The following is a 230,686-nucleotide window of genomic DNA, read 5'->3' as shown; positions in this document are numbered from 1 at the left end:
GGTCGTGGGTCACGTAGACCGTGGTGGTTTTCAGGCGCTGGTGCATCAGTTTCATTTCGGTGCGCATCTCGACCCGCAGCTTGGCATCGAGGTTGGACAGCGGTTCGTCGAACAGGTAGATCTTCGGCCGCCGCGCCAGGGCACGGCCCATCGCCACGCGCTGCTGCTGGCCACCGGAGAGCTGGCCGGGCTTGCGGCCCAGCAGGTGCTCGATCTGCAACAGCTTGGCGACACGGGCGACTTCCTCGTCGATTTCGGCGGTCGGCATCTTGCGGATCTTCAGGCCGAACGCGATGTTGTCGCGCACGCTCATGGTCGGGTACAGCGCGTAGGACTGAAACACCATGGCAATGTCCCGGTCTTTCGGGCTCATGCCGCTGATGTCGGCGTCGTCCACCAGGATCGCCCCGCCGCTGATGGTTTCCAGGCCGGCGATGCAGTTCATCAGCGTGGATTTGCCGCAACCCGAGGGGCCGACCAGGATCAGGAATTCCCCGTCGTCGATCTTCAGCTCGATGTTTTTCAGGGTGTCCGGCAAACCGGCGCCATAGGTCTTGTTGACGTTGCGTAATTCGAGAGTTGCCATGTTTCTACCCCTTGACCGCGCCGGACGTCAGCCCACGCAGGAAATACTTGCCAGCGAATATGTAGACCAGCAGTGTCGGCAGCCCGGCGATCATCGCGGCCGCCATATCAACGTTGTATTCCTTGGCCCCGGTGCTGGTGTTGACCAGGTTGTTCAGGGCCACGGTGATTGGCTGGGCATCGCCACTGGCGAACACCACGCCGAACAGGAAATCGTTCCAGATCTGGGTGAACTGCCAGATCAGGCAGACCATGACGATCGGGATCGACATCGGCAGCAGGATCTTCCAGAAGATGGTGAAGAAGCCCGCGCCATCCAGGCGCGCGGCCTTGACCAGCGCATCCGGAACGCTCACGTAGTAGTTGCGGAAGAACAGCGTGGTAAACGCCAGGCCGTAGACCACGTGCACCAGCACCAGGCCGGTGGTGGTGTTGGCCAGGCCGAACTTGCCCAGGGTGAACGAGGCCGGCAGCAGCACGGTCTGGAACGGCAGGAAGCAACCGAACAGCAGCAGGCCGAAGAACAGTTGCGAGCCGCGGAAACGCCACATCGACAGTACGTAGCCGTTCATTGCGCCAATGAAGGTCGAGATCAGCACGGCCGGCACGGTGATTTTCACCGAGTTCCAGAAGTAGCCGCCGACCACGTCCCAGGCCTTGACCCAGCCGATGCCGTCGATCACCGCCGGCCAGCTCAGCAGGTTGCCGGTGCGAATGTCTTCCGGGGTCTTGAAACTGGTCAGCAGCATCACCACCAGCGGGATCAGGTACACCGCCGCCGCCAGCAGCAAGGTGGCGTAGATGGCGATGCGGCTGAAGCTGAGCGCCGGTTTGCCGAGTTGATTAGTCATGGCGCTTGCCTCGCAGCTCGGAGTACAGGTACGGCACGAGAATGGTCAGCACGGCACCGAGCATCAGCATGGCGCTGGCCGACCCGATGCCCATCTGTCCTCGGCTGAAGGTGAAGGAATACATGAACATCGCCGGCAGGTCGGACGAGTAGCCCGGACCGCCCGCCGTCATCGCCGCGACCAGGTCGAAGCTCTTGATCGCGATGTGCGCGAGGATCATGAAGGCACTGAAGAACACCGGGCGCAGGCTCGGCAACACGATCTTCAGGTAGATGGTCGGCAGGCTCGCGCCGTCGACTTGCGCGGCACGGATGATCGACTGATCGACGCCGCGCAGGCCGGCGAGGAACATCGCCATCACAAAGCCCGAGGCTTGCCACACGGCGGCGATCACCAGGCAATAGACCACGCGATCCTGATCCACCAGCCAATCCAGACGGAAGCCTTCCCAGCCCCAGTCACGCAGCATCTTGTCCAGGCCCAGGCCCGGGTTGAGCAGCCATTTCCACGCGGTACCGGTGACGATCATCGACAGTGCCATCGGGTACAGGTAGACGGTACGAATGAAGCCTTCCTTGCGAATGCGCTGGTCCAGCAGCACGGCGAGGAACACGCCGAGGATCAGGCTGATGCCGATGAACATGCCGCCGAAGAGCGCGAGGTTCTTGCTCGCGACCCACCAGCGGTCGTTGTCCATCAGGCGCATGTATTGCTGCAGGCCGACCCACTTGTAGCTCGGCATGAAGCTGGAATTGGTGAAGGACAGAATGAACGTCCAGATGATGTAACCGTAGAAACCAACCAGCACGATCAGCATGCTCGGCGCCAGTACCAACTTGGGCAACCAGCGCTGCAGCGCATCGAACGGTGAGGCTTTGCTGAAAACCGCCACAGAGCTCATCGGGATAATCCAGGTGAAGAAGTAAGGATCGCAGGAGCCCCCGTGTGGGAGCGAGCCTGCTCGCGTTAGCGGTGTACCGGCCGACATCGAGATGGATGTCAGTCAGCTATCGCGAGCAGGCTCGCTCCCACAGGGGAATCCACGCAGGGATATGATTACTGCGCCGCTTTGACCGCCGAAGCCAATTGCGCGCTGGCCTTGGCCGGGTCGGCGTCCTTGTCGTTCATGAAGTTGGTGACCACGTCGAAGATCGCGCCTTGCACGGCCAGGGAAGTGGCCATGTTGTGCGCCATGCTCGGTTGCAGGCCGCCGGTCTTGTCATCCGCCAGGAAGTCCTTGGCCGCGGTTTGCGCGCAGGCGTCGAAGCCGAGCTTGTCCATCTCGTTCAGCATGTCGGTGCGGACCGGAATCGATCCCTTGTTGATGCTGAAGACTTTCTGGAAGTCGGTGCCCAACGCGACCTTGGCCAGGTCCTGTTGCGCGGCGATGTCACCCTTGCGATCGGCCTTGAGCTTGAACACGGCCAGCGAATCGATGTTGTAGGTGAAGGATTTGTCGGTGCCCGGGAAGGCCACGCACTGATAGTCCTTGCCGGCGACTTTCTTCGCCGCCGTCCATTCGCTCTTGGCCCAGTCACCCATCATCTGCATGCCGGCCTTGCCGTTGATGACGTCGGCGGCAGCGATGTTCCAGTCACGACCGGCACGGTTCGGGTCCATGTAGGTGGTGATTTTCTTCAGCTCGGTGAACGCCTTGGTCATGTCGGCGCCCGCCAGGGTTTTCTGGTCGAGGTCCACCAGGGCTTTCTTGTAACCGTCGGCGCCCATGACCGAGAGCACCACGTCTTCGAACACGGTGCTGTCCTGCCACGGCTGGCCGCCGTGGGCGAGCGCGATGAAGCCGGCGGCCTTGAGCTTGTCGCCAGCGGCATAGAATTCTTCGAGGGTGGTCGGGGCTTTGTCGATCCCGGCTTTCTTGAACACTTGCGGGTTGATCCACAGCCAGTTGACGCGGTGGATGTTCACCGGCACGGCCACGTAGTCGCCTTCGTATTTGACGGTGTCGGAGACTTTCTTCGACAACAGGCCATCCCAGTTTTCAGCCTTGGCGACATCCTTGAGGGTGTCGGTGCTGAGCAGGCCGGTGCTGCCCCACTCCTGGATGTCCGGGCCCTTGATCTGGGCAACGCCTGGCGGGTTACCGGCCACGGCACGGCTCTTGAGCACGGTCATGGCGGTGGAACCGCCGCCCCCGGCAACTGCGCCGTCCTTCCAGGTGAAACCGTCTTTTTCGACTTGGGCCTTGAGCACATCGACCGCTGCCTTTTCGCCACCGGACGTCCACCAGTGAACGACTTCCACGGAACCTTTGGAAGCGTCGGCAAGGGCACTGAGGGGAAACAGGGAGGCGATAGAAATGACAGTAGCGAGGCGAGAAATCGCATTCATCTAGAAGTACCTTTCTTGTTGTTATGCATTGCAAGTCTGGTGCTTGCGCTGCATGGGATTTTAAACAGGAGCGTTCCCCTCGCAGGTAACGAAGGGACGCGTGAATGTCACCGCATGGTTACATGGAAATGCTCTGGGACAACCCTGCCAGGGCACTGGCCATGCTCGGCGCCAGCGGCAGGCGCGGGATCAGCACGGCTTGCCAGGCGTGATACAGATCGGGCTTGCCCGCCCAGATATCGGCACTGGGCCGGTTCTGCGGGTTGAGTTCATGGTGCCAGCTGCCGTCTTCGCGATCGATGAAATACTGATCGCAAAATGCCCAGAACCGTCGGTACCAGGCTTCGTACTGCGCCTCGCCCGTGCGCTTGAACAACGCGCTGGCAGCGGCGCTGGCTTCGCAATGGGTCCAGTGCAGGCGGTGACGCACCACCGCCCGATTGTCCCAGTCGAGGGTGTAGACGATCCCCGGCAAGCCGTCGATGTTCCAGCCGTGGCGGCAGTTGTGTTCGAAGAGTTGTTGCGCGTCGCTGACCAGCCAACCCGGCGTCAGCATGCCGGCCTGCACGCGCGCGGCTTCGAGGTGCAGCACCAGCCGCGCCCATTCGAAACCATGGCCCGGCGTGGTGCCGTAAGGACGGAAGCCGTCGGCAGGGTTATCGTGGTTGTACTCGCGCAAGGGTTGCCAGTCGCGATCGAAATGCTCGACCACCAAGTAACCATTGGCCGCGGCATGGCCATGGATCACGCGCTCGACGATGCGCTGCGCACGACTCAACCAGCGCTGTTCACCCGTGACATCGGCCAGGGCGAGGAATGCCTCGGTGGCGTGCATGTTGCTGTTGGCGCCGCGATACGCTTCTTCGTCACGCCAGTCGCGACTGAAGGATTCGCGCATCGCGCCCTCCTCCTCGCTCCAGAAATGCGTGTCGATGATCTGCATCGCATCATCGAGCAGGGCCTGTGCGCCGGGGCGCTGCGCGACCACGGCGGAGCTGGCGGCGAGGGCCACGAAGGCGTGCAGGTAAGCGGCCTTGCCGGTGTTGCCATCGGCGTGATGGGCGCTGGCGAACCAGCCGCCGTGCACGGCATCCTTCAACGCACCGCTGAGCGCCTGGACGCCGTGATCGACCAGCTCGGCAAACCCCGGCAGACCTTGAATATGCGCCATGGCGAAGCTGTGGGTCATGCGCGCGGTGTTCATCGTTTCGGCCTGGGCATTGGCCGGCAGCCGGCCCTTTTCATCCAGGTTGCCGAAACCTTCGGGCAGTTTCGACGCCTTGGCAAACGCCAGCAGGCGCAAGCCTTCGGCGGCGAGCCATGGCTGATGGGCCGGTGCGTCCAGCCAATTGCCGGGAACGGGTGGAGTGGTGTGCATGGGCGGCCTTTCTTGTTGTTATGACTGGAGGGCAGTCTAAACAACGGGCGCCGGCGGGCTTGTAACGAAGGGGGTGGGTTATGTCACTGAATGGTGACATTCAGCCTTGCGTGAATGTGTTGACTGGTCTGACGCCATCGCGAGCAGGCTCGCTCCCACAGGGTCCTGTGTCGTTCACAAAATCCATGAACACACGAGAAACCTGTGGGAGCGAGCCTGCTCGCGATGGGGGCGACTCGGTCCTGGCTAGTCAGCATTGCGCGGCAACTGCAGCGTCACCCTCAACCCGCCCTCACGCAGGTTCTGCAGGCTGACCTCGCCACCATGGCTGTGGGCAATGTTGCGGGCGATCCCCAACCCCAATCCATAACCCTGTTGCTGCCCGGACAGGCGGAAGTGGGGTTCGAACACCTGTTCCAGCCGCTGCTCCGGCACGCCCGGCCCTTCGTCATCGACATGCAGGACAAAGGCGTTCTCGTCGTCATCGATATGCAGGTGCGCGTTCTGCCCGTACTTCAAAGCGTTGTCGATCAGATTGCCGATGCAGCGCTTGAGTGCCAGGGGTTTTCCGGGATAGGCCGCCAGCGCCCGGCCATCCTGGGTCACGCGACCATTGCCTTGGGGTGCCAGATACGGTTCGACCAGGCAGTCGAGCACATGATTGAGGTCCACCGGCTCGATGTTTTCGTGGATGTCGGTGTCTTTCACGCATTGCAGCGCGCCTTTGACCAGCAGCTCCAGTTCATCCAGATCACGGCCGAACTTGGCTTGCAGCTTCTCGTCTTCGAGCAGCTCGACGCGCAGGCGCAAGCGGGTGATCGGCGTGCGCAGGTCGTGGGAAATCGCGCTGAACAATTGGCTGCGTTCGGTGAGGTAACGGCTGATGCGCTCGCGCATGGCGTTGAACGCACGACCCACTTCCACCACTTCACTGCCGCCGCCCTGTGCCACCGGCTCGACGTCCGCCCCCAGCGACATTTCCCGCGCCGCCCGTGCCAGGCGCTTGAGCGGCCGGCTTTGCCAGTGCACCAGCAGGCCGATGAACAGCAGGAGAAAACCGCTGGTGAGGACAATGAACCACACTTGCTGGGCCGGCAGGCCCTGCTCTTCCAGGCTGGTGTAGGGCTCGGGCAACAGCGAGGCGATGTACAGCCATTCACCCGGCGCCATCTGGATCTGCGTGACCAGCACCGGTGGGTTCACCGGCTCCAGGGTCAGCGCGTAATGCGCCCAGGAGCGTGGCAACTCATCGAGCTTCAGACCGCCGTTGAAGATGCGCAGATCCTCGGGACTGACGAACGACACCGAGATGTCCGTGTCCTGACCAAGGGACTGGCGCAACACGCCATCCACGGCCTTCATCACCGCCAGCTTGCGCGGCGTGATCGGCAGCACTTGCATGCCCAGGGGTTTGTCGTTGAGGGTCACCACGAACCGCGTGCCGCCCATGCTGCGCAACTGGTCGAGCACCAGCGGGCGATAGGCCACGGGCAAAGAGCGCAGGTAACTGACACTGGCCGTCATCGAATGCGCCAGGCTGCGGGCACTGGTGACCAGGCCCTCCAATTGCGTGGCGCGCAACTGCGAGACCCAGATCACACTCGACAACGCCTGGGCGAACAACACCGCCAGCAGTGTCAGCAGGAGCATCCGCCCGAGCAGCGAGCGCGGGACCGGTACTTTGCTGGCCAGCTTGCGGAAGAACTCAGTGACCATTGCTGGCAACCACATTGGCCGCCAGCTGGTAGCCACTGCCGCGCACGGTACGGATCAGCCGCGGCGGTTTTTCGGTATCGCGCAGGCGTTGACGCAGACGGCTGACCGCCATGTCGACGATGCGATCCAGCGGCATCAGGTCGCGACCCCGGGTGGCATTGCCGATGGTGTCGCGGTCGAGGATTTCCTGAGGGTGATCGAGGAACAGTTTCAGCAGGGCGAAATCGGCGCCGGAGAGAATCACTTCCTCGCCGTCGGTGTGGAACAGCCGATGGCTGACCATGTCCAGTCGCCAGTCGTCGAAGGCCAGCACTTCACCGCCGGAACGCTCCTGCCCGAACTGCGCGCGACGCAGCAAAGCCTTGATGCGCGCCTGCAATTCACGGGGACTGAAGGGTTTGCCCAGGTAATCGTCGGCGCCCAGTTCCAGGCCGATGACCCGGTCGGCTTCGTCGGAACTGGCCGTGAGCATGATGATCGGCACCTGCGCCTGGCGCGGGTGCTGGCGAACCCAGCGGCAGAGGCTGAAGCCGTCTTCGTCGGGCAGCATCACATCGAGGATGACCAGGTCGCTCGGCGCCTCGTTCAAGGCCTGGCGAAAACCGGCGCCGTCGGGCGTGGTACGCACCTGGAAACCGGCACGGGTCAGGTAGGTGTCCAGCAACTCGCGTATCTCTTGATCGTCATCGACCAACAATATCGACTTGTTGACTGAGCTCACGGGGGCGGCGTCCTTGTTGTTTGAAATTGGGGCGGATTATGCCTCAAGCGCTGGATATGCAAACACCACATGATCCATGTGGGAGCGGGCTTGCTCGCTCCCACAGTTGATCGCATTTCAACTCAGGATTGATCGAGCGCCACACCCGCGCCCACCAGCCCGGAATACGGCGCTGTCACCAGCCACACCGGAATGCCCTTGAAGTAATCACTCATGCAACCCTTGTCGGCAAAGCACCGGGCAAAACCGCTTTCGAGAAAGAAATCGGCAAAGCGCGGAACGACCCCGCCGACGATGTACACACCGCCGCGCCCCCCGGTGGTCAACACGTTGTTGCCGGCCACGCGACCCAGCCAGCAGCAGAACTGCTCCAGCACTTCCAGGGCGACCGGGTCGCCTGCCAGGCCAGCGGCCGTGATCGACTCCGGCGTATCCAGCACCGGCTCATGCCCATCCACCGCGCAGATCGCCCGGTAGACGCGCGGCAAGCCACCACCGCTCAGCGCCGTTTCCGCACTGACATGACCGATCTCGTTGAAGATGTGCTGCCACAACTGGGTTTCCCGTGGGCTGCTCAGAGGCAGATCGACGTGACCGCCCTCCCCCGGCAACGCGGCAAAACGGCCGGCACCCAGGTCCAGCAGAGTGCCGACGCCCAGGCCCGTGCCCGGACCGATCACCACGGCCGGGCGCAGCGGTTCCGGCGTGCCCTCGCAGACCACGCGGAATTCGCCGGGCTGCAAACGGGTCATGCCCAGCGCCATCGCCGAGAAGTCGTTGACCAGCAGCAAGCGGTCCACTTGCAGGGTCTGGCAGAACGCCTTGCGACTCAGGCGCCAGTGATTGTTGGTGAACTTGAATTCGTCGCCGCTCACCGGGCCGGCCACCGACAGGCATACCGAGCCGATCGAACCCGACGCCAGGCCGAGCCCGCTCAGGTAGAGGGCAATGGCCTCCTCCGGGCTGGCATGATCGGCCGTCGCCAGGACCTGGACCGATTCCAACTGCTGGTTTTTCCACAACGCGAAACGTGCGTTGGTCCCACCGATGTCACCGACCAAAGCCAGTTTCAATTAAGCGTCTCCAGGGCAGAAGTGAAGGCGCTGGCGCCCTGCTCTGCGGAGCTGAACGCCATGCGCATGAAACCGAACAGCTCGCGACCGGTGCCGATGTTGTTGCCCAACAGGCCCTTGGCCGGCGTGCGTGCGGCGAATGCCTCGGCGTCCACCTTAAGCTCCAGGGTGCCTTTGACGCCATCGACGCGGATGATATCGCCCTCTTGCACGCGCGCCAAAGCGCCGCCCACATACGCTTCGGGGCTGACGTGAATGGCCGCCGGGATTTTCCCCGAGGCACCGGACATGCGCCCGTCGGTCACCAGCGCGACCTTGAAGCCGCGGTCCTGCAGGACGCCAAGGAACGGCGTCATCTTGTGCAGTTCCGGCATGCCGTTGGAGCGCGGGCCCTGGAAGCGCATCACAGCGACGAAATCCTTCTCCAGCAGACCGGCCTTGAACGCATCGGCCAGGTCCTGTTGATCCTGGAAGACCATGGCCGGGGCTTCGACGATCTGGTTTTCCAGCGCCACGGCGGAGACCTTCATCACCCCGCGACCGAGGTTGCCCTCCATCACCCGCAAGCCGCCCTCTGCCGAGAACGCGCGAGCCACCGGACGCAGGATGCTTTCGTCGAGGCTCTCGGTCACGCCTTCGCGCCAGACCAGCTCGCCGTTGTCGAGGAACGGCTCCTGGGTGTAGCGACTCAGGCCATGGCCGAGCACGGTATTGACGTTCTCGTGGAGTAACCCGGCGTCCAGCAGTTCGCGGATCAGGAACGACATGCCGCCTGCTGCCTGGAAATGGTTGATGTCGGCTTTGCCGTTCGGGTAGACGTGGCTCAGGGTCGGCACGACTTCGGAGAGGTCGGCCATGTCCTGCCAGGTCAGTTGAATGCCCGCCGCCATGGCGATGGCCGGCATGTGCAAGGTGTGGTTGGTCGAGCCGCCAGTGGCGTGCAGGGCAACGATGGAGTTGACCAGCGAGCGCTCGTCGACGATTTCGCCGATGGGCATGAAGTTGCCGTTCTGCTGGGTCAGGCGCGTGACCTGATGCGCCGCTTCGCGGGTCAGGGCATCGCGCAGGGGCGTGTTCGGGTTGACGAAGGAGGCGCCCGGCAAGTGCAGGCCCATGACCTCCATCAGCAATTGGTTGGTGTTGGCGGTGCCGTAGAAGGTGCAGGTGCCGGGACTGTGGTAGGACTTCATTTCCGATTCCAGCAGCTCTTCGCGCGTGGCCTTGCCTTCGGCATAGCGCTGGCGCACATCGGCTTTCTGCTTGTTGGAAATCCCCGAGACCATCGGCCCGCCGGGCACGAACACCATCGGCAGGTGGCCGAAGCGCAGCGCGCCCATCATCAGGCCCGGCACGATCTTGTCGCAGATGCCGAGCATCAGTGCGCCATCGAACATGTTGTGGGACAGCGCCACTGCGGTGGACAGCGCAATCACTTCGCGGCTCGGCAGGCTCAGCTCCATGCCCGGCTCACCCTGGGTCACGCCGTCGCACATGGCCGGCGTGCCCCCGGCGAACTGACCGACCGAGCCGATCTCGCGCAGGGCCTTCTTGATCAGTTCCGGGAACACTTCGTACGGCTGGTGCGCCGAGAGCATGTCGTTATATGACGAAACAATTGCGATGTTCGCGGCGTTCATCATCCGCAGGCTGTGCTTGTCCTCGCTGCCGCAACCGGCCACGCCATGGGCGAAGTTGGCGCATTGCAGCTTGCCGCGCATCGGACCGTCGCTGGCGGCACCGCGAATGAGCGCAAGGTAAGCCTCACGGGTGGCACGACTGCGAGCGATAAGCCGTTCGGTGACCTCAAGGACGCGGGGATGCATGTTCAGAACTCCAGGCTAACGGATGTGGCGACCTGATTGTCTATGCTGACCAGGGACCGGTGTCGATGGAATGACAGACGGTGTGCTTGATCATTCGGACCAGTTGATTCAGGTCACTCGTTGTAGATTGAACAAAATATTGCCACTAAAAAGGCTTGTTTTCTATTTTTTTGCGAATAATCTTGTAATTCCAACAACAAATCGACGGCGGCCCTGTTAATGACTCTTCGAATCGCAATCAATGGTTTTGGCCGTATCGGCCGCAACGTCCTGCGCGCACTGTATACCCAGGGCTACCGCCAGGATTTGCAGATCGTCGCCATCAACGACCTGGGCGACAGCGCGATCAATGCTCACTTACTCAAGTACGACACTGTTCACGGCACGTTCGACGCCGATGTCCAGCACGACCAAGAGAGCCTGACCGTCAACGGTGACCGTATTGCGGTCAGCGCCATTCGCAACCCGGCCGACCTGCCCTGGGCTGCGGAAAGAATCGACGTGGTCTTCGAATGCACCGGTCTGTTCACCGACCGGGCCAAGGCCGCCGCACACATTACGGCCGGTGCGCGCAAAGTCATCATCTCGGCCCCGGCCAAGGGCGCCGACGCCACGGTGGTCTATGGCGTCAACCACGACATCCTGCGCCAGTCCCACCAGGTCATTTCCAACGCATCGTGCACCACCAACTGCCTGGCCCCGGTGGCCCAGGTGCTGCACCGCGAGCTGGGGATCGAAAGCGGCCTGATGACCACGATCCACGCCTACACCAACGACCAGAACCTGACCGACGTCTACCACACCGACCCGTACCGCGCCCGCTCCGCCACCCAGAACATGATTCCGAGCAAGACCGGCGCCGCCGAAGCGGTCGGCCTGGTGCTGCCGGAGCTGGCGGGCAAGCTGACCGGCATGGCGGTGCGTGTGCCGGTCATCAACGTGTCGCTGGTGGACCTGACCGTGCAACTCAAGCGCGAAGCGTCGGCCGAGGAAGTCAACGAACTGCTCAGGCAGGCCAGTCAGCATTCGAAAATCCTGGGTTACAACACCCTGCCGCTGGTCTCCAGCGACTTCAACCATAACCCGCTGTCGTCGATTTTCGACGCCAACCACACCAAGGCCAACGGCAAGCTGCTCAAAGTGCTGGCCTGGTACGACAACGAATGGGGTTTCTCCAACCGCATGCTCGATAACTGCCTGGCGCTGTGCAACGCCGAGTAACGTCTCCCAGGCAGGGCATTAGGGGTGGATGCAAAGGTTGTGTTCACCCAGGCCACCTGTGGGAGCGAGCCTGCTCGCGTTAGGGCCGGCACCGCCAACATCGAAACCTCCGGCCGCTTTCGCGGGCAAGCCCGCTCCCAAAGGGCATTCACCCGCTCCCAGCGGTTTTTCGACTTCGTTGAACACCAGCGAAAATCAACACTTGACCACTCGCGCAGATGATAAGCATTATCATCTGATCGAAATGGATCAGGTCTTCCCGTGAGTCAATCGCGCTTCAATCACGTCTTCATCGCCCAGCGGGTTTCGCTGCTGCGCACATTGGAGCGAATGGTCAACAATCACAGCACCGCCGAAGACCTGTTGCAGGAAACCTACCTGCGCGTGACCCGGGCCCTCAGCGAGCGGGCCATCGATCACCTGGAGCCGTTCGTTTTCCAGACCGCCCGTAACCTGGCGCTGGACCATCTTCGGGCGCGGCGCATCCAGTCGCGCACGATGCTCGACGACGTGCCGCCGGACGTGGTCGAAAGCGTCGCCGCGCCGGCCAGCAGTGCCGAGGACGCCGCCCATGCCAAACAATTGCTGGAGCGTTTGAACGTGAGCCTCAGTGAACTCAGCAGCCGCCAGCAACAGATTTTCATCCTCAGCCGCTTGCACGGGCACAGTTATCTGGAAATCGCCGAAAAGCTCGACGTGTCATTGAGCACCGTACAGAAGGAGCTGAAGCTGATCATGGCGATCTGCGTCGGTGTCGCCGACCGGTTGAACCACGACTGAAACCGCCGGGCTTTGCTACTCTTGGCCGCTTTCAGGCCTCATTCATAAAACAGCCGTGCACAGACACTGCGAGGAAACACCGTGACGGACATCCACCACTCTCCGGCGCCCCCTGCGGCGCAGGACCCCGCAAGCGCGATGGACCAGGCACTGGACTGGTTGATCGTGATGGACAGTCCGAGCGCGCAACAGAGCCAGCAGTTCAACGAGTGGCTGGAAGCCTCTGCCCTGCATGCCGAAGCCTACGCCAAGGCCCGGGCGATCTGGGAGGGTCCACAGGTGGCGGAATGCGCACAACACCTGGCGACGCGGCCAGCGAAAGTCACCGTGCTCGCACGCCTACGCCCGCACTGGAAACCCCTGGCCACGGCAGCCGTGCTGATCCTCGGCCTGTTCAGTTTCAGCAACCTGCCCATGCGCCTGCAGGCCGACCACCTGACCGTGGTCGGCGAGCGCCAGCGCGTGCAACTGGAGGACGGCTCGAAAGTCCTGCTCAATACCAATTCGGCGTTTTCCAGCACCATCAACGATCGCCAGCGCGTGGCCCGCCTGTATCAGGGCGAAGCGTTTTTCGAAGTGCCCGCCCATCTCGGCCAGCCGCTGGAAATCGATGCCGGACCGGTCAAGGCCAGCGTGCACGATACCGCCTTCGCGGTGCGCTACCTCGATGGCGTGGCGCAGGTGCAGGTGCAGCGTGGCGATGTCGACTTGCGCGCGACCCGTAACGATGCGCGAATCCGCCTGTCTGCCGGGGAAAGCATCCGCATCGGCCCCAACGGCTTCGATCGCCCGGCCAAACTCGATGCCGCCACCGAACTGGCCTGGGTCCAGGGCCGACTGGTGTTCGAGAACTGCCCGCTGAATCAGGTGCTGGCCGAACTGCGTCGCTACTACCCCGGTTGGATCATCAACACCAACGAGCAGTTGGCCGATGTCACCGTGACCGGCAACTATCGCCTCGACCAGCCGCTGGACGTGGTCCGTTCACTGGCCCACATCACCTCGGCGCGGCTTCAGGAATTCCCGAAGCTGGTGATCCTGAACTGAATGAGAATTATTTTTACTCGATAGCCGACGCCCGTACGTCTCGTTATAGCCAATGCAATTGATTCGCATCTTCGGATGCCTATCTGCACCTATAACAACCCGTGCGACACGGAGCACTATCGATGTCCTCTCGCCTTACTTGCGCCTCTTCCTCTTCGTCCCGCGTCCTTTCCCTGCTGACCGCCGCCATTCTCATGGCCGGCAGCGCACCGTTGCTGGCGGCGACCGCCACCGAGCAGACCCCACGCAACATGGGCGATTACAGCTTTGCCATCGCGCAGCAACCGCTGGTCTCGGCCCTCAATGCCTTCACCACGGTCACCGGCTGGCAGGTGGGCTTTTCGGCCGATCTGGCACAAGGCGTCGCGTCGCCAGGTGTACGAGGGTCCCTGCCGCCGGAGAAAGCCCTGGAACGCCTGTTGGTGGGGACCAACCTGAGCTACCGCAAACTGGGCAACAACAACATCGTGCTCGAACGCCGCACCGGTGCCGACACCCTCAATCTGCAGCAGGTGACCATCAGCGCCACGCGTAACGAGCAGAACGTGAACAGCGTGCCCAGCACCGTCACGGTCCAGACCCGCGAAGAACTGGACCGCAACAACGTCAACAACATCAGGGACCTGGTGCGCTACGAACCGGGCGTGTCGGTGGGTGGAGCCGGAACCCGTGGCGGGATCAGCGGCTACAACATCCGTGGCATCGACGGTAACCGCATCCTGACGCAGATCGATGGCGTGGAAATCCCCAACGGTTTCTTCAACGGGCCCTACGCCAAGAGCCAGCGAAACTATGTCGACCCGGAAATCATCAAGCGCGTGGAGATCCTTCGCGGACCGGCCTCGGTGCTCTACGGCAGCAACGCCATTGGCGGCGCAGTCAGTTACTTCACCCTCGACCCGGATGACATCATCAAGCCTGGCAAGGACGTCGGCGCTCGCCTGAAAACCGGCTACAGCTCGGCCGACGACAGCTGGCTCAAGTCCGCCACCGTCGCCGGGCGTGCCGATCAGTTCGACGGCCTGCTGCACTACAGCCAGCGCGACGGTCATGAAACCGAATCCTACGGCAGCCACAACAGCACCGGCCTGAGCCGCACCACCGCCAACCCCGAAGACGTGCAGGCCTACAACGTACTGGCCAAGGTCGGCTGGAACTACAACGAAGACTCGCGCCTGGGCCTGGTCTACGAGAAGTACAAGGACGACCGCGACACCGATCAGAAAAGCGCCTACGGCGGCCCCTACGACAAAGGCGCGCCGGGGATTCCGGTAAATATCCTGCCCGGCGGCATGTACCAGTGGCGCACCGGTAACGACACCATTACCCGCGAACGTTTCGGCCTGGAGCACAGTTTCGCCCTCGACAGCCTGCTGGCGGACAACATCAAGTGGAGCCTCAATTATCAGATCGCCAAGACCGATCAAAGCACCCTGGAGTACTTCTACCCGATCACCCGCCGGGTCATCCGTAGCCGCGAGACGCTCTACGAAGAAAAACAATGGGTGTTCGACGCGCAACTGGACAAGGCCTTCAGCATCGCCGACACCGAGCACCTGCTGACCTACGGCACCACCCTCAAGCAGCAGAAAGTCACCGGTTCGCGCAGCGGCAGCGGCACGTGCCTGGCGGTCGGCTTGCGTTGCGCCGGTGCGGGGGCCATCAGCTCTCAGGACGTGCTGGTGAAATCCAGCGACTTCCCGGACCCGACCATCAACACCTACAGCCTGTTCGCCCAGGACCAGATCAACTGGGACAACTGGACCTTCACGCCGGGCCTGCGCTATGACTACACCGAGCTCAAGCCGCACATCACCCAGGAGTTTCTCAACACCGTGTCGGCCGACGGTCGCGGCACCGTCAGCAATGAGAAAAAGACCTGGCACAAAGTCTCGCCCAAGTTCGGCCTGACCTACGCCTTCAACGACAACTACACCTGGTACGGCCAGTACGCCGAAGGCTTCCGCACCCCGACCGCGAAAGCACTCTACGGACGTTTCGACAACACCGTGGCCGGCTATCGCGTGGAACCGAACCCGGACCTGGACCCGGAAAAAAGCCAGGGCTACGAAACCGGTCTGCGCGGCAACTTCGAACAGGGCTCTTTCGACGTCGCGGTGTTCTACAACAAGTACCGCGACTTCATCGACGAAGACGCCGTCCGCCCAGGCTATGACGAACCGACCTTCCGCAGCGCCAACATCAAACACGCCACCATCAAGGGCGTGGAACTCAAGGGTCGCCTGAACCTCGACACCCTTGGCGCACCGCAGGGCCTTTATACCCAGGGCTCGATCAGCTACCTCTATGGCCGCAACAACGACACCGGCCAGCCGATCAACAGCGTCAACCCGCTGACCGGCGTGTTCGGCCTCGGTTACGACCAGGACAACTATGGCGGGTTGCTCAGTTGGACGCTGGTGAAGAAGAAAAATCGTGTCGACGATACGACCTTCAAATCACCGGATGGCTACAGCAGCCAGTTCAAGACACCGGGCTTCGGCATCCTCGACCTGAGCGCCTACTACAAGGTGACCGACGATGTGACCGTCAGCGGCGGTGTCTACAACCTGACCGACAAAAAATACTGGCTGTGGGATGACGTGCGCGGTTACGACGGCGTCGGCGAGGCCGCGGCCGTGAGCCCCGCCAACCTCGACCGCCTGACTCAACCGGGTCGCAACTTCGCGGTCAACCTGGTCTGGGACATCTGATCCTGAATACCTCGCTGTGCGGTTTTCATCGAGCCGCACAGTGAGTTTTTTTACTGTCAGGCGTCTTCTTGTACGTCTCGTTACCAAGCCCCCTCTTCTTGCAGGATATTTCATGACGACCCAGGACACTGCTCAACGCCCTGCCTTGCGTTCGCAACGCTTGAACCAGATCACCCACGAGCCTCACAGCAAGCTGGACGCCCTGGTCAAAGCCCACGCGCCCTTCGAGACCTCGGCCAATTTCGCCCGCTTCGTGGTCGCGCAGTACCTGTTCCAGTCGGAACTGGTGGCGCTGTACAACGACCCGGAACTGGTTGCGCTGGTCGGCGACCTGCCCGCGCGCTGCCGGGCCGAGGCGGCCAAGGCCGACCTGGCGGACCTCGACACCGAAGTGCCGGCACCGGTCGCCGGTGCGGTGAACAACCCGAGCAAAGCCGAGGCACTGGGCTGGCTCTTCGTCTCCGAAGGCTCGAAACTGGGCGCGGCATTCCTGATCAAGCGCGCCGTGGGCCTTGGCCTGAGCGAAACCTTCGGCGCCCGCCACCTCGGCGAACCGGCCGGGGGTCGTGCGCAAGGCTGGAAAACCTTCGTCAAGACCCTGGATGAGCTGGAACTCAGCGCCGACCAAGAAGCCGAACTGGACAAGGGCGCCATCGACGCGTTCAACCGTTTCACCGTATTGTTGGAACAGGCTTACGCCACCACCCCCGAACCCGTCTGAGAATAAACACCTGTGGGAGCGAGCCTGCTCGCGATGGAGATTTAACATTCACCTTCGCAGTGACTGGAAAATCGCCATCGCGAGCAGGCTCGCTTCCACAAGGAACCCGCATGCCCCAACGTTCACCCTCAAAACTCGCCCGCCTCCTGTACGGGGCACTCGCCTACACCAGCCTGGCCATCGGACTGATCGCCATTGTCGTACCCGGCCTGCCGACCACCGAATTCATCCTGCTGGCCGCCTGGGCCGCCACGCGCAGTTCGCCGCGCCTGAGTGCCTGGCTGGAAAACCATCGGTTGTTCGGGCCGGTCCTGCGTAACTGGCGCAATGGCAAGGTCATCGCGCGACGCGCCAAGGTCAGCGCCACCGCGAGCATGCTGCTGTGCGCCGGGTTGATGCTGGTCATGCTCGACCATGGCTGGCCGATCTACCTCGCCATCGCGGGCATGAGCCTGGGCAACCTGTGGATCTGGACCCGACCGGAGTCCCTGCCGCAAGGCTGCTGAACCCGAACGTCCCGGTCATTTTCCCCGCCGCATACACCCTGCTTTTTCCCGTTTTTATCAGTCTTTTCGGCACATTTCCCCGCGCAAACGTTCAACTACGACCGTTCGTCGGCAGTGGACTCATGCGCTTCTCCGGCACGCCGATGTGCAGTCAATGGCGCTGAATGGATTTGGCGAACCGGGTCGGGCTTCGACTCACGTCATCACTTCATTCCTACTTGAGTTCGTCCCATGTTCGACTCCCTGTCCATTCGCCTGAAAATCGTCCTGCTCTCCGGTCTCTGCCTGCTGGGCGTGGTCATGCTGATCGTCGGCATGAACTTCTACCAGACCAACCAGAACGATGAGCTGGTCAGCGCTTCCAGCAGCAAGATGCTCACCGACAGCGTGCAGGAACGACTGCAGGCCAAGGCCGCCGAGCAGGCGGTGCGGCTGCAGAAGACATTCGGCGAAAGCCTGCTGGTGGTCACTGCCCTGGCCGACCAGATCAGGGACATGCGCACCATGGCCGCCAAGCGGTCGCTCGAAGCCGGTGCCGTGCGTGAAGAGTTGAACCAGAGCCTGAAAACCGCGTTCGAGCGCAACACCCGGGTACTGGGCATCTGGCTGGCGTTCGAACCCAATGGCCTGGATGGCAAGGACAGCGAGTTCGCCAATGACGCCGCTCGACAGTCCAACGAGATCGGACGTTTCGCCAGCTACTGGAGCCGTGCCGGCGGCGAAGGGATCAACACGATCATGGTCGAAGACGACATGACCAAGACCACGCAGAACATCAACGGCACGCCCTACAACAGCTGGTACACCTGCCCTCGCGACAACCGGCGCGTCTGCCTGCTGGACCCCTATGCCGACACTGTCAACGGCAAGGAAATGCTGATGACCACCATTTCCCTGCCGCTGCTGGTGGAGGGGAAAGCCATCGGCGTCGTCGGAATCGACATCGCCCTCGATGCCCTGCAAGCGGCGGCGGTCGACTCCCAGCGCGAGCTGTTCAACAACGCCGGGCACATGCTGATCGTTTCCGGCAGCGGCGTTCTCGCCGGCTACGGGGCCGACGCGGGCAAGGTCGGTAAAAACATCAGCGACGCCCTGGGCGCAGAAGGCAAGGACATCCTGCAACTGCTCGGCGCCGGGACAGCGAAAATCCTCCAGCAGGGCGACCTGATCCGCGCGGTCTACCCGGTCAGTCCGATTCCCGATGCCAACGCCTGGGCGGTGGTCATCGACTTGCCCAAGCAAGTGCTGCTGGCCGACTCGGTGAAATTGCAGGCGGTCCTTGATGACGCCCAGCAAAGCGGCACGATCCAGGCGGTGTCGGTGGCGGTTGTCGCCGGCCTGATCGGCCTGCTGTTGATCTGGCTGACGGCGTCGGGTGTGACCCGGCCGATCAACAGCGTGGCGCAGATGCTCAAGGCGATCGCCAGCGGCGACGGTGACCTGACCCAGCGCCTGCACTACAGCAAGAAAGATGAGCTGGGTGAACTGGTCGGCTGGTTCAACCGCTTCCTAGACAAACTGCAGCCGACCATTGCGCAGATCAAGCAGAGCATCACCGACGCCCGGGGCACCGCCGACCAGTCTTCGGAGATTGCCCGCCAGACCAGCGAAGGCATGCAGGTGCAGTTCCGTGAAATCGATCAGGTGGCCACCGCGTCCAACGAAATGAGCGCCACCGCCCACGACGTCGCCAACAGTGCCTCCAACGCCGCCAACGCGGCCAAGGGTGCCGACCAGTCCGCCCGCGATGGCCTGTCGATCATCGAGCGCAGCACCCGCGACATCAACCAACTGGCCGACGAGGTCAGCAAGGCCGTGACCGAAGTCGAAGCCCTGGCGGTCAACAGCGAGCAGATCGGTTCGGTGCTGGAGGTCATCCGCAGCATTGCCGAGCAGACCAATCTGCTGGCCCTCAACGCGGCCATCGAAGCAGCGCGTGCCGGCGAGAGCGGTCGCGGCTTTGCAGTGGTGGCCGATGAAGTGCGCAACCTGGCCAAGCGCACCCAGGACTCGGTGGAGGAAATACGCCTGGTGATCGAACGCATCCAGACCGGCACCCGTGGCGTGGTCGCCACCATGCACTCGAGCCAGACCCAGGCCCACAGCAACGCCGGGCAGATCCAGCAAGCGGTGCAAGCGCTGGGCAAGATCAGCGACGCGGTCACGGTGATCAGCGACATGAACCTGCAAATCGCCAGCGCCGCCGAACAACAGAGCGCCGTGGCCGAAGAGGTCAACCGCAACGTCTCGGCGATCCGCACCGTCACCGAGACCCTGACCGGCCAGGCCACCGATTCGGCGCAGATCAGCAGCCAGCTCAACGCGCTGACCACCCACCAGATGAAACTGATGGACCAGTTCCGGGTGTGAAGCCCCACCGCCGCTCCCACAGGTTTCATCCAGCGCCATCGCTTTTTTGATCTATGATCGGGCTCTCGCTCCGGAGGGCCTTCGATGACTGATTTACTCACGTCCATTCAAGCCGCGCTCGGCTTGCCCCACACCCCGATTCCGTTCACGTCCGAGGGCGCCCTGCCCTCGGCGTTTACCGTGACCGACCTGGCCAGCGCCAGCATTGCAGCCGCCGGTCAAGCCGTCAGCGAGCTGTTGCACCAGGAAAACGGGCGCTTGCCCCATATTGAAGTCGACCGGCGCCTGGCCTCGTTCTGGTTCGCCACCTCGATCCGCCCCACCGGCTGGAGCGTTCCGCCGCTGTGGGACCCGGTTGCCGGCGACTACGCGACCCGGGACGGCTGGATTCGCCTGCACACCAACGCCCCCCATCACCGGGCTGCCGCCGAAAGCGTGCTCGGTGCCTGTGCCGATCGCGCCGCGATGGCGAAACAGGTGGCCGGGTGGAACAAGACCGAACTGGAGCACGCGGTGGTCGCCGCCGGTGGCTGCGCTGCCGAAATGCGCAGTTGGGCGCAATGGCAGGCCCATCCCCAGGGCCAGGCCGTGAACAGCGAGCCGCTGATCGCATTCACCGAAGGCAACCGCCAGCCCACCCAACCTTGGCCAGGTTCGGTGGCGCGACCGTTGTCCGGGCTCAAGGTGCTGGACTTGACCCGCGTGCTCGCCGGCCCTGTCGCCAGCCGTTTCCTCGCGGGGCTCGGCGCCGACGTCTTGCGCCTCGACCCGCCGACCTGGAACGAACCGGGCGTGGTCCCTGAAGTCACCCTGGGCAAACGTTGCGCGCGCCTGGACCTGCACGACACGTCTGATCGCCAGCTGTTCGAAAGCCTGCTGAGGGATGCCGACATTCTGCTCCACGGCTACCGGGCCGATGCCCTGCTACACCTGGGTTACGGTGTCGCCGAACGCCAGGCGCTCGCCCCCGGCCTGATCGACGTCTGCCTGAATGCCTACGGCTGGAGCGGCCCGTGGCAGAACCGTCGCGGCTTCGACAGCCTGGTGCAGATGAGCAGTGGCATCGCCGAGGCCGGCCAGCAGTGGAAACAGGCGGACAAACCGCTGCCGCTGCCGGTGCAGGCGCTCGATCATGCGACCGGCTACCTGATGGCGGCTGCAGCGATCACCCTGTTGACCCGGCGCTTGAACAGCGGGCTGGGCGGGTCGGCCCGACTCTCCCTGGCGCGCATGGCGAGGTTGTTGATCGAGCATGGCGCAGGCACCGACCAACCGTTGCGCCCAGAAGACGAAAACGATCAGGGCCTGGTGGTCGAACAGACCGCGTGGGGCCCGGCGCATCGGTTGCAGGTGCCACTGAAAATCACCGGTACTCCAGTGCAATGGGCGATTGCCGCCGGGGAATTGGGCGCCCATCGTGCGCAATGGTGGTGAATTGACGGGCCCATCGCGAGCCGGCTCGCTCCCACAAAGGGCGGCCCGGTTCAAGTGGAGGAGCGAGCCGGCTCACGATGGCGCACCGACCGTCAAAGCGACAACAGGCCGCTGTACAAGCCATAGGCCGCCAACCCGGCGCCGATGATCACGCAGGTGAAAATGCCTTTTTCAATGTGGGTGAACAGCGGTTCGCCCTGCTCGTGTTTGGCCTTGGCAAACAGAATCACCCCCGGCGCGTACAGCAGCGCCGACAGCAGCAAATACTTCATCCCGCCGGCATACAACAGCCAGACCGCGTACCCCAGGGCAATGCCGCCGATCATCAGGTCCTTGGTGCGTTCCGCCGACGCATGCTCGTAGGTTTCCCCCCGCCCGCTCAACAACACGGCATAGGCCGCCGACCACAGGTACGGCACCAGGATCATCGAGGATGCGAGGTAGATCAGGCTGGTGTAAGTACCGGCGGAGAACAGCGTGATCAGCAGGAAAATCTGGATCATCACGTTGGTCAGCCACAGCGCATTGACCGGCACATGGTTGGCATTTTCCTTTTTCAGGAACGCCGGCATGGTCTTGTCCTTGGCGGTGGCGAACAGAATCTCGGCGCACAGCAGCGCCCAGGACAACAGCGCGCCCAGCAGCGAAATCGCCAGGCCGACGCTGATCAGCAACGCGCCCCAGGGCCCGACGATGTGTTCCAGTACCGCCGCCAGCGAAGGGTTCTGCAGGTTGGCCAGTTCCGGTTGGCTCATGATGCCCAGCGACAGCACGTTCACCAGCACCAGCAGCGCCAGTACCCCGAGAAAACCGATGACCGTCGCCCGCCCGACATCCGTGCGCTTTTCCGCCCGCGCCGAATACACGCTGGCGCCTTCGATGCCGATGAACACGAACACGGTCACCAGCATCATGTTGCGCACCTGGTCCATCACGCCGCCAAAATTCGGATTGCTGCGCCCCCAGATATCACGGGTGAAGACCTCGGCCTTGAAGGCGACCGCGGCGATGACGATGAACATGATCAACGGGACGATCTTGGCCACGGTGGTCAGTTGATTGATGAAGGTCGCCTCCTTGATTCCGCGCATCACCAGAAAATGCACGGCCCACAGCAACACCGACGCGCAGCCGATGGCGACAGGCGTGTTGCCCTGGCCAAACACCGGGAAGAAATAGCCCAGGGTGCTGAACAGCAGAACGAAGTAACCGACGTTGCCCAGCCAGGCACTGATCCAGTACCCCCAGGCGGACGAGAAACCCATGTAGTCGCCAAACCCCGCCTTGGCGTAGGCGTAGACCCCGGAATCCAGTTCGGGCTTGCGGTTGGCCAGGGTCTGGAACACGAAGGCCAGGGTCAGCATGCCCACGGCGGTGATCGCCCAGCCGATCAGGATTGCACCGGCATCGGCGCGGGCGGCCATGTTCTGGGGCAGGGAAAAGATCCCCCCGCCAATCATCGAACCCACCACCAGCGCGATCAGCGCGCTCAGGCGGAGCTTTTGCGTCGGTTGCGACATGCCTGCGTCTCCATTTTCCCGATCGAGCCGGGAGATTAACCATGATCGAGAAACCGTCACATGATGGGATTTAACTAAATAGGGACAGGGTAATAACGTTTATTGAACAACGCCAAAGTTCGCCTCTTATTTATAGCCAATGATTCTATACGCGTTAGCGAAGAGCGTGATTTTGTCGGTTGATTTTTACAAGGCGTTTCAAAATCCAAAAAGCCCGACAAAATTTGCACAAAACGGAAAAAGAACTAGCTTAAAAGTTCGGGTTAAACGCTGTTGTTTCCATTTCATTTGACCAAGGCCTCTGGACAGGGCTTATCCGGCGATTCCCCTTATGCCCTGGAAGGTTTCATAAGCGCTTCATTATCAATGGAATGCACCCATGCACTGATCTATGTCAGACGATTGAATTGCTAACAGATTTATTCTGTTGTCTCTCTTCTCCTGCACTGGAGTCATGCGATGTCTGAAGCTCCCGGAAAACTGAAACTTGGTGCACTTGTTGCGTTGGTTGTTGGCTCGATGATAGGTGGCGGGATCTTTTCCCTGCCGCAGAACATGGCGGCCAGTGCCGATGTCGGTGCCGTGCTGATCGGGTGGGCAATCACTGCGGTTGGCATGCTGACCCTGGCCTTCGTGTTCCAGACCCTGGCCAATCGCAAACCCGATCTGGACGGCGGTGTCTATGCCTACGCCAAGGCCGGATTCGGCGACTACATGGGTTTCTCGTCCGCCTGGGGGTACTGGATCAGTGCCTGGCTGGGCAACGTCGGTTACTTCGTTTTGCTGTTCAGTACCCTGGGCTACTTTTTCCCGGTGTTCGGGGAGGGGAACACCCCGGCCGCGGTGATCGGCGCCTCGGTGCTGTTGTGGGCCGTGCATTTCCTGGTGCTGCGCGGGATCAAGGAAGCGGCGTTCATCAACCTGGTGACCACCGTCGCCAAGGTCGTGCCGCTGCTGCTGTTTGTCCTTATCGCGCTTTTCGCCTTCAAGCTGGACATCTTCACCGCTGACATCTGGGGCGTGAAAAACCCCGACCTGGGCAGTGTGATGAACCAGGTGCGCAACATGATGCTGGTCACCGTCTGGGTGTTCATCGGCATCGAGGGTGCAAGCATTTTCTCGGCCCGTGCGGAAAAACGCAGCGACGTCGGTAAAGCCACCGTGATCGGCTTCATCACCGTACTGCTGTTCCTGGTGCTGGTGAACGTGCTGTCGCTGGGCATCATGACCCAGCCGGAACTGGCCAAACTGCAGAACCCTTCGATGGCGGCCGTGCTGGAACACGTGGTCGGGCATTGGGGGGCGGTATTGATCAGCGTCGGCCTGATCATCTCGCTGCTGGGTGCGCTGCTGTCGTGGGTGCTGTTGTGTGCGGAGATCATGTTCGCTGCCGCCAAGGACCACACCATGCCGGAGTTCCTGCGCAAGGAAAACGCCAACCATGTGCCGGTCAATGCCCTGTGGCTGACCAACGCCATGGTGCAGCTGTTCCTGATCATCACGCTGTTTTCGGCCAGCACCTACCTGTCGCTGATCTACCTCGCCACCTCGATGATCCTGGTGCCTTACCTGTGGTCGGCCGCGTATGCATTGCTGTTGGCGGTGCGTGGCGAGAGTTACGAGAACGCGGCCTCCGAGCGCAGCAAAGACCTGTTCATCGGCGCTGTCGCCCTGATCTACGCGATCTGGCTGATCTACGCCGGTGGCGTCAAATACCTGCTGCTGTCGGCCCTGCTCTATGCCCCCGGCGCGATCCTGTTCGCCAAGGCCAAGCTTGAAGTCAACAAACCGGTTTTCACCAACGTCGAGAAGCTGATCTTCGCGGCAGTCATCGTCGGCGCCCTGGTGGCGGCGTACGGGCTGTACGACGGTTTCCTGACCCTGTAACGATTGTTTTGTCTGGAGGATCACTGTAATGACCACGGAAAAAGTTAAGTACGGCGTACATTCCGAAGCCGGCAAACTGCGCAAAGTCATGGTTTGCTCCCCCGGCCTGGCCCACCAGCGGCTGACCCCGAACAACTGCGACGAACTGCTTTTCGATGATGTGCTGTGGGTGGCCCAGGCCAAGCGTGACCATTTCGATTTCGTCACCAAAATGCGCGAGCGCGGAATCGATGTGCTGGAAATGCACAACCTGCTGACCGACATCGTCGCCATCCCCGAAGCGCTGGACTGGATTCTGGAGCGCAAGGTCACCGGCAACTCGGTCGGCCTGGGCCTGATCAATGAAGTCAAATCGTGGCTGAAAAGCCTGGAACCGCGCAAAGCGGCGGAATTCCTGATTGGCGGCGTGTCCGCCGATGACCTGCCGGACAGTTTCGGCGGCGAGACCATCAAGATGTTCCGCGACTTTCTCGGTCACTCCAGCTTCATCCTGCCGCCGCTGCCCAATACCCAGTTCACCCGCGACACCACCTGCTGGATCTACGGTGGCGTGACGTTGAACCCGATGTACTGGCCGGCGCGTCGCCAGGAAACCCTGCTGACCACCGCCATCTACAAGTTCCACCCGCAGTTCACCAACGCCGATTTCGAGATCTGGTACGGCGACCCGGACCAGGACCACGGCAGCGCCACCCTCGAAGGCGGTGACGTGATGCCGATCGGTAACGGCGTGGTGCTGATCGGCATGGGCGAACGCTCGTCCCGCCAGGCCATCGGCCAACTGGCATTGAACCTGTTCAAGAACAAGGCGGTGGAACGCGTGATCGTCGCCGGCCTGCCCAAATCCCGCGCGGCGATGCACCTGGACACCGTGTTCAGCTTCTGCGACCGCGACCTTGTGACGATCTTCCCCGAGGTGGTGAACCAGATCGTCGCCTTCACCCTGCGCCCTGACGAAAGCAAACCAGGGCACATCGATATCCGCCGCGAACAAAGCAACTTCCTCGATACCGTGGCGGCCGCCCTCAACCTCAAGGCGTTGCGCGTCGTGGAAACCGGCGGCAACAGCTTCGCCGCCGAACGCGAGCAATGGGACGACGGCAATAACGTGGTCGCCGTCGAGCCCGGCGTGGTGATCGGCTATGACCGCAACACCTACACCAACACCCTGCTGCGCAAGGCCGGGGTGGAAGTCATCACCATCAGCGCCGGTGAACTGGGACGAGGACGTGGCGGTGGCCACTGCATGACCTGCCCGATCATCCGCGACCCGATCGATTACTGATTTCTGGAGATCCGACATGGCTTTCAATATTCATAACCGCAATCTGCTGAGCCTGGAACACCACACCCCTCGCGAATTGCGTTACCTGCTCGACCTGTCCCGCGACCTCAAGCGCGCCAAATACACCGGCACCGAACAGCAGCATCTCAAGGGCAACAACATCGCGCTGATCTTCGAGAAAACCTCTACCCGCACCCGTTGCGCGTTCGAAGTCGCGGCCTATGACCAGGGGGCCAACGTCACCTACATCGACCCCAACTCTTCGCAAATCGGCCACAAGGAAAGCATGAAGGACACCGCCCGCGTCCTGGGGCGCATGTACGACGCCATCGAGTACCGTGGCTTCAAGCAGGAAATCGTCGAGGAACTGGCCAAGTTCGCCGGCGTGCCGGTGTTCAACGGCCTGACCGACGAGTACCACCCGACACAGATGATCGCCGACGTGTTGACCATGCGTGAGCATGCCGACAAGCCCATCCACGAGATCAGCTACGCCTACCTTGGTGATGCCCGCAACAACATGGGCAACTCGCTGCTGCTGGTCGGTTCCAAGCTGGGCATGGACGTGCGCATCTGCGCGCCCAAGGCCCTGTGGCCCCATGACGACCTGGTTGAGCGCTGCAACAAATACGCCGAGGAAAGCGGCGCGCGCATCACCCTGACCGAAGATCCGAAAGCGGCGGTCAAGGGCGTGGACTTCATCCACACCGACGTCTGGGTGTCGATGGGCGAGCCCGTCGAAGCCTGGGCCGAACGTATCCAGCAACTGCTGCCCTATCAGGTCAACGCCGAGTTGATGAAAGCCACCGGCAACCCGCGCACCAAGTTCATGCACTGCCTGCCGGCGTTCCACAACAGCGATACCAAGGTCGGCAAGCAGATTGCCGAGCAGTATCCGCACCTGAAGAACGGCATCGAGGTCACCGACGACGTGTTCGAGTCGCCGGCCTGCATCGCCTTCGAGCAGGCGGAAAACCGCATGCACACGATCAAGGCGATCCTGGTGTCGACGTTGGCTGATTTGTAACGGCTGCAATTGATCCATGTGGGAGCGCGCCTGCTCGCGATAGCGCAACTTCAGTCGACACAGTTGTCGCCTGTCATACCGCCATCGTGTGCAGGTTCGCTCCCACAGAAAGCCTCGGACTTATCTGTGAGAAGGACTGCATTATGCGTATCGTCGTAGCTCTGGGCGGTAACGCCCTGCTCCGCCGCGGTGAACCCATGACCGCGGACAACCAGCGTGCCAACATCCGCATCGCCACCGAGCAAATCGCCAAGGTCCACGCTGGCAATCAACTGGTCATCGCCCACGGCAATGGCCCGCAGGTCGGCCTGCTGTCGCTGCAAGCGGCGGCCTACACCTCGGTTTCACCATATCCACTGGACGTGCTCGGCGCCGAAACCGAAGGCATGATCGGCTACATCATCGAACAGGAACTGGGCAACCTGCTGGACTTTGAAGTGCCCTTCGCCACCTTGCTGACCCAGGTTGAAGTCGACGCCAACGACCCGGCGTTCCAGAACCCGACCAAACCCATCGGTCCGGTGTACGCCAAGGCCGAAGCGGAAAAACTCGCCGCCGAAAAAGGCTGGGCGATTGCCCCGGACGGCGACAAATTCCGCCGTGTGGTGGCCAGCCCCCGGCCCAAGCGCATCTTCGAAATTCGCCCGATCAAATGGCTGCTGGAAAAAGGCAGCATCGTGATTTGTGCCGGCGGTGGCGGCATCCCGACGATGTACGGCGCCCAGGGCAAGCTGCAAGGCGTGGAAGCCGTGATCGACAAGGACCTGTGCTCGGCGCTGCTGGCCGAGCAGCTCGAGAGCGATCTGCTGGTGATCGCCACCGACGTCAACGGCGCGTACATCGACTTTGGCAAACCGACCCAGAAAGCCATCAGCTACGCTCATCCCGACGAAATCGAAAAGCTCGGTTTCGCCGCCGGCTCCATGGGCCCCAAGGTTCAGGCAGCCTGCGAGTTCGCACGCCATACTGGAAAAACGGCGGTGATCGGTTCACTGTCGGACATCGAGGCGATCGTCCAAGGCACGGCCGGTACCCGCATCAGTACGGCGAAGCCCGGGATAACTTATATATAAGGAGAACCGTCAATGGCCAAGTTCGAGCCCGGTTACTTGCACATCGAGCGTCATGCGCTGACGCCTGACGATGTCAGCTACAACCTGCACCTCAAATACGAGGTCACGCAGGACCCCAAGGAAGGCAAGGGGATGCTGTTCACCCTGCAAGGCAGCATGCAGGGCAAGGACATGGAGGAATCGTTTTTCCTGCCCAAGGACCAGGCCTACAACTTCGCCAGCAACGTGACGAAAATCGCCGAGAAATATGGCATCCCCAAGACCCACAGCAGCATCGGCTCGGTCCACAAGCACTATGACGCGATGTTCGAGGACGTGCGCCTGCAACTGGACATGAAATCCGGTGACCCGGTCAAACCCGAGCATCTGGAATAAACCCGCCACCGATCCGAGGTAGGAGCAAACCCGCCCCCACAGCGGATCGGTGTCCCCCTGCAAATCCCCCACGGGATTTCACCATTACCCCGCTCCAAGGCATACTTGCCACCCTCCGCTCGTCAGATTGAAAACCGCCCCATGCGTATCCACGTCAGCTTCATCGACCGCGTCGGCATTACCCAGGAAGTCCTGGCCTTGCTCGGTGGGCGCAACCTCAATCTGGATGCGGTGGAAATGGTTCCGCCCAACGTGTACATCGACGCCCCGACCCTGAGCCCCGACGTCCTCGAAGAGCTGCGCGATGCGCTGCTCAGCGTGCGCGGCGTGCAGGCGATGACGGTGGTCGATATCCTTCCCGGCCAGCGCCGCCACCTGCAACTCGACGCCTTGCTGGCCGCCATGACCGATCCGGTCCTGGCCCTGGACAGCGTTGGCAAGGTGCTGCTGGCCAATCCGGCACTGATTGCCCTGTACGGTCGGGAGCCGGCCGGTGAAAGCGTGGCCGACCTGTTTGCCGATCCGGCGCTGCTCGACGCCCTGCTGGAACAGGGCTTCCGCTTACCGCTGCGCGAGGTCACGGTCAACGGCCAGACCCTGTTGCTGGACGCCACGCCGATCACCGACGCCGGCGCGCTGCTGACGCTCTACCAGCCGAACCGGATTGGCGAACGCCTGTCGGCGCTGCACCACGACCATGCCGAAGGGTTCGATGCACTGATCGGCGAGTCCCCGGCGATTCGCACCCTCAAGGCCCGTGCGCAACGGGTGGCGGCGCTGGATGCGCCGTTGCTGATCCAGGGCGAAACCGGCACCGGCAAGGAGCTGGTGGCCCGCGCCTGCCACGCCATCAGCGCGCGCCACAGCGCGCCGTTCCTCGCGCTGAACTGCGCGGCATTGCCGGAGAACCTCGCCGAAAGCGAGCTGTTCGGCTATGCCCCCGGCGCCTTCACCGGCGCGCAACGGGGCGGTAAACCGGGGTTGATGGAGCTGGCGAACCAGGGCACGGTGTTTCTCGACGAAATCGGCGAAATGTCGCCGTACTTGCAGGCGAAACTGCTGCGATTCCTCAATGACGGCAGTTTCCGCCGGGTCGGTGGGGATCGCGAGGTCAAGGTCAACGTGCGCATTCTCAGCGCCACCCACCGCGACCTGGAAAAAATGGTCAGCGAAGGCACGTTCCGTGAAGACCTGTTCTATCGCCTCAATGTCCTCAACGTCGAGGTCCCGCCGCTGCGCGAACGGGGCCAGGACATCCTGCTGCTGGCCCGCTATTTCATGCAACAGGCCTGTGCGCAGATCCAGCGCCCGGTCTGCCGACTGGCGCCCGGCACCTATCCGGCGCTGCTGGGCAACCGCTGGCCGGGCAACGTTCGGCAATTGCAGAACGTGATCTTCCGCGCCGCCGCCATTTGCGAAAGCACCCTGGTGGACATCGGCGATCTCGACATCGCCGGCACCTCCGTGGCACGCCAGAGCGACAACGACGTCGACAGCCTGGAACAGGCGGTGGAAGCGTTCGAAAAGACCCTGCTGGAAAAGCTCTACGTCAGCTACCCCTCGACCCGGCAACTGGCCAGCCGACTGCAGACGTCCCACACGGCCATTGCCCATCGATTGCGCAAGTATGGGATTCCCAACAAGGCGTAGGCCTTCCGTCCTGCTGTGGGAGCGAGCCTGCTCGCGAAGCGGTGTCACAGCCAACATGGTGGCGACTGACAGACCGCTTCGCGGGCAGGCTCGCTCCCACGATCATTGGGCAGTCCCTGGCCTGCTCAAAAACGACCTCCACCTGTACTGAAAGCGCTACAGCGGAACGAAATCGATACACCCCTCCCTGATCAGCGCCGTGCAAGGCTTTGATCCCGTTATGCTTTTTTCCACGCCCCAGCCTGTAGCGATTTCGCTACACCCGGGTCGCTTTGCGCGCTCACTACAAAACATAACTTATTGTTTTATAACGGAAAAACAACATTGGCCGTGTTCTTGCTAAGTATCGTCCTTATTAAAAGCAGGGCTTTTGCCCGAAAGCCTTTCAACCGCGTCCACCAGACGAGTCTGGCCCCTTAGGAGTTTCCATGAGCGAGTTGCGTTTTACTGAAGATCACGAATGGCTGCGCGCCGAAGCGGACGGCAGTGTCACCGTCGGCATCACGGCTTTCGCACAGAACGCCCTGGGCGACGTGGTTTTCGTACAACTGCCCGAGCTGCAGGCTTATGAAAAAGGCGCAGAAGCCGCCACCGTGGAGTCGGTCAAGGCCGCCAGCGGCGTGTACATGCCACTGGACGGCGACGTGCTGGAAGTCAACCCGGCACTGGACAGCAGCCCGGAACTGGTCAACGAAGACCCGCTGGGTGAAGGCTGGTTTTTCCGCTTTCAGCCGGCCGACGCCTCGGCGGTCGCCAAACTGCTCGATCAGGACGCCTACGACCGCCTGATCAAAGCCAACGCCGAAGCCTGAGGAGCACGCACATGACTCAAGTCAACCTGAGCACCGCCAACGAATTCATCGCCCGTCATATCGGCCCGCGTTCCGGCGATGAGCAAGCCATGCTCAACAGCCTCGGTTTCGACTCGCTGGAAGCGTTGAGCGCCAGCGTGATCCCGGAAAGCATCAAGGGCACCAGCGTGCTCGATATGGATGACGGCCTCAGCGAAGCCGATGCCCTGGCGCTGATCAAGGGCATCGCCGCCCGCAATCAACTGTTCAAGACCTACATCGGTCAGGGGTACTACGGCACCCACACGCCGGCGCCGATCCTGCGCAACCTGCTGGAAAACCCGGCCTGGTACACCGCGTACACCCCGTACCAGCCGGAAATTTCCCAGGGCCGTCTCGAAGCGTTGCTGAACTTCCAGACCCTGATCAGCGACCTCACCGGCCTGCCGATCGCCAACGCCTCCCTGCTCGACGAAGCCACCGCTGCCGCCGAAGCCATGACCTTCTGCAAACGCCTGAGCAAGAACAAGGGCAGCCACCAGTTCTTCGCTTCCGCCCATTGCCACCCGCAGACCCTCGACGTGCTGCGCACCCGTGCCGAGCCGCTGGGTATCGACGTGGTCGTCGGTGACGAGCGCGAACTGAGCGACGTGACGCCATTCTTCGGCGCCCTGCTGCAGTACCCGGCGAGCAACGGTGACCTGTTCGACTACCGCGAACTGACCGAACGCTTCCACGCCGCCAATGCACTGGTCGCGGTCGCGGCCGACCTGCTGGCCCTGACCGTGCTCACCCCGCCAGGCGAGTTCGGCGCCGACGTGGCCATCGGCAGCGCGCAACGTTTTGGCGTACCGCTGGGCTTCGGTGGCCCGCATGCGGCGTACTTCTCCACCAAGGATGCGTTCAAGCGCGACATGCCGGGCCGTCTGGTCGGCGTGTCCGTGGACCGTTTCGGCAAGCCGGCCCTGCGCCTGGCCATGCAGACCCGCGAGCAACACATCCGTCGCGAGAAAGCCACCAGCAACATCTGCACCGCACAAGTGCTGCTGGCCAACATCGCCAGCATGTACGCGGTCTACCACGGCCCCAAAGGCCTGACGCAGATCGCCCAGCGCATCCATCACCTGACCGCGATTCTGGCCAAAGGCCTGAGCACCCTGGGCCTGGTCGTCGAGCAAGCCCACTTCTTCGATACCCTGACGCTGAACACCGGCGCGAACACCGCCCGCCTGCACGACAAGGCGCGCGCCCAGCAGATCAACCTGCGCGTGGTCGACGCCGAACGCCTGGGCCTGTCCCTGGACGAAACCAGCACCCAGGCCGATGTCGAAACCCTGTGGGCCCTGCTGTCTGAAGGCAAAGCGCTGCCGGACTTCGCTGCGCTCGCTGCCGCGGTACAAAGCACCGTCCCGTCCGCGCTGGTTCGCCAGTCACCGATCCTCAGCTACCCGGTGTTCAACCGTTATCACTCGGAAACCGAGCTGATGCGCTACCTGCGCAAGCTCGCCGACAAGGACCTGGCGCTCGACCGCACCATGATCCCGCTGGGCTCCTGCACCATGAAACTCAACGCAGCCAGCGAAATGATCCCGGTGACCTGGGCCGAATTCGGCGCCCTGCACCCGTTCGCGCCGGCCGAGCAAAGCGCCGGTTACCAGCAACTGACCGACGAACTGGAAGCGATGCTCTGTGCCGCCACCGGTTACGACTCGATTTCGCTGCAACCGAACGCCGGTTCGCAAGGTGAGTACGCAGGCCTGCTGGCGATTCGCGCCTACCACCAGAGCCGTGGTGAAGACCGTCGCGACATCTGCCTGATCCCGTCGTCCGCCCATGGCACCAACCCGGCCACCGCCCAGATGGCCGGCATGCGTGTCGTGGTCACCGCGTGCGATGCCCGTGGCAACGTCGATATCGAAGACCTGCGCGCCAAGGCCATCGAGCACCGCGAGCACCTTGCCGCACTGATGATCACCTACCCGTCGACCCACGGCGTGTTCGAGGAAGGCATCCGCGAAATCTGCGGCATCATTCATGACAACGGCGGCCAGGTGTACATCGACGGTGCCAACATGAACGCAATGGTCGGCCTCTGCGCACCGGGCAAGTTCGGCGGCGACGTCTCGCACCTGAACCTGCACAAGACGTTCTGCATTCCCCACGGCGGTGGCGGCCCGGGCGTCGGCCCGATTGGCGTGAAATCGCACCTGGCGCCATTCCTGCCGGGCCACGCGCAGATGGAACGCAAGGAAGGCGCAGTCTGCGCAGCGCCGTTCGGCAGCGCGAGCATCCTGCCGATCACCTGGATGTACATCCGCATGATGGGTGGCGCCGGCCTCAAGCGGGCTTCGCAACTGGCGATCCTCAACGCCAACTACATTTCCCGTCGCCTCGAAGAGCACTACCCGGTGCTGTACACCGGCAGCAACGGCCTGGTGGCGCACGAATGCATCCTCGACCTGCGCCCGCTCAAGGACAGCAGCGGCATCAGCGTCGACGACGTGGCCAAGCGCCTGATCGACTTCGGCTTCCACGCCCCGACCATGTCGTTCCCGGTCGCAGGCACGCTGATGATCGAGCCGACCGAAAGTGAATCCAGGGAAGAACTGGACCGCTTCTGCGACGCCATGATCCGCATTCGCGAAGAAATCCGCGCGGTGGAAAACGGCACCCTGGACAAGGACGACAACCCGCTGAAAAACGCCCCGCACACCGCAGCGGAGCTGGTCGGCGAGTGGTCGCACCCGTACAGCCGCGAGCAGGCGGTGTACCCGGTTGCGTCGCTGGTCGAAGGCAAATACTGGCCGCCGGTCGGTCGCGTCGACAACGTCTTCGGCGATCGCAACCTGGTGTGCGCCTGCCCGTCGATCGAAAGCTACGCTTAACGGATGAGGGGGCGGTTTACCCGCCCCCCCACAACACCGCATTTCCCTTGTGGGAGCGAGCCTGCTCGCTCCCACAGGAATCTTTTTCAAGCCGCAGATTTCGCCAATTCCCATAACAAGAAACCGGAGAACAACCATGTCTTTAAGCGTGTTCGACCTGTTCAAGATTGGCATCGGCCCTTCCAGCTCCCACACTGTCGGCCCGATGCGCGCCGCTGCGCGGTTTGCCGAAGGGTTGCGCCGTGAAGGCCTGCTGGGCGCCACCGCGAGCGTCAGGGTCGAGCTCTACGGCTCGCTCGGCGCCACGGGCAAGGGCCACGGCAGCGACAAGGCCGTGTTGCTGGGCCTGGAAGGCGAACACCCGGATACCGTGAACACCGAAACCGTGGCCGCCCGCCTGCAAGACATTCGGGGCCATGGTCGCTTGAACCTGCTCGGCGAACACAGCATCGCGTTCAACGAGAAAGAACACCTGGCGATGATCCGCAAGCCGTTGGCCTATCACCCCAACGGCATGATCTTTCGCGCATTCGACGCCGCGGGCCTGCAGATCCGCAGCCGCGAGTACTACTCGGTCGGCGGCGGTTTCGTGGTCGATGAAGACGCTGCCGGCGCCGACCGTATCGTCGAAGACGCCACCGTGCTGACCTTTCCGTTCAAAAGCGCCAAGGACCTGCTCGGTCATTGCAGCACCTACGGCTTGTCGATCAGCCAGGTGATGCTGACCAATGAAAGCGCCTGGCGCCCGGAAGCGGAAACCCGCGCCGGCCTGCTGAAAATCTGGCAAGTGATGCAGGACTGCGTCGACGCCGGCTGCCGCAACGAAGGCATTCTGCCCGGGGGGCTGAAGGTCAAGCGCCGAGCCGCGGCGCTGCATCGCCAGCTGTGCAAGAACCCGGAATCTTCGCTGCGCGACCCGCTGTCGGTGCTCGACTGGGTCAATCTGTACGCCCTGGCGGTCAACGAAGAAAACGCCAACGGCGGGCGCGTGGTGACGGCGCCCACCAATGGTGCAGCGGGCATCGTCCCGGCCGTCTTGCACTACTACATGCGCTTCATTCCCGGCGCCAACGAAGACGGGGTCGTGCGCTTCCTGCTGACGGCTGCCGCCATCGGCATTCTCTACAAGGAAAACGCCTCGATCTCCGGCGCCGAAGTCGGCTGCCAGGGCGAGGTGGGTGTCGCCTGTTCGATGGCGGCCGGCGCGTTGTGCGAAGTGCTGGGCGGCAGCGTGCAGCAAGTGGAAAACGCCGCCGAAATCGGCATGGAACATAACCTCGGCCTGACTTGCGACCCGATTGGCGGGCTGGTGCAAGTCCCCTGCATCGAGCGCAACGCCATGGGCTCGGTCAAGGCCATCAATGCGGTGCGCATGGCCATGCGTGGCGACGGGCAACATTTCGTCTCGCTCGACAAGGTCATCCGCACCATGCGCCAGACCGGCGCCGACATGAAAAGCAAATACAAGGAAACCGCCCGTGGCGGTTTGGCGGTCAACATTATCGAGTGCTGATGCACGCATCCGCACGATCTACAGGAGCTGGATATGTCCACCGAACAACTGTTGAAAACCCCGTTGCACGCACTGCATATCGAACTCGGCGCCCGCATGGTGCCGTTCGCCGGCTATGACATGCCAGTGCAATACCCGCTGGGCGTGATGAAGGAACACCAGCACACCCGCGACCAGGCCGGGCTGTTCGACGTCTCGCACATGGGCCAGATCCGTCTGAGCGGCGCCAATGCCGCCAAGGCCCTGGAAAGCCTGGTGCCGGTGGACATCCTCGACCTGCCCGTGGGCATGCAGCGTTACGCCATGTTCACCAACGAAACCGGCGGCATCCTTGACGACCTGATGGTCGCCAACCTGGGTAACGACGAACTGTTCCTGGTGGTCAACGCCGCCTGCAAGGAGCAGGACCTGGCGCACCTGCGCCAGCACATTGGCGAGCAATGCCGCATCGAGCCGCTGTTCGAAGAGCGTGCACTGCTGGCGTTGCAAGGCCCGGCCGCTGTGACCGTGCTCGCACGCCTGGCGCCGGAAGTGGCGAAGATGACCTTCATGCAATTCACCCGCGTGAAACTGCTGGGCGTGGACTGCTTCGTCAGCCGCTCGGGTTACACCGGTGAAGACGGATTCGAAATCTCCGTACCGGCCGCCAGCGCCGAAGCCCTGGCCCGCGCCCTCTTGGCCGAACCGGAAGTCGAGGCCATCGGCCTGGGTGCACGGGACTCGTTGCGCCTGGAAGCCGGCCTGTGCCTCTACGGTCACGACATGAATACCGACACCAGCCCCATCGAAGCGAGCCTGCTGTGGGCCATCTCCAAGCCACGACGTGCCGATGGCGCACGTGCCGGCGGCTTCCCCGGTGCCGATGCGATCTTCGCCCAGCAGCAAAATGGCGTCAGCCGCAAGCGCGTCGGCCTGTTGCCTCAGGAACGCACCCCGGTGCGTGAAGGCGCGGACATCGTCAACGAAGCGGGCGACATCATCGGCAGCGTGTGCAGCGGCGGCTTCGGCCCGACCCTGGGCGGTCCGCTGGCCATGGGTTACCTCGACAGCGGCTACACCGCCATCGACACGCCCGTCTGGGCGATCGTACGTGGGAAAAAGGTATCGTTGCTTGTAAGCAAAATGCCATTTGTTCCACAACGCTACTATCGTGGTTGATTGACTGTTTCTATAAGTAACGCGGTTGCGTTAACAGTGCACTAATGTGTAACGCAACCGCCATAAAACAGTGCATTATTCGAGTATGACCTTCGTTTATGAACGTTGCTTATAACGATCGAAAACGATTGAACGATATCCTCGAATAAGAGGGCACTAGTGGACTGACTAACGCGACCAACACGAGCAAAACCGGGCCTCTCACAGGGCTTGTTTTTTCTCCCATAGTTGGCGTAGAGTTTGTTCACTGTGTTTGCATGGGTCGCTTGGAATCGTGACCTGGGCAGTAGCCTACAAAGTTAGCTACATCCCGTTCGACGTCTTCTTACTCTCCTGCAACCAGCCCCAGTACTCTTTCATGAGAAGGAGGCTGTCATTAATTTAGCGTCAAAGGAAATAAGAAATGTCCCAACGTCAGAGCGGTACCGTCAAGTGGTTTAACGACGAGAAAGGTTTTGGTTTTATCACTCCAGAAAGCGGTCCGGATCTGTTCGTGCATTTCCGCGCTATTCAGGGCAACGGCTTCAAGAGCCTGAAAGAAGGCCAGAAAGTGACTTTCATCGCCGTGCAAGGCCAGAAAGGCATGCAGGCTGACGAAGTACAAGCAGAAGCCTGATCTTCTGTAACGAAAAAGCCCCTGATGCTGACATCAGGGGCTTTTTTGTGCGCGTAAATCCGTAAAATGGGCTTCTTTTTTCCAGGGACCCCTGTCATGTCGAAACACCTGCTCAAACCACAGGGCGATTTTCCCGCCGCGACCCTGGGTCGTCGCCTGGCAGCGATGTTCTATGACTTCCTGCTGTGCACCGCCCTGCTGATCGTGACCAGCGGCCTCTACAAGATGATCCAGATGGCGATCATCGGCGAGGACAGGATGCGCGCACTCACCGAAGCCGGCGCGCTGGACGGCGACCCGTTGCTCTCGACCGTGCTGCTGTTCGTGCTGTTCGGTTTCTTCGCCAAGTTCTGGACCCTGTCCGGTCAGACACTGGGCATGCAGGTGTGGTGCATCCGCGTGCAAAACGCCGACGGCTCATCCATCAGCCTGTGGCAGGCGTTGCTGCGCTTTATCGTGTCCATTGCATCACTGCTGTGCGTTGGCCTCGGGTTCTTCTGGTCGCTGTTCGACAAACAGAAACGCAGCTGGCATGACATGTACTCGGGCACCGAACTGGTGCGGATTCCGAAGAAGACCAAATAATTTACAGCGTCAAAACCATTGTGGGAGCGGGCCTGCTGGCGAATGCATCAGTCAGCGCCCAGGTCGACTGACGGCCTTCGCGAGCAAGCCCGCTCCCACATTTTTACCGACTGACGGACGTTACGCGTTACCGGCCAGCTTCATCCGTGCCGCCTGGGTGAAATCCAGCATGCGCTTGAGCGGGCGGATCGCCTGGGGAATCAATGCCGGGTCGACAAAGATCTCGTTGCTCCCCTCTTTCAGGCACTTGAGCGTGCGCTCAAGCGTATTCATCGCCATCCATGGGCAATGTGCACAACTGCGGCACGCCGCGCCATTACCGGCCGTAGGCGCCTCGATAAAGACCTTGTCCGGGCACAGCTGCTGCATCTTGTAGAAGATGCCGCGGTCAGTGGCGACGATCAGCGTCTTGTTCGGCAGGCTTTGGGCCGCAGCGATCAGTTGACTGGTCGAGCCGACGGCATCCGCCAGTTCGATCACCGACGTCGGCGACTCCGGGTGCACCAGGATTGCGGCATCCGGGTACAGCGCCTTCATGTCTTCGAGCTGCTTGGACTTGAACTCTTCGTGAACGATGCAGGCACCGTCCCACAGCAGCATGTCCGCACCGGTCTGGCGCTGGATGTAGGTGCCCAGGTGCTTGTCCGGGCCCCAGATGATCGTTTCGCCGTTATCCATCAGGCTTTCGACGATCTCCAGCGCGCAGCTGGAGGTCACGACCCAGTCCGCCCGGGCTTTGACCGCGGCCGACGTATTGGCATACACCACCACGGTACGTTCCGGGTGCTGATCGCAGAACGCCGAGAACTCATCCACCGGGCAACCCAGGTCCAGCGAACAGGTCGCTTCCAGCGTCGGCATCAGCACGCGTTTCTCGGGGTTGAGAATCTTGGCGGTTTCACCCATGAACTTGACGCCGGCGACCACCACGGTCTTGGCCGGGTGAGCATTGCCGAAGCGGGCCATCTCCAGGGAGTCGGAAACGCAGCCCCCGGTCTCCTCGGCCAGCGCCTGGATGATCGGATCACAGTAGAAGTGGGCCACCAGCACCGCGTCCTGAGCCTTGAGCTCGGCAGCGATAGCAGCACGGTAGTAAGCCTCTTCCTCAACCGTCAGCGGTTTGGGCTGTTTGGCATCGAGGTGGGCTTGAACCAGAAGGCGTTCGGAAATCTGCGTCATGTTCGCAAGACCTGCAGGCGCATTCGCGCGAAAGTCGAGTATACACCCGGCTCCGGACCCATCGGGGCACCGCCGGGAAAGTGGGTATTCATCAGGCACGGTGAAGCTGCGCAAGGCTACAGAATATCCGGTGGATGCAAAAGAGGGATTATGACCTGCGTCACGCGGCACAGCCGCAGACGGGTCAAAGCTTGAATCGCAGGCAAAAAAAAATCCGGAAATCCTCACTTGCGTGGGCCTTCCAGACTTTTAAAACTGCTACAAAAATGGTGGGTCGTGTGGGATTCGAACCTACGACCAATTGGTTAAAAGCCAACTGCTCTACCAACTGAGCTAACGACCCGCTGTGTGGTGGCGCGTATAATACTGATTTTTAACGGTTATTCAACACCTTATTTGAAATAAATCAAAAATAAGGGGTCGGATCGCTGATTCCGGCCGCTGCGAAGCCTTCCGCACGCAATCTGCAGCTGTCGCATTTGCCGCATGCACGCCCCGCATTGTCCGCCTGGTAGCAGGAAACGGTGAGGCCGTAATCAACGCCAAGCTTCACACCCGCCTCGACGATTTGCGCCTTGCTCAAGTTCTGCAGGGGGGCCTGGATCCGGAAGCCGTTGCCCTCGACCCCGGCCTTGGTTGCCAGGTTGGCCATGCGCTCGAAGGACTCGATGAACTCGGGGCGGCAGTCCGGGTATCCGGAGTAATCGACGGCGTTCACGCCGATAAAAATGTCACGCGCACCCAGCACTTCCGCCCAGCCCAGGGCCAGCGACAGAAACACCGTGTTGCGGGCCGGCACATACGTCACCGGGATACCTTCACCGACCTCCTCCGGAATGTCGATGCGGGTGTCGGTCAGCGCTGAACCGCCGATACCGTTAAGGTTCAGGCCGATGACCTTGTGCTCGACCACACCCAGGTCCCGGGCGACGCGTTCGGCAGCGTGCAATTCCGCGTGGGAACGCTGACCGTAGTCGAAACTCATGGTGTAGCACTGGTAGCCCTGCGCCCGCGCCATGGCCACCACCGTTGCCGAATCCAGCCCGCCGGACAGCAGGATGACCGCGCGTTTTTCCGCAGTTTGGGTTTGTTCAGTCATATCAGCGCCCCGGCTCGTCGTTCCAAAGATATTTATGCAGCTGCAATTGCAAACGGACCGGCAGGTTGTCGGCCACCACCCAATCCGCCAGGTCCCGAGCATTCAGGTCATGGTGACTGGGTGAAAACAGGACCTCACCGGCACGTCGCTCCAGTCCGTACTGAATCAGTTTGGACACTGCCCAGTCATAGTCTTCGCGTGAGCAGATGACAAACTTCACCTGATCGTTGGGCGTGAGCAGTTCGATGTTCTCGTAGCGGTTGCGGTGCGCTTCCTTCGAATCCGGGGTCTTGAGGTCGACGACCCGGCTGACCCGTGGATCGACCGCCGAGATGTCCAGTGCGCCACTGGTTTCCAGTGACACCTCGTAACCGGCGTCGCACAGTTGCTTGAGCAAGGGGATGGCGTTCGGTTGCGCCAATGGCTCACCGCCGGTGACACACACATAGCGCGGGCGAAAGCCGGCCACCTGTTCGAGGATGTCGTCGAGGGTGCGTACGGTCCCGCCCGAAAACGCATAGGCGCTGTCGCAGTATTGGCAACGCAATGGGCAACCGGTCAGGCGCACAAAAACCGTGGGCAGCCCGGCAGTCCGCGTTTCCCCCTGCAACGAGTAGAAAACTTCGGTGATTCTCAATGTGTCTTGCATAGTCGCCACGGGCGTAACAGCTAAACAGGCTGTCCGCCTCCGTCAGGCACTTCAAGGAACCCCGCCAACGCGCAGATCCCAAAAAGCGTGTTTCATAAAAAGGGCGTGAATTCTAACGAAAAAACCCGCGACAAGCGCGGGTTTCTTCGAGACAGCTCAAGCCATCCTACATGCGCTGCAGATCGCGTTGGGCCAACTGAGCAGCGGAAGTGCCCGGATACTGCGACACAACCTGTTGCAGAATGCCTTTGACCTTGTCCTGGTGACCCAGGCGGCGTTCTACGTCAGCCAGCTTGTACAGCGAGTCAGGCACTTTGTTGTGCTTGGGGTACAGCTGCGAAACCTTGGCAAAGGCTTGACCTGCACCTTGCAGATCGCCTTTGGCCAGGTTCACCTCGCCCAACCAGTACTGGGCGTTGCCGGCGTACTGACTGTTCGGGTATTTACGCAGGAAAGCGCTGAAAGCCTGGCTGGCCTTGTCGAAGTCCTTGGCCTTGATCAGGTCGAAGGCTGCATCGTAATACAGTTTTTCCTTCGCCGGGTCAGCCGGTTCGCTACCGGCGGCAGGCGCTTGGGTGGCAGCGCCGGCCGCTCCGGCGCCGGCTGCGGCACCGGGGGCATTCAAGTCGCCACCGGTGGAAGAATTCTCGGGAGTCGCGGCAGGTGCAACGCCGGATCCGATGCGCCGATCAAGATCCTGGTATCGCTCCAGGGATTCCTGCTTCATGCGCGTAACCTGATTCTGCAGTTCCTCAATCACACCTTGCTGGCGCGATATCTGATCCTGCATTTGTTGCAGTTGGTTGAACAGCATGCCCTGTGCCGAGGCAGGAGCCGAAGCCCCTCCCCCGGCATAGGCGCCGTTCGTACCGTAACCTGCAGGCGGATAACTGCTCCCGCTATTGTTATAGCCGGAGTTGTCCTCGACCACAGGAACCGCAGCCCACACCGCAAGCGGTGCGAGACTGAGAGCCAATACAGTTACAGCACGACGGCACGTTCGCATGACGAATTACTTACGCAGTTCGACGCGACGGTTTTGAGCCCAGGACTGCTCGTCGTTGCCGGTAGCAACTGGACGCTCTTCGCCGTAGGAAACCAGTTCCAGCTGAGCTGGGGAAACACCTTGCAGTACCAGGTAGCGCTGAACGGCTTTCGCACGACGCTCGCCCAGTGCCATGTTGTACTCACGAGTACCACGTTCGTCGGTGTTGCCTTCCAGAACAACGCGAGCGCCGTTTGCTTTCAGGTCCTTGGCGTGAACGTCCAGGGAGCGCATGGCTTCTGGCTTCAGGTCCGAGCTGTCGTATTCGAAGTAGAAGGTGGTGATTGCGCGCAGAGCAGCTTCTTCGCTCAGGGAGCCGTCAACAGCACCAGTGTTAGCGCCGTAACCAGCGTTTGGATCAACAGCGCCTTCACCGGCGTTGTCGCCGCCTTTGGACGAGCAACCTACAGCTACAGCCATGGCCAGAGCCAGCGCAGCAAATTTACCAAACTTCAGCATTTCCATCGTGAAACTCCTAATGAACCCCAGTGTGTTAAGTAAAACGTGTAGCGCCGCGTCAGTTCAGGTAAGGGGACCAGGAAGGTTCTCTGACTTCGCCTTGTGCGGTAGGAAGCGGGAGCCTTACGCGTCCGTTAATGGACACGAGCATCAAGACTCCCCGGCCCTGCTGGCGGGTGGCGTAGATTACCATGGTGCCGTTGGGCGCAACAGTAGGCGACTCGTCCAGAGTGCTATCAGTGAGGATTTTTACACTTCCCCGCTGCAGATCCTGGGCCGCCACCTTGAAATTGGTGAAGCCGTCCTGGCGGTGAATCATCACCAGGGTCTTTTCATCAGCCGAAAGTTTCGGGTTGGCGTTGTAGTTACCGACAAAGGTCACACGCTCCGCGCCGCCACCGCCCACGCTGGTCTTGTAGATCTGAGGCTTGCCACCACGGTCCGACGTGAAGTAGATGGTCGAACCGTCCTTGCCCCAGAACGGTTCGGTGTTGATGCCGGGACCGTTGGTGACACGGGAGATCTGACGCGAACCCAGGTTCATCACATAAATATCCGGGTTACCGTCCTTGGACAGTACGAACGCCAGGCGATTGCCATCCGGCGACCAGGCAGGCGCACCGTTCAGGCCTTCGAAGTTGGTGAGCTGCTCGCGGCGACCGGTGTCGATGTTCTGCATGAAGATACGCGGACGTTTCTGCTCGAACGAAACATAGGCGATGCGCTTGCCATCCGGGGCGAAACGCGGCGACAGGATCGGCTCGCGCGATTGCAGCAGGGTCACGGCGCGGGCGCCGTCATAGTCCGAACGCTGCAGCGTGTAGCGCGTGTTCTTCTCGGAGAACCGTTCTGCCGTCACGTACAACAGACGCGTCGAGAACGCCCCCTTGATACCGGTGAGCTTTTCGAACGACTGGTCAGAGATGTAGTGCGCCATGTCGCGCAGTTGATCGACACCCCCCGAGACACTGCCGGTCAGCACTTGCTGCTCGGTCGCGACGTTGAACAGGGCGTACTGGACCTGCAGGCGACCGCCCGCCGGAACGATGCTGCCGACCATGACGTACTGGGCACCCAGCGCCTTGAAGTCACGGAAGATGATTTCGCTGGCCTGGCTCGGCTGGCTGATCATGTTCTGCTTTGGAATCGGCGAGTAGTAACCCGAGTTGCGCAGGTCATTACCGATGATTTCGGCCATGTCATCCGGCAGCACGCTGCCGCCCTGGAAACCGAACGGCACGACTGCAATCGGGGTCGCCCGATCGCTGCCGCTGGTCACCAGAATGTTTTTCTCATCGGCCATCGCCATCCCTGCCATGCAGCAGATAACGACCAGCATTCCTCGAAGAAGGTTTCTCACAAGGCTAGATCCTCAGGTGTGAATGTCATCTTGAATGAACGATACGGAGCGAAATCGCTCGGCTTCATTCCCTGCATTTCTGTCAAACGTCCAATATTCTTCACGGCGGCCACGGCCGATGCGTCAAACGGACCGTCACCACTGGACTTGGCCACGCTGACCGAGGTCACCGTGCCGTCCGGCAACATGCCGATCTGCAACACCACCGTCATGCCCTTGCGCGCCGACGGCGGGCGAGCCCAGCCTTCCGCTGCACGAGCGCGGATCAGGTCATCGAAACTGCCGGCGACTTCGTCACCCTGCTCATCCGCCAAGGCCTGCTGACGTTGCGGCGTATCGGAAAGCAGGTCTGCCAGGGCCTGAGCCTTTTTATCCTCGGCAGATTTACGTGCCGCATCCTGCGCTTTCTTCTTCGCAGCATCGGCAGCCGCTTTCTTCTTCGCGTCCTCGGCGACTTTCTTCTTCGCCTCTTCAGCTTCGGCTTTCTTCTTGGCGTCTTCCGCGGCTTTCTTCTTCGCGTCTTCGACGATCTTTTTCTTCGCTTCTTCAGCGGCCGCTTTCTTGGCCTCTTCTTCAGCAGCCTTCTTGGCTTCTTCCTCGGCTTTCTTCTTGGCTATATCAGCCAATTGTTTCTCTTCTGCCTTCTTGGCCTCGGCGGTCTTCTTCGCTTCATCGGCTTTCTTGGCTTCGTCAGCCTTTTTCGCCTCTTCCGCTTTCTTCGACTCGTCGGCCTTCTTGGCTTCCTCGGCCTTTTGAGCCGCTTCTTCTTTCTTTTGTTCCGCAGCCTTTATCGCTTCCTGCTCGACCTTCTTCTGTTCCATCTGTTCGACTTCAGTCTGGCGCGCAGCGGATTTCTTCGCCTCGCCCGCAATCTTCTGATTGGTCTGGGTCGTTGCCTGACTTTTCGATTTCAGCTGGTACAAGGTGGCCTGGACGATCGGCTTGGCCGGCGGCAGCTCCGGCGTGAAGGCGAAACTGACGAACAACATGCCGAAAACCAGCACGTGCAAGCAAATCGCCCAGACACTGGGCCAGAAGTAGCTTTCCGAGGCTGTTGGCTCTCGCTGTTGCTGCATCAGGGTGCCTCGGTAATCAGACCAACGTTACCGACCCCGGCTTTCTGCAGCCCGCCCATCGCCCCCATGACGGCACCGTAATCGACGGTCTTGTCACCACGAATGAACACCTGGGTGTGCTTGCCGCCCTCGTTGCCGGCACGAATGATCTTGGTCACCGCATCCGTCATCTGCGGCAGGGTCATGGCGCGATCCTGCTGTTTTTCGGTGTCGACTTCGCTGCCAAGGTTCCAGTAGTAGGTCTTGTCAGCCTTGATCGAAATGGTCAGGACCTGAGTGTTGTTGTCCTGCGGCAAGGCTTCGCTGGAAACCTTGGGCAGATCCACTTTCACGCCCTGGTTGAGCATCGGCGCGGTCACCATGAAAATGACCAGCAGTACCAGCATCACGTCGATGTATGGCACCACGTTCATCTCGGCGACCGGCTTGCGCTTGTTGCGGGCTCGAGCGATTAAAGCCATTGGAAAATACCTGCTTAGTCTTCGCTGGTGTGCACTTTGCGGTGCAGGATCGCCTGGAATTCATCGGCGAAGGTGTAGTAGCGGCTGATCAGCGTTTCGCTGCGGGCGGCGAAACGGTTGTAGGCGATAACGGCCGGGATTGCGGCGAACAGGCCGATGGCGGTCGCGATCAGGGCTTCGGCGATACCCGGGGCCACGGTGGCCAGGGTCGCTTGCTGGGCAGTGGCCAGACCGCGGAAGGAGTTCATGATCCCCCAGACCGTACCGAACAGACCGATGTACGGGCTGACGGAACCGACAGTGGCCAGGAATGGCAGGCTCTGCTCGAGCTTTTCTTCTTCACGGGAGATGGCGACGCGCATGGCACGGGCCACGCCTTCCATGACCGCTTCCGGGTCAACGCCTGGCTGTTGGCGCAGACGGGAAAACTCCTTGAAACCGGCACGGAAGATCTGCTCAACGCCCGAATCCGGATCGGGGTTGCTGCCGGCCTGACGGTAGAGTTTGGACAGGTCGATACCGGACCAGAAGCGCTCTTCAAAGCTCTCCAGGGCACGTCGACCGGCGCGCAACAGGTTGCTGCGCTGAAAAATCATGATCCATGAGGTCACCGATGCGGCTACCAGGGTCAGCATCACCAGTTGCACCACGATACTGGCATTGCTGACCAGGCTCCACATGGAGGAATGGTCGACGACGTTAGCTTCCACGCTTTATCTCCTGCTTTGAGTGTGTACCCGCGCCGCTCACGTCGGCAAAGGCCGCACGTAGAGTTTCGGGAATGGCCCGGGGTTTCAAACTGTTGGTGCGCACACAGGCCACCAGGAACTGCCCTTCGCAGAGCAGCGCATCATCCGTAGCCCGCCTGACCTGCTGTTTGAAGCGCAGGCTGACACGGTTCAATTCGATTACTTCAGCGCTTACCAGCAGCTCGTCGTCCAGTCGCGCCGGCGCGTGGTAGCGCGCTTCGCTGGAATGCACGACAAACAACAGGTCCTCCCCTGCCAGCTGGGATTGGGCAAAGCCCAGTTCCCGGAGCCGCTCGGTTCGAGCCCGTTCCATAAACTTGAGGTAATTAACGTAATACACGATGCCGCCGGCATCGGTGTCCTCGTAATAAACGCGACAACGATGTGCGAACGGCTCAAGCCCGTTTTGCGCGCGCATACTCTAGTGCTTACTCCTCAGGTTGCCAATCCGGCCAGGCAACTGTTTTTCATGGTTCTGCGGCTTTACCGGAGAAAGTACGGTCCTAGGACAGCACAATGCCCGAAAAATCAGCACGCAGACGTTAATTAATCGTCAGCACCGTCAAGAAACTCGTCTACCACGGGCATTTCGCCCAATCGTGACGGAATGTTTAAGCCAAAATGCAGGTACGCATGCCGGGTGACGACCCGCCCCCGGGGCGTGCGCATGATGTAGCCCTGCTGAATCAGGTAAGGCTCCAGCACATCCTCGATGGTATGGCGCTCCTCACTGATCGCGGCAGCCAGGCTGTCGACACCGACCGGTCCGCCATCGAACTTCTCGATCATGGTCAACAGCAGACGCCGGTCCTGGTGATCGAAGCCACGCTCGTCGACATCCAGCAGATTCAAGGCCAGGTCGGCAATCGGCTTGGTGATATGGCCCTTGCCGCGCACTTCGGCGAAGTCGCGAACCCGGCGCAACAGCCGATTGGCAATCCGTGGGGTGCCACGGGCGCGACGGGCGATCTCGAAAGCCCCGTCCGGGTCCAGCGGCAAACCGAGGATATTGGCCGAACGGCCGACGATCGTGGCCAGGTCGGCCGTGCTGTAGAACTCGAGCCGCTGGACGATGCCGAACCGGTCTCGCAGCGGGTTGGTCAACATGCCGGCACGCGTCGTCGCGCCCACCAGGGTGAACGGCGGCAAGTCCAGCTTGATCGAACGCGCAGCCGGCCCTTCGCCAATCATGATGTCGAGCTGGAAGTCTTCCATCGCGGGGTACAGCACTTCTTCGACGATCGGCGACAAGCGATGGATTTCGTCGATGAACAGCACATCGTGCGGCTCGAGGTTGGTCAGTAGTGCAGCCAGGTCACCCGGGCGCTCAAGGACAGGCCCGGAGGTGCTTTTGATCGACACGCCCATTTCCTGGGCAATGATGTTTGCCAGGGTGGTCTTGCCCAGGCCTGGCGGACCGAAGATCAGCGTGTGGTCCAGGGACTCGTTACGCCCGCGGGCGGCCTGGATGAACAACTCCATTTGCTCGCGAACGGTCGGCTGGCCAATGTACTCCGCCAGGCTGACAGGACGAATCGCCCGGTCCTGGACTTCCTCGCGCTCCCGAGGCACGGGCGAGGCGGTTATCAGACGATCAGCATCAATCACTTAGATCATTCCCTTCAGGGCACGACGAATCATGTCTTCACTGCTCAAACCTTTCTCCTTGATCGCGGACACCGCCTTGCTGGCCTCCTGCGGCTTGTAGCCCAGGGAAATCAGCGCGCTGACCGCGTCGGTTTCGGCGCTGGCGACCGGGGCCACGTCCGGCCCGCCCGGCTGGTTGGGCACCAGGGCGAACATCGCCGGCACGGTTTCCCAGGCCTTGAAGCGGTCCTTGAGCTCCACCAGCAGACGCTCGGCAGTCTTTTTGCCAACGCCCGGCACCTTGGTCAGCGCCGAGGTGTCCTGGGACTGCACACAACGTACCAGCTCATCCACTTCCAGGCTCGACATCAAGGCCAGCGCCAATTTCGGCCCGACACCATTGAGACGGATCAATTCACGAAAAAAGTCTCGCTCACGCTTGCTGGCGAACCCATAGAGTAACTGCGCGTCTTCACGCACGACCAAATGGGTGTGCAGCGTCAGCGGTTCACCGACCGACGGCAAGCGATACAACGTGGTCATGGGTACTTCCAGTTCGTAGCCCAGGCCGTTTACATCCAGAATCAGGTGCGGCGGCTGTTTCTCAGCCAGGGTGCCGCGCAAGCGTCCAATCACGTTACAGATCCTTGAGCGTTGGCCAGGGTGTTACTGGCGACTGACAGAACAAGGGTTTCACGCCGACAACACAGGCGCAAAACCCTCATTCCGGAAAAATGATTGCTGATGCTATCAGAGACGCAGGCGTCCGCCACGACTGCGTGCCGCGCCCAGGCCATGAGGCAGCAGGCTGGAACGGGTGTGGGCATGGCAAATGGCGATGGCCAGGGCATCGGAGGCATCGATCTGTGGCTTGCTGGTCAGTTTCAGCATGTGCATGACCATCATCTGCACCTGCTCCTTGTTGGCCGCGCCCGTGCCGACCACCGCCTGCTTGACCTGCGTTGCGCTGTACTCGGCGATTTCCAGGCTCTCTTCGGCCCCCGCCACGATGGCCGCCCCACGGGCCTGCCCCAGCTTCAGGGCGGAGTCGGCGTTGCGCGCCATGAACACCTTTTCGATTCCCATGGTCACCGGATGGTAGGTCTGAATGATTTCCCGCACTCCGCGGTAGACAATCTGCAGGCGCTCATGCAGCTCACCGGCGCCAGTGCGGATGCAGCCAGAGGCCACGTACTCGCAACCTCGACCGGTATCGCGCACCACGCCGTAACCGGTGATGCGCGAACCAGGGTCGATACCAAGAATTAAAGTCATAACGCCTGCAGATTCGGTAAAAGCACGATTTTCTAACCCACCCATAACAAATGTGGGAGCGAGCCTGCTCGCGAAAGCGGTTTTATCGTCAGCAACGAGGTTGCCTGAACATCCGCATTCGCGAGCAGGCTCGCCCCCACATCGAAGCCTAGCCGCTCTTAACCGAGCTGAGCGGCCACGTCTTCGGGGATGTCCGCGTTGGAATAGACGTTTTGCACGTCATCCAGGTCTTCCAGCATATCGATCAACTTGAGGACTTTCTCGGCACCCTCCAGATCAAGCTCGGCGCTGGTGGTCGGCAGCATCACGATTTCCGCATCCTGCCCCTTGAAGCCCGCAGCTTCCAGGGCGTTGCGCACGGCGTAGAAACCGGCGAACGAGGTGAACACGTCGATCGAGCCGTCTTCGTGGGTGACCACGTCATCGGCGTCCGCCTCCATCGCCGCCTCCATCAGCGCATCCTCATCGACACCCGGGGCAAAGGAAATCTGCCCCTTGCGCTCGAACAGGTAGGCGACGGAGCCGTCGGTGCCCAGGTTGCCGCCACACTTGCTGAACGCATGGCGAACAGCCGCCGCCGTGCGGTTGCGGTTGTCGGTCATGCACTCGACCATCACCGCGACGCCGCCCGGGCCGTAGCCTTCATAGGTCAGTTCGACCATGTCGTCGGTGTCGGCCGCACCCGCACCACGGGCGACAGCGCGATCGATGATGTCGCGACTCATGTTCGCTCCCAACGCCTTGTCCAGCGCCAGGCGCAGACGCGGGTTGGAGCCCGGATCGCCGCCGCCCTGACGGGCAGCGACAGTCAGCTCACGAATCCACTTGGTGAAAATCTTGCCTTTCTTGGCATCCTGACGTTCTTTGCGGTGCTTGATGTTCGCCCACTTGGAATGACCTGCCATAACTCGCTCCGAATGCTCTTTGAAACATTACCCGCCACGCCCAGAGGCGCCGGCCGGCAAACAAAAAATCTCGACCTGTGCATAAAGAAAAGGCGCATCCGAAGATGCGCCTTCAGGCCCCTCTTACTCAGCCTTTGGCGTTTCGCGCAAACGAATGTGCAATTCGCGCAAGGCCTTGGCATCCACCACACCCGGCGCTTGCGTCATGACGTCGGCAGCACTCTGGGTTTTCGGGAAGGCAATCACTTCACGGATGGACTGGGCGCCGGTCATCAACATCACCAGGCGGTCCAGGCCGAAGGCCAGGCCACCGTGCGGCGGTGCGCCGTATTTCAGGGCGTCGAGCAGGAAGCCGAACTTCTCTTCCTGTTCCGCCTCGTCGATACCCAGCAGGCGGAACACCGACTGCTGCATTTCCTTGCGGTGGATACGGATCGAACCACCACCCAGCTCGGTGCCGTTCAGGACCATGTCGTAGGCACGGGACAGTGCGGTGGCCGGGTTGGCCTCCAGCTCCGCCGGGGTGCACTTCGGCGCGGTGAACGGGTGGTGCAACGCACTGAAGCTGCCGTCGTCGTTCTCTTCGAACATCGGGAAGTCGACGACCCACATCGGCGCCCACTCGCAGGTCAGCAGGTTCAGGTCGTGACCCAGCTTGATCCGCAACGCGCCCAGGGCCTCGCTGACGATCTTGAACTTGTCCGCACCGAAGAACACGATGTCGCCGTCAACCGCGCCCACGCGGTCGAGGATCACGTTGAGGTTGGCCTCGGGAATGTTCTTGACGATCGGCGACTGCAGGCCTTCGACGCCTTTGGCACGCTCGTTGACCTTGATGTACGCCAGGCCCTTGGCACCGTAGATGCCGACGAACTTGGTGTACTCGTCGATCTTGCTGCGCGGCATGCTCGACGCACCCGGTACGCGCAGTGCAGTCACACGGCATTTCGGGTCGTTGGCCGGGCCGCTGAAGACCTTGAATTCAACGTCCTTGAGCTGGTCGGCAACGTCCACCAGTTCCAGCGGGTTACGCAGGTCCGGCTTGTCGGAACCGTAGCGACGCATGGCTTCTTCGAACGTCATGTGCGGGAAATCGCCGAATTCCAGATCCAGCACTTCCTTGAACAGGTTGCGGATCATGCCTTCGGTCAGGCCCATGATGTCTTTTTCATCGAGGAAGCTGGTTTCGATGTCGATCTGGGTGAATTCAGGTTGACGGTCGGCACGCAGGTCTTCGTCGCGGAAGCACTTGGCGATCTGGTAGTAACGGTCGAAGCCGGCCACCATCAGCAGTTGCTTGAACAGCTGGGGCGATTGCGGCAAGGCGAAGAACGAACCGGCGTGGGTACGGCTCGGCACCAGGTAGTCGCGGGCGCCTTCCGGCGTCGCACGGGTCAGGATCGGCGTCTCGACGTCGAGGAAGCCGTTTTCGTCCAGGTAGCGACGGATGCTGGTGGTCATGCGCGAACGCAGACGCAGCTTCTCGGCCATTTCCGGACGACGCAGGTCGAGGAAGCGATAGCGCAGACGGGTTTCCTCGCCAACGTCAGAGAACTCGTTGAGCGGGAACGGCGGGGTTTCCGCCTCGTTCAGCACTTCCAGTTCGTAACCCAGCACTTCGATCATGCCCGACGCCATGTTGGCGTTGGTGGCACCGGCCGGACGCAGGCGCACCTTGCCGGTCACCTTGACCACGTATTCGCTGCGCACACGGTCGGCAACGGCGAAGGTCTCGGCGCGATCCGGGTCGAACACCACCTGCGCCAGGCCGTCACGATCACGGATATCGAGGAAAATCACCCCACCGTGGTCACGGCGACGGTGAACCCATCCGCAAAGGGTAATTTCCTGGCCGTCCAGGCTTTCGTTCAGTTGGCCGCAATAATGGCTGCGCATCATGGTCGTGGTTTCACTTCTCGTAATTCGAAATTCGGTTGGAGCCTTGCGCACTTCAAGTGCTGAAGAATGCTGCAAGAGCTCGCACGTGTCGTTCAATCGGGTTGCAGACCTTAGTCGGCTTTATCGCCACCGGCCAGATTCTTCTTGGACCCGGTCTTGAAATCGGTTTCGTACCAGCCGGTGCCGCTGAGGCGGAAACCCGGCATCGACAGCATTTTCTTAAGCTCTGGCGCCTGGCAGGCAGGGCAGTCGACCAGCGGTGCTGCGCTGATCTTTTGAATGGCTTCCAACTGATGACCACAGGAAGCACATTGATAGTCGTACATCGGCATGGGGGTTGTCTCGGCGATCAGAATGCTACCGCACACGCTGGGTCTTGCGGCAAAGAGCGGGATTATATCCATTAAATGCGGCCTGTGCAGCCGTAACACAGCACAGACCGACACTTGATGCGCGGCACCGTCAGCGCTACGCCAGGACGCCGCCTCGCTCCTCGTTGCGGCTGTGCACGACGCAGACGACCCGGACCAATCCGCTGAAATTTTTCACCCCGCCGTGGCGCAAATGCACTTCGCGATCGACATGGGACAACAGGGCGCTGACCGAACAGCAATTGATTTTCGCCATTTCCCCCAGAATATCCCAATACACCTGCTCAAGGCGCAAACAGGTGGCAAAACCATTCAAGCGAACAGACCGCGATAGCGGCTGGGCCAGTCCCATATCGAACTCACTGACAAAAGGGTCGATCCTTACATCCTTTAATGGACCCAACCTTCCTTCATTTAATCTGCCGTCATAAACCATACTGCTGACACTCCTTTGCCATCTCTGGTTTCTATAAAAGCCATGTTGCGGGCCTTATAAAACCGCAGGTGCAAAGTTATATCCAGATGACTTTATGACCGTCGACGTAGGATAAGCCAACACCAGGAGGCAGATCACGGAGACCGTCCTAGTCTGGGCAATTTCCCACAGAGCGGAGCGTGAGTTCCCGCAGGAACAGGTACAAGAATACAGCGCGCGAACCACACCGGCCCGGTGTGTTCCGCGCGCCATGGGGGCTGTCAATCCAGCAAGGCACGCAACATCCACGCAGTTTTCTCGTGTACCTGCATGCGCTGGGTCAGCAAGTCGGCGGTGGGCTCGTCGCTGACCTTGTCCAGCAGAGGGAAGATCCCCCGCGCCGTACGCGTGACCGCTTCCTGCCCTTCGACTAGTTGCCTGATCATCTCATCTGCAGTGGGCACACCCGCCTCTTCCTTGATTGAAGAAAGACGCGCATAAATCGAATAGGCGCCCGGTGCAGGAAAACCCAGTGCACGAATACGCTCGGCAATCGAATCGACCGCCAGCGCCAACTCGTTATATTGCTCCTCGAACATCAAGTGCAGGGTCCGAAACATCGGGCCGGTGACATTCCAGTGGAAGTTATGGGTTTTCAAATAAAGTACATAAGTGTCTGCCAGCAGACGCGAAAGTCCGTCGACGATGGACTTGCGGTCTTCTTCACTGATACCGATATCGATTGCCATGCTTTTCCCCTAACGGTGATGAATTCATCCAACAGGTGCAGGACCACTCTAGCAAGACCGTCGCGCAATCACAGCCCGGATTGCGCCCGCCGCCTGTGACAAATCGCCCCGAGACACCGCTGGACACCCTGATTTGAGTAGCCGCGAGCTTTGCTGTTAAATAGACGACGTGTCGTCAACGCCTTTTTTTCCGGGCGCTGCGCATAGGCTGAAGCCTGGTGCGTGTCCAACGCCTCTCATTGTTTCGAAGCGAACCGTGCCCGATCAGCTCTTCCTTGTGATCCGCCTGAACGTGAGTTAATCAAAATGTTGAAAATCGTCCACCTCCTAATGGGCGCAGCAGCCTTGCTGCTGTCCTTCATTCCCAGCCTGCGGTCCGAGGCTGTTCCTTACCTGCAACAACCCGATGCACTGTACCTGGCCTTTTTCGGCCTGCTCAACCTGACCCTTGCACCCGTCATTCCTCACTGGAACAAAGGTCCGCGTCACCAGCTGCAGAACCTCGTCAGCGCCCTGCTGGTACTGGCGGTCGTCCTGCAAACCCTGACACTGTTCGCGCCAATGCCGGTCATCGCCGGTCAGCCGGCCGTGCTGTTCAGCCTGGTCGCTGCCCTGATCGCCGTTTTTCTGCACCTGGGCGTCAGCTTCTACAAGTCGTCCCCGACCGCCGCCTCGCCTAGCTATGACATGAGCAACCGCGATACCGGCACCGTCAAGTGGTTCAACACATCCAAAGGCTTCGGCTTTATTTCCCGTGACTCCGGCGATGACATTTTCGTGCATTTCCGGGCCATTCGTGGTGAAGGCCACCGCGTTCTGGTCGAGGGTCAGCGCGTGGAATTTTCCGTCATGAACCGTGACAAGGGCCTGCAGGCCGAAGACGTGATCGCCGCACTGCCGCGACGCTGATCCGAGGCTGAAAAAAACCGCGAGCAGCCGGGCTGTTCGCGGTTTTTTTATGCGAAGTCGTTCAGTAATGCGGAGGCGGCGCTTCCTCTTCAAACACCCCGAACTGTCCGGCCATCTCCTCTTGCCGCTTGAGCAAGGCGGCCATTTGCAATTGCAGGCGCTCAACCGCCCGCTGCTGTGTGGCCAGCACATCACTCAGCGCCTGGATGGTGTCATCCTGAAACGCCAGCTGGGTCTCCAGATCGGTAACGCGTTCTTCCAGGCTCATGACTCAACCCTCCAGAAACGTGAAATCTTCGGTCAGGATCAAGCGCAGCCGCTCGCGTATCGTCGCGACCTGTTGCGCCGTATACGGCCGGGCCGGGTGCTTGCCCCACACCGGGGCCGGCCAGGCGGCATCCTCGCGCTTGCGCACGATCACGTGCATGTGCAATTGACTGACGACGTTACCCAACGCCCCGACATTGAGCTTGTCGGCGTCAAACGAATCCTTGAGCAGCTCCGCCAGCACAGTGGTTTCGCGCCATAGCTGCTGCTGGTCGGCGGCATCGAGCTGAAATATCTCGCTGATGTCGGCGCGGCGCGGCACCAGGATGAACCAGGGGTAGTTCGAATCATTGGACAACAGCAACCGGCTGAGCGGGAAATCGCCGATCGGCAGCGTGTCTTGTTGAAGTCGTGGATCTAAAGCAAACACTGTGTGCACTCCCGGTCTTGATCATTTCAGCTTAGCGCTCGCCCCGAGAGACGGCGCGCCAGGCGACAGGACGGCAGCATACCTGCGAATAACGCCGGCATCACGACGAACACGTTCCTACCCGGCGATCCCCGGCAAACCATGCCCCGGCATGAGACATTTTTCCTGTGGACGCACCATTCCAGCACCGGGCGCCATACAAAACAGACGAAAATGACCCGAAACCGGGGCCTGTTCACTTTTCACCACAGCGACAACTGTGTGAAATCGGTACAGCAAAAAATATTTTTTGCACCAAAACCGCACAGTGCGTCTACGCTCAGTGCGTCGGGCATCCGCCAATTACTCACTGAAGGGGTGAACCGGTAACGTTTTTCGTTGTCGCGTCGCTGAACGGCTGGGCTGAACACGATGCAAACCATGGCGTCAAGCCCCTTCAAAAGGTGCTTGTAACCCCCGGTTTTATGAGGTTTTTACGCTAACGGGCGGGCGTTCGGAAAAAAAAACAGCGAATTGCCAATTTGTGCACGCTTGTTGCATTCACACCCACATCGCCTTCAGAGCCTCCGCCGGACGTGGAAGCCTGAAGGCAATAAAAACAGTGGCAGGGTTGCCCGATGGAGATTCAAACGCTGCACCAAGGACTCTTTTCAACCGATGCTCAAGCCCTGGAAAACAGCGCTGTAGTTGCCATTCCTATTGCATTGGGGCTGTAAATTTGCGACATCTACCAAGCCATTTGCGACAGGGTCGTAAAGAAGCTGAAAGGTTAGATACGCAAGTATCGCCAATAGAGTCGGCGTGATATAAGTTTGCGCCGACACAAAAAGAAAGAGCCGCCCAGATAAAAAAACAGGTGGGACGGCAGTACTCTTCTAAAACCAAAGGAGCAAATCACGATGCGCGTGATGAAGTGGAGCATGATCGCACTGGCAGTTGCAGCAGCCGCCAGTACTCAAGTGGCAACGGCAGCACCTTTCGTAAGTGACCAGGCTGAAGCCAAAGGTTTTGTTGAAGACGCAAAAGCAGACATCCTGCTGCGCAACTACTACTTCAACCGTAATAACAAAGACGGCGGCAACGACCAGAAAGACTGGACCCAAGGTTTCTGGGGCAACTTCAGCTCCGGTTACACCCAGGGCACTGTCGGCGTCGGCGTTGATGCCTTCGGCTACCTGGCAATCAAACTGGACGGTGGCGACGGTACCGGCGGTACCGGCAACATGCCTGTAGGCGCCAACGGCGTTCAGGACAGCCAGGGCAAGGCCGGTGGCGCTGTTAAATTCCGCGTATCGAAAACCGAGCTGAAAGTCGGCGACATGCAGCCAAGCACTGCTCCAGTGTTCGCTGTCGGCGGTTCCCGTATCCTTCCTCAAACTGCCAGCGGTTTCCAACTGCAGAGCAGCGAAGTCAAAGACCTTGACCTCGAAGCCGGTCACTTCTACTCGTCGACCAGCCAGGACCGCAACTCCCGTGACGGCGGCCTGTTTGCAACCTACGCCGGCACCGAAGCCAACACCATCGACTACTTCGGTGGCAAATATGGCATCACCGACGCACTGAGCGTTTCCCTGTACGGCGCCAAGCTGGAAGACATCTGGAACCAGTACTACGCCAACGCCAACTACACCATCCCAATGGGTGGCGATCAGTCCCTGAACCTGGACGGTAACATCTACCGCACCTCGGACACCGGTGACTCCGAAGCTGGCGACATCAGCAACACCACGTACTCCCTGGCGGCTGCTTTCTCGTTCCTGAAAGCACACACCCTCACCGTAGCCTTCCAGAAGGTCAATGGTGATACGCCGTTCGACTACATCGGCGTGGGCAAGAACAACCGTGGTGGCGACTCGATCTTCCTCGCCAACTCCATCCAGTACTCTGACTTCAACGGTCCGGAAGAGAAATCTGCCCAGATCCGTTACGACCTGAAAATGGCTGAGTACGGCGTTCCTGGTCTGAGCTTCATGACCCGTTACGTGAAAGGCTGGGACATCGACGGTACCGGCCTTGCGGCCAACAGCGTATACCGTAAATCCAACGGTGACCCGCTGTACGGTGCTGACGGCAAACACAACGAAACCAACTTCGAAGCCAAGTACGTTGTTCAGACTGGCCCGGCAAAAGATCTCTCCTTCCGTATTCGTCAAGCATGGCACCAGGCTAACGCTGACCAAGGCGAAGGCGATATCAAAGAGTTCCGTCTGATCGTCGACTACCCGCTGTCGCTGTTGTAATCGCATCCAGTTAGTTTGCGGTAACAAACAAAAAGGCCCATCTTCGGATGGGCCTTTTTTGTTACATGTTTGTTACTTACTGCACTGCCGATTCCTGCACCACTCGAATCACACGTTGTGGAAACGGGATATCGATACCGGCCGCTTTCAATCGATCGCGGGATTGTTCATTAAACATGAACATGACATCCCAGTAATCCGCCGTCTTGACCCACACTCGCAGGGAAACAGTAATCGAGCTATCGCCCAGGGTAGAAATAACCGCCTGGGGTGCCGGCTCGGTCAGGATGCGTTCATCCTTGGCCAGGTCCAGTAACACCTGGCGCGCCTTCTGCAAGTCCGCTTCGTAATCCACCCCCACATCGAACACCACCTTGCGGGTGGGTTGACGGTTGGTGTTGGTGATGATGCCGTTCGACAGGTTGCCGTTGGGCACGATGATGGTCTTGTTATCACCGGTGCGCAGCACTGTGTGGAAAATCTGAATGCTGTCGACCGTGCCGGCCACGCCCTGGGCTTCGATCCAGTCACCGATACGGAACGGACGGAACAGCAGGATCAGCACGCCACCGGCGAAGTTCGCCAGGCTGCCCTGCAACGCCAGACCAATGGCCAGACCTGCGGCACCGATCGCAGCGACGAAAGAGGTGGTTTCCACGCCGATCATCGAAGCCACGCTGACGATCAGCAACACCTTGAGCACGATGTTTGCCAGGCTGCTGATAAAGCCTTGCAACGCCAGGTCGGCGTTGCGCAGCGCCAGCAGGCCACCGAGTTTCTGCGTGACCTTGTTGATCAGCCACCAGCCAATGGCCAGGGTGATGATCGCCAGCAACACGCGGCTGCCGTACTCCATGATCATCGGGATCCAGGCTTGGGACGCCTTGACCAGGTTGTCCACTTCAGCGTTCAAGTCCATCTACGTTCTCCTGATTTCCGGCCATCCGGCACACGAAAGATAAGCGGCAGAAAAATGCCGTCGAGTTACACACGACCGGGGTGGGTGGCAGCGAGCCCGCTCGCGAAGCGTTGCGTCATTCAGCACCAAGGGTGACTGACAAGCCGCTTTTCGCGAGCAGGGTTCGCTGCCACAGGTTCCCGCCTGAGAGGTCAGTCGCGGAAGTTGTTGAACTGCAGGGGCATATCGAACGTCTTGGCGCGCAGGGCCGCGATGGCTTCCTGCAAATCGTCGCGCTTCTTGCCGGTCACGCGCACTTGCTCACCCTGGATGGCGGCCTGGACCTTCAGCTTGGCATCCTTGATGTGAGCGACGATTTTCTTCGCCAGCTCCTTGTCGATGCCTTCCTTGAGCACGGCTTCCTGCTTCATCAGCTTGCCCGATGCATAGGCGTCCTTGACTTCCAGGCACTGCACGTCGATTTTGCGCTTGACCAGGGCCAGCTTGAGGATCTCAATCATGGCTTCAAGCTGGAAATCGGCTTCTGCGGTGAGGTTGACGGTCAGTTCCTTTTCCTTGAACTCGAAGCTGCCTTTGCCTTTCAGGTCATAACGACGGTCGAGTTCCTTGACGGCGTTCTCGACGGCGTTGGTGACTTCGTGTTTGTCCAGTTCGGATACCACGTCGAACGACGGCATGTAATTTCTCCAATAAAGGGCGCGCTCAATCACGATGGAGCACACCTGGCTTGCGGTTAAAATCCGCGCTGATTATAACGGGTCTTTCCCATCATTCACTGCGAGCCCTCGATGCACGCCTCAAACAGAGCAAAAAGCTGATGTCCACCTCCTGGCATGTGCTGGGCGCCGGCAGCCTTGGCACCTTGTGGGCCACGCGCCTGGCGCGGGCCGGGGTGCCGGTCAGACTGATCGTGCGCGATGACGCGCGGTTGCAGGCCTATCGGGCGGCGGGCGGGCTGACGCTGGTGGAACAGGGCGAGGCGCACACCTGGGACATTCCCGGTGAAACGGCCGACAGCGGCGAGCCGATCAACCGACTTCTGGTGGCCTGCAAGGCCTACGATGCCGAGCAAGCGGTCGCCCGCCTGGCGCCACGCCTGGCCCCCGGTGCCGAGTTGATTCTGCTGCAGAACGGCCTCGGCAGTCAGGACGCCGTCGCCGCACAGGTGCCGCACGCCCGCTGCATCAGCGCATCGAGCACCGAAGGTGCATTTCGCGAAGGCGACTGGCGCGTGGTGTTCGCCGGCCATGGCTATACCTGGCTGGGGGATGCCGGGCATCCGGTGGCGCCGATCTGGCTTGACGACCTGATCGCCGCCGGCATTCCCCACGCGTGGAGCATCGACATCCTCACCCGGCTATGGCGCAAACTGGCCCTCAACTGCGCGATCAACCCGCTGACCGTGCTGCACGATTGCCGTAACGGCGGCTTGCAGGATCATCATTGCGAAGTCGCGACCCTCTGCGGGGAACTGAGTGAATTGCTGGAGCGCTGCGGTCAGCCGGCCGCGGCCGAGGATCTCCAGCAGGAAGTCGAACGGGTGATCCACGCCACCGCCGCCAATTACTCCTCGATGCACCAGGATGTCGCGCAGGGGCGCCGCACCGAAATCAGCTACCTGCTGGGCTACGCCTGCAAAACGGCCGCGCGGCATCAGCTGAACCTGCCGCACCTCAACCAATTGCAGCAGCGGCTGATCGCCCATCTGCACAGCCTCGGATTGCCCAGCGACTGAGCAGCGGCTACGCTGGCCACTTGTTCCTTGTGCAGCGATCACACTGATGCCATTGCGCCAGCGCCTTGAAAACCTTCCGGTCGGCCAGAAACTGCTGGCTGCCCTGCTGGTGTTGTTGACCACCGTTCTGCTGGTCGCCAACCTGACCTTCATCAGCGCTGCGTACTACATCTCCCAGGAAAGCATGGCGCCTCAGGCCTTGCAGACCATCGGCCGGCTGGTGTCCAACCCGAGCCTGGTGTCCGAAGCCCTGCAATCCCCGCAAAGTGCCGAACGCCTGCTCAACGAGCTCAACAGTTATTCGCCCTTGCGCGCAGCGGCGCTGTATGACGGCAAGGGTGAGCGCCTGGCGCAGTTGCAGCATGGCGACAAACTCAAGTTGCCCGAGCGTTATCGCCACATCGAAGCCTGGCAAGCCACCGAGTTCCGCAGCAATCAGTTGATCACCCTGCCCCGCCCAGGCACCGCGCCCGGTCATTTGCTGCTGGTGGCCAGCAGCGAGTTGCCGATGGCGTTCTATACCGGGACCCTGACCGCCAGCCTCGGCATCCTGATCTTCAGCGTACTGTTGTGGCTGATCATTGCCCGGCAGATCAAGCGCCTGATCACCCGGCCGATCCATCAGCTGGAGGAATTGTCGCGGCAGGTGACCCGCGAAGAGAATTACGCGCTGCGCGCCTCGCGCGGCAATCATGACGAAATCGGCAGCCTGGCCGAGGCCTTCAATACCATGCTCTCGCGCATCGAGGCCCGGGAGCAGCAACTCAAACGGGCGCGGGACGACTCCCAGGCGGCTTATGACCAGGCCCAGGGGCTGGCCGAAGAAACCCGTCACACCAACCGCAAGCTGGAACTCGAAGTCCAGGTGCGCAGCAAGATCGAAAAGAAACTCACCGGGTTCCAGAACTACCTCAACAGCATCATCGACTCCATGCCGTCGGCGTTGATTGCCCTCGATGAGCAGCTCTACGTGACTCAATGGAACCAGGAGGCCAGCGCCCTCTCGGGCACGCGCCTGGACGAAGCCTTGAATCAACCGATCTTCCTCGCGTTCGAACCGCTCAAGCCGTTTCTGCCGCAACTCAAGCAGACCGTCGAGCAGCACACGGTGGCGAAGATCGAGCGCGTGACCTGGCTGAAGGACGATGAGCCCAAGCACTACGCCCTGACCTTCTACCCGCTGATGGGCGGCGCCGGGCGCGGCGTAGTGATCCGGATCGACGACATCACCCAGCGCCTGTCCCTGGAAGAGATGATGGTGCAGTCGGAAAAAATGCTCTCGGTCGGCGGGCTCGCCGCCGGCATGGCTCACGAAATCAACAATCCGCTGGGAGCGATCCTGCACAACGTGCAGAACATTCGCCGGCGCCTGTCCACGGAACTGCCGAAAAACCTCGAACAGGCCGAGCAGATCGGCATCGAGCTGGATACGGTCAATGAGTACCTGCGGGCCCGCGAAGTGCCGCAGTTGCTCGACGGCATACAGCAGGCCGGTGCACGGGCCGCGAAAATCGTCACCCACATGCTCAGTTTCAGCCGCCGCAGCACCCGGCAGATGGCGCCGTGCGACCTGCCGGCGCTGATCGACCAGGCCGTGGAAATTGCCGGAAACGATTTCGACCTGGCGATCGGCTTCGACTTCAAGGGCCAGGCGATCATTCGTCAGTTCGATCCGACGCTGGGCCCGGTGCCCGGCACCGCCAACGAGCTCGAGCAAGTGTTGCTGAACCTGCTGAAAAACGCCGCCCAGGCGATTCACCAGCGCGAAGATGACAGCGAGCCGGGACGGATCATCCTGCGCACCCGACTCAATCCACCCTGGGCGGAAATCCAGGTCGAGGATAACGGCATCGGCATGAGCGAGAACGTGCGCAAACGCACGTTCGAGCCGTTCTTCACCACCAAGGAAATCGGCCAGGGCACCGGGCTTGGGCTGTCGGTTTCATACTTCATCATCACCAACAACCACAAGGGCCAGATGGAAGTGCAGTCGACCCTGGGCCAAGGCACCTGTTTCACCTTGCGCCTGCCCCTGACGAGCACCCCGCTCGTCTCTCAAGAACTCAATCAGCTTTCGAGGTAACCATGGGTTTTCGCTTGTCGAAGATTTACACCCGCACCGGCGACACAGGCGAGACCGGACTGGGTGACGGTCGTCGCGTCCCCAAGGACCATCCGCGGATCGAGGCGATCGGTGAGGTGGACACGTTGAACAGTCAGTTGGGCGTGCTGCTCGCCGGGCTGGAGACGGCGGGCCTGGACGAAGTGAGCGCAGTGCTGGCGCCCTGTCAGCATCGGTTGTTCGACCTGGGGGGCGAATTGGCGATGCCGGAATACCAGGCGCTGAACCTCGCGGAAATCGAGCGCCTGGAAACAGCGATTGATGTGTGGAACGAAGAGCTGGGGCCGCTGGAGAATTTCATTCTGCCCGGTGGCTCGATGCTGATTGCCCAGGCCCACGCATGCCGCAGCCTGGCGCGCAGCGCCGAGCGACGGTGTCAGCACTTGAATGCGCTCGAACCCCTGGCCGGGGTCGGGCTGGCCTACATCAATCGACTGTCGGATCTGTTGTTTGTGGCAGCGCGGGTGATTGCCCGGCGCCAGGGCGTGGCCGAGATACTGTGGCAGCCGGCGCCGAAGCCTGAGCATTGAGTGGCGCCTGCCAGGCCCTCATCGCGAGCGGGCTCGCTCCCACAGTGGTTCACACTCCATTGTGGGAGCGAGCCTGCTCGCGATGAGGCCGGCCGCTATCCCTGTGAGTCCGGCCAGAACGCCCGAATCCCCGCCACACCCTGGGCCCCGGTTTCCCAAGCCTTCTGCTGCTGCGCCGGACCAACGCCACCCAGCAGGAACACCGGCTTGCTGAAGCCCTGGATCAAGCTCGACGCCTGCTCCCAACCCAGCGGCTCGGCCCCGGGATGAGTCAGAGTCGGCTGCACCGGTGACAGCGTCACGAAGTCCACCCCCATCTGCTCGGCCAATGCCAGCTCTTCAGCGTTGTGGCAGGACGCCGCCAGCCAGCGCGACGCCGGCAGCGGTCGGCCAGCCGCTGCGTATTTGCGCAACTGGGCCGAGGTGATGTGCCAACCGGCCGACGGGAAATCCCCCAGCCACTCGAACGGCCCCTTGATCATCAACTGCGCCTTGCCGGCACACAGCCCCGCCGCGTCCACCGCCAGGTCACGGTATTTCGGATCGTAGCCGTTGGGCGCCCGCAACTGGATCAGCTTGATGCCGCCGGCAATGGCTTTCTGCATACCGCGCAGCAACGCCGGCGTTTCCAGGTCTTCCGGGGTAATCAGGTACTGCGCCGGTAACCGCGCAGCGGCTACGATCGGTTGATTGGCCGCCGGAAATTCATAGTTCGGCAGGTCCCGCGGCGCCACCCACTCCAGCGGCTGACCTTCGGCGCCATGGGGCTCGCCGGTGAAGTCCGAGACTTCCCAGACATCCAGCAACACGTGCTTGTCCGGGTAATCGTGTTGGATCTTGATCAGCGGTCGCGCGGTGACCACCACTATCCCCAACTCCTCATGCAGCTCACGGGCCAGGGCTCGCTCGACGGACTCGTCGGCCTCGACCTTGCCACCGGGAAATTCCCACAGACCGCCCTGGTGCTGCGTATCGGCACGACGGGCAATCAGGATCTTGCCGTTCGGGTCACGAATGACCGCTGCGGCGACATGAACACGTTTCACTGCCCAACCTCCTCCAGACCCGCCTTTTGCCAGGCCTTGAAGGCTGGCCACTGGTAGATCGTTTCAACGTAGGCTTCATCGGCCACCGGCAACTTCACCTGGTATGTGCGCAGGCGCACGGCAATCGGGGCGAAGTAGGCATCGGCCAGGGTGGCGCGGCCAAACAGGAAAGGGCCGGCGTCCGTCGCGACGGAGCGACATTCGGCCCACAACGCCAGCATGCGCTCGACGTCTGCCTGCACGTCAGCCGGGACCGGCGACAAGGGGGCGTCGCGGCTCAGGTCGAACGGCATGTTGCCGCGCATGGCGAAAAACCCGGCATGCATCTGCGCACACGCCGAACGTGCCTGGGCGCGGGCCGCCGTGTCCTTGGGCCAGAGCCCGGCGTCGGGAAATTGCTCGGCCAGGTATTCGCCGATCGCCAGCGAATCGGCGACGGTGCCGTGTGCGGTTTTCAGCAGCGGGACCTTGCCGGTCGGCGAATGCTTGAGAATGCGTTCACGGGTGTCCGGCTGGTTCAGCTTGATCAGTGCTTCGGTATAGGGGGCACCGGTCAGCTCAAGCGCCAGAGCGGCGCGCAGGGACCAGGAGGAATACAGTTTGTCGCCGATGATCAGGTGCAGGCTCATGTTCGGGACCTTTGAAGAGAGAGACGAGCAGGTCGGGTGGAAGGCCGATCAACGGCCATCGCGAGCGGCTCCTTCCCGCAGGGGGTACCGTCCATTGCGGGAGCGAGCCTGCTCGCGATCGGGATCACCCGGTCTTACGTACGATACTCAGCGTTGATCTTCACGTACTCGTGGGACAGGTCGGTGGTCCAGATGGTTTCGCTGCAGTCGCCCCGGCCCAGTTCGATACGGATGGTGATCTCTTCCTGCTGCATCACCGCCGCCCCCTGGGCTTCGGTGTAGGTGGCTGCGCGGGCGCCACGGCTGGCGATGCACACCTCGCCGAGGAACACGTCGATCTTGCTCACTTCCAGGTCCGGCACACCGGCACGGCCGACAGCGGCAAGGATGCGGCCCCAGTTCGGGTCGGAGGCGAACAGCGCAGTCTTGATCAACGGCGAGTGCGCCACGGTGTAGCCCACGTCCAGGCATTCCTGGTGGTTGGCGCCGCCATTGACTTCGACGGTCACGAACTTGGTCGCGCCTTCGCCATCGCGAACGATGGCCTGGGCCACGTCCATGCACACCTCGAACACCGCCTGCTTGAGCTTGGCGAACAACTCGCCCTCGGCGCGGGTGATTTCCGGCAAGGCTGCCTGGCCGGTCGCGATCAGCATGCAGCAGTCGTTGGTCGAGGTATCGCCGTCGATGGTGATGCGGTTGAACGACTTGTTGGCGCCATCGAGCAGCAGGTTTTGCAGCACGTCGCGGGCGACTTTGGCGTCGGTGGCGATGTAGCCGAGCATGGTCGCCATGTTCGGACGGATCATGCCTGCACCCTTGCTGATCCCGGTGACGGTGATGGTCACGCCGTCATGCTGGAACTGCCGGCTTGCGCCCTTGGGCAGAGTGTCGGTGGTCATGATGCCGGTGGCGGCGGCTTCCCAGTTGTTGACCGACAGGTCGTCGAGCGCTGCCTGCAACGCGCCTTCGATTTTCTCGACCGGCAGCGGCTCACCGATCACGCCGGTGGAGTACGGCAGCACCAGGTTGGCATCGACACCGGTCAGTTCGGCGAGTTTCGCGCAGGTGCGCTCGGCAGCGGCCAGACCAGGTTCACCGGTGCCGGCGTTGGCATTACCGGTATTGGTCAGCAGGTAACGCACCGGGCCTTGCACACGCTGCTTGGCCAGGATCACCGGGGCTGCACAGAAAGCGTTCAGGGTGAACACACCGGCCACCGTGGAACCTTCGGCACAGCGCATGACCACGACATCCTTGCGCCCGGGGCGCTTGATGCCGGCCGAAGCGATACCGAGTTCAAAACCGGCAACCGGGTGCAACGTTGGCAAAGGACCAAGACCAACAGCCATGAATGCGCTCCTCAACTAGATGATGTCTGCACCGCCCGGCAGGAGCGGTGGTGTAAATGGCAAAACGCCGCGACGGCATGGGCCGGTCGCGGCGCGGGTATTTCAGCGTAGGTAACGGGTTTTACTGGATCTGCCCGTGGCAATGCTTGAATTTCTTGCCCGAACCGCAATAGCACAGCTCGTTGCGGCCCAACTTCTGCTCGTTGCGAACCGGGGCGGTGGCGAGGGCGACATCGACCTCTTCACCCAGTTGCTCCACTTGCTCGAGGCCCGGGGCTTCGTCGTGCTGGAACTGCATGCGGGCGGCCAGGGCTTCGGCTTCCTGGCGCAGGCGCGCCTCTTCCTCGGCCGGATCTTCGCGGCGCACCTGAACGTGCGACAACACACGGATCGAGTCGCGCTTGATCGAATCCAGCAGCTCGGAAAACAGCGTGAACGACTCGCGCTTGTATTCCTGCTTCGGGTTTTTCTGAGCGTAACCACGCAGGTGGATGCCGTGACGCAGGTGGTCCATGGTCGACAGGTGGTCTTTCCACAGGTCGTCCAGCACGCGCAGAACGATTTGCTTCTCGAAGGTGCGCAGCGCTTCGGCGCCCGCCTGGTCTTCCTTCTCGTTGTACGCGGCCATCAGTTCCTGCATCAGTTTCTCGCGCAGGGTTTCCTCGTACAGGTGATCGTCTTCGTCGAGCCATTGCTGGATCGGCAAGGCCACGCCGAAATCGCTCTGCAGGGCTGCTTCCAGACCGGCCACATCCCACTGCTCAGGCAGCGATTGCGGTGGAATGTGGGCGCTGACAGTCGCGTTGAGCACGTCCTGGCGGAAATCGGCGATGGTTTCACCGATGTTGTCGGCGGCCAGCAACGTGTTGCGCATGTGATAGATCACTTTACGCTGTTCGTTGTTGACGTCGTCGAACTCCAGCAGTTGCTTGCGGATGTCGAAGTTGCGGCCTTCGACCTTGCGCTGGGCCTTTTCGATGGCGTTGGTCACCATGCGATGCTCGATCGCTTCGCCGGGCTGCATGCCCAGAGCCTTCATGAAGTTCTTCACCCGGTCAGAGGCGAAGATACGCATCAGGCTGTCTTCCAGCGACAGGTAGAAGCGGCTGGAACCGGCGTCACCCTGACGACCGGCACGACCGCGCAACTGGTTGTCGATACGGCGCGATTCGTGACGCTCGGACGCAATCACCTGCAAGCCGCCCGACTCGAGCACTTGCTGGTGACGCTTCTGCCAGTCAGCCTTGATCTGGGCAATCTGCTCAGGGGTCGGATTTTCCAGGGAGGCCACTTCCACTTCCCAGTTACCGCCCAGCAGGATGTCGGTACCACGACCGGCCATGTTGGTGGCGATGGTCAGCGCCCCCGGACGACCGGCCTGGGCAATGATCTCGGCTTCCTTCTCGTGGAACTTGGCGTTCAGGACCTTGTGTTCGATGCCTTCCTTCACGAGCAGCGCGGACATGTGCTCGGAGGTTTCGATGGTCGCGGTGCCCACCAGCACCGGGCGGCCCGCGGCCATGCTTTCCTTGATGTCATTGACGATGGCCGCGTACTTCTCTTCGGCGGTCAGGAACACCAGGTCGTTGTAGTCCTTACGGGCCAGCGGCTTGTTCGTCGGGATGACGATGACCGGCAGGCCATAGATCTGATGGAATTCGAAGGCTTCGGTGTCGGCCGTACCGGTCATCCCGGACAGTTTTTCGTACAGACGGAAGTAGTTCTGGAACGTGGTCGAGGCCAGGGTCTGGCTTTCGGCCTGGATGTTCAGGTTTTCCTTGGCTTCGATGGCCTGGTGCAGACCTTCGGACAAACGACGGCCCGGCATGGTACGGCCGGTGTGCTCGTCGACCAGGACGACCTGGCCTTCCTGGACGATGTACTCGACGTTGCGATGGAACAGCTTGTGCGCACGCAGGCCGGCGTAGACGTGAGTCAGCAGGCTCAGGTTGTGGGCCGAGTACAGGCTCTCGCCTTCAGCCAGCAGGCCGGTACGGGTCAGCGCCTCTTCGACGAACTGGTGACCGGCTTCGTTGAGTTCGACCTGGCGGGTCTTCTCGTCGACGGTGTAGTGGCCGGCCTTGGTGACTTCGCCTTCGACCTCTTCGACGTGCAGTTCCAGCTGCGGGATCAGTTTGTTGATCTCCATGTACAGCTTGGAGCTGTCCTCGGCCTGACCGGAAATGATCAGCGGGGTACGGGCTTCGTCGATGAGGATGGAGTCGACTTCGTCGATCACGGCAAAATTGAGTTCACGCTGGAATTTTTCTTCCATGCTGAACGCCATGTTGTCGCGCAGGTAGTCGAAACCGAATTCGTTGTTGGTGCCGTAGGTGATGTCGGCGGCGTAGGCGGCGCGCTTTTCTTCCGGCGGCTGGAACGGCGTGACCACGCCGACCGTCAGGCCGAGGAATTCATAGAGCGGGCGCATCCAGTTGGCGTCACGACGGGCCAGGTAGTCGTTCACCGTGACCACGTGCACGCCCTTGCCGGACAGCGCGTTGAGGTAAACGCCCAGTGTACCCACCAGGGTCTTGCCTTCACCGGTACGCATTTCGGCAATCCGACCTTCATGCAAGGTCATGCCGCCGATCAGCTGGACGTCGAAGTGGCGCATGCCCATGACGCGCTTACCGGCTTCGCGGGCGACCGCAAAGGCTTCTGGCAGCAGTTGGTCCAGGGTTTCCCCTTTGGCGATGCGGGCCTTGAACTCTTCCGTCTTGGCACGCAATTGATCGTCCGAAAGGGCCACCATTTGCTCTTCGAAGGCATTGACGACTTGTACCGTCTTGAGCATGCGTTTGACTTCACGCTCGTTCTTGCTTCCAAAAAGTTTCTTTAACAAAGGCGCAAACATATCGGCAGGATCTTCCACACTAAAGGGATGGAGGGCGGCCCCGTGAGTCGCCCGTGCAGCCCTCATGGCCGCATGCGAACGAGCATTCTACCCGGAAACGATGGTGAGGATAGTGGCGTTATTCCACGATGCATGCACTGCGCTATGACGGGGCTCACTTAAAATAAGGGCATTTTACTGAACTTCAAGCCACTGACGGCAGAAGTCATTCGTTGATTTAATGGGTAAAGCGCGCGCAAATCAATGGGTCGGGTGCATCCGGCGCTTTCTGCTACCATGGCGGCTCTGTTACTTCAGGTGTCTGATCATGGCATTTCGCCCTCTCACGGCCAGAGCACCCGCCGTTCTGCTTCGCGAAGCCAAACCGCTCAAAGCCATTCTGGGCCATGCGCAACGCCTGGGTCATTTACAGCGGCTGCTCGACAGCCAGTTGCAGCCGGCCGCTCGCGAGCATTGCCATGTGGCTTCGTGGCGCGAAGGCAGTTTGTTGCTGATTGTCACCGATGGTCATTGGGCAACCCGCCTGCGCTATCAACAGAAGCGCCTGCAACGCCAGTTGCAGATGTTCGATGAGTTCGCCGGCCTGACCCGCATTCAGTTCAAGGTCCAGCCGCCGACCGTGCAACGAGGCGCGGCCGGGCACATGATGGACCTGTCGAACAACGCCGCCGCGACCATTCAGGCCACCGCCGACGGGATCTCCGACCCCAACCTGCGGGCCGCCCTGGAGCGATTGGCGGCGCACGCCAAGCCCAAATCCTGAGGCAGACCCCGGTGGGAGTGTCTGCCGGTCAGCGGCGTTTACTGCCCCCCAGCAACGACCCCATCAAACCGCGCACCAACTGCCGCCCCAACTGATTGGCCGCCTGGCGCATCGCCGATTTCAGTGCCTGGCCCGCCGCCGTTCCGAGAAACTCCCCGGCCTGCTCGGTGAAGCTGGGTTCCTGTGGCGCTGCCTTGCCGGGCACCGCCTCCGGTTTCGGGGCCAGGTCCTTGCGCCCCATCAGCACCTCATAGGCCGATTCACGATCGATCGGTTTGTCATAGCGTCCCTTGAACGGCGAACCGGCGATCAGCACGGTTCGCTCCGTGTCGCTCAACGGCCCGATCCGCGATTGTGGCGGTGCAACCAGCACCCGCTGCACCATTTCCGGCGTGCCCTTGTCCTGCAGCGTCCCCACCAGCGCCTCGCCAATCCCCAGCTCGGTCAGCACCGACAGGGCATCGAACGCCGGGTTCGGGCGAAAACCGTCGGCCACCGCACGCAGGGACTTCTGCTCCTTGGCGGTAAAGGCGCGCAGGCCATGCTGGATGCGCAGGCCGAGCTGCGCGAGGACGTCATCCGGCAGGTCGCCCGGCGACTGAGTGACGAAATACACGCCCACGCCTTTCGAGCGAATCAGCCGCACCACTTGCTCCAGACGCTCCTGCAGCGCCCTGGGGGTATCGGCAAACAATAAGTGGGCCTCGTCGAAGAACAGCGCGAGCAGCGGTTTGTCGGCATCGCCGCGTTCCGGCAGTTGCTCGAACAGCTCGGCCAGCAGCCACAGCAGGAACGTCGCGTAGACCTTCGGCGCCTCGTGGACCAGACGACTGGCATCGAGCAGATGAATACGCCCGCGACCGTCGGCGGCAGGCTGCAGAATGTCTTCGAGTTGCAGCGCCGGCTCGCCGAACAAGGCATCGGCGCCCTGTTGTTCCAGGGTCGCCAGGCGCCGCAGCAGCGCCTGACTGGAGCCCGTGGTCATCAACGCCGCGTCGTCCCCCAGCAGTTCGGGATGGTCGCGCAGGTGATTGAGCAGCGCCTTCAGGTCCTTCAGGTCCAGCAGCAGCAAACCTTCGCGGTCAGCCACCTTGAACGCCGCGTAGAGCGCCGACTGCTGGCTGTCGCTCAATTCCAGCAGGGCGCCGATCAGCAACGGGCCCATTTCGCTCAGGGTGGTGCGCAACGGATGGCCGGATTGACCATGAATGTCCCACAGCGCGACCGGGTAGGCCTGGGGCGTGTGATTCAGCCAGGGCATGCCGGCGATCCGCTCGGCCACCTTGCCCTGTGGATTGCCCGCCGCGCCAAGACCGCACAGGTCTCCTTTGATGTCGGCGGCGAACACCGCCACGCCGGCGTCGCTGAACGCTTCGGCCAGGCGTTGCAGGGTCACGGTCTTGCCGGTCCCGGTCGCACCCGCGATCAGACCGTGTCGGTTCGCCAGACGCATGGACTGATCGATAGGTTGCCCTGTGAGATCGGAACCGATCAATAGTTTCGATGAATCGTGCATTTTGCCCGCCTCTGGTTAATCTCTGCTCGATCACGGCCGATATCGATGATTGAACAGGGTTGGTGATCCGCTAGGGCGAGGACGGATGCATCGACCTGATCTCAACGTCGCCCGTGTTGCGTCCCTTTATAAAAGCACGCTGCGGGCATTAAGACCTTATTGGAATCTCCAAGCCATGAAAAAAAGTATGCGCTTCAGCCATAAGATCCTGCTGGTCGCGGCCCTCGTCGTCACCCTCGCCTTCTCGGCCTTCACGCTCTACAACGACGCCATGCAACGCAAGGCAATCCGCAACGACCTCAACAACTACCTGCTGGAAATGGGCGGCGTGACCGCCAACAGCATCCAGACCTGGCTGAACGGTCGCAGCCTGTTGATCGAAAACCTGGCACAAAACATCGCGCTGAACCCGGACTTGGGCAACATCACCCTGCTGCTGGAGCAAAAGGCGATCGCCAGCGCGTTCGTCGCCGGTTTTCTAGGCAGCAGCGATGGCTTCTTCATCATTCGCCCGGACAACAGGATGCCGGAAGGCTTCGACCCCCGCGTGCGAGATTGGTACAAGAGCGCGCAACACAGCGCCGAACCGGTACTGACCGAACCCTACACGGATGTCTCCACGGGCAAACCCGTCATTTCCATCGTTCAGGGCGTGGTCAGGGACGGCCGACCGCTCGCGGTGGTCGGCGGCGACCTGAGCCTGCAAATGATCATCGACAGCCTCAACGCGCTGAACTTCAACGGCATGGGCCATGCGTTCCTGATCAACGCCGACGGCAAGATCCTGGTGCACCCGAAGCAGGCACGGGTGGGCAAGTCTCTGGCCCAGGCGTACCCGGTCAACACGCCACGCATCAGCAGCGACCTCTCGGAAGTCGAGGTCGACGGCAAGACCCGCATCATCACGTTCACGCCGATCAAGGGCCTGTCATCGGTGAACTGGTACATCGGTCTGTCGGTGGACAAAGACAAGGCCTACTCGATGCTCAGCGAATTCCGCGCCTCGGCGGTGGTGGCTACCGGCATCGCCGTCGCGGCCATCATCGCCCTGCTGGGCTTGTTGATCCGCTTGCTGATCCAGCCGCTGCACGTCATGACCCGCGCCATGGAAGACATCGCCGACGGTGAGGGCGACCTGACCAAACGCCTGATCATTCAGGGCGACGACGAATTCGGCCTGCTGGGCACCGCATTCAACCGTTTCGTGGAACGCATTCACGGTTCGATCCGTGAAGTGTGCTCCGCCACCGGGCAGGTCAACGAAGTGGCGCTGCGGGTGGTCGCGGCCTCCAACTCGTCGATGCTCAATTGTGACCAGCAGGCTTCGCGCACCAGCAGTGTGGTCGCCGCCATCAACCAGCTCGGTGCCACGGCCCAGGAAATCGCGCGCAACGCTGCCCAGGCGTCGAGCCAGGCCAGCGAAGCCCGCCACCTGGCCGAGGACGGCCAGCACGTGGTGGAGCGCAACATTGTCGCGATCAATCAGCTGTCGAGCGTGCTCAGCGCCTCGAGTCGCCACATCGAATCGCTGAGCGACAAAACCGTGAACATCGAGCAAATTCTCGACGTGATCAGCAGCATCTCCCAGCAAACCAATCTGCTGGCGCTCAACGCGGCCATCGAGGCGGCCCGTGCCGGTGAGGCCGGGCGCGGATTTGCCGTGGTGGCCGATGAAGTGCGCAACCTGGCACACCGCACCCAGCAATCGGCGGAGCAGGTGCAGAGGATGATCGAAGAGCTGCAGGTCGGCGCCCGCGAATCCGTCAGCACCATGAACGACAGCCAGCGGCACAGCCAGGACAGCGTGGGCATCGCCAACTTGGCGGGCGAGCGCCTGAACAGCGTGACCCTGCGCATCGGCGAGATCGACGGGATGAACCAGTCGGTGGCCACGGCGACCGAGGAACAGACCGCGGTGGTGGAGGCGATCAACGAGGACATGACTGAAATCAACACGCTGAACCAGGCGGGTGTCGAGAACCTGCAGGCAACGTTGCGCGCCTGTGGCGACCTTGAACAGCAGGCGGCGCGGCTCCAGCAGCTGGTGGGCAGTTTCCGTATCTAGCGTCTGCGCCGGCTTCTTCGCGGGCGCCCGCTCTCACCAGACCTGTGGGAGTGGGCGTACCCGCGATGGGGCCGGCCCTGACAACACAGGCCTGACGGCCTCAACCCAAACCCGACCGAACATCTATCCTTCATAAAGGTCAACCAAGGGAGCACCACGGACCGGAGGGATGTACATCGTGCATATCGCGGACATAACCATGTTCTACGCCCCTGCCAGCGGTGGCGTGCGCACTTATCTGGATGCCAAACATCGTCGCCTGGGGGTCAAGTCGGGCATTCGCCACAGCTTGCTGATTCCCGGTTCGCACTTGAGTGAAGCGGATGGTGTCTACACCGTCCCAGCCCCTGCCCTGCCGTTCGGCAAGGGTTATCGTTTCCCCCTCCGTCTCGCCCCCTGGCGCAATGTGCTGCAGGATCTGCAACCAGACCTGATCGAAGTCGGCGATCCGTACCTCACGGCCTGGGCGGCACTGGATGCCCGGCGCCAACTCGACGTGCCGGTGATCGGCTTTTATCACTCGGATTTGCCGCTGCTGGTCAGCAACCGCATGGGGAACTGGGTGACGCCCAATGTCGAGGCCTATGTCAGCAAGCTCTACGGCAACTTCGACCGGGTGCTCGCGCCGAGCCGGATCATGGCCGACAAACTGATCGGCCTGGGGGGGCGCAATGTTTACGTACAGCCCCTGGGGGTTGACCTGCGCACCTTCCACCCCGACGCCCGCGATCCGGGCCTGCGCGCAGAGCTGGGCATCGATGAACAGACGCACCTGCTGATTTTCGCCGGGCGCGGCTCCAAGGAAAAAAACCTGCCGGTGCTGCTCGATTGCATGAAACACCTGGGTCGGCGCTATCACCTGCTGCTGGTGGGATCGTCCATGCCGGCGGCGGTGCCGAACAACGTGACGGTGGTCGATGGCTTCCGCCCGGCGGCGCAAGTGGCGAGGCTGATGGCCAGTGCCGATGCGCTGGTGCATGCCGGCGATCAGGAAACCTTTGGCCTGGTCACACTCGAAGCCATGGCCTGCGGCATTCCGGTGGTCGCCGTGGCCGCCGGGGCGTTTCCAGAGATCGTCACCCGCGACTGCGGCCTGCTGTGCACCCCGAACGCCCCCCTGGCGATGGCCCATGCGGTACGCGAGCTGTTCGGCTCTGGCAATGCCGAGCTGGGCCGGCAGGCCCGCCGGCATGTCGAGCGGCATTACGCCTGGGATACCGTGGTCAACAGCCTGCTGGGTCATTATCACGCCGTCCTCGGCAGCCAATGGCCGCTGATCGTCAATGGCTGACGCGATGAACACCTTCAGCCTGTTACTGGTGTTGCACGACGTCGCACCGCAGACCTGGGTCGACTACCAACCTTTCGTCGAAGCGGTCGATGCCCTGGGCGACATCCCGATGACCTGGCTGGTGGTGCCGGACTTCCACCGGCACAACGACCTGGACGCCCATCCGTCATTCCGCGACCTGCTCAGCCAGCGCGTGGCCCGGGGTGACGAACTGGCGTTGCACGGCTACTTTCATTGTGATGAAAGCCCCTCGCCCACCACACCGCGAGACTGGTTCATGCGCCGCATCTACACCCATGAAGGCGAGTTCTACAGCCTGTCCCGGGAAGCCGCCCTCGCCCGGCTGCGGGCCGGCATCGAGCTGTTCCATCGCTATCACTGGCCGTTGCAGGGCTTTGTCGCCCCGGCCTGGCTGATGAGCGAAGGGACACGCCAGGCCCTGCGCCAACTCCCCCTGAGCTATACCAGCGACCCGCAGCACCTGTATCGGCTGCCGGATTTCACCCGGGTCGAGGCGCCCGGGCTGGTGTGGAGCGCCCGCAGCGCCTGGCGGCGCGGCGTTTCGAAATGGCTCAGCGACCAGCGCGAACAGCGCTGGCGCCAGGCGCCGGTGATTCGCCTGGGCGTGCACCCGGTGGACCTGCGTCATGGCTTTTCCCGCGATTACTGGCTGCACACCCTCGAGCGCCTGCTGGACGAGGGCCGCGTGCCGATGACCAAGGCCGGCTGGCTGGCCTCGCATCTTCAGCGTTGCGGTCGTGCCGCGTGAGCCGGGGGATCCTGCTGCTGGTTGCGCTGATCGCGGCTTTGCTCATTCCCCTGTTGCTCGGTGGCAACCAGACCTGGGCGCGATTGCAGGGTTTTCCCTTGAACTGGCTGCTGATCATGTTCGGCATGATCCTGGCGTGCTGGCTGGTGAACACCCAGCGCCTGCGCCTGTTGCTCGGGGATCAACGGGACAGGGTCAGCCCGGTCAAAAGCCTCGGCGTGGTGATGGCGGCCGAATTCGCCTACTGCGCCACCCCCGGCGGCAGCGGTGGGCCACTGACCATCATGGCGCTGCTGGCACGCAACGGCGTACGGCCGGCACGGGGCAGTGCAGTGTTTGCCATGGATCAACTGAGCGACCTGCTGTTCTTCCTCTGCGCGCTGGTGGGGATCCTGATCTATGCGCTGTTCCAGCACCTCAGCGAACGCATGGAGTGGTTGCTGATGGTCAGCGCCATGTCCCTGTTCGGCGGGTTGCTCAGTTGCGCGGTGATCGCACGCTACCATCGATGGCTGATCCGCCTCAGCGGACGGCTGCTGGTGCGCCTCAATGTCAAAGGCACCACCCGCCTGCGCTGGGCGCGCAAACTCCTGCACTTTCTGGCGGCGTTCACCGACACCCTGAAGTTGCCCTTCAATACGCTGATCACGGTGTTCGCCTTGACCTGCGTGCATTGGCTGCTGCGCTACAGCGTGCTGTACCTGGCACTGCGCGGACTGGGCGCGGACTTGCAATGGGCGTGGAGCTTTCTGATCCAGATGCTCTCGCTGACGGCGGGACAATTCAGCCTGCTGCCCGGAGGCGCCGGCGCCGCGGAATTGACCTCGGCGGCGTTGTTGGCGCCCATGGTCGGAAAATCCACGGCAGCAGCGGCGATCCTGATCTGGCGGACGGTGACCTATTACTTTTATCTGGTGGTGGGCGGGCCGGTATTCTTGTTGATGCTGGGGCGGCCGTTGCTGAAGAAGTTGATGAGGGTGAAGCAGGTTTAGGGGGGGTGGTGACGGTGACGGTAACGGTGATCGTGATCGTGATCGTGATCGTGATCGTGATCGTGGACATATCCGTTTCTGCGGTAACGGCTGCAATGGATATGTCCACCCAAAAGAACATGGTCGGCTATAAAGCCAGCTCCCACGGGGCGCGCGCGCCAATCAATCGGGCTTCACCGGATCCTCCCCGGCATCTGGATGCAATTGCTCCCACAACGCCTCTGCGCCCGGAAACTCCGTGCCATCTTCCGGGCTCAGGTCATCCGGGTCATAGCGGCTCAGACACCCCTCCCCCAACGTCGCGGGGGCTTTGGAAACAGCTTTATCCAGCGGATCAGCCATGGTCATGTCCTCAGTGCAGAAACGGCGAAGGGCCTGGAGCGATTGAACGCCCAGGCCCTTCGAATTTCAACCCTGCCGTCGTGCGGTCAGAACACCACGGTCTTGTTGCCGTGCACCAGTACCCGATCTTCCAGGTGATAGCGCAGACCACGGGCCAGCACCATTTTCTCGACGTCACGGCCGAAACGCACCATGTCTTCGATACTGTCGCTGTGGCTGACACGGACCACGTCCTGCTCGATGATCGGGCCGGCGTCCAGCTCCTCGGTCACGTAGTGACAGGTCGCACCGATCAGTTTCACCCCGCGCAGGGAAGCCTGATGATATGGCTTGGCCCCGACGAACGACGGCAGGAAGCTGTGGTGAATGTTGATCACCTTGTGCGCGTATTCGCTGCACAGCGCCGGGGGCAGGATCTGCATGTAACGAGCCAGCACCACCACTTCGGCGTCGTGCTGCTTGACCAGGCGCGAGACTTCGGCGAACGCCGGCTCTTTATCCTGGGGATTGACCGGCACATGGTAGTAAGGAATCCCGTGCCACTCGACCATGCTGCGCAAGTCATCGTGGTTGGAAATCACGCAGGAGATTTCACAGTCCAGCTCATCGCTGTGCCAACGGTGCAGCAGGTCGGCCAGGCAGTGGGATTCGCGGCTGGCCATCAGCACCACGCGTTTTTTCTGCGCGGTATCGGTGATGCGCCAGTCCATCGAGAACTCTTCGGCAATCGGCGCAAAGGCCTCGCGAAAGGCCTCGATGCCGAAGGGCAGCGAGTCGGCCCGAATTTCGTGACGCATGAAGAACCAGCCACTGAGATTGTCCGAGTGGTGGCTCGCTTCAGTGATCCAGCCGTTGTGTGACGCCAGAAAGTTACTGACTTTAGCAACGATACCGACGCGGTCCGGGCAAGAAATCACCAGCCGAAAAGTGCGCATGGGGGGGAAACTCCAGAACTTCGCAAAGGTCGCCATTCTAGCGGCTGTGCAGCAAAACTGCAGTATTGATGACATCTCGTGTCGCAGGGCGGCGCCCGTGCAAGCCTTGAATCCAACGCTTGAGTGCCGCCGCGCCGGCGTCAGGCCGCTTCAATAGCCCCTGGGGTGAATATCGGCGTCACTATTTAAATGCACCGTCAATGTATGGGCTATTCATCACAACTAAATAAATAAAGCCCGGCACAATGTTTACTTGATGAAACAGCCTGACTATTATTGCGCCACTGTCCCCTGACAATCTGCGTCACAACATAAGGTAGTCCCCATGTCCTTGATCAACGAATATCGCGCCACCGAAGAAGCTATCAAAGAGCTGCAAGCCCGTTTGAAGAATCTGTCCCAAGACGACAAACTGCAAACCGAGCTGGAATTCGAAGGCAAACTGCGCGCCCTGATGGCTGAATATTCCAAGTCGCTGCGTGACATCATCGCGCTGCTGGATCCAGAATCCAAAACCAAGGCACCCCGCAGCGGCGCAGTAAAAACTACCGGCACCAAGCGCGCTCGCAAAGTTAAACAATACAAAAACCCGCACAACGGCGAAGTCATCGAAACCAAAGGTGGCAACCACAAAACGCTGAAAGAGTGGAAAGCCAAGTGGGGCGGCGACGTGGTTGAAGGCTGGGCAACCCTGCTGGGCTAAGCCTCTGCGCTACAAACCGTTACGCAAGAACGCCAGCCACGGGCTGGCGTTTTTTTATGCCCGGTATTTCAGCACCGGGCATTTTCATTTTCAAAGCTTCAAACGTCTGCGCAATACCTCGACATAATTACCCCATTCACCGAGCACCTGTTGCTGAAATGGCGTGGCAGTAATATTCAACTGGGCCGCGGCCTCCAGGAAAGTTACCAGGGTATTTGGCGCTCCCCATTGAGGGTCTGACAAACGTTGCTGACAGAATATTCGCCAACGTTCCTGCTCTTCGAAACTCAAGGTATCGAAAAAGTTACGTGCTCGATATCGAAACAATAGTTCCGGTAAACGTTCATCATCGAAAGGCCAGTGTTCCTGCGCTAATTGCGCCGGGTCAGCCGCCCGGACTTGCTCACAAAGACGCCGGTCCCTGTCACCGATAAACCCGTCGTATAACTGTTGCTCCGGGTCCTGGCTCTGAGTGAAATCTTCGCGGGCATAAATAGACTGGATCTTGTCTTGCCAGACTTGCCGTGCGTCGTTTAGTCGCAAGGCCCGTGCCTGATACAACGCCATGTCGAGCCCCAGGCGCTGCTGATCATCGGGACGCAACACCGACATCGGCGCGACCACCGGGCATTTGTTGATGTGGATGAGCTTGAGCGGCACCGGCAACTCGCCCTCGGCCAGGTCCTCGCGACGGGTATACAGGCGCTGACGCAGGGTATCGGCGTCCAGGTCGAGCAAACCCTGGGGATCCAGGTGCAGGTCGCAGACAATCAACGCGTTCTTGTTGCGAGGATGCCAGGCCAGCGGCAACACCACGCCAACATAACTGCGGGCGGCGGAGAATCGCCCGGAAATGTGCACCATCGGCTGCAACAGCCGAATCTGATCCATGACCTTCTGTTTGCTGCGCAAATGGAATAGCCAGTCGTACAGTTTGGGCTGTTTCTCGCGGATCAAGCGCGCCAGGGCGATGGTGGCGCGAACGTCGGACAGCGCTTCGTGGGCGTTGCCGTGATCGATGCCGTTGGCCTCGGTCAGGCGCTCGAGCCTGAGCGTCACCCGCCCCTCCTCATCCGTGGGCCAGGCCAGACCATCCGGGCGCAAGGCGTACGCCGCGCGGACCACATCGATCAGGTCCCAGCGACTGTTTCCACCCTGCCATTCCCGGGCGTAGGGGTCGAAAAAGTTGCGGTACAGGCTGTAGCGGGTCATTTCGTCGTCGAAACGCAACGTGTTGTAGCCGGCGCCGCAGGTGCCGGGCGCGGCCAGTTCGGCGTGCACCCGGGTCATGAAGTCGGCTTCGCTCAAACCGTGTTCGGTCAATTGCCCCGGCGTGATGCCCGTGATCGCACAGGCGGCCGGATGCGGCAGGATGTCATCGGCAGGCCGGCAATAGAGGTTGACCGGTTCGTCTATGACATTCAGATCGAAATCGGTACGCAGCCCCGCCACTTGCAGCGGCCGGTCGCATCGCGGGTTGATGCCAGTGGTTTCATAGTCGTACCAGAAGATCGAGGTCACGGGCTGTTCCTGAACTGAAGATCAGCGAAGTCTAGGCGTTTGCGTCCCGCCCCGGCCAGCGATCTTGCATCCAGTCACGTCCGCCTTCACCGCGTGCAATACATAGGGATGTCGTTTCCCCCCAAGAGGCTGCTAGCATCGGCTGGCCATAGAATCCCGATCAGGCCACGACATCAGGTTGCCCATGCTCGAGAGCACAGCACTGCCAAGGAAAGCGACGCTGTCCCCACCACTGGATACGCGGTTCCAGGTGGAAACGCCGGAAGGCATCGACTTGCCTCTGCGCCCGGCCGGGTTGATGGTTCGTGCGCTGGCGTTCGCCATCGACCTGGGCCTGCGCGGGCTGATCCTGGGCCTGCTGTTTATCGTCCTGGCCTTCCTCGGCAAGCTCGGCGCCGGGCTGGGCTCGATCCTGCTGTTCGGGGTGAGCTGGTGGTACATGGTGCTGTTCGAAGTGCTCAACCAGGGCCGTTCGCCGGGCAAACAATGGATGGGCCTGCGGGTCGTGCAGGACGACGGCACACCGATCGGCTGGTCCGCCTCGCTGTTGCGCAACCTGCTGCGCGTGGTCGACCTGCTGCCGTTCGGTTATTGCCTCGGCGCCCTCAGTTGCCTGCTGCACCCCAACTTCAAGCGCCTGGGCGACCTGGCGGCCGGCACGCTGGTGATCTACCGCGAACGACCGCTCGCCCGGCCGCAGTTGCCGGAGGCCGAACCGCAGCGCGCGACGTTCCCCCTGACCCTGCCTGAGCAACGCGCCATCCTCGGCTTTGCCGAGCGTCAGCACGAACTCTCCGAAGCGCGGGCCCTGGAGGTTGCGTCGATCCTTGCGCAGCCCTTGCAAGTCCCGGCGCCCCGGGCCGTGACGCACCTCAACGGCATCGCCCGCGGCCTGTTGGGCCCCTCATGAAACAGAGCCATTTCGAGAATCGACACAAAGCGCAATGGACGCAGTTCGCCCTGATGCTCGACCGGCTCGAACGGGGCAAGGGCACTTCACGGCTCGAGGATTTCCCCCGGGAGTATCGCCGGCTCTGCCAACACCTGGCGCTGGCCCAGGAGCGCGGCTACAGCAGTTTCCTGGTCGACTCGTTGCAGCAACAAGTCCTGCGCGGGCACCAGCAGTTGTATCGGCATCGCAGCCGCCTGGGGCCCAGGATCGCGGGGTTCATCCTGGCGGACTTCCCGCGCCTGGTGCGCGAACAGTGGCGCTTCGTGCTCGCCGCCAGCCTGATGTTCTTTGGCAGCCTGATCGGTTTTGCATGTCTGGTGTACCTGTTCCCGGACCTGATCTACAACCTGATCCCGGCCGAACAGGTGAACCAGATGCAAGGCATGTACGACCCGGTGGCCGGTCACCTCGGGCGCTCGGCGGAACGGGCGGCCAGTGAAGACTGGGTGATGTTCGGTTTCTACATCATGCACAACATCGGCATCGCCTTTCAGACCTTCGCCAGCGGCTTGCTGTTTGGCCTGGGCAGCGCGTTTTTCCTGTTCTTCAATGGCTTGATGATCGGCGCGGTGGCCGGGCACCTGACGCAGATTGGCTACGGACAGACCTTCTGGTCGTTCGTCATCGGTCACGGTGCCTTCGAACTCAGCGCCATCGCCCTGGCCGGGGCCGCCGGCCTGCAACTGGGCTGGGCGCTGGTCGCGCCGGGACGCCTGCGCCGCGCCGAGGCCTTGCGCGTGGCGGCGCGCAAAAGCGTGCTGCTGATCTGCGGGGTCATGCTGTTTCTGCTGATCGCTGCGTTCATCGAAGCCTACTGGTCATCGATGACCGGACCTGCGCCGATCACCAAATACCTGGTTGGCGCAGCGCTCTGGGTGTTGGTGGCCCTGTACCTGCTGCTGGCCGGACGGACTCGCCATGCGCCTGAGTGACGCCACCGTGGTGATCCGCCCGCGTTCCACCTGGGAAGCCATGGACCTCGGCGTGCTGCTGAGCCAGCGGCACCAGCGCCTGCTGCTCACCAGTTGGGCCATCGTCACCCTGCCGGTGTTTGCACTGCTCACGGTGCTGCTGTGGGATTCCCCGTCGCTGGCGGTGATCCTCTTCTGGTGGCTGAAACCGGCGTTCGAACGCCTGCCGCTGTATATCCTGTCCAAAGCCCTGTTCGGTGAAACGCCGACGCTGAAACAGGCGTTGCGCCAATGGCCACGGCTGCTCAAGCCACAACTGCTGGCGAGCCTGACCTGGCGCCGTCTGAGCCTGAGCCGCAGTTTCCTGCTGCCGGTGGTGCAACTCGAAGGCCTCGGCGGCCTGGAACGGCAGCAGCGCCTGCAGGTGTTGTTGCAGCGCGACGGCGGCGCGGCGCGCTGGCTGACGATCATCGGCGTGCACCTGGAGTGCGGGTTGTGGGTCGGCCTGATGGTGCTGTTCTATCTGCTGTTGCCGCAACAGGTCGAACTCGACTGGGGCTGGCAGACGCTGCTGTCCGTCGCGACACAGGACTGGCGCTGGCTGGAACACCTGACCAATGCCTTCTATGTCGTGGTGCTGGTGGTGTGGGAACCGATTTACGTGGCCTGTGGCTTCAGCCTGTATTTGAACCGGCGCACGGTGCTGGAGGCCTGGGACATCGAACTGGTGTTCCGCCGCCTGCGACAGCGCCTGGGCAGCACCGCCGCGGGCCTGCTGCTGGCGGCCTTCCTGCTGGTGCCAACGACCGCCGACGTGCGGGCCGATGAACCGGCCATTGCCCCCGACGCGCCGCGCCTGCTGAACCAGCCCCTGACCAGCCAGGCCTCCCGCGACAGCGTCCGGGCGATCCTCGATCAACCGCCGTTCAAGAACAAGGAAACGGTCACCCGCTATCGTTTTGGCGAAGAACGGCCCGCGAACCCGACGAGCGACGACGAAGGCCCCGCGTGGTTGAAAGCGCTGCTCAGGCTGCTGGACCAACAACGCTTCGGCGCCCTGGCGAGCGTGATCGAGGTGCTGTTGTGGAGCACCGTCATCGGCGCGCTCGGCTGGCTGGTCTGGCGTTATCGCGACTGGCTGCAGGCGTTCGTCAGCCGCCGCCCACGGTTGCCGAGCCAGCTGACGCGACCGTTGCCGCCACAGGCTTTCGGTCTGGACCTGAACCGCGAAACCCTGCCCGCCGACATCGCCGCCAGTGTCGACAGCCTCTGGCAAACCAACCCGCGCGAAGCGCTCGGCTTGCTCTACCGTGCCCTGCTCAGTCATTTGCTGCACGATTACCGCGTGCCACTCAAACCCGCCGACACCGAAGGCCAGGTGCTGGCGTATGTCGAACACCTGCAACAACCCGAGCTGCTGGACTTCAGCCGCAACCTCACCCGCCACTGGCAGAACATGGCCTATGGGCATCGTCTGCCGAGCGCAGCGGTGCGGCAGCAATTGTGTGACGGCTGGCGTAGCGTGTTCGACGCGGGGGCGGCGCGTTGAACCGGCGCCTCGCGCTCCTGGCCGGCGCCTGCGCTGCGCTGCTGATCGCGCTGGGGGCGTACCTGTACGCCCGGGCCGTCCCTTATCAGGAAATCATCGACCACGGCCCCTCCCCGGAAGCCCAGACCAACCCCTACCTCGCCGCCGAACACTTTCTGCGCAAACAGGGCCTCAGCGTCAGCCATGCCAACGGCCTCGACGCCCTGCCCACCCTGGAACCCCGGCAACACAGCCTCTTGCTGTTCGGCGACCGCTCGGGCATGACCCCGCGCCAGATCGACCAGGTGCTGAACTGGACCCGCGCCGGCGGACGCCTGCTGTTCGTCGCCGAATCCATCTGGGACGAAAAACTCGGGCAGAGCCGTGACTTGCTGCTCGACCGGGTACAGGTGCACCAGTTGCTGACCCGGGATCTCAAGGACCCGCCCCCCGATGTCGAAAAGGACCCTCAGCCCAAGCTGACCAAACTCTATCTCGAGGACGAGGACGCGCCGGCCTACGCCACGTTCGACACCGCATTCCATCTCGAAGACCCGCACAACCTGGCGCAAGCCTGGGCCAACAGCGCCCGGGCCACGCACATGATGCAACTGAACCACGGGCTCGGCTCGATCATCGTCGTCACCGACGCCGACCTGTGGAAAACCCCGAACATCGACCAGTACGACAACGCCTGGCTGCTCTGGTACCTGACCGCCGACACCCGCGTGACCCTGCTGTTCAACACCGATCACGACAACCTGCCGACCTTGTTGCTGCGCTATTTCCCACAGGCACTGGTGGCCTTGATCGCCCTTGTCCTGCTGGGTCTCTGGCACGTTGGCGTGCGCCAGGGACCGTTGATCGAGCCGGCACCGAACGCCCGTCGGCAACTGCACGAACACCTGCGCGCCAGCGCCGATTTCATCTGGCGTCGCGCCGACCAGGCCAGCCTGCTGCAAGCCTTGCAGCACGACATCCTGCGCCGGGTGCGACGGCGTCACCCCGGTTTCGACCAACTCGGCGTCGCCGAACAATGGCTGGTGCTCGCACGTCTGAGCGGCCAACCCACACGCGCCATCAGCCAGGCCATGGGCCCGCGACCGAAACAACGGCTGTCTGCCGTTGAATTCAGCCGCCAGGTCGCCCACCTGCAAACCTTGAGGAACACCTTATGAGCGAACAGCACGAGCCCGGCGCTCCGAGCCACGCCGAACAACAGCGCCAGCGCGCCATCCAGCTGGCCCAGGCGATCCGGGCGGAACTGCAGAAAGCCGTGATCGGCCAGGACAGCGTGATCGACGACGTGCTCACCGCCTTGATCGCCGGCGGCCATGTGCTGCTCGAAGGCGTGCCGGGGCTGGGCAAGACCTTGCTGGTGCGCGCCCTCGCCCGCTGCTTCGGCGGTGAGTTTGCACGCATCCAGTTCACCCCGGACCTGATGCCCAGCGATGTCACCGGGCACGCGGTGTACGACTTGCAGACCGAGCAGTTCAAACTGCGCAAAGGGCCGTTGTTCACCCACCTGCTGCTGGCCGACGAAATCAACCGCGCCCCGGCGAAAACCCAGGCCGCGCTGCTCGAAGCCATGCAGGAGCGCCAGGTCACCCTCGAAGGTCGGGCCCTGCCGATCGCGCAACCGTTCATGGTGCTCGCCACACAGAACCCGATCGAACAGGAAGGCACCTATCCGCTGCCGGAAGCCGAGCTGGATCGCTTCATGCTCAAAGTGCGCATGGATTACCCCGACGCCGAGCAGGAACTGGCCATGGTGCGCCAGGTCAGCCGTTCGACCCGGGCCGACATGCTCGACGTGCAGCCGCTGCGCACCGTGTTGCAAGCCAAGGACGTGCTGGCGCTGCAACGCATCGCCAGTGAATTGCCGCTGGACGAGCAGGTCCTCGACTACGCCGTACGGCTGGCCCGCGCCACCCGCACCTGGCCAGGGCTGACCCTCGGTGCGGGGCCCCGGGCCTCCATCGCTCTGGTGCGTTGCGCACGGGCACGGGCCTTGTTGCGCGGCGGTGAGTTCGTGATCCCCGACGACATCAAGGGTTGCGCGCTGGCGGTGTTGCGCCACCGGGTGCGCATTGCCCCGGAACTGGACATCGAAGGGCTGCAAGTCGATCAAGTGTTGCGCCAACTGCTCGACCAAGTACCGGCACCGCGCCTGTGAAACCGTCGCGCCTGCTGCTGGCCTGGGTGGCGTTGCTGTTGGTCATCGCCATCGTGCTCGGCACCTTGCGGGCGCTGGACATCGCCGTTCCCGCCACGCTGCTGTCGATTCACTGGGGCTTGCTGCTGGCGCTGCTGGCGTTGGCGCTGCTCGACGCGGTACGGGTCAAGCGCCTGCCCTCGCCACGCATCAGACGACAACTGCCTGGCAGCCTGGCGCTCGGGCGCTGGAGCGATGTGCGGATCGATGTCGAGCATGACTTCGCGCAGGCGTTGAGCATTCAACTGTTCGACCACGTTCCCGACGGCTTGAGCTTTGAACACCTGCCACTGACCGTCGAGCTGCTACCCGGCCAGCACAGCCAGGCGAGCTACCGCGTGCGGCCGCTCAATCGCGGCCACTTCAGCTTCGAGCGCTGTGAAATCAGCCTGCCCAGCCCGATGGGTCTGTGGCACGAGCGACGCTTGCCCGGCGTGCCGGACGCCACCCGCGTCTACCCCGATTTTGCCCGCCTGTACGGTGGCCAGTTGCTGGCCGTGGACAACTGGCTGAGCCAGCTCGGCGTGCGTCAGCGTCCGCGGCGCGGGCTGGGGCTGGAGTTTCACCAGTTGCGCGAATTCCGCGAAGGCGACAGCCTGCGCCAGATCGACTGGAAAGCCACGGCCCGCCAGCGCACGCCGATTGCCCGCGAATACCAGGACGAACGCGACCAGCAGATCGTGTTCCTGCTCGACTGCGGCCGGCGCATGCGCAGCCAGGACGGTGAGCTGGCGCACTTCGATCACGCGCTCAATGCCTGCCTGTTGCTCAGTTATGTCGCCCTGCGCCAGGGCGATGCGGTGGGGCTCGGCACCTTTGCCACCGAGCAACCGCGCTACCTGGCGCCGGTGAAGGGCGCCGGGCAACTCAACGTCTTGCTCAACAGCGTGTATGACCTGAGCAGCAGTCAGCGCAGCGCCGACTATCAAGCCGCCGTGACGCAACTGCTGGCCCGGCAAAAACGCCGCTCGCTGGTGGTGCTGGTGACCAACCTGCGCGATGAAGACGATGACGAACTGCTCAGCGCGGTCCAACGGCTTGGCCAGCAGCACCGGGTGCTGGTGGCGAGCCTGCGCGAAGACATGCTCGATCCTTTGCGTCAGACGCCGGTGCAAACCTTGTCGGAAGCCTTGACCTACTGCGGGACGGTGGACTACCTGAACGCACGGGCCGAGCTGCACGACCGGCTCAATGCCCATGGCGTGCCGGTGCTGGATGCCAGCCCCCGGGAATTGGGTGCGGCGCTGGTGACGCGGTACCTGGAGTGGAAAAAGGCCGGCGTCCTCTAACACCACAATCCTGTAGAGCGAGCTGGCTCGCGATGGTGGTTAACGATGACGCGAGGTGTCTGAATTCCCGCCGTGTAAGGACCTTCATCGCGAGCATGCTCGCTCCTACAGGGGTTGCGGTTTTGCCTACAGATCTACCAGAATCCGCCGGCTTGTGCGCTGAGGGGTCGCCACGTAACTTGATCCGCGTCGCTGATTTCCAGCGGCCGGGTTTAGTCGCCCGAGGGTTAAGGATGTGCACAAGTGTCATGAAGTCAGGTACTCCCCATCCCTGACCATTATGGCGGCTGTGCGCAGGGCGCCTTCGGGCGCGCCGGTTTTCCATATCCCCCGGTCGACTAACCTGCGTTCAGCCGCCACCCTCGATTAGTCGCGAGTCGGTGACAGCTTCATTTGAGGTAATGGATATGCCCAAGCACACAGTCAATTCTTCAGAACACGGCCTGTCGATGCTCACCGTCGACCCCAACGCCGATCCCCGCTCCATCACCATCCAGGCATTCGAAACCTTTTGCTCGGTCAACGACCTGCTGCTCGACCTGGCCGACAGCCTCGACGACAAGGCACGGCGCATGGCCGTGATGATTCACCAGATGAGTGAGTTTGGCTTGATGCTGGTGGAGAAATCGCTGGAGAACCAGCAGGCGAACGGCGCGGTTTAGTGTCGGGTCGTTTGAATGTTATTGAAACCACCGGCCCCTTCGTCGGAACGGGCCGGTTGAAACAAAACAACCTTCAGTGATTACGGCTCATACACCCGGTCATCGAGCTGGATTTTTTCCAGCACCAGCGGGACCAGCCGCACGTCAACATCGATGTCGGTGATCCGCAGCCCACTCGAACCGGCCAGGTCAGAGCCGTGCAGGTCGACGGTCAAATCCTTGTCCGCTGAGGTCATACCTTCGATGGTGAGGTAGGGGAAGGGGTTCCAGTCAGCCTGCGGCTGTTCAGGGATCTTGCCACTCAAATCGATGGGTGTGACCTTTCCACTGGTCGTGGTCAACACGACTTTTGAATTCCCGCCATCGTGATAGTTTTCATAGACAAAGGCGATTCGGAAGACCACGCCCGTCATCTGTGCCGGGGTGAAAACGGGCGTTTCGATGACCTGTGTGACCTTTGCCAACCTGTTCATCATCAGGTAATAGTCATAAAGGGGATCGGTGGATACCACGGCGTTGCCCACGCCGTCATGTGTCCAGAAGGTTTTCCAGTCCGAGGGAAAGCGCCCCCTCTGCACCAGGTTGCGTCCCTTGATTTCTTCGTCAGTCATGATGCTCACCTCCACATGTTCCGCGTGCCCGAAGCCAATCCTCGGGGATTTTGCCAGCGCCATGCCCGCAGGGCTTCAGGGGGTTTCGAGCCGCTCCAACACTGCCTGGGTGTAAGCCGTATTGCCTACTTTGGCCAGATACCGCACCTGCACGATGATGTCGGTCAGGCTATCGATCAGTCTGGCCTGCTCCTCGGAGGTCGAGCGCGGTAACTCCAGCCGCCAGTTAGATATTGCACCGGTGCCTTCGAAAGGCAGGTATCGCTCATCCCCGAACATCATCTGGTGCAGGCCGAAATCATCCACCCCCTGGCTCATCCCCACCTGCTGATTGACCCTCGGATTGAGGAAAATACCGCTGGGCGGCATGTCTTCCCCGTCGCCATAGAGATAGTCCAGCGTGTCGACATCGGCCTTGTGCACCGTGAGGCTGCCGGTTTGCGTGAGAATCGCACGCACGTCTTGATAGGCACTCAGCACTGCCGGCAAGGACAGTGAAACCGCCGTGATCTGCCGGCAATAGTGGCCGGGGTAATCGCTGTCGAACAAGCGTTGGGAAAACGTAAAATCGAGCTTGCCGGCCTTGAGGGAAGTGATCACATCGTCCCAGGAGGTCGCCCGCACAGACGCGCCCTGCTCGAACAACTGGCGCAGGGAAATGGTCTTGGTCAGCTCCAGCCGCCGCTCGTTGCGCTCCAGGTACATGCGTTCCAGGCGCAGCAGGTCGAGCAGCATCGACTCACCCGCGCTCAGGCCGTGGCGGTGATCCATCCACACGTTGGGCCGGATCACCTGAGTATCGAAATCGCCCATCTCGTACTGGAAACTGGCCTCGGCACTCAGGCACAACCCGACCACCGCGTCATAGGCCTGGAAGTACAGCGTGGCCATCTGGCCCAGCAGCCAGCGATAGAGTTCGACGTTGGTCGCCCGGGTCTTGTAGAAGGAGTAGATCTCTTGGGCGTGCTCGTTAGCCTTTTGCGTTTGCGCCAGGCTGGCCCGAGCAGCGTTGAGGGCGTGTTGCTGAGCCATGACTTGTTCGTCGAGCACCCGCAGTTCGCTGTTGGCCTGATTTTGCAGAAAACTCCACTCCTGATCGCGGCGAATGTAGTAAGCGGTTCGCTGTGCGGCTTCGCCCGCTGCATACATGACACCGGAGAGCAGCCCAATGGCACCGCTGGCCGCCACCGGGTTCTCCCCCCAGTTGCCGACGTCAGTGATCATGCCGAACAGTCTCGGTAACGACTTCATCCCCCCTCCGACGATCAGCGGCACGGCGGCGGAAGCGCTGCCCAACTTGCCCGTAAGAGTCAAAAGATCGCCCGCCCATTCGAGTTGGTTCAGCCCACTGTCACGCATGTCCCTGTAGTGGTTTGCACGCTCCTCAACCATTTTCTGACTCTCTTTCAAACCCTTCAACGACGCTTCGACCTGCTTGATCGCTTCCTCCTGAATGGTTTTGGCGTGCGCCCCCAGCGCAATGACATGGCTTTGTTGCAACTCCTCGAGCTGCCCGCGATCACGCTGTTCCATGAGTTGACGCACTTCCCGACCGAGCCCGATCAGGGTTTGCACCGCGCCTTGAGCCGTTGTCATCATGGCTCGGAAGCGGTAATGAGGGATGGTCTTCCAGCCACCCGCATTGCGCATCGCTCCGGATGCCCCACCGGATTGAGCGCGACTCGCTCCCGATGGATCGGTCGGCGAGGCGTAGAGTTCCAAGTCCATCACCTTGCCATCGATGGTCAGGTTATGACGCATGTTCCACAGGCACTGGTCGATGTACTGCCAGGTGTCGAGCAGTTGTTCATTGACGAAGGGCCGGAACACGCCTTCCAGCGAAAGGATCTCGAAATCCGGCGTGCCCTCGACGCGGGCGGGCAAGTTACCGACGTCGACACTGAGGGTGCCGGCGAAAGTTTCCAGTGCCAAGACCGCTTCGGATTTGGCTTTGAGGATGCCGTCGGCAGAATTCGGTACCCAGTGGCTCATCGCCTTGGCGGAAGGCGCAGGCCCCATGAGTGACAGGGCACGAATGTATTGCTGTTTCGCCGCCACCAGGCCGTCGCGGGTCAGGCGCCGGTAATAAGTGTCGGCGTGGGCAATGATGCAGCGAACGTAGCCCATGAAAATCGCTTTGCGGTAGTGAATACGCTTGGAAAAGGCGATGGCGTCCGGATCCGCCAACCCCTTGCTTTCAAAACCGATATAGCCGTCTTCCAGCATTGGACGGGAGAACCAATACCCTTTGCTGGGATCTGTTTCCCCCGGGCGCTTAGTGCGAATTTGCGGGTTGAAGATGTAGTGGAACCAGCGTTGCGCTTCCAGGAAGTTGCGCTCCTCGTACAAGCGATGGGCGATCAGGTAGGGCAGGTGAAAGAACAACTCCCAGTAGAAATAACCATGGGCACCGTTGAAATCGATCGGTGCCATTTCCGGGGTGACATCGGGTGGCTGGGGCTCAAGGGTATTCTGGGTCGCCAGCGACAGCACCTCGTCGATGGAAATCGCTGCTTTCACCACCAGCTCAGGACCAAACAGGGAGTTCAGGCGCACCCACAACAGGTCAGGGATCGCCAACGGCCTCAGGTCGAGGAATTGGGCACCGGATTCCTCCTTGAGGATTTTCGGTACATTCTCCAAGGTGACGACGGCGTCTTTTATCAAATGGTGCTGCAATAGACCGTCCAGACCGAAGTTTTGCAACACAAGGTCTATCAGCGCCAGTTTGTCCATGGGGACAGGATCGAAGAGCGCGTTGAGCGAGGCGAACGCGTAGGCCGACAAGTCGTGGCCAGCATTCGGCGTAATGAGCATACACACTGCCAGCTGATCCTCCGTTGCCCTGTCCCCGACAAAATTGACTGCTACTAACTGCGTACGTTCTGGATAAAATCTCCCCACAGGCTCCGTCAAAGAATGGATCTTCAAAGGCGTCGACCACACGCCGTTCACACCGAGGGAAGAGACCGAGAAATCAAACTGCCATTTGCTGGCCAAGTTATCGATTTCAAGTAGCACGCCTTCCACTTGAACGATCGTTAAACGCCCGGCGAAAAAAATCGGTTTGATCGCTATCCGATTGGGCGCCGCGGGTATATCCACTGGCTGCCATTGCGTCCACGATGCCGGGTCGATAAACGTACTGTTCTCATTGACTTCTACGCGGGCCTTGCGCCAGTAATAACCCCGTGGCTGCACCCGTTCCTGCCCCAGAAAGTAGTAATCGGCGTTTTTGAACGTCGTGCCCTTTTCGCTCCCGCTGCCATCGATACTGTCGATGTAGCCGGCGATCATCTCCAGGTTGCACACTTCTTCGAATTTCTTCAGATGCTCATACAACGCCACCTGGATCGACTCGTCCTTCAGGCTGGCTTGAGCGAGGTTGTTTTCCAGCTCCTTGAACGGTTCGGACTTGTGCAGGCGCAACGTGGGGTTTATCCAGTTCTCCGGGTAATCACTCAGCATCTGACGACCGGCCCAGTCACTGATGTTGCTGTATTGCTGGTGCCACGCCAACAGTTCATCGTGGGAGTACTCCGCCGTATGCCCGGCTTCCATGCCGCCGTAGATCGCACCGATGTATTGCTGGAGGCAGGCGATCGCTTCGGCCACGCACGAGGTCTGCGGTTGCTGGCCGACCTGGGTGTCGAGCAGCAAGTATTCGTAGAGTTCGTCTAGGTTGGTGAGCGTCATGCCCTGGAGGTTCGTATCTTCTGGCGCCACATGCCCCAGGTAATAATCGGCCAGGGCGGCGCAACGACGTTCTTCCAATGTACCCATGATGGACTTGTCCATTGTTCTACTCCTGGAATGCGTTGGGTCGAGGCGCCTAAGCCCCGGCTCGAATGTCTAGCTGTTGGCCTCGAACGTCACGAAATAGCTCGGGTTCACCCAGCCTGAAATGATCTTGTCTGCCTGATATAACCCCGCACTGCATTCATACCTGCCTGCGACAAAATCAGGCTTGAACTGCACCCTCCAATGACCGTTGGCTTCGACCATGCCTTGTGCATAAATGGTCGTGGGGGAGCCCTGTTTGACGATTCGCACCTCAGTACCTGACAGCCCGGTGCCTTCGATCCAGCTGCCCAATGGAACAACGCTGTCATAGGCCGGGCTGGTGATGATTGGAATTTCGGCAAAGTTGGCGTCCACAACCACGTGCACGTCCGGCGCCCACGCCTCGGTGGTGTCGATATGCCGCTGTTTGACCGAAAATACATGCGGCCCCAGTGGCAGCGGCTCGGTGAATCTGAACGCCCAATTGCCGTCGTCGCCCACGCTGGTCCTGGCCAACAGCGCGCCGTTCCTGCCCTCGAAGACGAAGATCTGCGCCGACGGGCTGCCAAGACCGTACAACAACGGCATGATCTCAACCTTGGCTTTATCCTTGGGTTGCTCCATCACCGGCGGAGACGCATCCAGTCGTCCCGGCAGCAGCAGACGCTGATCGAGGCGGTTGCAATAGAAGATCAGGTCGAACGCCCCGTTGCGCAGATCCTGGCAATCGACGGTCCAGCTAAGGGTTGTCTCGGTGCCGATCACCACATAGGCGCCGGTAGCCGGCGTGAACAACATGCCCAGGCCCTTGGCCGAGAACTCGCTGTCCCAGGCCAGCATGGCGCGGGCGTCCTTGAGGTCGACACCCGTAGGCAAATCGATCTCGAGCTTGTACTGGTGCCCCCTGATGAAACGCAACGGTTTGTCAGTGATGAAGCCCGGGGTGGTCAGGTCGCTCAGCTTGAAGGTCCAGTCGATGGCCGGCACCACAGTGAGGGCAAAGGTGCGTTTTTCCGTGGGCGCGGACGGCAGAGAGGCTGTGACCGTATATTTGCCGGTCACGTCCACCTCGAACGGGAAGGTCGACCGCCCCAGGGCATCGGTGGCGATGGTGACGGGCGCCGATTTTTTGCGGCCCGGCCCGGTGACCGTCCACAACACCGGGCACTGGGGAATCAACCGCGCCTGGTTGTGCGCCTCTTCCCTGACGGTGACCCACAACAGGGTGACCGTGCCCGCACCGGCCACCGGATAAAGGAACTCTGCGGATTCACCATGGATCACAGCCGCCTTGGCCACGAACACATCAACCTGTTGCTCATGCAGGGAGACCTTGGCGGTATAAGTGTGTTCGCCCGCTGCCGGCGCGGTGATGCTGAATTCGGCGATGCCATCGTCGTTGGTGGTTTGCTTGACTGGCGTCGTACCGCCGTCGGCGAACAACTCGACCTCGACATTGGGCGACGGCAGTTTGGCCAGGCCTACCACATGGGCCCGCAATATCATGGGTTGCCCGAACACGGCGACCGACGCCACCTCCAGCAGCCTGATCGACGGTTTGTCGACAAAGGTGATGTTGTTGATGACCCTGGAGCCCTTGGTGCTGTAAGTAGCCAGAAGCATGGTTTTTTCAATGGGCTCGAGGCTGCTGACCAAGGTTCGGGCGAATCCGTCTTCATCAGTGATAGCCACCGGCGGATTGGCCATGACACCCTGACCGGAAAAGGTCACCGTACGACCTATACCCGGGTTGTAATGCTTATCGGCCAGGCGGACCACCACGGGGAAAAACGACTGGCCGCCCGCCAGAAAGTCTTCTTCCGGGTCCGCTCCGTAGTCCAGGTCAAAGTCCAGCGTCAACTCCTCACAGTCCACAACGATCTTCGGTGCATAGACCTCCTGCGCCAGGCCGTAGGTGCCCTTCACCTGCACCGTCCCCATCCAGGGTCCTTTTTTCGGTTTGAAGCGGATCACCGCGCGGCCCTCATGGTCGGTGATGGAAATATTTTCCAGCAGGCCTGGGCGATCGGCGCTCCACCTCACGGTAATGTTGGGCATGACATGACCGGCCAGATCACGCAGCGTCAGTTCGATCAGCGCCACCTGATTGGTCACGTTGGCGATCAGAGTGTCGTTCACGCACCTGACTTCGTGCGTCACGCTCTGTCCGACTTCACCGATCTCCTGGACCTGCCCCTGGATTGCGGACTCAGACAAACTTTCGATAACGTGTTCGGCCGCTTCGCGGTAAGCCTGTTTGTCACTACTGGGCATGAGGGAGCCGAGGCGAATGATGGCGCGCGCATCCAGCCCGCTATGGGTCGCCAGCGCACGAATGCGCAACACGGCATCGAGGGCGGCCAGGTCACTTACCACAGGCATGGTCGGGCTCAGATAAAGGATGCACTCGAGTACTTCGCGCACACTCCATTTGAGCACTGCGGCCAATTGAGTGGCGGCGGAATCACGCACCAGCCGCAGATCCTCCGGCGTCAGCGTCGCCGGCAGCGCGTTGACCAGTTCCAGGTAGTGCAGAAGTTTTTCCGCTGGCTGCCCTGTGTGGATCACCACCCGCTGGAACAGGGTCAACTGATACAGGGTGTTCAGGCTCAGGGCTTGCGAGTTCGCCAGCCCGAACCATTGCCAGTTGCGCCGCGTGGTCAGGGCGACCAACATCGCCGAACTCAGCGCGAGCTTCTTGACGACGGTGGCACGCCGCAGCAGATGCCCCAGCAAGTTAAGGACATCGTCGCCGACATTGATCTTGTCCGCTCCCGATGTGACCGCCGCGAGCGCGCGCATGGTCTCTTTCACCAGCAGGTAGACGCCACCCGTATCGACCCACTTGAGCACAGGCAGCACCAGGTCCTGGGTAAGGCTCAGATACACCGACAGACTTTCCTGGATCACCGCGCTCTGGGCGTCCCGCGCCTGCAGCACCAGCGCAAGGATCACCGGCCGGACCCGGTCGGCGGCGGCAAGCGGGAGATTGGACTCACGCACGGCGGCGTCGACTTCCGCAACAGCCCGCTCGTAGTCGTTCGCATCGTTGGGCAGGCCTGATACCAGGCCATCGCTGTCCACCAGTTCCTCAAGCAACACCAACCAGCCGCGACCAGTGCCGTCATTGTTGGCCGGCACACCCGCGCCGCGAAACACCTCTTCGCTGAGTCGCACCGGTTGCAGCCGACCGTGGATCTCCTGCAGCAACGTCACGTCGGCTTCCGTCGCCATGGGTGGTGCAATCACCTCCGCCACGTGTTGCACCAGCCAGCTCACGCTCAGGTCATTTTCCTGCAACCACTGAACACAGGTCTGCACGGCATGCATCACACTCAACACATCACCCAGACCCCGGGTGCCGCTGACCAGCAAACGCGTCTCCCCGAACACCCGCTGCAGCACCTCGCTGCCGCCCCGGTCGCTCAGGGTTTCCAGCAACGCCGTCAGTTCGATCGGACTGATGCGCAGAAACGAAGCCAGCAACACCACACGATAAAGTGACGACAGCACGGGCAGGCTACGGCTTAGTTGGTCCCTGAGGTTGTAGCTCTTGGCCACGAAACGGGCGAGGTAGCGCCACGTCTCCTGATTGAGCCCCAGGCTGCTGCAGATCTGATCGATGGTGCGCTTGTCGGCACGGGTTTGCGGATCGATGTAAAAATTGCCGTCATCCAGTTGCAGCGGCGTATCGAACAAAGCCTGGGCGTTGAAAAGACGGTCGAATTGCGAGCGCTTCTCCCCTCGCCCGTAGGGGCTGATCTCGTCGATCAGCGCAGCGAACTGTTCGGCGGTGCACTTGAATCGCAGACGAAACTCCTGAAACAGGCCAAGGGCACGCAGGGTGTTGTTGGTGATTCTGGACGGCTCATTGGCCAACTCACGTTGGCGGACGACAGGGTCAGCAATGTCACCGCGCAGCTCGGCATTGAACGCGGCCATCACCAGGCGATCACATTCGTCCAGCGGCAAATCCAACCACCGGCTCAACCGGAGGATTCGGTTCATTCGTTCGAAACGGTTGAGTGTGTGTTCGGAGAACAAACGGGTTTGACCGCTTTCCGGCTTGGATAAGCCCATTGCAGGGGTGGTGCCGAAATTGATGTACACCGAGCCGAAGTCCTTGGGTGAAGTCGCTGCCCGGGCGCTGCTGATGACGTTGGGCGATAGCGCAGGTGCATGCTGTTCAATCGACAGCAATGAGGTGAGCTTGTCGGCATCAATCGCGGTCTGGGCGCAGAAGTGCACCGAATCCTGCAGTTTTTTGTCGGTCGAGCCAAAGTTATCCAGGTAAAACTTCTCGGCCCCGGTTTCTCCGACCAGAAAATTTTCAGTCAACAACAACTGCTGCAGCGGGCCCAGCTTGCACGACTGGTGTAATGCAACATCCGATAAATCTCCTCGTACCCCCGGCTGCTTGAAGTACGGCGCGCTCAGGTCGATCGCCCGCACCACATCACCCAACATCAACTTGTATTCGTCCAGCACCAGGCGGTACTGCTCGGTGTACCACTCGAATGGCAGGGTGCGATGGGGAAAACGGGCTTCCAGCAAAAAGTCATCGACTAACTGATCCTTGAACGTCTCCGGCGACAGGGCCTTCTTGATGACACCTTCCAGCACTTCATTGACCAGCGTGACGTTGGCGCGAATCTGAAACAGGCTAGTGGTGTCGATGACCATCTGCGTCAAGTCAGGACGCCGGGTGTCCAGCTTGATCAGACCCGCATTGTTCCCGGCACGGGCTTCCAGGTCCCGGGCCAGGATCACCAGCCGCACGAAATACGCCGCCGGGGAGATGCTCGAGTCCGGGGCGCCTACCGGGGCGGCGCCTTCCCAGTCGGGGTCGAACAAATCGTCGAAGGTCGGTGTATCGACCAATGCCCTGATACCGGTTCGATGCAGCGGATTGGCCGGCCCCTGTCGGACCAGACGCTGTTCGCGGTATTCGCGGGCGGTGTGCACGGCCAGGCTCGTGGCGCGGTCCAGCAGCGCCTGTGCGTCGGATTCGGGCAAGCCGAATGTCTTCACCACCCCTGCGTGCCCCATCTTCACCATGTCGAACACCGAACCGCCCTGCTCGATGAACTTCTCCCGGCTTTTGAGCGACTTCGCGCTGCGCTTGCCGGGCACCGAGTCGAACAGTTGCTCAAGGGACGAAGGGGTGGGGGCCTTGCTCATCGTGGTTCTCCCTGCCAGGGACGGCGTCGGGTGTGCGCTGAGGGTCGTTGGTTTGCACGACCTTTTTACGCTGACCCAGGGAAACGCCACACCTGTGAGAACTGACAGTGCCGACGGACGGCACGTAGCAATACGCCGAAGAGGGGGCAGGCTTCAGGGGAGGGTTCAGATGGTTCTGCGATGTGCTGGCTAACACTTCACCGGCAAGCCGGGCTCGCTCCGACAGGATGTCAGGGCGTTCATCTCTGAGGGAGCGGGCTTGCTCGCGAAGGCGTCAGGCCTTGCACCGCAATACTCAGGCCGAAGCAGGCATCGGCTGAAAACTGAAGTAGCGTTTCAACGCTTGCACCAGGTCGCCGAACTCCGGCGGTGCGCGTTGCAGGCTGAACCCGGCGTCGTAGTGCCGGGGGGTCGCGTCCTCGTGGCACCACAGGCAACAGGCCCTGAAGTCGATGACCTGCTGGCAGCCATCGGCCATGGGGATCTTCAGGCGCAACTCGAAATCGGCACCAATCATCATCGGCAACTGACTGATGAGCATCAGCCCGTCTTCGGAGACGTTGCCCAGGAACCCGATTGGCTTGTCGGTAACGCTGTTGAACACTTTCAGAAAATACGGCAGTTGATGCCGCTCGATCCGGCGGTCAGTGAACATGCTGAATTCGCTATGCAGGGCCCTTCGACAGGGCCGCACCCATGCTTCGGAACGGGCCGGCCTGCAAAGGCCTCGGCGCGCTCTCCCCGATCCCGGTGCGGCAGTCCATACGTCGCTGCCGCTTACTTCTGCCGATCACAGGTGTTGCCTCGGAAGGGAAACCCGTTCCACAACCGGTTTATTCGACTATAGCTCACCGTCGCCGCTGGGCCACCCTTGAATGACCAGCGTGATCAGAAGCGGGTCGGACGCACCGCAGCGGGGCTGCGCAACGGGTAATGCCCCAGCGACTGCAGGGTCTCCAGGCGAGCCCGGGCACGGTAGGCGTACTCGCTTTGCGGATAAGAGGCGATGATGAACTGGTAGGTTTGCCCCGCATCGACAAACAGTTTTTGCCGTTCCAGGCACAAACCACGCAACATCGAGACTTCCGGCCACACGTAAGACCGGGCACGGCTGGCGCGTTCGACCTTGGACAATTCGAGCGTCACCTGTTCGCAATTGCCACGGTCATAGGCGCTGTAGGCATTATTCAAATGGTGGTTCATCGACCAACGGGTGCAGCCCGTGACGCTGATAACGGCGAGGGCAAGGGCGGCAATGGGCACGAATCGCATGGGGGTTCTCCTGTCTTGCGCTCTGTATCGGCCCACCGCGCCAAATCTTCAATCGTCTATGGGTGTGAACGTGTGGGAAGTGCTCAGTTCACCAGAAATGTCCGAGTCGGCCCCGCCGCTCCGCCAGGAATCATCACCTTGGTGAACACCTTGTACCGTTCCGGGCCCTTGAGGGTCACTTCGCCCTCCCACGTGCCGTCACCTCGAACGTTGGTGGTCAGCATCGGTTTCAGATGGTCGCGCATATCGAAAACATTCGCTCTGCGGTTGGGTGTCCCCGTTCCGCGCATCTTGAAAGGACTGGTGACCAGTTCCCCCTCGGCCGGGTAAATGATCACTGCCGGTTCTTCATCTTGCGTCGTCATGGCGTTGTCTCCAGAAGACCGCCCGGTGTGGCGGTTCCCCAGTTTCACCCTGCGGGCGCGCCGCACCAGCTGTTAGAACTGCCAGTGCCGACGGACGGTAACGCGCCCTGTTTGTTCCCAAAAACAATTGAATAAGTAGTGCAGATGAACAATGACTACACCCCAAGAGCATAGTAGCCTCACTCAGCGCTAGAACTCAGGAGTCTTTGCATGTCCGCTCGTCGTACCAAAATCGTCGCCACCCTTGGCCCGGCCAGTAACTCGCCGGAAGTTCTCGAACAGCTGATCCTCGCTGGCCTGGACGTCGCCCGCCTGAACTTTTCCCACGGCACGCCCGACGAGCACAAGGCTCGCGCGAAGCTGGTGCGTGACCTCGCCGCCAAGCACGGCCGCTTCGTCGCCCTGCTGGGTGACCTGCAAGGCCCGAAGATCCGTATCGCCAAATTCGCCAACAAGAAGATCGAGCTGAAGATCGGTGACAGGTTCACCTTCTCCACCAGCCATCCGTTGACCGAAGGCAACCAGCAAGTGGTCGGCATCGACTACCCGGACCTGGTCAAGGATTGCGGCGTGGGCGACGAGCTGCTGCTCGACGACGGCCGTGTGGTGATGCGCGTCGAAACCGCCAGCGCCACCGAACTCAATTGCGTCGTGACCATTGGTGGCCCGCTGTCGGACCACAAGGGCATCAACCGTCGCGGCGGTGGCCTGACCGCCCCGGCCCTGACCGAAAAGGACAAGGCCGACATCAAGCTCGCCGCGGAAATGGAAGTCGACTACCTCGCCGTGTCCTTCCCGCGTGACGCTGCCGACATGGAATATGCCCGTCAACTGCGCGACGAGGCCGGCGGCACCGCCTGGCTGGTGGCGAAGATCGAACGCGCCGAAGCCGTGGCCGACGACGAAACCCTCGACGGCCTGATCAAGGCATCCGACGCGGTGATGGTGGCCCGTGGTGACCTGGGTGTGGAAATCGGTGACGCCGAGCTGGTGGGCATCCAGAAGAAAATCATTCTGCACGCACGTCGCCACAACAAGGCGGTGATCGTGGCGACCCAGATGATGGAGTCGATGATCCAGAACCCGATGCCGACCCGTGCCGAAGTGTCCGACGTGGCCAACGCCGTGCTCGACTACACCGACGCCGTGATGCTCTCGGCCGAAAGTGCTGCCGGTCTGTACCCGCTGGAAGCCGTGCAGGCCATGGCGCGCATCTGCGTCGGCGCGGAAAAGCACCCGACCAGCAAGACCTCCAGCCACCGCATCGGCAAAGAGTTCACGCGCTGTGACGAAAGCATCGCACTGGCCACCATGTACACCGCCAACCACTTCCCGGGTGTGAAGGCGATCATCGCGTTGACCGAAAGCGGCTATACCCCGCTGATCATGTCGCGTATCCGTTCGTCGGTGCCGATCTACGCGTTCACCCCGCACCGCGAAGCTCAGGCACGCGCTGCAATGTTCCGTGGCGTGTACACCATTCCGTTCGACCCGGCTTCGCTCGCGCCGAACGAAGTGAGCCAGAAGGCAATCGACGAGCTGGTCAAGCGTGGCGTGGTGGAAAAAGGCGACTGGGTCATCCTGACCAAGGGCGACAGCTACCACACCACCGGCGGCACCAACGGCATGAAGATCCTGCACGTGGGCGACCCGATGGTCTGAGTGACCGGTAGCCCGTCAAACCAAAGCCCCGCCCTGTGAATGGCGGGGCTTTTTTTGACCTTGAATGACACCGCTGGTCGTGACTGTCAGATGTGACAGTCACAAGCCCCCTCGAATTTGCTCTTCTGAGCGCTGCCAAGCCAACGCCTGAAGCGTTCAACCCGGGAGCAGCACCAGTGAAATCAGAAAGCACCTTTTCAAGCACCCATGCCGGACAGATAGACCCGACTTTTGGCGTCGACGGTCTGTTTACCCCTCCACTGCCTGATCCATCCGATCAAAAAGTCGTCATCAGTGGCATCACTCGCGACGCGGATGGAAGCTATTACTGCTCCTGCTCGTTGATGAACCGCAACGGCATGTTCGAATACGGGTGTTTCCACCTGACTCGACAGGGTGAACTGGACACCGGGTTTGGTACCAATGGCTATGCCAGGGGCGTGTTCCAAAAGGCAAGTGGCTATATCACCCACTCTTACGGCGATGAGATCGTCATCCAAAACATCGAGGGCGAGAAGAAAATACTGGTGGTCGGCGAGCTCATCGATAAAAACGGCATCTGGAAAAGCGCATTGGCCAGACTGAATGCAGACGGCAGCCTCGATACCCGTTACTCAAGGAACGGTATTTCGGTGATCACCTTGCCTCCGCTTGCCAACGATGCCGAGTCCGACCCGCCCGCCGATAAAAGGTCCGACGCCGGCACCGCTCAAGCGCACTCATTGCCTTTGCCCGACAACAAGGTCCTGCTGATTCGCAATTCGCAGTCCATGCAGAAGGATTTCGGGTACATCCTGAGAATCGATGAGCGAGGCAACCTCGACCCGACGTTCAACCAGTCGGGTTTCACCATCATCGACATCCCCGAGACGCCTGAAACGGATCTACTCAGTCTCCTGCGAACCGATGAGGGCAAGTACGTTGTCGCCGGCTATGTGTCTTACCCGCCCAATGAAAACGAAGCGCTGCTCGTCCAGCTCAATGCTGACGGCACATTCGATACCACGTTCAACGGCAAGGGCTACAGGATCGTCAGCCAACTGCCCGACACATCGCTGGTGCTGCAACAACTGACGACCCAACCCAACAAGCGCCTGTTGGGTATGGGTTTTGCCAAAACCGAGGTCAACGCGGGCCTGCTGGTCAGTCTCGAAAGCGACGGCACCTTCAATATCCAGTTCAACGGCGCCCAGCCACTGCAGACCCGTCTCGGCGGCGAGGCGACGCGCTGGTATGCGGGCAAGACCCAGCCCGATGGCCATGTGCTGATGGTGGGTTCGATCGGCTCGCGGTATAACCTGGTGGTCGCGCGGGTTCTGAGCAAGGGGGAAATTGACCCGACCTTTGGCCAGGGCACTGGGTACGTTCGTTTCGATGGCATGCTTTCATTCACCCGTCTGCCCGTCGTGTTCGAAGAAGACGGCAGTTTTGTGTTCGCCAGTTTCTACAGCACAGACGTCGAAAGGACGTTATGCATCGCCCGGGGCCTGATCGGCGGATGACCGGTAAAGCCTCGCCGTGAGAGGGATGGAAAGGCTCGCTCCCACGTTCGATTGCCGGTGTGGGAGCGAGCCTGCTCGCGATAGGGCCGGTACAGTCGATGACGACTCAACGCCGATTGATAAACCCCGACAACGCCGCCAACGCTTCCGGCGAGCGCAGCCGCTGGATGAACAACGCCCCCTCCTCTTCTATCGCCCGGCGCAACGGCTCGCGATCCGCAGCTTTCATCAGTTGTTTGCTGATGCGCACGGCTTCCGGCGGCAGGGAGTCGAAGCGCAGTGCCACCTCCCGGGCCTTGGCCAGTGCCTCCTCGCCGCTGCCCAGGGCTTCGGACGCAATGCCCCAGGCCGCCGCCTGCTCGCCATTGAAACCTTCGCCGAGCAGCAATAACTCGGCTGCCCTGGCGTGCCCGAGCAGGCGCGGCAGGATCAGGCTGGAGCCGAACTCCGGGCACAGACCGAGGTTGACGAACGGCATGCGCAATCGCGCATCGCGACTGACGTACACCAGGTCGCAATGCAGCAGCAGCGTCGTGCCGATGCCCACGGCGGCCCCGGCCACGGCAGCCACCACCGGCTTGCGACAATCGAGCAGGGCCAGCATGAAGCGGAACACCGGGCTGTCGAGGGCACTCGGGGGTTGCTCGAGGAAGTCGGCAATGTCGTTGCCGGAGGTGAAGCACTCACTGGAGCCGGTGATCAGCACGGCATTGACCTGCGGGTCGGCGTCTGCCTGTTTCAGCGCGTCGCCCAACTGGCTGTACATGGCGCGGGTCAGGGCGTTTTTCTTGTCGGGGCGGTTCAGGCGCAGGGTCAGCAGGCCGCGTTCGTGTTCGATCTGGATGGCATCGGTCATGGAAGGTCTCGCGTCTGAGAAGTCAGCGCTCAACCGCGGGGCAGGAAGACGTCGGCCAGCAGTTGGTTGCGCGGCAGTCCCGCCAGGTAAAGGCGCCGGGCGAAGGCGTCGACGCTGTCGGGGGAACCGCAGAGTAAGGCCTGGGTTTGCCGGGAAACAAGCCGCAGTTGCGCCAAAGCCGCCGGCAACTCGGTCGCGGTCCACAACTCGACGTGCAGGTTCGAGCGGCTGGCGGCCATGGCCTGCAGGGGCTTGGCCAGGTAGTGCGCCTCGGCGTCATGGGCCAGGTGAATCACCCGGATGTCGCCCTGGTGATCCTGGCGCAGGGCCTCGCGCAAGACCCCGAACAACGGGCCGAGCCCGGTCCCGGCCGCCAACAGCCAGAGCGGCCGGGTGTGCCAGTCGGGGTCGTAATGCAAGGCCCCGCCACGCAACTCGCCCAGGCGCATCCCGTCGCCGATGTGCAGCCGCCGCGCGGCATCGCTGAATGCGCCGGGTTGGCGACAATCGAGGTGGAATTCCAGAAAGCGGTCTTCTTCGGGCAGGCTGGCCAGCGAATACGGACGCGCCACCTGACCGGCCCACAACACCAGGTGCTGGCCGGCGCTGTAGCGCAACGGGCGTTGCGGGGTCAGGCGCAGGCGCAACACGTCGCGGCTCAACCAATCGACGGCGGCCACCTCGGCCGGGCGGCCGTCCTCGAGCGGATCGAAGGCGTGCACCTGCAAGTCCTCGACCACCTGACACTGGCACGCCAGGCGCCAGCCCTGCTGACGCTGTTCAACGCTCAGCGCATCGGGCCGGCTGTCGTCCGGCAACCCCTGGGTGCATTGCACCAGACACGCGTGGCAACTGCCGGCGCGGCAACTGTAGGGAACGGGCACACCGTTTCGATTCAAGGCGTCGAGCAGGTTACTGCCCGGTGCCACCGTCCATTGACGATCGCCGACCCGCAACTCAGGCATCGACGTTCTCCCACGCCGCCGCGCAACGGTTGCGGCCGTCGCGCTTGGCGCGATACAGCGCCTGATCGGCCCGTTGCAGGGCGTCGTCCAGATCGTCGCCCGGCATCAACAGGGTCATGCCACCCGACAGGCTGAGATTACCCACCGTCAGGCCAATCAACTGGACGTCGGTAAAGGCGATTCGCAGTCGCTCGCAACAGGCGGTCAGGCGTTCCGGGCTGCAATCGGGCAGCAGCACCACGAACTCTTCGCCGCCGTAGCGCGCCAGCACATCGCCTTCGCGCAGGCAGGCGCTGGCGACGCCGGCAAAGGCTTGCAGCACCTGGTCGCCGGCCGCGTGGCCATGCACGTCGTTGATGCGCTTGAAATGGTCGAGGTCGATCAGCGCCAGGCCGTGGACGACGTCCGGCTCCATGGTGTCGAGCTCACGGGACGCCAGGCGCAGGAAATGTCGGCGATTGAACAGCCCGGTCAATTCGTCGGTGGCCACCAGGTCTTCGAGTTGGCGCATCATGCCGCGCAGGGTGTCCTGATGCGCCTGCAAGGCGAAACGGCGCTGACGCATCCGCTGGCGCGAGGCCTGGACATGACGCGCATACAGCTCGAGCCAGACCAGCACGATGAACAGCACGCACACCTGCAACACCGCCAGCGCCGGATCGGCCAACTGGAAGTGGTAGGCCTCCCAGAGCGTGATCGCGCTGAAACTGAAAAACACCAGCAGCGCACACCGCGCAAAGGCCCGGCGCGACAGGTGAAACAACCCGAACAGCAGGATCAGCACATAGAACACCAGGAACGCGCCACGGGCCTCATCCAGGTGGGCGATCAGCCAGGATTGCCAGCCCAGCCCCAGCAGTACCTGCGCCTCGGTCAGGCTGGGGTCGGCAAAGCGCAGGTTCCAGCCACTGTAGAACACGGCGAACAAGGTCGCCTGACAGATGACCACCAGGGCACTGCCGACCGCGACGTTCGCCAGGGAATGAGGGTAGTGCCCGGTAAAAAAAGCCAGCCACAGCAACATCAGGGCCAGGGCATAGGTGCCGGCTGCGAGGGCAAAACGTTTGAGCAACAGGCGCTGGATGGCGTTATGGGTCAATCGTTGACTCACCGTGGGAAAGGAGGCTGAGCGAGTGTCCTGCTCCAAAGACCAGCTGCCACTTTAGTGGCGAGCCGGATAAATGACCATTCAATTTTTGACACCGCAGCGGTCAACAGTACCCGGTGGAAGCGGGCTTGGTCCGGGCGGCATTCCGACGAAAGCGTAGTGTCGGTCAATACCCTGCTGAATGTTCCAGCGCATTCGCGAGCCAGCCCGCTCCGCCCGAGCAATCCTGCCAGACCGCCCGCTCATGCGACCAATGAATAGCCGCCCGGACGTGTACCGCCCCTCGAGGCGCGGTATACTGCCGCGCCTTTTTAGCGTCGCGCCAGCAGCCCCGGCGTGCCTTGAAAGGTGCTGACAGTCGACCGATGCACCCAAACTGCCGGCACCTTATTGAATGTTCCCGTCTTTTAGAGGAGCGCGACTCATGACCGTGATCAAGCAAGACGACCTGATTCAGAGCGTTGCCGACGCCCTGCAATTCATTTCCTACTACCACCCCGTGGATTTCATCCAGGCGATGCACGAGGCCTACCTGCGCGAAGAATCGCCGGCTGCCCGTGATTCGATGGCGCAAATCCTGATCAACTCGCGCATGTGCGCCACCGGCCACCGCCCGATCTGCCAGGACACCGGCATCGTGACAGTGTTTGTCCGCGTCGGCATGGACGTGCGCTGGGATGGCGCCACCATGGGCCTGGACGACATGATCAACGAAGGCGTGCGTCGCGCCTACAACCTGCCGGAAAACGTCCTGCGTGCCTCGATCCTCGCCGACCCGGCAGGCGCTCGTAAAAACACCAAGGACAACACCCCTGCCGTGATCCATTACTCCATCGTTCCGGGTAACACCGTGGAAGTGGACGTGGCGGCCAAGGGCGGCGGTTCCGAGAACAAATCGAAAATGGCCATGCTCAACCCGTCCGACTCGATCGTCGACTGGGTCCTGAAGACCGTTCCGACCATGGGTGCCGGCTGGTGCCCACCGGGCATGCTCGGCATCGGCATTGGCGGTACCGCCGAGAAAGCCGCGGTGATGGCCAAGGAAGTGTTGATGGAATCCATCGACATTCACGAGCTGAAGGCCCGTGGCCCACAGAACCGCATCGAAGAAATGCGCCTGGAACTGTTCGAGAAGGTCAACCAGCTGGGCATCGGCGCCCAGGGCCTGGGCGGCCTGACCACCGTGCTCGACGTGAAGATCATGGACTACCCGACCCACGCCGCTTCGTTGCCGGTTTGCATGATCCCCAACTGCGCCGCCACCCGTCATGCCCACTTCGTGCTCGACGGTTCCGGCCCGGCCTCGCTGGAAGCGCCACCGCTGGATGCCTACCCGGAAATCGTCTGGGAAGCCGGCCCGTCGGCCCGTCGCGTCAACCTCGACACGCTGACCCCGGAAGACGTGCAGAGCTGGAAACCGGGTGAAACCATCCTGCTCAACGGCAAGATGCTCACCGGTCGCGACGCAGCGCACAAGCGCATGGTCGAGATGCTGAACAAGGGCGAAAGCCTGCCGGTGGACCTCAAGGGTCGCTTCATCTATTACGTCGGCCCGGTCGATCCGGTGCGCGAAGAAGTGGTTGGCCCGGCAGGCCCGACCACTGCGACGCGGATGGACAAGTTCACCCGTCAGATCCTCGAGCAGACTGGCCTGCTGGGCATGATCGGCAAGTCCGAGCGCGGCCCGACCGCCATCGACGCGATCAAGGACCACAAGGCCGTCTACCTGATGGCGGTGGGCGGCGCGGCTTACCTGGTGGCGCAAGCGATCAAGAAATCCCACGTGGTGGCCTTCGCCGAACTGGGCATGGAAGCGATCTACGAGTTCGAGGTCAAGGACATGCCGGTCACCGTTGCGGTCGACAGCAAGGGCGAATCGGTGCACATCACTGGCCCTGCCATCTGGCAGAAAAAGATCAGTGAAAACCTGGCGGTGGAAGTGCAGTAAGTTGCACTGAAACACCCCTGAAAACCGCCCCGCCGGCAACGACGGGGCGGTTTTTTTTCGCTATGGGAAAAGTGCCGTTTCATCGCTCACACCGCCGACCTGTCAGATGTGACAGGTCACAGCCTGCGCGTCCCCTGATAAGTTGACTGCTCGCATGTGTCCTTGTCAGGTGGAAACAGAAATGGCCACAGAAGAACAAAAAGGCACGATCAACATCACCGCCCCGACCCAGCCAAAAATTGGCGGCGCCATTGCCAGTTTTGGCGGCTGGGGGCCGGTGGGCACGACCGGTTCGGCGTCGCTGAACTTGCCACTGCCGATTTCCACCGCCCCCAACCGTGATCGGGTGCCGGCGCTGTCACTGGGCTACAGCAGCCATGTGGGCAACAGCCTGTTCGGCATGGGCTGGCATTTGACCGTCAATGCCATCACGTTGCGCACCAGCAAGGGCGTGCCGGTGTACGAAGCCAACAAGGACCTGATCATCGGCCCCGATGGCGAAACCTGGATGCCGGAGCTGGACAACCAGGGCGAACTGATCACCCGCCCGGACAAAATCGGCACCACGGCTTACCAGGTGATGGTGTACCACCCGAGGATCGAGGGCGGTTTCGCCAAGATCGAGCGCTGGGTCAATGACGACGACGTGGCCGGGTTCTGGAAGATCCAGAGCGCCGATGGCAACACCCATGTCTACGGCAAGACGCTGGATTCGCGTCGGGCCGAGCCCAGGGACGAGAGCCAGCCGCAGAAACCCGAACGGGTCGGGGTCTGGCTGCTGGACGAGACGGTCGACCCGCGCGGCCAGCACATTGTGTACGAGTACAAGGCCGACACGGGAGGGCCCGACGCCCACCAGGGCCGTGACTATCGCGCCCAACGCTATGTGCACCGGGTGCTCTATGGCAACGCACAGGCCGAAGCCGACCTGTATTGCCTGCAAGCCGGCGGTTGGGCCAGCGTGCAGTTCCTCTTTCACCTGCTGTTCGATTACGGCGAACGTGCCCACGACCTGACCCAGACACCGGTCTACGGCCCGCCGTATCTGGAGGATGGCGATCAGTTCGGCGAGTGGCTGGAGCGCAGCGATCCGTTCTGGAACTACGACTACGGGTTTGAGCTGGGCACCCGCCGCCTCTGTCGCCAGGTATTGATGTTTCACCACTTCCCCGTCGAGCTGGGCAGTGCCCCGGTCCTGGTGCAACGGCTGCTTCTGCAACACCGCCAGACGGCCCTCGGTTACAGCCAACTGACCGCCGCCCACCTCCAGGCCTACGACAACCAGGGCCAGGTCGAAAGCCGGCCACCGATGGAATTCAACTACGCGCCCTTCGATCTTGACGAAGGGCGTGCGCCAGGCTGGCAGGCGTTCCCGCAAATGCCGGGGCTCAACGACGGCCAGCGTTATCAAATGGCGGATTTGTACGGCAAAGGCATGCCGGGAATGCTGTGCCGCTACGACAAGGCCTGGTATTACCGCGAACCCTTGCGGGCGGACAGCCTGGGCGATGACGTGCGCTACGGCGAATTGAAGGCGTTGCCGTACATCCCGGTGGCCGACAGCAGCAAGTCGATTCGCCAGACCCTCAGCGACCTCAACGGTGACGGCAAGCTGGAATGGGGCCTGCACGCCCCCATGATCAATGGCTGCTTCACCCTGAACCCCGACCGCGAATGGTCGACGTTCATCCCCTTTAAAGCCTTTCCGCTGGAGTATTTTCATCCCCAGGCACAAATGGCCGACCTGGTCGGTGACGGCCGTACGCACGTGGCCCTGATCGGCAGCAACAGCGTGCGTCTGTACACCAACCTGGGGGACGACAACGGTTTCACCGTCGGCAGGAACGTGCCCCACGACGAAGACGATGTCTTGCCCGCGCCGGGCGATTGGGAAACAGAAGTCGTGGGATTCAGCGATGTACTGGGCAGCGGCAAGCAGCACTTGTTCCGCCTGCGTCACGATAGCCTGGAATGCTGGCCCAACCTCGGTCACGGGCGTTTCGGCAAGCGCATCGTGCTCGACTCGCCGACCTTCGCCTACGCCGATTTCAGTGCCGCACGGGTCCTGCTGGCGGACCTGGACGGTTCCGGCGCCACCGACCTGATCTACCTGGAATCGGACTGCATGCGCGTGTTCATGAACCGCTGCGGCCAGGGCTTCGCCGCCGAATCCGTCGACGTGCCCTGGCCCGAAGGCGTGCGCTACGACCGCCTGTGCCAGGTCACCACCGCGGATCTGCTGGGGCTGGGCTGTACCAGTGTGATCCTGACCAAACCGCACATGACTGCGCAACACTGGCGCTGTGACTTCGTGCGCGCCAAGCCCTACCTGGTCAATCGCAGCAATAACAACATGGGGGCACTGAGCCTCATCGACTATCGCAGCTCGGCCCAGGAATTCCTCGACGAAGAATACCAACAGCACCTCATCGACAAGGACCGGGTGGTGGAGTCCGGCGTGCCGTTCGCCATGCACCTGGTCAAACGCCAGACCCAGGTCGATGAAATCACCGGTAATCGACTGACCCAGCTCATCAGCTACCGACAGGGTTACTACGACCCCCACGAGCGCGAGTTCCGAGGCTTCGGCCTGTTGCTGCAGACCGACACCGAAGCCACCCCAGCGCAACGGGCGAGCGAAGGGTTCACCGCACCGATCCTGCACAAGACCTGGTTTCACATTGGCAAGTTCATCGATCAGGCAAGGGATGGCTACTACGCCGACGACACCGAAGCGCAGGCCCTGCGAGCGACCCGACTGGAGCGCTTTCACCTGCGCGACCGGGCCGCCGAACCGTTCGAACCGGACGCGCCCACCGCCCGCGAGATTGCCCGTGCGCTGAGCGGATCGGTGCTGCGCACCGAAGTGTTCGCGGCGGATGACCCACAGGTGCCCTATACCGTGGCTGAACATCGCTATCAGGTGCGCCTGCTGCGCGCCAAAGGCGAGCATGACCTTTACAGCGTGCTGCAACCCATGGCCCTGGAATCGATCAGCTATCAATATGAACCGCAAATGCCGGACGACCCTCGTTGCGAACACACGCTGAACCTGAGATGGGACGAGTTTGGCGATGTGATCCACAAGTTCGTCGTTTATTACGCGCGGCGCCGAACCGACGCCGCCCCCCCCTTCGACGACGAGCACGAAAACCGCTACTGGACGGACGCCCACGATCCGGCCCAGCAATGCTGGTACCTGACCGAAGTGAAAACCCAGTACGCCCATGTGTATGACGAAGCGACCTGGAAACCGGGGATGCCCTACCGGCTGGGCTTGCCCTACCGGGAACGCATCAATGCCCTGGTGCTGGACAAGGCCCAACTGAAAAGCGAAGACATCAGCCACGATAACTTCGTCGAGTGGAGCGAGGACGACGGCGAGTGGGCCAGGCAATCGGTGCTCGCCGGCCTGTCCATGCAGTTCTACCTCGAGCCTGGCACCAACCAGTTACTGCCCAAGGGCGTGGCCACCGTGCAGGCGCTGTCCGGCTACGTCGAGATCGCCGAACTGGATGCCCATGCGCTGAGCGCCTATGACAAGCTCAAGGATGAAGACGGCAACATGCCGTTCAACCTGAAGGAGAAGCTCGAATCCCCGGAGGTCGGTTACCACATCATGGACCTGTTCCTGCCGGAAGTTGAGCAGCCGGTCCCGGATGATCCGGACGAGGCGAAGAACTACCTGTGGTCAATCCGTCGCGGGTTCCCGCATTACATGGGCGCGCCGTGGTTCTACAACGTGGACCGCTTCCAGCAGACCAAAAGCCACGGCATCACCAACGTCGCGTACGACCGGCATATGTGTGTCCACGTTGCGATTGAATTGCCGGACGGCTGCGTCACGCAAATCGTTGACCTCGATTACCGCACCTTTCTCCCCCAAGCCATCCTGGACCCCAACCAGAATACCCAGGAAGCGCGGTACAACGCGTTCGGCGAACCCCTGGTGACCAGCTTTTACGGCACGGAAATGGGTGAGGAGGTCGGCTTCCATTCACTGGACGACTATGAGCGACCCGAGGACCGCAGCCCGGCACACGCCATCGAAACGCCCAGGCTCGCCATCGGCAATTACGCCATGGCCATGTTCAGCGATGCCTTCAGCTGGATGGGCCGTGTTCCGGCCACTCAATCTCCCCAGGGCGAATGGTTCGACTGGGCGCTGGCGGCAGGTTTCGTGTTACCCGACGGACACCTGTGCGATCGTGCTCGCCAGCACTTGTCGCAGGTGACGGCCCCGGACGCACACGAACAACTGCTGCAGCAATACGTCGACGACGCCCACCGCGAACCGGTGCACGTCGCGACGTTGCAGGCCGATCGTTATCCAGGAGACCCGGAGTTGCAGATCCGCATCGCCATCCTCCATCAGGACGGCTTCAGCCGTGTGTTGCAGGCCAAACAGGAAGTCGAGCCCGGCAAGGCGTGGGTGGTGGCAGACGACGGCACGCTGAAACTCAAGGACGGCGTACCGGAAGAAGCCGAAGCCGTCCGGCGCTGGCGGGTCAGCGAACCGGTCGAATACAACAACAAGGGCGAGAAAGTGCGGATCTACCGGCCCTACTTCGCCGACAGCTTTCGGCGCATCCAGGACCAGTCGCTGCGCGAATTCCAGTATCACGACAAGCAGTTCTACGACGCCGCCGGGCGGCCGACCCAGACCATCCTGGCAAAAAAAATGCCCCAGGGCCCGGACGCCGAACTCAAACCCTTGCGCCGGGAACAGCAGTACCGCATCTGGTACAGCATCCACTTCGACGAAAACGATCTGTTCGAGGCACCGCCGACCACTGCACGACGAAACCCCTGGACGCGACATTAACCCAGGTCAATACGACCCGAGTGAGCGAACCGGACAATGACCACTGGCGCCAGATAGCCCGCATGCTATCTTGCGCCTCCCATCACCCGGCTCGACTCGCGTCCCATGATTCCGACTTACCGTGCCCTGCGCTTGACGGTCTACACCCTGCTGATCCTCGCCGGCACCGTGATCGCCGCCACCCTGGCCATGCGTCACGCCGAGCGTCAGGCGCTGGTGGAAGATGCTGCCCGGGCCAGTCAGCAATTGGGCTTGTACGCCACCTCCCTGCACACCCTGATCGAACGTTACCGCGCCCTGCCCGCCGTGCTGGCGCTGGATCCGGAGTTGCGTTCGGCACTCAAGGGGCCGGTCACGGGCGAACAGCAGGACGCGCTGAACCGCAAGCTGGAACAAATCAACGGCGCGGCGCAATCCTCGACCCTCGAATTGCTCGACCACACCGGGCTCGCCGTGGCGGCCAGCAACTGGCGCCTGTCCAGCAGCTACGTCGGCCACAACTACGGTTTCCGTCCGTACTTCAACCAGACCCGCACCCAGGGCACCGGGCGCTTTTATGCGGTGGGGGTGACCAGCGGGATTCCGGGTTACTTCCTGTCCAGCGCGGTCACCGGTGACGATGGCCAGTTCCTCGGAGCGATGGTGGTCAAGCTCGAATTTCCCGAACTTGAGCGCGAGTGGCGCCAGGGCAGCGATACCTTGCTGGTCAGCGATGCCCGCGGGATCGTGTTCATCGCCAACCAGCCGGGCTGGCGTTATCGCCTGCTGAACCCGTTGAGCGACAGCGATCACGCCGAACTCAAGACCACCCGCCAGTACGACAAGCAGCCGCTGACCGTGCTCGAGCATCAGTCGCTGCGCCGTTTCGACGACAACAGTCAACTGGCACGGGTCGACGGCCCGGATGGCAACGCCGACTACCTGTGGGAATCCCTGCCGTTGAGTACCGAGGGCTGGACCCTGCACCTGCTGCGCCGTCCGCAGGTCGCCTTCGAAGACACGCGCAACGCCGCGCTCGCCGCCGCCGGTGTGTGGCTGACCCTGGTGTTCCTGCTGCTGTTTCTCTCCCAGCGCTGGCGCCTGGCGAAAATGCGCCAGCGCAGCCGCGAGGAACTCGAACGCCTGGTGGAAGAACGTACCCGCGACCTGCGCACTGCCCAGGACGGCCTGGTGCAATCGGCCAAGCTCGCGGCGCTGGGGCAGATGTCGGCGGCGCTGGCCCATGAAATCAACCAGCCGCTGACCGCACAACGCATGCAGTTGGCAACCTTGCGCCTGCTGCTCGATCACGGCCGCGTGGACGACGCCTACAAGGCGTTGAAACCGGTGGATGAGATGCTGACGCGCATGGCCGCCCTCACCGGCCACCTGAAAACCTTCGCCCGCAAGAGCCCCAGCGGCTTGCGCGAACGCCTGGACCTGGCCGCGGTGGTCGATCAATCCCTGCAATTGCTCGACACCCGCCTGCGCGACGAACAGGTCAGCACCGTGCTGCACCTGACTCGGCCGGCGTGGGTGCGCGGCGATGCGATCCGCCTGGAACAGGTGCTGATCAACCTGCTGCGCAACGCCCTGGACGCGATGCAGGACGTCCCCTGCAAACGTCTGGAAATCCGCCTCGAAGCCGACGATCATCTGTGGCGCCTGAGTGTGATCGACAACGGCAGCGGCATCGCCGAGGAAAATCTGGCGAAAGTCTTCGACCCGTTTTTCACCACCAAACCGGTGGGCGATGGCCTGGGCATCGGCCTGGCCGTATCCTTCGCCATCGTGCACGAATCGGGCGGCCGCCTGAGCGCCGACAATCATGCCAACGGCGCGGTCTTTGCCCTCACCCTGCCCATCGATCCGGAGGCGCCTGCCCCATGCTCAATTCAGTGATGGTGGTCGACGACGAGAGCAGCATCCGCAGCGCCGTCGAACAATGGCTGAGCCTGTCGGGGTTCGAGGTTCAGCTGTTCAGCCGCGCCGAAGATTGCCTGGCACAATTGCCCCGGCATTTCCCCGGCGTGATCCTCAGCGATGTGCGCATGCCCGGCATGAGCGGCCTGGAGTTGCTGGCCGAAGTCCAGCGCCGCGATGCCGATTTGCCGATGATCCTGCTGACGGGCCACGGCGATGTGCCGATGGCGGTCGATGCGATGCGCGATGGCGCCTACGATTTCCTGGAAAAGCCCTTCAGCCCCGAAACCCTGCTCGGCAGCCTGCGTCGCGCCCTGGACAAGCGGCGCCTGGTCCTGGAAAACCGCGCACTGCACGAGCAGGCGGACAACCGCGCCAGGCTCGACGTGACATTGCTGGGCGTGTCCCGTGGCTTGCAGACCTTGCGCCAGCAGGTGCTGGACCTGGCGACGCTGCCGGTGAATGTGTTGATCCGCGGCGAAACCGGCAGCGGCAAGGAGCTGGTCGCCCGTTGCCTGCATGATTTCGGCCCCCGCGCCGAGCGGCCGTTTGTCGCGCTCAATTGCGCAGCGATCCCCGAGCAGTTGTTCGAGGCCGAACTGTTCGGCCACGAAAGCGGCGCGTTCACTGGCGCCCAAGGCAAGCGCATCGGCAAGCTCGAATACGCCGATGGCGGCACCTTGTTCCTCGACGAAATCGAAAGCATGCCCCTGGCCCAGCAGGTGAAACTGCTGCGGGTGTTGCAGGAGCAGAAGCTGGAGCGCCTGGGTTCGAACCAGAGCATCCGTGTGGACCTGCGCATCATCGCCGCGACCAAACCCGACCTGCTCGACGAAGCACGGGCCGGGCGTTTTCGCGAAGACCTGGCCTATCGGCTGAACGTGGCCGAGCTGAGGCTGCCACCGTTGCGCGAGCGCCGCGAGGACATTCCCCTGTTGTACGAATCGTTCGCCCGTCACGCCGCCGAGCGCCTGGGTCGCAGCGTTGCCCCGCTGAGCGGCGCGCAGTTGAGCCGACTGCTCAGCCACGACTGGCCGGGCAATGTGCGCGAACTGGCGAACGTCGCCGAGCGGCAGGTGCTGGGGTTGGGCGAGCCGGAACCGGTGGGCGTCGAGCCGGGGCAATCGCTGGCGGCGCAGCAGGAAGCGTTCGAAGCGCAATGCCTGCGCGCGGCGCTGACCCGGCACAAGGGCGACGTGAAGGCGGTGCTCGAGGAACTGCAACTGCCGCGCCGGACCTTCAATGAAAAGATGCAGCGGCACGGGTTGACCCGGGAGACGTTTCTTTAGCCTCCTGGCCGACCTCATCCCGATGAGGCCGGCAAAGACGACAGACCACCCGACAAATAAGCAACTTTCCGCTCACGCCCCGCCCGCCATGAGCGGATTTCCGCCGACCGAAGTCTCGACACCCCTCTAAACCGGCCCTCCGCCCCTTGGCACAGCTCCTGCTATAGCTCCCGCAGGCTGCGTTTAAACACGCCCCACTAAAAACAATTAAACGAAGGATCCTTCAATGGATAACTCCAACACCCTGCCCCTTGGGTCGGCTGCCGTGGCCGCTCAACCACGAACCACCGCCAGCCGGATCAAATCGATCTTCAGCGGCTCGGTCGGCAACATGGTCGAGTGGTACGACTGGTACGTCTATGCCGCCTTCTCCCTGTACTTCGCCAAGACCTTTTTCCCCAAAGGCGACACCACTGCGCAACTGCTCAACACCGCCGCGATTTTCGCCGTGGGCTTCCTGATGCGCCCGATCGGTGGCTGGCTGATGGGCCTCTACGCCGACCGCGCCGGTCGCAAACGCGCGCTGATGGCCTCGGTGTACCTGATGTGCTTCGGTTCGCTGCTGATCGCCCTGAGCCCGGGTTATGAAACCATCGGCATCGGCGCGCCGATCCTGCTGGTGTTCGCCCGTCTGCTGCAGGGCCTGTCGGTGGGTGGCGAGTACGGCACCTCGGCGACTTACCTGAGCGAGATGGCCACCAAGGAGCGTCGCGGCTTCTTCTCCAGCTTCCAGTACGTGACCCTGATCTCCGGCCAGCTCATCGCGCTGGGCGTGCTGATCGTGTTGCAGAACTTCCTGACCACCGAGCAGCTGTATGCCTGGGGCTGGCGCATCCCGTTCGCCATCGGCGCGCTGTGTGCCGTGGTCGCGCTGTACCTGCGTCGTGGCATGGAAGAGACCGAGTCGTTCACCAAGAAAGACAAGGCCAAGGAAAGCGCCATGCGCACCTTGCTGCGTCATCCGAAGGAACTGTTGACCGTGGTCGGCCTGACCATGGGCGGTACCCTGGCGTTCTACACCTACACCACCTACATGCAGAAATACCTGGTGAACACCGTCGGCATGAGCATCTCCGACTCCACCACCATTTCCGCCGCCACACTGTTCCTGTTCATGTGCCTGCAACCGGTCATCGGTGGCCTGTCGGACAAGATCGGCCGACGTCCGATCCTGATCGCCTTCGGCGTGCTCGGGACGATTTTCACCGTGCCGATCCTGATGACCCTGCACACCATCCAGACCTGGTGGGGCGCATTCTTCCTGATCATGGCGGCGCTGATCATCGTCAGCGGCTATACCTCGATCAACGCCGTAGTGAAGGCTGAGCTGTTTCCAACCGAAATCCGCGCCCTGGGCGTCGGCCTGCCGTACGCACTGACCGTATCGATCTTCGGCGGCACCGCCGAATACGTCGCGCTGTGGTTCAAGAGCATCGGCATGGAAACCGGCTACTACTGGTACGTCACCGCGTGCATTGCCGTGTCGCTGCTGGTGTACATCACCATGAAAGACACCCGCAAACATTCGCGGATCGTCACCGACTAAGTGGCGACACGCGACAAAAAAGGGGCAGACCTTGACGGGGCTGCCCCTTTTTCATTGGCACGCTCCCGCCGTTGAACGCGGGCTGGAAATCAGGGGATCGTCCTTGCACTATTGACGTCCCGAACCCAGCCTGGAAATCCCTCCATGTCCGATGACATCCACTATTACGAACCCGCCAACGGCCACGGCCTGCCGCACGATCCGTTCAACGCCATCGTCGGCCCGCGCCCCATCGGCTGGATTTCTTCCCAGGATGCCAGTGGTCGCCTGAACCTGGCGCCCTACAGTTTCTTCAACGCCTTCAACTACATTCCGCCGATCATCGGCTTCTCCAGCGTCGGGCGCAAAGACAGCCTGAACAACATCGAACAGACTGGCGAGTTCGCCTGGAACCTGGCGACCCGGCCGCTGGCCGAGCAGATGAACCAGAGCTGTGCGATGGTTGGCCCCGAGGTCGATGAGTTCGCATTGTCCGGGCTGACGCCCGTGGCCTCGAAAATCATCCAGGTGCCGCGTGTGGCCGAAAGCCCGGTATCCTTCGAGTGCAAGGTCACGCAGATCATCCAGCTGCAGCGGGCCGACGGCAACGTGGTGCCGAGCTGGCTGATCCTCGGTGAGGTGGTGGCCGTGCACATCGCCAGGTGGCTGCTCAAGGACGGGGTGTACGACACCGCCGCGGCAGAACCGATCCTGCGCGGGGGCGGCCCGGCCGATTACTTTCAGCTGGGGCCTGAGGCCTTGTTCAAGATGGTCCGCCCGGGGGCGGTCAGGTAGCGACCCTTCGAGCTACCAGATCAGCTCGCCTTCTTCACCGACGCCCTTGAGGCGGGTCAGCTCCACGGCAGCGGCGGCGTCCGCTTCCATAGCGGTCTTGAAGGTCTGGTCTTCCAGCAATTTGTTGAAGCGCGGCGCGCCCGCGCCACCGATCTGTTTGGTGGCGATCGCCGCGTAGTAGCCGCCCTCACGGGGAACGACGGCGGAGACGGCTTCGAAGTGGTCAAAGGCTTTGCGTGCCATGTCGCGGATCCTGGCTGAGGAAAAGTCGAGTCATTAAACCCTCAACCAGCCATTTTGTGTACCCAGGACTGGGTCTGGCCCAATGCCTGGGCGGTGGACACTTCTTTAAAGGTATGAAAATCCAGGCTATCGACCACCAGCTCCTGCACCAGCTCAGCAAAAATCTGCATGGCCGGCGTGCTGAAGTACGCGGTCATGGCCTGCTGATGCGTCCAGAAACCGGACACCAGCCACAGCTGCGGATCGCATTGCGAATGTTGCAGGGAAAAACTCAGGCAGCCAGGGGCGATGCGCGTGGGTTCGATCAGGGCACTGAGGCGCGCCCCCAGTTCCGTGGAGCGTCCGGCGCGAGCGCGGACAAAAGCCATGTGACTGACGGGGATCTGCGTAGACATGTTCAACCCTCCCAGGTACTCGGGTGGCAGCCATGGGACGGGCTGCGACAGGATCAAAGGTTAAGCGCCCGGGCGCCGTTCCGTTAGTCGATTCCTGCCGGCTTGTTGCACATTCCTGCGAAGCTGTCTTGGCTACCTGTAACAATGTGTAAATCCTGTCACAGGTCTGAAACACGACTTTCAAGCAAGTATTCCCGGTGCAGGGTGGTCAAAAGCGCTGTTCCCTTGCACGCCGTGCAGAATCAGGCAAGCATTTCGCAGGATGTGTCTACCGCTGCGTCTTGCACAAACTTAAGCTCAGCTCATTCCCACCGCTGCTCCGAGGATGCCTCGCATGTCGTCGCTCGATCACTTTCAAGCCCCGCTGGATACCGAGATGGAGAAACAGCGCACGGAACTGGCGGCCATCATCAGTCGCTATACGATGGACGATGGCAATTATGCGACTGCCGTCGATTCGCTGTTCATGTCCAGGTACAGCAAGTCCCATGACTTTGCCCCGGTGCTGGCGCAACCGGCCCTGTGCATCATGGCGCAGGGGCGCAAAGAGGTCAGGCTGTCCGATGAGTACTTCAATTACGACCCGTTGAATTACCTGGTGGTGTCGGTCTCGATGCCACTGAGCGGTCGGGTGGTGAACGTCACGTCGCAGGAGCCGATCCTTGCCATACGCCTGGACATCGACCCCAGCGAAATCAATGCGCTGATCGCCGACGCCGGCCCCCTGGGCGTACCGACCCGCCCGACCGGACGCGGCCTGTACGTCGAGCGGATCGACGCGGCCATGCTCGACGCCGTGCTGCGCCTGGCCCGGTTGCTCGATACGCCGAAAGACATCGCCATGCTCGCACCGCTGATCCGCCGGGAAATTTTCTATCGGCTGCTGCGCAGCCCGCAGGGCCATCGGCTGTACGAAATCGCCATCGCCAATAGTCAGAGCCACCGCATCAGCCAGGCCATCAAGTGGCTCAACGGCAATTTCGAGCAGCCGTTGCGCATCGATGACCTGGCCCGGGAAGTGAACCTGAGCGTGTCGACCCTGCATCACCGATTCAAGGCCATGACGGCGATGAGTCCGCTGCAGTATCAGAAACAACTGCGCTTGCAGGAGGCCCGGCGGCTGATGCTGGCCGAAGGATTGGAGGCGTCGGCGGCGGGCTATCGCGTCGGGTATGAAAGCCCTTCGCAGTTCAGCCGCGAGTACAGCCGATTGTTCGGCGCGCCACCGCTCCGGGATCTGGCGCGGTTGCGGCTGTCGGTTTGATTTAGCCTCGGCGGTTTGGCTGAGGGCTCTTTCGCGGGCGAGCCCGCGAAGAGACCGGCACGGTCAGCCCGCCCGGCTTCAGGCGCCGAGTACGCGACAGGCCTCGGCCGGCAGCGTGACTGAAACGGGGTGGCCGATGCTCAGCCCCATCCCCTGGCACGGCGTGCTCAACGCGGTAAACGACACCCCGGAACACTCCACGGTGGTCTCGATGGTCGCGCCGATGTCGCGCACGAACGTCACCTTGCCCAGCAAGCGGTTACCCGCCGTCGCTTGCGGGGCAGACAGCTGCAGGTCCTCGGGACGGATCAACATCTTGACCTTCTCACCGGCCCCGATGCTGCTGCAGATCGGCACCTGCAGCGCGTCGCCACCCGGCAAGCTGACTTGGCCATTGCCCAGCGCCGTGGCCGGGAAGATGTTGCCCGAACCGATGAAGTCGGCGACGAACTCGTTGGCCGGATGCCGATAGATCTCGATCGGGGTGCCGACCTGCTGCACCCGATGTTCGCCCAAGACCACGACGATATCGGCCATGGTCATGGCCTCACGCTGATCGTGGGTGACCAGGATGGTGGTGATGTTCAGGCGTTGTTGCAACTGACGGATCTCCACCTGCATCGACTCACGCAACTTGGCGTCCAGCGCCGACAGCGGTTCATCGAGCAACAGGATTTTCGGGTGCGAAGCGATTGCCCGCGCAATCGCCACGCGCTGTCGCTGACCGCCGGAGAGCTTGGCCACCGGGCGATCGATCATCGGTTGCAGCTGGATCAGCTCCAGCAACTCCACCACCCGCGCCTGTTGCTCGGCCTTGCCAACCCCGCGCAGTTTCAGCGGGTAGGCGATGTTCTCCCCGACCGTCATGTGCGGAAACAGCGCCAGGGATTGAAAGACCATGCCGAAATTGCGCAGGTGCGCCGGGGTGTGGCCGATGTCTTCACCGTCCAGGCGGATCTCGCCGCCGGTCAGGGTTTCGAGGCCGGCGATCATGCGCAACAACGTGGTTTTGCCACACCCTGAAGGCCCGAGGAAGCACACCAGTTTGCCTTCGGGCAAATGCAGGTTGACATCGCTGACCGCGCAGGCCGAGCCGTAGTGTTTCTCGACGTTTTCCAGAATCAGACCAGACATAACAAGCACCTCAGGCAATCAGAACGAAACGCCACCTTCACCGACCAGTTTTTCGAGCGCCCAGATCAGGACGAAGTCGATCAACACGATCAGCACGGCAAACGAGAAAACGGTGGGATCGAGCGAGGACACGGTGCGGCTGTACATCCAGATCGGCACGGTCATGACATCGATGGTGTAGAGGAAATAGGTCACGGTGAACTCGTTGAACGAGACGATGAACGCCAGCAGCATGCCCGCCAGAATCCCCGACTTCATCAGCGGCACCACCACGTCGACAATCGCCCGTAACGGCGAAGCCCCCAGCATTTGCGCGGCTTCCTCCACTTCGCTGCCAATGGAAAGCATGGCGGCGGTGCAGTTCTTCACCACGAACGGCAAGGCGAGGATCACATGGGCGATCACCAGCCGCGAGGTGGTCATGTGGAACGGCAGGCTGTCGAACACCAGCAGCAACGCCAGCCCGAGCACCACCATCGGAAACACCAGCGGCAACGACATCAATTGCAGCGCCACGGCCTTGCCACGGAACTCGCACCGGGTCAGTGCGTAGGCCGCCGGCACCGCAATCAGCGTCGCGAAGACCATGGTCAGGCACGCCACCAACAGGCTGGTGGCCATGGCCTGGCCGAGGCTCAGCACATCGCTGGCGTCCGGCGAGACAAAGGTGTGCCAGGCCGCCTTGTACCACTGCAAGCTGTAGCTCTCGGGCGGGAAGTCCAGGTTCGACGCGCCACTGAAGGACATGACGATCATGGTCAGGATCGGCAACACCGCCAGCAGCAGGATAAAGCCCGAGAGGATCCCGGCGAACTTGCCGGTCTCACCCGGCAGCAGTGAATGACGCTTCTTGGTCAGGGCACTCATTGCGAAGCCTCCAGCAGGCGCCGACGACGGCCAGTGATGTATTCGGACAGGGTCATGATCGCCAGAGTGGTGACGATCAGCACCACGCCGGCGGCGGATGCGGCGGGCCAGTTCATCAGCGGGGCGATCTGGTCATGCACCATCACCGCCAGCATCGGCACGCGCCGGCCACCCAGCAGCAGCGGGACCACGAAGCTGCTGGCGTTGTAGGCGAACACCAGGGTCGCGCCGGTGATGATCCCCGGCAGGCTCATCGGCAGTACCACCTGGCGGAACACCTGCAGGCGACTGGCGCCGAGGGTGGCCGCAGCTTCCTCATAACTGCGGGCGACGCCGCGCATGGCGCTGGCAATCGGCAACACCGCCAGCGGGAAGGCGGTCTGCACCAGGCCCATCAATACGCCGTTCTGGTTGTACAGCAGCATGATCGGACGCTTGATCAGGCCCAGGCCCATCAGGGTCTGGTTGAGCATGCCACCCGGCCCCAGGATCACCAGCCAGCCATAGCTTTGCAGCAGCAGGTTGACCAGCAATGGCAACAGCACTGCCGCAAGGAAAATCCGCCGTACGAACGGCGACGTCAGCCGCGACATGGTATAGGCCACCGGGATCGCCAGCACCACGGCGATCACGGCGCTGATCAACGCCAGGCGCAGAGTCAGCAGCAAGGATTTGAGGTAGTAGGGTTCGAGCAACTGGGCATAGCTGGCCAGGCTGAAGCCGGACCACTCCGCCCCCTTGGTGCCCACGCTCATGCGCAGCACCAGCAGGCTCGCGGCGATCAGCACGCCGAGAAACAGCATCGACGGCGAGAGGAAAAACCAGGCGCGGGCCGTCGGCGAAACACCGCGACGGGCGCGCACGGGGGCGACACTCACCGGGTGGGTCAGAGGTTGATGTTCCATAGCAAGGGTCTCGTCAATGGAAAGCAGCTGTCGAACACCAGGCTCGAAAACTCATTGGCCCCCTGTGGGAGCGAGCCTGCTCGCGAAAGCGGTGTATCAGTCAGCGTCAATGTTGAATGACTGTCAGCATTCGCGAGCAGGCTCGCTCCCACCGGGGATCTTCGTTGGTTGAAGAGCCTGTGTTCGCCACTCGATCAGGAAGAAAAGATTTCCGTGTAACGACGAATCCATTGGTCATGCACGGTGGCCAGGAAGGCATTGTCGTGCATGATCGCCTTCTCGGAGATCTGCTCCGGCGTGAGGATGTACGGGTTCTTGCGGGCTTCGGCAGAGATGATCGCCTTGGCGTTGACCGGGCCGTTGTAGATGTCTTCGGCCATCTTGCCCTGCACCAGCGGGTCCAGGGAGTGGTTGATGAAGGCGTAGGCCAGGTCGGTATCGCCCGGACGGTTCTTCGGCATCACCGAGAGCATGAGGTCCGTGTAGAAACCTTCCTTCATGCCGAAGGTGGCGCCCAGCCCGTAGTTCGGATCACGGATCTGCTTGGGGAAAAAGGCCGGCGCGTACAGGCCGCCCATGTCCAGGGAGCCGGTGCGGAACAGCTCGGCGATCTGGTTGGGGTTTTCACCCAGGGTCACCACGCGGTCCTTGAGCTCGGCGAGCTTCTTGAAGCCTGGCTCGATGTTGTGTTCGTCACCACCGGCCAGTTTGGCGGCGATGATGATCAGGTCCATGGCCTCGGTCCAGTTCGGCGGCGGCAGGAAGATGTTCGGCGACAGCTCGGCGTCCCACAGGGCGGCATAACTGTCCGGTGCCTGCTTGATGGTCCGCGTGCTGTAGACCAGGCTGTTGCACCACAGCAGGTAACCGATGCCGTGGCCATTGGCGCCGGTGCGGTATTTCTCCGGGACGTCGACCAGGTTGGGAATGCGGTTGAGGTCGGGTTTTTCCAGCAGGTCGGCGGCGGCCAGGCCTTCGGCGCCGACCCCGGCCAGGGTGATGATGTCGTACTGCGCACGGTCACCGCCGGCCTTGAGTTTGGCGACCATTTCCGAGGTGCTGCCGGTGCGGTCGGCGATGACCTTGCAGCCATACTTGTCTTCGAAGGTCGCAGCAATGTTGCGCAGTGCGGCCAGGCCCGTGTCATCGGACCAGGTCAGCAGGCGCAGGGTCTTGCCCTGAAAGCGCGTGTCGCTGGCGCTGGCCTTGATGAACGGCATGCTCATGGCCGCCGCAGCCACCGAGGCAACACCCACGGTCTTGATGAATTGACGTCTGTTCAGATCATGCTCGCCCATGACGGACTCCCTTTGTTTTTGTAGGTATAAGGCAGGTCGAAACTGTTGCATCCGCGCGGCGGATTCAGCCTTTCGCCCCCGTATCTTCGGGGGTTTGGCTGAGCCAGCGAGTTCATCCTGAGGTCGCGCAAAACACCTGACTATCGATAAAAACTCATCGAAGCCATGACGCTGACGCATGCCTCTTCAGGAGGCATGCGCTCACCATTTTCGAGCCGTCAGACGGCCCGAATCACGTGTTTGATTTCCTGGAAAGCCTGCAAGCCCCACGGCCCCAATTCGCGGCCGATACTGCTCTGCTTGTAACCACCCCAGGCGGTCTGCGGGAAGATCACCTGCGGCGCGTTGATCCACACCAGCCCCGCCTGCAAGGCGTTGGCGACGCGGTCGGCGGCGTCGGTATTGCGCGTCACCACGCTGGCCACCAGGCCAAACTGGCTGTCGTTGGCCAAGGCAATCGCCTCGGCTTCGGTGGTGAAACGGCGCAGGCAAATCACCGGGCCGAAAATCTCTTCACACCACAGCGCACTGTCCAGGGGCACGTCGGTGAATACCGTCGGCTGCAAAAAATAGCCGCGCGGCAGATCAGCCGGCCGGTTGCCGCCGCAAATCAGCTTGGCCCCGGCGCTCAGGCCACGATCGATGTGGCCGAGCACGCGCTGGTATTGCGCCTGATTGACCAGCGCGCCCATTTCCACGTTCGGATCGAACGGGTCGGCCACGCGAATGGCTTCGGCGCGGGCCTTCAAACGGGTGAGGAACTCATCGAACACTTCATCGGCGACCAGCACGCGGCTGGTGGCGGAGCACATCTGCCCGGCGTTGAAGAAACCGCCGCCGCAGGCCACTTCCACCGCCAGGTCAAGGTCGGCATCGGCCAGTACCAACAGCGAGGATTTACCCCCCAGCTCCAGGCTGACGCCCTTCACGGTTTCGGCAGCGCGTTGCATCACCTGTACGCCCACCGCATTGCTGCCGGTGAAGGACATTTTCGCCACGCGCGGGTCCGCCGACAACGGCGCGCCCACGGCCAGGCCCGTGCCACAGACCAGGTTGAACACCCCCGCCGGCAACCCGGCTTCGGCGATGATCGCCGCCAGCTCCAGCTCCGGCAGCGGTGTCACTTCCGACGGCTTGAGCACCACGCAGCAACCGGCGGCCAGGGCCGGGGCGAGTTTCCAGGCGGTGGTGACCATCGGAAAATTCCACGGCACGATCAGGCCGACCACGCCGCAGGGTTCACGGCGCAGGCGTGCGTTGAAATCGTCGGTGGGCAACTCGACGTTGCTGTCCTGCTTCGCATCCAGGCCTTCGGCCAGACCGGCGTAGTACTCGAAGGTGGCGATCACGTCATCGACGTCGATGGCCGCTTCGAACAAGGGCTTGCCGTTGTTGCTCGACTGCAACTGCATCAACTGCTCGCGACCGGCCTGCACGCCGGCGGCGATCTTGCGCAGGATCGCGCCGCGCTCGACGCCGGTGGTCTTCGACCAGTCGGCGAAGGCGCGCGTGGCAGCGCTGACCGCTTGCTCCACCGCCTGCTCATCACCACCGACGACGGTGGTCAGCAAGGCTTCGGTGGCCGGATTGATCACCCGCAGATGCTCGCTGCCGGCGGACCATTTACCGTCGATGTACAGCCCATCCAGTGTCGTCGGGAAGCTCATTTCGACACCGCCCGGGTCCACAGGGTCTGGTCGATCTCAATCAGGGTCGGGCCCTGGCGATCGGTGGCTGCACGCAGGGCGCTGCGCAGTTTCTCGACGTCGCTGACCGCTTCGGCGGCGCAGCCCAGGGCCTTGGCCACACCGATGAAATCCGGGGTATAGATGTCGACGCCCACCGGTTCGATGGCACGGTTGACCATGTATTTCTTGATCTCTTCGTAGCCCTGGTTATTCCACAGCAGGACGATCACCGGGGTGCGCGCTTCCACGGCACTGGCCAGTTCCGGCAGGGTGAATTGCAGGCCGCCGTCGCCGATCAGGCACACCACCGGGGGGCGGGAGCCGTTGGTTGAGCTGCCGCCGAGCCAGGCACCGATGGCCGCCGGCAATGCATAACCGAGGGTGCCGTAACCGGTAGAAGAGTTGAACCAGCGACGTGGGCGTTCCGGGTTGAACGTCAGGTTGCCGGTGTACACCGGTTGCGTCGAATCGCCGACGAACACCGCGTCCGGCAATTCGTGCTGCACGGTTTCCAGGAAACGGGTCTGAGCCAGGGTCGGCGCATCCCAGTTGGCGGCCAGTTCTTCACGCAGACGGGCGGCGCGTACCTGGCCCCAGTCGTTGCGGCGCTCGGCCAGGGATTTGTGCGACAGGGCGCTGAGCAACGCTTGGGCGGCGTTGCGCGAATCGGCAACCAGAGCGAGGTGTGGCGGGTAATTGCGCACGGTCTGGTCCGGGTCGATGTCGACACGCAGCAGCTTGCCGGGAATCTCGAAACCACCCGCGAAGGTGACGTCGTAGTCGGTTTCCGCCAGTTCGGTGCCGATGGCCAGCACGACATCGGCCTCGGCCACCAGTGCCCGGGTCGCCACCAGGCTCTGGGTCGAGCCGATCAGCAACGGGTGAGCCGATTCGAGCATGCCCTTGGCGTTGATGGTCAGCGCGACCGGCGCGTCCAGCAGTTCGGCCAGCGCGGTCAACTCGCCCGCGGCGTCGATGGCACCGCCCCCGGCAAGAATCAGCGGACGCCTGGCGCTGGCGAGCAACTCGGTCATGCGGCTGATCGCACTCGGCGAAGCGCCGGCCGGGTCGATATTGACCGGCACGCAGGCGAGCAGCTCGTCGGCCTCCTCGACCAGCACGTCCAATGGAATTTCGATGTGCACCGGGCGCGGACGACCGGCCTGGAACAGGGCGAAGGCCCGGGCCAGAACGCCCGGCAGCTCGGACGCGGACATCAGGGTATGGGAGAACGCGGCGACACCGGCACACAGCGCGCTCTGGTTCGGCAACTCGTGCAGTTTGCCGCGACCGCCGCCCAACTGGTTGCGCGTCTGCACGCTGGAGATCACCAGCATCGGGATCGAATCGGCGTAGGCCTGGCCCATGGCGGTGGTGATGTTGGTCATGCCCGGGCCGGTGATGATAAAACACACGCCCGGTTTGCCGCGGGTGCGGGCATAACCGTCGGCCATGAAACCGGCCCCTTGTTCGTGACGTGGGGTGACGTGGTCGATGCTCGAACGGGCCAGCCCGCGATACAGCTCCACGGTATGCACCCCGGGGATGCCGAACACCTGCTCGACCCCGTAGCCTTCGAGTAACTTGACCAATACTTCGCCACACGTCGCCATGTCTTTGCCCTTCTTGTTCGTTTGAGACGCCGGGCCTGCGCTGTGTTTATGATAAATGGGCAGGTCCAGGGATGGCCTCATTGGAACGGTCGACACGTTGCCGCAACAATGGATAAAAAATCATGCCAGTCATGTCCTTACGTCATACCTTGGATCCTAATGAAACGATTGCCTCCCCTGCCGGCGCTGCACACTTTTCTGATTACCGCGCAGTGCTGCAACTTCACCCGTGCCGCCGAACAACTGTTCATCACCCAGGGCGCGGTGAGCCGGCAGATCGCCGGGCTGGAGGATTTTCTCGGTTATGAATTGTTCATCCGTCAGGCCCGGGGACTGGAACTGACGGCGGAAGGCCGCGCATGGCTGCCGCGGGTCCAGCAGGTTTTCGGCCTGATCGACGAGGCGGTGGAGCAGATCGGCGAGAAGCGCGAAACCCTGCAACTGAAGGCGCCGACCTGTGTCATGCGCTGGCTGTTGCCGCGCCTGCTGCAGTGGCAAAAACAGCGTCCGGACGTGCCGGTGGCCTTGACCACCACGGTCAAGCACGGCGTGGATTTCCAACGCGAGCAGTTCGACGCGGCGGTGATCTATGGCGCCGCACCGGACAGCGCACTCGCCTCCTGCCTGCTGTTCGATGAACAACTGACGCCGGTGTGCTCCCCCTCGATGCTCGATGAGCCCCTGGCGTTGCAAGTGCCAGCGGACCTGCAACAGCATTTGCTGTTGCACCCGACGCAGGATGAGCGTGACTGGAATGCCTGGTTGAAAGCGGCGAACCTGCACTTGAGCAACGCCAGGGGCCAGCATTTCGAAACACTCGACCTGGCGATGTCGATGGCGTCCCAAGGCACGGGTGTGGCCATCGGGGACTGGTCGCTGATCGGCGACGACCTGAGCGCCGGGCGCCTGGTCATGCCGTTTGAATTGAAGGTGAAGACCGGGTTGGCGTATTACCTGGTGTTCCCGGAAAAGACCGCGCCGTCGTCACGATTGCGTGAGCTGATGGCATGGTTGGTGGAACAAGCTCAAGCGCGCTGAGCCCATTCCATCCCCCCTCCGGCAGGCGCGAGCTCGCACCTGCCGACATTCAGGGAAACAATCGTCAGTAGCCGACGGTAAACCGCTGCCGCACGTGTTTTGGCGTTTCCACTTCATCGATCAGCGCAATCGCATAATCGGCAAACGTGATCCAGCTGCGCCCTGCACTGCTCACCAGCAAATCGTCCTTGCCGAGGCGAAACGTGCCGCTGCGCTCACCCTCGACAAACTCCGCCGACGGCGACACGAACGTCCAGTCCAGTTGCTGTTCCCGACGCAGGTCTTCGAGGAATACCGCACCGGCACTGGCCTCGGCCTTGTAGGCCTCGGGGAAACCCTCGCTGTCGATTACGCGGGTGCCATCCGGCAGCAACAACGAACCGGCACCGCCCACCACCAACAGGCGCTTCACCCCGGCCTTCTTCACCGGTTCGATCACCGCGGCGCTCGGAATCGTGGCGAAATGCGCAGCGCTGATCACCACGTCATGGCCCGTCACCGCCGCTTGCAACGCCTGGGCATCCAGTACGTCGACATTCTTGCTGACCACCCCGGCACGCTCGCCGATTTTCGACGTATCGCGGGCGATGGCCGTGACGCTGTGGCCACGACGCAGGGCTTCTTCCAACAGTTGGCTGCCGGCACGGCCGGTGGCACCGATGATTGCGATCTTGCTCATGACGTACTCCAGTTGGCTTGAATTCAAAGGGGCGTTACCACTTCATCTCGCCCTTGGCGACTTTGGCGCTCAGCTCCAGCGAGCTGACTTCGCCCAGGGCCGGGAAACGTTTTTTCATGGCGGCGACCAGCGCGGCCGCATCCCTGGCCCTGACGGTTTCTTCGTCGAAGGCCTTGATGTAATCGGCGGTGAATTGCACCGATGCCAGGGCGCCCGTCCGTTCACCGAGGTAGTGGCCGGGCACCACGGTGTCCGGTTTCAGGGTTTCGATAGCCTGTAGCGTAGCCAACCAGTCGGCATGGGATTGCGCGGTCTGGGTATCGGCCATCCACACGTGGATGTTCTGCGCAACCACCACACCACCGACCACCGCCTTGATCGACGGGATCCAGACGAAGGTGCGATCCGGTTGCTTGCCCTCAAGGCCCACCACCTGCAATTTCTGCCCTTCGAGCATCAGGCTGTCGCCCTTGAGCACGCCGGGCACGATGGTTTCAGCCGGCGCGTCGGCCGCCATTTTCGGTCCCCAATACGCCAGTTTGCCCTCGACGGTTTTCTTGATGTGATCCACGGTCGGCTGCGAGGCCAGCACCCTGGCCTCAGGAAATGCCGCTGTCAGGGTGTCCAGGCCGAAGTAGTAGTCCGGGTCGCCATGACTGATGTAGATGGTGGTCAGGCGCTTGCCGCTGGCGCGGATTTTGTCCACCACTTGCGCGGCCTGAGCCCGGCCGAATTGCGCGTCCACCAGGATCGCGTCCTGCTCGCCGCTGACCAGCACCGAGGTCACCGGGAAGATCGCCTGCTCGCCGGGGTTGTAGACATCCAGAGTCAGGGGCGCTGCGCTGGCCTGAACGGCGAAACCAAGGCTGGCGGCCAGAAACAGACGTTGGAAAAAGGCGAATCCGATCATGTGCAGCTCCATAAAGTGTGAACCCGCCCCCCTGCACGCGCCGCCAGGGGAAGGGCAAAACCAACCATGGAGCAGAGCTTAGTTGCCTGGTTCAGTACAAAAAATGCGATGCTGCGACATAGTTTGTTTCTGAAATCGGGCAAATCATGGATCGTCTACAAGCAATGCGGGTGTTCGTCACGGTGGTCGACCTCGGCAGCCAGTCAGCCGCCGCCGATCATCTGGAGCTGTCACGGCCGGTGGTTTCACGCTATCTGGCCGAGTTGGAAGACTGGGTGGGCGCCCGCCTGATGCACCGCACCACGCGCAAATTGAGCCTGACCACCGCCGGCAGCGAAACCCTGCCCCGTTGCCGGCAGATGCTCGAACTGTCGGCCGACATGCAGGCCGCCGTCAGCGAACCCGACGACGCGCCACGAGGCCTGCTGCGCATCAGCGTCAGTACGTCATTCGCCCAGGCGCAACTGGCCGACGCGGTGACGGCCTACGTCCAACGGTATCCCGGCGTCAGCATCGACTTGCAGATGCTCGACCGCACGGTGAACCTGGTGGACGAACGCATCGACCTGGCGATTCGCACCAGCAATGACCTGGACCCGAATCTCATTGCCCGGCGATTGACGGTCTGTCGCTCGGTGATCTGCGCCGCGCCCGCGTACCTGCAGGCGCATCCGGCGCCACGGCGGGTCGAGGACCTCAGCCAGCACAACTGCCTGACCCATTCCTATGTCGGCAAGAGCCTGTGGCATTTCGAGCAGGACGGCGAACCGCTGTCGATCCCGGTGCAGGGCAACATCAGCGCCAATGAGGCCAGCACGCTGCTGCGCGCGACGATCGCCGGCGCGGGCGTGGCGATGCTTCCCACCTATCAGGCCGGCGCGCATATCCACAGCGGCGAACTGGTACGCCTGTTGCCCCAGGCCGAGCCGCAGCTGATGAACATCTACGCGGTATACGCCTCGCGCAAACACATGCCGACGGCGTTGCGCAGCCTGCTGGATTTTCTGGTGGAACGGTTTCCCCGAGAGCCGGCCTGGGACATCGGGCTGTGAGCAAGCCCGTTCACATTGGGGTATCAGCGTTTTGAATACCGGGTCAAAAGCAAGTGCCCCGTGACTGGCAACTCACCACCCCTGACCTATGCTCAATGTATGGGTATGAGTTCAGAGGTCAACGCCATGAACATCAAAACAAGAAGATACCTCGCGATTTTCCTCACCTGCGCGGCGACGCTGGCGCTGTACGGCACAGCGGCCTGGCGCGTGGAGCAGTTGCGACAACTGCCCCGGGAATACGCCAGCTGCAATTTCGAGCGTTGCATCCCCCACAACGCCACCCTCAACGCGCTGCGCTAACGACGGCGCTCAGCCCTCGTGATCCTGATCGCCCTTCAAGCGGTCGCGGAACGCCTTGGGTGAAATGCCCACCCGACGGCGGAACAGACGCGTGAAGTTGGTCGGATCGGAAAAGCCCAGGACCTCGGACATTTCATAAATGGTCATGCTGGTGTAGGTCAGCAGGCGCTTGGCCTCGAGCAATTGGCGCTCGTGGACGATCTGCAGGGCCGGTTGTCCCGCCAGTTCCCGGCACGTGCCGTTGAGGTGGGAGACGGAAATCCCCAGGCGATGCGCCAGGTCCTCGACCTTGACATGCTGTCGATAGGTCTCCTCCACCAGTTGGATAAACCCATTGAGGTATTCCCGCGCGCGCTGCGGACGCTGGGTGGCGCTGCGACGCGACAGCGCCTGACGGCTGACCCATACCAGAATCACACTGACCAGCGAATGCATGAGCATTTCCCGGGCCGGTTGATGCCCGGTGTATTCGGTTTGCAACGCCTGGAACAGGCTATTGAGGTAATCGCTGTCCGCGCCGGACGGATAACTGTCAGCCTGGGCCAGGGCATTCACCGAATGCCCCAGTTGCGCCTGAAGGTGGGCCACCAACGGCGCCGCCAGGGTCACGACAAAGCCTTCGACATCCTCGGAAAAACGGTAGCCATGCACCGACAGCGGCGGCAGGACCAGAATCGCCGGCTCGTCCAATTGCGTACGGTGACCTTCGATTTCAAGCGCTGCCTGACCTTTGAACACGAAGAGCAACTGGCATAGATCGGCGTGGCGATGGGGTTTGATTTCCCACTGGTGTTCGCGACTGCGCTTGGAGATGGTTTCGCAGTGCAGCAAGTCCGGTGTCGGCCAGTCAAGGCTTTCACCGTACAGTTTGAACACCGGTATCGAAGGCAGGTCAGGCTTGTTCATCACTTCAATCCAGGCCTCGGAGGTGGCGGACGATAATCGCACGATTGACAGTACAAGGGGCTCCTCAGTTTTCACCCTCGGTCGAAAGACCCGCAAGTGAAAAATGCGTGCGCATGCCCCATGAAAATACCTCACCCGAGGTGTGCGTGGGGGACACATTGAGAAAAATCCAAGGAGAAAATGACCTGCGGTTTCCGTACGAGGCTATCGAATAGCCTGCTACCGACTTACACTGGCGAGCATTTCCAACCGCCTCGAACCGGGCGGTCATCTCACTGCCTGCAGGTTTTTCCGTGCCCCATCCGAACCCGCCCGACGCGCCCAGACCCGCCATTCGCAATGTGCTGATTGCACTGATGCTGGCGATTTTTCTCGGCGCGCTGGACCAGACCATCGTCGCCGTTTCAATGCCGGCCATTTCTGCGCAGTTCAAGGATGTCAGCCTGCTGGCCTGGGTGATTTCCGGCTACATGGTGGCGATGACCGTGGCGGTGCCGATCTACGGCAAACTGGGCGACCTGTATGGACGGCGCCGGCTGATGCTGTTCGGCATGGGGCTGTTCACCCTGGCTTCGCTGTTCTGCGGCATGGCCCAGAGCATGGAGCAACTGGTGCTGGCGCGAATTCTCCAGGGCATCGGCGCCGGCGGGATGATTTCGGTCAGCCAGGCGATCATCGGCGACATCGTGCCGCCCCGGGAGCGCGGGCGTTATCAGGGTTATTTCAGCAGCATGTACGCGGTGGCCAGCGTCGCCGGTCCGGTGCTGGGCGGCTACATGACCGAATACCTGTCCTGGCGCTGGGTGTTCCTGATCAACCTGCCCCTGGGGCTCGGTGCGTACTGGGTGGCCCGACGCAACCTGGTGGGCCTGCCGATCCCCCAACGCAAACCCGTCATCGACTACCTCGGTACGCTGTTGATGATCAGCGGCCTGACTGCGCTGCTGCTCGGCATCACCCAGGTCGGACAGGGGCATTCATGGCGCAGCAGCGAAGTGCTCGGGCTGTTTGCAGCAGCCCTGACGGTGCTGACCGTCTTCGTCTGGCATGAAGGCCGTGCCCGGGAGCCTTTGCTGCCGATGCACCTGTTCGCCAACCGCAACGCCCTGTTGTGCTGGTGCACGATTTTCTTCACCAGCTTCCAGGCGATTTCGCTGATCGTGCTGATGCCGCTGCGTTTTCAGAGCGTGACCGGCGCCGGGGCCGACAGCGCTGCCCTGCACCTGCTGCCATTGGCGATGGGATTGCCGATTGGCGCTTATTTCGCCGGTCGTCGAACCTCGGTCACCGGTCGTTACAAGCCACAGATTCTGGCGGGTGCGATCCTGATGCCGATCTCGATCCTGGGCATGGCGTTCAGTGCACCGCAGGCGTTCTGGTTGAGCAGCCTGTTCATGTTGCTCAACGGAATGGCCGGTGGCATGCAGTTCCCCACGTCGCTGGTCGGTACGCAGAACGCAGTGGACCAGCGCGACATCGGCGTTGCCACCAGCACCACCAACCTGTTCCGCTCCCTGGGCGGCGCAGTGGGGGTGGCGTTGATGTCGGCACTGCTGCTGGCACTGTTGCAGGATTCGAGCTTTTCCCACCTGGCCGGTTCGACCCTGCTGGCCGAGGGGCACTCCGGAAACGTCCTGCTCGACGGCCTGAACGCCGCGCCAGGGAACGAGCAGAATGCCTTGCGCGCGGAGCTGCTGACGACCTTCCGGCATTTGCTGCTGGTCAGCGCGGCGGTCTCGCTGCTGGGGCTGGCAGCGGCGATCGTGATGCCGAACCGATTGTTGCGCGGGCGCGAGGACAAGGTTCGCTAGACCGTATAGCCCGCCTCGCGAACAGGCTCGCTCCCACAGAAGAACACCTTGCAGAGGTGAGCGAGTCCGCTTGCGATGGCAGACATCGCTCACCCCGACTCAAGGGCTGTAGTAACCCACCGCCACCAGAAAATGCCCGACCTTCTTCAGGTACGCGTGCTTGTCCTCGACCTTGCCGGTCACCGGGTTTTTCCACTTGTAGGCGTACTCGCCGTAATCCTGTTTGGCGATCAACGCCAGGATCGGCTCACCCACAGGCTTGCCTTCAGGGTCCTTGATCTTGCCGAAATCGGTGTTGACCAGGCGCAGGTTGGTGCCGTGGGCGACATAACGCTGGGTGTCCAGGTCGACGACAAACACGTACAGGTCATCCTGCAGGTAACCGCCCTTGAGGGAATTGATCGCGGTCAGCGTGCCCTTCTCGTCCCGGGTCAGATCGGCCGCCGCCTTGTTCAGCAGCGCCATCGCCTGCTCTGCCGAGGCCCGTGGCAGGTAATAACCCACCGCCAGGATGCGTTGGCCAATGCGCTGGTAGTACACGTGCTTGCGCTCGACTTTGCCATCGGACCAGTTCTGCCAGCGATATTCCGCCTCCTGAATGCCATTGCCCTCCGGCACTTTCAACGCGTTCTGGAAGGCCTTGCGCACGTCCGGTCCGAGGACTTCGGAGACATCGCGCCCGATCAATGCCGAGGAAGGTCCGCCGCTGGCCAGCATCACGCCTTGGGTATCGACCACGAACACGTAGCGATCCTTGTCGACGAACTCGCCCTGGCGACTGAACGCCGCAAACGCCTTGTCGCCGTTGTCGTGGTAATAGGCCAGGGCCTTTTCCAGCAAGGCAATGGCCGCCTTGCTGTCGTCCTTTTCTGTCGCGGCAGCCTGTGCCTGCCCCGCAAACAGCAACAACATGCCCCCCAGCAGGGCCAACCGATGCAGAAACCCCATTGCCCATCCCTCGTTCTTGTCAGTGTTTCAAGAGCGTAGACGGCAATGGGGCATGCAGGGACATTCAGCAAACCGCAGTCACAATCCGCCGCCTATGGCTTGGCGCGCAACTGCTGCTGCAAATTCTGGATCTGCGCCTGAAGGGTGTTGATGTTGCGGGTGACCTGGCTACGGAAGGCGTCGAATTCGGCGGTGTTGGACGACGCCGGCGCAGCGGCCGGGCGGTTGTCCTGCTCGCTCTTGAGCACGATCATGTCCTGCTCCAGGCGTTCGATGGCGGCACTCGGGTTGCCCTGTTTTTTCAGGGTGGCAATGTCGGCGCCAAGGCTTTTGAGCTGGGCGTCGATCTTGTCGGTGTCTGCCGGCGCGCTTTTCAGCGCCGCCAGTTCGCCGCTCAAGGCTTTGACCTGGGCCTGCAATTGCGTGTTGGCCGCCTGTTGCTCGGTGTTCTGGGCAGTGGCCTGCGCCAGGCGCTTGTCCAGTTCGCTGGTTTGCGCGGTCATTTGCGCCAGGCGCTTGTCCAGGTCCGTGGTCTGGCCGACAACACCCTGTTGCTGCTTGCTCTGGTCCTGGAGCTTGCTTTCCAACTGCCTGATTTGCAGTTTCAGCGCTTCGCTGTCGCTGGTGACGTTGGTCTGGCTGGCGACCACCTTGCCGGAAATGTCCTGCAGGCGCCCCGCCGCTTCCTCACTGATCCGCGCGAAACTTTCCTGGGTCGCCACCAGTTGCTGTTCCATCAGCGAAATCTGCTGAAAACTCCACCAGGCCAGGCCGGCGAAGGCGAAGAACAACGCGCCGACGAGCGCCCACAACGGGCCGGTGCTCGCGGCCTTGACCTTGACCACTGGTGGCGTGCGCGAATGGACCGTGGTGCGCGCCGTGGTTGGAAAATCATCGTCGTCGAGGACATCGGCCCGCAGGCTCGGTACATCGTCGAAGTCGTCGTTGGCATCGTTACGCATGGACATTGAGTCGACCTTTGTGAAACCCGGTGATGGCATTATGGGCCAGAGTATAAACCCGTCAGCCGCATCGATTGACCCTGGATACCGGGGCGGGGTTCAGTATCCGGGCCGTCTGTGTTTCAGCGGATGTCCTGGGCCTTCCACCAGGCGCAGAACTCATCGAGGGCGGTCCACAGACTGACTTTCGGATCGTAATCCAGATAATGCCGGGCGCGACTGATGTCCAGGGTGAAACTTTTGTTCATCACCTGCATGCCCAGACGTGACAGGGTCGGCTCGGGACGCCCGGGCCACAGCTTGCACACACCCTCGTTGAGCGCCGCCACGGCGTAGGCCAGGCCGTAGGAACGGTAGCGGGTCACCTGTGGGACATCCATCTTGCGCATGACGTAATTGACCACATCCCACAACGGAATCGGCGTTCCGTTGCTGATGTTGTAGGCCTTGCCCAACGCCGAGCCGCTGGCCAGCAAGCTGCTGAGCATGGCCTCGTTGAGGTTTTGCACGCTGGTGAAATCCACCTTGTTCAATCCGTTGCCAACGATGGCCAGGCGCCCTTTGCGCTGCATCTTCAACAACCGCGGGAAAATGCTCATGTCGCCGGCGCCGGTCACGAAACGCGGGCGCAGGGCCAGGGTTTCCAGGCCGAACTCCTGGGCACCGAAGACTTTCTGCTCGGCCAGGTACTTGGTCGCGGCGTACGGATGCTTGAAGCGTTTGGGCACCTGTTCCTCGGTCAATCCGAGGTGATCGCGCCCGTCGAAGTAGATCGATGGCGAGGACAGATGCACCAACCGCCGCACGCGCTGCTTGAGACAGGCCTCGACCACGTTCTCGGTGACCTGCACGTTGCCCTGATGAAAGTCCTGATAACGCCCCCACACCCCCACCGCGCCGGCGCAATGCACCACTGCCTCGACATCGGCACACAGGTCGCGCGCCAGTTGCGGGTCGCTCAAGTCGCCCTGGACGAATTCGGCGCCACGACGCACCAGGTGGTCGACGCTTTCGGCCCGGCGACCGTTGACCCGTACTTCCAGGCCCTGCTCCAGGGCAAAACGCGCAAAGCGTCCGCCGATGAAGCCGCTTGCGCCGGTGACCAGAATCTTCATGTAGTGCTCCGAATATTTCGTTTTGCGTAGTGCGTGAGGTCTTGACGCTGCGGCTCAGTCCAACGGCACGAGCCATTGCTTCGATGAGCGCACCAATTGATCGGTCAGCAGCCCCAGCAACTGCCCGCCATTGCGCCAATGATGCCAGTACAGCGGGACATCGATGGGCTTATCTGGCAACAGCTCGCGTAAAACCCCGCGTTTCAACTGCTCGCGAACCTGCAGTTCAGGCGCCAGGCCCCAGCCCAGACCGGCTTCGGCCAGGCGAATGAAACCTTCGGATGACGGGCATAGATGGTGCTCGAAGCCACCGTCGACCCCGAGTGAGGCAAGGTAGCGATGCTGCAGGAAATCGTCCGGGCCAAATACCAGGGCTGGCGTTTTCGACAACTGTTCGGCCCGCACGCCCTGAGGGAAGTGCCGGTCGATGAACGCCGGGCTGGCCAGCGCACGATAACGCATGGCGCCCAGCAACACGCTGCGCCCGCCGGCCACCGGACGTTCACTGGCACACAGGCACGCGGCCACTTCACCGGCCCGCATGCGCTTGAGGCCGACGGTCTGATCTTCGACCACCAGGTCCAGGAGCACCTGTTGCTCGGCGCAAAAGTCACCGACCGCATCGGCCCACCACGTGGCGAGGCTGTCGGCGTTGAGGGCGATGCGCAGGCGTTCCGGCAAGCCTTCCTCGTCCAGTGCCGGGACCAGGGTTTGCAGGTCGCGTTCGAGCAGGCGCACTTGCTGCACATGGTTGAGCAGACGTCGGCCGATATCGGTCGGTGCCGGTGGCGTGGCGCGCACCAACACCGGCTGGCCAACCCGTGCTTCCAGCAACTTGATGCGCTGGGAGATGGCCGACTGCGATAAACCGAGCACCTGGGCGGCCCGTTCGAAACCGGCCTGTTCGATCACCGCCGCCAGGGCCGAGAGCAATTTATAGTCGAACATCAGTTTTCCTAATGAGCAATCAGCAGGATTGGTTTTTCTTATACAGCCTGCGGACGGAGAATGGCCAGCAAGAACTTTTGAAAGGAACACCCGTATGGCTGGCGAAACATCACTGGCAACCCTTTTGCGAAGCATGAGCCCGCAACTCAACGCCGGCGAATACGTGTTCTGCACGTTGCGCGACGGTCGGTTGCCGGACGGCCTGGAGATCATCGGCAGTTTTCGCGAACAGGAAGGCCTGACGGTGATCCTGCAGCGCTCCCATGCTGAACAGGCCGGGTTCGACTTCGACTACGTCGCCGCCTGGATCACCCTGAACGTGCACTCGGCGCTGCAAGCCGTCGGCCTGACGGCCGCCTTCGCCACGGCGCTGGGCCAGGCAGGCATCAGCTGCAACGTGATCGCCGGTTACTACCACGACCATTTGTTCGTCGGCCAGGCCGATGCCGAACGCGCCATGCAGGTGTTGCGCGACCTGGCAGCCAACGCGGAGTAATCGTCTATGTGGCAAAGCTATGTGAACGGCCTGTTGGTGGCCGCCGGACTGATCATGGCGATCGGCACGCAGAACGCCTTCGTATTGGCCCAGAGCCTGCGTCGCGAACATCACCTGCCGGTGGCGGCACTTTGCGTCGTCTGCGATGCGCTGCTGGTGGCCGCCGGTGTGTTCGGCCTGGCGACCGTGCTGGCGCACAACCCGACCCTGCTCGCGGTCGCCCGCTGGGGCGGTGCAGCGTTTCTGATCTGGTACGGCAGCCTCGCGCTGCGTCGGGCCTGCTCGAAACAGAGCCTGCAACAGGGGGAAAACCAGACCGTTCGCTCCCTGCGCGCGGTCATGCTCAGCGCCCTGGCGGTGACCTTGCTCAACCCGCACGTCTATCTGGATACGGTGTTGCTGATCGGTTCCCTCGGCGCCCAGCAGACCGAGCCCGGCGCGTACGTCGTCGGCGCGGCCAGTGCGTCGTTGCTGTGGTTCTTCACCCTGGCGCTGGGGGCCGCCTGGCTGGCCCCGTGGCTGGCCCGGCCGAGCACCTGGCGGATTCTCGACCTGTTGGTGGCGGTGATGATGTTTACCGTGGCGGCTCAACTGATCGTGAGTGCCTGATTTATTCCAAAAGGCTCTGGAACCTCTATCCCACACAGTTGTTGCGTGGTTATGCCGCACCCCCGGTGCTATGATCCGGTCGATGCGCCGCAAAGAGTACAAACTCCTGGCGCTTTGTCGGGCCGCCCGTGATCGGCCTTGCGACCACCGCAAACTGACCTGATTAGGAGAATGATCATGGCTTTCGAATTGCCGCCGCTGCCTTACGCCCACGATGCCCTGCAGCCGCACATTTCCAAGGAAACCCTGGAATACCACCACGACAAGCACCACAACACCTACGTCGTGAACCTGAACAACCTGGTGCCTGGCACCGAGTTCGAAGGCAAGACCCTGGAAGAAATCGTCAAGTCTTCCTCGGGCGGTATCTTCAACAACGCCGCTCAAGTGTGGAACCACACCTTCTACTGGAACTGCCTGGCGCCAAACGCCGGCGGTCAACCAACCGGCGCACTGGCTGAAGCGATCAATGCAGCCTTCGGTTCGTTCGACAAGTTCAAGGAAGAGTTCAGCAAGACTTCCATCGGCACTTTCGGTTCCGGTTGGGGCTGGCTGGTGAAAAAGGCTGACGGTTCCCTGGCCCTGGCCAGCACCATCGGCGCCGGCAACCCGCTGACCAACGGCGACACCCCGCTGCTGACCTGCGACGTCTGGGAACACGCTTACTACATCGACTACCGCAACGTTCGTCCGAAATACGTCGAAGCGTTCTGGAACCTGGTCAACTGGAAATTCGTGGCTGAGCAATTCGAAGGCAAGACCTTCACTGCTTAAGCTCGACGCCAGTCGAAAAACCCGGCCTTGGCCGGGTTTTTTTATGGGGTTTGGAAAGCGCAATGGGGGGTGTCAGCAATCCAGCGTTTCGTTGACGACCACCGCGAACAGTCGAGTGTCGACCGCTCTTACTGAGTGTCGGGGTGCATCCGCCAGAACAGGGAAGGCTGTGAGGCCGCCTTCGCTGACAAACCAGCGCCCACAGGGGACCGAGTACAGCCGCAAAAAATGGAGAGTGTCTGGCCGGCCTCTTTCGCGAGCAGGCTCGCTCCCACAGGATGAGCCCACCAAACCAACCAAAACACCAAACCGAGCGTTAGCTCGCCTTGCAAGCTTTTGATGTTGCTTTTGATCCACCCGCCCCTTCGGAAGGCTGAGTGGAGGCATTCATCCGGGGAGTGGGCGCACAGCGCCGTGCGGCGAAGCCGCACACATCGAAAGGAGGTGCAGCGCAGCAAACCGGAGGCGATGTCCCCGGATGGATGCCGGAGCGAAGGTACGCCGAGCCCAAGCGAGGGGCCGGACGCTTGGGGCGAGACTTTTTGGTTACTTTTTTGGCGTTTGAAAAAAGTGACCCGCTGTAAGAGCGGAGCCATAAGTAGCCGTTACCGCAGCAATGGATATGTACGCTACCAAGAACATGGCAGTCCATAAGACCGCCTTCGCTGGCAAGCCAGCTCCCACAGGAGACTGGGTACAGCCGCGACATGGAGACCACCCGGTCGGCCGCCTCGCGAGCAGGCTCGCTCCCACACTCATTCCAACTCCCTACACATGCCGAAAATGAAACCCGCCCACAGCCCCTTGCTCCAACGCCATAGCCGTCTAACATCAAACTGAAGGAAAATAAGCTGACCCGCCCCTCAAGTTGAAGGACTCGACTACCGAAACAGTACTAATCAGCGCAAATACGCCAGGCAACAGCATTTCGGCCAACCCCACAGGTAAATGTTCCTGTGTTCGATTGTCCCTTTGACTGCCATCACGGGATTGCCAATACTCATGGCAACTTGATGCTACCTGCACGGAACAAGGAATGACTCTTTGAAGCTGGAACTCAAGAACAGCTTGTCGGTGAAGTTGCTCCGGGTCGTGCTCCTGTCGGCATTGATCGTCGGCGTGGTCTTGAGCTGCGCACAGATCGTTTTCGATGCCTATAAAACACACCAGGCCGTGGCCAGTGATGCCCAGCGCATCCTCGACATGTTTCGCGACCCCTCGACCCAGGCCGTCTACAGCCTGGACCGGGAAATGGGCATGCAGGTCATCGAAGGCCTGTTTCAGGATGATGCCGTGCGCCAGGCGTCCATCGGCCACCCCAATGAAGCCATGCTCGCGCAAAAGTCCCGCGATCTGCAGGTCTCCAACAGCCGCTGGCTGACGGACCTTATCCTGGGCAAGGAGCGCACGTTTACCACCCAACTGGTCGGTCGTGGCCCCTACAGCGAGTACTACGGCGACCTGAGCATCACCCTCGACACCGCCACCTACGGGCAGGGGTTCATCGTCAGCTCGGTGATCATCTTCATTTCCGGCGTGCTGCGTGCCTTGGCCATGGGCCTGGTGCTGTACCTGGTCTATCACTGGCTGCTGACCAAGCCGCTGTCGCGCATCATCGAGCACCTGACCGAAATCAACCCGGACCGTCCCAGCGAGCACAAGATCCCGCAGCTCAAGGGTCACGAAAAAAACGAACTGGGGATCTGGATCAACACCGCCAACCAGTTGCTCGAATCCATCGAGCGCAACACGCACCTGCGCCACGAGGCGGAAAACAGCCTGCTGCGCATGGCTCAGTACGATTTCCTCACCGGCCTGCCGAACCGCCAGCAATTGCAGACGCAACTGGACAAGATCCTGGTCGACGCCGGCAAACTGCAACGCCGGGTCGCGGTGTTGTGTGTGGGCCTGGATGACTTCAAGGGCATCAACGAACAGTTCAGCTATCAGACCGGCGACCAACTGCTGCTGGCCCTCGCCGACCGTCTGCGTGCCCACAGCGGTCGTCTCGGCGCCCTTGCCCGCCTCGGCGGCGACCAGTTCGCACTGGTCCAGGCCGATATCGAACAACCCTACGAAGCGGCGGAGCTGGCACAGAGCATTCTCGATGACCTGGAAGCGGCATTTGCCCTCGATCATCAAGAGATCCGCCTGCGCGCCACCATCGGTATCACCCTGTTCCCGGAGGACGGTGACAGCACGGAAAAACTGCTGCAAAAGGCCGAGCAGACCATGACCCTGGCCAAGACCCGCTCGCGCAACCGTTATCAGTTCTACATCGCCAGCGTCGACACCGAGATGCGTCGCCGTCGCGAGCTGGAAAAAGACCTGCGCGATGCCCTGGCCCGGGATCAGTTCTACCTGGTCTATCAACCCCAGATCAGCTACCGCGATCATCGCGTGGTGGGCGTCGAGGCATTGATACGCTGGCAACATCCCGAGCACGGACTGGTGCCGCCCGACTTGTTCATCCCGCTGGCCGAGCAGAACGGCACCATCATCGCCATCGGCGAGTGGGTGTTGGACCAGGCGTGCAAACAACTGCGCGACTGGCACGACCAGGGCTTCACCGAACTGCGCATGGCGGTGAACCTGTCGACCGTGCAACTGCACCACGCCGAGTTGCCGCGGGTGGTCAACAACCTGCTGCAAATGTACCGCCTGCCGCCGCGCAGCCTGGAACTGGAAGTCACCGAAACCGGCCTGATGGAAGACATCAGCACCGCCGCCCAGCACCTGCTGAGCCTGCGCCGCTCCGGCGCGTTGATCGCCATCGACGACTTCGGCACCGGCTACTCCTCTCTGAGTTACCTCAAAAGCCTGCCGCTGGACAAGATCAAGATCGACAAGAGCTTCGTTCAGGACCTGCTCGATGACGACGACGACGCGACCATCGTTCGCGCCATCATCCAGCTGGGCAAGAGCCTGGGCATGCAGGTGATTGCCGAAGGCGTGGAAACCGCCGAGCAGGAGGCCTACATCATTTCCGAAGGCTGTCACGAAGGTCAGGGCTACTTCTACAGCAAACCCCTGCCGGCACGGGAACTGGGCGCCTACATGAAGCAGGCCCAGCGCAGTAACGCAGCGATTTTGTAATCGCTGCGCAAGCGTGCCCGCTCGGAATGGACGTCAACGATACCCGTCCCCCCGGCGCACCACGGCGCCGTGCGGCTCATCGCAAGCAGGCTCGCTCCCCACACGGCACCCGTGAATGGGAAATATTTCCAGCTACAACCCTTTACACATAATGCGAAAGATTTGCATTATGTGGCAGTTTTGCGCGCCGGGCGCGCCATTCCACCCCCTCTCGAAGCAGGATGTTCGCCATGATTCGTATGCCTCTGGCTACCGCCAGTCTGTTGGCCATCGCTATTTCCCTCGCCGGTTGTGGCGAAGGTAAAGACAAAGAAAAAGCTGCCGCACCTGCGCCGGCTGCCAGCACTGCCGCTGCCCCGGCTGCTCCAGCCGCCGCACCTGCCGCCGCCGGCAAAGTCGATGAAGCGGCCGCCAAGGCCGTTGTCGCGCATTACGCCGACATCGTCTACGCCGTTTACAGCGATGCCGAATCCACCGCGAAAACCCTGCAAACCGCCGTCGACGCGTTCCTCGCCAAGCCGAACGCCGACACCCTCAAAGCCGCCAAGGCAGCCTGGGTCGCCGCACGCGTCCCTTACCTGCAGAGCGAAGCATTCCGTTTCGGCAACACCATCATCGACGACTGGGAAGGTCAGGTGAACGCCTGGCCCCTGGACGAAGGCCTGATCGACTACGTCGACAAATCCTACGAGCACGCCCTGGGTAACCCGGGTGCCACGGCCAACATCATCGCCAACACCGAAATCCAGGTGGGCGAAGACAAGATCGACGTGAAGGACATCACGCCGGAAAAACTCGCCAGCCTCAACGAGCTGGGCGGTTCCGAAGCCAACGTCGCCACCGGCTACCACGCCATCGAATTCCTGCTCTGGGGCCAGGACCTGAACGGCACCGGCCCTGGCGCCGGCAACCGTCCGGCTTCGGACTACCTGGAAGGTGCCGGCGCCACCGGCGGCCACAACGATCGTCGTCGCGCCTACCTCAAGGCGGTGACCCAGCTGCTGGTCAGCGACCTGGAAGAAATGGTCGGTAACTGGAAGCCGAACGTGGCCGACAACTATCGCGCCGTCCTGGAAGCCGAACCGGCCGAAGCCGGCCTGCGCAAAATGCTGTTCGGCATGGGCAGCCTGTCCCTGGGCGAACTGGCGGGCGAGCGCATGAAGGTGTCCCTGGAAGCCAATTCGCCGGAAGACGAACACGATTGCTTCAGCGACAACACCCACTACTCGCAGTTCTACGATGCCAAGGGCATCCGCAACGTGTACCTGGGCGAATACACCCGCGTCGACGGCACCAAGATGACCGGCGCCAGCCTGTCTTCCCTGGTGGCCAAGGCCGATCCGGCCGCCGACAGCGCGCTGAAAGCCGACCTGGAAGCCACTGAAGCGAAGATGCAGGTCATCGTCGATCACGCCCTCAAGGGTGAGCACTATGACCAGTTGATCGCCGCCGGTAACGCCGCTGGCAACCAGATCGTGCGCGACGCCATCGCCTCCCTGGTCAAGCAGACCGGCTCAATCGAAGCGGCCGCTGGCAAACTGGGCATCACTGACCTGAACCCGGACAACGCCGACCACGAGTTCTGATCGATTCCGCTCAGCAACGCGTCCAGAAAAAGCCCCGAATGTTCGGGGCTTTTTTTATCCCGCCCGCCCCGCCTCAAGTGCGGAAGATGAAGATTTCCACCGCCGCGCCGGCGACGGGCAGACGAACACCCCCTACCAGCGCCACAAGATCCCCACGGGCCTGGGCCTGAGTCACCAGGTTGCGGCTCACCGTGTCCATCAGGTTGAGCTGCGGCACCGCGTGCGCGCTGCCATCGACCACGTCGCCGAGCACCCGGCGCAACGACAGCCAATACACCCGCGAATGCCCTGGCCAACGGAACAACAGCTCAGAGCCCAGACGATAACCGGCAATCATCTGGTATCCGCTGCCGACCAGCCGTTGGCTCAACAACAGCCGCAAGGACTCTTCGGTGGCGGACCGCATCACCGTGTGCAGCAGGCTTTCCGCTCCGACGGACTTCAGCTCAAGGCGATTGAAGGCAGCGCTTGGGTCCCGCAGCAGCCACTGCCCGGCGGCGCTTCTCGGCGTGACCGGCAACAGCGCCAACGGATCACCCGGCATTGCAGGCGCCGACGATCGCCTGCTCCAGGCCTTCAACGTGCGCCAAACGCTGGCGATACCCGACGCGGTCAGGCCGTTGGGGTTCGCCTGGTCGAACAGCGTCTGGGCAATGTGTTGCTGACTGGCCGGGCCGAACGTGGCAAACGAGTCCCCCACGTAGCGGCTGATGGTCTTCTCGAACAGCAGGCTGGACGAATTGATCCAGCGTTGATCGGCTGCGGCAAAAAAAACCGATCGCGGCTGGTTGTGCATATCCGTCCAGATCATGTGCTCGAACTGCGCGAAGCTGTTGATGTCGAGCCGGTCGTCGAACATGAACGCCAGATGCGGTGTCGCGTGATCTCCCGATGGCAGGATCGGGTAATAGCGCTCGTCGATCTTGATGTAGTCGCGTCCCACCCGCCCCGGATCGCCACCGGTGCGCCGGTAGATGCCGAACTCGGTATTGTGCAGATTCAGATCCGACGCCTCGATCCGTTGCCCCCAGTCGAGAAACCGTTCACCGGGCGCCCGGCCAGGCATCGATGGCGATGGCGAGGGCGCACGCGGTTGGCTCGGACCTGCCCTCGGCACCGCCGGTGCGGACGGCTCGACAGCCACCCCGCCCCCGGAAAAACCGCTGGGCGTGCCATGTCCCGACAACCGCATGCGCAGGAGCGAGTCGCTGACCCGCAGGTAACGATTGAACGAGTCCAACGCCAGCCCTGAACCCAGGTGCTGGACAAAACTGAGCCCCAACTCGATCTCCCGGCCTCGCGGAAAGGCGAATGACTCGAACACATGGCGGGCTTGCGCTTCACTGAGGAAGGGATACAGGTCCCGCAGCGCCTCCTGGGGCGAAACCCCGCCCAGCCCCGGCGCGTCGGGGTGGGTGCCGATCTCCCATTGTCCCTTGGACGTGCGGCGGATCGGCGCGTAATGCATCTGCAACGGTTTGCGCGCATCCCGGATTCGCCACGCCTCTTCGAAACCCTCGTCAATGATCGAATACCAGTGTTTGCGGTCATTGAGGAAGTACTGCCGGGCGTTACCCTCTTTCGAGCGCTTGCTGTAGATGCCCTTGCCTTCCCAACCGCTGAGCTCGACCACGCCCTGCGGTTTTTCCCTCAGGGCCATTTGCGGATTCAGGCTTCGACCACTCGCATCGGCGGTGGCGACACCCGCGCCCGTGCCGCGCAGAATCGATGCCGCCATCACCCCATCGATCAACACCCCGGTAAATTCCGCCAGGGCCCGGACAATGTGGTGCGCCGCGCCGGCACGGTCGCCGATCTGCGCGGCATCCACCGCGTTGAACACCGAGATCAGGCTCCTGGCGACGCCGACGGGCAGCGTGACATGCACCGGCAGCACCATGCTCAACACATCGGCCACGGTAGTGGCGATGAGCAGCCCGGTCTCGACATTGGTCTGGTGCGTGGTCGTGACCTGGGCCGCTGCATCGTTGATCGCGAAATTCGCTTCGACCTCGTACGCGTCTTCGAAGAGGTTGCCGGCGATACCGGTCATGTTGACCGTCGAGACATCGCCGCGGCCCTTGAGGGTCGCCAGTACCTGAGCCTGGTAGGCCCGATCCACGCGCCCTGCCAGATAGTCGCGCCAGGAACTGTTGTGCACGAAGTCGACCATCAGGCGTTCTTTGCGATACTCATGAAACACCCGGCCGCCCGGGGCTCCCGGGGTGTAAACCACGACCGAACCAACCCCGGCCGAAGCCGTGGCGAACAACAGCACACCGCGCACCCGTTGGCCGCGCAGCTGCAGGTACTGAACGACGACCCGATGACCTTCCACGGTTTGGCGCTGGTCGTTGTCCACCGGCGCATCGAGAACCACTTGCACCCAATGGAAGCCGCGCGCCAGGCGGTCGGGGAGAAAATCGCCGTTGATTCTGGCCTCGATGGCATCCAGTCGCAGTTGCCGCTCGATCAAGCCGGCGAACGACTGCTTGCGGGCAAGCGCCGCCGGCGAGCTGACCAGGCTCGACTTGAGAAAATCCTGATAGGCCTGACCGACGTTGGTGCTGCGGATCAGGTCCTTGACTTGCTGGAGGGTCAAATCGTTGTAGGCCTTCGCCGCTTCGGTTGTCGGCGCCCTGGTAGCGTCGGCCTTTTCCGGTGGATCGGCCTCGGCGGTTTTCACACTCAGCCGGGTGTAACGCGTGAAGTTGTGGTCAATGCCGGAGAGGTTATCCAGCGCCAGCTCCGTCAATGTCCGCTGTCGATGCTTGAAGCGAAAATCACCCGGGTTGCGGATGGAGGTGCCGGGGGCTCCGGCGGGGATTGAGTTGATCGGCAGTTCGGGCTCGCGGGTGTGCACGACGATATCGTCCGGGTTCACGGCCAAGCCATACTGGGTTTCAAGCGCCGCGCGCAACTGCCGGTTGCTGTAGACCAACAGCTCGCGCCGGTCACTGAACTGGGCCAAGGACGGCAGGCCTTCATATTCCGGCAAGCTGGCCAGCGCCTCCGTGTAGTGCCTGAAAGCAAGGGCCCAGGCTTCCTGATCGGAACGGCTCGCGCCTTGCAGAAACGCGCTCAGGCGGGCCTTGCATTGCTTCCTGAGCCTGGCTTCCAGAATCGGCTGGACCTCGAAGGCGCGACGCGGGTCGGCCACCCGGTCGATGGCGCCCGGCATGTTCGCCATGTCCGCGTGCACGCCTTGCTTCACGTAGCGAGCGAAGGTCGATACGAGGTTCTCGGCGATGCCTTGGCATTGCGACTCGATGCTGTAATCGAAGGGAGAATCCAGGCGTTCGAGGTATTCCACCCGATCCCGCTCGGGTGCCTGCTGCTGGAGGGCCAGCACCCGTGCCCGGTCCTTGTCGGCCACCAGGGCCAGCAGCGTGGCGAACTCGATGGCGTGACTCACGCGTCGATGCAACTCGCGGTCAAGACTGGCCAGCGAGTCGAAGGCTTCCAGACCGTTGTTCGGGGTAAACAGCAACACGGCGCCGACGTTAGCGTTGCGCTCGACGGGCCGGACCTGCGGGGCGGTCACCTCACTTTCCCATTGCACCCGGGCATGCTGCGGGTCCCGCGATGTCAGGATAAATGCACCGTGCAGGGTTATTGCGTCGGCCTCTGCGTCCTGCAGGGCAACGGCGTACACGCAGGGACGAGCATCCTCCAGGGTCTGCCGGGACTGTGCATCCGGATGGCGCAGGACCGTTTCGAACAGGGTCACGGCGCTGGCGCTGAGCAAACCGTCGACCTTGAGCAGGGCCACTTCGGTTTTCAGTTGTTCGATACGCGTCGCCACCAGCCACTGCCGGTAAGTGCGCGCATCGGTCGGGCTGCAGGGCTGCGCCCAGTAACGCTGCATATAGCGGTTGAATTGCGCGGGCAACCCGCCTGCCAACTGATCGAGAAAGGCATCGAACGCTGGCGGCTGGAGCGCGGTGTACGGCAGCGCCTCACCCCCCACCTCGGAGGCGCGTTCGAAGCGCACCTTGCGTGAGGCGTAGTTTGAAGCCTGCCCGCTGACGATCCGCCGCACCACCGCGTCCATCAGGCTCGGCGGCAGGGGCTGCGGGCCGGCGTCCCTGTTGGCGCAAGCGTTGGCCGGCTTATCGGCGCAGGACTCGGCCTGCGGCGGCTCATCACTGTTGATAAAGTTGCGCAGCAGGTCGGGAGCGGGTGTCAGGCCGGGGAAGTGTTTGGCGAAAGCCTCGCCGACGAACGCGTGGAAATGGGGCCTGGCGGCCAACCGCTCGGCGATCTGCACGTCCAGCGCGGACAGGCGTTCCTGCAAGGTCGTCTGAGCAGGGCTGACGCGGGCGGACGCCAAGGCGGTCCGCGCTGAGGTTTGAACTTCATGCTGCATGGCGCAAAACTCCGGGAAAAGATCACCGGCATCCTGCCCGCGCGCCATTGACCGGGTGCGGTACATATCTATCCCTTGCCCATCCCTTGCGCAGGGTCAAGCAAACGATAATTCCTCTTATTCAATCCGCCCTGCCCTGTTAGACTTTGCGCCCTTGTTTTGCTCGTCTTGCAGGATGTCTGATGCCTTCGCTGCTTCTTCGCTTGTCCGCGCTGTTTCTGGCCTTGGGCCTGAGTGCCTGCGATGACGCCCCGCGTTTCACCCAAGCCGAACCGGGTGAAGCCCGGTCCGGTGGCAGCACGACCGTGCGCAAGACTGACCAGAATGCGTTTTCCCTGCCCTCCGCCAACCTGCCGCCGTCCAGGCGCGTGGACTTCAGCGTCGGCAACAGTTTCTTCCGCAACCCCTGGGTGATCGCCCCGTCGACCACCACCGCGCGGGACGGCCTTGGTCCCTTGTTCAACACCAACGCCTGCCAGAACTGCCACATCAAGGACGGTCGCGGCCATCCACCCGCGCCCGATGCCAGCAACGCAGTGTCGATGCTGGTACGCCTGTCGATACCCGATGCGCCGGGCTACGCGAAGGTCATCGAACGCCTCGGCGTGGTCCCGGAACCGGTCTACGGCGGGCAATTCCAGGACATGGCCATCCCCGGCGTCGTCCCGGAAGGCAAGGTGCGGGTCGACTACACACCCGTGACGATGCGCTTCAAGGACGGCACCGAGGTGGAGTTGCGCCAACCCAGCCTGAACATCACCCAGCTGGGCTATGGCCCAATGCATCCGGACACGCGTTTTTCCGCGCGGGTCGCGCCGCCGATGATCGGCCTGGGCTTGCTCGAAGCCATCCCCGAGGAAGCGATCCTGGCCAATGCCAGGGCACAGGCAAAAGACAACAACGGCATCGCCGGCCGGCCGAACCAGGTCTGGGATGATGCCGAGCAGAAAACCGTCCTCGGTCGATTTGGCTGGAAGGCCGGGCAACCGAATCTCAATCAACAGAACGTTCACGCGTTTTCCGGTGATATGGGCCTCACGACCCGTCTCAGGCCCTTCGATGACTGCACCGACGCGCAGACCGCCTGCAAGCAGGCGCCCAATGGCAATGGCCAGGATGGCGAACCGGAAGTCAGCGACAACATCCTGCGCCTGGTGCTGTTCTACAGCCGCAACCTCGCCGTACCGGCCCGCCGCGATGTCGGCGCGCCTGAGGTGCTGGCCGGCAAAAACCTGTTTTTCCAGGCCGGTTGCCAGTCCTGCCACACCCCCCAGTACACCACCGCCGCCAACGCCGCCGAGCCTGAACTGGCCAATCAGGTGATTCGTCCCTACAGCGATCTGCTGCTGCACGACATGGGCGACGGCCTGGCCGACAACCGCAGCGAATTCAAGGCCGGTGGCCGCGACTGGCGCACCCCGCCGTTATGGGGCATCGGCCTGACGCAAGCGGTCAGTGGCCACACCCAGTTCCTGCATGACGGCCGCGCCCGCAACCTGCTCGAAGCCGTGCTCTGGCATGGCGGCGAAGCGAAGGCGGCGCAGCAACAGGTTTTGTCTTTCAATGCCGAGCAGCGCGCCGCGTTGCTGGCCTTTTTGAATTCCCTTTAATACGCATTGAATCAGCGGGAGCCTCGCATGTTCCGTCCCAAGTTACTGTTCACCAGCCTTGCCGCCCTCGCCCTCGGCGCTTGCTCACCCCAGGATCCGCAGGCCGTCACCTCGGCGGCCATTGCCAAATCGGTGATCCTGCCGACCTACACCCGTTGGGTCGAGGCTGACCGGCAGTTGGCCGTCAGTGCACTGGCCTATTGCGAAGGCAAGGAAAGCCTCGACACCGCCCGCGCCGATTTCCTCCACGCGCAAAAAGCCTGGGCCGAGCTGCAACCGCTGCTGATCGGTCCACTGGCCGAGGGCAATCGCGCCTGGCAGGTGCAATTCTGGCCGGACAAGAAAAACCTCGTCGGTCGTCAGGTCGAACAACTGGTCAGCGCCCAGCCGCAGATCGATGCCGCGGCCCTCGCCAAGTCCAGCGTGGTGGTTCAAGGGCTGTCCGCCTACGAATACATCCTGTTCGACAGCAAGCCCGATGTGGCCAACGCCGAACAGAAAGCCCGGTACTGCCCACTGCTGATCGCCATCGGCGAGCGTCAGAAACAACTGGCTGAAGAGATCCTCAAAGGCTGGAACAACACCGATGGCATGCTCGCGCAGATGAGCAAGTTTCCGAACCAGCGCTACGCCGATTCCCACGAAGCCATCGCCGACCTGCTGCGGGTGCAGGTCACCGCGCTCGACAGCCTGAAGAAGAAACTCGGCACGCCGATGGGCCGCCAGACCAAGGGCGTGCCGCAACCGTTCCAGGCCGATGCCTGGCGCAGCCAGTCGTCCCTGACCGGCCTTGAAGCCAGCCTCGCCGCAGCCAAAACCGTGTGGGAAGGCGTGGACAACAAAGGCCTGCGCGGCCTGTTGCCGAGTGAGCAGAAACCCCTGGCCGACAAGATCGATGCCGCTTACGCCGCGTCCCTGAAACTGTTCGCCAGCAACCAGCGCTCGCTGACCGAAATGCTCGGCGACGATGCCGGTCGCCAGCAACTCAACGACATCTACGACAGCCTCAACGTCGTCCATCGCCTGCACGAAGGCGAACTGGCCAAGGCGCTGGGCATCCAACTGGGCTTCAACGCCAACGACGGTGACTGATGAGGGCGAGTGCCATGCTGCGACGACAGGCTCTGACGTTAGGTAGTTTGCTGCTGGGCGCAGTGACCCTGGGCGGCTGGAAGCTGTTCAAGCAAAAGGATCACGGCCCGCTGCTGCTCTCGGCGCGGGACGATGGCGATGGCAAGCATTACGCCGTCGGCTATCGGCTGGACGGCACCCAGGTGTTCGCCACCCAGGTCGGCCAGCGCTGCCATGACATCATCGATCACCCGACACGGCCGATTGCCCTGTTCGTCGCCCGGCGCCCCGGCACCGAAAGCTACCTGATCGACCTGCGCGACGGCACGCTGTTGCAGACGGTGGTCTCGCAGCCGAACCGGCATTTCTACGGCCACGCGGTGATCCACAACAGCGGCGACTGGCTCTACGCCACCGAGAACGACACGTCCGATCCGGGGCGCGGTCTGCTCGGTGTGTACCGGTTCGAAGGTGAACGCCTGGTGCACAGCGGCGAGATATCGACCCATGGCATCGGACCGCACCAGGTGTCGTGGCTGCCCGATGGCGAAACCCTGGTGGTGGCCAACGGTGGCATTCGTACCGAGGCCGAAAGCCGGGTCGAGATGAACCTCGATGCCATGGAGCCGAGCCTGGTGCTGATGCAACGCGATGGCACCCTGCTGAGCAAGGAAACCCTCGCGCAGCAGATGAACAGCGTGCGCCACCTGGGCATTGCCAGCGACGGCACCATCGTCGCCGGCCAGCAGTTCATGGGCCCGTCTCACGAATCGTCGGAGTTGCTGGCCATCAAGCGTCCCGGCCAGCCGTTCGTGGCGTTCCCGGTGCCCGAGCATCAATTGCAGGCCATGGGGCATTACACCGCCAGCGTCGCGGTGCACAGCGACCTGCGCCTGGTGGCATTGACGGCGCCCCGGGGCAACCGCTTTTTCATCTGGGACCTGGACAGCGGTGACGTGCGCCTGGATGCGCCACTGCCTGACTGTGCCGGGGTCGGTGCAGTGGCCGATGGCTTTGTCGTGACCTCCGGACAAGGTCGCTGCCGCTACTACGATTGCCGCCAGACAAACCTTGTTGCAAAACCGCTGGAGCTGCCTGCCGGCCTTTGGGACAACCATTTGCATCTGATCTGAAAACGCTGTTTTGCGGTCACTGGAATAGCCTTCGCACAGGGAGTAATGTGCCGGACTGTCTCACCTGATTTTCTCCAAGGAAATGGAAATATGCTGCGTCGCCGCATGCTGATCATGTTGGGTATTGTTCTGTTGATCGTGCTGGTCCTGGCCGGTTACAAAGCCTTCTCCATCTATACGATGATCCAGGCTTTCTCCGCGCCGAAGCCGCCGATCAGTGTCGCGGTGGCCGCCGCTGTCGAGCAGCCGTGGCAGGCACGATTGCCGACGGTCGGCACGCTCAAGGCGTTGCAGGGTGTGGACCTGAGCCTGGAAACCGACGGCACGGTCATCGATTTGCAGTTCGAGTCGGGGCAGAAGGTCAAGGCTGGCCAACCGCTTCTGCGACTCGACAGCAAGGTGGAATCGGCCCTGCTCGAAACGGCCGAGGCCGATCTCGGGCTGGCCCAGCTCGACTACGGTCGTGGCAGTCAACTGGTCGGCAGCCAGGCCATTTCCAAAGGCGAATTCGACCGACTGTCGGCGGTGCTGAAAAAAAGCAAGGCCACGGTCAACCAGCTCAAGGCGGCCCTCGGCAAAAAGAGTATCGCCGCGCCCTTCACCGGAACCATCGGCATTCGCCAGGTCGACATCGGCGACTACCTGGCCAGTGGCACCGTGGTCGCCACCCTGCAAGACCTCAGCAGCCTCTATGTCGATTTCTTCGTGCCCGAGCAGTCGGTGCCGAAAATCGGCGTTGGTCAACCGGTGGAGATCATCGTCGCGGCCTACCCGGCCCAGACCTTCCCCGGCACCATCAGCGCGATCAACCCCAAGGTCGAAAACAGCACACGCAACGTTCAGGTCCGCGCCACCCTGGCCAACCCCGACGGCAAGTTGTTGCCGGGGATGTTCGCCAACCTGCAGGTGATGCTGCCCGACCCGCAGCCGCGCGTTGTGGTGCCGGAAAGCGCGATCACCTACACGCTGTACGGCAACTCGCTGTACATCGTCGCGCAGAAGAAGTCCGAAGACGGCCAGCTGGAAAAAAACGACAAGGGTGAACCGATCCTGATCGCCGAACGTCGCTTCATCGAAACCGGCGAACGCCGCGACGGCGTGGTGATGATTACCAAGGGCGTGCACAGCGGCGAGAAAGTGGTCACGGCCGGCCAGATCAAACTGGACAACGGCGCGCACATTGCCATCAGCGACGACAAGACCCTAGGCGAGAAGAACAGCCCGCCGCGTGCGGACTGATCAAGGAATTCCCATGGCTTTTACCGACCCGTTCATCCGCCGCCCGGTGCTCGCCTCCGTGGTCAGCCTGCTGATTGTGCTGCTGGGTTTCCAGGCCTGGAGCAAGCTGCCGCTGCGCCAGTACCCGCAAATGGAAAACGCCCTGATCACGGTGACCACCGCGTACCCCGGCGCCAACGCCGAAACCATCCAGGGCTACATCACCCAACCGATGCAACAGAGCCTGGCGAGCGCCGAAGGCATCGACTACATGACCTCGGTCAGTCGCCAGAACTTCTCGGTGATTTCGATCTACGCGCGCATCGGTTCCAACAGCGACCGTTTGTTCACCGAACTTCTGGCCAAGGCCAACGAGGTGAAGAACCAGTTGCCCCAGGACGCCGAAGACCCGGTGCTGAGCAAGGAAGCGGCCGACGCCTCGGCACTGATGTACATCAGTTTCTTCAGCAAGGAACTGAGCAACCCGCAGATCACCGACTACCTGTCACGGGTCATCCAGCCCAAACTGGCCACGCTGCCGGGCATGGCCGAAGCCGAAATCCTTGGCAACCAGGTATTCGCCATGCGCCTGTGGCTGGACCCGGTGAAACTCGCCGGTTTCGGCTTGAGCGCCAGCGACGTCACCAACGCGGTGCGCCAGTACAACTTCCTCTCCGCCGCCGGCGAAGTGAAAGGCGAGTACGTGGTCACCAGCATCAACGCCAATACCGAACTCAAGTCCGCCGAGGCCTTTGCGGCGATCCCGCTCAAGGTCGAGGGTGACAGCCGCGTGCTGCTCAGCGATGTCGCACGCGTGGAAATGGGCGCAGAGAACTACGACAGCATCAGCTCCTTCGGTGGCACGCCCTCGGTGTACATCGGCATCAAGGCCACGCCCGGCGCCAACCCGCTGGACGTGATCAAGGAAGTGCGCAAGATCATGCCCGACCTTGAGGCCCAGTTGCCGCCGAACCTCAAGGGCGAGATCGCCTACGACGCGACCTTGTTCATCCAGGCCTCGATCGACGAGGTGGTCAAGACCCTGTTCGAAGCAGTGCTGATCGTGATAGTCGTCGTGTTCCTGTTCCTCGGTGCGCTGCGCTCGGTGGTGATCCCGGTGGTGACGATCCCGCTGTCGATGATTGGCGTGATGTTCTTCATGCAGATGATGGGTTACTCGATCAACCTGCTGACCCTGCTGGCCATGGTGCTGGCCATCGGCCTGGTGGTGGACGACGCCATCGTCGTGGTGGAGAACATCCACCGGCATATCGAGGAAGGCAAGACGCCGCTGGATGCCGCCATCGAGGGGGCCCGGGAAATCGCCATGCCGGTGGTTTCGATGACCATCACCCTGGCGGCGGTCTATGCGCCCATCGGCTTCCTGACAGGCCTTACCGGCGCGCTGTTCAAGGAGTTCGCCCTGACCCTGGCCGGCGCGGTGGTGATCTCCGGCATTGTCGCCCTGACCCTGTCACCGATGATGTGCGCCGTCCTGCTGCGCCACGACGAAAACCCCACGGGCCTGGCACACCGCCTCGACCTGATTTTCGACAGCCTCAAACGCCGCTACCAGCGCCTGCTCCACGGCACGCTGAACACCCGCCCGGTGGTGCTGGTGTTTGCCGCCATCGTGCTGTGTCTGATTCCGGCGCTGCTCACCTTCACCAAGTCGGAGCTGGCACCGGACGAGGACCAGGGCATCATCTTCATGCTGGCCAATGCCCCGCAGCCGACCAACCTCGACTACCTGAACGCCTACACCAACGAATTCATCGACATCTTCAAGGCGTTTCCCGAGTACTACTCCTCGTTCCAGATCAACGGCTTCAATGGCGTGCAATCGGGGGTCGGCGGCTTCCTGCTCAAGCCCTGGAACGAACGCGACCGCACCCAGATGGAAATCCTGCCCGAGGTCCAGGGCAAGCTCGAGGGCATTGCCGGCTTGCAGGTGTTCGGTTTCAACCTGCCGTCCCTGCCGGGCACCGGCGAAGGGCTGCCATTTCAATTCGTCATCAATACCGCCAACGATTACGAGTCGTTGCTGCAAGTGATGGACCGGGTGAAGAAGCGGGCGATGGAGTCCGGCAAGTTTGCCTTCGTCGACGTTGACCTGGCATTCGACAAACCTGAAGTCGTGGTGGACATCGACCGCGCCAAGGCCGCACAGATGGGCGTCTCCATGCAGGACCTTGGCGGGACGCTGGCGACGCTGCTGGGCGAGGCGGAAATCAACCGTTTCACCATTGAAGGGCGTAGCTACAAGGTCATCGCGCAGGTCGAACGGCCCTTCCGCGACAACCCGGACTGGCTGAACAACTATTACGTGAAAAACACCCAGGGTGAGCTGCTGGCCCTGTCGACCCTGATCACTGTCACCGACCGTGCACGGCCACGGCAATTGAACCAGTTCCAGCAGCTCAACTCGGCGATCCTCTCCGGCGTGCCGCTGGTGAGCATGGGGGAAGCCCTCGAAGCGGTGCGCCAGATCGCCCGGGAAGAAGCGCCGGCCGGTTTCGCCGTCGACTACGCCGGGGCCTCGCGACAGTACATCCAGGAAGGCAGTGCGCTGTGGGTGACGTTTGCCCTGGCACTGGCGATCATTTTCCTGGTCCTGGCGGCCCAGTTCGAGAGTTTCCGCGATCCGCTGGTGATCCTGGTGACGGTGCCGCTGTCGATCTGCGGTGCGTTGATCCCGTTGTTCCTGGGCTGGTCGAGCATGAACATCTACACCCAGGTCGGCCTGGTGACGCTGATCGGTTTGATCAGCAAGCACGGGATCCTGATCGTCGAGTTCGCCAACCAGCTGCGCAAGGAAAAGGGCCTGACGCCTCGCGAGGCCGTCGAGGAAGCCGCGTCGATCCGCCTGCGCCCGGTGTTGATGACGACGGCGGCGATGGTGTTCGGCATGGTGCCGCTGATCATTGCCACGGGCGCCGGTGCCGTCAGCCGATTCGACATCGGCACGGTGATCGCCACGGGGATGTCGATCGGCACCCTGTTCACCCTGTTCGTATTGCCGTGCGTCTATACCCTGCTGGCCAAGCCGGACAAACCGACTGATCCCCAAATCCATCCGTAGGAACGAGCCCGCTCGCGATAAACGTCCGGACAAGGCGGGCCATCAACCAGCCCGCTTTGTCGTTGGTGACCCTCGCTCCCACAGTTTTCTTGCACACATAAAAAAGGCCTCGCAATAGCGAGGCCTTTTCGGGGGCTTCGATCGGGTCAACTTTGCGGCCTCAGTCCTTGAGAGAGTCCGAACATGAACAGCAGCAGATCATGATCGGGTTGGGTTGCAGCCGATGCCTTGGCAATCCGCGGCAGCGGGCATCGTGCGTCCCCGTTCACTGAACCGAGGACCTGCGTGCGCGGCTGTTCCCAAGCCGCCACCGCCAATGAAGCAACTGCCAAGGCTCCCAGCAGGAACAAACCTCGCGCAATTTCTAGTTTCATCACTATAAACCTTTGATAGCGCTGCCAAACGCTGTCTCGTAAAAGTAGACGAGTTTCTCCCACTCCGTCGCACTGAACGACGAATGGCGGCGCAGTTGCTTCAGGTCATGGGAGGCGGCGCGATAGGCGGTCAAACGCTGACGGCACTTCTCCAGATCGATCAGAGCCGTTTCAACCTTGGTCGCCTCGCCTTCCCCGGTCACCCGGACAAAAATATGCTTCATGTAGAGGCAGCTATGCTGCCAGCGGCCCAGGTGCATGAGCGCCAGGTTTTCCGCCACGTCCTTCAGCACGCGGTCATGCACGGCGTCACCGTGACGCTCACGTCCGCCGCCGGCGTACCAATGGGCAATTTCCTCGAAACCATCCAGCGACTTGGTCACCAGCAGCGCGCGCCATTGGTGGGCGGGATCGCGCTGCGCGCCGCAGAAAACGATTTCGGGAACACGGACGCCAATCTTGCTCACGCCAATCAGCGCGTCACGTTCACGCAGAACCGTCGGGCGACCGAAGGGGTGCAGCCAGCTGCGGTAGATATGCCCGGTCTGACGTTTGGCATACAACAACTGGCCATCCGCTGCCTTGACGCGCTGTACGCCGCTTTCACCACCACGACGAACATTGGGTTCTTCAACCCATTCGCCGCGCTGATTCCAGTAATGATCAAATCGATCTTCGGAGGCGACGTCTGCTTCTGCTGCACACTGCACTGCCATTGTGTTACCTCTTGCGTAATACATAAACCCGCCACATGGCATAGAGCGGTAGAAAGTCCAGTTGTTCCTGGATACGGAAACCCGCCTGCTCAAATTCTTTTTCAACCGTAGCAGCCGGTAACACAAATCGATTTTGGTAACCTTCCTGCTCACGCTTAAGCTCGGAACGCTTGCGCTTCCACGCCTTGAAATTACCGTCGACCCATAGAGACAGAATCACACTGTCACGGCTGACCCGCTCGAATTCACGCAAAATAGCCAGTCGATGCTCGGCGTCACCGATGTGGTGCAACAAGCGCATGCAAAAAATGCTGTCGACGGCGTTATCAGGCAAGTCGATGTCGAACGCAGAAGTGTGCAAGGGTCGTACCCGTTTTACCACTTCGGCGGGCTGCGCCTCGAGCGCGATCTTGATCATCGACTCGGAGTTGTCCGCCCCGATGATCACGCGGTTGGGTTTTTCCGCCAGCAAAGGCCAGAAACGCCCGGCACCACAGGGTAAATCAAGGACTAGGCCGGGTTCACCGACCAGGGTCAATGCTTTGCGCGCCAGTTGTTCGTCCCGCCAATGAGACAACCGACGGCCCAAACCGTCCTGATGTTTGCGCAAATATTTCTGTGCGTGTGAATCGTCGTATTTTTCGGAAAAATCGAGCTTTATCGGGCCGGCCATCACCAGGCACTCCTGAACGTCTGATGACACCTACGTTAGGGAGCGCCGTGTCAGCGACAGGTCATGCCTTTGTGAAAAAAATGTCATGTAAAACCCTTTACTATTACAAGGTTTTACAGGGTATCCGTAATGGCTGGGGGCCATAACCTTCAGCTCGCCGGGACCAGCTCGACCTGAAAGCGACAGCCATTGGGCTCCATCTGAGTCAGGCTGACGCTCCACCCCTGGTTTTCGCAAATCCGCTGCACCAGCGACAGGCCAAGGCCCAGGCCGTCTCCGCGTTTTTCATTGCCTCGCACGAACGGCTCGAACATCGCTTCACGTTTCTCTTCCGGGATCCCCACACCACTGTCCTCGACCCGAAACCCCGTGGCCGTGAGGGTCAAGCGGATAAACCCGCGCTCGGTGTAGTGCAGCGCGTTGCGCAGCAGGTTGCCCATGACAGCTTGCAGCAGGGTGGCGTTGTAGCGGGTGTCGGACGGATGGCCAGGCTCGAAGATCAGCGACAACCCCTTGGCTTCGATCGGCTCACGCCAGAGAGTGAGCAACCCGTCGGCGACCTGGGTCAGTGACTGTTGTGGCGCGATGCCGGCATCTTCGCGCTGAGCCCGGGCCAGCATCAGAAACGTTTGCACCAGTTCACGCATTTCCTCACAGGCACGGGCGATTCGTTCGACCTGCGCCCGCCCGCGCTGATCAATACCGGGGTTTTCCAGCAACAGCTCACAGGAACTGGCCAGCACCATCAGGGGGGTGCGCAATTCATGGCTGACGTCGCTGGTGAACAGGCGTTCCCGGGTCAATGCCTGGCGCAAACGACCAAGCGTCGCGTCGAAAGCCACCGCCAGCTCACCCACTTCATCGGCGGCATAATCGGGCGCCAGTGGTGGCGCCAGGCCCAGCAACTGGTCACGGTGGCGGACCTGGCGCGCCAGCCGCACCACCGGTGCCATCACCTTGCGTGCCAGTATCCAGCCGAGAAACACCGCCAACGCCAGGCTGAGCACGAAGCCGACCAGCACAACGGCGAACAACACGCGCTCGCGCTCCTCGAAGTCGCTCTGGTCTTGCAGCAGCACATAGCGCCGGCCGTCGACGACTTCGACCATCGCGTGGTACGACAGCTGCTCGCGGAACACTTCGTGAAAACCCGGATCGAGGTGACGCAGGTCCTTGGGCAACTCGAAGTCGCCCGGCCCGCCGCTGAAATAGAACAGTTGGTCCGGCTCGGGGCGATGGCTCCAGTCCGAGACGCTGTCCATCAGCAACAACCGTTGCAAATCACCGCCCAGGCCTGCGGAAATCAGTTTTTCTTCCACCAGGTGAACCGTTGCGACAATGCCCATGGCAAAGGCTCCGGCGACCAGCGCGCTCATCAGCGCAAAGGCGATGATGATCCGTTGAGCAAGGCTTTGCTTAAACTCCATCACGGCCCTCGGCCAAGCGATAACCCACACCATGCACGGTGTGCAGCAACGGTTTGGCGAACGGCTTGTCGATCACCTGACGCAATTGGTGGACATGGCTGCGCAGGCTGTCGCTGTCCGGGCAATCATCGCCCCACAAGGCTTCTTCGAGAATCTCCCGACGCAGGACGTGGGGGCTTTTTTGCATCAGCACGGCCAGCAACTTGAGGCCCACCGGATTGAGCTTCAACAGGCGACCTTCGCGGCTGACCTCCAGGGTATCGAGGTCATAGCTGAGCCCGCCGACCTCCAGTGTGCGCCGACCGCCGCCCTGGGCCCGACGCATCACTGCTTCGATCCGCGCGGCCAGTTCCGACAGGGCAAACGGCTTGATCAGGTAATCATCGGCACCGGACTTGAAGCCTTGCAGGCGATCGTCCAGTTGGTCACGGGCGGTCAGCATGATGACCGGCGTGTCGCGACGGGCGTCCTCACGCAGGCGTTTGCACAGGGTGTAGCCGTCAATGCCAGGCAACATGATGTCGAGCACGATCAAGTCGTAATGCTCGGTCGCCGCCAGGTGAAGGCCCGACAAACCGTCCTGCGCGCAATCCACGGTATAGCCTTTGAGCCCCAGGTAATCAGCCAGATTGGCCAGGATATCGCGGTTGTCTTCAACCAATAGAATTCGCATGGGCACCTTCTCCGTACACAGTAACGGCCGTCTTGGCCCGCGCAGCTTAAGGCCAAGTGTGGCTCAGGGCTAGGACCACGTGCAGTGCAAAAGCCCCCTTTTCAAGCCTTTTGACGCTTAACGACTTTTTCACCATCGGTTCACAAACAGGCGACACCCGTCAGCTCACACTCCGCGCGGCTGCGCTTTCCAGAACATTGACCGACCAAGGAACTGCCATGGTTTCGACCTCCGCCCGCCCCGCCTCTCGCCCGCTCGATTTCCGGGTGTGCCTGGGCGTTCCCCTCATTGCGGCGATCATTCTGCTGCTGCTCGAACTGACGTCCCTGGACATGGACCTGGCCACGCTGTTCTACGACCCGACCGTCGGCGACTTTATCGGGCGCCACAGTTATTTCCTCGAAGACATCCTGCATGACCGCGCCAAGCAACTGGTCATTGCCTTTTCGGTGTTCGCCATTCTCGGCTTCGTCGGCGCCTTTTTCATCGCCCGGCTGAAACCGTTCAAACGCGAACTGGGCTGCCTGGTGTTGTCCCTGGGCCTGGCGACTTCGTTCGTCACACCGGTCAAGGCGGTGACGGCAGTGCAATGTCCGTGGAGCCTGGAGCAATTCGGTGGTCACGAAAAATACAGCGAATTGCTCAGCCCTCGCCCTCCTACCGACAAACCCGGCCGTTGCTGGCCCGGTGGCCACGCCGCCACTGGCTTCACCCTGTTTGCATTGTTCTTCGTGCTGCGCGACCGTCGTCCTCGCCTGGCCCGCCAGGCCTTCGTCTTTGCCTTTGCACTGGGTACGGTGTTTTCGGTGAGCCGGATGATGCAAGGCGCGCACTTTTTCTCGCACAACGTGTGGACGGCGATTTTCTGCTGGTTGATCTGCCTGGGGTCGTATTACTGGATTTTGTACCGACCGGCGTCCCGTGTTGAAACCGTGACCAAGGCCGCACCCGCCAACGCCTGAAACGCTGATCGGAACGGCGGCAATAAAAAACCCCGCCTGCTTTCGCAGGCGGGGTTTTTCTGTGCGGGGTAAGGCTGGCTTACATCATGCCGCCCATGCCGCCCATACCGCCCATGTCTGGCATGCCGCCGCCAGCTGGAGCGTCTTTACGCGGTGCATCAGCGACCGCTGCTTCGGTGGTCAGAATCAGACCGCCGATCGAGCTTGCAGCTTGCAGTGCGGAACGGGTGACCTTGGTTGGGTCCAGGATACCCATTTCGATCATGTCGCCGTACTCGCCGGTTGCAGCGTTGTAGCCGAAGCTGCCCTGACCGTTCTTGACCTTGTCGACCACGACGCTTGGCTCGTCGCCGGAGTTGGCAACGATCTGACGCAGCGGCGCTTCGATAGCGCGACGCAGCACAGCGATACCCACGTCCTGGTCAGCGTTGTCGCCTTTCAGGTCGGCCAGGGTCTGCAGGGCACGGATCAGCGCTACGCCACCGCCAGGCACCACGCCTTCTTCAACGGCTGCACGGGTAGCGTGCAGGGCGTCTTCAACGCGGGCTTTCTTCTCTTTCATTTCGACTTCGGAACCAGCGCCAACCTTGATCACTGCAACGCCGCCGGACAGCTTGGCCAGACGCTCTTGCAGTTTTTCACGGTCGTAGTCCGAGGAAGTCTCGGCCACCTGGGCACGGATCTGGGCGATACGCGCTTCGATGTCGCCCTGTACGCCAGCACCGTCAACGATGATGGTGTTTTCCTTGGACAGGGTGACGCGCTTGGCGTTACCCAGGTGCTCCAGGGTGGTGCTTTCCAGGCTCAGGCCGATCTCTTCGGAGATCACGGTACCGCCGGTCAGAACGGCGATGTCCTGCAGCATGGCCTTGCGACGGTCGCCGAAGCCTGGCGCCTTGACGGCTGCGACTTTGACGATGCCACGCATGTTGTTCACAACCAGCGTTGCCAGGGCTTCGCCTTCAACGTCTTCGGCCACGATCAGCAGTGGACGGCCGGCTTTGGCGACGGCTTCCAGTACTGGCAGCATTTCGCGGATGTTCGAGATCTTCTTGTCGACCAGCAGGATCAGCGGGCCGTCGAGCTCGGCCACCATGGTGTCCGGCTTGTTGACGAAGTATGGGGACAGGTAGCCACGGTCGAACTGCATGCCTTCTACAACCGACAGTTCGTTTTCCAGGCCCGAGCCTTCTTCAACGGTGATCACGCCTTCTTTACCGACTTTTTCCATGGCTTCGGCAATGATGTCGCCGATGGAGTTGTCGGAGTTGGCGGAGATGGTGCCCACCTGAGCGATGGCCTTGGTGTCGGCGCATGGCTTGGACAGGTTCTTCAGCTCTTTGACGATCGCGATGGTCGCTTTGTCGATACCGCGCTTGAGGTCCATCGGGTTCATGCCGGCAGCGACGGCTTTCAGGCCTTCGTTGACGATCGCTTGAGCCAGAACGGTAGCGGTGGTGGTGCCGTCGCCGGCGTCATCGTTGGCACGGGAGGCAACGTCTTTGACCAGCTGCGCGCCCATGTTTTCGAAACGGTCTTCCAGCTCGATTTCCTTGGCTACGGAAACGCCGTCCTTGGTGATGGTCGGAGCGCCGAAGCTCTTCTCGATGATCACGTTACGGCCTTTCGGGCCCAGGGTCGCTTTTACTGCGTCAGCCAGGACGTTGACACCGGTGAGCATTTTCTTGCGGGCGGAATCGCCGAATTTAACTTCTTTAGCAGCCATGATCGATATTCCTTAAATACTTTGGAGTAGCGGGAAAATGAGCGGGGAATCAGCCTTCGATAACAGCGAGGATTTCGTTCTCGCTCATTACCAGCAGGTCTTCGCCGTCGACTTTCACAGTGTTGCTGCCGGAGTAAGGACCAAACACAACCTTGTCGCCCACTTTGACGGACAGTGCACGCACTTCACCGTTGTCCAGAACGCGGCCGCTGCCGACGGCGAGGATTTCGCCGCTGTTGGCTTTTTCGGCAGCCGAACCTGGCAGGACGATACCGCCAGCGGTTTTCTTTTCTTCTTCGCTGCGACGGATGACGACGCGGTCATGCAGAGGACGAAGCTTCATTGTCGATCTCTCCTAATTGTGGTTTTCATCGGCCGGTGTAGTCCCGGCGGGTTTAACAAAGTCCGGCGGTGCCGGGTGCGGTTCGACAAGCGAACCGCTGAAGTCTGTCTGGCGCAATTGCCAGAAACCTTGCGGTGACCGTTACATAAGGGCGCATAAGGTTATTACAAGGGCGGGACACGAAATTTTTTAATCGATGGCCCGAAAACGAACACGGCACCCGAAGGTGCCGTGCCGATGAAACGATTTACTTGGAGTCACGGTGTTCGAATTCGCCTTCGATCACTTCCGGCTCACGCCCCAGAGGCTCGCGCGGAGCAGGACCGCCCCGTGGCTGGAGGTCATCGGCGAAGGCCCGCTGACGGACCGCCGCTTCTTCGGCGCGCTGACGCATCTTGTTGGCCAGCAACCGGCGAGAGAACGGCAGCAGCAGGATCAAGCCCAGCACGTCAGTGACGAAGCCCGGCAGGATCAGCAGGCCGCCTGCCAGCGCCAGCATCAGGCCCTCGAGCATGGTCTGGGCCGGCAGTTCGCCACGGTTCAGGCTTTCACGTGCACGCAGCGCCGTGGCCAGGCCGGCGATACGCAGCACGAACACGCCGAGCATCGAGCCGAGAATGACCAGCAGCAGCGCCGGAAAAAAACCGATCGCTCCGCTCACCTTGACGAATACGAACAGCTCCAACACCGGAAACAGTACAAAGAGCAATAAAAAAGGGCGCATCAAATGGTTCCTCAACGCAAGAATGCCTTGCCAGTCTTCCCTAGATGACGTCACCGATTCGTGAATTCAAGCGCCGACCGCTGCATTTTTCGGCCACTGCTCGGCGTGAGCCAGGAAAACCAAGGCTTCGCGCACTTGTGTCGGCGTATTACATGGTGCTTGGAACGGTAGCCAGTAGAGCCCTTGCCCGATGCGCAGGTGCATGCCTTCGGTGTCGATGCCGGCCAGTTGCGCCGGCTCGCTTTTCGGCAGGCCGGCCAGATCGACATAGTGGGCAATGGCCTTGGCGTGATCGGCGTTCATGTGCTCGACCATGCTGACTTCTGCCTTGCCCGCGAACGGATTGGCCAGGGTCAGTTGATCGATCCAGTGAATCGCGCCGAAACCGCCGATGTAACGGTGGCGCACCGGGTTGAGCACCCAGAAGTCGAAATCGTGGGCCTTGTGGTAGTTCTGCGAGTCCGGGAAGTAGCGATAGTAGCGCTCGGCCGCGCTGTCGATCTGGGCGGCATCCTGCAGTTGCTGCGCCTCGGCAAGGTAAGTCAGGCGACCGACGGCCTGCACATCCTCGGCACCGCGTTCGCCGACGAACAACGAACATTTCGGATCTTTCTGCAGATTGTGCGTGTGCTGGGCGATGCGGCTGATCAGGATCAGCGGGCGGCCCTGCTCGTCCAGGCAGTAGGGCACCACGGAGCCGAACGGGAAGCCAGGCATGGCTTTGGAGTGCGTTGAGAGCACCCCGCGGTATTCCTTGAGAAGTAATTCTCGGGCATTCTTGGCCGCTTCAACGCTCAATTTATGACTCCTTATAAAGAATCCGTCGACAAAACGGACAGGCGCCGGGTGAAAGTTCCAGGGCGCCATCGAGGCAAATTCTCATGTGCAGCCAGGCCACGGCAGGGTGCAGATCGAGAGAGGCTCGAAAGGAAAACAACTCCATCTGCTACCGGGGCATGCCAATGCAACTCACTGACAAAGTAATCATTATCACCGGCGGTTGCCAGGGTCTGGGCCGCTCCATGGCCGAGTATTTCGCCGACAAGGGCGCCCGGCTGGCCCTGGTCGACCTGAACCAGGAAAAGCTCGACGAGGCGGTTGTCGCGTGCAAGGCCAAGGGCGTCGAAGCCCGCGCCTACCTGTGCAACGTCGCCAATGAAGAGCAGGTGACCCACATGGTTGCCCAGGTGGCCGAAGACTTCGGCGCGATCCACGGCTTGATCAACAACGCCGGCATCCTGCGTGACGGCCTGCTGCTCAAGGTCAAGGACGGCGAGATGAGCAAAATGAGCCTGGCGCAATGGCAGGCGGTGATCGACGTCAACCTCACTGGCGTGTTCCTGTGCACCCGTGAAGTCGCTGCGAAAATGGTCGAGCTGAAGAACGGCGGCGCCATCATCAACATCTCGTCGATTTCCCGCGCCGGCAACATCGGCCAGACCAACTACTCCGCTGCCAAGGCCGGTGTCGCCGCGGCGACCGTGACCTGGGCCAAGGAACTGGCGCGTTACGGCATTCGTGTCGCGGGGATTGCGCCGGGGTTCATCGAAACCGAAATGACCCTGGGGATGAAGCCCGAAGCGCTGGAGAAAATGACCGCCGGGATTCCGCTCAAACGCATGGGCAAACCGCAGGAGATCGCCCATTCGGCGGCGTACATCTTCGAAAACGACTACTACACCGGACGGATCCTGGAGATGGATGGCGGGTTGCGCATCTGAATCCTGCATCAGCTTCCTGTGGGAGCGAGCCTGCTCGCGATGGCTATTGTCCATTCAACACGGTTGTTGAATGTTGATTCGCATCGCGAGCAGGCTCGTTCCCAGCGTTTTTCAACATTTACCGGTCAAGATCAATCGTCGCTGACGCTGATGTTCGGCATGGCTGGCGACAGGGCTTCCTGCAACACGATCCGCGCACCGACATGGCGGGCCAATTCCTGATAGACCATGGCAATCTGGCTATCCGGCTCGGCGATCACCGTCGGCTTGCCGCCATCGGCCTGCTCGCGAATCACCATCGACAGCGGCAACGACGCCAACAGCTCGACGCCGTACTGCTCGGCCAGCTTCACTCCGCCGCCCTCGCCGAACAAGTGCTCGGCATGCCCGCAGTTGGAGCAGATGTGCACGGCCATGTTCTCGACCACGCCCAGCACCGGGATATTGACCTTGCGGAACATCTCCACGCCTTTGCGCGCGTCCAGCAACGCCAGGTCCTGCGGGGTGGTAACGATCACCGCGCCGGCCACCGGGACTTTCTGTGCCAGGGTCAACTGGATGTCGCCGGTGCCTGGCGGCATGTCGATGACCAGGTAATCCAGATCGCCCCAGGCAGTTTGTGTCACCAGTTGCAACAGTGCACCGGAGACCATCGGGCCGCGCCAGACCATCGGCGTGTTGTCGTCGGTCAGGAAGGCCATCGACATCACTTCGACACCATGGGACTCGATGGGCACGAACCATTTCTGATCCTTGATCTTCGGCCGGGTGCCTTCGGCAATGCCGAACATGATGCCCTGGCTCGGACCATAGATGTCCGCATCCAGAATCCCCACCCTGGCGCCTTCGCGAGCCAGGGCCAGCGCGAGGTTGGCCGCGGTGGTGGACTTGCCCACGCCGCCCTTGCCGGAGGCCACGGCGACCACGTTCTTGACGTTGGCCAGGCCCGGAATCTGTGCCTGAGCCTTGTGGGCGGCGATCACGCTGGTGATCTCGACACGGGCACTGGCCACGCCGTCGAGGCCTTCGATGGCCATTTGCAGCATCTGCGACCAGCCGCTCTTGAACAGGCCGGCGGCGTAGCCCAACGCCAGCTGGACGCTGACGCGGTCACCCTGGATGTCGATGCTGCGCACACACCCGGCGCTGACCGGGTCCTGGTTCAAATAAGGGTCGGTGTATTGACGAAGGACGGCTTCCACCGCTGCGCGATTGACGGCGCTCATGGGCAACTCCAATAGCAAGACTGGAAAATCAGGCGGGTATCGTACCTGTTCTGGCGTCCGCGCGGCATGCTTTCAGGAAGTGACGAACGCGCGCTGTCCGTCCCCGGAGTCCGGTTCCGGGGGTGAAAAATAGTCGCCGGCGCTTTATAGTGGCCGACCTCCGTTTCATCAAGTAGCCGAGCCCCATGTCCGAGCCACGCCAGATCCTCGTCACCAGCGCCCTGCCCTATGCCAATGGTTCGATCCATCTTGGCCACATGCTGGAATACATCCAGACCGATATGTGGGTGCGCTTCCAGAAGCACCGCGGCAACCAATGCATTTATGTCTGCGCCGACGACGCCCACGGTTCGGCGATCATGTTGCGCGCGGAAAAGGAAGGCATCACCCCGGAACAGCTGATCGCCAATGTCCAGGCCGAACACAGCGCCGACTTTGCCGACTTCCTGGTCGACTTCGACAACTTCCACTCCACTCACGCCGAAGAAAACCGTGAGCTGTCGAGCCAGATCTACCTGAAACTGCGCGACGCCGGGCACATTGCCACGCGCTCGATCACGCAGTATTTCGACCCGGAAAAGAAAATGTTCCTGGCCGACCGCTTCATCAAGGGCACCTGCCCGAAATGCGGCACCGAGGACCAGTACGGCGACAACTGCGAAAAGTGCGGCGCGACCTATGCACCCACCGATCTGAAGGACCCGAAGTCGGCGATCTCCGGCGCCACTCCGGTGCTCAAGGACTCCCAGCACTTCTTCTTCAAGTTGCCGGACTTCCAGGACATGCTGCAAACCTGGACCCGCAGCGGCACCCTGCAGGACGCCGTGGCCAACAAGATCGCCGAGTGGCTGGACGCCGGCCTGCAGCAGTGGGACATTTCCCGCGATGCGCCGTACTTCGGCTTCGAGATCCCGGACGAACCCGGCAAGTATTTCTACGTCTGGCTGGATGCACCGATCGGCTACATGGCCAGTTTCAAGAACCTCTGCAACCGTACGCCGGAGCTGGACTTCGATGCGTTCTGGGGCAAGGACTCCACCGCCGAGCTGTACCATTTCATCGGCAAGGACATCGTCAACTTCCACGCCCTGTTCTGGCCAGCGATGCTCGAAGGCGCGGGTTACCGCAAGCCGACCGGGATCAACGTGCACGGTTACCTGACCGTCAACGGCCAGAAAATGTCCAAGTCCCGCGGCACCTTCATCAAGGCCCGGACTTACCTGGAGCACCTGTCGCCGGAATACCTGCGCTACTACTACGCCGCCAAGCTGAGCCGCGGCGTCGACGACCTGGACCTGAACCTCGATGACTTCGTGCAAAAGGTCAACTCCGACCTGGTCGGCAAAGTCGTCAACATCGCCAGCCGTTGCGCCGGTTTCATCCACAAGGGCAATGCCGGCCTGATGGTCGACCGCAATGCGGCCCCGGAACTGACCGAAGCCTTCCTGGCTGCTGCACCCGGTATCGCCGACGCCTATGAGGCCCGTGACTTCGCCCGCGCCATGCGCGAGATCATGGCCCTGGCCGACCGCGCCAACGCCTGGATCGCCGACAAGGCCCCGTGGTCGCTGAACAAACAGGAAGGCAAGCAGGATGAAGTCCAGGCCATCTGCGCCACCGGCGTCAACCTGTTCCGCCAGCTGGTGATCTTCCTCAAGCCGGTACTGCCACTGCTGGCCGCCGATGCCGAAGCTTTCCTCAACGTTGCGCCGCTGACCTGGAATGATCACGCGACCCTGCTCGGCAACCATCAGTTGAACGAGTTCAAGCCACTGATGACTCGAATCGATCCGGTGAAAGTACAAGCCATGACCGACGCCTCGAAAGAAGACCTGACCGCCAGCCAGACCGACACCGGCGAAGCCGCACCGGCCGGCAATGGCGAGCTGGCCAAGGACCCGTTGTCGCCGGAAATCGACTTCGACACCTTTGCCGCGGTTGACCTGCGCGTGGCGCTGATCGTCAAGGCCGAAGCCGTGGAAGGCGCCGACAAGCTGCTGCGCCTGACCCTCGACATCGGCGACGAACAACGCAACGTGTTCTCCGGCATCAAGAGCGCCTACCCGGACCCGTCCAAGCTTGACGGTCGCCTGACCATGATGATCGCCAACCTGAAGCCGCGGAAAATGAAGTTCGGCATCTCCGAAGGCATGGTGATGGCAGCCGGCCCCGGCGGTGAAGAAATCTACCTGCTCAGCCCCGACAGCGGCGCCAAGCCGGGCCAGCGCATCAAGTAAGTTCTTGTGCTGACCGATCCCACAGTCGTGCCTGGCGCGCCTGTGGGATTTTCATATCTGGCCCACCCTCCGTCCTTGCCGGATAATGCCTAAGCTTTTTAGACCAGCCCGTTAAAAAGCCCTCCTTTTTCCGGCACGACCATGACCGAGATTGTTCTGACACTCATCAGCACCGCCCTGATCAACAACTTCGTGTTGCACTGGTCGTTGGGCGTCGATTCGCTGCTGGCGAGCGAACGACGCCGGGTCCATGCATTGGGGATTGCCACGACCTGCCTGATGTTGATCGTCGGTGGGCTTGGCCATGCGCTCTACTTTGGCCTGTTGGTGCCGCTAGGGCTGAACTCGCTGCGGTTGTTCGTGTTTTTGCCCCTGAGCGTGCTGCTGATCGCGCCGCTGCTGAAGGTATTGGCGAAAGTGTTTTCGACGTTGCCGTTCGACGGTCTCTGGCCGCTGCTGCTCGGTAATGCCGGCGTGTTGGGGCTGGCACTGATCGGCAGCCGTGACAACCACGGCATTATTTACGCCACGGCCCTGAGTATTGGCGCCGGGCTGGGTTTCTGGCTGGTGCTGAGTCTGTTCTGCGACTTGCGCCAGCGCACCCTCGATAACGATGTTCCGCTGCCTTTTCGCGGCTTGCCAATCGACCTGATCGGCGCCGGATTGATCGCGGTGGCTTTTCTCGGATTCAACGGACTGATCAAAACATGAGTCTGATTCAACGCATCGACGCCCTGCTGCCGCAGACCCAGTGCGGCAAATGTGGGCACGCCGGATGCAAGCCCTACGCCGAGGGTATTGCCTCGGGCGAGCCGATCAACAAGTGCCCGCCCGGCGGCAGCGAAACCATTTCGGCCCTGGCTGAACTGCTGAAAGTCCCTGTGCTGGAACTGGACGTCAGTCGCGGCCCGGCCCCGGCGCAAATAGCCTATATCCGCGAGGCCGAGTGCATTGGCTGCACCAAGTGCATCCAGGCCTGCCCGGTCGACGCCATCGTCGGCGCGGCCAAATGGATGCACACGGTGATCGTCGACGAATGCACCGGCTGCGACCTGTGCGTGGCCCCCTGCCCTGTGGACTGCATCGAAATGCGTCCGTTGCCGGCGACCACCGTGATACCGATCGTGGGAGGCCTGGCCTTCAGCCCTGAAGCGCAACAGGCGCGGGCCGCCAAACGCGACCACGCTCGCCAGCGCTTCGAACGGCGCAACGCCCGCCTGCAGCGCGAGGAAGAGCAAAAACTCGCCGAGCGTCAGGCCCGGGCAAATCGTGTGACTCAGCCGGTCGATGTACCGGCACTCAATCCGGTTCAGGCGGCGCTGGAAAGGGTCCGCGCACAAAAAGCGGCGAATGCCGACGCGGCCTTGAAAAAAGCCAGGATCGATCTGGCGATGAGCCGCACGCAACTGAACAAATCGCTCAAGGCGTTCGGGCATCCGCCGACGTTCGAACAACAGTCGCAACTGATCATTCTGCAACAGCAGTTCGAGGCCGCAGAGCACACCCTGTTGCAATTGGAGACCAGCCTGCCGTCAACGCCGAAAATCGAAGCGCCAGCGCCAGCGCCAGCGCCAGCCAAGGATGCCGAATTGAAGCGGGCAAAAATCCAGCTGGCCACCCGCCGCGCCGAACTCAAGAAAGCGCAAGCCAGCGATGCGCCCGCCGAACAGATCGAAGTCCTGGAACGCGCCCTCGCCGAGGCCGAAAAAGCCCTGCATGCGACGGAAGACGCCAGCGACCAGCCGATACCGGATCTGGTGCGCATCGAAAAGCGCCCCATCGACAACCGGCTTCGACAATTGAAAACCGAATTGGCCTACGCGCGCGCCGATGTCAGCAAACTGCAGCGACGCACCGACACCCCCGCCGAATTGCTGGACAAGGCCCTTGCTCGCCTGAAGGAAGCCGAGCGCCAGGTGGATAGCTATGTTGCCCCTTGAGCCGGTCGACGAACGCCTCCAGCAGGCCATGAGACTGGTATTGCTGGCGACTGTGCCAGGCATTCTGGTGTCGTTCTGGTGGTTCGGCTGGGGCGTGCTGATCAACCTGGTACTGGCAGGCACGGCCGCACTGGCCGTTGAAGCGGCAGTGCTGAAGCTGCGCGGACGCGAACTGCTTCCTGTGTTGAGCGACGGCAGTGCGCTGGTCACTGCAACGCTGCTGGCCCTGGCCTTGCCGCCTTACTGCCCCTGGTGGCTGACCGTCTGCGCTGCGGCATTCGGTCTGTTCGGCAAGCAATTGTATGGCGGCGTCGGAAAAAACCCGTTCAACCCGGCCATGCTCGGCCTGGCCCTGGTGCTGGTGACATTCCCCCAGCCGATGAGCCACTGGCCGTCGCCCCACGTCATGGACCTGTTCGGCAGCGTGCAGCGGGTGTTCGGTCTGATCCCCGGCCCGACGCCGGATGCGTGGGCGCAGGCCACGGCCCTGGACAGCCTGCGCATCAACAAAAGCCTGACCATCGACGAACTCTTCGCCAGCAGCCCGGCGTTCGGCCATTTGGGGGCGCGCGGTGTGGAGTGGGTCAACCTGGCGTTTCTCGCCGGCGGTCTGTTTCTTCTGCAACGGCGGGTGTTCAGCTGGCATGCACCGGTCGGCATGCTCGCCAGCCTGTTCATCATCAGCCTGGTGTGCTGGAACGGCTCCGGTTCCGACTCCCACGGTTCACCGCTGTTTCACTTGCTCAGCGGCGCCAGCCTGCTCGGCGCCTTCTTCATCGTCACCGAGCCGGTGTCCGGCGCCAAAAGCCCCGGCGCCCGCCTGCTGTTCGGTGCCGGGGTCGGATTGCTCACCTACCTGATCCGTACATGGGGTGGTTACCCGGACGGCGTGGCATTTGCGGTGCTGCTGATGAACCTCTGCGTACCGGCGCTGGAGCGCTTTGTCGCCTCGAGACAGGAGCGTGTGGCGCCATGAACCGAGTGTCGAGCGTGGTGATCGTCGGGCTGCTGGCAAGCCTGGGAATGGGCGCGACCTATCTTGCACAACAGGTCAGCGCATCACGCATCGCCGCTGAACAACGCGAGATCGACAGCCGAAACCTGCTGGACCTGCTGCCGGTCGACAGTTACGACAATCAACCGCTTCAACAGCCATTGCCACTGGGCAATACCGCGTTGACCAACAGCCGACTGCTGGGCGGCTACCTGGCGACCCGGGCTGGCCAGCCGAAAAGCGTTTTGCTGCGCAGCCAGGCAACCGGCTATGTGGGCAGTATCGACCTGCTGATCGCCATCGATGCAAACGGCAGGTTGCTCGGGGTCAAAACCCTCAGCCAAACAGAAACCCCGGGGCTGGGAGCGCGGATCGCCGAGTGGCCCAATGCATGGCTCGGGGCATTTACTGGCAAATCACGAAGCGAGCCGGCCGACAGTGGCTGGGCACTGAAAAAGGATCAGGGCCAGTTCGACCAGATCGCCGGAGCGACCATCACTTCACGCGCCGTGATCAACGCCATCCACGACGCCTTGCGCTATTTCGACGAACATCGGCAACAGTGGATCGGGGATCCCCTCCATGAATAAATCATCGACATTGCAGAATTCGCTGATGCTCGCCCCACTCATAGGGACTACCGACGCCTGGATGACCGCGCTGGGTCTCTGCTTGATGTTCGTCGTGGTCATCAGCGCCTTCGGCCTGGGCATGCAGCTCCTGCGCAACAGGCTGCTCCCGCCTGCACGCCTGATCGCCAGCGTCCTGCTCGCAGCCACATTGACCGGCTGCGCAGAAATTGCTGCACAGGCCTGGTCATTGCAGTGGCATCGGCACGCGGGAATCTATGCCGGGTTGATCGCCCTGCAATGCGTCGTTCTGGACCACACGGGATTTTTCCAGTCCCCATGGCGCGATCGCCTGCGCCTGTGCGGCCTGTTCGGTGTCTTGATGCTGGGGTTGGGCGTATTGCGCGAGCTGCTCGACAACAGCGGCCTGCACCTGGCCGCCCTGGTACCCGGTGGATTCATTTTGTTGGGACTGCTGATCGCCGCCTGGCAGGCCTGGTCTCGCCCGAACCCCTCACACTGATCGCTTTCGAGGAAAGTCACTGCCCATGAATGCTGCAAAACGTCTGGAAATTTTCCGCAGGTTGCATGAAGACAACCCGGAACCAAAGACCGAACTGGCCTACTCCACCCCGTTCGAATTGCTGATCTCGGTGATTCTCTCAGCGCAATCGACCGATGTCGGCGTGAACAAGGCGACAGCCAGGCTGTACCCGGTCGCCAATACGCCTGCGGCCATCCATGCGCTGGGGGTGGAGGGGTTGTCTGAGTACATCAAGACCATCGGTCTGTTCAACAGCAAGGCAAAGAACGTGATCGAGACCTGTCGCCTGCTCGTGGAGCGCCATGGTGGCGAAGTACCGCAGACTCGCGAAGAACTGGAAGCACTGCCGGGCGTAGGCCGCAAGACCGCCAACGTCGTGCTCAATACGGCGTTCCGCCAACTCACCATGGCCGTGGACACACATATTTTCCGCGTCAGCAACCGCACCGGCATTGCGCCTGGCAAGAATGTGGTCGAGGTGGAAAACAAACTGATGAAGTTCGTACCGAAGGAGTACCTGCTCGACTCCCATCACTGGCTGATTCTGCACGGGCGCTACGTCTGCCTGGCCCGCAAGCCTCGCTGTGGCAGTTGCCGGATCGAAGACCTGTGCGAGTACAAGCACAAGACGTCGGACGATTGAAGCGCTATTAGGTTTATTGATTTATCGATTGAAAAAATCTTTTTTACCCGGAATGAGATTGTCGATATAAGGAGCGCCAAAGGCAGTCTAAGCCTGGAGTTAACCTTATGAGCACTGGTAAAGAGCAATTGGACGTAGAAGACGACTTCACACCGGGTGAAGCCGAAGACGCTGATCCTGTGGTTGAAGTGGCGAAGACCAACCTGAGCAAACGCCGCACAATCGATAACCTGCTGGAGGAGCGCCGACTGCAAAAGCAATTGGCCGATTACGATTTTGACCTATGACACCTGAAAGCCTCCCTGAACGGAGGCTTTTCTTTATGTGGGAAATCTTGAACCTCTCGCCCGGCGAGCCCCTTGACGCATGAGTGCCGTCACACCAGCCCATTGCGTTGTGCCAACTCGATCAGGTCCACCAGGGATCGCGCATTGAGTTTCAATAAAAGGCGAGTCTTGTAAGTACTGACGGTTTTATTGCTGAGAAACATTCCATCAGCAATTTCCTTATTGGTCTTGCCTCGGGCCAACTGTTGCAAGACCATCATCTCTCTCCCGGACAAGCGATCCACCATATCGGCTTCACTGGCATTACCCAGACTGGAACGAACGGTATGCAACGCTTGATTGGGGAAATAACTGTAGCCTGACAATACGGCTTTTATTGCGCTGAGCAGTTCAGTGAGGTCCTGTTGCTTGCATACATATCCGGCCGCCCCCGACTGCATGCAACGCATCGAAAAATGCCCAGGCGCCTGGGAAGTCAATATCAGCACTTTCATGGGCATCGCTGCCGATACCAGGCGCGCAATGACTTCCAGTCCATCCAGCTTCGGTATTCCTATATCCAGAATGACAATATCCGGCATATGTTCACGAGCCAGTTGCAATGCATCCACGCCATTGTCTGTTTCGGCAATGACTTCGTAGCCATGACGCTCCATCAGCATACGTACCGCAAGCCGAATGACGGGGTGATCATCCACGATCAGCACTTTATTCATGGGCAGGTCCAATTTTCGCTGTTCGAATTTTTAGAGCCCGCACAATAGCCTAGTCGTTTCACCCATGGCATGCCGTCCCCCCCGGCCACCCGCAGCGAGAGACATTCCCTACAAATAACGCGGAATATTCTTACAGGAAATCTGCGAAACCTGCGCGTTGGAAACTTTATTTACCTTACGCCGTTTCACCCTTCAACAATTTCTTGTATCAATTTACCAACCCACAAAACCGGTAATAAGTGGCCCTGTCGGCGCAACGCCCATCAACAGTTACGCTACTCTTGATGATACCCGTCCGTTCCCCATTAACACAGTCCCTTTGCCCGCCACCCACATGAACGCTTACCAAATGAATTTCAATAACCCGGACAAAATCAAAGCAACCCTATGACAATTATCAATCCACCGCTAACATGAAGACCGCAAAACAATAAACTCACCCACTATCAATCAAACGAGAAAAGATAAACTTGTATGAGTGCAAAACATGATAAACTTAAAACAAAGAATCACCAACCCCATGACAGTAATCGCCATATTCGCAACACTGTCTGAAACATCGGCGGCTGTGTCACTGCCGTTTCTCGACAATGAAGAACGAGAGGTCTATATCTGGTTTTTGATCAGCTTTCCTTTTTACTTGCTGCTTCTGTTCTTCGCCACACTCAACTTCAACTATCGATCGCTGTACGCGCCATCCGATTATGAGAAGGGAGAACATTTCATCAACGCACTGGACACCGCCGAGCGTCCGGAAACGGCACAAGGCCCACCGGGCAGGACGCGCCCACGCAAACACCTTTCAGTTCAGCACCACATTGAGTTGCCGGAACGACTGAAGGACCTGCACATCATCGATGCGCGGTGCATAAACAGGAAGATGGAGTTTCGTGAGCTTCTGAAAAACATGCACCCGGGCAAAGCGGAGTCAGCACGGGTCGTCGTGTTTCTCATCAGTGGCGAATCGGAGAATGGCCTGAAAGAAGGGGCGTTCAGTTTTTTCAGGCAGATCAAGAAACGCAGCGGATTGCCGTTTTGCGTCGCGTACAACCTGAGCTCTCACGACGTCACGCTCATCGAGCAATCTCGCCCCTCTGACGTGCAACGGTCAGTCGCTTTCTAGAATCAACGGGAATGCAGCAGGCGGGAGTTGTTCTTACACAAGAAGAAAGATGAATCGCAATGTCCGAAGGAAAATCCCTGTATTCAAATGTGTGGCCTTGTCGAACACAAGGCCACACATTCCACTACCGAGTCAGAAACTTCAGAAAAGCTTGCGACCCTTGTTCGCGGCGATACGCATGCGCAACGCGTTGAGCTTGATGAAGCCCGCCGCATCGGCCTGGTTGTAGGCGCCGCCATCTTCTTCAAACGTCGCAATATTGGCGTCGAACAACGAGTCGTCGGACTTGCGGCCAGTGACGATCACATTGCCCTTGTACAGTTTCAGGCGCACAACGCCGTTAACGTTGACCTGGGACGCGTCGATCATCTGTTGCAGCATCAGCCGCTCAGGGCTCCACCAGTAACCGGTGTAGATCAGGCTGGCGTACTTGGGCATCAGCTCATCCTTGAGGTGAGCCACTTCGCGGTCCAGGGTGATCGATTCGATCGCACGGTGGGCACGCAGCATGATGGTGCCGCCTGGGGTTTCGTAGCAGCCACGGGACTTCATCCCCACGTAGCGGTTCTCGACGATGTCGAGGCGGCCGATGCCGTGTTCGCCACCGATACGGTTCAAGGTCGCCAGCACGGTGGCCGGGGTCATCTCGACGCCGTCCAGTGCAACGATGTCGCCGTTGCGATAGGTCAACTCCAGGTACTGCGGCTTGTCCGGCGCGTTCTCCGGGGAGACGGTCCAGCGCCACATGTCTTCTTCGTGCTCGGTCCAGGTGTCTTCCAGCACGCCGCCTTCATAGGAGATGTGCAGCAGGTTGGCATCCATCGAGTACGGGGATTTTTTCTTGCCGTGACGCTCGATCGGGATCGCGTGCTTTTCGGCATAATCCATCAGCTTTTCACGGGACAGCAGGTCCCATTCGCGCCACGGTGCGATCACTTTCACACCCGGCTTGAGGGCATAGGCGCCGAGTTCGAAACGAACCTGGTCGTTACCCTTGCCGGTGGCGCCGTGGGAAATGGCATCAGCGCCGGTTTCGTTGGCGATTTCGATCAGGCGTTTGGCGATCAACGGACGAGCGATGGAAGTACCCAGCAGGTACTCGCCTTCGTAAACAGTGTTGGCGCGGAACATCGGGAACACGAAATCTCGCACGAACTCTTCGCGCAGATCGTCGATGTAGATTTCTTTTACGCCCATGGCCTGTGCCTTGGCGCGAGCAGGTTCGACCTCTTCACCCTGACCCAGGTCAGCGGTAAAGGTCACCACTTCACAGTTATAAGTATCCTGCAGCCACTTGAGGATCACCGAAGTGTCCAGGCCGCCGGAATACGCCAGAACGACCTTGTTTACGTCCGCCATGCCATCACTCCACGGGGTTCTACGGAAAGCCGTCAAGTCTACCGGTCATGCAGAATAATTTACAGTGGCGCGACAGCTTATGACGACGAAGCGACAGATTATGTCGAGTGAGCGACGATCAGACGCCGCTCAGGAAGTCTTCGCTGCGTTCGCTGCATTCGCCGGGCTCGCTGGCACGGTGGCCTGAGGCGCTGGCGTCTCGACGGGGGCCACGCGCGCAAGGTGGACGTTGACCCGGCGATTTTTCGCCCGATTGGCTGCCGAGGTGTTGGGGGCCAAGGGGTAACGTTCGCCGTGGAAGCGCAGGGTGATCTGCGATTCCTGAACACCGTTGGCCTTGAAGTAGTCCATGACCGCGAGCGCCCGGCGTCGCGACAGCTCACGATTGGTCAGGCGATTACCGCTGTTGTCCGAATGACCGTCGAGCTCGATGTGATTGACCGTCGGGTCCGCCTTCATGAAATCCAGCATCACCTGCAACTGGGCCTTGGCTTGTGCATCGAGTTCGATACCTTCGCCCGGGAAGCCGATCTGCGACTGCTTGACCTGCTCGAAATTCTTCGGCAGCAGCTTGGCCACGCAGCCTTGATAGTCGTTGAACGCCTTGCTGAACTTGACCGGCAACAACCGCACTTCCGACACTCGGCCATCGCCCGAATAATGCCGAACGACCGGGCTGCGCCCGTCCATGAGACCACTGATCAGGCGCCCCGCCTGGACTTGCGAGCTGTTGAACAGCACATTGCCGCTGCCGATCTTGACCGAACCGAGATTGATGTCCCCACGCCCCGGCTGCCAGGGCGCAGCCGCGGCCAGCAAGGTCGCCGAACCGCCGCCGACCATCGAGTTGTAGGCTTTGAGGCGAAACGTGGCCTGCTCGCCCGCACGACGCACGAACTCACCCGAACCGAAATCGGTGATCGGTTGGGTCAGGCGGCACTCGAACTTGTCCCCTTCGACCGTCCACTCGATGCTCTCCAGACGGGTCTGGAAAGTGAGCGCCATCGCGGGAAGGCTGGCAAACACACTGAGCAAGGCTAGATAACGCTGGCGCACGGGAGGCTCCACTGGCTTTTACAAAAAAGACTTCTACAACAAAAAGACCGATACATAATTACGGCATACCTGTTGGATATCGGAAGCTTGCGGCAAAACTTGATAGCGAGTGCCTGAGAGAGTCTTTTCCGGTAGCATTCCCCTCAGTTTGACCCGCCTGGAATCCCCCTCATGTCCGACCGCCTGACCCTGCTGCGTCCCGACGACTGGCACATTCATCTTCGCGATGGTGCCGTGTTGACCAATACCGTTGCGGATGTTGCGCGCACCTTTGGTCGCGCCATCATCATGCCCAACCTGGTACCGCCGGTGCGCAACGCCGCTGAAGCCGACGGCTATCGCAAGCGGATTCTCGCTGCACGTCCGGCCGGCAGCCGTTTCGAACCGTTGATGGTCCTGTACCTCACCGACCGCACCCAGCCCGAAGAGATTCGCGAGGCCAAGGCCAGCGGTTTCGTGCATGCCGCCAAGCTGTACCCGGCCGGTGCGACCACCAACTCGGACTCCGGCGTCACCAGCATCGACAAGATCTTTCCCGCGCTCGAAGCGATGGCCGAGGTCGGCATGCCGTTGCTGATCCACGGTGAAGTCACCCGTGGTGATGTCGACGTATTCGACCGGGAAAAAATCTTCATCGATGAGCACATGCGCCGTGTGGTCGAGCGTTTCCCGACGCTCAAAGTGGTGTTCGAACACATCACCACCGCCGACGCCGTGCAGTTCGTCAGCGAGGCTTCGGCCAATGTCGGGGCGACCATTACCGCGCATCACCTGCTGTACAACCGCAACCATATGCTGGTCGGCGGGATTCGCCCGCATTTCTATTGCCTGCCGATTCTCAAGCGCAATACCCACCAGGAAGCCCTGCTCGACGCCGCCACCCGCGGCAGCGACAAATTCTTCCTCGGCACCGACTCGGCACCCCATGCCCAGCATGCCAAGGAAGCGGCCTGCGGCTGCGCCGGTTGCTACACCGCCTACGCCGCGATCGAGCTGTATGCCGAGGCGTTCGAGCAACGCAACGCGCTGGACAAGCTCGAAGCGTTTGCCAGCCTCAACGGCCCTCGCTTCTATGGCCTGCCGGCGAACACCGATCGCATCACCCTGGTCCGCGACGAGTGGACCGCCCCAACCAGCCTGCCCTTTGGCGAGCTGACCGTCATCCCGCTGCGCGCCGGTGAAAAACTGCGCTGGCGCCTGCTGGAGGAAAACGCGTGAGTGAAGACCATTTCGACGACGAACAGGACGGTCCGGGCGCTGGCGGTCCACGCCACCCGATGGCCGCGCGATTCCGTGGTTACCTGCCAGTCGTTGTCGATGTTGAAACCGGTGGTTTCAACTCTGCCACTGACGCCTTGCTGGAAATTGCCGCGACCACCATCGGCATGGACGAAAAAGGGTTCGTGTATCCCGATCACACCTATTTCTTCCGTGTAGAGCCGTTTGAAGGGGCCAACATCGAAGCCGCCGCGCTGGAATTCACCGGCATCAAGCTCGATCACCCGTTGCGCATGGCCGTGAGTGAAGAAACGGCACTGACGGACATCTTCCGCGGCATTCGCAAATCGTTGAAAGCCAACGGCTGCAAGCGTGCAATCCTGGTGGGGCATAACAGCAGCTTCGACCTGGGTTTCCTGAATGCAGCGGTCGCGCGCCTGGACATGAAGCGCAACCCCTTTCATCCGTTCTCCAGCTTCGACACCGCCACCCTTGCAGGTCTCGCCTACGGCCAGACGGTATTGGCGAAGGCGTGCCAGGCAGCCGACATCGACTTCGACGGTCGGGAAGCTCACTCGGCTCGCTACGATACCGAGAAGACCGCCGAACTGTTCTGCGGCATCGTCAATCGCTGGAAGCAAATGGGCGGCTGGGAAGACTTCGACGATTGATGTGGGAGCGAGCCTGCTCGCGATGCAGGCGACGCGGTTTAACATGCAGATCGCGTCATCGTTCATCGCCAGCAAGCCGGCTCCTTCAGGGACCTGCGATTCTCCCGCCCATAAAAAAACCGGCCATGATGGCCGGTTTTTTTACGCCTTGACGCGCCTTACAGGGCAGCCGCGTGCTCGGTCAGGTAGGCCGCGACACCTTCCGGCGAAGCATTCATGCCCTTGTCGCCTTTCTTCCAGTTGGCAGGGCAGACTTCGCCGTGCTCTTCGTGGAATTGCAGAGCGTCGACCAGACGGATCAGCTCTTCCATGTTACGGCCCAGTGGCAGGTCGTTGATGATCTGCGAGCGAACGACGCCTTTGTCGTCGATCAGGAACGCGCCACGGAACGCGACGCCACCTTCGGACTCAACGTCGTAGGCCTTGGCGATTTCGTGCTTCATGTCGGCCGCCATGGTGTAACGGACTTCACCGATACCGCCATTGTTGACCGGCGTGTTGCGCCAGGCGTTGTGGGTGAAGTGCGAGTCGATCGAAACGGCGATCACTTCCACGTTGCGTGCCTTGAAGTCCGACATGCGGTTGTCCAGAGCGATCAGCTCGGATGGGCATACAAAGGTGAAGTCCAGCGGGTAGAAGAACACCAGGCCGTATTTGCCCTTGATGGCCGACGACAGGGTGAAGCTGTCGACGATTTCGCCATTGCCGAGGACGGCCGGTACGGTGAAATCTGGGGCTTGCTTGCCTACGAGTACGCTCATTGAATATCTCCTGGTGTAAAAACGTGAAGTTCCGGGTTTGGGCCAGCCTGTCACCCTCAGGCGACAGCCCTGTGACACTCACCCCCTTCATAAGGACCGGCCATCATACACTGCGTTTTTAAGCTGTCCTTAACGGATTTTCACCGGAGCGCTGAATGGGCGCCGCAAAGATGACTGGCATATGGCCTGAACAAAGCCGTTCGTCGGTCCTGGCCCCCGATCCTGCAAAGCTGTCAGAAACCACTTTGACAATCATTCTCGTTAACATTAAGATCCATCGCAATTGAGTCACAACCAGCGACGGTTTTCACTTATGTATGTCTGCCTCTGCACTGGCGTCACCGACGGTCAAATCCGCGATGCAATCTATGAAGGATGCTGCAGCTACAAGGAAGTCCGTCAGGCTACCGGCGTAGCCAGCCAATGCGGTAAATGTGCCTGCCTGGCCAAGGAAGTGGTACGCGAAACCCTGACCAAATTGCAGACAGCCCAGGCCGCTATTCCCTACCCGGTAGAATTTACCGCTGCATAAATACCCGACTTCCAAAGAACCGGACTTGATGTCCGGTTTTTTTATGTCTGCAAATCAATTGGTTACGGGCTAGACGCGGAACACAAACATTCTTATTCCGATTAATTTTCATATATTATTCAATAACTTAGGTTTGACACTCCTGATTATGCGGCTCAAACTCTGCCTTATAGACAGCTAATACAGGGCAGGACCCCATCATGAAAGGCGACATTACAGTCATCCAGCATCTCAACAAGATCCTTGCCAATGAACTGGTCGCGATCAATCAGTACTTCCTGCATGCCCGCATGTATGAAGATTGGGGCCTGAACAAACTCGGCAAGCACGAGTACCACGAGTCCATCGATGAGATGAAACACGCGGACAAGCTGATCAAGCGCATCCTGTTCCTGGAGGGCCTGCCTAACGTGCAGGACCTGGGCAAGCTGCAGATTGGCGAGCACACCAAGGAAATGCTCGAGTGCGACCTGCGTATCGAACGCACCGGCCACGCCGACCTCAAAGTCGCGATCGCGCACTGCGAAACCGTGGGTGACTTCGGCAGCCGTGAACTGCTCGAAGACATTCTCGAGTCCGAAGAAGAACACATCGACTGGCTGGAAACCCAACTGGGCCTGATCGACAAGATCGGCCTGGAAAACTACCTGCAATCGCAGATGGGCGACGAGTAAGTTTGCGCCGCTGATCTCGACGCAATAAAAAGCCCCGCGCTCTTTCAAGAGGCGGGGCTTTTTCATGCTTGTTGCTCCCTCTTGGACTGCAGGAGCGAGCACGCTCGCGCCTACACAAAGAGAGAAGGCAAGCGTCGGTCAGGCTTTGGCAGCCGCCGCTTCAACAGCCGACTTGATGGTGGTTTGCAGCGAACCGTCTGCAGCCATCTCGGTCATGATGTCGCTGCCACCGACCAGCTCGCCGGCCACCCACAGTTGTGGGAAGGTTGGCCAGTTGGCGTATTTTGGCAGGTTGGCGCGGATTTCCGGGTTCTGCAGGATGTCCACGTACGCAAACTTCTCACCGCATGCCATCACGGCCTGCGCAGCTTTCGCGGAGAAGCCGCACTGCGGGGCATTCGGCGAGCCTTTCATGTAAAGCAGAACGGTGTTGTTAGCAATCTGCTCTTTAATCGTTTCGATGATATCCATGGAGCACCTCGACTGAACTTTCCGACTCAGGGGTCGGCACGGTGGCGCATTGTAACGGAAACCCGAGCGCCATGCTCGGCCTCTCCGACGGACCCATTCAAGCCGCGGCAACAGTGACCGGTACACCGTTCAACGCCGCGTTGCCCGACAACTCGTCGAGCTGGCACTCGTCGGTCAGGTCATTGGCGCTGGCCCCCGGCTGGCCGCTGGCAATGGCCATCTGCACGCCGGGCCGCGCATGGCCCCAACCGTGCGGCAGGCTGACCACGCCTTTCATCATGTCCGGGCTGCCGAGCACTTCCACTTCGATCACGCCGACCCGGGAGCTGACCCGCACCCGTTGTCCGTCACTGAGCCCGCGACTGGCGAGGTCGTCAGGGTGCATCAGCAGCTGGTGGCGCGGCTTGCCTTTCACCAGCCGGTGGTAGTTGTGCATCCAGGAATTATTGCTGCGCACATGACGGCGGCCGATCATCAGGAGTTCATCGGCGGCCGGCGCCTGCGACGCGGCAAAACGAGCCAGGTCCGCGAGCATGACCTCTGGCGCCGCCTGGATGCGCTGGTCAGCGGTTTTCAAGCGCGCTGCCAGGTTGGCCTTGAGGGGCCCCAGGTCGACCCCATGCGGGTGATCGAACAGCGTCGCCAGCGACAACTTGTGTGCCGAGGCATCGCCGTAGGATCCCATCCGCAACCCCAGGTCAATCATGCTGGCCGGCGGCATCGTCGGCTTCAACTCCTTGCCGGTTTTCGCGGCAAAGGCTTTCGCCAGCCCGACGAAAATCTCCCAGTCGTGCAACGCCCCCTCCGGTTTGGCCAGGATTGCGCGATTGAACCGGGTGACGTTTCGCACGGCAAACAGGTTGAATGTGGTGTCGTAGTGATCGTTTTCCAGGGCGGATGTCGATGGCAGAATCAGGTCGGCATAACGGGTGGTTTCGTTGATGTAGAGGTCGACGCTGACCATGAACTCCAACCCGTCCAGCGCCTGCTCCAGTTGCCGGCCATTGGGTGTCGACAGCACCGGGTTGCCGGCCACCGTGATCAATGCCCGCACCTGCCCTTCCCCGTCGGTGAGCATCTCTTCGGCCATGGCCGACACCGGCAGCTCACCGGCATATTCCGGGCGTCCGGACACCCGGCTCTGCCACAGATTGAAATGCCCGCCCGAGGTGGTTGCCACCAGGTCCACGGCCGGTTCGGTGCACAACGCGCCGCCGACGCGATCGAGGTTGCCGGTCACCAGATTGATCAGTTGCACCAGCCAGTGACAGAGCGTGCCGAAAGCCTGGGTCGACACGCCCATGCGTCCATAGCAGACCGCCGTCGGCGCCGCGGCGAAGTCCCGGGCCAACTGGCGTATCTGCTCGGCCGGCACTGCGCACAGCGGACTCATGGTCTCGGCGGTGAACCGCGCAATCGCCTGGCGAACAAGATCCAGGCCCTCCACCGGCAGATGGCTGTCGCGGGTCAGGCCTTCACCAAACAGGGTATTGAGCACGCCGAACAACAAGGCCGCATCGCCCCCCGGACGCACGAACAGGTGCTGGTCGGCCATCGCCGCCGTCTCGCTGCGGCGCGGGTCGACCACCACCACTTTGCCGCCCCGGGCCTGAATCGCTTTCAGGCGCTTCTCCACGTCCGGCACGGTCATGATGCTGCCGTTGGACGCCAGCGGGTTACCGCCGAGAATCAACATGAAATCGGTGTGATCGATGTCCGGGATCGGCAACAGCAAGCCGTGGCCATACATCAAATGGCTGGTCAGGTGATGCGGCAACTGGTCGACCGAAGTCGCGGAAAACCGATTCCGGGTCTTCAGCAAGCCCAGGAAGTAGTTGCTGTGAGTCATCAACCCGTAGTTGTGCACGCTGGGGTTGCCTTGATAGACCGCCACCGCATTCTGCCCGTGACGCGCCTGGATCTCCGACAACCGCTCGGCGACCAGGTTGAAGGCGTCTTCCCATTCGACAGGCTGCCACTCGTTGCCGACCCGCAGCATCGGCTGGCGCAGCCGGTCCGGGTCGTTCTGAATGTCCTGCAGGGCGACAGCCTTGGGGCAGATGTGACCGCGACTGAACGTATCCTGGGCGTCGCCCTTGATCGAGGTGATTTGCACGTTGCCATCGGTCTCGGTGGTCTCGATGGTCAGGCCGCAGATGGCTTCACACAGGTGGCAGGCACGGTGATGGAGAGTCTTGGTCATGGCCAGTCTCTTTCTTGTACTGGGCGGGCATTGTCGGCCGCGGGATCAAGACTATGGCCCGCGCCCCGTCGCCGCGCCAGCGACGTTCGCGTTGTGAATCGGCCCCCATCAGCCCAGCCGATGGCCGCCCCGATCTCAGTTCGATGGCAACCTGGGCGGGGCTTGCAACTGGATTTCCTGGATGGTTTCGATCTGCTCGTGAGCGACGTGTACGCCGGTCAGCTCGCCAATGATCCGCCAGTGCTCGTCGAGACCGGCGCTGATGGTGGCCATGCGATCAATCATGCGTCGGCCGGCAGCCTTGGTGACCTCGTCGTTGCTTCGCAAGAGTTCGAAGGACATCGACGTCATGGAAGCCGTGAGGTGCGTCAGTGCCCGGGCCGTGAGGCCGAGCAATTCCATGAGTTGCTGTTCTTTCGATTCCATTCCGGGGCTTCCTGCATCGATCGTGACTTATTTATAACCCAGCACATTGCATTAGCAAGTGTTTCAGACGAAGCACATTGCCATTAACGATGGCAGGCACCGCTCGAAAACCGACAGCGACAGTAGCATCCCCGCCCCGCTTGATTGCCAAGCCCCGCGAGCCCGGTGTACAAATGACAGGCTGCTGTCAGGAACCCACTTCAAACGCGCTGTCGCGGCTTCCGCGTAGCCCCTCTGAAATCCGCAAACACCGTAGCCTATTGGAAAAACGCGACATTTAGTGTCAAGATCGCGCCTTCCCTATTTCGTCGCCCCGTGCGGCTTACGCCGCAGGTCTCGCCCGTTGTTCCGTAAAACAAGGCTTTGAGTATCTGCGGTCTGTTGCAAAAAGGTAGTCAATGATGAGCGCTAGGCACTTTCTCTCCCTGATGGACTGCACGCCCGACGAGCTGGTCAGCGTGCTCCGTCGAGGCGTGGAGCTCAAAGACCTGCGTAACCGCGGCGTACTGTTCGAGCCATTGAAAAACCGCGTGCTCGGGATGATTTTCGAGAAGTCCTCGACCCGCACCCGTATTTCATTCGAAGCCGGCATGATCCAACTGGGCGGCCAGGCGATTTTCCTGTCGCCACGGGATACGCAACTGGGCCGTGGCGAGCCGATCGGCGACGCCGCCATCGTCATGTCGAGCATGCTCGATGCGGTGATGATCCGTACCTTCGCCCACAGCACCCTGACCGAATTCGCCGCCAACTCCCGCGTGCCGGTGATCAACGGCCTGTCCGATGACCTGCACCCGTGCCAGTTGCTGGCCGACATGCAAACCTTCCTGGAGCATCGCGGCTCGATCCAGGGCAAGACCGTGGCCTGGATCGGCGACGGCAACAACATGTGCAACAGCTATATAGAAGCGGCGATCCAGTTCGACTTCCAGTTGCGCATCGCCTGCCCCGAAGGTTACGAGCCCAACCCCGAATTCGTGGCCAGGGCCGGTGACCGGGTGACCATCGTCCGGGATCCGCAGGAAGCCGTGCGCGGCGCTCATCTGGTGAGCACCGACGTCTGGACCTCCATGGGCCAGGAAGAAGAAACCGCCAAGCGCCTGAAGCTGTTCGCGCCGTACCAGGTCAATCGCGCCCTGCTGGACCTGGCTGCCGAGGACGTGCTGTTCATGCACTGCCTGCCCGCCCACCGTGGCGAGGAAATCAGCCTCGACCTGCTCGATGACCCGCGCTCCGTCGCCTGGGACCAGGCAGAAAACCGCCTCCACGCACAAAAGGCCCTGCTCGAGTTTCTCGTCGAACCGGCGTACCACCACGCATGAGCCAGCCATTACTGCTTAATCTGCGCAACCTCGCCTGCGGCTATCAGGACCAGCGGGTCGTGCAAAACCTCAACCTGCATTTGAACGCCGGCGACATCGGTTGCCTGCTCGGCTCTTCGGGTTGCGGCAAAACCACCACGCTGCGGGCGATTGCCGGTTTCGAACCGGTGCACGAAGGTGAGATCACCCTGGCGGGAGAGACGATCTCCAGCGCCGGTTTCACCCTGGCCCCGGAAAAACGCCGGATCGGCATGGTGTTCCAGGACTATGCGCTGTTCCCGCATTTGAGCGTGGCCGAGAACATCGCCTTCGGCATTCGCAAGCACCCGCAGAAAGAACGGGTCACCGAAGAACTGCTGGAACTGGTCAACCTGAAGAACCTGGGCAAGCGCTTTCCACACGAACTGTCGGGGGGCCAGCAACAGCGTGTTGCCCTGGCTCGCGCCCTGGCACCGGAACCGCAGTTGCTGTTGCTCGACGAACCCTTTTCCAACCTCGATGGCGAACTGCGGCGCAAGCTCAGCCACGAAGTGCGGGACATCCTCAAGGCCCGGGGCACCAGCGCGATCCTGGTGACCCACGATCAGGAAGAAGCCTTCGCGGTCAGCGACCACGTCGGGGTTTTCAAGGAAGGCCGCCTGGAACAGTGGGACACGCCCTACAACCTGTACCACGAACCGCAGACCCCCTATGTCGCCAGCTTTATTGGCCAGGGTTACTTCATTCGCGGCCAACTGAGCAGCCCGGAATCGGTCCAGACCGAGCTCGGCGAATTGCGCGGTAACCGGGCCTACACCTGGCCGACTGGCGGCGCGGTGGACGTGCTGCTGCGCCCGGACGATATCGTTTATGCCCCGGACAGCGCCTTGAAGGCACGGATTGTCGGCAAGTCATTCCAGGGGGCGTCGACGTTGTACCGCTTGCAGATGCCGACCGGTGCACAACTCGAGTCGATTTTCCCGAGCCATATCGATCATCAGGTCGGCGCGGATGTCGGGATTCAAGTGGCAGCCGATCATCTGGTGTTGTTCCAGGCGTCCGGCAGCACGGCGGCGCAGATTCCCCGGGTTGAGTCGGGTGTGCGGCGGTACAGCACCGCCAACTGATACACGGATCAACGGTGGGAGCGTGCCTGCTCGCTCCCACATTGATGCCCCGTATCACCCCAACATCAGTGTGCCGCTGGCCACCAGCGTCGCATTCCCGCCGATCTTCACCCGATCCCCTTCCAGCCGGCAGAACAACTCGCCGCCGCGTTTCGAACATTGATAGGCCGTCAGGCTCGACTTGCCCAGGCGTTTTGACCAGTACGGAATCAGGCTGCAGTGAGTCGACCCCGTCACCGGATCTTCATTGATGCCGATGGCCGGTGCGAAATAGCGCGACACGAAATCATGCTTGCTGCCCTTGGCGGTGACAATGGCCCCCAGCCACGGCAGCTTGGCCAGGGCAACCATGTCTGGCTGGCAATCGAGCACCGCCTGCTCGGACTCCAGCACCACGAACAACTCGTTCGAGCCCCGCACATCGACCGCTTCGACACCCAGCGCACGCTCGACATCCACGGTCACGCCCACTTCCGACGTCTCAATGGCCGGGAAGTCCAGCCACAAGCGTTCGCCTTCGCGGGTCACACTCAGCGGACCGGATTTGCAGATGAAATCCAGGCGCTGTGCCGGCTCCTTATGGATGTCGAACAAGACATGAGCGCTGGCCAGCGTGGCGTGTCCGCACAATGGCACTTCGGTGGTGGGCGTGAACCAGCGAATGCGCCAGCCCTGCCCTTCGCGCACCACAAAGGCGGTTTCGGCCAGGTTGTGCTCGGCAGCAATTTTTTGCATCAAATCGTCGGCGAGCCAGGCATCGAGCCGATAGACCATCGCCGGATTGCCACCGAAGGGCCGATCACTGAAAGCATCGACCTGGTAAAACTCAAGCTGCATAAATCTTCTCCCTGATTCAGGCGCGGCCAATTTCGGCAAACGCCGCCTGAGTATGCTCGGCCAATACTGCCGGCGCCAATTCAACTTCCAGGCCGCGCCGTCCGGCACTGACAAAAATGCTGGCAAACCCCTGAGCCGAAAGGTCGATAAAGGTACGAAGGCGTTTTTTCTGCCCGAGCGGGCTGATGCCGCCCAGCAGATAACCGGTGGAGCGTTGCGCGGCAGCCGGGTCGGCCATTTCGACTTTCTTGACCTTGGCCGCATGGGCCAGGCCTTTCAAGTCCAGACTGCCGGCCACCGGCACCACCGCCACCAGCAATTCCCCTTTCTCGCTGGCCGCAAGCAATGTCTTGAACACCCGCGCAGGGTCCAGACCGAGTTTTTCCGCCGCTTCGAGTCCGTAGGACGCTGCCTTCGGATCATGTTCGTAACTGTGTACGTGATGTTCGGCACGAACCTTTTTCAACAAATCCAATGCGGGGGTCATGACAGCTCCAGACTGGGCAGCAGGAAAGAACAGTGCGTCCGATTCTAGGACATTGCCCTCTAAAACGCTCTATCCCGGCTGCGTTTACGCAGCACCTGGCGAGACCCTACCGTTCGTCAGCGTTCTCCTGACCAATCAAACAAAACGATCATTCATGTGACTAATAGTTCTGATGTGACTGATGGTTCATTTTCGATCTTTGACAGTTATGTTTCTTGACTATATTTTTTCGATTACGAATACCGTATAACGCGACAATGCAGCACCCCGCAGTAGACCGGGCATCAGGGTGGGGACCCTTCCCGGTGAAAATCGCGCCTTGACCAGGATCAGGAAAAAGCGCCAGAGAAAAAAAACAAAGAGGTTTTCAATGACAACTGCTTTACGACAACCGTCGCTCTCCAGCCAATGCATGGCCGAGTTCCTGGGCACTGCACTGCTGATCTTTTTCGGTACCGGTTGTGTTGCCGCGCTCAAGGTCGCGGGTGCCAGCTTCGGCTTATGGGAAATCAGCATCATCTGGGGTGTTGGCGTGAGCATGGCGATCTACTTGACCGCAGGCGTGTCCGGCGCTCACCTCAATCCTGCCGTCAGCATCGCGCTGTGTATTTTCACCGACTTCGAGAAGCGCAAACTGCCGCTGTACATGCTCTCCCAGGTGGCCGGCGCGTTCTGCGGCGCCTTGTTGGTTTACACGCTGTACAGCAACCTCTTCTTCGATTACGAACAAACCCACCATATGGTTCGTGGCAGTCAGGCCAGCCTCGAACTTGCGTCAGTGTTTTCCACTTTCCCCAACCCGTCGCTGTCCACCGCCCAGGCATTCCTGGTTGAAGTGATCATTACCGCGATCCTGATGGGCGTGATCATGTCGCTGACCGACGACAACAATGGATTGCCGAACGGGCCCATGGCGCCGCTGCTGATCGGGCTGCTGATTGCCGTGATCGGCAGCTCGATGGGTCCGCTGACGGGTTTCGCGATGAACCCGGCGCGTGATTTCGGCCCCAAGCTGATGACTTTCTTCGCAGGCTGGGGTGAAATTTCCCTCACCGGCGCACGTGATATCCCGTATTTCCTGATCCCGATTTTTGCACCGATCATCGGTGCCTGCCTCGGTGCCGCCACCTATCGCGGGCTGATTGCCCGCCATTTGCCAGGCTCCGAACCTGCTACAACGGACGCAGCACCGGCCATTGACGGCAAACCAAGAACTTCTTGATACCGTTGGCGCGCGATCCTGCCCTTTTGATCCGCGCCTGACCTCACCCCTTATTTCGACCAAGGCAATCGACATGACCGACATTCAGAATAAGAACTACATCATTGCCCTCGATCAGGGTACGACCAGCTCGCGTGCGATCATTTTCGACCGCGATGCCAACGTGGTCTGCACCGCTCAGCGTGAATTCGCCCAGCACTACCCACAGGCCGGCTGGGTGGAACACGACCCGATGGAAATCTTCGCCACCCAAAGTGCCGTGATGGTCGAAGCCCTGGCGCAAGCTGGTCTGCATCACGACCAGGTGGCCGCCATCGGCATCACCAACCAACGTGAAACCACCGTCGTCTGGGACAAGACCACCGGCCGTCCGATCTACAACGCGATCGTCTGGCAGTGCCGGCGCAGCACCGAGATCTGCCAGCAGCTCAAACGCGATGGCCACGAGCAATACATCAGTGAGACCACCGGCCTGGTCACCGACCCGTACTTCTCCGGAACCAAACTCAAGTGGATCCTCGACAACGTCGAAGGCAGCCGTGAACGGGCACGCAACGGCGAACTGCTGTTCGGCACCGTCGACAGCTGGCTGATCTGGAAATTTACCGGTGGCAAGGTGCACGTCACCGACTACACCAACGCCTCGCGCACGATGCTCTTCAACATCCACACCCTGGAGTGGGATGCGAAGATGCTGGAAGTATTGGATATCCCGCGAGAGATGCTGCCGCCGGTGAAATCGTCTTCTGAAATCTATGGCCACACCAAGAGCGGCATCGCCATCGGCGGTATCGCCGGTGACCAACAGGCTGCGCTGTTCGGCCAGATGTGCGTCGAACCGGGCCAGGCGAAAAACACCTACGGCACAGGCTGCTTCCTGCTGATGAACACCGGCGAGAAAGCCGTGAAGTCGCAACACGGCATGCTGACCACCATCGCGTGCGGTCCGCGCGGCGAAGTCGCCTACGCGCTGGAAGGTGCAGTGTTCAACGGCGGCTCGACCGTTCAATGGCTGCGCGATGAATTGAAGATCATCAACGACGCGCATGACACCGAATACTTCGCCAACAAGGTCAAGGACAGCAACGGCGTGTACCTGGTGCCGGCCTTCACCGGGCTCGGTGCGCCCTACTGGGACCCGTATGCCCGTGGCGCGTTGTTCGGCCTGACCCGCGGCGTTCGCGTGGACCACATCATTCGTGCGGCCCTGGAGTCGATTGCCTACCAGACCCGCGACGTGCTCGACGCCATGCAGCAGGATTCCGGCGAACGCCTCAAAGCCCTGCGCGTGGACGGCGGCGCGGTGGCGAACAACTTCCTCATGCAATTCCAGGCCGACATTCTGGGCACTCAGGTCGAACGTCCGAAAATGCGTGAGACCACGGCGCTCGGTGCGGCTTACCTGGCCGGTCTGGCCTGTGGTTTCTGGGGCAGCCTGGAGGAGTTGCGCGACAAGGCCATCATCGAGCGCGAGTTCGAACCGACGCTGGACGAAGCGGCCAAGGAAAAACTCTACGCCGGCTGGAAAAAAGCCGTCAGCCGCACCCGCGACTGGGAACCGCACGAAGGCGCTGAATAAGCCACGGACCGGACCGGTATCCGGTTGTAACTGGCAGGGAGCAGATTCCTGCGGCATCATGGGCAAATTTTGCACGGCAGCCCAAAGGACGCCCCATGAATCTGCCTCCCCGTCAGCAACAAATCCTCGAGCTGGTTCGCGAACGCGGTTACGTCAGCATCGAGGAAATGGCCTCGCTGTTCGTCGTGACCCCCCAGACCATCCGCCGCGACATCAATCAGCTCGCGGAAGCCAATCTGCTGCGTCGCTACCATGGCGGCGCGGCCTACGACTCCAGTGTCGAAAACACCGCCTACGCCATGCGCGCCGACCAGATGCGCGATGAAAAGCAGCGGATCGGCGAAGCCATTGCCGCGCAGATCCCTGACCACGCCTCGCTGTTCATCAACATCGGCACCACCACCGAATCGATCGCCCGGGCGCTGCTCAACCACAGCCATTTGAAGATCATCACCAATAACCTGCACGTCGCGTCGATGCTCAGCGCCAAGGACGACTTCGACGTCCTGTTGACCGGCGGCAATGTGCGGCGTGATGGCGGCGTGGTCGGTCAGGCGAGCGTCGATTTCATCAACCAGTTCAAAGTCGATTTCGCCCTTGTCGGCATCAGCGGCATCGATGAAGACGGCAGCCTGCTGGACTTCGATTACCAGGAAGTACGGGTATCCCAGGCCATCATCGCCAATGCCCGGCAGGTGATCCTGGCAGCGGACTCCAGCAAATTCGGACGCAACGCCATGATTCGGCTGGGGCCGATCAGCCTCATCGATTGCCTGGTAACCGACCAGCAACCGGTGCCGGCCCTGGCGCAGTTGTTGAGCCAGCACAAGATTCGACTGGAAGTCGTTTAACCCACCCGCCTGCTTCGTTGCCCGTACCGACCCCTTCGCGGGCAGACCCTCTCCCACACTGATCCATTTCGCTCATCCATTCAGTGTGGCAGTGGGTCTGCCTGCGAAAGGAACCGGCGCAATCGATGCCCTTCCAGCGTCCTCACACGCATTTCATGTTCGAAAATTTTCCTTTCACGGCCCTTCGATGAGTATTTTCAATCGAAGGTGACTGGCTGCGCACGGCTTTATGGGCTACCATTTTCGCAAATGAACATTAATGTTCGAATTCAAATACCGAAAACCAAAAAATGCCCGAGGCCATGCGATGCCCACTTCTACCTTGCCTACGCCTCCTATCGCTGAGATCTACGACGTTGCCGTCATCGGTGGCGGGATAAATGGCGTGGGAATCGCAGCGGACGCCGCCGGTCGCGGTCTCTCGGTATTCCTTTGCGAAAAGGACGACCTGGCCAGCCATACGTCGTCGGCCAGCAGCAAACTGATCCACGGCGGCCTGCGCTACCTCGAACATTACGAATTCCGCCTGGTCCGTGAAGCCCTTGCCGAGCGCGAAGTGCTGCTGGCCAACGCGCCGCACATCGTCAAGCAGATGCGTTTCGTCTTGCCGCATCGCCCGCACCTGCGTCCGGCCTGGATGATCCGCGCGGGCCTGTTCCTGTATGACAACCTTGGCAAACGGGAAAAGCTGGAAGGTTCGAAAAGCCTGAAATTCGGTCCGGACAGCCCGTTGAAGAGCGAAATCACCAGGGGCTTCGAATACTCCGATTGCTGGGTCGACGACGCCCGCCTCGTGGTATTGAACGCCATGGCCGCCCGCGAGAAAGGCGCCCATGTTCACACGCAGACCCGATGCGTCAGTGCCCGCCGCACCAAAGGCCTGTGGCACCTGCACCTGGAGCGCGCCGACGGCAGCCTGTTCTCGATCCGCAGCAAGGCACTGGTCAATGCGGCCGGTCCGTGGGTCGCCAAGTTCATTCGTGATGACCTGAAGATGGAATCGCCCTATGGCATCCGCCTCATCCAGGGCAGCCACCTGATCGTGCCGAAACTGTACGAGGGCGACCACGCGCACATCCTGCAGAACGAAGATCAGCGCATCGTGTTCACCATTCCGTACCTGAACCAGTTCACCCTGATCGGTACGACCGACCGCGAGTACACCGGTGACCCGGCAAACGTGGCGATCACCGACGGCGAGACCGATTACCTGCTCAAAGTGGTCAATGCCCACTTCAAGAAACAGATCAGCCGCGACGACATCCTGCACAGTTATTCCGGGGTGCGCCCGCTGTGCAACGATGAGTCCGACAACCCATCGGCCGTCACCCGCGACTACACGCTGGCCTTGTCGGGCTCTGCTGAAGAGGCCCCGTTGCTGTCCGTGTTCGGCGGCAAGCTGACCACCTACCGCAAACTGGCCGAGTCGGCACTGGCGCAACTGGCACCGTACTTCCCGCACATCAAGCCGAGCTGGACCGCCGGCGAAACCCTGCCGGGCGGCGAAGACATGAGCACCCCGCAAGCCCTGAGTTCGCGGATTCGCGACCAGTACGATTGGGTGCCCACGGAAATCGCCCGTCGCTGGTCCACCACCTATGGCAGCCGCACATGGCGCATGCTCGAAGGCGTGCAGAACCTCGCTGACCTGGGTGAACACATCGGTGGCGGCCTCTACAGCCGCGAGGTCGATTACCTGTGCAGCGAAGAATGGGCGACCACAGCGCATGACATCCTCTGGCGTCGCAGCAAGCTGGGCCTGTTCACCACGGCAGCCGAACAGCAGAAACTCGTCGACTACCTGAACACAGTCGAACAGAACCGCCGCAAGATCGAAGCGGCCTGATCCACAGGACTGCGGTGAACGGAAAGCCCCTGAATCTCACGATTCGGGGGCTTTTTGCTTCCTGACAACTCACACACTCCCCCTGTGGAAGCGAGCAAGCCCGCTCCCCAGGGACAGTCAGTCAGCGCGGTATAGCATTCGGTTTTCCGAACAGGACCTTTCGAGGCATTCGGTTAACCGGATTTCCTGATATCAAAAAAACATCAACCAAAACTAATAGCTCTTATAAATCAATGGGTTGATGCATTCGACCTGGCCTGGCACGACTCATGCTCTACACTTTCGGACGAATGCTTGCTGCGTGGAACCTTGAAAGGCAGCAAACGTTCGAAGCTCAAAAGGGCCGATCAACTGGCTCCATAAAAAAAACAATGTCGAGGACAATTTGATGCGCATCGTTCCCCATATCCTGGGCGCAGCCATTGCTGCCGCTCTGATCAGCACTCCAGTTTTCGCCGCCGAACTCACCGGCACCCTGAAGAAGATCAAAGAGTCCGGTGTAATCACTCTCGGGCATCGCGACGCTTCCATTCCGTTTTCCTACATCGCGGACGCCTCCGGCAAGCCGATGGGTTACTCCCACGACATCCAGCTGAAAGTGGTCGAAGCCCTGAAGAAAGACCTTGACCTGCCAAACCTCCAGGTCAAATACAACCTGGTGACCTCGCAAACCCGTATTCCGCTGGTGCAAAACGGCACCGTGGACCTGGAATGCGGTTCCACCACCAACAACGTCGAGCGTCAGCAACAAGTTGACTTCTCCGTGGGCATCTTCGAAGTCGGCACCCGCCTGCTGGCCAAGAAAGACTCCGCCTACAAGGATTTCGACGACCTGAAAGGCAAGAACGTCGTGACCACCGCCGGCACCACGTCCGAGCGCATCCTCAAGGCAATGAATGCCGACAAGCAGATGGGCATGAACGTGATCTCCGCCAAGGACCATGGCGAGTCCTTCCAGATGCTGGAAAGCGGCCGCGCCGTAGCGTTCATGATGGACGACGCCTTGCTGGCCGGCGAAATGGCCAAGGCCAAAAAGCCAACTGACTGGGCCGTGACCGGCACTCCACAGTCGTATGAAATCTACGGCTGCATGATGCGCAAAGGTGATGAGCCATTCAAAAAGGCAGTCGATGACGCCATCAAGGCCACCTACGCATCGGGCGAAATCAACCAGATTTTCGACAAGTGGTTCATGCAACCTATCCCGCCAAAAAACCTGAACCTGAACTTCCCGATGAGCAACGAGCTCAAGGCGCTGATCGCCACGCCGACCGATAAAGCGGCTGACGACAAGAAATCCTGATTTCTGTCTAACCTTATCTCCTGAGAGGGCCGTTGCCCTTTCAGGAGTTGTCACTCCCTGCTGGCATCAATCTGGAAACACTCGAACCGGTGGCTGTCGAGCCGCTCGTGTGTGCCCAATCGTCGCGATTGGGTGGGAACGGAGTTTCCCCAGGCGGGCATTTGTACATCGATAGAATCCGAGGGGAGACCCTAATGAATTACAACTGGGACTGGGGCGTGTTCTTCAGGTCCACCGGAGTGGGCAGCGAGACGTATCTCGACTGGTACATCTCCGGTCTGGGCTGGACCATCGCCATCGCCATCGTGGCCTGGATCATCGCCCTGACACTGGGCTCGATTCTGGGTGTCATGCGCACCGTACCGAATCGCCTGGTGTCGGGCGTTGCGACCTGCTACGTGGAAATCTTCCGTAACGTGCCACTGCTGGTGCAGCTGTTCATCTGGTACTTCCTGGTGCCCGACCTGCTGCCGCAGAACCTGCAGGACTGGTACAAGCAGGACTTGAACCCGACCACGTCGGCGTTCCTCAGCGTCATCGTGTGCCTGGGCCTGTTCACGGCCGCACGGGTGTGCGAACAGGTGCGCACCGGCATCCAGGCACTGCCCAAGGGCCAGGAATCGGCCGCTCGCGCCATGGGCTTCAAGCTGCCGCAGATCTACTGGAACGTGCTGCTGCCCCAGGCTTACCGGATCATCATTCCGCCGCTCACGTCGGAATTTCTCAACGTCTTCAAGAACTCGTCCGTGGCGTCGCTGATCGGCCTGATGGAGTTGCTCGCGCAGACCAAGCAGACCGCCGAATTCTCGGCCAACCTGTTCGAAGCGTTCACCCTGGCCACGCTGATCTACTTCACCCTGAACATGAGCCTGATGCTGCTGATGCGCCTGGTCGAGAAGAAAGTCGCCGTGCCTGGCCTGATCTCCGTAGGGGGTAAATGATGGAATTCGACTTCTCGGGCATCATTCCTTCCCTGCCGGGCTTGTGGAACGGCATGGTCATGACCCTGCAACTGATGGCGATGGGCGTCGTCGGCGGGATCATCCTGGGCACCGTGCTCGCACTGATGCGCCTGTCCCACAGCAAACTGCTGTCGAACCTGGCCGGCGCCTACGTCAACTACTTCCGTTCGATCCCGCTGCTGCTGGTCATCACCTGGTTCTACCTGGCGGTGCCGTTCGTCCTGCGCTGGATCACCGGCGAAGACACCCCGATCGGCGCCTTCACCTCGTGCATCGTGGCGTTCATGATGTTCGAAGCGGCCTACTTCTGCGAAATCGTCCGTGCCGGCGTGCAGTCGATCCCCAAGGGTCAGATGGGTGCCGCACAGGCGCTGGGCATGAATTATGGCCAGATGATGCGCCTGATCATCCTGCCGCAAGCGTTCCGCAAGATGACCCCGCTGTTGCTTCAGCAAAGCATCATCCTGTTCCAGGACACCTCGCTGGTCTACGCCGTCGGCCTGGTGGATTTCCTCAATGCTTCGCGCGCCAGTGGCGACATCATCGGTCGCTCGAATGAGTTCCTGATCTTCGCAGGTCTCGTGTACTTCATCATCAGCTTTGCCGCCTCGCAGCTGGTCAAGCGTCTGCAAAAAAGGTTCGCCGTATGATCTCTATCAAAAACATCAACAAGTGGTATGGGGACTTCCAGGTGCTGACCGATTGCAGCACCGAGGTCAAGAAAGGCGAAGTGATCGTGGTGTGCGGGCCGTCCGGTTCCGGCAAGTCGACCCTGATCAAGTGCGTCAACGCCCTGGAGCCGTTCCAGAAAGGTGACATCGTGGTCGATGGCACCTCCATCGCCAACCCGAAGACCGACCTGCCCAAGCTGCGCTCGCGCGTGGGCATGGTGTTCCAGCACTTCGAACTGTTCCCGCACCTGACCATCACCGAAAACCTGACCATTGCGCAGATCAAGGTGTTGGGCCGCAGCAAGGAAGAAGCCACCAAAAAAGGCCTGCAATTGCTGGAGCGTGTCGGCCTGTCGGCTCACGCCCACAAGCACCCGGGCCAGCTCTCCGGCGGCCAGCAACAGCGCGTGGCGATTGCCCGTGCGCTGGCGATGGACCCGATCGTCATGCTGTTCGACGAACCGACCTCGGCGCTGGACCCGGAAATGGTCAACGAAGTGCTCGACGTGATGGTGCAACTGGCCCATGAAGGCATGACCATGATGTGCGTGACCCACGAGATGGGCTTTGCCCGCAAAGTGGCGGACCGGGTGATCTTCATGGACGCCGGCAAGATCATCGAGGACTGCCCGAAAGAGGAGTTCTTCGGCGACATCAACAGCCGCGCCGAACGTACCCAGCACTTCCTCAACAAGATCTTGCAGCACTGACAGTTGTACGCCCTTCCCTGTCGGAGCGAGCTTGCTCGCGAAGAACTCAAAGACACCGCGTCCATCCAGAATGAACGCGTCATCGTTGACGACTATCGCGAGCAGGCTCGCTCCTGCAGGTGGGCGCTGGTTGACCCAAGGCATCTGTGATGAAATGCGACCCCACTCTTTATCGCGCCGCGCCGCCATCACTCGCCGTGAAACCCCGTCAGATTCGCCACCTGCTCCTGCCGCCGCTGATCATCGCCCTGATGGTCGGATTGGGTTACCTCGGCTTCTGGCTCAGCGAGCACTACGGCATCCGCAGCCTCAGCGAGAACGGCCAGCGCCAGCTTGAACTGCACGCCCGCGCCGTCGAGAGCGAGATCAGCAAATACACCTACCTGCCCAGCCTGCTGGAACTCGAATCGAGTGTGTCCAGGCTGCTGGCCGACCCGACGCCGGAACACCGCCAGGTCGTCAACGATTACCTCGAGGGCCTGAACCGGCGCAGCCGCAGCCGGGCCATCTATGTGATGGACACCACGGGCCGCGTCATGGCCACCAGTAACTGGCGCGACGTCGACAGCTACCTCGGTGAAGACCTGTCCTTCCGCGCCTATTTCCAGAATGCCATTCGTGGCCAGCCGGGCCGTTTCTATGGCATCGGCAGTACCAATGGCGAGCCCGGTTATTACCTGGCCCATGGCCTGGAAGAGCACGGCAAGATCATTGGCGTGGCCGTGGTCAAAGTGCGCCTCGAAGCCATGGAGGAACGGTGGCAGCGGGCGCGCCTGGAAGCCTTCGTCAGCGATGAAAACGGCATCATCATTCTCTCCAGTGACCCTTCGCGGCGCCTGAAGTCCGTGGTGCCGCTGAGCGAAGACACCAAGGAAAAACTCGCCCGCAGCCTTCAGTACTACTGGTTCCCGCTGAACGAACTGCAACCGCTGGCCCGGGAAAAACTCGCCGAAGGCGAGGAAAAGCTGACCTTCCCCGCCAACAGCGAAGTGGAGTCCGAGGAAGAGGACATCAGCTACCTCTCGCAAACCCGCCAGTTGAGTGACACGCCTTGGCATTTCACCCTGCTCACCCCGCTGCAGGATCTGCGCCGCGAGGCAATCAACCAGGGCATTCTCGTCGCCGTGGCGTTTGCCCTGGTGGCGTTCCTGCTGATCGCCTGGAACGAGCGCCGCAAGGTAATCGCCACCCGCCTCGCGGCCCGGGAAGCCCTGCAGGAAGCCAACAATCAACTGGAGCGTCGGATTACCGAACGCACCACCGACCTGCGCGCCAGCAACGAACGGCTCAAGGGGCAGATCCGCGAACGCCGGCACGCCGAGGAAACCCTGCGCCGCGCCCAGGATGAGCTGGTGCAGGCCGGTAAACTCGCGGCCATCGGCCAGATGTCCACCAGCATCGCCCACGAACTGAACCAGCCACTGGCGGCGCTGCGCACCTTGTCCGGCAACACCGTGCGCTTCATGGAACGCGGCCAGTTGGACGTGGCGAGTACCAACCTCAAGACCATCAACGAATTGATCGACCGCATGGGCCGGATCACCGCCAGCCTGCGCGCCTTCGCCCGACGCGGTGACGACAAGGGCCAGGCCTGCCTGGGCAAGGGCGTGGAGGCGGCCTTGCAACTGCTGGGTACGCGGGTCGAAAGCGCCCACTTGCAAGTGCATCGCCGTTTCGAGGAAGTGCAGGTGCAGATCGACCAGACCCGCCTGGAGCAGATTCTGGTCAACCTGATCGGCAACGCCCTCGACGCCATGCAGGCCCAGCCGCTGCCGGAGCTGTGGCTTGAAGGCGAAGCGCTGGACGGCAAATATCGCCTGCGGGTCCGTGATAACGGGCACGGCATCGACGCCGACACCCGCAAGCACCTGTTCGAACCGTTTTTCACCACCAAACCCGGCGAACAGGGCCTCGGGCTTGGCCTGACCCTGTCCGCGAGCCTGGCCGCCGCCACCGGCGGGCACCTGGGTGTCGAGCATCCGGCCAGCGGTGGAACCAGCTTCGTCCTCAGTTTACCGTTGGTAAGCCCTACTCCTGCCGAGCCAATATGAACAACGACCTAAGTGTGCTGATCGTCGAAGACGACCCTCATGTGCTGCTCGGCTGCCAACAGGCGCTGACCCTGGAGGACATTCCCTGCATCGGCGTGACCAGCGCCGAAGAAGCGCTGGAGCGGGTTGGCGATAATTTTGCCGGCATCGTCATCAGTGACATTCGCCTGCCCGGCATCGATGGCCTGGAACTGCTGACCCGGCTCAAGGCGCGGGATCGCAGCCTGCCGGTGGTGCTGATCACCGGCCACGGCGACATTTCCATGGCCGTTGGCGCGATGCAGAAAGGCGCCTATGACTTCATGGAAAAACCGTTTTCGCCGGAACGCCTGGTGGACGTGGCACGACGGGCGCTGGAGCAGCGCAGTCTGGCGCGGGAAGTGTCTTCGCTGCGCCGGCAACTGGCGGAGCGCGACTCCCTGGAAGGACGGATCATCGGGCGCTCGCCGGCGATGCAACACCTGCGGGAACTGATCGCCAATGTCGCCGACACCTCGGCCAACGTGTTGATCGAAGGCGAGACCGGCACCGGCAAGGAACTGGTTGCCCGTTGCCTGCATGATTTCAGTCGCCGCCACACCCGGCAATTCGTCGCGCTGAACTGCGGCGGGCTGCCGGAGAATCTGTTCGAAAGCGAAATCTTCGGCCATGAAGCCAATGCCTTCACCGGCGCCGGCAAACGGCGGATCGGCAAGATCGAACACGCCGACGGCGGCACGCTGTTCCTCGACGAAGTGGAAAGCATGCCGTTGCCCTTGCAGATCAAGTTGCTGCGGGTATTGCAGGAGCGCACCCTGGAACGTCTCGGCTCGAATCAGAGCGTCGCGGTGGATTGCCGGGTGATCGCGGCCACCAAGTCCGACCTCGACGATTTGAGCAAGGCCGGTGATTTCCGCAGCGACCTGTACTACCGCCTCAACGTCGTGACCCTGGAGCTGCCACCGCTGCGCGAACGCCGCGAAGACATCCTGCAACTGTTCGAGCACTTCCTGCAGCAGTCGTCCCTGCGCTTCGACCGGATCGCCCCGGAGCTGGACAACCAGACCCTGTCGCACCTGATGAGCCACGACTGGCCGGGCAACGTGCGCGAACTGCGCAACGTCGCCGAACGGTTCGCCCTCGGCCTGCCCGCCTTCAAGAAGACCGGCGCCAGCGCAGGCACCCAGGGCCTGGCCTTCGCCGAAGCGGTGGAAGCCTTCGAGCGCAACCTGCTGGGCGATGCCCTGCAACGCAGCGGCGGCAACCTGACCCAGGCCAGCCTGGAACTGGGCATGGCCAAGACCACGTTATTCGACAAAGTGAAAAAGTACGGGCTTAGCCACTGATGGACCTGATACTCAAGGCCGCGCTCGGTGCTGCGGTGGTGGTGATCCTCGCGGCCCTGGCCAAGACCCGCAATTACTATATCGCCGGTCTGGTGCCGCTGTTTCCGACCTTCGCACTGATCGCGCATTACATCGTCGGCAAAGGGCGCTCGTTGGAAGACCTGAAGACCACCATCGTGTTCGGCATGTGGTCGATCATTCCGTACTTCATCTACCTGGCGACGCTGTACGTGATGATCGATCGCCTGCGCCTGGAGGCGTCCCTGGCAGTGGCGGCGGTGGCGTGGTTGATGGCGGCGACGGTGCTGGTTTCGGTCTGGGTGCGGCTGCACGGCTGATCAAGCCACCCACCAGCCCCTGTGGGAGCGAGCCTGCTCGCGATGGGCGTGAACGATGACGCGGGCTTCCTGGATGCCCGTGTAGCCTGGACCTTCATCGCGAGCAGGCTCACTCCCACAAGGTCAGGGGCAGCTACTGCCCGTAAACCCGCTGCAACTGCACCTGTGTCAGCGCATCCTCGAACGGTACCGGCACCGACTTCACCGCGCCGTACAGGTTGCGGTAACGCCAGTAACTGCCTTGGTTGGCCAGTTGATAACCGCGTTCGACCACACGCTGACCGTCCAGCACATAACGCAAGGTTTCCTGGGCGGCTTCCGGTGGCGCCGGTTGCATCAGGTCTGCAGCCAGCACGCGCATGGACTCGTCGATGCACTCGTCGAGCACCGCCGTGACCTTCGCCAGATCCAGGCCGCCGTCGTCGATGCATTGCTTGCCGCAACGCCGGATCGGCTGGCTGGCCACTTCGATGCGCATGCGGTACAGCGCCGAACCGGCAATGTCCTGAACCTGCACCTGATTGACCAGGATGAAACTGCCGCGGTCCGGGGTGAGCATCAGTTTGGGTTCGATCACCAGGCGCGCAGTGACCGCGCCCTCCCCTTGCTTGAGCCCGGCCACTTGCGATGCCTGCTGGTACCGCTGTTGCAGGCGCTCCTGCAACGGCACGCCAGCCAACAGGTCGGCCATCGGCCGCGCGTCCTTCGACGCCGCGGTTTCCGCATCGCGCTGCAGGCTGCCGCTGCCCATCTGGGTGTTGATCAGGCTGGCCACCAGCAGGCCGGCCAGCCCGGCGGTGTTGCCGGAGTTGGCGATCAGGTTGTGACTCGACGACGCAGCATCCTGCGCCGTCTTGGCATCGATCACCGTGCTCGCGCCGACAAATGACTGAGGCAGTTGCATATCGACTTTCAGGCCGTGAGCCTGGACGTACGAGGCTGCGCCCTGAGACCTGAAACCGGCTTCAGGCGCCGGTTTCTGCGCACAACCGGCGAGCATCGACAGGACCAGCGCGGTGGTCAGGCTGAATGAACGTTTCATTGTTCGAACGGCGTGATCATTTGCTGACGGCTGGTGTCCATGGCCTGGTAGAAGGCATTGGACAGGTTGGTGTAGGTCGGCTCGTCCCACTCGCCCTGGGCCGCTTGCACCACGGCGAAGGGTTTGAACCAGAGCAGTTTGTTGTCAGCCAGATCGACCACCATGCCCTGCCCGGTCACCTGTGCCATCGGCACGCTGGTCGGCACGAAGCCGTAGTAACTGCGGGTGGCACCGGTGGCAAAGACATTCACCAGCAACAGGCGGTCGACACCGTAAGTGGCCTTGAGCGGCGTCAGGTCGCGCACGGTATAGCCTTCACGGAAACTGGTTTCCTTGTAGACCTTCAGGTCCACCGGCTCGTTGATCCGCTTGACCTTGTAGCCCTTGGCTTCCAGCTTGGCGACGATGACATCGGGCAGCGTATCGAGGTCGCGTACTTGCCATTTTTCGACGTTGTCGCTGAGTTTGCTGTTCACACCCTTGTTGATCGCGTAATCGAGAATGCCCTGGTTACCGGTCAGTGCCAGCACCGGTGGCGGCACCACCGTGATCGCGACACCGATGGTCGGTTCCTTGGCATTCCAGAATTGTTGATCCAGTGGTACGGGAGGTTGCACGTGGGCACAGCCGGTGAGGGTCAGGCAGGCGAGCAAGGTGAGCGCCGCCCACGTACGAAAAGCGTGAAGTGTCATGGATCAAATCCCTATGATTGAAAACGTCGCTGTCTGTATCGGCAGCGACGGCCTACCTCCATAGTGGCACATTGACATATTTGCCTTCAACTGCCAGACGTCAGCTGACAGCCCCGCCTTTCGCCTCACTGACGATCTGCCGGATAGCCCCGACGAACGTCTCCACCGGCTGCCCGCCCGTGACCGCGTACTGCCCGTTGAACACCACCGTCGGCACCGAGCTGACCCCTCGGGACAACCACAATTGTTCCTCCTCGCGGACCTCGTGGGCGAACTCGTCCGAAGCCAGTATCGCCTCGGCCCGCTGTCGGTCGAGGCCGACGCTCTGGGCCAATTGCGCCAGTTGAGCGTGATCGGAAGGATTGCCGCCGTCGGTGAAGTACGCCTTGAACAGCGCTTCCTTCAGATTGAATTGCAACCCCTCCAGCCCCGCCCAATACAGCAGGCGATGCGCATCGAAGGTGTTGTAGATGCGACTGTTGCCATCGGTGCGAAACGCAAAACCGACCTCGGCGCCGCGCGCACGGATCATTTCGCGATTCTGCTGCGATTGCTCCGGGGTCGAGCCGTACTTTTCACTGATGTGTTCGGTGATGTTCTGCCCTTCGGGCGCCATCTTCGGGTTCAGCTCGAACGGCTGGAAACGGATTTCGGCCTGCACTTCATCGCCCAGTTGCTCCAGGGCCCGCGTCAGGCCGTACAGGCCAACGACGCACCAGGGGCAGGACACGTCGCTGACGAAATCGATTTTCAGGGGAGCGCTCATCACAGACCTCGCAGGGTGCAAAACCCAGACGATACACCCGGTGTCCCTGTGGCAGGTACTACAGGCTCGCTCCCACAGCGTTTACAGCAGATTGCTCGCAGCGGGCGGATCGATCCGCGCCCAGTGTGATGTGTCCTCGCGATGGGCCTGCAGATATGGCAACACGGCTGCCAGCAACGGTGCCTTGAACGCCTCCTGGAACCGATGGGCCAGTCCCGGTATCAGGCGCAGCTGGCTGCCCTGGATATGCGCCGCCAGATGCACGCCATGCATCACCGGCAGCAACGGATCGGCCGTGCCGTGAACCACCAGGGTCGGTACGCGCAACTGGTTGAGCAGCGCCACCCGACTCGGCTCGGCGAGGATCGCCATGATCTGGCGCTTCACCCCCTCGGGGTTGAAGGCGCGGTCATAAGCCACCGCCGCCTGCTGCAACAACGCCTGCCGATCATCGCTCACGGTCGGGCTGCCCAGCGCCGCGAGCAGATCCGCCTGCTGCTCCAGCGCCACCTGGCGATTGGGGGCACCCCGGCGCGACAACAATTGCACCAGTGCCGCACTCGGCGCCGGCAGGCCTTCGGCACCGGAACTGGTCATGATCAGGGTCAGGCTCTCTACCCGTTGTGGCGCCATGGCCGCCATGTGCTGGGCGATCATCCCGCCCATGCTCGCGCCCAGCACATGGAATTGCTCGACGTGCAAGGCCGTCATCAGGCCCAGCGCATCGTCGGCCATGTCCGTCAGCGAATACGGGGCCGCCACCGGCAGGCCGAGCTTGTAGCGCAGCACTTCGAACGCCAGGTTGGCCTCGGCCGGCGCCTGCCGCCAGGTCGACAGGCCGACATCGCGATTGTCATAGCGAATCACCCGGAAGCCTTGCTGACACAGCGCGACCACCACTTCATCGGGCCAGTGAATCAGTTGCCCGCCCAGGCCCATCACCAGCAGCAGGGCCGGATCCGAGGCACGGCCGATGCTCTGGTAGGCCAGGCTGACCTGCGCCAGATCGACCCGTTCGGTCGCAACATTGACATCGCATCGAGACGCCGCCAACGACGGCAGGCCGAACAACAACGCGGCCAGAAAAACCACGGTGGAAAAAAATCGTGCACACATGAAGAAACACCGAAACGCAGAACCCCAGTAGAGCGCGAGTCTGATGAAGTTTGTTCAAGCGCGCTGCCACAGTTGCATGACAGTTTGATGAAGATTGCCGAGTGGTCGGTGCCGGCACTCAGCGCGGTAACTATGTAGTGCCAACGCCACCCGGCATTTTTCTTAAATGGCTCGCTCACGGGACGGACTTCCCGCCCCCACACCGAGCCATGCCCCCATGACCGATAGACGCCTGCCCGACCTCCCTGCCCCCGCACCTTTGGTCATGCCGCCCTTCTCAAGCCTGCCCGGCCACCACGATGAAAGCCTGATGCTCAGCGCCCTGGCGCGCTGGCGCGCGTGCTGCGAGGGTTTGCGCGAGCTGTTCGCCAGCGTGCCGTCCATCCGCGACACGGTCGACGGTTTGCTCAGGCAACAGCTCGATCTGGACGGCGTGCACGCCGGGCTCCTGCTCCCTGCCACCGGCGCCCAGCCCGAACGCTTCATTTCGCTGACGCACGCCTGCGCCTTTGTCTTTCAGCACCCGGAGTTGGACAGCGCGCCGGACCCGCACTGGCGAATCACCGGCCTGCCTCGCAGCCATTCGCTGTCGTCACTGACGCCCCGGCAAATGCTCGAGCGACTGAAGACGCTCAACCCGGAGCAGGCACACAACCGGCGCTGGCGCGACTTCTGGAGCGCCCGCGCTCCCGGCACGGCGGTGTCGCGACAGACCCGCGCCATTGAGCTGTACCGCAATCACTTCGAGGCCGCCGTTCATCTGGCCTTCGCCCGCAAGGCCCTGACGGCGCAACAGCTCGGGCCGCTGCTGTCGATCATTGACCCCGAGGTCGAGACGGCACCACCGAATGCTCCGCCCCTGCGCACCGAACAACTGGCGCTGGTGCTCAGTAATCAAAGCCGCCTCAAACTCACCGGCGCATGGGCCATCAGCCGTGGTCCGACGGCCGATGGCGAGCATTGGCTGTACCTGCCCAGCCATCCGGTGGCCATCCAGGCCTTCGGCAAGCGCAGCGACCTGGAGGATTGGCTGACCCGGCAGGCACTCGTCCCGCAGGGCCTGCCCAACGACAACCTGAGTGTTGAATACAGTGCGAAGAGTGCCCCCATGCCGACCGGCGCCAGCGACCTGTTCGCCGGTCATCAGCAGGCTCAGATCAGCGCGCTGCGCAATGGCACCCGAGGCAAAACGAACCTGGCGGAACAGGCTGCGCAATCCCTGCTCCAGGCCGACGAGGTGGATCGACAACGTGGCAACAGCCCCGTCATCGCGTCACCGCCCAGGCTCGATGTCACGCAGCATGAGGACCGGAGCAGCGAACAACCGCTGTTCGGCAGCTTGTATGCCGACATCCCCTGGTCTTCGCGCCAGGCGGCCCTGACCCGGCAACATGACGCGCTCGAGCGCCTGATCGTGCAAGTCGGCAATGGCGCCGGCCTGCAACCGTTCAAGGACTGGCTCAACGCCCTGGAGAAGGCCGAGCAGGACGCCGATACAGCCGCCGCCTCCTTGCTCCACCGGCCACGTGCCGCGAGTTCCGAGCCTGAATTCACAGCCCTTCACAGCGCTCACCGGGCGGGTCTGAAGGCCGAGGCCGCCGTGCAACGATTGCTCGGGCAACTCAGTGAGGATGAGCACCACCTGCTGATGTCCGTGCTCGAACGCACCGACACGGCCCCGGTGGCCGCCAGCCTGAGCTTGTCGGCACCCGAACAGATCGGTGACACCCCTCGCGTCGTGCCCCAGGCACTGGACGGCGTCTTTGTCGTGAGCGCGGCCGATGCGCTCGCCGACGCCGACTCACCCCACAGCGTGCTGATCTATTGGCCGGGCAACGGCGGCGGACTGCAACGCTTCGCCAACCGTCGCGAGCTGGAACGTGTGCTCTTCAAGATGACGGCTGCGGCCAAGGGCGCGACCCTGCAATGGCAAGCCATCACTGGCGACGCGCTCGAACATGGCTTGAAACAACTGACCAACGACTTCGAAAAGCGCGCCAACGCCATTGCCGACGACGCGCCGCAACGTGCCGAACGACTGGAAACCCTGCGCGTCCTGGCCCTGGCGACCTTGCAGGTTCCAGTGCATGCGGCCAGAAACCTGGCCTTTGCCCACCGGCTGGAGCAGGATCGCAGCGCCGCCCTGGCCGACCACCTGCCCGACTGGCTGCAGCGGCTGCCGGTGGCCGATCGCGGCGCACTCAAGGCCTTGATCGAGGCGTACCTGAAGGCGATGAAGCGCAGCCACGAATTGCTGACCCTCGCCCTGGAACCGTGCAGCGAGTTCACCCGCAAACACCTGCAAGCCCGATTGCGCCAGGACTTCTCGGTCAAGGGCGCGTTCGACGTGCAACTGGACATCCCCGATGCGGTCACCTGGGAAACCCGTTACTCCGCAGGCCCCACCGGCCCGGTGCGAACCACGGTCATGGTGGCCAGTGCCACACGCAGCAGGATGTCACTCGAAGCGTTGGCCCAACTGAACATCGACAGCGCCCTGTCGGTGCAACAGGACCCCCTGTCGCAGCGCCTGGTCCTGATGCACCGGGAAATCACCGCCGACAACGACAAGGAGCGCATTCGCCTGCTCAATGGCATCACGCCGACCTACCTGCGCAAGATCCTGCCGGAACTGGACCTGCCCAAGGCCTACGAGCAACAGATTCTCGACGCGTTCAAGGGTGCGCTCAGCGAGCCGGTATTCGTCCGGGAGCACCGTCGCGAATCCCTGATCGAGCCCTGGCGCCTGATGCTCAAGCTACAGGGTGAATGCGCGCGGCTGCAGAAACAGATCGACAGCGACGAATTGCAGATCCTGAACATTGCCATCGATGCCAATACCCCGGCGGGGTGGCGCGCCCACGGCAAACGCATCGTCCTGCTGCCGGCACGGCTGAGCGCAGGGGGCAAGGACACGTCCGGCGAAGGCCCGAGCACCTTGTCGGGCGTGACGTTCATCGAAGAACAGGTCAGCGGCGTGACCCTGCTGTACCTGCCTGACGGCCCCGACGGCCGTTTCCTGCGTCGCTACGACTCCCGCGAGGCGGCGCGCAAGGCGCTGTTCAATATGTGCCAGCAGGACAGGATGATCCGCTACCTGGCCGGCCGGGCCTTGGGCGGCGATGCCAGGGCCCATGAAAGTCGCCTCAACGAAGCCGTGCGCCGATACTTCGACGGCATGATCGAAATCGGCGCGCCGTGGCCGGCCTCCACCTCTTTGGCCGCGCATCTGCTCGACGCCCATATGGGTCGCCTGATCATCGCCCATCGCGACACTTCACGCTCCAATGCCGCGCTGTCCCTTGAGCGTTACGCGCTGGAAGGTCCGCGCGCCTTCAACTACATCAAGATGGCCCTCGGGGTGGTGCCCTTCGTCGGCACCGCGATTGCGCTCTACGATGCCTGGAACGCGGCGAATCAGGCCGTCGCGGCATTTCTTCGCGGCAACGTCGGCGATGGCCTGGCGGAACTGCAGACCGTGCTGCTGTGCCTGATCGACGCCGCCATGGACCTGCTGCCCGGCGAGGCGGCCACGTCCTCACTCGCCACTGAAGCGCGCCAGTTGACCCGCACGCGTCAGTTGCGTGCCCTGACGGCCAGTGCCGGCGCATTGCAGCCACCGTCCATGCGCAAGGCCCGACAGGTCGTGGCACGTTTCGCCGGCTACGAATACGAGCACCCCATCACGCTGGTCGGTCTGCAACCGGCCACCCATGGCCTTTACCGCAATGTCTACCGACACGCTGACGGTGACTTCATTGTCCGTCAGGGTCGGGTATTCCAGGTGCAGTTGAGCAAGGATCTGCGCCAGTGGCGGTTGTTCGGCAACAGCCGCAAGACCTACAAACAACCGATTGCTCTGGATGAAGCGGGCCAATGGGACACCTGGTTCGGTGTTTACGGCACGACGTTCGACGGCGGCGGTCTCGGCGGCGGCAACGTGCTAGGGCACGTGGCCAACGCGCTGGACCCGATCTGGCCGGACGCCATTCGCCAACGCCTGCCGCGCTGGTGGGCGGACCAGGCGTTTCGTCGTCACCACGCCTTGACCGAAGCGGCCGACGAACTCGCCGTTCAAATCAGTGACCGGGTCAAGCTGACCGACACCGCGCTGGCCGCCTACAGGAGCGCGCCCCCGGAGCGTCTCGGGGCGCTGATGCAAGCCGCCGAAACAGCCTGCAGCGCCGACATCGAAATGGTCGGCCGGCACTATCAGACACTGGCGGACCTGCTGCCGCTCACCCACGGCAACAAGCGACGCGCACTCCTGGAATTCCAGAGCAACGATGCGCTGCTGATGACCGACCGATACAAACTCCGGCTGATCTTCGCCAGTCATCGGGCCGATTCCGTGATCGACCCTATGGATGCCCTGACGGCGAAGCTGGACACCATCCCTGCCGAGGCCTTCGCCGACCGCATGCGGCTGCTGGAGGACATCAGGAAGTTGCGCCTGGAGATTCTCCAGGCATTCGACACGATCGAGGCCCGTCGGCGGGACCTCAACCTTTGGTACCAGCGCATTACCATCAGTGCCGATAAAGTCCACATGACCCGGGAAGTCACCGAGCTGAGCGGGCGCCTGAATGACACCACCCTTCTTTACCTCAGAACCGGTCACTTGCTGGAAACCGTGACGCGCTATGACGCGGCGAGCGAAGTGTCGTGGCTCCTGTTGCAAAACCAGGCAATGGTCAAGCGAGACCAGGTCGACCGGGCCTTTTTCACCCAGTTCAGCCTGCCGGAGGTGACGGCCACCCGCGCGCAGCGCAACCAGATTCTGCAGGACTGCATCGACCAGTACAGTCGATTCCGTCGCGATCTGCAGGCGTGGACGGCCAGCTACCCACAACACTTTCATCTGGACGCCGTGCCGACCCTGCTCGACTGTATCGATAAAATGACCGAACGCGCGCGCAAGGCCCTCGACCTTCCACCACCGGCCGCTGCACCCGGGGTACGCAGAAAAAAGGTGTTCGTGACCGAAGACGACCAACTGCTGATTGGCGTGGAGCGCACGACCGCCACCAGCGGAAGACCGCAGTACACCGTGACCGGTCAAGGTGGATACAACGAAATCTGGGAGCTCGCCGCCAATGGCAAATCCCGCTTGTTGAACCCGCGAACCCGAGCGGCCGCTGCCGTTGAACGCAACCTTGAGTCGTTAGTGGCGGAAGCGCGTCAGCGCCTGGATTCTCAAGAGACTTACCTGACACGGGTGCAGGCCTACGCGTCACAGAACATGCTGCCGGTCGATCTGGAGCACATGATGCTCAGCGAAGCGAATGAGCTGAGCCAGCGCGCGCGGAGCATCGAGACGCTTGCGCCGCAAAACCCGATCATTGTCCAGTTGCGGGGCAAGGCCACGGAGTTGAAGGCCACCGGGCGTGCGATGAGAACCCGCCAGTCGCTGCAGACCCGCCAGCCGACCGATGGCATGCTCGCCGACCTGATCGATCAGAAGGCCGTGGAGATCCGCAAGACTCGCCCCATCGCCAACCTGGGCAAACGCCGGGATGGCCGCAGCGACTTCATGCAGGAATACGAAATCTGGGACCTGACACAGACGCCGGCGAAAGTGCTGTGGTACGCCCACTTCCACTATGCCAAGGCCTCGGCGGCCCTGGGTGCTTTCGAGAAAGCCCATTTGAAGCTGCCCGAGCATCGTTTCCTGACCCATGCGGACAATGCCGACCTGCCCTATGCCGACATCGGCAAAAAATCGGCGGTACTGCCGCACTTTGAAAAGCTGTAAGGGAAAACCGGGGGCTCTCTCACAGGCCAGGCGAAACAGGTTATCGACAGCCCACCCAACATGAGACAAACTCAACCTTTGTGCGTTGTCATCAAGTTTTGTTCATGGAGCCCCCGGTGCTTGAGATCCGTCACCTGAAAACCCTGCACGCCCTGCGCGAAGCCGACAGCCTGGTGGAAGCGGCCGAGCGCCTGCACCTGACGCAATCGGCGCTGTCCCACCAGTTCAAGGAGCTCGAGGAGCGGCTGGGGATGCCGTTGTTCGTGCGCAAGACCAAACCGGTGCGGTTCACCAGCGCCGGTTTGCGCCTGCTGCAACTGGCCGAGGCCACCCTGCCATTGCTGCGGGGCGCCGAGCGCGACATCGCGCGGCTGGCCGGCGGGACCGCCGGGCGCTTGCACATGGCAATCGAATGCCACAGCTGCTTCCAATGGCTGATGCCGACCATCGACCAGTTCCGCGATGCCTGGCCGGAAGTCGAACTCGACCTGGCGTCGGGTTTCTCCTTCGCCCCCCTGCCCGCCCTGGCCCGAGGCGACCTGGACCTGGTGGTGACCTCCGACCCGCTGGACATCGCCGGCATTACCTATGTGCCCCTGTTCACCTACGAAGCGATGCTGGCGGTCGCCAATCAGCATCGCCTGGCGAACAAGTCGTACATCGTTCCCGAAGACCTGCTCACGGAAACCCTGATCACCTACCCGGTCGAGCGAGACCGGCTGGACATCTTCACCCGTTTCCTGGAACCGGCCGACATCGAACCGGCGCAGGTCCGCACCTCGGAACTGACGGTGATGATGATGCAATTGGTGGCCAGCGGCCGTGGGGTTTGCGGCATGCCGCACTGGGCGCTGCACGAATACAGCTCGCGGGGCTACGTCAAGGCCAAGCGCCTGGGCGAGAAAGGATTGTTTGCGACGTTGTACGCGGGGATTCGTGCAGACATGCTGGATGCGCCGTACATGCGCGATTTCCTGCTGACAGCCAAGGACACTTCGTTCTCGACCCTGGATGGGGTCAGCGCCGTCAAATGACCCCGCTCGCTTATCAGGCCGCTCGCCGTTGCTCGAACATCAGCCGCAGCGCCAGCCCGGCCAGCACAAAGCCCATGAAATAGCGTTGCACCGACAACCAGGTCGGGTTGTTGACGAACCACGACGCAATGCCGGCGGCGAATATCGCGATCAGCAGGTTGACGCAGAAACTGACGCTGATCTGGGTCAGCCCCAGGAGCATGCTCTGGGTGAACACCGACCCGTGCTCAGGCGAAATGAACTGCGGAAACACCGACAGGTAGAACACCGCGATTTTCGGGTTCAGAGCACTGGTCAGAAAGCCCATGGTGATCAGTTTGCGCGAGGAGTCCGGCGGCAACTGACGCGCTTCGAAGGGTGACCGCGCCCCCGGCTTGACGGCTTGCCAGGCCAGCCACAACAGGTACAGCGCACCGGCCCACTTCAAGACCTCATAGGCCAGCGGCACCGCCAGGAACACCGCCGTCAGCCCCGCCGCTGCCGCGAACAGGTGCACGAAAAAACCCGCCACCACGCCGAGCAGGGAAGTCACCCCGGCCTTGCGCCCCTGGCAGATCGAACGGGAGATCAGGTAGATCATGTTCGGCCCTGGGGTCAGCACCATCAGCAAGGCAGCAGCAGCGAAGATCAGCAGGTCTTGAAGCGGAATCATGGGCGCAGTCCCTGGCCGGTGGGTGATCAGGCGATGGCGGTCATCGAGGCTCGATAAAACGGCAGGATCAGGTCGCGTGTCAATGGCGCCAGACTGAGGTCGCCGTCAGTGGTCGGGTCGATCCAGCGCACCTCTTCGATCTCCGCCGCCGGGGTGACCGGCGAATCGATCGTCAGCTGGAACAGCTCGGCCTGTACGACAAACCCCGGCTCGTTGGCCGCCGGTGCCGAGAAGGGCCCCAGGTAAGTGGCGTGTGCCGGATCGATGATCAAGCCCAACTCTTCCTCCAGCTCGCGGGCCAGGGCCTGAACCGGTTGTTCATGGGCTTCGATCTTGCCGCCCGGTTGCATGAAGGCCTCGGTGCCGCGCTTGCGCACCAGCAGGGTACGGCCGTCAGGACCGATCAGCAGGGCGGCGGCGATGCGGATGATACGGGGCGAAAGACTCATGACGCGGCGTTGACCTCAGGGAAAAGCGCAAGGATCACATGAGTGCCCTCGCGCCGTCACCCCGAAAAAAACACCCCCGTGGGAGCTCGCGCCTACCGGGGGTGGAGGTTTGCGCTTACGACGCTTCCTGAAAATCCATCTCCGGCGGCTGGCGGCGGAATCCACCGGTCAGCACCGCCAGGTACACCACGCCGATCGCCAGCCAGCTCAGGCCCAGGTAGATCGCCAGATGATCGAGGCTGACCATCAGCCACAAGTCTGCCGCCAGGCCGATGAAGGGGAACAACAGGAACAGCACGAACTCGCGCAGCCCTTTTTTCTCACCACCGATCCAGTAGTGAAAGATCACCGACAGGTTGACCAGGCTGAAGGCCAGGAACGCGCCGAAGTTGATGAACGAGGTCGAGGTGGTGACGTCCAGTTTCAACGCCAGCAGGGCGACGGCCGCGCACAGCAGGATGCTGTTGATCGGCGTGCCGAAGCGTTCGTGCAAGGTGCCGAAGAAGGACTTGGGCAACACACCGTCGCGGCCCATGGCGAACAACAGGCGCGAACCACTGGCCTGGGCCGACAGGCCCGACGCGAACTGGCCGACGATCAGGCCGATCAGGAAGATCGACACAAACAGGTCGCCGCCGATGTTGCGGGCAATTTCATAAGCCGCCGAGTCGACGCTGTCGAACTGGAACGAAGGGTGCGCGATCTGCACGAAGTACGACACGCCGACGAAGATCAGCCCGCCGATCAGGGTGATCAGCATGATCGCTCGCGGGATGGTGCGGCGCGGGTCACGGGTTTCTTCGGTGAGGGTACTGACCGCGTCGAAACCGAGGAACGAGTAACAGGCGATGGCGGCGCCGCTCATGATCAGCGGCATCTGCATGTCGCCATTGAAGAACGGTTTCATCGACCACAATGGCGTGCTCGCATCGCCCGCGACGTAATGCACGCACAACGCAACGAAGGCGATCAGCACCAGAAACTGCACCAGCATCAACAAGGCGTTGATGCCATTGGCCAGTTTCAGCCCGACGATGTTGATCGCGCTGGTGATGCCGATGAACGCCAGCACCCAGACCCATTGCGGCACCGCCGGGAACGCGGAATACAGATACGCCGCACCGATCAGCCAGATCGCCATCGGCAGGAACAGGTAGTCGAGCAACACCGCCCAACCGGCAATGAACCCCAGCTTGGGGCTGATGGCCTTGCGCACGTAGCTGTAGGCCGAGCCGGCCACGGGAAATGCCGACGCCATGCGGCCGTAGCTCATGGCGGTGAAGAACATCGCCACCAGTGCCGCCAGGTACGCGGCCGGCACGCTGCCTTCGGTGGATTGAGCGAGGATGCCGAACGTGCCGAGCACAATGATCGGCGTCATGTAGGCGATGCCAAACAGCACCACCGACCCCAATGAAAGGGTGCGTTGCAAACGAGCCATGAGCGACTACTCCGGAATTATTGGATTTATGGCAGAGCCGAGTTCGGCGCAGGGTTTTCGGGTGTTGCTTTATTGTTCTTCGGTTCAAGCAAAAGTGTTGTCTGGCAGGGCCTCATCGCGAGCGGCCCGCGGCCACAGTCGATGCCATTGAAAAGGCACTCCGTGGGAGCCAGCCTGCTCGCGATGGGCCCTTGCAAGCGACCCGGTGCAGGGTCAGCCCTTGGGAATCAGCAACTCCCGCAATCCGTCAGCATGCTCGACCCTCTCCCCCGGCAGCTTCAGTCGCTGGTCATCCAGGTAACGATAATCCTGGCGGGCCGCCGTCAGTTGGTTCAGGTCCAGCTCCACCGCAAACCGGCCTTCATCACGTCCGGCCTCGAACAGCAACGTGCCCAGCGGATCGACCAGCGCACTGCCGCCGGCAAACAGCAAGCCGCCGTCACCTTCCTCCACCCGGTTGACCATCACCGCGAATGCCTGGTTTTCCTGGGCGCGGGCCATGATCGCGGTGCGGTGCGTCGGGCCGTAGGGGTCCATGTTGCCGTTGGTGACGATCAACAGTTCGGCGCCCAGTTGCGCCAGGGCGCGGGCGGTTTCCGGGAATTCGATGTCGTAGCAGATCAGCAGCCCGACCCGCACACCGTTCCACAGGCAGGTGGCATAGCGGTCACCCGCTTCATACACGCCGCGGTCCGAGGCCCATAGATGGGTCTTGCGGTATTTCAGGGCGATGCCTTCGGGGGTAATCAGCAGGGTGGTGTTGAAGAAGCGGCCGTTATCGTTTTCGGCGGTGCCGATCACTACGGCCACATTGCGTTCACGGGCCGCAGCGACAATCGCGCTGACGCTCGGACCGTCCAGCGGTTCCGCCACGGCGGCCACGGTAGCGGCCGACGGGAAGCCCATCAGGTGGCTTTCCGGAAACATGATCAAGTGCGTGTCGGCCGCGCAGCCGGCAATCGCTGCCAGTGCGCGTTCGAGGTTGTAAGCCGTGTCGTTGTCACGGCCCGCCAATTGGGCGAGTTCGACCTTCATGGGTATCCCTTGTTCTGGTGGCCGGGCGGCAGAAAGATTGCCCGGTCGGTGTCTGTGCGCCAGTATGCGCAGCAAGCAACCGGCCAGGGAATCACGCGGCCGGGGTAACACCATAGGGGTAGAGCCATGACACTCGCGCTGGACGACATCGCCTGGCACCGTTCGGTAGGGCAACTGATCGACGCACTGGACAAGCCCAATTTCTGGACGCAACTGGTGCGCCTGCTCGATCAATACGTACCCTGCGACAGCTGGGTCGCGCTGCTGTTCAGCGCCGATCAACACCCGCAGGTGTTCGCCGAGTGCCCCGGCGAAGATGGCGGCCCCGACCCGTTGTTCCAGGATTACCTGCGCGGCCTGTACCTGCTCGACCCGTTCTACATCGCCTGTCGCGAGCAGTCGCGCACCGGCCTCTACCGTTTATCGGAAGTGGCACCGGAGCATTTCGAACTCACCGAGTACTATCAACGATACTTTCGTGTGAATGTCGTGGCTGACGAAATCCAGTTTAATTGTCAGCTCGAAGGCGAGCGCACGCTGTGTCTGTCACTGGGCAGCAAGCAACGCTTCAGCGCCGGGCAGATTGCCCTGCTGTCGTTGATCCAGCCGTGGGTGCTCGGCCTGTTGCGCCAGCGCCTGCCGTACGAAATCAACGAGGTCGTGGCCCTCGCGCCCGCGCCGGTGCAGGGTGACTGGCGAGTGCAACTGGAAGCCTCGGTGCAGCAACTCAAGGGCGCTCAACTGACCGCCCGGGAGCTGGACGTAGGGCGCCTGATGCTCAGCGGCTGCTCGAGCAAGGAAATCGCCCGCAAGCTGGAAATCTCCGTCGAAACCGTGAAAGTCCATAAGAAACACATGTACAGCAAGCTGGGGATCAAGTCCCAGTCGGAGCTGTTTTCGATTTTTCTGCAGGCGCAAAATGCCTGATTGCGCAGCCTTCATGTGGGAGCGAGCCGACTCTGGGCGGCACTCCGACGAATACGATTGTTGATTCAACCTTGACGTCGACTGACCCGACGATTTCGCGAGCAGGGCTCGCTCCCACAATGTTGTCATCAGCCACGCTATTGAGTCCGAACCAAGGAAACCGTATGAGCCTGTCACTCCTGAGCCGCTATGCCTTCTTTGCCGCGTGCGTGATCTTCACCCTCGCCAGCCTGCCCTTCCTGGAGCACGACTGGCTCTGGCCAATCACCGCCGTCACCCTGGTGCTCAGCCTGATCGGCGTGTTCGATCTGCTGCAAAGCCCTCACGCGGTGCGCCGCAATTACCCGATCCTGGGCAACATCCGTTATCTGGTCGAGGGGATTCGCCCGGAAATCCGCCAGTACCTGCTCGAATCCGACAGCGACGCCCTGCCCTTCTCCCGGGCCCAGCGCTCGCTGGTCTACTCGCGGGCCAAGAACGAAAGCGCCGACAAACCCTTCGGCACCCTGATCGACGTGTATCAGTCCGGCTTCGAATTCATCGGCCATTCGATGCGCCCGGCACCGTTGAGCGACCCGAGCAGTTTCCGCGTCACGGTGGGCGGCCCGCAGTGCACGCAGCCGTATTCGGCCTCGGTGTTCAACATCTCGGCCATGAGCTTCGGCTCGCTCAGCGCCAACGCCATTCGCGCGCTGAACCAGGGCGCCAAGCTCGGCAACTTCGCCCACGACACCGGCGAAGGCAGCATCAGTGCCTATCACCGGGAAAACGGCGGCGACCTGACCTGGGAACTCGGCAGCGGCTATTTCGGATGCCGCACTGCAGACGGTCGCTTCGACCCGGAACGTTTTGCCGCCCAGGCGCAGACACCGCAAGTGCGGATGATCGAGATCAAGATGAGCCAGGGCGCCAAACCCGGCCACGGCGGGATTCTGCCCAAACACAAAGTCACCCGGGAAATCGCCGAGACCCGAGGCATCCTGATGGGCGAAGACTGCATCTCGCCATCGCGACACAGCGCGTTTTCCACGCCGATCGAACTGATGCAGTTCATCCAGCAGTTGCGTGAACTGTCGGGTGGCAAACCGGTGGGCTTCAAACTGTGCCTGGGCCATCCCTGGGAATTCATGGGCATCGCCAAGGCGATGCTGGAAACCGGCATCCTGCCGGACTTCATCGTCATCGATGGCAAGGAAGGCGGCACCGGCGCAGCGCCGGTGGAGTTCACCGACCACATCGGCGTGCCGATGCGCGAAGGCCTGCTGTTCGTGCACAACACCCTGGTCGGCCTGAACCTGCGGGACAAGATCAAACTCGGCGCCAGTGGCAAGATCGTCAGCGCCTTCGACATCGCCAGCGTCCTGGCCATCGGTGCCGACTGGGCCAACTCGGCCCGCGGCTTCATGTTCGCCATCGGCTGCATCCAGTCGCAAAGCTGCCACACCAACAAGTGCCCGACCGGCGTCGCCACCCAGGACACCCTGCGCCAGCGCGCCCTGGTGGTGCCGGACAAGGCCCAGCGCGTCTACAACTTCCACCGCAACACCCTCAAGGGCCTGGCCGAAATGCTCGCCGCCGCCGGCCTCGAACACCCGTCGCAACTGTCGGCCAAGCACTTGGTGCGACGCATGTCGGCGACCGAGATCAAGCTGTTCTCGCAGTTGCACGTCTTCCTCAAGCCAGGGGAACTGCTGACCGGCGAAGTGAACGGCGAATTCTATTCGCGGATGTGGCAGATGGCGCGGGCGGACAGTTTTGAGCCTAATGAAGTGGCAGCGGCCTGACGTCAACAGCGTCCCGGTTGTTCAGGGCTCATTGCCCCGAACAAACAACAACGCCTCTACGTCACCGCCCTTGAGGGTCAGGATTTGTCTCCACCCACTCGGGAAAGAGATGGGGCCCTGGGGATCGGGCTCGCCTGTCACCCACCAGACTCTATTTCTCGGGCGGGACGTCAGGGCATCATCAATGGAAAAGGTCCAATCCAGACGCTGGGGAATAAGAGCTCCACCACCCAGCACATGAGGAACCTCCATTCTTCCCACATAGATCCTGGGCTCAATCCCCGTGTTGTTGTAGTAGCTAAACGGCAAGTACCAGAACGGGCCATCGACAATGATCTCGTCCCCCGCCTGAAGCTGTTGCTTGATGCCATCCGCCAGAATATCCGGCCGGATCATGTTGCGTTCATACGTGCCGTTCAGTCCATCGCACTGGGTGAACACCTTGATCAATCCATGTACTTCACCGGCGATAAAAACGCTCAAGCATATACTTGCCAGCACGGGTCGTCGCATTGCCAACCCATCCAGCGCCAGCGCGACGATCAACGGCAAGCCGACTGCCGCAAATACAAAATACCTGGGAACGAAAATGGGCTTGGCCCAGGACGAGACAAAAACCGTGACCACCGGTAAGAAGAAGTAGGCAACGATCAGCAGCGCTGAACGGCGATCAATGCGCCCGTAGCGCACCGCCTGCGTAGCGCAGATGATCATGAGGGCCAGGATAACCGAGGCGACCCACGTTCGGTCGCCGGGGGGCGACGCCATTGCGACAAATTGCGAAACCAGTTCCGGCAGCATGTTCCATGTGGTCGGGCTGATCCACTCAAGCCCTTTCATGCGCACTGATTGCCCGACAAGATGAGGCAGCCACGGCAAATACAGGATGACAATCGCGACGTTGACCGAGAGCCACCTGCGCCACGCTAATGCCGCAGGCCGGCCGCTGCCAGCGCCTGACCAATACAACCAATGCACTGGCACGCACAATGCTGCAAAGTAATGCGTGTAAAAAGCAGCGGTCATCAGCACGACGTACATGACCGGATAACGCATGCAGTGCGGCTGTCGGACCCAGCTGACCAGGGAAACACTGGCCGCCATCAGCCAGAACCCCAGCAAAGTGTACATACGGGCTTCCTGGCTATACCGCACCGATATCGGTAGCAGCACCAGCAGCAACCCCGCGATAAAAGCCGCCCTCTGCGTGGCGACGAGGCTCATCAGCTTGACCGACAACAGCAGTGCCCCGACGTCTGCCACTGCACTCAGGCCGCGCACAGCCGCGACGCCATTGCCAAACAGCAGCATCCAGTAATGAAGAAGCACGTAATACAACGGCGGATGAACATCCACTGCCGTTGCAAACCAGATCGATGCAGGTGAACGCTCACTCAACGACAGGCTATAGCTTTCGTCGTACCAGATCACCGGAACCGTAATGCCGTGAAATCTGACAACCAACGCCAGCCCCGCCAGTATGATCAGCGGCCATGGGCTGATCACCCCTCTTCCCTGGAGCGCCTGAACCTTGGAAACTTCTTGTATCGAGCTCATACAACACGTTTGAGTGAGGGGTCGCTGTTCCTGACGATGTTCCGTATGACATACCGCGGCCGATGCTTGGCCTCCATATAGATCCGCCCGATGTATTCGCCAAGGATGCCGATACCGATCAGTTGAACCCCACCCAGAAACAGAACTGCAGTCATCAGCGACGGATACCCGCGCACATCGTTGTCGAACAGTAGCTTGTCCAGCACCATGTAGACCGCATAGCCCAGCGCCATCAGCGAAATGACGCCGCCCACGTAGGACCAGACCCGCAGCGGCACGGTGCTGAACGAAGTGATGCCTTCCAGCGCCAGGTTCCACAACTTCCAACCATTGAACTTGCTCCGCCCGACAGCCCGTGGAGCCCGCTCGTATTCGACAATGCATGTCGTGAACCCAGCCCAGGACAACACGCCCTTCATATACAACTGCTGCTCTGGCAGGCCCTTGATCACCTCCACGACTTTCCTGTCCATCAAGCGAAAGTCGCCCACATTTTCTTCGATGCGGGTCGAAGCCATCCGGTTGAGCAATTGATAGAACAAAGCCGCAAACTGACGCTTGAGGAGGCTATCGCAGGACCGATGAAGACGTTTGGCCAGTACGACGTCGGCGCCGTTTTGCCATTCGCTGATCAATCTTGGGATAACGTCTATCGGGTCTTGCAGATCAACGTCCATGGGGATGACGACATCGCCACTGGCGTACTCCAGGCCGGCGAACAACGCGGGCTCCTTGCCGAAGTTGCGCGAGAAATTGATCAAGACCACATCGGCATCGTGCAGCGCGATGGCCTGGGCCAGATCCGCCGTGCTATCGGAGCTGCCATCGTTGATGAATATGATTTCGATCCGGTGCGTACTCAGGGAAGGTTCATTGCGCACCGCTCGATAGAACCCCTGAATGGCCAACTCCTCGTTGTACACCGGCACGACCAGCGAGATGTTCAAGCTTCAGCGTCCCGAAACACGACAAACCTGGCGTAGAGAAAACCCAGGAACAGACTCAGCAGCGAAAACGTAACGACCGTCACCAGGCGGCGTATGCCATAGCTGTCAGCGATGAAGCCCAGGCCGTAGCTGAGCATGCCCATGAAGCCGACGAAGAGCAGGTAGCGCCACATCGACACCCGCGAGTTGAACGTATAGACGGCGTTCACATAGAAGGAAAACGAGGCGGCAACGCAAAACGCCAGGAAATTGCCCAGTGCCTGGCTGAGCTCGGCGGCCGTGGTCAGGACGAAGAACATCTGCCAATGAATGAGGGTGTTGGCGACCCCAATCACGGCATAGCTGGAAAAGCCTTTCCATAACCGTCGCATGTTGAGAACCCTGTTTAACTGCTGCCTACAGTCCTGGCTCCAGGCGCGCCTGTCTACTGTCAGAAATCACAGGTCATGGTCGTTTTCGGACCAGCGGTTAAACAACATTTCAACATCCCGTAATATCCCCACTTTGCATTTATTGGCGAATCACGCCACCCTGCGCGCCGCTATGTGCGGCGCGCGACACTGGCGCTGCGCAATCTTCACATCAACACCCGTTCACGAGCCCGCTGTCATGACGTCTGAACGCGATCACCGAATCGACTTTTTCCGCGGCCTGGCGCTGATCTTCATCTTCTGGGATCACGTTCCGCACAACCCCCTGGGGCAAATCACCCCGCGCAACTTCGGTTTCAGCGACGCCGCCGAGATATTCGTGTTCCTGGCCGGTTATGCCGCCGTCCTGGCCTACGGGAAAATCCTCAAGCGCGACGGTTACCTGTTCGCCTGCCTGAAAATCCTGCGCCGCGCCTGGGTGCTCTACGTGGTGCACATTTTCCTTCTGGCGATGCTGATGGGCATCGTGTTCTTCGCCAACAGCCACGTGGAAACCCGGGACCTGGTGGAAGAAATGGGCATGCAGCATTTCATCACCAACCCGCAGCAGGCCCTCACGGATGAACTGCTGCTGCGCTTCAAACCGAACCTCATGGACCCACTGCCGCTGTACATCGTGTTGCTGGCCGGTTTGCCGCTGGCGCTGCCGCTGCTGGTGCACAAGGCCTGGATCGCGGTGGCGGTGTCGTTGACGGTGTACCTGCTGGCGCCGTGGTTCGGCTGGAACCTGGCGGCCATCAAGGATGGCGTGTGGTACTTCAACCCGGTCGTCTGGCAGTTGCTGTTCGTGCTCGGCGGTGCCGCGGCCAGCCACGGCCAGCAGGCGCGCTTGCCCGATACCCGGCCGCTGGCCCGTCAGCCGTTATTTGTCAGCGCGGCTTTGTACGTGGTCATCACCGGTGTGATCACCCTCTCCTGGCGTTGGCCGGAAATACACGACGCCGTGATGCCAGCCTGGCTGAGCAACCTGCTGTACCCGATCAGCAAGACCGACCTGTCCCCCGTGCGGCTTCTGCATTTCCTGGCCATGGCGTATGTCACGGCCAGGCTGCTGCCGGACACCGGCTGGACGCAAAACTGGCTGGCGCAACAATCCTGTCGCATGGGGCGTTACTCCCTGGAAATCTTCTGCCTCGGGGTACTGCTGGCTCCGCTGGCCGACATGATCAACGCCATGACCGACGACGCGTTTGCCATGCAGATATTCACTGCACTGGTGGGCGCCGGATTGATGGCCCTGCTGGGGGCGTGGCTGGAGTTCAACAAGCGGTTGAATCGCACGCACGCCGTACCGGCCTGAACTGTAGGAGCAAACTTGCTCCTACAGGGGAGCCCGGCCGGAGTTGTGTCGATTCAATCAATCGCGCAAATCCGCCTCATGGATCGGCTGATCGCGGTGGGTCGCGCGTTGGTACTGCGCCGGCCAGACCGCCTTGCGCCCGCCCAGGTCGTCGTCCGCGTGCAGCGGCCAGTACGGATCGCGCAACAGTTCGCGGGCCAGGAAAATGATGTCGGCCTGGCACGTGCGCAGAATGTGCTCGGCCTGGGCCGGTTCAGTGATCATCCCGACTGTGCCGGTGGCCATGCCGGATTCCTTGCGCACCCGCTCGGCGAAACGGGTCTGGTAGCCGGGGCCCGTGGGAATTTCCGCGTTGGCCGCCGTGCCGCCCGAGGACACGTCGATCAGGTCCACCCCCAGGTCCTTCAGGCGTCGCGCCAGTTCCACGGTTTCATCTGGGTTCCAGCCGTCCTCGACCCAATCGGTGGCCGAGACACGGACAAACACCGGCAGCTCCTCGGGCCACACCGCACGCACCGCTTCGGTGACTTGCAACACCAGACGAATGCGGTTTTCGAACGAACCACCGTATTGATCGCGCCGCTGGTTGCTCAGCGGCGAGAGAAATTGATGCAGCAGGTAACCGTGCGCGGCGTGGACCTCGACCACCTTGAAACCGGCGGTCAATGCACGTTGTGCCGCCACCACGAAGGCCTGGATGACCTCGGCGATTTCACCTTCATCCAGCGGCTTGGGTTGCGTGTGTTGCGGGTCGAAGGCGATGGGCGACGGACCGACCGGGGTCCAGCCGCCGTCTTCGGGCTTGACGCTGCCGTGTTTGCCGATCCATGGGCGATGGGTGCTCGCCTTGCGTCCGGCGTGTGCCAGCTGGATGCCCGCGACAGCCCCCTGGGCGGCAATGAAACGCGTGATGCGTTGCAGCGGTTCGATCTGTTGGTCATTCCACAAACCGAGGTCTTGCGCGGTGATGCGTCCATCGGCCGTCACGGCCGTGGCTTCGGTAAAAATCAGCCCGGCGCCGCCCACTGCACGGCTGCCAAGGTGCACCAGGTGCCAGTCATTGGCCAGGCCATCGACGCTGGAATACTGGCACATTGGCGACACCGCGATGCGGTTGAGCAGGGTCAGTTGGCGAAGGGTGTAGGGTTCAAGCAGCAGACTCATGGGGCACCTCTCGAATCAGTGGTCAGGCTCCAGGGTTCTGTTTGACAAGTCGACGAGTGACAGGAAAGAAGGCGCAGCACCCGCCCCCGCGGGCAAACAATTCGACAAGACGTCACAAGGCCAATCAAGCAGTGCTTAGAGCCTAGTCGACAATGGGGGATGGCGGAGGGTTCCGCGGAATTCGCGGGACGGAAATCGCTTCGCGAGCCGGCTCGCTTCCACGTGGCACATGCAAATCCCGTGGGGGCGAGCCGGCTCGCGATGGCTTAACGCGGCTCGATGTGGGCAATCATCAGCTGTACGGTTTCAACCCCGCGAAACTCGTTGAGGTCGAGTTTGTAGGCCAGTTCGACCCATTTGATCGTCGGGTTCGGCCAGATATCGCGGTCGATGCCGAACGCGATGCCATCGAGCTTCACCGAGCCGCACTCGCTTTTGAGCACCACCTTGAGGTGCCGCTCGCCAACCACACGCTGCTCCACCAGCTGGAACACCCCGTGAAACAACGGCTCCGGGAAGTGCTGGCCCCAAGGGCCGGCATGGCGCAAGGCACGGGCCAGCTCGAGGTGAAACTCCTCGACCGCCAGCGTACCGTCCGACAGCAGGCGCCCGGTCAGGTCTTCTTCGCGCAATTGTCGGCGCACTTCGGCGTCGAAGGCTTCGGCGAACAGCGGGAAATTCGCTTCGGGCAGCGTCAGGCCCGCCGCCATCGCGTGGCCGCCGTACTTGCTGATCAGGTCGGGATGCTGCGCCGCGACCACGCTCAGGGCGTCGCGAATGTGAAACCCCTGGACCGAGCGCCCCGAGCCCTTGAGCAGGCCGTCGCCGGCATCGGCAAAGGCGATGGTCGGGCGGAAATAGCGCTCTTTCATGCGCGACGCCAGGATGCCGATCACCCCCTGGTGCCACTCGGGGTCGAACAGGCACAGGCCGAACGGCATCGATTCCACCGGCAAATCCTTCAGTTGAGCCAGCGCCTCGCGCTGCATGCCCTGTTCGATGGATTTACGGTCCTGGTTCATGCCGTCGAGCTGGGCGGCCATGTCCCGCGCGACAGCGGCATCCTCGGTGAGCAGGCACTCGATGCCCAGGCTCATGTCATCCAGGCGCCCCGCCGCATTTAAGCGCGGACCGACGATGAACCCCAGGTCGGTGGAGGTGATGCGCGCAGGGTCGCGCTTGGCGACTTCGAGGATCGCCTTGATCCCCGGCCGCGCACGCCCGGCGCGAATCCGCTCCAGGCCCTGGTGCACCAGGATCCGGTTATTGGCATCCAGCGGCACCACGTCGGCGACGCTGCCCAGCGCCACCAGATCGAGCAACTCGCCGATATTCGGCTGCGGCTGGCTGTTGTACCAGCCGAGGCTGCGCAACCGCGCGCGCAGGGCCATCAGCACATAAAAAATCACCCCGACACCGGCCAGTGCCTTGCTCGGAAAGTCGCAACCGGGCTGGTTAGGATTGACGATGGCATCGGCCAGCGGCAGCTCGTCGCCCGGCAAGTGGTGATCAGTGACCAGCACCTTGAGCCCGGCCTTCTTCGCTGCCGCCACGCCCTCGACGCTGGAGATGCCGTTGTCCACGGTGATCAACAGCTGCGGCCCACGAGTCAGCGCCACCTCGACGATTTCCGGTGTCAGGCCGTAGCCGTACTCGAAACGGTTCGGCACCAGGTAGTCGACATGCGCGGCGCCCAACAGGCGCAGGCCCAACGTGCCCACGGTACTGGCCGTGGCGCCGTCCGCGTCGAAGTCGCCGACGATCAGAATCCGCTGGCGCTGCTCCAGGGCCGTCACCAGCAGATCGACCGCCGCGTCGATGCCCTTGAGCTGCTGAAACGGAATCAGCCGTGCCAGGCTCTTGTCCAGTTCAGCCTCGGTCTGCACGCCCCGCGCCGCGTACAGACGCGTCAGCAGCGGCGGCAGATCACCGAGGAATGGCAGGGTTTCGGGCAACAGGCGAGGTTCGATGCGCATGGGGTGACAGGTGCTTCTCTTGGATACGTAGGATAAAACCGGACGATACGCTGAAAAATCAGCCGCGTTCGCCGCTCAGCCACTGCAACTGGACTTCGTGCTGACCCCGGTCGTCGGTCACGAAAATCGTCCCGTCACTGATCATCACGTCCCATTTGATCACCCGTGGCATGTCCTTGGACAGAATGTCCAGGGCATCCTGCGGAACGGCCGCAATGTGCACGTTCTTCAGGTTCTTGATCGCCGGGATCACCTTGCCTTCCCAGACACGCAGGCTGCCGTAGGCCAGCAGGCTGGTGCGTTCGGTACGGCGCGAGCACCAGGTCAGGCGATCGACGTCCGGCTGGCCGACTTCGATCCAGTGCAGGACGCGATCGTCCAGGCTCTTTTCCCACAGCGCCGGCTCATCAACGTCCGACAGACCGCGGCCAAACGACAGCTGTTCGTTGTACCAAAGGGCGTATGCCAGCAGGCGCACGGCCATGCGTTCTTCGGTTTCCGACGGATGACGGGCGATGGTCTGCTTCACTGACTCGTAGATGCTGCGGTCGAGGTCGGTGAGGTTCAGTTCAAACTTGTAGGTCGTGGACGGCTGGGCCATGAACGGGCTTCTTGATACGTGGAAAGGCGGCAAGTCTAACCGATGCGACGGGCATTCAACGAATTGCTGACCATCAACCTTGCACGCCGGACGGTTGGCTGTGCTAAAACGCTCTATCAGCCAAGCCTTGTCCTACAGGATTCAGCATGTCGTTATCCGCCAAACCCCTCTCAGGGGTGAAAATCATCGAACTGGGCACGTTGATTGCCGGGCCGTTTGCCTCGCGCATCTGCGGTGAATTCGGTGCCGAAGTGATCAAGATCGAGTCTCCCGATGGCGGCGATCCATTGCGCAAATGGCGCAAGCTGTACGAAGGCACTTCCCTCTGGTGGTTCGTCCAGGCACGGAACAAGAAGTCCCTGACCCTGAACCTGAAACACCCGCAGGGCTTGGCGATCCTGAAAAAACTGCTGGGCGAGGCGGACATCCTGATCGAGAACTTTCGCCCCGGTGTCCTGGAGAAGCTCGGCCTGGGTTGGGATGTCCTGCACGCGCTGAACCCGAAGCTGGTCATGGTGCGCCTGTCGGGGTTCGGCCAGACCGGCCCGATGAAGGATCAGCCAGGCTTCGGCGCCGTCGGCGAGTCCATGGGCGGTCTGCGCTACATCACCGGTTTCGAGGACCGGCCACCGGTACGCACCGGGATTTCCATCGGTGACTCGATTGCCGCGCTGTGGGGCGTGATCGGGGCGCTGATGGCGCTGCGTCATCGCGAAGTCAACGGCGGCCTCGGCCAGGTGGTCGATGTGGCGTTGTACGAAGCGATCTTCGCCATGATGGAAAGCATGGTCCCGGAGTTCGACGTGTTCGGTTTCATCCGTGAACGTACCGGCAACATCATGCCGGGCATCACGCCGTCGTCGATCCACACCAGCGCCGATGGCAAGCACGTGCAGATCGGCGCCAACGGCGACGCGATCTTCAAGCGCTTCATGCGGGTCATCGGCCGCGAAGACCTGGCCAACGACCCGACGCTGGCCAGCAACGACGGGCGCGACAGCCGCCGGGACGAGCTTTATGGGGTCATCGATCGCTGGGTCAACTCGCTGCCGCTGGACACGGTCATGCAGCAGTTGAATCAGGCCGAGGTGCCCGCCAGCCGGATCTTCAGTGCCGAGGACATGTTCAGCGATCCGCAATACCTGGCGCGGGAAATGTTCTTGAAGGCGAAGCTGCCGGATGGCAAAGATTTCAAGATGCCGGGAATCGTGCCGAAACTCTCAGAGACACCTGGCACTTCGCAATGGGTCGGGCCGCAGTTGGGCGAACACAATGTGCAGGTACTCAACGATCTTGGCTACGACACGGAACAGATCGCACAGCTGCGCAAAGACGGGGCCATCTAAGCTGAGGCGCCCGCTTGCGCCCCTCACCCCGCACAACTTGTCGTGGGGTGTGAAGGTCGCATGCACGTTCGCGATGGCTTGGCTGCTCGCCGGCCCGGTGCCTTCGGCCATGGCCCAACCCAGGGAAACCCTGATCTGGCTCTTGCGCGACCTGCCCCCACTGACGATTTTCGAAGGGCCGAAAAAGGGCCAGGGCGTGATCGACCAGTTGTTGCCCCTGTTGACCGCAGACATGCCGCAATACCGGCATGTCCTGATGCGGGTCAATCGCGCCCGCGCCCTGCAAATGCTCCACGAGCCTTCCCTGACGTGCGATGCGGCCTTGAACTGGAGCCGGGAGCGCGAGCGCTGGATCGCGTTTTCCATCCCGGTGTTTCGTGCCATGAGTAACGGCCTGGCCGTGCGCCGGGTCGATCATGAAGTGATTGCCCCCTACCTGCATGACGGCGAAGTGGACCTGGCGCAATTGCTGGCCAGCGGTCGCGAGCAATTGGGCGTGATTGCCGAACGCAACTATGGCGAGTACCTGGATGCGTTGCTCAAACGGGCGCCGGCCGAGGCGCTGACCCCGCACTACGGCAACGATGCCCTGGGCAGCCTGCTGCAGATGCAGCGCCTGGGTCGTTTGCGCTTCCTGCTGGGCTACCGCCCGGAGATTCGCTATCAGGCCCAACAGCAGGGTATTGCGGAGGATGAGCTGCAGTTTTATCCGATCCGGGGTGCGGAAAAGTACCTGTCGGGGTACATCGGTTGTACCGACACGCCCAAGGGCCGGCAGGCAATCAGCGAGATCAACCAGTTGCTGCGCAAACTGCCTCACCAGCATTTGAGCGAGGCCTACTCTGCATGGCTGGACCCGGAAAGTCGCAGCGCCTACCTGGAGGAATCCAGGGCGTATTTCGAGCAACAAGGGCGGCCGTGACAAATCGCGGGCAAAAAGAAACCCCGAGAAGTGGGGAGACGACTCGGGGTTAAACGTGGCCTATATCAAGACCAGTGGCAGCAAGCGCCAAGCACCGGAGCACAATGCTTGATCCTGCTGTTACAAACTCTGACCGGCGTTGGGCCGGGAAGGTTCCCGTGAAAGAAAATTCACTTAAGCGCGAGCCACGACCTTTTCCTGTGCGGCATTGCGCAACGCCGCAATCACACAGGGTTCCAGGCGCCCTTCGGCAATCATCAGATCGCGGTGCAAACCGTCGACCACATCGGTGAGCAAACGCTTGTCGGTCAACTGAGCCTGGTTGAAAGGTCGTTCGACGACGATAGCGCCGGTGGCGCTCTTCAAGGTCACCAGGCATTCGCCATGGGTGCCTGACGGTGTCAATGTCACCTGATACGGGCTCAGAGCCTCACCGAGCAATAGGCAGATACTTTCCATCTCGATCACCACTCAATAGTCCGAAAACGAAGTGCCAGGGGCGTGTCTACAGTAAATGACCGCCGGCACGAGAAGAAAGTTCGGGATGCAGAGCGCGAAGCTGCGTCTCTGGTCCAAGGAGGATGCATGGGGAATATGACAGGGAAAAAACAGCGGCGTGGCGCTGGTCGGGAGGACGGATGCCTCCCTCTGTGGGAGCGAGCCTGCTCGCGATGAGGGGCTGTCAGTAAAGGAATGTCAGGCTGACACACCGCAATCGCGAGCAGGCTCGCTCCCACAGGGGGCGAGGAAAGCCCGCGATGTCGGTGGACGCCGGTTACAACGGCTTGCCGCGATTGCCATGCTGGCTGACGAAGGCCTGCACGGCTTTCAGCTCGTTGGGCAGCACGGTGCAGCGCTCGTCACGCTCGAACAGGTCCGCCAGGTGCGCAGGCAGTTCCAGCGCCTTGCCAACGCCGGCCTTCTCCACCGCATCGGGGAACTTGACCGGGTGTGCGGTGCCCAGGATCACCATCGGGATGTCCAGGCTGCGGCGACATTCGCGTGCGGCCCTGACGCCGATGGCGGTGTGCGGGTCCAGCACTTCGCCGGTCTGCTCGAATACTTCGGCGATGGTTTCGCAAGTTTGCGCGTCATCCACGGCCAACGAGTCGAACAGCTTGCGGGCTTCGGTCCAGCGCTCCTGCTCGACACTGAAACCGCCACCCTGCTTGAAGCTGTCCATCAGGCCCGCGATCGCCGCGCCGTTGCGACCGTGCAGGTCGAACAGCAGGCGTTCGAAGTTCGACGACACCATGATGTCCATCGACGGCGACAACGTGGCGTGCAGGGTTTCCTTGACGTACTGGTTGCCGCTCATGAAGCGGTGCAGGATGTCGTTGCGGTTGGTGGCAACGATCAACTGGTTGATCGGCAGGCCCATGTTGCGCGCCAGGTAACCGGCGAAGATGTCGCCGAAGTTGCCGGTCGGCACCGAGAACGATACCGAGCGCGCCGGACCGCCCAACTGCAGGGCGGCGTGGAAGTAGTAGACGATCTGGGCCATGATCCGCGCCCAGTTGATAGAGTTCACCGCCACCAGGCGCGTGCCCTTGAGGAAGCTCTGGTCGGCGAAGCTGGCCTTGACCATTTCCTGGCAGTCATCGAAGTTGCCTTCGATGGCGATGTTGTGGATGTTCTCACCGAAGATAGTGGTCATCTGTCGACGTTGCACGTCCGACACCCGGTTATGCGGATGGAGGATGAAGATGTCGACGTTTTCGCAGTGCTTGCAGCCTTCGATGGCGGCCGAACCGGTATCGCCGGAGGTCGCACCGACGATCACCACGCGCTCACCGCGTTTTTCCAGCACGTAGTCGAGCAGGCGGCCGAGCAGTTGCAGGGCGAAATCCTTGAACGCCAGGGTTGGGCCGTGGAACAGCTCCAGCACCCATTCATTGCCGTTCAACTGACGCAGCGGGGCCACGGCGCTGTGGGCGAAGACCCCGTAGGTTTCTTCCAGGATCTTCTTGAAATCGGCGTCCGGAATGCTGCCGGTCACGAACGGGCGCATGACGCGGAAAGCCAGCTCGTGATACGGCAGGCCGGCCCAGGAAGCGATTTCTTCCTGGGTGAAACGGGGCAGGTTTTCCGGGACGTACAAACCGCCGTCAGTGGCCAGACCGGCCAGCAGGACGTCTTCGAAATTCAGGGCCGGTGCCTGGCCGCGGGTACTGATGTAACGCATGACTGACTCCAATGGACAGTGTTCGCAAAGCCGGGCCGCTGACGGGCCCGGTGAACGATAACGGCTTAGTTCAGGTGCTCGACGCGGATCCGCACCACCGGGCCGACTACGCCAGCCAGGGCTTCCAGGGCGGCGATCGCGTCGTTGATGCGCTGCTCCAGCACACGGTGGGTCAGCAGGATCATCGGCACCAGGCCGTCATGCTCTTCGACTTCTTTCTGCATGATCGATTCGATGTTGATGCCACGCTCCGACAGGATGCTCGCCACCTGGGCCAGTACGCCCGGATGGTCCTTGGCCTGGATGCGCAGGTAATAGGCGCTTTCGCAGGCTTCGATCGGCAGGATCGGATGGGCCGACAGCGAATCCGGCTGGAAGGCCAGGTGCGGCACGCGGTTCTCCGGATCGGAAGTCATGGCGCGAACCACGTCAACCAGGTCGGCGATCACCGACGAAGCGGTCGGCTCCATGCCGGCACCCGCACCGTAGAACAGGGTCGAGCCGGCAGCATCGCCGTTGACCATCACCGCGTTCATCACGCCGTTGACGTTGGCGATCAGGCGATCGGCCGGGATCAGCGTCGGGTGCACGCGCAACTCGATGCCGGCGGCAGTGCTGCGCGCCACGCCGAGGTGCTTGATGCGGTAGCCCAGCGCCTCGGCGTAGTTCACGTCAGCGGTGGTCAGCTTGGTGATGCCTTCGGTGTAGGCCTTGTCGAACTGCAGCGGGATACCGAACGCGATGGACGCCAGGATCGTCAGCTTGTGCGCTGCATCGATGCCTTCGACGTCGAAGGTTGGATCCGCTTCGGCGTACCCCAGTGCCTGGGCC

General features: G+C 61.6%; 197 protein-coding genes, 1 tRNA gene and 3 pseudogenes (2 of these 201 only partly in view). 99 read left to right on the top strand and 102 right to left on the bottom strand.

Annotation, left to right across the window (positions count from 1 at the left end):
* The 9 genes from IB249_RS14065 to edd form a co-directional block, all read right to left on the bottom strand.
* A protein-coding gene (locus tag IB249_RS14065) for an ABC transporter ATP-binding protein (RefSeq protein WP_192305634.1) crosses the window boundary here: on the bottom strand, nucleotides 1-586 show its 5' portion. 575 nt of this gene lie to the left of the window's left edge; only the first 586 of its 1,161 coding nucleotides appear in the window; the start codon lies at nucleotides 584-586; its stop codon lies off the left edge, out of view.
* Nucleotides 587-590: 4 nt separating this feature from the next.
* Complete coding sequence (locus IB249_RS14060; protein ID WP_192305632.1) at nucleotides 591-1,436, bottom strand: carbohydrate ABC transporter permease; 846 nt, start codon at nucleotides 1,434-1,436, stop codon at nucleotides 591-593.
* Nucleotides 1,429-2,337: a carbohydrate ABC transporter permease gene (locus IB249_RS14055; protein ID WP_192305630.1), complete on the bottom strand. Its 909-nt coding sequence runs from the start codon at nucleotides 2,335-2,337 to the stop codon at nucleotides 1,429-1,431. Before IB249_RS14055 ends, IB249_RS14060 begins: the two co-directional genes overlap by 8 nt.
* Nucleotides 2,338-2,492: 155 nt before the next feature.
* On the bottom strand, nucleotides 2,493-3,785 hold the full coding sequence (locus IB249_RS14050; RefSeq protein ID WP_192305628.1) for an ABC transporter substrate-binding protein: 1,293 nt from the start codon (nucleotides 3,783-3,785) through the stop codon (nucleotides 2,493-2,495).
* A gap of 118 nt (nucleotides 3,786-3,903) precedes the next feature.
* A complete protein-coding gene (locus IB249_RS14045; RefSeq protein WP_192305626.1) occupies nucleotides 3,904-5,163 on the bottom strand; it encodes an AGE family epimerase/isomerase in 1,260 nt (419 codons plus the stop codon).
* Nucleotides 5,164-5,409: 246 nt separating this feature from the next.
* Nucleotides 5,410-6,879, bottom strand: coding sequence for an ATP-binding protein (locus tag IB249_RS14040; protein WP_192305623.1), 1,470 nt, complete (start codon nucleotides 6,877-6,879; stop codon nucleotides 5,410-5,412).
* Nucleotides 6,869-7,600 (bottom strand): response regulator, encoded by a 732-nt coding sequence (locus tag IB249_RS14035; protein ID WP_192305621.1) that lies wholly within the window; start codon nucleotides 7,598-7,600, stop codon nucleotides 6,869-6,871. The genes IB249_RS14040 and IB249_RS14035 overlap by 11 nt, the downstream gene beginning before the upstream one ends.
* 122 nt (nucleotides 7,601-7,722) lie before the next feature.
* Nucleotides 7,723-8,673 carry a glucokinase gene (locus IB249_RS14030; RefSeq protein ID WP_192305619.1) on the bottom strand — a complete coding sequence of 317 codons (951 nt, stop codon included), beginning with the start codon at nucleotides 8,671-8,673 and terminating at the stop codon, nucleotides 7,723-7,725.
* Nucleotides 8,670-10,496 (bottom strand): phosphogluconate dehydratase, encoded by a 1,827-nt coding sequence (edd, locus tag IB249_RS14025; RefSeq protein WP_192305617.1) that lies wholly within the window; start codon nucleotides 10,494-10,496, stop codon nucleotides 8,670-8,672. The genes IB249_RS14030 and edd overlap by 4 nt, the downstream gene beginning before the upstream one ends.
* Before the next feature lie 219 nt (nucleotides 10,497-10,715).
* Here edd and gap point away from each other — a divergent pair, with 219 nt between their 5' ends.
* From gap to IB249_RS13985, 9 genes and pseudogenes are all read left to right on the top strand, one after another.
* Nucleotides 10,716-11,717, top strand: a complete 1,002-nt coding sequence (gene gap / locus IB249_RS14020) for a type I glyceraldehyde-3-phosphate dehydrogenase (RefSeq protein WP_192305615.1) — start codon at nucleotides 10,716-10,718, stop codon at nucleotides 11,715-11,717.
* Between the two features lie 261 nt (nucleotides 11,718-11,978).
* Nucleotides 11,979-12,497, top strand: coding sequence for an RNA polymerase sigma factor (locus IB249_RS14015; RefSeq protein WP_192305613.1), 519 nt, complete (start codon nucleotides 11,979-11,981; stop codon nucleotides 12,495-12,497).
* An 81-nt stretch (nucleotides 12,498-12,578) separates the two neighbouring features.
* Nucleotides 12,579-13,544 (top strand): FecR family protein, encoded by a 966-nt coding sequence (locus IB249_RS14010; protein ID WP_192305611.1) that lies wholly within the window; start codon nucleotides 12,579-12,581, stop codon nucleotides 13,542-13,544.
* A gap of 122 nt (nucleotides 13,545-13,666) precedes the next feature.
* Entirely contained in the window at nucleotides 13,667-16,258 is a 2,592-nt protein-coding gene (locus IB249_RS14005; RefSeq protein ID WP_192305609.1) for a TonB-dependent receptor, read from the top strand.
* Nucleotides 16,259-16,370: 112 nt separating this feature from the next.
* Nucleotides 16,371-16,979 carry a biliverdin-producing heme oxygenase gene (locus tag IB249_RS14000; RefSeq protein WP_192305607.1) on the top strand — a complete coding sequence of 203 codons (609 nt, stop codon included), beginning with the start codon at nucleotides 16,371-16,373 and terminating at the stop codon, nucleotides 16,977-16,979.
* A 110-nt stretch (nucleotides 16,980-17,089) separates the two neighbouring features.
* Nucleotides 17,090-17,485: a YbaN family protein gene (locus IB249_RS13995; RefSeq protein WP_192305605.1), complete on the top strand. Its 396-nt coding sequence runs from the start codon at nucleotides 17,090-17,092 to the stop codon at nucleotides 17,483-17,485.
* Between the two features lie 231 nt (nucleotides 17,486-17,716).
* A pseudogene (locus IB249_RS30180) lies at nucleotides 17,717-18,949 on the top strand (cache domain-containing protein); the annotation flags it as partial.
* A 150-nt stretch (nucleotides 18,950-19,099) separates the two neighbouring features.
* A complete protein-coding gene (locus IB249_RS30175; RefSeq protein WP_412548011.1) occupies nucleotides 19,100-19,855 on the top strand; it encodes a methyl-accepting chemotaxis protein in 756 nt (251 codons plus the stop codon).
* 84 nt (nucleotides 19,856-19,939) lie between these two features.
* The gene (locus tag IB249_RS13985; RefSeq protein WP_192305601.1) at nucleotides 19,940-21,289 is read left to right on the top strand and encodes a CoA transferase; all 1,350 of its coding nucleotides are present in this window, start codon (nucleotides 19,940-19,942) and stop codon (nucleotides 21,287-21,289) included.
* Nucleotides 21,290-21,381: 92 nt separating this feature from the next.
* Here the strand turns inward: IB249_RS13985 and arcD (IB249_RS13980) are convergent, their stop codons facing one another.
* Entirely contained in the window at nucleotides 21,382-22,809 is a 1,428-nt protein-coding gene (gene arcD / locus IB249_RS13980; protein WP_192305599.1) for an arginine-ornithine antiporter, read from the bottom strand.
* Between the two features lie 459 nt (nucleotides 22,810-23,268).
* Between arcD (IB249_RS13980) and arcD (IB249_RS13975) the strand changes: the two genes are divergently transcribed.
* From arcD (IB249_RS13975) to IB249_RS13920, 12 genes are all read left to right on the top strand, one after another.
* The gene (gene arcD, locus IB249_RS13975; RefSeq protein ID WP_192305597.1) at nucleotides 23,269-24,696 is read left to right on the top strand and encodes an arginine-ornithine antiporter; all 1,428 of its coding nucleotides are present in this window, start codon (nucleotides 23,269-23,271) and stop codon (nucleotides 24,694-24,696) included.
* Nucleotides 24,697-24,724: 28 nt separating this feature from the next.
* Complete coding sequence (arcA, locus tag IB249_RS13970) at nucleotides 24,725-25,981, top strand: arginine deiminase (protein WP_192305595.1); 1,257 nt, start codon at nucleotides 24,725-24,727, stop codon at nucleotides 25,979-25,981.
* Nucleotides 25,982-25,997: 16 nt separating this feature from the next.
* The gene (locus IB249_RS13965) at nucleotides 25,998-27,008 is read left to right on the top strand and encodes an ornithine carbamoyltransferase (RefSeq protein ID WP_192305593.1); all 1,011 of its coding nucleotides are present in this window, start codon (nucleotides 25,998-26,000) and stop codon (nucleotides 27,006-27,008) included.
* A gap of 143 nt (nucleotides 27,009-27,151) precedes the next feature.
* Entirely contained in the window at nucleotides 27,152-28,081 is a 930-nt protein-coding gene (gene arcC, locus IB249_RS13960; RefSeq protein ID WP_192305591.1) for a carbamate kinase, read from the top strand.
* 12 nt (nucleotides 28,082-28,093) lie between these two features.
* Entirely contained in the window at nucleotides 28,094-28,456 is a 363-nt protein-coding gene (locus tag IB249_RS13955; protein WP_192305589.1) for a DUF5064 family protein, read from the top strand.
* 141 nt (nucleotides 28,457-28,597) lie between these two features.
* Complete coding sequence (locus IB249_RS13950) at nucleotides 28,598-30,106, top strand: sigma-54-dependent transcriptional regulator (RefSeq protein WP_192305588.1); 1,509 nt, start codon at nucleotides 28,598-28,600, stop codon at nucleotides 30,104-30,106.
* Nucleotides 30,107-30,534: 428 nt separating this feature from the next.
* Entirely contained in the window at nucleotides 30,535-30,918 is a 384-nt protein-coding gene (gene gcvH / locus IB249_RS13945) for a glycine cleavage system protein GcvH (RefSeq protein WP_192305586.1), read from the top strand.
* Between the two features lie 11 nt (nucleotides 30,919-30,929).
* Complete coding sequence (gene gcvP / locus IB249_RS13940) at nucleotides 30,930-33,782, top strand: aminomethyl-transferring glycine dehydrogenase (RefSeq protein WP_192305584.1); 2,853 nt, start codon at nucleotides 30,930-30,932, stop codon at nucleotides 33,780-33,782.
* A 136-nt stretch (nucleotides 33,783-33,918) separates the two neighbouring features.
* Entirely contained in the window at nucleotides 33,919-35,295 is a 1,377-nt protein-coding gene (locus IB249_RS13935; RefSeq protein ID WP_192305582.1) for an L-serine ammonia-lyase, read from the top strand.
* Between the two features lie 33 nt (nucleotides 35,296-35,328).
* Complete coding sequence (gcvT, locus tag IB249_RS13930) at nucleotides 35,329-36,453, top strand: glycine cleavage system aminomethyltransferase GcvT (protein WP_192305579.1); 1,125 nt, start codon at nucleotides 35,329-35,331, stop codon at nucleotides 36,451-36,453.
* A 403-nt stretch (nucleotides 36,454-36,856) separates the two neighbouring features.
* Nucleotides 36,857-37,069, top strand: a complete 213-nt coding sequence (locus IB249_RS13925) for a cold-shock protein (protein WP_007977299.1) — start codon at nucleotides 36,857-36,859, stop codon at nucleotides 37,067-37,069.
* Between the two features lie 96 nt (nucleotides 37,070-37,165).
* Nucleotides 37,166-37,654, top strand: coding sequence for an RDD family protein (locus IB249_RS13920; RefSeq protein ID WP_192305577.1), 489 nt, complete (start codon nucleotides 37,166-37,168; stop codon nucleotides 37,652-37,654).
* A 120-nt stretch (nucleotides 37,655-37,774) separates the two neighbouring features.
* Here IB249_RS13920 and nadA read toward each other — a convergent pair whose 3' ends face one another.
* The 19 genes from nadA to IB249_RS13825 all read right to left on the bottom strand — a co-directional run bounded on the left by nadA (nucleotide 37,775) and on the right by IB249_RS13825 (nucleotide 52,932).
* On the bottom strand, nucleotides 37,775-38,833 hold the full coding sequence (nadA, locus tag IB249_RS13915; protein ID WP_192305575.1) for a quinolinate synthase NadA: 1,059 nt from the start codon (nucleotides 38,831-38,833) through the stop codon (nucleotides 37,775-37,777).
* Nucleotides 38,834-39,100: 267 nt separating this feature from the next.
* A tRNA-Lys gene (locus IB249_RS13910) sits at nucleotides 39,101-39,176 on the bottom strand.
* Nucleotides 39,177-39,239: 63 nt separating this feature from the next.
* Nucleotides 39,240-39,932 (bottom strand): 7-cyano-7-deazaguanine synthase QueC, encoded by a 693-nt coding sequence (gene queC / locus IB249_RS13905; RefSeq protein ID WP_192305573.1) that lies wholly within the window; start codon nucleotides 39,930-39,932, stop codon nucleotides 39,240-39,242.
* Between the two features lies 1 nt (nucleotide 39,933).
* Nucleotides 39,934-40,581, bottom strand: a complete 648-nt coding sequence (gene queE / locus IB249_RS13900; protein WP_192305571.1) for a 7-carboxy-7-deazaguanine synthase QueE — start codon at nucleotides 40,579-40,581, stop codon at nucleotides 39,934-39,936.
* A gap of 166 nt (nucleotides 40,582-40,747) precedes the next feature.
* Nucleotides 40,748-41,587 carry a tol-pal system protein YbgF gene (ybgF, locus tag IB249_RS13895; RefSeq protein ID WP_192305569.1) on the bottom strand — a complete coding sequence of 280 codons (840 nt, stop codon included), beginning with the start codon at nucleotides 41,585-41,587 and terminating at the stop codon, nucleotides 40,748-40,750.
* A gap of 6 nt (nucleotides 41,588-41,593) precedes the next feature.
* Nucleotides 41,594-42,091 (bottom strand): peptidoglycan-associated lipoprotein Pal, encoded by a 498-nt coding sequence (pal, locus tag IB249_RS13890; RefSeq protein WP_150772357.1) that lies wholly within the window; start codon nucleotides 42,089-42,091, stop codon nucleotides 41,594-41,596.
* Nucleotides 42,092-42,143: 52 nt separating this feature from the next.
* Nucleotides 42,144-43,424 carry a Tol-Pal system beta propeller repeat protein TolB gene (tolB, locus tag IB249_RS13885; protein WP_192306397.1) on the bottom strand — a complete coding sequence of 427 codons (1,281 nt, stop codon included), beginning with the start codon at nucleotides 43,422-43,424 and terminating at the stop codon, nucleotides 42,144-42,146.
* Between the two features lie 17 nt (nucleotides 43,425-43,441).
* The gene (gene tolA, locus IB249_RS13880) at nucleotides 43,442-44,521 is read right to left on the bottom strand and encodes a cell envelope integrity protein TolA (RefSeq protein ID WP_192305567.1); all 1,080 of its coding nucleotides are present in this window, start codon (nucleotides 44,519-44,521) and stop codon (nucleotides 43,442-43,444) included.
* Nucleotides 44,521-44,973: a protein TolR gene (gene tolR, locus IB249_RS13875; RefSeq protein WP_192306394.1), complete on the bottom strand. Its 453-nt coding sequence runs from the start codon at nucleotides 44,971-44,973 to the stop codon at nucleotides 44,521-44,523. The genes tolA and tolR overlap by 1 nt, the downstream gene beginning before the upstream one ends.
* A gap of 23 nt (nucleotides 44,974-44,996) precedes the next feature.
* Complete coding sequence (tolQ, locus tag IB249_RS13870) at nucleotides 44,997-45,692, bottom strand: protein TolQ (protein WP_192305565.1); 696 nt, start codon at nucleotides 45,690-45,692, stop codon at nucleotides 44,997-44,999.
* A complete protein-coding gene (gene ybgC, locus IB249_RS13865) occupies nucleotides 45,682-46,149 on the bottom strand; it encodes a tol-pal system-associated acyl-CoA thioesterase (RefSeq protein ID WP_192305563.1) in 468 nt (155 codons plus the stop codon). Before ybgC ends, tolQ begins: the two co-directional genes overlap by 11 nt.
* A 128-nt stretch (nucleotides 46,150-46,277) precedes the next feature.
* Nucleotides 46,278-47,339, bottom strand: a complete 1,062-nt coding sequence (gene ruvB, locus IB249_RS13860) for a Holliday junction branch migration DNA helicase RuvB (protein WP_192305561.1) — start codon at nucleotides 47,337-47,339, stop codon at nucleotides 46,278-46,280.
* Nucleotides 47,340-47,954 carry a Holliday junction branch migration protein RuvA gene (gene ruvA / locus IB249_RS13855; protein WP_192305559.1) on the bottom strand — a complete coding sequence of 205 codons (615 nt, stop codon included), beginning with the start codon at nucleotides 47,952-47,954 and terminating at the stop codon, nucleotides 47,340-47,342.
* A gap of 114 nt (nucleotides 47,955-48,068) precedes the next feature.
* Nucleotides 48,069-48,593: a crossover junction endodeoxyribonuclease RuvC gene (gene ruvC, locus IB249_RS13850; RefSeq protein ID WP_192305557.1), complete on the bottom strand. Its 525-nt coding sequence runs from the start codon at nucleotides 48,591-48,593 to the stop codon at nucleotides 48,069-48,071.
* Between the two features lie 158 nt (nucleotides 48,594-48,751).
* Nucleotides 48,752-49,498 (bottom strand): YebC/PmpR family DNA-binding transcriptional regulator, encoded by a 747-nt coding sequence (locus tag IB249_RS13845; protein ID WP_192305555.1) that lies wholly within the window; start codon nucleotides 49,496-49,498, stop codon nucleotides 48,752-48,754.
* Between the two features lie 123 nt (nucleotides 49,499-49,621).
* A complete protein-coding gene (aspS, locus tag IB249_RS13840) occupies nucleotides 49,622-51,397 on the bottom strand; it encodes an aspartate--tRNA ligase (protein ID WP_192305553.1) in 1,776 nt (591 codons plus the stop codon).
* Nucleotides 51,398-51,507: 110 nt separating this feature from the next.
* Nucleotides 51,508-51,729: an FmdB family zinc ribbon protein gene (locus IB249_RS13835; RefSeq protein ID WP_010457489.1), complete on the bottom strand. Its 222-nt coding sequence runs from the start codon at nucleotides 51,727-51,729 to the stop codon at nucleotides 51,508-51,510.
* Nucleotides 51,730-51,865: 136 nt separating this feature from the next.
* Nucleotides 51,866-52,204: a ribbon-helix-helix domain-containing protein gene (locus IB249_RS13830; RefSeq protein ID WP_192305551.1), complete on the bottom strand. Its 339-nt coding sequence runs from the start codon at nucleotides 52,202-52,204 to the stop codon at nucleotides 51,866-51,868.
* Between the two features lie 260 nt (nucleotides 52,205-52,464).
* Entirely contained in the window at nucleotides 52,465-52,932 is a 468-nt protein-coding gene (locus IB249_RS13825) for a Dps family protein (protein WP_192305549.1), read from the bottom strand.
* A 306-nt stretch (nucleotides 52,933-53,238) separates the two neighbouring features.
* Here IB249_RS13825 and IB249_RS30010 point away from each other — a divergent pair, with 306 nt between their 5' ends.
* Nucleotides 53,239-53,841 (top strand): cold-shock protein, encoded by a 603-nt coding sequence (locus IB249_RS30010; RefSeq protein WP_192305547.1) that lies wholly within the window; start codon nucleotides 53,239-53,241, stop codon nucleotides 53,839-53,841.
* A 61-nt stretch (nucleotides 53,842-53,902) separates the two neighbouring features.
* Here the strand turns inward: IB249_RS30010 and IB249_RS13815 are convergent, their stop codons facing one another.
* Entirely contained in the window at nucleotides 53,903-54,109 is a 207-nt protein-coding gene (locus IB249_RS13815) for a SlyX family protein (RefSeq protein ID WP_192305545.1), read from the bottom strand.
* A gap of 3 nt (nucleotides 54,110-54,112) precedes the next feature.
* On the bottom strand, nucleotides 54,113-54,538 hold the full coding sequence (locus IB249_RS13810; protein WP_192305543.1) for an HIT domain-containing protein: 426 nt from the start codon (nucleotides 54,536-54,538) through the stop codon (nucleotides 54,113-54,115).
* Between the two features lie 899 nt (nucleotides 54,539-55,437).
* Between IB249_RS13810 and IB249_RS13805 the strand changes: the two genes are divergently transcribed.
* Complete coding sequence (locus IB249_RS13805) at nucleotides 55,438-56,778, top strand: OprD family porin (protein ID WP_192305541.1); 1,341 nt, start codon at nucleotides 55,438-55,440, stop codon at nucleotides 56,776-56,778.
* Between the two features lie 76 nt (nucleotides 56,779-56,854).
* Here the strand turns inward: IB249_RS13805 and IB249_RS13800 are convergent, their stop codons facing one another.
* Together IB249_RS13800 and IB249_RS13795 are read right to left on the bottom strand one after the other, a co-directional pair.
* Nucleotides 56,855-57,697, bottom strand: a complete 843-nt coding sequence (locus IB249_RS13800) for a mechanosensitive ion channel family protein (RefSeq protein ID WP_192305539.1) — start codon at nucleotides 57,695-57,697, stop codon at nucleotides 56,855-56,857.
* A gap of 191 nt (nucleotides 57,698-57,888) precedes the next feature.
* Nucleotides 57,889-58,374, bottom strand: a complete 486-nt coding sequence (locus IB249_RS13795) for a YajQ family cyclic di-GMP-binding protein (RefSeq protein WP_003193880.1) — start codon at nucleotides 58,372-58,374, stop codon at nucleotides 57,889-57,891.
* Nucleotides 58,375-58,514: 140 nt separating this feature from the next.
* On the opposite strand from IB249_RS13795, the gene IB249_RS13790 reads away from it, so the two are divergent.
* The 3 genes from IB249_RS13790 to IB249_RS13780 are packed head-to-tail and all read left to right on the top strand — an operon-like array spanning nucleotide 58,515 to nucleotide 62,084.
* A complete protein-coding gene (locus IB249_RS13790) occupies nucleotides 58,515-59,432 on the top strand; it encodes a putative 2-dehydropantoate 2-reductase (RefSeq protein ID WP_192305537.1) in 918 nt (305 codons plus the stop codon).
* A gap of 46 nt (nucleotides 59,433-59,478) precedes the next feature.
* Nucleotides 59,479-61,515, top strand: a complete 2,037-nt coding sequence (locus IB249_RS13785) for a sensor histidine kinase (RefSeq protein WP_192305535.1) — start codon at nucleotides 59,479-59,481, stop codon at nucleotides 61,513-61,515.
* 2 nt (nucleotides 61,516-61,517) lie between these two features.
* A complete protein-coding gene (locus IB249_RS13780; protein WP_192305533.1) occupies nucleotides 61,518-62,084 on the top strand; it encodes a cob(I)yrinic acid a,c-diamide adenosyltransferase in 567 nt (188 codons plus the stop codon).
* 95 nt (nucleotides 62,085-62,179) lie between these two features.
* On the opposite strand, the gene IB249_RS13775 is transcribed toward IB249_RS13780, so the two are convergent.
* From IB249_RS13775 to secA, 4 genes are all read right to left on the bottom strand, one after another.
* Nucleotides 62,180-63,130, bottom strand: a complete 951-nt coding sequence (locus IB249_RS13775; RefSeq protein ID WP_192305531.1) for a Nudix family hydrolase — start codon at nucleotides 63,128-63,130, stop codon at nucleotides 62,180-62,182.
* Nucleotides 63,127-63,759 carry a glutathione S-transferase family protein gene (locus IB249_RS13770; protein WP_192305529.1) on the bottom strand — a complete coding sequence of 211 codons (633 nt, stop codon included), beginning with the start codon at nucleotides 63,757-63,759 and terminating at the stop codon, nucleotides 63,127-63,129. Before IB249_RS13770 ends, IB249_RS13775 begins: the two co-directional genes overlap by 4 nt.
* 134 nt (nucleotides 63,760-63,893) lie before the next feature.
* The gene (gene argJ, locus IB249_RS13765) at nucleotides 63,894-65,111 is read right to left on the bottom strand and encodes a bifunctional glutamate N-acetyltransferase/amino-acid acetyltransferase ArgJ (RefSeq protein WP_192305526.1); all 1,218 of its coding nucleotides are present in this window, start codon (nucleotides 65,109-65,111) and stop codon (nucleotides 63,894-63,896) included.
* A 121-nt stretch (nucleotides 65,112-65,232) separates the two neighbouring features.
* Nucleotides 65,233-67,968, bottom strand: coding sequence for a preprotein translocase subunit SecA (secA, locus tag IB249_RS13760; RefSeq protein WP_192305524.1), 2,736 nt, complete (start codon nucleotides 67,966-67,968; stop codon nucleotides 65,233-65,235).
* Between the two features lie 307 nt (nucleotides 67,969-68,275).
* Here secA and IB249_RS13755 point away from each other — a divergent pair, with 307 nt between their 5' ends.
* A complete protein-coding gene (locus IB249_RS13755) occupies nucleotides 68,276-68,731 on the top strand; it encodes a DUF721 domain-containing protein (protein WP_192305522.1) in 456 nt (151 codons plus the stop codon).
* Between the two features lie 28 nt (nucleotides 68,732-68,759).
* Here the strand turns inward: IB249_RS13755 and IB249_RS13750 are convergent, their stop codons facing one another.
* Nucleotides 68,760-70,247 carry a helicase HerA-like domain-containing protein gene (locus IB249_RS13750; protein WP_192305520.1) on the bottom strand — a complete coding sequence of 496 codons (1,488 nt, stop codon included), beginning with the start codon at nucleotides 70,245-70,247 and terminating at the stop codon, nucleotides 68,760-68,762.
* A gap of 85 nt (nucleotides 70,248-70,332) precedes the next feature.
* On the opposite strand from IB249_RS13750, the pseudogene IB249_RS30170 reads away from it, so the two are divergent.
* The 5 genes and pseudogenes from IB249_RS30170 to IB249_RS13730 form a co-directional block, all read left to right on the top strand.
* A pseudogene (locus tag IB249_RS30170) lies at nucleotides 70,333-71,454 on the top strand (cache domain-containing protein); the annotation flags it as partial.
* A gap of 93 nt (nucleotides 71,455-71,547) precedes the next feature.
* Nucleotides 71,548-72,312: a methyl-accepting chemotaxis protein gene (locus IB249_RS30165; protein ID WP_412548010.1), complete on the top strand. Its 765-nt coding sequence runs from the start codon at nucleotides 71,548-71,550 to the stop codon at nucleotides 72,310-72,312.
* A 169-nt stretch (nucleotides 72,313-72,481) separates the two neighbouring features.
* Nucleotides 72,482-73,603 (top strand): glycosyltransferase family 4 protein, encoded by a 1,122-nt coding sequence (locus IB249_RS13740; protein ID WP_192305516.1) that lies wholly within the window; start codon nucleotides 72,482-72,484, stop codon nucleotides 73,601-73,603.
* A complete protein-coding gene (locus IB249_RS13735; protein WP_192305513.1) occupies nucleotides 73,596-74,372 on the top strand; it encodes a polysaccharide deacetylase family protein in 777 nt (258 codons plus the stop codon). The genes IB249_RS13740 and IB249_RS13735 overlap by 8 nt, the downstream gene beginning before the upstream one ends.
* Nucleotides 74,369-75,364, top strand: coding sequence for a lysylphosphatidylglycerol synthase transmembrane domain-containing protein (locus tag IB249_RS13730; protein WP_192305511.1), 996 nt, complete (start codon nucleotides 74,369-74,371; stop codon nucleotides 75,362-75,364). The genes IB249_RS13735 and IB249_RS13730 overlap by 4 nt, the downstream gene beginning before the upstream one ends.
* 162 nt (nucleotides 75,365-75,526) lie before the next feature.
* On the opposite strand, the gene IB249_RS13725 is transcribed toward IB249_RS13730, so the two are convergent.
* Nucleotides 75,527-75,706, bottom strand: coding sequence for a hypothetical protein (locus IB249_RS13725; RefSeq protein ID WP_192305509.1), 180 nt, complete (start codon nucleotides 75,704-75,706; stop codon nucleotides 75,527-75,529).
* A gap of 86 nt (nucleotides 75,707-75,792) precedes the next feature.
* Nucleotides 75,793-76,641, bottom strand: coding sequence for a formyltetrahydrofolate deformylase (gene purU, locus IB249_RS13720; RefSeq protein ID WP_192305507.1), 849 nt, complete (start codon nucleotides 76,639-76,641; stop codon nucleotides 75,793-75,795).
* 325 nt (nucleotides 76,642-76,966) lie between these two features.
* On the opposite strand from purU, the gene mvaT reads away from it, so the two are divergent.
* The gene (gene mvaT / locus IB249_RS13715; protein ID WP_192305505.1) at nucleotides 76,967-77,344 is read left to right on the top strand and encodes a histone-like nucleoid-structuring protein MvaT; all 378 of its coding nucleotides are present in this window, start codon (nucleotides 76,967-76,969) and stop codon (nucleotides 77,342-77,344) included.
* A 90-nt stretch (nucleotides 77,345-77,434) separates the two neighbouring features.
* On the opposite strand, the gene sbcB is transcribed toward mvaT, so the two are convergent.
* A complete protein-coding gene (gene sbcB / locus IB249_RS13710; protein ID WP_192305503.1) occupies nucleotides 77,435-78,865 on the bottom strand; it encodes an exodeoxyribonuclease I in 1,431 nt (476 codons plus the stop codon).
* Nucleotides 78,866-79,049: 184 nt separating this feature from the next.
* Here sbcB and IB249_RS13705 point away from each other — a divergent pair, with 184 nt between their 5' ends.
* From IB249_RS13705 to IB249_RS13675, 7 genes are all read left to right on the top strand, one after another.
* Nucleotides 79,050-79,775, top strand: a complete 726-nt coding sequence (locus IB249_RS13705) for an RDD family protein (RefSeq protein ID WP_192305501.1) — start codon at nucleotides 79,050-79,052, stop codon at nucleotides 79,773-79,775.
* A complete protein-coding gene (locus tag IB249_RS13700) occupies nucleotides 79,772-80,749 on the top strand; it encodes a stage II sporulation protein M (protein ID WP_192305499.1) in 978 nt (325 codons plus the stop codon). Before IB249_RS13705 ends, IB249_RS13700 begins: the two co-directional genes overlap by 4 nt.
* Complete coding sequence (locus tag IB249_RS13695; protein WP_192305497.1) at nucleotides 80,736-82,277, top strand: DUF4129 domain-containing protein; 1,542 nt, start codon at nucleotides 80,736-80,738, stop codon at nucleotides 82,275-82,277. Before IB249_RS13700 ends, IB249_RS13695 begins: the two co-directional genes overlap by 14 nt.
* Complete coding sequence (locus IB249_RS13690) at nucleotides 82,274-83,434, top strand: DUF4350 domain-containing protein (RefSeq protein WP_192305495.1); 1,161 nt, start codon at nucleotides 82,274-82,276, stop codon at nucleotides 83,432-83,434. Before IB249_RS13695 ends, IB249_RS13690 begins: the two co-directional genes overlap by 4 nt.
* A complete protein-coding gene (locus IB249_RS13685; protein ID WP_192305493.1) occupies nucleotides 83,431-84,432 on the top strand; it encodes an AAA family ATPase in 1,002 nt (333 codons plus the stop codon). Before IB249_RS13690 ends, IB249_RS13685 begins: the two co-directional genes overlap by 4 nt.
* The gene (locus IB249_RS13680; protein WP_192305491.1) at nucleotides 84,429-85,760 is read left to right on the top strand and encodes a DUF58 domain-containing protein; all 1,332 of its coding nucleotides are present in this window, start codon (nucleotides 84,429-84,431) and stop codon (nucleotides 85,758-85,760) included. The genes IB249_RS13685 and IB249_RS13680 overlap by 4 nt, the downstream gene beginning before the upstream one ends.
* 407 nt (nucleotides 85,761-86,167) lie before the next feature.
* Entirely contained in the window at nucleotides 86,168-86,422 is a 255-nt protein-coding gene (locus IB249_RS13675) for a DUF6124 family protein (RefSeq protein WP_192305489.1), read from the top strand.
* Between the two features lie 80 nt (nucleotides 86,423-86,502).
* On the opposite strand, the gene IB249_RS13670 is transcribed toward IB249_RS13675, so the two are convergent.
* From IB249_RS13670 to IB249_RS13645, 6 genes are all read right to left on the bottom strand, one after another.
* Nucleotides 86,503-87,033: a hypothetical protein gene (locus IB249_RS13670; protein WP_192305487.1), complete on the bottom strand. Its 531-nt coding sequence runs from the start codon at nucleotides 87,031-87,033 to the stop codon at nucleotides 86,503-86,505.
* Between the two features lie 75 nt (nucleotides 87,034-87,108).
* Complete coding sequence (locus tag IB249_RS13665; protein ID WP_192305485.1) at nucleotides 87,109-90,831, bottom strand: neuraminidase-like domain-containing protein; 3,723 nt, start codon at nucleotides 90,829-90,831, stop codon at nucleotides 87,109-87,111.
* Between the two features lie 54 nt (nucleotides 90,832-90,885).
* A complete protein-coding gene (locus IB249_RS13660) occupies nucleotides 90,886-95,997 on the bottom strand; it encodes a Tc toxin subunit A (protein WP_192305483.1) in 5,112 nt (1,703 codons plus the stop codon).
* Nucleotides 95,998-96,292: 295 nt separating this feature from the next.
* Entirely contained in the window at nucleotides 96,293-96,652 is a 360-nt protein-coding gene (locus IB249_RS13655) for a PilZ domain-containing protein (RefSeq protein ID WP_192305481.1), read from the bottom strand.
* Between the two features lie 233 nt (nucleotides 96,653-96,885).
* Nucleotides 96,886-97,269 (bottom strand): tetratricopeptide repeat protein, encoded by a 384-nt coding sequence (locus IB249_RS13650; RefSeq protein WP_192305479.1) that lies wholly within the window; start codon nucleotides 97,267-97,269, stop codon nucleotides 96,886-96,888.
* Between the two features lie 83 nt (nucleotides 97,270-97,352).
* Nucleotides 97,353-97,634: a hypothetical protein gene (locus IB249_RS13645; protein ID WP_192305477.1), complete on the bottom strand. Its 282-nt coding sequence runs from the start codon at nucleotides 97,632-97,634 to the stop codon at nucleotides 97,353-97,355.
* A 210-nt stretch (nucleotides 97,635-97,844) separates the two neighbouring features.
* Here IB249_RS13645 and pyk point away from each other — a divergent pair, with 210 nt between their 5' ends.
* Together pyk and IB249_RS13635 are read left to right on the top strand one after the other, a co-directional pair.
* Nucleotides 97,845-99,296 (top strand): pyruvate kinase, encoded by a 1,452-nt coding sequence (gene pyk, locus IB249_RS13640; protein ID WP_192305475.1) that lies wholly within the window; start codon nucleotides 97,845-97,847, stop codon nucleotides 99,294-99,296.
* 176 nt (nucleotides 99,297-99,472) lie between these two features.
* Nucleotides 99,473-100,798, top strand: a complete 1,326-nt coding sequence (locus IB249_RS13635) for a hypothetical protein (RefSeq protein ID WP_192305472.1) — start codon at nucleotides 99,473-99,475, stop codon at nucleotides 100,796-100,798.
* Between the two features lie 106 nt (nucleotides 100,799-100,904).
* Here IB249_RS13635 and IB249_RS13630 read toward each other — a convergent pair whose 3' ends face one another.
* The 3 genes from IB249_RS13630 to IB249_RS13620 are packed head-to-tail and all read right to left on the bottom strand — an operon-like array spanning nucleotide 100,905 to nucleotide 103,718.
* Nucleotides 100,905-101,654, bottom strand: a complete 750-nt coding sequence (locus IB249_RS13630) for an enoyl-CoA hydratase-related protein (RefSeq protein ID WP_192305470.1) — start codon at nucleotides 101,652-101,654, stop codon at nucleotides 100,905-100,907.
* Nucleotides 101,655-101,683: 29 nt separating this feature from the next.
* A complete protein-coding gene (locus tag IB249_RS13625; protein ID WP_192305468.1) occupies nucleotides 101,684-102,619 on the bottom strand; it encodes an iron-sulfur-binding ferredoxin reductase in 936 nt (311 codons plus the stop codon).
* On the bottom strand, nucleotides 102,612-103,718 hold the full coding sequence (locus IB249_RS13620) for a sensor domain-containing diguanylate cyclase (protein WP_192305466.1): 1,107 nt from the start codon (nucleotides 103,716-103,718) through the stop codon (nucleotides 102,612-102,614). The genes IB249_RS13625 and IB249_RS13620 overlap by 8 nt, the downstream gene beginning before the upstream one ends.
* A gap of 433 nt (nucleotides 103,719-104,151) precedes the next feature.
* Here IB249_RS13620 and IB249_RS13615 point away from each other — a divergent pair, with 433 nt between their 5' ends.
* From IB249_RS13615 to IB249_RS13590, 6 genes are all read left to right on the top strand, one after another.
* Nucleotides 104,152-105,675, top strand: a complete 1,524-nt coding sequence (locus tag IB249_RS13615) for a fumarate hydratase (RefSeq protein WP_192305464.1) — start codon at nucleotides 104,152-104,154, stop codon at nucleotides 105,673-105,675.
* 181 nt (nucleotides 105,676-105,856) lie between these two features.
* Complete coding sequence (locus tag IB249_RS13610) at nucleotides 105,857-110,500, top strand: SpvB/TcaC N-terminal domain-containing protein (protein ID WP_192305462.1); 4,644 nt, start codon at nucleotides 105,857-105,859, stop codon at nucleotides 110,498-110,500.
* A gap of 105 nt (nucleotides 110,501-110,605) precedes the next feature.
* Complete coding sequence (locus IB249_RS13605) at nucleotides 110,606-112,381, top strand: sensor histidine kinase (protein ID WP_192305460.1); 1,776 nt, start codon at nucleotides 110,606-110,608, stop codon at nucleotides 112,379-112,381.
* Complete coding sequence (locus IB249_RS13600) at nucleotides 112,366-113,691, top strand: sigma-54-dependent transcriptional regulator (RefSeq protein ID WP_192305458.1); 1,326 nt, start codon at nucleotides 112,366-112,368, stop codon at nucleotides 113,689-113,691. The genes IB249_RS13605 and IB249_RS13600 overlap by 16 nt, the downstream gene beginning before the upstream one ends.
* 226 nt (nucleotides 113,692-113,917) lie before the next feature.
* Entirely contained in the window at nucleotides 113,918-115,237 is a 1,320-nt protein-coding gene (locus IB249_RS13595; RefSeq protein ID WP_192305456.1) for an MFS transporter, read from the top strand.
* Between the two features lie 144 nt (nucleotides 115,238-115,381).
* Nucleotides 115,382-116,011 carry a flavin reductase family protein gene (locus IB249_RS13590; protein WP_192305454.1) on the top strand — a complete coding sequence of 210 codons (630 nt, stop codon included), beginning with the start codon at nucleotides 115,382-115,384 and terminating at the stop codon, nucleotides 116,009-116,011.
* A gap of 12 nt (nucleotides 116,012-116,023) precedes the next feature.
* Here the strand turns inward: IB249_RS13590 and IB249_RS13585 are convergent, their stop codons facing one another.
* Both IB249_RS13585 and IB249_RS13580 read right to left on the bottom strand, forming a co-directional pair.
* Complete coding sequence (locus IB249_RS13585) at nucleotides 116,024-116,254, bottom strand: hypothetical protein (RefSeq protein WP_192305452.1); 231 nt, start codon at nucleotides 116,252-116,254, stop codon at nucleotides 116,024-116,026.
* Between the two features lie 41 nt (nucleotides 116,255-116,295).
* Nucleotides 116,296-116,649: a putative quinol monooxygenase gene (locus IB249_RS13580; RefSeq protein WP_192305450.1), complete on the bottom strand. Its 354-nt coding sequence runs from the start codon at nucleotides 116,647-116,649 to the stop codon at nucleotides 116,296-116,298.
* 334 nt (nucleotides 116,650-116,983) lie between these two features.
* Here IB249_RS13580 and IB249_RS13575 point away from each other — a divergent pair, with 334 nt between their 5' ends.
* On the top strand, nucleotides 116,984-117,913 hold the full coding sequence (locus tag IB249_RS13575; RefSeq protein WP_192305448.1) for an AraC family transcriptional regulator: 930 nt from the start codon (nucleotides 116,984-116,986) through the stop codon (nucleotides 117,911-117,913).
* A 78-nt stretch (nucleotides 117,914-117,991) separates the two neighbouring features.
* On the opposite strand, the gene IB249_RS13570 is transcribed toward IB249_RS13575, so the two are convergent.
* The 6 genes from IB249_RS13570 to IB249_RS13545 form a co-directional block, all read right to left on the bottom strand.
* A complete protein-coding gene (locus tag IB249_RS13570) occupies nucleotides 117,992-119,047 on the bottom strand; it encodes an ABC transporter ATP-binding protein (RefSeq protein ID WP_192305446.1) in 1,056 nt (351 codons plus the stop codon).
* Nucleotides 119,048-119,065: 18 nt separating this feature from the next.
* Complete coding sequence (locus IB249_RS13565; RefSeq protein ID WP_192305443.1) at nucleotides 119,066-119,914, bottom strand: ABC transporter permease; 849 nt, start codon at nucleotides 119,912-119,914, stop codon at nucleotides 119,066-119,068.
* Nucleotides 119,911-120,819, bottom strand: coding sequence for an ABC transporter permease (locus IB249_RS13560; RefSeq protein ID WP_192305441.1), 909 nt, complete (start codon nucleotides 120,817-120,819; stop codon nucleotides 119,911-119,913). Before IB249_RS13560 ends, IB249_RS13565 begins: the two co-directional genes overlap by 4 nt.
* 194 nt (nucleotides 120,820-121,013) lie before the next feature.
* Nucleotides 121,014-122,117 (bottom strand): extracellular solute-binding protein, encoded by a 1,104-nt coding sequence (locus IB249_RS13555; protein ID WP_192305439.1) that lies wholly within the window; start codon nucleotides 122,115-122,117, stop codon nucleotides 121,014-121,016.
* Nucleotides 122,118-122,335: 218 nt separating this feature from the next.
* Nucleotides 122,336-123,784, bottom strand: a complete 1,449-nt coding sequence (locus IB249_RS13550; protein ID WP_192305437.1) for an aldehyde dehydrogenase family protein — start codon at nucleotides 123,782-123,784, stop codon at nucleotides 122,336-122,338.
* On the bottom strand, nucleotides 123,781-125,418 hold the full coding sequence (locus IB249_RS13545; RefSeq protein ID WP_192305435.1) for a 5-guanidino-2-oxopentanoate decarboxylase: 1,638 nt from the start codon (nucleotides 125,416-125,418) through the stop codon (nucleotides 123,781-123,783). Before IB249_RS13545 ends, IB249_RS13550 begins: the two co-directional genes overlap by 4 nt.
* Nucleotides 125,419-125,577: 159 nt before the next feature.
* Between IB249_RS13545 and IB249_RS13540 the strand changes: the two genes are divergently transcribed.
* Nucleotides 125,578-126,456 carry a LysR substrate-binding domain-containing protein gene (locus IB249_RS13540; protein WP_192305433.1) on the top strand — a complete coding sequence of 293 codons (879 nt, stop codon included), beginning with the start codon at nucleotides 125,578-125,580 and terminating at the stop codon, nucleotides 126,454-126,456.
* Between the two features lie 64 nt (nucleotides 126,457-126,520).
* Here the strand turns inward: IB249_RS13540 and IB249_RS13535 are convergent, their stop codons facing one another.
* Nucleotides 126,521-127,135 carry an NAD(P)-dependent oxidoreductase gene (locus IB249_RS13535; RefSeq protein WP_192305431.1) on the bottom strand — a complete coding sequence of 205 codons (615 nt, stop codon included), beginning with the start codon at nucleotides 127,133-127,135 and terminating at the stop codon, nucleotides 126,521-126,523.
* Between the two features lie 34 nt (nucleotides 127,136-127,169).
* Nucleotides 127,170-128,045 (bottom strand): MBL fold metallo-hydrolase, encoded by an 876-nt coding sequence (locus tag IB249_RS13530; protein ID WP_192305429.1) that lies wholly within the window; start codon nucleotides 128,043-128,045, stop codon nucleotides 127,170-127,172.
* Between the two features lie 146 nt (nucleotides 128,046-128,191).
* Here IB249_RS13530 and IB249_RS13525 point away from each other — a divergent pair, with 146 nt between their 5' ends.
* Both IB249_RS13525 and IB249_RS13520 read left to right on the top strand, forming a co-directional pair.
* Nucleotides 128,192-129,097: a LysR family transcriptional regulator gene (locus IB249_RS13525; RefSeq protein ID WP_225606964.1), complete on the top strand. Its 906-nt coding sequence runs from the start codon at nucleotides 128,192-128,194 to the stop codon at nucleotides 129,095-129,097.
* Nucleotides 129,098-129,223: 126 nt separating this feature from the next.
* A complete protein-coding gene (locus IB249_RS13520) occupies nucleotides 129,224-129,400 on the top strand; it encodes a hypothetical protein (protein WP_192305427.1) in 177 nt (58 codons plus the stop codon).
* A gap of 9 nt (nucleotides 129,401-129,409) precedes the next feature.
* Here IB249_RS13520 and IB249_RS13515 read toward each other — a convergent pair whose 3' ends face one another.
* Nucleotides 129,410-130,306 (bottom strand): helix-turn-helix domain-containing protein, encoded by an 897-nt coding sequence (locus IB249_RS13515; protein WP_192305424.1) that lies wholly within the window; start codon nucleotides 130,304-130,306, stop codon nucleotides 129,410-129,412.
* A gap of 356 nt (nucleotides 130,307-130,662) precedes the next feature.
* Here IB249_RS13515 and IB249_RS13510 point away from each other — a divergent pair, with 356 nt between their 5' ends.
* The gene (locus tag IB249_RS13510) at nucleotides 130,663-132,117 is read left to right on the top strand and encodes an MDR family MFS transporter (RefSeq protein WP_412548009.1); all 1,455 of its coding nucleotides are present in this window, start codon (nucleotides 130,663-130,665) and stop codon (nucleotides 132,115-132,117) included.
* 99 nt (nucleotides 132,118-132,216) lie between these two features.
* Here the strand turns inward: IB249_RS13510 and IB249_RS13505 are convergent, their stop codons facing one another.
* The 4 genes from IB249_RS13505 to IB249_RS13490 all read right to left on the bottom strand — a co-directional run bounded on the left by IB249_RS13505 (nucleotide 132,217) and on the right by IB249_RS13490 (nucleotide 136,090).
* A complete protein-coding gene (locus tag IB249_RS13505) occupies nucleotides 132,217-133,065 on the bottom strand; it encodes a cache domain-containing protein (protein WP_192305420.1) in 849 nt (282 codons plus the stop codon).
* 92 nt (nucleotides 133,066-133,157) lie between these two features.
* The gene (locus IB249_RS13500; protein ID WP_192305418.1) at nucleotides 133,158-134,033 is read right to left on the bottom strand and encodes an ATPase; all 876 of its coding nucleotides are present in this window, start codon (nucleotides 134,031-134,033) and stop codon (nucleotides 133,158-133,160) included.
* Nucleotides 134,034-134,149: 116 nt separating this feature from the next.
* Nucleotides 134,150-135,142 carry an NAD-dependent epimerase/dehydratase family protein gene (locus IB249_RS13495; RefSeq protein WP_192305416.1) on the bottom strand — a complete coding sequence of 331 codons (993 nt, stop codon included), beginning with the start codon at nucleotides 135,140-135,142 and terminating at the stop codon, nucleotides 134,150-134,152.
* Between the two features lie 54 nt (nucleotides 135,143-135,196).
* Nucleotides 135,197-136,090 (bottom strand): LysR family transcriptional regulator ArgP, encoded by an 894-nt coding sequence (locus IB249_RS13490; RefSeq protein ID WP_192305414.1) that lies wholly within the window; start codon nucleotides 136,088-136,090, stop codon nucleotides 135,197-135,199.
* A gap of 94 nt (nucleotides 136,091-136,184) precedes the next feature.
* Between IB249_RS13490 and IB249_RS13485 the strand changes: the two genes are divergently transcribed.
* The 5 genes from IB249_RS13485 to IB249_RS13465 all read left to right on the top strand — a co-directional run bounded on the left by IB249_RS13485 (nucleotide 136,185) and on the right by IB249_RS13465 (nucleotide 142,651).
* Entirely contained in the window at nucleotides 136,185-136,586 is a 402-nt protein-coding gene (locus IB249_RS13485) for an ACT domain-containing protein (RefSeq protein WP_192305412.1), read from the top strand.
* Between the two features lie 6 nt (nucleotides 136,587-136,592).
* Nucleotides 136,593-137,195, top strand: coding sequence for a LysE/ArgO family amino acid transporter (locus IB249_RS13480; protein ID WP_192305410.1), 603 nt, complete (start codon nucleotides 136,593-136,595; stop codon nucleotides 137,193-137,195).
* 177 nt (nucleotides 137,196-137,372) lie between these two features.
* The gene (locus IB249_RS13475; RefSeq protein ID WP_065949384.1) at nucleotides 137,373-137,969 is read left to right on the top strand and encodes a superoxide dismutase; all 597 of its coding nucleotides are present in this window, start codon (nucleotides 137,373-137,375) and stop codon (nucleotides 137,967-137,969) included.
* Between the two features lie 1,044 nt (nucleotides 137,970-139,013).
* Nucleotides 139,014-141,065 (top strand): putative bifunctional diguanylate cyclase/phosphodiesterase, encoded by a 2,052-nt coding sequence (locus IB249_RS13470; protein WP_192305408.1) that lies wholly within the window; start codon nucleotides 139,014-139,016, stop codon nucleotides 141,063-141,065.
* Between the two features lie 230 nt (nucleotides 141,066-141,295).
* The gene (locus IB249_RS13465; protein WP_192305406.1) at nucleotides 141,296-142,651 is read left to right on the top strand and encodes an imelysin family protein; all 1,356 of its coding nucleotides are present in this window, start codon (nucleotides 141,296-141,298) and stop codon (nucleotides 142,649-142,651) included.
* A gap of 73 nt (nucleotides 142,652-142,724) precedes the next feature.
* On the opposite strand, the gene IB249_RS13460 is transcribed toward IB249_RS13465, so the two are convergent.
* The gene (locus IB249_RS13460) at nucleotides 142,725-147,020 is read right to left on the bottom strand and encodes a dermonecrotic toxin domain-containing protein (RefSeq protein WP_192305404.1); all 4,296 of its coding nucleotides are present in this window, start codon (nucleotides 147,018-147,020) and stop codon (nucleotides 142,725-142,727) included.
* Between the two features lie 182 nt (nucleotides 147,021-147,202).
* Here IB249_RS13460 and IB249_RS13455 point away from each other — a divergent pair, with 182 nt between their 5' ends.
* The 5 genes from IB249_RS13455 to IB249_RS13435 all read left to right on the top strand — a co-directional run bounded on the left by IB249_RS13455 (nucleotide 147,203) and on the right by IB249_RS13435 (nucleotide 155,134).
* Nucleotides 147,203-148,630, top strand: a complete 1,428-nt coding sequence (locus IB249_RS13455; RefSeq protein WP_192305402.1) for a di-heme oxidoredictase family protein — start codon at nucleotides 147,203-147,205, stop codon at nucleotides 148,628-148,630.
* Between the two features lie 27 nt (nucleotides 148,631-148,657).
* The gene (locus tag IB249_RS13450; RefSeq protein WP_192305400.1) at nucleotides 148,658-149,722 is read left to right on the top strand and encodes an imelysin family protein; all 1,065 of its coding nucleotides are present in this window, start codon (nucleotides 148,658-148,660) and stop codon (nucleotides 149,720-149,722) included.
* Between the two features lie 14 nt (nucleotides 149,723-149,736).
* The gene (locus IB249_RS13445; protein WP_192305398.1) at nucleotides 149,737-150,834 is read left to right on the top strand and encodes a DUF1513 domain-containing protein; all 1,098 of its coding nucleotides are present in this window, start codon (nucleotides 149,737-149,739) and stop codon (nucleotides 150,832-150,834) included.
* Nucleotides 150,835-150,924: 90 nt separating this feature from the next.
* On the top strand, nucleotides 150,925-152,073 hold the full coding sequence (locus IB249_RS13440; protein WP_192305396.1) for an efflux RND transporter periplasmic adaptor subunit: 1,149 nt from the start codon (nucleotides 150,925-150,927) through the stop codon (nucleotides 152,071-152,073).
* A gap of 13 nt (nucleotides 152,074-152,086) precedes the next feature.
* Nucleotides 152,087-155,134 carry a multidrug efflux RND transporter permease subunit gene (locus IB249_RS13435; protein ID WP_192305394.1) on the top strand — a complete coding sequence of 1,016 codons (3,048 nt, stop codon included), beginning with the start codon at nucleotides 152,087-152,089 and terminating at the stop codon, nucleotides 155,132-155,134.
* Nucleotides 155,135-155,280: 146 nt separating this feature from the next.
* Here IB249_RS13435 and IB249_RS13430 read toward each other — a convergent pair whose 3' ends face one another.
* The 5 genes from IB249_RS13430 to colR form a co-directional block, all read right to left on the bottom strand.
* Nucleotides 155,281-155,508, bottom strand: a complete 228-nt coding sequence (locus IB249_RS13430) for a hypothetical protein (RefSeq protein WP_192305392.1) — start codon at nucleotides 155,506-155,508, stop codon at nucleotides 155,281-155,283.
* Nucleotides 155,509-155,510: 2 nt separating this feature from the next.
* Nucleotides 155,511-156,224 (bottom strand): lipopolysaccharide kinase InaA family protein, encoded by a 714-nt coding sequence (locus IB249_RS13425; RefSeq protein WP_192305390.1) that lies wholly within the window; start codon nucleotides 156,222-156,224, stop codon nucleotides 155,511-155,513.
* Nucleotides 156,225-156,228: 4 nt separating this feature from the next.
* Nucleotides 156,229-156,897, bottom strand: coding sequence for a class I SAM-dependent methyltransferase (locus IB249_RS13420; RefSeq protein ID WP_192305389.1), 669 nt, complete (start codon nucleotides 156,895-156,897; stop codon nucleotides 156,229-156,231).
* A 149-nt stretch (nucleotides 156,898-157,046) separates the two neighbouring features.
* Nucleotides 157,047-158,324, bottom strand: a complete 1,278-nt coding sequence (locus IB249_RS13415) for a sensor histidine kinase (protein WP_192305387.1) — start codon at nucleotides 158,322-158,324, stop codon at nucleotides 157,047-157,049.
* The gene (colR, locus tag IB249_RS13410) at nucleotides 158,314-158,997 is read right to left on the bottom strand and encodes a two-component system response regulator ColR (RefSeq protein WP_192305385.1); all 684 of its coding nucleotides are present in this window, start codon (nucleotides 158,995-158,997) and stop codon (nucleotides 158,314-158,316) included. Before colR ends, IB249_RS13415 begins: the two co-directional genes overlap by 11 nt.
* A 218-nt stretch (nucleotides 158,998-159,215) precedes the next feature.
* On the opposite strand from colR, the gene IB249_RS13405 reads away from it, so the two are divergent.
* Nucleotides 159,216-159,959, top strand: coding sequence for a phosphatase PAP2 family protein (locus IB249_RS13405; protein ID WP_192305383.1), 744 nt, complete (start codon nucleotides 159,216-159,218; stop codon nucleotides 159,957-159,959).
* 79 nt (nucleotides 159,960-160,038) lie between these two features.
* Here IB249_RS13405 and groL read toward each other — a convergent pair whose 3' ends face one another.
* The 4 genes from groL to IB249_RS13385 form a co-directional block, all read right to left on the bottom strand.
* Nucleotides 160,039-161,685 carry a chaperonin GroEL gene (gene groL, locus IB249_RS13400; RefSeq protein WP_192305381.1) on the bottom strand — a complete coding sequence of 549 codons (1,647 nt, stop codon included), beginning with the start codon at nucleotides 161,683-161,685 and terminating at the stop codon, nucleotides 160,039-160,041.
* Between the two features lie 49 nt (nucleotides 161,686-161,734).
* Nucleotides 161,735-162,028: a co-chaperone GroES gene (locus IB249_RS13395; RefSeq protein ID WP_192305379.1), complete on the bottom strand. Its 294-nt coding sequence runs from the start codon at nucleotides 162,026-162,028 to the stop codon at nucleotides 161,735-161,737.
* A 247-nt stretch (nucleotides 162,029-162,275) separates the two neighbouring features.
* The gene (locus IB249_RS13390) at nucleotides 162,276-162,752 is read right to left on the bottom strand and encodes an FxsA family protein (RefSeq protein ID WP_192305377.1); all 477 of its coding nucleotides are present in this window, start codon (nucleotides 162,750-162,752) and stop codon (nucleotides 162,276-162,278) included.
* Between the two features lie 66 nt (nucleotides 162,753-162,818).
* The gene (locus tag IB249_RS13385; protein WP_192305375.1) at nucleotides 162,819-163,550 is read right to left on the bottom strand and encodes a HugZ family protein; all 732 of its coding nucleotides are present in this window, start codon (nucleotides 163,548-163,550) and stop codon (nucleotides 162,819-162,821) included.
* A 164-nt stretch (nucleotides 163,551-163,714) separates the two neighbouring features.
* On the opposite strand from IB249_RS13385, the gene IB249_RS13380 reads away from it, so the two are divergent.
* Nucleotides 163,715-164,473, top strand: a complete 759-nt coding sequence (locus tag IB249_RS13380; RefSeq protein WP_192305373.1) for an SDR family oxidoreductase — start codon at nucleotides 163,715-163,717, stop codon at nucleotides 164,471-164,473.
* 131 nt (nucleotides 164,474-164,604) lie between these two features.
* Here the strand turns inward: IB249_RS13380 and apbC are convergent, their stop codons facing one another.
* Entirely contained in the window at nucleotides 164,605-165,699 is a 1,095-nt protein-coding gene (apbC, locus tag IB249_RS13375) for an iron-sulfur cluster carrier protein ApbC (RefSeq protein ID WP_192305371.1), read from the bottom strand.
* Nucleotides 165,700-165,884: 185 nt separating this feature from the next.
* Between apbC and metG the strand changes: the two genes are divergently transcribed.
* The 8 genes from metG to IB249_RS13335 all read left to right on the top strand — a co-directional run bounded on the left by metG (nucleotide 165,885) and on the right by IB249_RS13335 (nucleotide 172,913).
* On the top strand, nucleotides 165,885-167,936 hold the full coding sequence (metG, locus tag IB249_RS13370) for a methionine--tRNA ligase (RefSeq protein WP_192305369.1): 2,052 nt from the start codon (nucleotides 165,885-165,887) through the stop codon (nucleotides 167,934-167,936).
* 141 nt (nucleotides 167,937-168,077) lie between these two features.
* The gene (locus tag IB249_RS13365; protein ID WP_192305367.1) at nucleotides 168,078-168,647 is read left to right on the top strand and encodes an Rnf-Nqr domain containing protein; all 570 of its coding nucleotides are present in this window, start codon (nucleotides 168,078-168,080) and stop codon (nucleotides 168,645-168,647) included.
* The gene (gene rsxB / locus IB249_RS13360) at nucleotides 168,644-169,876 is read left to right on the top strand and encodes an electron transport complex subunit RsxB (RefSeq protein ID WP_192305365.1); all 1,233 of its coding nucleotides are present in this window, start codon (nucleotides 168,644-168,646) and stop codon (nucleotides 169,874-169,876) included. The genes IB249_RS13365 and rsxB overlap by 4 nt, the downstream gene beginning before the upstream one ends.
* Complete coding sequence (locus IB249_RS13355) at nucleotides 169,863-170,852, top strand: RnfABCDGE type electron transport complex subunit D (protein WP_192305363.1); 990 nt, start codon at nucleotides 169,863-169,865, stop codon at nucleotides 170,850-170,852. The genes rsxB and IB249_RS13355 overlap by 14 nt, the downstream gene beginning before the upstream one ends.
* Nucleotides 170,849-171,460, top strand: a complete 612-nt coding sequence (locus tag IB249_RS13350) for an RnfABCDGE type electron transport complex subunit G (RefSeq protein WP_192305361.1) — start codon at nucleotides 170,849-170,851, stop codon at nucleotides 171,458-171,460. The genes IB249_RS13355 and IB249_RS13350 overlap by 4 nt, the downstream gene beginning before the upstream one ends.
* A complete protein-coding gene (locus IB249_RS13345; protein WP_192305359.1) occupies nucleotides 171,453-171,962 on the top strand; it encodes an Rnf-Nqr domain containing protein in 510 nt (169 codons plus the stop codon). The genes IB249_RS13350 and IB249_RS13345 overlap by 8 nt, the downstream gene beginning before the upstream one ends.
* Nucleotides 171,963-171,987: 25 nt before the next feature.
* Nucleotides 171,988-172,626 (top strand): endonuclease III, encoded by a 639-nt coding sequence (gene nth / locus IB249_RS13340; RefSeq protein WP_192305357.1) that lies wholly within the window; start codon nucleotides 171,988-171,990, stop codon nucleotides 172,624-172,626.
* Nucleotides 172,627-172,733: 107 nt separating this feature from the next.
* A complete protein-coding gene (locus IB249_RS13335; protein ID WP_192305355.1) occupies nucleotides 172,734-172,913 on the top strand; it encodes a PA3496 family putative envelope integrity protein in 180 nt (59 codons plus the stop codon).
* Nucleotides 172,914-173,002: 89 nt separating this feature from the next.
* Here IB249_RS13335 and IB249_RS13330 read toward each other — a convergent pair whose 3' ends face one another.
* Entirely contained in the window at nucleotides 173,003-173,629 is a 627-nt protein-coding gene (locus tag IB249_RS13330) for a response regulator transcription factor (protein ID WP_084322710.1), read from the bottom strand.
* A 487-nt stretch (nucleotides 173,630-174,116) separates the two neighbouring features.
* Between IB249_RS13330 and IB249_RS13325 the strand changes: the two genes are divergently transcribed.
* Nucleotides 174,117-174,752 (top strand): hypothetical protein, encoded by a 636-nt coding sequence (locus IB249_RS13325; protein ID WP_192305353.1) that lies wholly within the window; start codon nucleotides 174,117-174,119, stop codon nucleotides 174,750-174,752.
* A gap of 141 nt (nucleotides 174,753-174,893) precedes the next feature.
* Here the strand turns inward: IB249_RS13325 and IB249_RS13320 are convergent, their stop codons facing one another.
* Together IB249_RS13320 and IB249_RS13315 are read right to left on the bottom strand one after the other, a co-directional pair.
* Entirely contained in the window at nucleotides 174,894-176,111 is a 1,218-nt protein-coding gene (locus IB249_RS13320) for an argininosuccinate synthase (RefSeq protein WP_093226480.1), read from the bottom strand.
* 129 nt (nucleotides 176,112-176,240) lie between these two features.
* Nucleotides 176,241-177,167, bottom strand: coding sequence for a flagellar protein MotY (locus tag IB249_RS13315; RefSeq protein WP_192305351.1), 927 nt, complete (start codon nucleotides 177,165-177,167; stop codon nucleotides 176,241-176,243).
* A 171-nt stretch (nucleotides 177,168-177,338) separates the two neighbouring features.
* Here IB249_RS13315 and pyrC point away from each other — a divergent pair, with 171 nt between their 5' ends.
* Nucleotides 177,339-178,385 (top strand): dihydroorotase, encoded by a 1,047-nt coding sequence (pyrC, locus tag IB249_RS13310; RefSeq protein WP_192305349.1) that lies wholly within the window; start codon nucleotides 177,339-177,341, stop codon nucleotides 178,383-178,385.
* Nucleotides 178,382-179,056 (top strand): ribonuclease T, encoded by a 675-nt coding sequence (rnt, locus tag IB249_RS13305; RefSeq protein WP_192305347.1) that lies wholly within the window; start codon nucleotides 178,382-178,384, stop codon nucleotides 179,054-179,056. The genes pyrC and rnt overlap by 4 nt, the downstream gene beginning before the upstream one ends.
* A gap of 158 nt (nucleotides 179,057-179,214) precedes the next feature.
* On the opposite strand, the gene IB249_RS13300 is transcribed toward rnt, so the two are convergent.
* Nucleotides 179,215-179,817 (bottom strand): peroxiredoxin, encoded by a 603-nt coding sequence (locus tag IB249_RS13300; protein WP_192305345.1) that lies wholly within the window; start codon nucleotides 179,815-179,817, stop codon nucleotides 179,215-179,217.
* 313 nt (nucleotides 179,818-180,130) lie between these two features.
* Between IB249_RS13300 and IB249_RS13295 the strand changes: the two genes are divergently transcribed.
* The gene (locus tag IB249_RS13295) at nucleotides 180,131-180,349 is read left to right on the top strand and encodes a bacterioferritin-associated ferredoxin (RefSeq protein ID WP_093430580.1); all 219 of its coding nucleotides are present in this window, start codon (nucleotides 180,131-180,133) and stop codon (nucleotides 180,347-180,349) included.
* A 200-nt stretch (nucleotides 180,350-180,549) separates the two neighbouring features.
* Nucleotides 180,550-181,023, top strand: a complete 474-nt coding sequence (gene bfr / locus IB249_RS13290; protein ID WP_192305343.1) for a bacterioferritin — start codon at nucleotides 180,550-180,552, stop codon at nucleotides 181,021-181,023.
* Nucleotides 181,024-181,161: 138 nt separating this feature from the next.
* On the opposite strand, the gene grxD is transcribed toward bfr, so the two are convergent.
* The 3 genes from grxD to IB249_RS13275 all read right to left on the bottom strand — a co-directional run bounded on the left by grxD (nucleotide 181,162) and on the right by IB249_RS13275 (nucleotide 184,123).
* Nucleotides 181,162-181,494, bottom strand: a complete 333-nt coding sequence (grxD, locus tag IB249_RS13285; protein ID WP_192305341.1) for a Grx4 family monothiol glutaredoxin — start codon at nucleotides 181,492-181,494, stop codon at nucleotides 181,162-181,164.
* 97 nt (nucleotides 181,495-181,591) lie between these two features.
* A complete protein-coding gene (locus IB249_RS13280) occupies nucleotides 181,592-183,697 on the bottom strand; it encodes a molybdopterin oxidoreductase family protein (RefSeq protein ID WP_192305340.1) in 2,106 nt (701 codons plus the stop codon).
* A gap of 135 nt (nucleotides 183,698-183,832) precedes the next feature.
* Complete coding sequence (locus IB249_RS13275; RefSeq protein ID WP_192305339.1) at nucleotides 183,833-184,123, bottom strand: hypothetical protein; 291 nt, start codon at nucleotides 184,121-184,123, stop codon at nucleotides 183,833-183,835.
* Between the two features lie 401 nt (nucleotides 184,124-184,524).
* Between IB249_RS13275 and argF the strand changes: the two genes are divergently transcribed.
* Both argF and IB249_RS13265 read left to right on the top strand, forming a co-directional pair.
* Complete coding sequence (gene argF, locus IB249_RS13270) at nucleotides 184,525-185,445, top strand: ornithine carbamoyltransferase (protein ID WP_192305338.1); 921 nt, start codon at nucleotides 184,525-184,527, stop codon at nucleotides 185,443-185,445.
* On the top strand, nucleotides 185,442-186,551 hold the full coding sequence (locus IB249_RS13265) for an ABC transporter ATP-binding protein (protein ID WP_192305337.1): 1,110 nt from the start codon (nucleotides 185,442-185,444) through the stop codon (nucleotides 186,549-186,551). The genes argF and IB249_RS13265 overlap by 4 nt, the downstream gene beginning before the upstream one ends.
* Before the next feature lie 54 nt (nucleotides 186,552-186,605).
* On the opposite strand, the gene IB249_RS13260 is transcribed toward IB249_RS13265, so the two are convergent.
* Together IB249_RS13260 and ybaK are read right to left on the bottom strand one after the other, a co-directional pair.
* The gene (locus IB249_RS13260; RefSeq protein WP_192305336.1) at nucleotides 186,606-187,388 is read right to left on the bottom strand and encodes a PhzF family phenazine biosynthesis protein; all 783 of its coding nucleotides are present in this window, start codon (nucleotides 187,386-187,388) and stop codon (nucleotides 186,606-186,608) included.
* 16 nt (nucleotides 187,389-187,404) lie between these two features.
* Nucleotides 187,405-187,875, bottom strand: coding sequence for a Cys-tRNA(Pro) deacylase (ybaK, locus tag IB249_RS13255; RefSeq protein WP_192305335.1), 471 nt, complete (start codon nucleotides 187,873-187,875; stop codon nucleotides 187,405-187,407).
* A gap of 370 nt (nucleotides 187,876-188,245) precedes the next feature.
* Between ybaK and IB249_RS13250 the strand changes: the two genes are divergently transcribed.
* The 11 genes from IB249_RS13250 to IB249_RS13200 all read left to right on the top strand — a co-directional run bounded on the left by IB249_RS13250 (nucleotide 188,246) and on the right by IB249_RS13200 (nucleotide 200,733).
* Nucleotides 188,246-189,097 (top strand): MIP/aquaporin family protein, encoded by an 852-nt coding sequence (locus IB249_RS13250; protein ID WP_192306390.1) that lies wholly within the window; start codon nucleotides 188,246-188,248, stop codon nucleotides 189,095-189,097.
* Nucleotides 189,098-189,170: 73 nt separating this feature from the next.
* Nucleotides 189,171-190,676: a glycerol kinase GlpK gene (gene glpK / locus IB249_RS13245; protein WP_192305334.1), complete on the top strand. Its 1,506-nt coding sequence runs from the start codon at nucleotides 189,171-189,173 to the stop codon at nucleotides 190,674-190,676.
* A gap of 95 nt (nucleotides 190,677-190,771) precedes the next feature.
* Entirely contained in the window at nucleotides 190,772-191,527 is a 756-nt protein-coding gene (locus tag IB249_RS13240; RefSeq protein WP_192305333.1) for a DeoR/GlpR family transcriptional regulator, read from the top strand.
* A 307-nt stretch (nucleotides 191,528-191,834) separates the two neighbouring features.
* Nucleotides 191,835-193,373 (top strand): glycerol-3-phosphate dehydrogenase, encoded by a 1,539-nt coding sequence (glpD, locus tag IB249_RS13235; protein ID WP_192305331.1) that lies wholly within the window; start codon nucleotides 191,835-191,837, stop codon nucleotides 193,371-193,373.
* Nucleotides 193,374-193,761: 388 nt separating this feature from the next.
* Nucleotides 193,762-194,676, top strand: a complete 915-nt coding sequence (locus IB249_RS13230; protein WP_192305328.1) for a glutamate/aspartate ABC transporter substrate-binding protein — start codon at nucleotides 193,762-193,764, stop codon at nucleotides 194,674-194,676.
* 194 nt (nucleotides 194,677-194,870) lie between these two features.
* Nucleotides 194,871-195,617, top strand: a complete 747-nt coding sequence (locus tag IB249_RS13225; protein WP_192305326.1) for an amino acid ABC transporter permease — start codon at nucleotides 194,871-194,873, stop codon at nucleotides 195,615-195,617.
* A complete protein-coding gene (locus IB249_RS13220; protein WP_192305324.1) occupies nucleotides 195,617-196,288 on the top strand; it encodes an amino acid ABC transporter permease in 672 nt (223 codons plus the stop codon). The genes IB249_RS13225 and IB249_RS13220 overlap by 1 nt, the downstream gene beginning before the upstream one ends.
* The gene (locus IB249_RS13215) at nucleotides 196,285-197,019 is read left to right on the top strand and encodes an amino acid ABC transporter ATP-binding protein (RefSeq protein WP_192305323.1); all 735 of its coding nucleotides are present in this window, start codon (nucleotides 196,285-196,287) and stop codon (nucleotides 197,017-197,019) included. Before IB249_RS13220 ends, IB249_RS13215 begins: the two co-directional genes overlap by 4 nt.
* A 149-nt stretch (nucleotides 197,020-197,168) precedes the next feature.
* A complete protein-coding gene (locus IB249_RS13210; RefSeq protein WP_192305321.1) occupies nucleotides 197,169-199,070 on the top strand; it encodes a sensor histidine kinase in 1,902 nt (633 codons plus the stop codon).
* Nucleotides 199,067-200,395 carry a sigma-54-dependent transcriptional regulator gene (locus tag IB249_RS13205; protein ID WP_192305319.1) on the top strand — a complete coding sequence of 443 codons (1,329 nt, stop codon included), beginning with the start codon at nucleotides 199,067-199,069 and terminating at the stop codon, nucleotides 200,393-200,395. Before IB249_RS13210 ends, IB249_RS13205 begins: the two co-directional genes overlap by 4 nt.
* A gap of 8 nt (nucleotides 200,396-200,403) precedes the next feature.
* Entirely contained in the window at nucleotides 200,404-200,733 is a 330-nt protein-coding gene (locus IB249_RS13200) for a GlpM family protein (RefSeq protein WP_192306388.1), read from the top strand.
* A gap of 133 nt (nucleotides 200,734-200,866) precedes the next feature.
* Here the strand turns inward: IB249_RS13200 and IB249_RS13195 are convergent, their stop codons facing one another.
* The 4 genes from IB249_RS13195 to IB249_RS13180 all read right to left on the bottom strand — a co-directional run bounded on the left by IB249_RS13195 (nucleotide 200,867) and on the right by IB249_RS13180 (nucleotide 204,349).
* Entirely contained in the window at nucleotides 200,867-201,775 is a 909-nt protein-coding gene (locus IB249_RS13195) for a hypothetical protein (RefSeq protein WP_192305317.1), read from the bottom strand.
* Complete coding sequence (locus IB249_RS13190) at nucleotides 201,772-202,467, bottom strand: hypothetical protein (RefSeq protein WP_192305315.1); 696 nt, start codon at nucleotides 202,465-202,467, stop codon at nucleotides 201,772-201,774. The genes IB249_RS13195 and IB249_RS13190 overlap by 4 nt, the downstream gene beginning before the upstream one ends.
* Before the next feature lie 100 nt (nucleotides 202,468-202,567).
* A complete protein-coding gene (locus IB249_RS13185; protein WP_192305313.1) occupies nucleotides 202,568-203,233 on the bottom strand; it encodes a DsbA family oxidoreductase in 666 nt (221 codons plus the stop codon).
* 81 nt (nucleotides 203,234-203,314) lie between these two features.
* Nucleotides 203,315-204,349 (bottom strand): alpha/beta fold hydrolase, encoded by a 1,035-nt coding sequence (locus IB249_RS13180; RefSeq protein WP_192305311.1) that lies wholly within the window; start codon nucleotides 204,347-204,349, stop codon nucleotides 203,315-203,317.
* A gap of 166 nt (nucleotides 204,350-204,515) precedes the next feature.
* Between IB249_RS13180 and IB249_RS30160 the strand changes: the two are divergent.
* From IB249_RS30160 to metR, 3 genes and pseudogenes are all read left to right on the top strand, one after another.
* Nucleotides 204,516-205,343, top strand: a pseudogene (locus IB249_RS30160) (dermonecrotic toxin domain-containing protein); the annotation flags it as partial.
* Between the two features lie 420 nt (nucleotides 205,344-205,763).
* Nucleotides 205,764-210,104, top strand: coding sequence for a dermonecrotic toxin domain-containing protein (locus IB249_RS13175; protein ID WP_412548008.1), 4,341 nt, complete (start codon nucleotides 205,764-205,766; stop codon nucleotides 210,102-210,104).
* Nucleotides 210,105-210,220: 116 nt separating this feature from the next.
* Nucleotides 210,221-211,138, top strand: a complete 918-nt coding sequence (metR, locus tag IB249_RS13170) for a transcriptional regulator MetR (RefSeq protein WP_192305307.1) — start codon at nucleotides 210,221-210,223, stop codon at nucleotides 211,136-211,138.
* 13 nt (nucleotides 211,139-211,151) lie between these two features.
* Here metR and IB249_RS13165 read toward each other — a convergent pair whose 3' ends face one another.
* From IB249_RS13165 to IB249_RS13150, 4 genes are all read right to left on the bottom strand, one after another.
* Entirely contained in the window at nucleotides 211,152-211,790 is a 639-nt protein-coding gene (locus IB249_RS13165; protein WP_192305304.1) for a LysE family translocator, read from the bottom strand.
* Nucleotides 211,791-211,816: 26 nt separating this feature from the next.
* Nucleotides 211,817-212,239 (bottom strand): NUDIX hydrolase, encoded by a 423-nt coding sequence (locus IB249_RS13160; protein ID WP_192305302.1) that lies wholly within the window; start codon nucleotides 212,237-212,239, stop codon nucleotides 211,817-211,819.
* Nucleotides 212,240-212,354: 115 nt separating this feature from the next.
* Complete coding sequence (locus tag IB249_RS13155; protein ID WP_192305300.1) at nucleotides 212,355-213,680, bottom strand: APC family permease; 1,326 nt, start codon at nucleotides 213,678-213,680, stop codon at nucleotides 212,355-212,357.
* Nucleotides 213,681-213,893: 213 nt separating this feature from the next.
* Complete coding sequence (locus IB249_RS13150) at nucleotides 213,894-214,715, bottom strand: carbon-nitrogen hydrolase family protein (protein WP_192305298.1); 822 nt, start codon at nucleotides 214,713-214,715, stop codon at nucleotides 213,894-213,896.
* Between the two features lie 126 nt (nucleotides 214,716-214,841).
* Between IB249_RS13150 and IB249_RS13145 the strand changes: the two genes are divergently transcribed.
* Both IB249_RS13145 and IB249_RS13140 read left to right on the top strand, forming a co-directional pair.
* A complete protein-coding gene (locus tag IB249_RS13145; protein WP_192305296.1) occupies nucleotides 214,842-215,642 on the top strand; it encodes a helix-turn-helix transcriptional regulator in 801 nt (266 codons plus the stop codon).
* Nucleotides 215,643-215,806: 164 nt separating this feature from the next.
* Nucleotides 215,807-217,426, top strand: coding sequence for an FMN-binding glutamate synthase family protein (locus IB249_RS13140; RefSeq protein WP_192305293.1), 1,620 nt, complete (start codon nucleotides 215,807-215,809; stop codon nucleotides 217,424-217,426).
* Nucleotides 217,427-217,447: 21 nt separating this feature from the next.
* Here the strand turns inward: IB249_RS13140 and IB249_RS13135 are convergent, their stop codons facing one another.
* From IB249_RS13135 to IB249_RS13125, 3 genes are read right to left on the bottom strand one after another with little or no spacing between them, the layout of a single operon-like run.
* Entirely contained in the window at nucleotides 217,448-218,983 is a 1,536-nt protein-coding gene (locus IB249_RS13135) for a glycosyltransferase family 39 protein (protein WP_192305292.1), read from the bottom strand.
* Nucleotides 218,980-219,930, bottom strand: a complete 951-nt coding sequence (locus IB249_RS13130; protein WP_192305289.1) for a glycosyltransferase family 2 protein — start codon at nucleotides 219,928-219,930, stop codon at nucleotides 218,980-218,982. Before IB249_RS13130 ends, IB249_RS13135 begins: the two co-directional genes overlap by 4 nt.
* On the bottom strand, nucleotides 219,927-220,301 hold the full coding sequence (locus tag IB249_RS13125) for a GtrA family protein (protein ID WP_192305287.1): 375 nt from the start codon (nucleotides 220,299-220,301) through the stop codon (nucleotides 219,927-219,929). Before IB249_RS13125 ends, IB249_RS13130 begins: the two co-directional genes overlap by 4 nt.
* Before the next feature lie 238 nt (nucleotides 220,302-220,539).
* Between IB249_RS13125 and IB249_RS13120 the strand changes: the two genes are divergently transcribed.
* The gene (locus tag IB249_RS13120; RefSeq protein ID WP_192305285.1) at nucleotides 220,540-221,661 is read left to right on the top strand and encodes an OpgC family protein; all 1,122 of its coding nucleotides are present in this window, start codon (nucleotides 220,540-220,542) and stop codon (nucleotides 221,659-221,661) included.
* Nucleotides 221,662-221,718: 57 nt separating this feature from the next.
* Here the strand turns inward: IB249_RS13120 and IB249_RS13115 are convergent, their stop codons facing one another.
* The 3 genes from IB249_RS13115 to IB249_RS13105 all read right to left on the bottom strand — a co-directional run bounded on the left by IB249_RS13115 (nucleotide 221,719) and on the right by IB249_RS13105 (nucleotide 225,402).
* Nucleotides 221,719-222,825: an NADH:flavin oxidoreductase/NADH oxidase gene (locus IB249_RS13115; RefSeq protein WP_192305283.1), complete on the bottom strand. Its 1,107-nt coding sequence runs from the start codon at nucleotides 222,823-222,825 to the stop codon at nucleotides 221,719-221,721.
* A 266-nt stretch (nucleotides 222,826-223,091) separates the two neighbouring features.
* Entirely contained in the window at nucleotides 223,092-224,801 is a 1,710-nt protein-coding gene (gene recJ / locus IB249_RS13110; protein WP_192305281.1) for a single-stranded-DNA-specific exonuclease RecJ, read from the bottom strand.
* A 58-nt stretch (nucleotides 224,802-224,859) separates the two neighbouring features.
* A complete protein-coding gene (locus IB249_RS13105; protein WP_192305279.1) occupies nucleotides 224,860-225,402 on the bottom strand; it encodes a YaeQ family protein in 543 nt (180 codons plus the stop codon).
* A 146-nt stretch (nucleotides 225,403-225,548) separates the two neighbouring features.
* Between IB249_RS13105 and IB249_RS13100 the strand changes: the two genes are divergently transcribed.
* A complete protein-coding gene (locus IB249_RS13100; RefSeq protein WP_192305277.1) occupies nucleotides 225,549-226,748 on the top strand; it encodes a CaiB/BaiF CoA transferase family protein in 1,200 nt (399 codons plus the stop codon).
* A 73-nt stretch (nucleotides 226,749-226,821) separates the two neighbouring features.
* A complete protein-coding gene (locus IB249_RS13095; protein WP_412548004.1) occupies nucleotides 226,822-227,670 on the top strand; it encodes a TIGR02285 family protein in 849 nt (282 codons plus the stop codon).
* A 174-nt stretch (nucleotides 227,671-227,844) separates the two neighbouring features.
* On the opposite strand, the gene IB249_RS13090 is transcribed toward IB249_RS13095, so the two are convergent.
* The 3 genes from IB249_RS13090 to IB249_RS13080 all read right to left on the bottom strand — a co-directional run.
* Nucleotides 227,845-228,129 (bottom strand): DUF3509 domain-containing protein, encoded by a 285-nt coding sequence (locus IB249_RS13090; RefSeq protein ID WP_192305273.1) that lies wholly within the window; start codon nucleotides 228,127-228,129, stop codon nucleotides 227,845-227,847.
* 316 nt (nucleotides 228,130-228,445) lie between these two features.
* Entirely contained in the window at nucleotides 228,446-229,855 is a 1,410-nt protein-coding gene (gene thrC, locus IB249_RS13085; RefSeq protein WP_192305271.1) for a threonine synthase, read from the bottom strand.
* A gap of 65 nt (nucleotides 229,856-229,920) precedes the next feature.
* Nucleotides 229,921-230,686, bottom strand: partial view of a homoserine dehydrogenase gene (locus IB249_RS13080; RefSeq protein ID WP_192305268.1) — the 3' portion only. Its footprint extends 539 nt past the window's final position; only the last 766 of its 1,305 coding nucleotides appear in the window; its start codon lies off the right edge, out of view — the gene reads right to left on this strand; its stop codon occupies nucleotides 229,921-229,923.

Origin of the sequence: Pseudomonas sp. PDM04, assembly GCF_014851765.1 — a bacterium.
In the GTDB taxonomy this organism is placed as follows: Bacteria; Pseudomonadota; Gammaproteobacteria; order Pseudomonadales; family Pseudomonadaceae; genus Aquipseudomonas.
Note: the sequence above shows the minus strand (reverse complement) of the source record. Positions and strands in the feature narration are given on the sequence as shown.

Bases quoted from the DNA above. Each gene is read 5' to 3' on its own strand.
- IB249_RS13540 (WP_192305433.1), top strand. From the start codon at position 125,578: ATGAAACGATTGCCTCCCCTGCCGGCGCTGCACACTTTTCTGATTACC.
- tolB (WP_192306397.1), bottom strand. From the start codon at position 43,424: ATGCTGGTCGTTATCTGCTGCATGGCAGGGATGGCGATGGCCGATGAG.
- rsxB (WP_192305365.1), top strand. From the start codon at position 168,644: ATGAGTCTGATTCAACGCATCGACGCCCTGCTGCCGCAGACCCAGTGC.
- IB249_RS13670 (WP_192305487.1), bottom strand. From the start codon at position 87,033: ATGACTGACGAAGAAATCAAGGGACGCAACCTGGTGCAGAGGGGGCGC.
- IB249_RS13535 (WP_192305431.1), bottom strand. From the start codon at position 127,135: ATGAGCAAGATCGCAATCATCGGTGCCACCGGCCGTGCCGGCAGCCAA.
- IB249_RS13435 (WP_192305394.1), top strand. From the start codon at position 152,087: ATGGCTTTTACCGACCCGTTCATCCGCCGCCCGGTGCTCGCCTCCGTG.
- IB249_RS13565 (WP_192305443.1), bottom strand. From the start codon at position 119,914: ATGAGTGCCCTGACCAAGAAGCGTCATTCACTGCTGCCGGGTGAGACC.
- grxD (WP_192305341.1), bottom strand. From the start codon at position 181,494: ATGGATATCATCGAAACGATTAAAGAGCAGATTGCTAACAACACCGTT.
- ybaK (WP_192305335.1), bottom strand. From the start codon at position 187,875: ATGACCCCCGCATTGGATTTGTTGAAAAAGGTTCGTGCCGAACATCAC.
- gap (WP_192305615.1), top strand. From the start codon at position 10,716: ATGACTCTTCGAATCGCAATCAATGGTTTTGGCCGTATCGGCCGCAAC.
- arcD (WP_192305597.1), top strand. From the start codon at position 23,269: ATGTCTGAAGCTCCCGGAAAACTGAAACTTGGTGCACTTGTTGCGTTG.
- IB249_RS13275 (WP_192305339.1), bottom strand. From the start codon at position 184,123: ATGGAATCGAAAGAACAGCAACTCATGGAATTGCTCGGCCTCACGGCC.
- IB249_RS13815 (WP_192305545.1), bottom strand. From the start codon at position 54,109: ATGAGCCTGGAAGAACGCGTTACCGATCTGGAGACCCAGCTGGCGTTT.
- nadA (WP_192305575.1), bottom strand. From the start codon at position 38,833: ATGACGCAGATTTCCGAACGCCTTCTGGTTCAAGCCCACCTCGATGCC.
- IB249_RS13555 (WP_192305439.1), bottom strand. From the start codon at position 122,117: ATGGGCGAGCATGATCTGAACAGACGTCAATTCATCAAGACCGTGGGT.
- IB249_RS13545 (WP_192305435.1), bottom strand. From the start codon at position 125,418: ATGGCGACGTGTGGCGAAGTATTGGTCAAGTTACTCGAAGGCTACGGG.
- gcvH (WP_192305586.1), top strand. From the start codon at position 30,535: ATGAGCGAGTTGCGTTTTACTGAAGATCACGAATGGCTGCGCGCCGAA.
- pal (WP_150772357.1), bottom strand. From the start codon at position 42,091: ATGGAAATGCTGAAGTTTGGTAAATTTGCTGCGCTGGCTCTGGCCATG.
- IB249_RS30165 (WP_412548010.1), top strand. From the start codon at position 71,548: ATGCTCAATTGTGACCAGCAGGCTTCGCGCACCAGCAGTGTGGTCGCC.
- argJ (WP_192305526.1), bottom strand. From the start codon at position 65,111: ATGGCTGTTGGTCTTGGTCCTTTGCCAACGTTGCACCCGGTTGCCGGT.
- IB249_RS13575 (WP_192305448.1), top strand. From the start codon at position 116,984: ATGTCGTCGCTCGATCACTTTCAAGCCCCGCTGGATACCGAGATGGAG.
- glpK (WP_192305334.1), top strand. From the start codon at position 189,171: ATGACCGACATTCAGAATAAGAACTACATCATTGCCCTCGATCAGGGT.
- IB249_RS13995 (WP_192305605.1), top strand. From the start codon at position 17,090: ATGCCCCAACGTTCACCCTCAAAACTCGCCCGCCTCCTGTACGGGGCA.
- arcC (WP_192305591.1), top strand. From the start codon at position 27,152: ATGCGTATCGTCGTAGCTCTGGGCGGTAACGCCCTGCTCCGCCGCGGT.
- IB249_RS13260 (WP_192305336.1), bottom strand. From the start codon at position 187,388: ATGCAGCTTGAGTTTTACCAGGTCGATGCTTTCAGTGATCGGCCCTTC.
- IB249_RS13665 (WP_192305485.1), bottom strand. From the start codon at position 90,831: ATGGACAAGTCCATCATGGGTACATTGGAAGAACGTCGTTGCGCCGCC.
- IB249_RS13230 (WP_192305328.1), top strand. From the start codon at position 193,762: ATGCGCATCGTTCCCCATATCCTGGGCGCAGCCATTGCTGCCGCTCTG.
- IB249_RS13750 (WP_192305520.1), bottom strand. From the start codon at position 70,247: ATGCACGATTCATCGAAACTATTGATCGGTTCCGATCTCACAGGGCAA.
- IB249_RS13805 (WP_192305541.1), top strand. From the start codon at position 55,438: ATGCGCGTGATGAAGTGGAGCATGATCGCACTGGCAGTTGCAGCAGCC.
- IB249_RS13320 (WP_093226480.1), bottom strand. From the start codon at position 176,111: ATGGCGGACGTAAACAAGGTCGTTCTGGCGTATTCCGGCGGCCTGGAC.
- IB249_RS13185 (WP_192305313.1), bottom strand. From the start codon at position 203,233: ATGAGCGCTCCCCTGAAAATCGATTTCGTCAGCGACGTGTCCTGCCCC.
- IB249_RS13580 (WP_192305450.1), bottom strand. From the start codon at position 116,649: ATGTCTACGCAGATCCCCGTCAGTCACATGGCTTTTGTCCGCGCTCGC.
- IB249_RS13650 (WP_192305479.1), bottom strand. From the start codon at position 97,269: ATGCGATTCGTGCCCATTGCCGCCCTTGCCCTCGCCGTTATCAGCGTC.
- IB249_RS13585 (WP_192305452.1), bottom strand. From the start codon at position 116,254: ATGGCACGCAAAGCCTTTGACCACTTCGAAGCCGTCTCCGCCGTCGTT.
- thrC (WP_192305271.1), bottom strand. From the start codon at position 229,855: ATGCGTTACATCAGTACCCGCGGCCAGGCACCGGCCCTGAATTTCGAA.
- IB249_RS13490 (WP_192305414.1), bottom strand. From the start codon at position 136,090: ATGTTCGACTATAAATTGCTCTCGGCCCTGGCGGCGGTGATCGAACAG.
- IB249_RS13225 (WP_192305326.1), top strand. From the start codon at position 194,871: ATGAATTACAACTGGGACTGGGGCGTGTTCTTCAGGTCCACCGGAGTG.
- queE (WP_192305571.1), bottom strand. From the start codon at position 40,581: ATGCAAGACACATTGAGAATCACCGAAGTTTTCTACTCGTTGCAGGGG.
- IB249_RS13700 (WP_192305499.1), top strand. From the start codon at position 79,772: ATGAAACAGAGCCATTTCGAGAATCGACACAAAGCGCAATGGACGCAG.
- IB249_RS13590 (WP_192305454.1), top strand. From the start codon at position 115,382: ATGTCCGATGACATCCACTATTACGAACCCGCCAACGGCCACGGCCTG.
- IB249_RS13160 (WP_192305302.1), bottom strand. From the start codon at position 212,239: ATGAGTCTTTCGCCCCGTATCATCCGCATCGCCGCCGCCCTGCTGATC.
- mvaT (WP_192305505.1), top strand. From the start codon at position 76,967: ATGTCCTTGATCAACGAATATCGCGCCACCGAAGAAGCTATCAAAGAG.
- IB249_RS13835 (WP_010457489.1), bottom strand. From the start codon at position 51,729: ATGCCGATGTACGACTATCAATGTGCTTCCTGTGGTCATCAGTTGGAA.
- IB249_RS13155 (WP_192305300.1), bottom strand. From the start codon at position 213,680: ATGGCTCGTTTGCAACGCACCCTTTCATTGGGGTCGGTGGTGCTGTTT.
- IB249_RS13495 (WP_192305416.1), bottom strand. From the start codon at position 135,142: ATGAAGATTCTGGTCACCGGCGCAAGCGGCTTCATCGGCGGACGCTTT.
- IB249_RS13695 (WP_192305497.1), top strand. From the start codon at position 80,736: ATGCGCCTGAGTGACGCCACCGTGGTGATCCGCCCGCGTTCCACCTGG.
- queC (WP_192305573.1), bottom strand. From the start codon at position 39,932: ATGACTGAACAAACCCAAACTGCGGAAAAACGCGCGGTCATCCTGCTG.
- IB249_RS30010 (WP_192305547.1), top strand. From the start codon at position 53,239: ATGTTGAAAATCGTCCACCTCCTAATGGGCGCAGCAGCCTTGCTGCTG.
- IB249_RS13095 (WP_412548004.1), top strand. From the start codon at position 226,822: ATGGCTTGGCTGCTCGCCGGCCCGGTGCCTTCGGCCATGGCCCAACCC.
- IB249_RS13550 (WP_192305437.1), bottom strand. From the start codon at position 123,784: ATGAGCTTCCCGACGACACTGGATGGGCTGTACATCGACGGTAAATGG.
- IB249_RS13925 (WP_007977299.1), top strand. From the start codon at position 36,857: ATGTCCCAACGTCAGAGCGGTACCGTCAAGTGGTTTAACGACGAGAAA.
- ybgF (WP_192305569.1), bottom strand. From the start codon at position 41,587: ATGCGAACGTGCCGTCGTGCTGTAACTGTATTGGCTCTCAGTCTCGCA.
- IB249_RS13660 (WP_192305483.1), bottom strand. From the start codon at position 95,997: ATGAGCAAGGCCCCCACCCCTTCGTCCCTTGAGCAACTGTTCGACTCG.
- IB249_RS13125 (WP_192305287.1), bottom strand. From the start codon at position 220,301: ATGCGACGGTTATGGAAAGGCTTTTCCAGCTATGCCGTGATTGGGGTC.
- arcD (WP_192305599.1), bottom strand. From the start codon at position 22,809: ATGTCGCAACCGACGCAAAAGCTCCGCCTGAGCGCGCTGATCGCGCTG.
- IB249_RS13920 (WP_192305577.1), top strand. From the start codon at position 37,166: ATGTCGAAACACCTGCTCAAACCACAGGGCGATTTTCCCGCCGCGACC.
- secA (WP_192305524.1), bottom strand. From the start codon at position 67,968: ATGTTTGCGCCTTTGTTAAAGAAACTTTTTGGAAGCAAGAACGAGCGT.
- IB249_RS13355 (WP_192305363.1), top strand. From the start codon at position 169,863: ATGTTGCCCCTTGAGCCGGTCGACGAACGCCTCCAGCAGGCCATGAGA.
- IB249_RS13610 (WP_192305462.1), top strand. From the start codon at position 105,857: ATGGCCACAGAAGAACAAAAAGGCACGATCAACATCACCGCCCCGACC.
- IB249_RS13265 (WP_192305337.1), top strand. From the start codon at position 185,442: ATGAGCCAGCCATTACTGCTTAATCTGCGCAACCTCGCCTGCGGCTAT.
- pyrC (WP_192305349.1), top strand. From the start codon at position 177,339: ATGTCCGACCGCCTGACCCTGCTGCGTCCCGACGACTGGCACATTCAT.
- IB249_RS13505 (WP_192305420.1), bottom strand. From the start codon at position 133,065: ATGGGGTTTCTGCATCGGTTGGCCCTGCTGGGGGGCATGTTGTTGCTG.
- IB249_RS13955 (WP_192305589.1), top strand. From the start codon at position 28,094: ATGGCCAAGTTCGAGCCCGGTTACTTGCACATCGAGCGTCATGCGCTG.
- pyk (WP_192305475.1), top strand. From the start codon at position 97,845: ATGTCCGCTCGTCGTACCAAAATCGTCGCCACCCTTGGCCCGGCCAGT.
- IB249_RS13090 (WP_192305273.1), bottom strand. From the start codon at position 228,129: ATGGAAAGTATCTGCCTATTGCTCGGTGAGGCTCTGAGCCCGTATCAG.
- tolA (WP_192305567.1), bottom strand. From the start codon at position 44,521: ATGCAGCAACAGCGAGAGCCAACAGCCTCGGAAAGCTACTTCTGGCCC.
- IB249_RS14060 (WP_192305632.1), bottom strand. From the start codon at position 1,436: ATGACTAATCAACTCGGCAAACCGGCGCTCAGCTTCAGCCGCATCGCC.
- IB249_RS13790 (WP_192305537.1), top strand. From the start codon at position 58,515: ATGTCCACCTCCTGGCATGTGCTGGGCGCCGGCAGCCTTGGCACCTTG.
- IB249_RS13195 (WP_192305317.1), bottom strand. From the start codon at position 201,775: ATGAAACGTTCATTCAGCCTGACCACCGCGCTGGTCCTGTCGATGCTC.
- nth (WP_192305357.1), top strand. From the start codon at position 171,988: ATGAATGCTGCAAAACGTCTGGAAATTTTCCGCAGGTTGCATGAAGAC.
- IB249_RS13515 (WP_192305424.1), bottom strand. From the start codon at position 130,306: ATGAACAAGCCTGACCTGCCTTCGATACCGGTGTTCAAACTGTACGGT.
- IB249_RS13350 (WP_192305361.1), top strand. From the start codon at position 170,849: ATGAACCGAGTGTCGAGCGTGGTGATCGTCGGGCTGCTGGCAAGCCTG.
- gcvT (WP_192305579.1), top strand. From the start codon at position 35,329: ATGTCCACCGAACAACTGTTGAAAACCCCGTTGCACGCACTGCATATC.
- ruvC (WP_192305557.1), bottom strand. From the start codon at position 48,593: ATGACTTTAATTCTTGGTATCGACCCTGGTTCGCGCATCACCGGTTAC.
- IB249_RS13135 (WP_192305292.1), bottom strand. From the start codon at position 218,983: ATGAGCTCGATACAAGAAGTTTCCAAGGTTCAGGCGCTCCAGGGAAGA.
- IB249_RS13570 (WP_192305446.1), bottom strand. From the start codon at position 119,047: ATGTCTGGTCTGATTCTGGAAAACGTCGAGAAACACTACGGCTCGGCC.
- IB249_RS13740 (WP_192305516.1), top strand. From the start codon at position 72,482: ATGTACATCGTGCATATCGCGGACATAACCATGTTCTACGCCCCTGCC.
- IB249_RS13425 (WP_192305390.1), bottom strand. From the start codon at position 156,224: ATGGCAGTGCAGTGTGCAGCAGAAGCAGACGTCGCCTCCGAAGATCGA.
- IB249_RS13405 (WP_192305383.1), top strand. From the start codon at position 159,216: ATGGTTTCGACCTCCGCCCGCCCCGCCTCTCGCCCGCTCGATTTCCGG.
- argF (WP_192305338.1), top strand. From the start codon at position 184,525: ATGAGCGCTAGGCACTTTCTCTCCCTGATGGACTGCACGCCCGACGAG.
- IB249_RS13420 (WP_192305389.1), bottom strand. From the start codon at position 156,897: ATGGCCGGCCCGATAAAGCTCGATTTTTCCGAAAAATACGACGATTCA.
- ybgC (WP_192305563.1), bottom strand. From the start codon at position 46,149: ATGCGCGCGCAAAACGGGCTTGAGCCGTTCGCACATCGTTGTCGCGTT.
- IB249_RS13530 (WP_192305429.1), bottom strand. From the start codon at position 128,045: ATGATCGGATTCGCCTTTTTCCAACGTCTGTTTCTGGCCGCCAGCCTT.
- IB249_RS13115 (WP_192305283.1), bottom strand. From the start codon at position 222,825: ATGAGTCTGCTGCTTGAACCCTACACCCTTCGCCAACTGACCCTGCTC.
- IB249_RS13480 (WP_192305410.1), top strand. From the start codon at position 136,593: ATGTGGCAAAGCTATGTGAACGGCCTGTTGGTGGCCGCCGGACTGATC.
- IB249_RS13935 (WP_192305582.1), top strand. From the start codon at position 33,919: ATGTCTTTAAGCGTGTTCGACCTGTTCAAGATTGGCATCGGCCCTTCC.
- IB249_RS13460 (WP_192305404.1), bottom strand. From the start codon at position 147,020: ATGCAGCATGAAGTTCAAACCTCAGCGCGGACCGCCTTGGCGTCCGCC.
- IB249_RS13965 (WP_192305593.1), top strand. From the start codon at position 25,998: ATGGCTTTCAATATTCATAACCGCAATCTGCTGAGCCTGGAACACCAC.
- IB249_RS13345 (WP_192305359.1), top strand. From the start codon at position 171,453: ATGAATAAATCATCGACATTGCAGAATTCGCTGATGCTCGCCCCACTC.
- IB249_RS13140 (WP_192305293.1), top strand. From the start codon at position 215,807: ATGAGCCTGTCACTCCTGAGCCGCTATGCCTTCTTTGCCGCGTGCGTG.
- IB249_RS14005 (WP_192305609.1), top strand. From the start codon at position 13,667: ATGTCCTCTCGCCTTACTTGCGCCTCTTCCTCTTCGTCCCGCGTCCTT.
- IB249_RS13600 (WP_192305458.1), top strand. From the start codon at position 112,366: ATGCTCAATTCAGTGATGGTGGTCGACGACGAGAGCAGCATCCGCAGC.
- IB249_RS13735 (WP_192305513.1), top strand. From the start codon at position 73,596: ATGGCTGACGCGATGAACACCTTCAGCCTGTTACTGGTGTTGCACGAC.
- IB249_RS13755 (WP_192305522.1), top strand. From the start codon at position 68,276: ATGGCATTTCGCCCTCTCACGGCCAGAGCACCCGCCGTTCTGCTTCGC.
- gcvP (WP_192305584.1), top strand. From the start codon at position 30,930: ATGACTCAAGTCAACCTGAGCACCGCCAACGAATTCATCGCCCGTCAT.
- IB249_RS13300 (WP_192305345.1), bottom strand. From the start codon at position 179,817: ATGAGCGTACTCGTAGGCAAGCAAGCCCCAGATTTCACCGTACCGGCC.
- IB249_RS13985 (WP_192305601.1), top strand. From the start codon at position 19,940: ATGACTGATTTACTCACGTCCATTCAAGCCGCGCTCGGCTTGCCCCAC.
- IB249_RS13625 (WP_192305468.1), bottom strand. From the start codon at position 102,619: ATGCCTGAGTTGCGGGTCGGCGATCGTCAATGGACGGTGGCACCGGGC.
- IB249_RS13165 (WP_192305304.1), bottom strand. From the start codon at position 211,790: ATGATTCCGCTTCAAGACCTGCTGATCTTCGCTGCTGCTGCCTTGCTG.
- IB249_RS13780 (WP_192305533.1), top strand. From the start codon at position 61,518: ATGGGTTTTCGCTTGTCGAAGATTTACACCCGCACCGGCGACACAGGC.
- IB249_RS13240 (WP_192305333.1), top strand. From the start codon at position 190,772: ATGAATCTGCCTCCCCGTCAGCAACAAATCCTCGAGCTGGTTCGCGAA.
- IB249_RS13105 (WP_192305279.1), bottom strand. From the start codon at position 225,402: ATGGCCCAGCCGTCCACGACCTACAAGTTTGAACTGAACCTCACCGAC.
- bfr (WP_192305343.1), top strand. From the start codon at position 180,550: ATGAAAGGCGACATTACAGTCATCCAGCATCTCAACAAGATCCTTGCC.
- IB249_RS13800 (WP_192305539.1), bottom strand. From the start codon at position 57,697: ATGGACTTGAACGCTGAAGTGGACAACCTGGTCAAGGCGTCCCAAGCC.
- IB249_RS13335 (WP_192305355.1), top strand. From the start codon at position 172,734: ATGAGCACTGGTAAAGAGCAATTGGACGTAGAAGACGACTTCACACCG.
- IB249_RS13365 (WP_192305367.1), top strand. From the start codon at position 168,078: ATGACCGAGATTGTTCTGACACTCATCAGCACCGCCCTGATCAACAAC.
- IB249_RS13440 (WP_192305396.1), top strand. From the start codon at position 150,925: ATGCTGCGTCGCCGCATGCTGATCATGTTGGGTATTGTTCTGTTGATC.
- IB249_RS13325 (WP_192305353.1), top strand. From the start codon at position 174,117: ATGATAAACTTAAAACAAAGAATCACCAACCCCATGACAGTAATCGCC.
- IB249_RS13475 (WP_065949384.1), top strand. From the start codon at position 137,373: ATGGCTTTCGAATTGCCGCCGCTGCCTTACGCCCACGATGCCCTGCAG.
- IB249_RS13450 (WP_192305400.1), top strand. From the start codon at position 148,658: ATGTTCCGTCCCAAGTTACTGTTCACCAGCCTTGCCGCCCTCGCCCTC.
- IB249_RS14050 (WP_192305628.1), bottom strand. From the start codon at position 3,785: ATGAATGCGATTTCTCGCCTCGCTACTGTCATTTCTATCGCCTCCCTG.
- arcA (WP_192305595.1), top strand. From the start codon at position 24,725: ATGACCACGGAAAAAGTTAAGTACGGCGTACATTCCGAAGCCGGCAAA.
- IB249_RS13595 (WP_192305456.1), top strand. From the start codon at position 113,918: ATGGATAACTCCAACACCCTGCCCCTTGGGTCGGCTGCCGTGGCCGCT.
- IB249_RS13380 (WP_192305373.1), top strand. From the start codon at position 163,715: ATGCAACTCACTGACAAAGTAATCATTATCACCGGCGGTTGCCAGGGT.
- colR (WP_192305385.1), bottom strand. From the start codon at position 158,997: ATGCGAATTCTATTGGTTGAAGACAACCGCGATATCCTGGCCAATCTG.
- edd (WP_192305617.1), bottom strand. From the start codon at position 10,496: ATGCATCCCCGCGTCCTTGAGGTCACCGAACGGCTTATCGCTCGCAGT.
- IB249_RS13685 (WP_192305493.1), top strand. From the start codon at position 83,431: ATGAGCGAACAGCACGAGCCCGGCGCTCCGAGCCACGCCGAACAACAG.
- IB249_RS13150 (WP_192305298.1), bottom strand. From the start codon at position 214,715: ATGAAGGTCGAACTCGCCCAATTGGCGGGCCGTGACAACGACACGGCT.
- IB249_RS13500 (WP_192305418.1), bottom strand. From the start codon at position 134,033: ATGTCCATGCGTAACGATGCCAACGACGACTTCGACGATGTACCGAGC.
- IB249_RS13100 (WP_192305277.1), top strand. From the start codon at position 225,549: ATGTCGTTATCCGCCAAACCCCTCTCAGGGGTGAAAATCATCGAACTG.
- IB249_RS13395 (WP_192305379.1), bottom strand. From the start codon at position 162,028: ATGAAGCTTCGTCCTCTGCATGACCGCGTCGTCATCCGTCGCAGCGAA.
- apbC (WP_192305371.1), bottom strand. From the start codon at position 165,699: ATGAGCGCCGTCAATCGCGCAGCGGTGGAAGCCGTCCTTCGTCAATAC.
- IB249_RS14045 (WP_192305626.1), bottom strand. From the start codon at position 5,163: ATGCACACCACTCCACCCGTTCCCGGCAATTGGCTGGACGCACCGGCC.
- IB249_RS13655 (WP_192305481.1), bottom strand. From the start codon at position 96,652: ATGTTCACTGACCGCCGGATCGAGCGGCATCAACTGCCGTATTTTCTG.
- glpD (WP_192305331.1), top strand. From the start codon at position 191,835: ATGCCCACTTCTACCTTGCCTACGCCTCCTATCGCTGAGATCTACGAC.
- IB249_RS14040 (WP_192305623.1), bottom strand. From the start codon at position 6,879: ATGGTCACTGAGTTCTTCCGCAAGCTGGCCAGCAAAGTACCGGTCCCG.
- IB249_RS13830 (WP_192305551.1), bottom strand. From the start codon at position 52,204: ATGGTTTATGACGGCAGATTAAATGAAGGAAGGTTGGGTCCATTAAAG.
- IB249_RS13215 (WP_192305323.1), top strand. From the start codon at position 196,285: ATGATCTCTATCAAAAACATCAACAAGTGGTATGGGGACTTCCAGGTG.
- IB249_RS13845 (WP_192305555.1), bottom strand. From the start codon at position 49,498: ATGGCAGGTCATTCCAAGTGGGCGAACATCAAGCACCGCAAAGAACGT.
- IB249_RS14000 (WP_192305607.1), top strand. From the start codon at position 16,371: ATGACGACCCAGGACACTGCTCAACGCCCTGCCTTGCGTTCGCAACGC.
- groL (WP_192305381.1), bottom strand. From the start codon at position 161,685: ATGGCTGCTAAAGAAGTTAAATTCGGCGATTCCGCCCGCAAGAAAATG.
- IB249_RS13205 (WP_192305319.1), top strand. From the start codon at position 199,067: ATGAACAACGACCTAAGTGTGCTGATCGTCGAAGACGACCCTCATGTG.
- IB249_RS13795 (WP_003193880.1), bottom strand. From the start codon at position 58,374: ATGCCGTCGTTCGACGTGGTATCCGAACTGGACAAACACGAAGTCACC.
- IB249_RS13445 (WP_192305398.1), top strand. From the start codon at position 149,737: ATGCTGCGACGACAGGCTCTGACGTTAGGTAGTTTGCTGCTGGGCGCA.
- IB249_RS13190 (WP_192305315.1), bottom strand. From the start codon at position 202,467: ATGACACTTCACGCTTTTCGTACGTGGGCGGCGCTCACCTTGCTCGCC.
- IB249_RS13415 (WP_192305387.1), bottom strand. From the start codon at position 158,324: ATGGAGTTTAAGCAAAGCCTTGCTCAACGGATCATCATCGCCTTTGCG.
- IB249_RS13630 (WP_192305470.1), bottom strand. From the start codon at position 101,654: ATGACCGATGCCATCCAGATCGAACACGAACGCGGCCTGCTGACCCTG.
- IB249_RS13675 (WP_192305489.1), top strand. From the start codon at position 86,168: ATGCCCAAGCACACAGTCAATTCTTCAGAACACGGCCTGTCGATGCTC.
- IB249_RS13560 (WP_192305441.1), bottom strand. From the start codon at position 120,819: ATGGAACATCAACCTCTGACCCACCCGGTGAGTGTCGCCCCCGTGCGC.
- IB249_RS13785 (WP_192305535.1), top strand. From the start codon at position 59,479: ATGCCATTGCGCCAGCGCCTTGAAAACCTTCCGGTCGGCCAGAAACTG.
- IB249_RS13220 (WP_192305324.1), top strand. From the start codon at position 195,617: ATGGAATTCGACTTCTCGGGCATCATTCCTTCCCTGCCGGGCTTGTGG.
- IB249_RS13145 (WP_192305296.1), top strand. From the start codon at position 214,842: ATGACACTCGCGCTGGACGACATCGCCTGGCACCGTTCGGTAGGGCAA.
- IB249_RS30175 (WP_412548011.1), top strand. From the start codon at position 19,100: ATGCAGGTGCAGTTCCGTGAAATCGATCAGGTGGCCACCGCGTCCAAC.
- IB249_RS13605 (WP_192305460.1), top strand. From the start codon at position 110,606: ATGATTCCGACTTACCGTGCCCTGCGCTTGACGGTCTACACCCTGCTG.
- metG (WP_192305369.1), top strand. From the start codon at position 165,885: ATGTCCGAGCCACGCCAGATCCTCGTCACCAGCGCCCTGCCCTATGCC.
- IB249_RS13705 (WP_192305501.1), top strand. From the start codon at position 79,050: ATGCTCGAGAGCACAGCACTGCCAAGGAAAGCGACGCTGTCCCCACCA.
- IB249_RS13465 (WP_192305406.1), top strand. From the start codon at position 141,296: ATGATTCGTATGCCTCTGGCTACCGCCAGTCTGTTGGCCATCGCTATT.
- IB249_RS13950 (WP_192305588.1), top strand. From the start codon at position 28,598: ATGCGTATCCACGTCAGCTTCATCGACCGCGTCGGCATTACCCAGGAA.
- IB249_RS13280 (WP_192305340.1), bottom strand. From the start codon at position 183,697: ATGACCAAGACTCTCCATCACCGTGCCTGCCACCTGTGTGAAGCCATC.
- IB249_RS13525 (WP_225606964.1), top strand. From the start codon at position 128,192: ATGGATCGTCTACAAGCAATGCGGGTGTTCGTCACGGTGGTCGACCTC.
- IB249_RS14055 (WP_192305630.1), bottom strand. From the start codon at position 2,337: ATGAGCTCTGTGGCGGTTTTCAGCAAAGCCTCACCGTTCGATGCGCTG.
- IB249_RS13180 (WP_192305311.1), bottom strand. From the start codon at position 204,349: ATGTGTGCACGATTTTTTTCCACCGTGGTTTTTCTGGCCGCGTTGTTG.
- purU (WP_192305507.1), bottom strand. From the start codon at position 76,641: ATGCGCACTTTTCGGCTGGTGATTTCTTGCCCGGACCGCGTCGGTATC.
- IB249_RS13615 (WP_192305464.1), top strand. From the start codon at position 104,152: ATGACCGTGATCAAGCAAGACGACCTGATTCAGAGCGTTGCCGACGCC.
- IB249_RS13725 (WP_192305509.1), bottom strand. From the start codon at position 75,706: ATGGCTGATCCGCTGGATAAAGCTGTTTCCAAAGCCCCCGCGACGTTG.
- IB249_RS13390 (WP_192305377.1), bottom strand. From the start codon at position 162,752: ATGCGCCCTTTTTTATTGCTCTTTGTACTGTTTCCGGTGTTGGAGCTG.
- IB249_RS13455 (WP_192305402.1), top strand. From the start codon at position 147,203: ATGCCTTCGCTGCTTCTTCGCTTGTCCGCGCTGTTTCTGGCCTTGGGC.
- IB249_RS13510 (WP_412548009.1), top strand. From the start codon at position 130,663: ATGCTGGCGATTTTTCTCGGCGCGCTGGACCAGACCATCGTCGCCGTT.
- IB249_RS13330 (WP_084322710.1), bottom strand. From the start codon at position 173,629: ATGAATAAAGTGCTGATCGTGGATGATCACCCCGTCATTCGGCTTGCG.
- IB249_RS13295 (WP_093430580.1), top strand. From the start codon at position 180,131: ATGTATGTCTGCCTCTGCACTGGCGTCACCGACGGTCAAATCCGCGAT.
- IB249_RS13520 (WP_192305427.1), top strand. From the start codon at position 129,224: ATGAACATCAAAACAAGAAGATACCTCGCGATTTTCCTCACCTGCGCG.
- IB249_RS13210 (WP_192305321.1), top strand. From the start codon at position 197,169: ATGAAATGCGACCCCACTCTTTATCGCGCCGCGCCGCCATCACTCGCC.
- IB249_RS13645 (WP_192305477.1), bottom strand. From the start codon at position 97,634: ATGACGACGCAAGATGAAGAACCGGCAGTGATCATTTACCCGGCCGAG.
- IB249_RS13250 (WP_192306390.1), top strand. From the start codon at position 188,246: ATGACAACTGCTTTACGACAACCGTCGCTCTCCAGCCAATGCATGGCC.
- IB249_RS13770 (WP_192305529.1), bottom strand. From the start codon at position 63,759: ATGAGCCTGCACCTGATCATCGGCGACAAACTGTATTCCTCCTGGTCC.
- recJ (WP_192305281.1), bottom strand. From the start codon at position 224,801: ATGCGCATCGAACCTCGCCTGTTGCCCGAAACCCTGCCATTCCTCGGT.
- IB249_RS13120 (WP_192305285.1), top strand. From the start codon at position 220,540: ATGACGTCTGAACGCGATCACCGAATCGACTTTTTCCGCGGCCTGGCG.
- IB249_RS13430 (WP_192305392.1), bottom strand. From the start codon at position 155,508: ATGAAACTAGAAATTGCGCGAGGTTTGTTCCTGCTGGGAGCCTTGGCA.
- IB249_RS13825 (WP_192305549.1), bottom strand. From the start codon at position 52,932: ATGGCAATCGATATCGGTATCAGTGAAGAAGACCGCAAGTCCATCGTC.
- aspS (WP_192305553.1), bottom strand. From the start codon at position 51,397: ATGATGCGCAGCCATTATTGCGGCCAACTGAACGAAAGCCTGGACGGC.
- IB249_RS13485 (WP_192305412.1), top strand. From the start codon at position 136,185: ATGGCTGGCGAAACATCACTGGCAACCCTTTTGCGAAGCATGAGCCCG.